The sequence below is a fragment of the Pseudomonas protegens genome (genome assembly GCF_003363755.1).
Taxonomy (GTDB): Bacteria; Pseudomonadota; Gammaproteobacteria; order Pseudomonadales; family Pseudomonadaceae; genus Aquipseudomonas; species Aquipseudomonas danubii.
In genome coordinates this window covers 3,665,001-3,895,686 of the sequence record NZ_CP031396.1, presented here as the reverse complement: position 1 = coordinate 3,895,686, position 230,686 = coordinate 3,665,001, and the positions used below count along the sequence as shown (strand labels likewise).

General features: G+C 62.7%; 193 protein-coding genes, 1 tRNA gene, 3 rRNA genes and 4 pseudogenes (2 of these 201 only partly in view). 84 read left to right on the top strand and 117 right to left on the bottom strand.

Features of this window, described 5'->3' with window-relative positions; all coding sequences use genetic code 11:
* Positions 1-790: the 3' portion of a lysozyme inhibitor LprI family protein gene (locus DWF74_RS17615; protein WP_115581394.1), read on the top strand. Its footprint begins 341 nt before the window's first position; the window shows 790 of its 1,131 coding nt (coding positions 342-1,131); the start codon falls outside the window, past its left edge; the stop codon is at positions 788-790.
* Positions 791-860: 70 nt separating this feature from the next.
* On the opposite strand, the gene DWF74_RS17610 is transcribed toward DWF74_RS17615, so the two are convergent.
* Positions 861-1,556 carry a tetratricopeptide repeat protein gene (locus DWF74_RS17610; protein WP_115581393.1) on the bottom strand — a complete coding sequence of 232 codons (696 nt, stop codon included), beginning with the start codon at positions 1,554-1,556 and terminating at the stop codon, positions 861-863.
* A gap of 5 nt (positions 1,557-1,561) precedes the next feature.
* Positions 1,562-2,227, bottom strand: coding sequence for a hypothetical protein (locus DWF74_RS17605; RefSeq protein ID WP_240321946.1), 666 nt, complete (start codon positions 2,225-2,227; stop codon positions 1,562-1,564).
* 136 nt (positions 2,228-2,363) lie between these two features.
* Between DWF74_RS17605 and DWF74_RS17600 the strand changes: the two genes are divergently transcribed.
* Complete coding sequence (locus tag DWF74_RS17600) at positions 2,364-3,212, top strand: hypothetical protein (RefSeq protein ID WP_162884105.1); 849 nt, start codon at positions 2,364-2,366, stop codon at positions 3,210-3,212.
* An 80-nt stretch (positions 3,213-3,292) separates the two neighbouring features.
* Here DWF74_RS17600 and DWF74_RS17595 read toward each other — a convergent pair whose 3' ends face one another.
* The 3 genes from DWF74_RS17595 to DWF74_RS17585 form a co-directional block, all read right to left on the bottom strand.
* A complete protein-coding gene (locus DWF74_RS17595) occupies positions 3,293-4,576 on the bottom strand; it encodes an OprD family porin (RefSeq protein WP_115581391.1) in 1,284 nt (427 codons plus the stop codon).
* 240 nt (positions 4,577-4,816) lie between these two features.
* Positions 4,817-5,206, bottom strand: a complete 390-nt coding sequence (locus DWF74_RS17590) for a nuclear transport factor 2 family protein (RefSeq protein WP_102862688.1) — start codon at positions 5,204-5,206, stop codon at positions 4,817-4,819.
* Between the two features lie 27 nt (positions 5,207-5,233).
* Positions 5,234-5,929, bottom strand: a complete 696-nt coding sequence (locus tag DWF74_RS17585; protein ID WP_102862687.1) for a DsbA family protein — start codon at positions 5,927-5,929, stop codon at positions 5,234-5,236.
* A 263-nt stretch (positions 5,930-6,192) separates the two neighbouring features.
* Between DWF74_RS17585 and DWF74_RS17580 the strand changes: the two genes are divergently transcribed.
* Positions 6,193-8,292 carry a TonB-dependent receptor gene (locus tag DWF74_RS17580; protein ID WP_115581390.1) on the top strand — a complete coding sequence of 700 codons (2,100 nt, stop codon included), beginning with the start codon at positions 6,193-6,195 and terminating at the stop codon, positions 8,290-8,292.
* A gap of 59 nt (positions 8,293-8,351) precedes the next feature.
* On the opposite strand, the gene DWF74_RS17575 is transcribed toward DWF74_RS17580, so the two are convergent.
* The 4 genes from DWF74_RS17575 to DWF74_RS17560 form a co-directional block, all read right to left on the bottom strand.
* Positions 8,352-8,552 (bottom strand): hypothetical protein, encoded by a 201-nt coding sequence (locus tag DWF74_RS17575; RefSeq protein ID WP_102862685.1) that lies wholly within the window; start codon positions 8,550-8,552, stop codon positions 8,352-8,354.
* A 247-nt stretch (positions 8,553-8,799) separates the two neighbouring features.
* The gene (gene aguA, locus DWF74_RS17570) at positions 8,800-9,906 is read right to left on the bottom strand and encodes an agmatine deiminase (protein ID WP_115581389.1); all 1,107 of its coding nucleotides are present in this window, start codon (positions 9,904-9,906) and stop codon (positions 8,800-8,802) included.
* 5 nt (positions 9,907-9,911) lie between these two features.
* On the bottom strand, positions 9,912-10,790 hold the full coding sequence (aguB, locus tag DWF74_RS17565; protein ID WP_102862683.1) for an N-carbamoylputrescine amidase: 879 nt from the start codon (positions 10,788-10,790) through the stop codon (positions 9,912-9,914).
* Positions 10,791-11,060: 270 nt separating this feature from the next.
* Complete coding sequence (locus DWF74_RS17560; RefSeq protein WP_115581388.1) at positions 11,061-13,979, bottom strand: aminotransferase; 2,919 nt, start codon at positions 13,977-13,979, stop codon at positions 11,061-11,063.
* A 241-nt stretch (positions 13,980-14,220) separates the two neighbouring features.
* Between DWF74_RS17560 and rfbB the strand changes: the two genes are divergently transcribed.
* The 7 genes from rfbB (at position 14,221) to DWF74_RS17525 (ending at position 21,420) form a co-directional block, all read left to right on the top strand.
* On the top strand, positions 14,221-15,303 hold the full coding sequence (gene rfbB / locus DWF74_RS17555; protein ID WP_102862681.1) for a dTDP-glucose 4,6-dehydratase: 1,083 nt from the start codon (positions 14,221-14,223) through the stop codon (positions 15,301-15,303).
* The gene (rfbA, locus tag DWF74_RS17550) at positions 15,300-16,175 is read left to right on the top strand and encodes a glucose-1-phosphate thymidylyltransferase RfbA (RefSeq protein WP_115581387.1); all 876 of its coding nucleotides are present in this window, start codon (positions 15,300-15,302) and stop codon (positions 16,173-16,175) included. Before rfbB ends, rfbA begins: the two co-directional genes overlap by 4 nt.
* Complete coding sequence (rfbC, locus tag DWF74_RS17545; protein WP_110651133.1) at positions 16,172-16,717, top strand: dTDP-4-dehydrorhamnose 3,5-epimerase; 546 nt, start codon at positions 16,172-16,174, stop codon at positions 16,715-16,717. The genes rfbA and rfbC overlap by 4 nt, the downstream gene beginning before the upstream one ends.
* Positions 16,714-17,595, top strand: a complete 882-nt coding sequence (gene rfbD, locus DWF74_RS17540) for a dTDP-4-dehydrorhamnose reductase (RefSeq protein ID WP_115581386.1) — start codon at positions 16,714-16,716, stop codon at positions 17,593-17,595. The genes rfbC and rfbD overlap by 4 nt, the downstream gene beginning before the upstream one ends.
* A gap of 34 nt (positions 17,596-17,629) precedes the next feature.
* A complete protein-coding gene (locus DWF74_RS17535; protein ID WP_102862677.1) occupies positions 17,630-19,438 on the top strand; it encodes a sensor histidine kinase in 1,809 nt (602 codons plus the stop codon).
* Positions 19,439-19,512: 74 nt separating this feature from the next.
* Entirely contained in the window at positions 19,513-20,919 is a 1,407-nt protein-coding gene (locus DWF74_RS17530) for a sigma-54-dependent transcriptional regulator (RefSeq protein WP_115581385.1), read from the top strand.
* A 45-nt stretch (positions 20,920-20,964) separates the two neighbouring features.
* A complete protein-coding gene (locus tag DWF74_RS17525) occupies positions 20,965-21,420 on the top strand; it encodes a thioesterase domain-containing protein (RefSeq protein ID WP_115581384.1) in 456 nt (151 codons plus the stop codon).
* 142 nt (positions 21,421-21,562) lie between these two features.
* Here the strand turns inward: DWF74_RS17525 and cysQ are convergent, their stop codons facing one another.
* Positions 21,563-22,390 (bottom strand): 3'(2'),5'-bisphosphate nucleotidase CysQ, encoded by an 828-nt coding sequence (gene cysQ, locus DWF74_RS17515; RefSeq protein WP_115582458.1) that lies wholly within the window; start codon positions 22,388-22,390, stop codon positions 21,563-21,565.
* Positions 22,391-22,401: 11 nt separating this feature from the next.
* A complete protein-coding gene (gene nudE / locus DWF74_RS17510; RefSeq protein ID WP_102862674.1) occupies positions 22,402-22,968 on the bottom strand; it encodes an ADP compounds hydrolase NudE in 567 nt (188 codons plus the stop codon).
* 65 nt (positions 22,969-23,033) lie between these two features.
* Here nudE and yrfG point away from each other — a divergent pair, with 65 nt between their 5' ends.
* The gene (gene yrfG / locus DWF74_RS17505) at positions 23,034-23,696 is read left to right on the top strand and encodes a GMP/IMP nucleotidase (protein ID WP_102862673.1); all 663 of its coding nucleotides are present in this window, start codon (positions 23,034-23,036) and stop codon (positions 23,694-23,696) included.
* 61 nt (positions 23,697-23,757) lie between these two features.
* On the opposite strand, the gene lysM is transcribed toward yrfG, so the two are convergent.
* Positions 23,758-24,198 carry a peptidoglycan-binding protein LysM gene (lysM, locus tag DWF74_RS17500; RefSeq protein WP_102862672.1) on the bottom strand — a complete coding sequence of 147 codons (441 nt, stop codon included), beginning with the start codon at positions 24,196-24,198 and terminating at the stop codon, positions 23,758-23,760.
* Positions 24,199-24,334: 136 nt separating this feature from the next.
* Between lysM and DWF74_RS17495 the strand changes: the two genes are divergently transcribed.
* From DWF74_RS17495 to DWF74_RS17485, 4 genes and pseudogenes are all read left to right on the top strand, one after another.
* A complete protein-coding gene (locus DWF74_RS17495) occupies positions 24,335-25,222 on the top strand; it encodes a LysR family transcriptional regulator (protein WP_115581383.1) in 888 nt (295 codons plus the stop codon).
* 181 nt (positions 25,223-25,403) lie between these two features.
* Positions 25,404-25,496 (top strand): annotated as a pseudogene (locus tag DWF74_RS30695) (formate dehydrogenase accessory sulfurtransferase FdhD); the annotation flags it as partial.
* 4 nt (positions 25,497-25,500) lie between these two features.
* Positions 25,501-27,849: an FdhF/YdeP family oxidoreductase gene (locus tag DWF74_RS17490; protein ID WP_102862670.1), complete on the top strand. Its 2,349-nt coding sequence runs from the start codon at positions 25,501-25,503 to the stop codon at positions 27,847-27,849.
* A gap of 303 nt (positions 27,850-28,152) precedes the next feature.
* Positions 28,153-28,626, top strand: a complete 474-nt coding sequence (locus DWF74_RS17485) for a YMGG-like glycine zipper-containing protein (protein ID WP_102862669.1) — start codon at positions 28,153-28,155, stop codon at positions 28,624-28,626.
* 180 nt (positions 28,627-28,806) lie between these two features.
* Here the strand turns inward: DWF74_RS17485 and DWF74_RS17480 are convergent, their stop codons facing one another.
* From DWF74_RS17480 to DWF74_RS17465, 4 genes are all read right to left on the bottom strand, one after another.
* A complete protein-coding gene (locus DWF74_RS17480; protein ID WP_115581382.1) occupies positions 28,807-29,241 on the bottom strand; it encodes an acyl-CoA thioesterase in 435 nt (144 codons plus the stop codon).
* A 112-nt stretch (positions 29,242-29,353) separates the two neighbouring features.
* On the bottom strand, positions 29,354-31,288 hold the full coding sequence (locus tag DWF74_RS17475; RefSeq protein ID WP_115581381.1) for a RecQ family ATP-dependent DNA helicase: 1,935 nt from the start codon (positions 31,286-31,288) through the stop codon (positions 29,354-29,356).
* Between the two features lie 171 nt (positions 31,289-31,459).
* Positions 31,460-32,590 (bottom strand): polysaccharide deacetylase family protein, encoded by a 1,131-nt coding sequence (locus DWF74_RS17470; protein ID WP_115581380.1) that lies wholly within the window; start codon positions 32,588-32,590, stop codon positions 31,460-31,462.
* A 67-nt stretch (positions 32,591-32,657) separates the two neighbouring features.
* A complete protein-coding gene (locus DWF74_RS17465) occupies positions 32,658-33,830 on the bottom strand; it encodes a YfaP family protein (RefSeq protein WP_115581379.1) in 1,173 nt (390 codons plus the stop codon).
* 233 nt (positions 33,831-34,063) lie between these two features.
* Here DWF74_RS17465 and DWF74_RS17460 point away from each other — a divergent pair, with 233 nt between their 5' ends.
* The 4 genes from DWF74_RS17460 (at position 34,064) to DWF74_RS17445 (ending at position 37,232) form a co-directional block, all read left to right on the top strand.
* Positions 34,064-34,417: a DUF1493 family protein gene (locus DWF74_RS17460; protein ID WP_110651152.1), complete on the top strand. Its 354-nt coding sequence runs from the start codon at positions 34,064-34,066 to the stop codon at positions 34,415-34,417.
* Positions 34,418-34,552: 135 nt separating this feature from the next.
* Positions 34,553-35,047: a helix-turn-helix domain-containing protein gene (locus DWF74_RS17455; protein WP_060842181.1), complete on the top strand. Its 495-nt coding sequence runs from the start codon at positions 34,553-34,555 to the stop codon at positions 35,045-35,047.
* Entirely contained in the window at positions 35,044-36,315 is a 1,272-nt protein-coding gene (locus tag DWF74_RS17450; RefSeq protein WP_115581378.1) for a type II toxin-antitoxin system HipA family toxin, read from the top strand. The genes DWF74_RS17455 and DWF74_RS17450 overlap by 4 nt, the downstream gene beginning before the upstream one ends.
* Positions 36,316-36,377: 62 nt before the next feature.
* Positions 36,378-37,232: a DMT family transporter gene (locus DWF74_RS17445; protein WP_205413508.1), complete on the top strand. Its 855-nt coding sequence runs from the start codon at positions 36,378-36,380 to the stop codon at positions 37,230-37,232.
* 62 nt (positions 37,233-37,294) lie between these two features.
* On the opposite strand, the gene DWF74_RS17440 is transcribed toward DWF74_RS17445, so the two are convergent.
* Both DWF74_RS17440 and hslO read right to left on the bottom strand, forming a co-directional pair.
* On the bottom strand, positions 37,295-38,839 hold the full coding sequence (locus DWF74_RS17440) for a phosphoenolpyruvate carboxykinase (protein WP_060837041.1): 1,545 nt from the start codon (positions 38,837-38,839) through the stop codon (positions 37,295-37,297).
* Between the two features lie 179 nt (positions 38,840-39,018).
* A complete protein-coding gene (gene hslO / locus DWF74_RS17435; protein ID WP_016966988.1) occupies positions 39,019-39,921 on the bottom strand; it encodes an Hsp33 family molecular chaperone HslO in 903 nt (300 codons plus the stop codon).
* A gap of 99 nt (positions 39,922-40,020) precedes the next feature.
* On the opposite strand from hslO, the gene DWF74_RS17430 reads away from it, so the two are divergent.
* Positions 40,021-40,833 (top strand): phosphatase PAP2 family protein, encoded by an 813-nt coding sequence (locus DWF74_RS17430; protein WP_102862658.1) that lies wholly within the window; start codon positions 40,021-40,023, stop codon positions 40,831-40,833.
* Positions 40,834-40,909: 76 nt separating this feature from the next.
* Here the strand turns inward: DWF74_RS17430 and DWF74_RS17425 are convergent, their stop codons facing one another.
* Positions 40,910-41,314: an RNA-binding S4 domain-containing protein gene (locus tag DWF74_RS17425; RefSeq protein WP_016966989.1), complete on the bottom strand. Its 405-nt coding sequence runs from the start codon at positions 41,312-41,314 to the stop codon at positions 40,910-40,912.
* Between the two features lie 115 nt (positions 41,315-41,429).
* On the opposite strand from DWF74_RS17425, the gene DWF74_RS17420 reads away from it, so the two are divergent.
* The 3 genes from DWF74_RS17420 to rimK all read left to right on the top strand — a co-directional run bounded on the left by DWF74_RS17420 (position 41,430) and on the right by rimK (position 43,611).
* Positions 41,430-42,209, top strand: a complete 780-nt coding sequence (locus DWF74_RS17420) for an EAL domain-containing protein (protein ID WP_115581376.1) — start codon at positions 41,430-41,432, stop codon at positions 42,207-42,209.
* A gap of 83 nt (positions 42,210-42,292) precedes the next feature.
* Positions 42,293-42,709, top strand: coding sequence for an ATP-dependent zinc protease family protein (locus tag DWF74_RS17415; RefSeq protein WP_374046134.1), 417 nt, complete (start codon positions 42,293-42,295; stop codon positions 42,707-42,709).
* A complete protein-coding gene (rimK, locus tag DWF74_RS17410; protein WP_007931744.1) occupies positions 42,706-43,611 on the top strand; it encodes a 30S ribosomal protein S6--L-glutamate ligase in 906 nt (301 codons plus the stop codon). The genes DWF74_RS17415 and rimK overlap by 4 nt, the downstream gene beginning before the upstream one ends.
* A gap of 129 nt (positions 43,612-43,740) precedes the next feature.
* Here the strand turns inward: rimK and DWF74_RS17405 are convergent, their stop codons facing one another.
* Together DWF74_RS17405 and ompR are read right to left on the bottom strand one after the other, a co-directional pair.
* On the bottom strand, positions 43,741-45,054 hold the full coding sequence (locus tag DWF74_RS17405) for an ATP-binding protein (RefSeq protein WP_016966991.1): 1,314 nt from the start codon (positions 45,052-45,054) through the stop codon (positions 43,741-43,743).
* 105 nt (positions 45,055-45,159) lie between these two features.
* Positions 45,160-45,900, bottom strand: coding sequence for an osmolarity response regulator transcription factor OmpR (gene ompR / locus DWF74_RS17400; protein WP_016966992.1), 741 nt, complete (start codon positions 45,898-45,900; stop codon positions 45,160-45,162).
* A gap of 362 nt (positions 45,901-46,262) precedes the next feature.
* Here ompR and DWF74_RS17395 point away from each other — a divergent pair, with 362 nt between their 5' ends.
* From DWF74_RS17395 to tauD, 7 genes are all read left to right on the top strand, one after another.
* The gene (locus DWF74_RS17395) at positions 46,263-48,587 is read left to right on the top strand and encodes a Tex family protein (RefSeq protein ID WP_115581375.1); all 2,325 of its coding nucleotides are present in this window, start codon (positions 46,263-46,265) and stop codon (positions 48,585-48,587) included.
* Complete coding sequence (locus tag DWF74_RS17390; protein WP_011058654.1) at positions 48,587-48,970, top strand: PaaI family thioesterase; 384 nt, start codon at positions 48,587-48,589, stop codon at positions 48,968-48,970. The genes DWF74_RS17395 and DWF74_RS17390 overlap by 1 nt, the downstream gene beginning before the upstream one ends.
* 215 nt (positions 48,971-49,185) lie before the next feature.
* A complete protein-coding gene (gshA, locus tag DWF74_RS17385) occupies positions 49,186-50,769 on the top strand; it encodes a glutamate--cysteine ligase (RefSeq protein ID WP_102862654.1) in 1,584 nt (527 codons plus the stop codon).
* 279 nt (positions 50,770-51,048) lie between these two features.
* The gene (tauA, locus tag DWF74_RS17380) at positions 51,049-52,026 is read left to right on the top strand and encodes a taurine ABC transporter substrate-binding protein (RefSeq protein ID WP_102862653.1); all 978 of its coding nucleotides are present in this window, start codon (positions 51,049-51,051) and stop codon (positions 52,024-52,026) included.
* A 27-nt stretch (positions 52,027-52,053) separates the two neighbouring features.
* Entirely contained in the window at positions 52,054-52,848 is a 795-nt protein-coding gene (tauB, locus tag DWF74_RS17375) for a taurine ABC transporter ATP-binding subunit (RefSeq protein WP_108545838.1), read from the top strand.
* Positions 52,845-53,684, top strand: coding sequence for a taurine ABC transporter permease TauC (tauC, locus tag DWF74_RS17370; protein ID WP_102862651.1), 840 nt, complete (start codon positions 52,845-52,847; stop codon positions 53,682-53,684). The genes tauB and tauC overlap by 4 nt, the downstream gene beginning before the upstream one ends.
* 262 nt (positions 53,685-53,946) lie before the next feature.
* Entirely contained in the window at positions 53,947-54,786 is an 840-nt protein-coding gene (gene tauD / locus DWF74_RS17365) for a taurine dioxygenase (RefSeq protein ID WP_102862650.1), read from the top strand.
* Positions 54,787-54,846: 60 nt separating this feature from the next.
* Here the strand turns inward: tauD and lpdA are convergent, their stop codons facing one another.
* From lpdA to DWF74_RS17325, 8 genes are read right to left on the bottom strand one after another with little or no spacing between them, the layout of a single operon-like run.
* Positions 54,847-56,301, bottom strand: coding sequence for a dihydrolipoyl dehydrogenase (gene lpdA / locus DWF74_RS17360; RefSeq protein WP_102862649.1), 1,455 nt, complete (start codon positions 56,299-56,301; stop codon positions 54,847-54,849).
* Positions 56,298-57,224 (bottom strand): alpha/beta hydrolase, encoded by a 927-nt coding sequence (locus DWF74_RS17355; protein ID WP_205413455.1) that lies wholly within the window; start codon positions 57,222-57,224, stop codon positions 56,298-56,300. The genes lpdA and DWF74_RS17355 overlap by 4 nt, the downstream gene beginning before the upstream one ends.
* 36 nt (positions 57,225-57,260) lie before the next feature.
* The gene (locus DWF74_RS17350) at positions 57,261-57,458 is read right to left on the bottom strand and encodes a rubredoxin (protein WP_102862648.1); all 198 of its coding nucleotides are present in this window, start codon (positions 57,456-57,458) and stop codon (positions 57,261-57,263) included.
* A 37-nt stretch (positions 57,459-57,495) separates the two neighbouring features.
* Positions 57,496-59,475, bottom strand: a complete 1,980-nt coding sequence (locus DWF74_RS17345) for an alpha/beta fold hydrolase (protein ID WP_102862647.1) — start codon at positions 59,473-59,475, stop codon at positions 57,496-57,498.
* An 18-nt stretch (positions 59,476-59,493) separates the two neighbouring features.
* The gene (locus DWF74_RS17340; protein WP_102862646.1) at positions 59,494-59,814 is read right to left on the bottom strand and encodes an acyl carrier protein; all 321 of its coding nucleotides are present in this window, start codon (positions 59,812-59,814) and stop codon (positions 59,494-59,496) included.
* Positions 59,815-59,865: 51 nt separating this feature from the next.
* Entirely contained in the window at positions 59,866-60,822 is a 957-nt protein-coding gene (locus DWF74_RS17335) for an acyl-CoA desaturase (RefSeq protein ID WP_102862645.1), read from the bottom strand.
* Positions 60,823-60,853: 31 nt separating this feature from the next.
* The gene (locus tag DWF74_RS17330; protein WP_115581374.1) at positions 60,854-61,762 is read right to left on the bottom strand and encodes an acyl-CoA desaturase; all 909 of its coding nucleotides are present in this window, start codon (positions 61,760-61,762) and stop codon (positions 60,854-60,856) included.
* Positions 61,759-63,555, bottom strand: a complete 1,797-nt coding sequence (locus tag DWF74_RS17325; RefSeq protein WP_240321945.1) for a fatty acyl-AMP ligase — start codon at positions 63,553-63,555, stop codon at positions 61,759-61,761. Before DWF74_RS17325 ends, DWF74_RS17330 begins: the two co-directional genes overlap by 4 nt.
* A 367-nt stretch (positions 63,556-63,922) precedes the next feature.
* Between DWF74_RS17325 and DWF74_RS17320 the strand changes: the two genes are divergently transcribed.
* Positions 63,923-64,969 carry a GlxA family transcriptional regulator gene (locus DWF74_RS17320; protein WP_240321944.1) on the top strand — a complete coding sequence of 349 codons (1,047 nt, stop codon included), beginning with the start codon at positions 63,923-63,925 and terminating at the stop codon, positions 64,967-64,969.
* 19 nt (positions 64,970-64,988) lie between these two features.
* Here DWF74_RS17320 and DWF74_RS17315 read toward each other — a convergent pair whose 3' ends face one another.
* Entirely contained in the window at positions 64,989-66,584 is a 1,596-nt protein-coding gene (locus DWF74_RS17315; RefSeq protein WP_115581372.1) for a DHA2 family efflux MFS transporter permease subunit, read from the bottom strand.
* 77 nt (positions 66,585-66,661) lie between these two features.
* Here DWF74_RS17315 and DWF74_RS17310 point away from each other — a divergent pair, with 77 nt between their 5' ends.
* Entirely contained in the window at positions 66,662-67,861 is a 1,200-nt protein-coding gene (locus DWF74_RS17310; RefSeq protein ID WP_102862640.1) for an HlyD family secretion protein, read from the top strand.
* A gap of 105 nt (positions 67,862-67,966) precedes the next feature.
* Here the strand turns inward: DWF74_RS17310 and mgrA are convergent, their stop codons facing one another.
* Complete coding sequence (gene mgrA / locus DWF74_RS17305; RefSeq protein ID WP_102862639.1) at positions 67,967-69,004, bottom strand: L-glyceraldehyde 3-phosphate reductase; 1,038 nt, start codon at positions 69,002-69,004, stop codon at positions 67,967-67,969.
* Between the two features lie 1,117 nt (positions 69,005-70,121).
* Positions 70,122-70,220: pseudogene (locus DWF74_RS30690) on the bottom strand (LysR family transcriptional regulator); the annotation flags it as partial.
* Between the two features lie 180 nt (positions 70,221-70,400).
* Here DWF74_RS30690 and DWF74_RS17290 point away from each other — a divergent pair.
* Entirely contained in the window at positions 70,401-70,658 is a 258-nt protein-coding gene (locus DWF74_RS17290) for a hypothetical protein (RefSeq protein ID WP_102862638.1), read from the top strand.
* Positions 70,659-70,667: 9 nt separating this feature from the next.
* On the opposite strand, the gene betT is transcribed toward DWF74_RS17290, so the two are convergent.
* A complete protein-coding gene (gene betT, locus DWF74_RS17285; protein ID WP_162884165.1) occupies positions 70,668-72,629 on the bottom strand; it encodes a choline transporter BetT in 1,962 nt (653 codons plus the stop codon).
* Between the two features lie 488 nt (positions 72,630-73,117).
* Positions 73,118-74,044, bottom strand: a complete 927-nt coding sequence (gene epsC / locus DWF74_RS17280) for a serine O-acetyltransferase EpsC (RefSeq protein ID WP_115581371.1) — start codon at positions 74,042-74,044, stop codon at positions 73,118-73,120.
* 189 nt (positions 74,045-74,233) lie between these two features.
* On the opposite strand from epsC, the gene DWF74_RS17275 reads away from it, so the two are divergent.
* The 12 genes from DWF74_RS17275 to DWF74_RS17220 all read left to right on the top strand — a co-directional run bounded on the left by DWF74_RS17275 (position 74,234) and on the right by DWF74_RS17220 (position 86,001).
* Entirely contained in the window at positions 74,234-75,229 is a 996-nt protein-coding gene (locus tag DWF74_RS17275) for a D-cysteine desulfhydrase (RefSeq protein ID WP_115581370.1), read from the top strand.
* Between the two features lie 318 nt (positions 75,230-75,547).
* Positions 75,548-76,345, top strand: coding sequence for a cystine ABC transporter substrate-binding protein (gene tcyJ / locus DWF74_RS17270; RefSeq protein ID WP_102862634.1), 798 nt, complete (start codon positions 75,548-75,550; stop codon positions 76,343-76,345).
* Positions 76,345-77,010: a cystine ABC transporter permease gene (gene tcyL / locus DWF74_RS17265; RefSeq protein WP_115581369.1), complete on the top strand. Its 666-nt coding sequence runs from the start codon at positions 76,345-76,347 to the stop codon at positions 77,008-77,010. The genes tcyJ and tcyL overlap by 1 nt, the downstream gene beginning before the upstream one ends.
* A gap of 4 nt (positions 77,011-77,014) precedes the next feature.
* Complete coding sequence (gene tcyN, locus DWF74_RS17260) at positions 77,015-77,767, top strand: L-cystine ABC transporter ATP-binding protein TcyN (RefSeq protein ID WP_060837015.1); 753 nt, start codon at positions 77,015-77,017, stop codon at positions 77,765-77,767.
* A 55-nt stretch (positions 77,768-77,822) separates the two neighbouring features.
* The gene (locus tag DWF74_RS17255) at positions 77,823-78,209 is read left to right on the top strand and encodes a DUF2750 domain-containing protein (protein ID WP_060842165.1); all 387 of its coding nucleotides are present in this window, start codon (positions 77,823-77,825) and stop codon (positions 78,207-78,209) included.
* 373 nt (positions 78,210-78,582) lie between these two features.
* Positions 78,583-79,824, top strand: a complete 1,242-nt coding sequence (locus DWF74_RS17250; protein ID WP_102862632.1) for an SfnB family sulfur acquisition oxidoreductase — start codon at positions 78,583-78,585, stop codon at positions 79,822-79,824.
* 39 nt (positions 79,825-79,863) lie between these two features.
* Complete coding sequence (locus DWF74_RS17245; protein ID WP_115581368.1) at positions 79,864-81,063, top strand: SfnB family sulfur acquisition oxidoreductase; 1,200 nt, start codon at positions 79,864-79,866, stop codon at positions 81,061-81,063.
* Positions 81,063-82,430, top strand: coding sequence for an LLM class flavin-dependent oxidoreductase (locus tag DWF74_RS17240; protein WP_115581367.1), 1,368 nt, complete (start codon positions 81,063-81,065; stop codon positions 82,428-82,430). Before DWF74_RS17245 ends, DWF74_RS17240 begins: the two co-directional genes overlap by 1 nt.
* 210 nt (positions 82,431-82,640) lie before the next feature.
* Complete coding sequence (locus tag DWF74_RS17235) at positions 82,641-83,450, top strand: MetQ/NlpA family ABC transporter substrate-binding protein (RefSeq protein ID WP_115581366.1); 810 nt, start codon at positions 82,641-82,643, stop codon at positions 83,448-83,450.
* 1 nt (position 83,451) lies between these two features.
* Positions 83,452-84,576 (top strand): methionine ABC transporter ATP-binding protein, encoded by a 1,125-nt coding sequence (locus DWF74_RS17230; protein WP_115581365.1) that lies wholly within the window; start codon positions 83,452-83,454, stop codon positions 84,574-84,576.
* Positions 84,566-85,210 (top strand): methionine ABC transporter permease, encoded by a 645-nt coding sequence (locus DWF74_RS17225; protein ID WP_011058620.1) that lies wholly within the window; start codon positions 84,566-84,568, stop codon positions 85,208-85,210. Before DWF74_RS17230 ends, DWF74_RS17225 begins: the two co-directional genes overlap by 11 nt.
* A gap of 164 nt (positions 85,211-85,374) precedes the next feature.
* Positions 85,375-86,001: a class I SAM-dependent methyltransferase gene (locus DWF74_RS17220; RefSeq protein ID WP_115581364.1), complete on the top strand. Its 627-nt coding sequence runs from the start codon at positions 85,375-85,377 to the stop codon at positions 85,999-86,001.
* Between the two features lie 224 nt (positions 86,002-86,225).
* Here the strand turns inward: DWF74_RS17220 and DWF74_RS17215 are convergent, their stop codons facing one another.
* Genes DWF74_RS17215 through DWF74_RS17205 form a run of 3 tightly spaced genes read right to left on the bottom strand, consistent with a single transcriptional unit; the run spans position 86,226 to position 91,464 of the window.
* On the bottom strand, positions 86,226-89,306 hold the full coding sequence (locus DWF74_RS17215) for an efflux RND transporter permease subunit (protein WP_102862625.1): 3,081 nt from the start codon (positions 89,304-89,306) through the stop codon (positions 86,226-86,228).
* On the bottom strand, positions 89,303-90,373 hold the full coding sequence (locus tag DWF74_RS17210; RefSeq protein WP_102862624.1) for an efflux RND transporter periplasmic adaptor subunit: 1,071 nt from the start codon (positions 90,371-90,373) through the stop codon (positions 89,303-89,305). Before DWF74_RS17210 ends, DWF74_RS17215 begins: the two co-directional genes overlap by 4 nt.
* On the bottom strand, positions 90,370-91,464 hold the full coding sequence (locus DWF74_RS17205) for an efflux RND transporter periplasmic adaptor subunit (RefSeq protein WP_102882724.1): 1,095 nt from the start codon (positions 91,462-91,464) through the stop codon (positions 90,370-90,372). Before DWF74_RS17205 ends, DWF74_RS17210 begins: the two co-directional genes overlap by 4 nt.
* Before the next feature lie 272 nt (positions 91,465-91,736).
* On the opposite strand from DWF74_RS17205, the gene DWF74_RS17200 reads away from it, so the two are divergent.
* Positions 91,737-92,933 (top strand): AAA family ATPase, encoded by a 1,197-nt coding sequence (locus tag DWF74_RS17200; RefSeq protein ID WP_115581363.1) that lies wholly within the window; start codon positions 91,737-91,739, stop codon positions 92,931-92,933.
* A gap of 164 nt (positions 92,934-93,097) precedes the next feature.
* Here DWF74_RS17200 and DWF74_RS17195 read toward each other — a convergent pair whose 3' ends face one another.
* The 7 genes from DWF74_RS17195 to DWF74_RS17165 all read right to left on the bottom strand — a co-directional run bounded on the left by DWF74_RS17195 (position 93,098) and on the right by DWF74_RS17165 (position 99,276).
* Positions 93,098-93,982 (bottom strand): transporter substrate-binding domain-containing protein, encoded by an 885-nt coding sequence (locus tag DWF74_RS17195; protein ID WP_060837002.1) that lies wholly within the window; start codon positions 93,980-93,982, stop codon positions 93,098-93,100.
* Complete coding sequence (locus tag DWF74_RS17190; RefSeq protein WP_102862621.1) at positions 93,979-94,761, bottom strand: amino acid ABC transporter ATP-binding protein; 783 nt, start codon at positions 94,759-94,761, stop codon at positions 93,979-93,981. Before DWF74_RS17190 ends, DWF74_RS17195 begins: the two co-directional genes overlap by 4 nt.
* Positions 94,758-95,417: an amino acid ABC transporter permease gene (locus DWF74_RS17185; RefSeq protein ID WP_115581362.1), complete on the bottom strand. Its 660-nt coding sequence runs from the start codon at positions 95,415-95,417 to the stop codon at positions 94,758-94,760. The genes DWF74_RS17190 and DWF74_RS17185 overlap by 4 nt, the downstream gene beginning before the upstream one ends.
* Complete coding sequence (locus tag DWF74_RS17180; RefSeq protein WP_102862620.1) at positions 95,398-96,063, bottom strand: amino acid ABC transporter permease; 666 nt, start codon at positions 96,061-96,063, stop codon at positions 95,398-95,400. The genes DWF74_RS17185 and DWF74_RS17180 overlap by 20 nt, the downstream gene beginning before the upstream one ends.
* 566 nt (positions 96,064-96,629) lie before the next feature.
* The gene (locus DWF74_RS17175) at positions 96,630-97,412 is read right to left on the bottom strand and encodes a MetQ/NlpA family ABC transporter substrate-binding protein (RefSeq protein WP_102862619.1); all 783 of its coding nucleotides are present in this window, start codon (positions 97,410-97,412) and stop codon (positions 96,630-96,632) included.
* A gap of 303 nt (positions 97,413-97,715) precedes the next feature.
* Entirely contained in the window at positions 97,716-98,636 is a 921-nt protein-coding gene (locus DWF74_RS17170) for a sigma 54-interacting transcriptional regulator (RefSeq protein WP_102862618.1), read from the bottom strand.
* Positions 98,637-98,694: 58 nt separating this feature from the next.
* The gene (locus DWF74_RS17165; protein ID WP_102862617.1) at positions 98,695-99,276 is read right to left on the bottom strand and encodes an alpha/beta hydrolase; all 582 of its coding nucleotides are present in this window, start codon (positions 99,274-99,276) and stop codon (positions 98,695-98,697) included.
* Between the two features lie 290 nt (positions 99,277-99,566).
* Here DWF74_RS17165 and DWF74_RS17160 point away from each other — a divergent pair, with 290 nt between their 5' ends.
* The gene (locus DWF74_RS17160; RefSeq protein ID WP_162884104.1) at positions 99,567-100,532 is read left to right on the top strand and encodes a TerC family protein; all 966 of its coding nucleotides are present in this window, start codon (positions 99,567-99,569) and stop codon (positions 100,530-100,532) included.
* 102 nt (positions 100,533-100,634) lie between these two features.
* Here DWF74_RS17160 and DWF74_RS17155 read toward each other — a convergent pair whose 3' ends face one another.
* The 5 genes from DWF74_RS17155 to DWF74_RS17135 form a co-directional block, all read right to left on the bottom strand.
* Complete coding sequence (locus DWF74_RS17155; RefSeq protein ID WP_102862615.1) at positions 100,635-101,036, bottom strand: ExbD/TolR family protein; 402 nt, start codon at positions 101,034-101,036, stop codon at positions 100,635-100,637.
* 1 nt (position 101,037) lies between these two features.
* A complete protein-coding gene (locus tag DWF74_RS17150; RefSeq protein ID WP_102862614.1) occupies positions 101,038-101,763 on the bottom strand; it encodes a MotA/TolQ/ExbB proton channel family protein in 726 nt (241 codons plus the stop codon).
* 55 nt (positions 101,764-101,818) lie between these two features.
* On the bottom strand, positions 101,819-102,634 hold the full coding sequence (locus DWF74_RS17145; RefSeq protein ID WP_115581360.1) for an energy transducer TonB: 816 nt from the start codon (positions 102,632-102,634) through the stop codon (positions 101,819-101,821).
* 418 nt (positions 102,635-103,052) lie between these two features.
* On the bottom strand, positions 103,053-103,376 hold the full coding sequence (locus DWF74_RS17140) for a hypothetical protein (RefSeq protein ID WP_016963092.1): 324 nt from the start codon (positions 103,374-103,376) through the stop codon (positions 103,053-103,055).
* Between the two features lie 179 nt (positions 103,377-103,555).
* On the bottom strand, positions 103,556-104,428 hold the full coding sequence (locus DWF74_RS17135; protein ID WP_102862612.1) for a LysR substrate-binding domain-containing protein: 873 nt from the start codon (positions 104,426-104,428) through the stop codon (positions 103,556-103,558).
* Between the two features lie 108 nt (positions 104,429-104,536).
* Between DWF74_RS17135 and DWF74_RS17130 the strand changes: the two genes are divergently transcribed.
* The 4 genes from DWF74_RS17130 (at position 104,537) to DWF74_RS17115 (ending at position 107,508) form a co-directional block, all read left to right on the top strand.
* Positions 104,537-105,199: an ankyrin repeat domain-containing protein gene (locus DWF74_RS17130; protein WP_115581359.1), complete on the top strand. Its 663-nt coding sequence runs from the start codon at positions 104,537-104,539 to the stop codon at positions 105,197-105,199.
* Positions 105,200-105,226: 27 nt separating this feature from the next.
* A complete protein-coding gene (locus DWF74_RS17125; RefSeq protein WP_102862610.1) occupies positions 105,227-105,688 on the top strand; it encodes a nucleoside deaminase in 462 nt (153 codons plus the stop codon).
* Positions 105,675-106,880, top strand: coding sequence for a CynX/NimT family MFS transporter (locus tag DWF74_RS17120; protein ID WP_115581358.1), 1,206 nt, complete (start codon positions 105,675-105,677; stop codon positions 106,878-106,880). Before DWF74_RS17125 ends, DWF74_RS17120 begins: the two co-directional genes overlap by 14 nt.
* Positions 106,881-107,031: 151 nt before the next feature.
* On the top strand, positions 107,032-107,508 hold the full coding sequence (locus DWF74_RS17115) for a DUF6392 family protein (protein ID WP_115581357.1): 477 nt from the start codon (positions 107,032-107,034) through the stop codon (positions 107,506-107,508).
* A 221-nt stretch (positions 107,509-107,729) separates the two neighbouring features.
* On the opposite strand, the gene DWF74_RS17110 is transcribed toward DWF74_RS17115, so the two are convergent.
* Together DWF74_RS17110 and DWF74_RS17105 are read right to left on the bottom strand one after the other, a co-directional pair.
* The gene (locus DWF74_RS17110; protein WP_115581356.1) at positions 107,730-108,926 is read right to left on the bottom strand and encodes a type II toxin-antitoxin system HipA family toxin; all 1,197 of its coding nucleotides are present in this window, start codon (positions 108,924-108,926) and stop codon (positions 107,730-107,732) included.
* Entirely contained in the window at positions 108,926-109,177 is a 252-nt protein-coding gene (locus tag DWF74_RS17105) for a helix-turn-helix transcriptional regulator (protein ID WP_016963101.1), read from the bottom strand. Before DWF74_RS17105 ends, DWF74_RS17110 begins: the two co-directional genes overlap by 1 nt.
* A gap of 303 nt (positions 109,178-109,480) precedes the next feature.
* Between DWF74_RS17105 and DWF74_RS17100 the strand changes: the two genes are divergently transcribed.
* The 5 genes from DWF74_RS17100 to DWF74_RS17080 all read left to right on the top strand — a co-directional run bounded on the left by DWF74_RS17100 (position 109,481) and on the right by DWF74_RS17080 (position 111,896).
* Complete coding sequence (locus tag DWF74_RS17100) at positions 109,481-110,059, top strand: hypothetical protein (protein ID WP_060842147.1); 579 nt, start codon at positions 109,481-109,483, stop codon at positions 110,057-110,059.
* A 9-nt stretch (positions 110,060-110,068) separates the two neighbouring features.
* Entirely contained in the window at positions 110,069-110,284 is a 216-nt protein-coding gene (locus DWF74_RS17095) for a helix-turn-helix domain-containing protein (RefSeq protein WP_016963103.1), read from the top strand.
* A gap of 75 nt (positions 110,285-110,359) precedes the next feature.
* Positions 110,360-111,025, top strand: a complete 666-nt coding sequence (locus DWF74_RS17090; protein WP_102862607.1) for a hypothetical protein — start codon at positions 110,360-110,362, stop codon at positions 111,023-111,025.
* A gap of 104 nt (positions 111,026-111,129) precedes the next feature.
* Positions 111,130-111,558, top strand: coding sequence for an SMI1/KNR4 family protein (locus DWF74_RS17085; RefSeq protein WP_205413454.1), 429 nt, complete (start codon positions 111,130-111,132; stop codon positions 111,556-111,558).
* Complete coding sequence (locus DWF74_RS17080) at positions 111,555-111,896, top strand: hypothetical protein (protein WP_205413453.1); 342 nt, start codon at positions 111,555-111,557, stop codon at positions 111,894-111,896. The genes DWF74_RS17085 and DWF74_RS17080 overlap by 4 nt, the downstream gene beginning before the upstream one ends.
* Before the next feature lie 102 nt (positions 111,897-111,998).
* On the opposite strand, the gene DWF74_RS17075 is transcribed toward DWF74_RS17080, so the two are convergent.
* Together DWF74_RS17075 and DWF74_RS17070 are read right to left on the bottom strand one after the other, a co-directional pair.
* A complete protein-coding gene (locus DWF74_RS17075) occupies positions 111,999-113,348 on the bottom strand; it encodes an aryl-sulfate sulfotransferase (RefSeq protein WP_115581355.1) in 1,350 nt (449 codons plus the stop codon).
* Positions 113,349-113,414: 66 nt separating this feature from the next.
* Complete coding sequence (locus tag DWF74_RS17070; protein WP_115581354.1) at positions 113,415-115,787, bottom strand: TonB-dependent receptor; 2,373 nt, start codon at positions 115,785-115,787, stop codon at positions 113,415-113,417.
* A 154-nt stretch (positions 115,788-115,941) separates the two neighbouring features.
* On the opposite strand from DWF74_RS17070, the gene DWF74_RS17060 reads away from it, so the two are divergent.
* Both DWF74_RS17060 and DWF74_RS17055 read left to right on the top strand, forming a co-directional pair.
* Entirely contained in the window at positions 115,942-116,886 is a 945-nt protein-coding gene (locus DWF74_RS17060; protein ID WP_102862603.1) for a LysR family transcriptional regulator, read from the top strand.
* Positions 116,887-117,160: 274 nt separating this feature from the next.
* Positions 117,161-118,777 (top strand): alkaline phosphatase family protein, encoded by a 1,617-nt coding sequence (locus tag DWF74_RS17055; RefSeq protein WP_102862602.1) that lies wholly within the window; start codon positions 117,161-117,163, stop codon positions 118,775-118,777.
* Positions 118,778-119,018: 241 nt separating this feature from the next.
* On the opposite strand, the gene DWF74_RS17050 is transcribed toward DWF74_RS17055, so the two are convergent.
* On the bottom strand, positions 119,019-119,924 hold the full coding sequence (locus DWF74_RS17050) for a TauD/TfdA dioxygenase family protein (RefSeq protein ID WP_060841860.1): 906 nt from the start codon (positions 119,922-119,924) through the stop codon (positions 119,019-119,021).
* Between the two features lie 182 nt (positions 119,925-120,106).
* On the opposite strand from DWF74_RS17050, the gene DWF74_RS17045 reads away from it, so the two are divergent.
* Entirely contained in the window at positions 120,107-121,027 is a 921-nt protein-coding gene (locus tag DWF74_RS17045) for a LysR family transcriptional regulator (RefSeq protein ID WP_115581353.1), read from the top strand.
* A 151-nt stretch (positions 121,028-121,178) separates the two neighbouring features.
* Here the strand turns inward: DWF74_RS17045 and DWF74_RS17040 are convergent, their stop codons facing one another.
* Positions 121,179-122,201 (bottom strand): ABC transporter substrate-binding protein, encoded by a 1,023-nt coding sequence (locus tag DWF74_RS17040; RefSeq protein ID WP_060836980.1) that lies wholly within the window; start codon positions 122,199-122,201, stop codon positions 121,179-121,181.
* 368 nt (positions 122,202-122,569) lie between these two features.
* On the opposite strand from DWF74_RS17040, the gene DWF74_RS17035 reads away from it, so the two are divergent.
* Genes DWF74_RS17035 through DWF74_RS17025 form a run of 3 tightly spaced genes read left to right on the top strand, consistent with a single transcriptional unit; the run spans position 122,570 to position 126,602 of the window.
* On the top strand, positions 122,570-124,165 hold the full coding sequence (locus DWF74_RS17035) for an ABC transporter permease (protein WP_115581352.1): 1,596 nt from the start codon (positions 122,570-122,572) through the stop codon (positions 124,163-124,165).
* Positions 124,162-124,977, top strand: a complete 816-nt coding sequence (locus tag DWF74_RS17030; RefSeq protein ID WP_115581351.1) for an ABC transporter ATP-binding protein — start codon at positions 124,162-124,164, stop codon at positions 124,975-124,977. The genes DWF74_RS17035 and DWF74_RS17030 overlap by 4 nt, the downstream gene beginning before the upstream one ends.
* A 14-nt stretch (positions 124,978-124,991) precedes the next feature.
* Positions 124,992-126,602, top strand: coding sequence for an arylsulfatase (locus DWF74_RS17025; protein ID WP_115581350.1), 1,611 nt, complete (start codon positions 124,992-124,994; stop codon positions 126,600-126,602).
* Between the two features lie 60 nt (positions 126,603-126,662).
* On the opposite strand, the gene DWF74_RS17020 is transcribed toward DWF74_RS17025, so the two are convergent.
* Positions 126,663-127,109: a pesticin immunity protein gene (locus DWF74_RS17020; protein WP_102862597.1), complete on the bottom strand. Its 447-nt coding sequence runs from the start codon at positions 127,107-127,109 to the stop codon at positions 126,663-126,665.
* Positions 127,110-127,222: 113 nt separating this feature from the next.
* Entirely contained in the window at positions 127,223-128,296 is a 1,074-nt protein-coding gene (locus tag DWF74_RS17015) for a fatty acid desaturase (RefSeq protein WP_115581349.1), read from the bottom strand.
* Positions 128,297-128,395: 99 nt separating this feature from the next.
* On the opposite strand from DWF74_RS17015, the gene DWF74_RS17010 reads away from it, so the two are divergent.
* The 3 genes from DWF74_RS17010 to DWF74_RS17000 all read left to right on the top strand — a co-directional run bounded on the left by DWF74_RS17010 (position 128,396) and on the right by DWF74_RS17000 (position 131,032).
* Complete coding sequence (locus tag DWF74_RS17010; protein WP_115581348.1) at positions 128,396-129,400, top strand: AraC family transcriptional regulator; 1,005 nt, start codon at positions 128,396-128,398, stop codon at positions 129,398-129,400.
* Between the two features lie 170 nt (positions 129,401-129,570).
* Entirely contained in the window at positions 129,571-129,819 is a 249-nt protein-coding gene (locus DWF74_RS17005) for a helix-turn-helix domain-containing protein (protein ID WP_102862594.1), read from the top strand.
* Positions 129,812-131,032: a type II toxin-antitoxin system HipA family toxin gene (locus tag DWF74_RS17000; RefSeq protein WP_115581347.1), complete on the top strand. Its 1,221-nt coding sequence runs from the start codon at positions 129,812-129,814 to the stop codon at positions 131,030-131,032. The genes DWF74_RS17005 and DWF74_RS17000 overlap by 8 nt, the downstream gene beginning before the upstream one ends.
* 11 nt (positions 131,033-131,043) lie before the next feature.
* Here DWF74_RS17000 and DWF74_RS16995 read toward each other — a convergent pair whose 3' ends face one another.
* A complete protein-coding gene (locus DWF74_RS16995) occupies positions 131,044-132,432 on the bottom strand; it encodes a heavy metal sensor histidine kinase (protein WP_102862592.1) in 1,389 nt (462 codons plus the stop codon).
* The gene (locus tag DWF74_RS16990) at positions 132,419-133,099 is read right to left on the bottom strand and encodes a heavy metal response regulator transcription factor (RefSeq protein ID WP_102862591.1); all 681 of its coding nucleotides are present in this window, start codon (positions 133,097-133,099) and stop codon (positions 132,419-132,421) included. The genes DWF74_RS16995 and DWF74_RS16990 overlap by 14 nt, the downstream gene beginning before the upstream one ends.
* Positions 133,100-133,234: 135 nt before the next feature.
* Here DWF74_RS16990 and DWF74_RS16985 point away from each other — a divergent pair, with 135 nt between their 5' ends.
* Together DWF74_RS16985 and uraH are read left to right on the top strand one after the other, a co-directional pair.
* Complete coding sequence (locus tag DWF74_RS16985) at positions 133,235-133,723, top strand: GlcG/HbpS family heme-binding protein (RefSeq protein WP_115581346.1); 489 nt, start codon at positions 133,235-133,237, stop codon at positions 133,721-133,723.
* Positions 133,724-133,821: 98 nt separating this feature from the next.
* Positions 133,822-134,232, top strand: coding sequence for a hydroxyisourate hydrolase (gene uraH / locus DWF74_RS16980; RefSeq protein WP_102862589.1), 411 nt, complete (start codon positions 133,822-133,824; stop codon positions 134,230-134,232).
* 55 nt (positions 134,233-134,287) lie between these two features.
* On the opposite strand, the gene DWF74_RS16975 is transcribed toward uraH, so the two are convergent.
* Complete coding sequence (locus DWF74_RS16975; protein ID WP_115581345.1) at positions 134,288-134,983, bottom strand: Crp/Fnr family transcriptional regulator; 696 nt, start codon at positions 134,981-134,983, stop codon at positions 134,288-134,290.
* A 102-nt stretch (positions 134,984-135,085) separates the two neighbouring features.
* On the opposite strand from DWF74_RS16975, the gene DWF74_RS16970 reads away from it, so the two are divergent.
* The gene (locus tag DWF74_RS16970) at positions 135,086-135,610 is read left to right on the top strand and encodes a DUF962 domain-containing protein (protein WP_102862587.1); all 525 of its coding nucleotides are present in this window, start codon (positions 135,086-135,088) and stop codon (positions 135,608-135,610) included.
* 109 nt (positions 135,611-135,719) lie between these two features.
* On the opposite strand, the gene DWF74_RS16965 is transcribed toward DWF74_RS16970, so the two are convergent.
* From DWF74_RS16965 to dibA, 6 genes are all read right to left on the bottom strand, one after another.
* A complete protein-coding gene (locus tag DWF74_RS16965) occupies positions 135,720-136,709 on the bottom strand; it encodes a sulfate/molybdate ABC transporter ATP-binding protein (RefSeq protein ID WP_102862586.1) in 990 nt (329 codons plus the stop codon).
* 3 nt (positions 136,710-136,712) lie between these two features.
* The gene (gene cysW / locus DWF74_RS16960; protein ID WP_016968484.1) at positions 136,713-137,582 is read right to left on the bottom strand and encodes a sulfate ABC transporter permease subunit CysW; all 870 of its coding nucleotides are present in this window, start codon (positions 137,580-137,582) and stop codon (positions 136,713-136,715) included.
* Positions 137,583-137,595: 13 nt separating this feature from the next.
* Positions 137,596-138,414, bottom strand: a complete 819-nt coding sequence (gene cysT, locus DWF74_RS16955) for a sulfate ABC transporter permease subunit CysT (protein ID WP_102862585.1) — start codon at positions 138,412-138,414, stop codon at positions 137,596-137,598.
* 149 nt (positions 138,415-138,563) lie between these two features.
* A complete protein-coding gene (locus DWF74_RS16950; RefSeq protein WP_115581344.1) occupies positions 138,564-139,574 on the bottom strand; it encodes a sulfate ABC transporter substrate-binding protein in 1,011 nt (336 codons plus the stop codon).
* Positions 139,575-139,746: 172 nt separating this feature from the next.
* Positions 139,747-139,929 carry a sulfur starvation response protein OscA gene (oscA, locus tag DWF74_RS16945; protein ID WP_022643503.1) on the bottom strand — a complete coding sequence of 61 codons (183 nt, stop codon included), beginning with the start codon at positions 139,927-139,929 and terminating at the stop codon, positions 139,747-139,749.
* Positions 139,930-140,442: 513 nt separating this feature from the next.
* Positions 140,443-142,362 carry a phosphodiesterase DibA gene (dibA, locus tag DWF74_RS16940; protein WP_102862583.1) on the bottom strand — a complete coding sequence of 640 codons (1,920 nt, stop codon included), beginning with the start codon at positions 142,360-142,362 and terminating at the stop codon, positions 140,443-140,445.
* A 146-nt stretch (positions 142,363-142,508) separates the two neighbouring features.
* Here dibA and desA point away from each other — a divergent pair, with 146 nt between their 5' ends.
* Entirely contained in the window at positions 142,509-143,693 is a 1,185-nt protein-coding gene (gene desA, locus DWF74_RS16935; protein ID WP_102862582.1) for a delta-9 fatty acid desaturase DesA, read from the top strand.
* Positions 143,694-143,880: 187 nt separating this feature from the next.
* Positions 143,881-144,873 carry a GGDEF domain-containing protein gene (locus DWF74_RS16930; protein WP_102862581.1) on the top strand — a complete coding sequence of 331 codons (993 nt, stop codon included), beginning with the start codon at positions 143,881-143,883 and terminating at the stop codon, positions 144,871-144,873.
* A 106-nt stretch (positions 144,874-144,979) separates the two neighbouring features.
* Here the strand turns inward: DWF74_RS16930 and DWF74_RS16925 are convergent, their stop codons facing one another.
* The 9 genes from DWF74_RS16925 to DWF74_RS16885 all read right to left on the bottom strand — a co-directional run bounded on the left by DWF74_RS16925 (position 144,980) and on the right by DWF74_RS16885 (position 152,677).
* The gene (locus DWF74_RS16925) at positions 144,980-146,194 is read right to left on the bottom strand and encodes a response regulator (protein WP_102862580.1); all 1,215 of its coding nucleotides are present in this window, start codon (positions 146,192-146,194) and stop codon (positions 144,980-144,982) included.
* Positions 146,195-146,336: 142 nt separating this feature from the next.
* On the bottom strand, positions 146,337-147,614 hold the full coding sequence (gene gabT, locus DWF74_RS16920) for a 4-aminobutyrate--2-oxoglutarate transaminase (RefSeq protein ID WP_102862579.1): 1,278 nt from the start codon (positions 147,612-147,614) through the stop codon (positions 146,337-146,339).
* 177 nt (positions 147,615-147,791) lie between these two features.
* Positions 147,792-149,234, bottom strand: a complete 1,443-nt coding sequence (gene gabD / locus DWF74_RS16915) for an NADP-dependent succinate-semialdehyde dehydrogenase (protein ID WP_060836957.1) — start codon at positions 149,232-149,234, stop codon at positions 147,792-147,794.
* A gap of 378 nt (positions 149,235-149,612) precedes the next feature.
* Entirely contained in the window at positions 149,613-149,927 is a 315-nt protein-coding gene (locus DWF74_RS16910) for a RebB family R body protein (protein ID WP_102862578.1), read from the bottom strand.
* A gap of 55 nt (positions 149,928-149,982) precedes the next feature.
* Positions 149,983-150,297 (bottom strand): RebB family R body protein, encoded by a 315-nt coding sequence (locus tag DWF74_RS16905; protein ID WP_011058563.1) that lies wholly within the window; start codon positions 150,295-150,297, stop codon positions 149,983-149,985.
* Between the two features lie 112 nt (positions 150,298-150,409).
* Entirely contained in the window at positions 150,410-150,931 is a 522-nt protein-coding gene (locus tag DWF74_RS16900) for a hypothetical protein (protein WP_240321943.1), read from the bottom strand.
* 169 nt (positions 150,932-151,100) lie between these two features.
* Entirely contained in the window at positions 151,101-151,763 is a 663-nt protein-coding gene (locus DWF74_RS16895; protein WP_115581342.1) for a hypothetical protein, read from the bottom strand.
* Positions 151,764-151,787: 24 nt separating this feature from the next.
* Positions 151,788-152,015 (bottom strand): RebB family R body protein, encoded by a 228-nt coding sequence (locus DWF74_RS16890; protein ID WP_011058560.1) that lies wholly within the window; start codon positions 152,013-152,015, stop codon positions 151,788-151,790.
* 119 nt (positions 152,016-152,134) lie between these two features.
* Positions 152,135-152,677, bottom strand: a complete 543-nt coding sequence (locus DWF74_RS16885; protein WP_162884103.1) for an RNA polymerase sigma factor — start codon at positions 152,675-152,677, stop codon at positions 152,135-152,137.
* Between the two features lie 188 nt (positions 152,678-152,865).
* On the opposite strand from DWF74_RS16885, the gene DWF74_RS16880 reads away from it, so the two are divergent.
* The 8 genes and pseudogenes from DWF74_RS16880 to DWF74_RS16850 all read left to right on the top strand — a co-directional run bounded on the left by DWF74_RS16880 (position 152,866) and on the right by DWF74_RS16850 (position 157,451).
* A tRNA-Arg gene (locus DWF74_RS16880) sits at positions 152,866-152,942 on the top strand.
* 244 nt (positions 152,943-153,186) lie between these two features.
* Positions 153,187-153,318: pseudogene (locus DWF74_RS30685) on the top strand (IS5/IS1182 family transposase); the annotation flags it as partial.
* Entirely contained in the window at positions 153,292-153,507 is a 216-nt protein-coding gene (locus tag DWF74_RS16875; RefSeq protein WP_240322067.1) for an N-6 DNA methylase, read from the top strand. The pseudogene DWF74_RS30685 and the gene DWF74_RS16875, both read left to right, overlap by 27 nt.
* Positions 153,508-153,532: 25 nt before the next feature.
* Positions 153,533-153,709: a hypothetical protein gene (locus DWF74_RS30440; protein WP_162884102.1), complete on the top strand. Its 177-nt coding sequence runs from the start codon at positions 153,533-153,535 to the stop codon at positions 153,707-153,709.
* A gap of 79 nt (positions 153,710-153,788) precedes the next feature.
* Positions 153,789-154,625 (top strand): HAD family hydrolase, encoded by an 837-nt coding sequence (locus tag DWF74_RS16865; protein ID WP_115581341.1) that lies wholly within the window; start codon positions 153,789-153,791, stop codon positions 154,623-154,625.
* A gap of 1 nt (position 154,626) precedes the next feature.
* Positions 154,627-155,631, top strand: a complete 1,005-nt coding sequence (locus tag DWF74_RS16860) for a virulence RhuM family protein (protein WP_115582454.1) — start codon at positions 154,627-154,629, stop codon at positions 155,629-155,631.
* A gap of 520 nt (positions 155,632-156,151) precedes the next feature.
* Positions 156,152-157,003 (top strand): hypothetical protein, encoded by an 852-nt coding sequence (locus DWF74_RS16855; protein WP_115581340.1) that lies wholly within the window; start codon positions 156,152-156,154, stop codon positions 157,001-157,003.
* Positions 156,987-157,451: a hypothetical protein gene (locus DWF74_RS16850; protein WP_102862573.1), complete on the top strand. Its 465-nt coding sequence runs from the start codon at positions 156,987-156,989 to the stop codon at positions 157,449-157,451. Before DWF74_RS16855 ends, DWF74_RS16850 begins: the two co-directional genes overlap by 17 nt.
* An 18-nt stretch (positions 157,452-157,469) precedes the next feature.
* Here DWF74_RS16850 and DWF74_RS16845 read toward each other — a convergent pair whose 3' ends face one another.
* The 7 genes from DWF74_RS16845 to DWF74_RS16815 form a co-directional block, all read right to left on the bottom strand.
* Positions 157,470-157,658, bottom strand: a complete 189-nt coding sequence (locus DWF74_RS16845; RefSeq protein WP_102862572.1) for a hypothetical protein — start codon at positions 157,656-157,658, stop codon at positions 157,470-157,472.
* A 72-nt stretch (positions 157,659-157,730) separates the two neighbouring features.
* A complete protein-coding gene (locus tag DWF74_RS16840) occupies positions 157,731-158,405 on the bottom strand; it encodes a hypothetical protein (protein WP_115581339.1) in 675 nt (224 codons plus the stop codon).
* Positions 158,402-158,983 (bottom strand): RNA polymerase sigma factor, encoded by a 582-nt coding sequence (locus tag DWF74_RS16835; RefSeq protein WP_060836949.1) that lies wholly within the window; start codon positions 158,981-158,983, stop codon positions 158,402-158,404. The genes DWF74_RS16840 and DWF74_RS16835 overlap by 4 nt, the downstream gene beginning before the upstream one ends.
* Positions 158,984-159,020: 37 nt before the next feature.
* A complete protein-coding gene (locus DWF74_RS16830) occupies positions 159,021-160,790 on the bottom strand; it encodes a vWA domain-containing protein (protein WP_115581338.1) in 1,770 nt (589 codons plus the stop codon).
* Between the two features lie 88 nt (positions 160,791-160,878).
* On the bottom strand, positions 160,879-161,439 hold the full coding sequence (locus DWF74_RS16825; protein WP_102862569.1) for a YbhB/YbcL family Raf kinase inhibitor-like protein: 561 nt from the start codon (positions 161,437-161,439) through the stop codon (positions 160,879-160,881).
* 201 nt (positions 161,440-161,640) lie between these two features.
* A complete protein-coding gene (locus DWF74_RS16820) occupies positions 161,641-161,904 on the bottom strand; it encodes a BrnA antitoxin family protein (RefSeq protein ID WP_102862568.1) in 264 nt (87 codons plus the stop codon).
* Positions 161,882-162,160 carry a BrnT family toxin gene (locus DWF74_RS16815; RefSeq protein ID WP_102862567.1) on the bottom strand — a complete coding sequence of 93 codons (279 nt, stop codon included), beginning with the start codon at positions 162,158-162,160 and terminating at the stop codon, positions 161,882-161,884. The genes DWF74_RS16820 and DWF74_RS16815 overlap by 23 nt, the downstream gene beginning before the upstream one ends.
* 418 nt (positions 162,161-162,578) lie before the next feature.
* On the opposite strand from DWF74_RS16815, the gene DWF74_RS16810 reads away from it, so the two are divergent.
* Entirely contained in the window at positions 162,579-162,845 is a 267-nt protein-coding gene (locus DWF74_RS16810; RefSeq protein ID WP_115581337.1) for a hypothetical protein, read from the top strand.
* Positions 162,846-164,001: 1,156 nt separating this feature from the next.
* On the opposite strand, the gene DWF74_RS16800 is transcribed toward DWF74_RS16810, so the two are convergent.
* From DWF74_RS16800 to DWF74_RS16735, 14 genes are all read right to left on the bottom strand, one after another.
* Complete coding sequence (locus DWF74_RS16800) at positions 164,002-170,754, bottom strand: filamentous hemagglutinin N-terminal domain-containing protein (protein ID WP_115581335.1); 6,753 nt, start codon at positions 170,752-170,754, stop codon at positions 164,002-164,004.
* 27 nt (positions 170,755-170,781) lie between these two features.
* Positions 170,782-172,524: a ShlB/FhaC/HecB family hemolysin secretion/activation protein gene (locus DWF74_RS16795; protein ID WP_115581334.1), complete on the bottom strand. Its 1,743-nt coding sequence runs from the start codon at positions 172,522-172,524 to the stop codon at positions 170,782-170,784.
* A 749-nt stretch (positions 172,525-173,273) separates the two neighbouring features.
* Positions 173,274-174,776 carry a YdgA family protein gene (locus DWF74_RS16790; RefSeq protein ID WP_102862565.1) on the bottom strand — a complete coding sequence of 501 codons (1,503 nt, stop codon included), beginning with the start codon at positions 174,774-174,776 and terminating at the stop codon, positions 173,274-173,276.
* 218 nt (positions 174,777-174,994) lie between these two features.
* Complete coding sequence (locus tag DWF74_RS16785) at positions 174,995-175,630, bottom strand: NADH:ubiquinone oxidoreductase subunit N (RefSeq protein ID WP_102862564.1); 636 nt, start codon at positions 175,628-175,630, stop codon at positions 174,995-174,997.
* A gap of 93 nt (positions 175,631-175,723) precedes the next feature.
* Positions 175,724-177,172, bottom strand: coding sequence for an efflux transporter outer membrane subunit (locus DWF74_RS16780; RefSeq protein WP_115581333.1), 1,449 nt, complete (start codon positions 177,170-177,172; stop codon positions 175,724-175,726).
* Positions 177,169-178,059, bottom strand: coding sequence for an efflux RND transporter periplasmic adaptor subunit (locus DWF74_RS16775; protein ID WP_102862562.1), 891 nt, complete (start codon positions 178,057-178,059; stop codon positions 177,169-177,171). Before DWF74_RS16775 ends, DWF74_RS16780 begins: the two co-directional genes overlap by 4 nt.
* Entirely contained in the window at positions 178,056-178,265 is a 210-nt protein-coding gene (locus DWF74_RS16770; protein WP_011058538.1) for a DUF1656 domain-containing protein, read from the bottom strand. The genes DWF74_RS16775 and DWF74_RS16770 overlap by 4 nt, the downstream gene beginning before the upstream one ends.
* The gene (locus tag DWF74_RS16765; RefSeq protein ID WP_115581332.1) at positions 178,262-180,349 is read right to left on the bottom strand and encodes an FUSC family protein; all 2,088 of its coding nucleotides are present in this window, start codon (positions 180,347-180,349) and stop codon (positions 178,262-178,264) included. The genes DWF74_RS16770 and DWF74_RS16765 overlap by 4 nt, the downstream gene beginning before the upstream one ends.
* Positions 180,346-180,774 carry a MarR family winged helix-turn-helix transcriptional regulator gene (locus DWF74_RS16760; protein ID WP_102862560.1) on the bottom strand — a complete coding sequence of 143 codons (429 nt, stop codon included), beginning with the start codon at positions 180,772-180,774 and terminating at the stop codon, positions 180,346-180,348. The genes DWF74_RS16765 and DWF74_RS16760 overlap by 4 nt, the downstream gene beginning before the upstream one ends.
* A 142-nt stretch (positions 180,775-180,916) precedes the next feature.
* Positions 180,917-181,198 carry a type II toxin-antitoxin system RelE family toxin gene (locus tag DWF74_RS16755; RefSeq protein WP_102862559.1) on the bottom strand — a complete coding sequence of 94 codons (282 nt, stop codon included), beginning with the start codon at positions 181,196-181,198 and terminating at the stop codon, positions 180,917-180,919.
* Positions 181,188-181,433: a type II toxin-antitoxin system Phd/YefM family antitoxin gene (locus DWF74_RS16750; RefSeq protein WP_060841856.1), complete on the bottom strand. Its 246-nt coding sequence runs from the start codon at positions 181,431-181,433 to the stop codon at positions 181,188-181,190. The genes DWF74_RS16755 and DWF74_RS16750 overlap by 11 nt, the downstream gene beginning before the upstream one ends.
* A 64-nt stretch (positions 181,434-181,497) precedes the next feature.
* Positions 181,498-181,743 carry a DUF2789 domain-containing protein gene (locus DWF74_RS16745; RefSeq protein ID WP_102862558.1) on the bottom strand — a complete coding sequence of 82 codons (246 nt, stop codon included), beginning with the start codon at positions 181,741-181,743 and terminating at the stop codon, positions 181,498-181,500.
* A gap of 14 nt (positions 181,744-181,757) precedes the next feature.
* The gene (locus tag DWF74_RS16740) at positions 181,758-182,219 is read right to left on the bottom strand and encodes an aminoacyl-tRNA deacylase (RefSeq protein ID WP_102862557.1); all 462 of its coding nucleotides are present in this window, start codon (positions 182,217-182,219) and stop codon (positions 181,758-181,760) included.
* A gap of 116 nt (positions 182,220-182,335) precedes the next feature.
* A complete protein-coding gene (locus DWF74_RS16735; protein WP_115581331.1) occupies positions 182,336-183,943 on the bottom strand; it encodes a glycosyltransferase family 39 protein in 1,608 nt (535 codons plus the stop codon).
* Between the two features lie 208 nt (positions 183,944-184,151).
* Here DWF74_RS16735 and DWF74_RS16730 point away from each other — a divergent pair, with 208 nt between their 5' ends.
* Together DWF74_RS16730 and DWF74_RS16725 are read left to right on the top strand one after the other, a co-directional pair.
* The gene (locus DWF74_RS16730; RefSeq protein WP_115581330.1) at positions 184,152-186,350 is read left to right on the top strand and encodes an outer membrane assembly lipoprotein YfiO; all 2,199 of its coding nucleotides are present in this window, start codon (positions 184,152-184,154) and stop codon (positions 186,348-186,350) included.
* Positions 186,320-187,069 carry a DUF3142 domain-containing protein gene (locus DWF74_RS16725; RefSeq protein WP_115581329.1) on the top strand — a complete coding sequence of 250 codons (750 nt, stop codon included), beginning with the start codon at positions 186,320-186,322 and terminating at the stop codon, positions 187,067-187,069. Before DWF74_RS16730 ends, DWF74_RS16725 begins: the two co-directional genes overlap by 31 nt.
* Positions 187,070-187,163: 94 nt before the next feature.
* Here DWF74_RS16725 and DWF74_RS16720 read toward each other — a convergent pair whose 3' ends face one another.
* The 14 genes from DWF74_RS16720 to DWF74_RS16655 all read right to left on the bottom strand — a co-directional run bounded on the left by DWF74_RS16720 (position 187,164) and on the right by DWF74_RS16655 (position 205,649).
* Positions 187,164-189,629, bottom strand: a complete 2,466-nt coding sequence (locus DWF74_RS16720) for a TonB-dependent siderophore receptor (RefSeq protein ID WP_115581328.1) — start codon at positions 189,627-189,629, stop codon at positions 187,164-187,166.
* Positions 189,630-189,726: 97 nt separating this feature from the next.
* Complete coding sequence (locus tag DWF74_RS16715; RefSeq protein ID WP_102862552.1) at positions 189,727-190,680, bottom strand: FecR domain-containing protein; 954 nt, start codon at positions 190,678-190,680, stop codon at positions 189,727-189,729.
* On the bottom strand, positions 190,677-191,186 hold the full coding sequence (locus tag DWF74_RS16710) for a sigma-70 family RNA polymerase sigma factor (RefSeq protein ID WP_102862551.1): 510 nt from the start codon (positions 191,184-191,186) through the stop codon (positions 190,677-190,679). Before DWF74_RS16710 ends, DWF74_RS16715 begins: the two co-directional genes overlap by 4 nt.
* Positions 191,187-191,256: 70 nt before the next feature.
* Complete coding sequence (locus DWF74_RS16705) at positions 191,257-192,753, bottom strand: efflux transporter outer membrane subunit (protein ID WP_240321942.1); 1,497 nt, start codon at positions 192,751-192,753, stop codon at positions 191,257-191,259.
* A complete protein-coding gene (locus tag DWF74_RS16700) occupies positions 192,750-193,820 on the bottom strand; it encodes an HlyD family secretion protein (protein WP_102862550.1) in 1,071 nt (356 codons plus the stop codon). The genes DWF74_RS16705 and DWF74_RS16700 overlap by 4 nt, the downstream gene beginning before the upstream one ends.
* 14 nt (positions 193,821-193,834) lie before the next feature.
* Complete coding sequence (locus tag DWF74_RS16695) at positions 193,835-195,379, bottom strand: MFS transporter (protein ID WP_115581327.1); 1,545 nt, start codon at positions 195,377-195,379, stop codon at positions 193,835-193,837.
* A gap of 176 nt (positions 195,380-195,555) precedes the next feature.
* Entirely contained in the window at positions 195,556-196,482 is a 927-nt protein-coding gene (locus DWF74_RS16690; RefSeq protein WP_102862548.1) for a LysR family transcriptional regulator, read from the bottom strand.
* Positions 196,483-196,700: 218 nt separating this feature from the next.
* The gene (locus tag DWF74_RS16685; protein ID WP_115581326.1) at positions 196,701-197,567 is read right to left on the bottom strand and encodes an ABC transporter permease; all 867 of its coding nucleotides are present in this window, start codon (positions 197,565-197,567) and stop codon (positions 196,701-196,703) included.
* Between the two features lie 33 nt (positions 197,568-197,600).
* Positions 197,601-198,461, bottom strand: coding sequence for an ABC transporter ATP-binding protein (locus tag DWF74_RS16680; RefSeq protein WP_115581325.1), 861 nt, complete (start codon positions 198,459-198,461; stop codon positions 197,601-197,603).
* Between the two features lie 5 nt (positions 198,462-198,466).
* Entirely contained in the window at positions 198,467-199,504 is a 1,038-nt protein-coding gene (locus DWF74_RS16675; RefSeq protein WP_115581324.1) for an ABC transporter substrate-binding protein, read from the bottom strand.
* Between the two features lie 26 nt (positions 199,505-199,530).
* Positions 199,531-200,418 carry a TauD/TfdA dioxygenase family protein gene (locus DWF74_RS16670; RefSeq protein ID WP_102862545.1) on the bottom strand — a complete coding sequence of 296 codons (888 nt, stop codon included), beginning with the start codon at positions 200,416-200,418 and terminating at the stop codon, positions 199,531-199,533.
* Between the two features lie 327 nt (positions 200,419-200,745).
* Complete coding sequence (locus tag DWF74_RS16665) at positions 200,746-202,113, bottom strand: HlyD family type I secretion periplasmic adaptor subunit (protein WP_102862544.1); 1,368 nt, start codon at positions 202,111-202,113, stop codon at positions 200,746-200,748.
* A complete protein-coding gene (locus DWF74_RS16660; protein WP_102862543.1) occupies positions 202,103-204,259 on the bottom strand; it encodes a type I secretion system permease/ATPase in 2,157 nt (718 codons plus the stop codon). The genes DWF74_RS16665 and DWF74_RS16660 overlap by 11 nt, the downstream gene beginning before the upstream one ends.
* 37 nt (positions 204,260-204,296) lie before the next feature.
* The gene (locus tag DWF74_RS16655; RefSeq protein WP_102862542.1) at positions 204,297-205,649 is read right to left on the bottom strand and encodes a TolC family outer membrane protein; all 1,353 of its coding nucleotides are present in this window, start codon (positions 205,647-205,649) and stop codon (positions 204,297-204,299) included.
* Between the two features lie 362 nt (positions 205,650-206,011).
* Between DWF74_RS16655 and DWF74_RS16650 the strand changes: the two genes are divergently transcribed.
* Both DWF74_RS16650 and DWF74_RS16645 read left to right on the top strand, forming a co-directional pair.
* Positions 206,012-220,780, top strand: a complete 14,769-nt coding sequence (locus tag DWF74_RS16650; protein ID WP_115581323.1) for a retention module-containing protein — start codon at positions 206,012-206,014, stop codon at positions 220,778-220,780.
* 159 nt (positions 220,781-220,939) lie between these two features.
* Complete coding sequence (locus DWF74_RS16645; RefSeq protein WP_102861886.1) at positions 220,940-221,278, top strand: tryptophan synthase subunit beta; 339 nt, start codon at positions 220,940-220,942, stop codon at positions 221,276-221,278.
* Positions 221,279-221,321: 43 nt separating this feature from the next.
* Here DWF74_RS16645 and lapD read toward each other — a convergent pair whose 3' ends face one another.
* Positions 221,322-223,268 (bottom strand): cyclic di-GMP receptor LapD, encoded by a 1,947-nt coding sequence (gene lapD / locus DWF74_RS16640; RefSeq protein ID WP_102861885.1) that lies wholly within the window; start codon positions 223,266-223,268, stop codon positions 221,322-221,324.
* A gap of 14 nt (positions 223,269-223,282) precedes the next feature.
* Entirely contained in the window at positions 223,283-223,975 is a 693-nt protein-coding gene (gene lapG, locus DWF74_RS16635; RefSeq protein ID WP_102861884.1) for a cysteine protease LapG, read from the bottom strand.
* 300 nt (positions 223,976-224,275) lie between these two features.
* On the opposite strand from lapG, the gene DWF74_RS16630 reads away from it, so the two are divergent.
* Positions 224,276-225,040: a thioesterase II family protein gene (locus DWF74_RS16630; RefSeq protein WP_115581322.1), complete on the top strand. Its 765-nt coding sequence runs from the start codon at positions 224,276-224,278 to the stop codon at positions 225,038-225,040.
* Positions 225,041-225,109: 69 nt separating this feature from the next.
* On the opposite strand, the gene DWF74_RS31010 is transcribed toward DWF74_RS16630, so the two are convergent.
* The 5 genes and pseudogenes from DWF74_RS31010 to DWF74_RS16610 form a co-directional block, all read right to left on the bottom strand.
* On the bottom strand, positions 225,110-225,895 hold the full coding sequence (locus tag DWF74_RS31010; RefSeq protein ID WP_371826218.1) for a methyl-accepting chemotaxis protein: 786 nt from the start codon (positions 225,893-225,895) through the stop codon (positions 225,110-225,112).
* Positions 225,896-226,012: 117 nt separating this feature from the next.
* A pseudogene (locus DWF74_RS31005) lies at positions 226,013-226,990 on the bottom strand (cache domain-containing protein); the annotation flags it as partial.
* Between the two features lie 915 nt (positions 226,991-227,905).
* Positions 227,906-228,021, bottom strand: a 5S ribosomal RNA gene (gene rrf, locus DWF74_RS16620).
* 113 nt (positions 228,022-228,134) lie between these two features.
* Positions 228,135-228,250 (bottom strand): 5S ribosomal RNA (gene rrf / locus DWF74_RS16615).
* Positions 228,251-228,389: 139 nt separating this feature from the next.
* A 23S ribosomal RNA gene (locus DWF74_RS16610) occupies positions 228,390-230,686 on the bottom strand; it runs 595 nt beyond the window's last position.

The window sequence follows — 230,686 nt, the reverse complement described above, 5'->3', positions numbered from 1 at the left end:
CATGGACCCCACCCGTCAGTACCGCCTGCAGGACCCTGATGACTGGCAGCGCTTCACCCTGGCCAAGTTCACCGCCGCTCCAGCGCAAGGCGATCAGCAGATCGTCGACGCCCAGGTGCTGGATGGCGTGCTGCATGTGGTGCTGTTCGTCGGTCAGTACCAGAGAGGACGGGAAGGCTATGTCGGCACCCTCTACGAATACGCCGATGACCAGCCCGGCCTGCATCCCATTGCCCGGGATATCGGCTTTGTCGGCTGGGCCCTGCCGGGGGCCAACGATCAGGGCCAGCGCTTTGCCGGGATCGTCGACGGGGTGTTCTATTACCGCCAGCGCAGCGGCGGCGAGTTGCAGCAGGGCATGCGCTATCGCCTGGGCTCGCGCAGTGCTCCCGAAGCCAGCCAGCAGGTGTTCCAGTCGCTCTCCAACACCCTGCGCCATGCCCGGGCGCGGGTCGGCCAGGATCTGAACCAGGAGAACTACAGCCTGTCCCTGGACTACGACCGGCAGAGCAATAACACCTACTCCGAGAACGTCACCGAGCACAATGAGGTCGAGGCCGGCTGGAGCATCGTCAATCCCACCTGGAGCGAAACCCGCCCGGTGATGTACTTCGATAACGAAGGGCCGCGGGCCTGTATCTGGCGGGTCGACGTGCAGCACAAGGTGCTGTCCAAGATCGTCCCGGAGCATGAAGCGATTTCAGCCCGTCCTGTGGATATCCATGGCCGTGAGGCGGTGGTGTACCTGGAAGGCGATCAGCTGAAGTTCGCGATCAATCCGGATGACTGATGGGCAAGGTTGCTGAACAAAAAGGCTCGCCAAACGGCGAGCCTTTTTCATTGCGTCGGCAAGGCTCTGCTCAGGGCAGGCTGATCTGGTATTCGGCCAGCTTGGCCTGGTGCTGCGGTTCGACGTACTTCTGGTCCACCCGCTTGGCGAACTGGGTAAAGTCGGCGCGGGCATCGTCGGTCAGGCCCAGTTTTTCGTAGGCCAAACCACGATGGTAGAAGGCCCAGGCATAGTCCGGCTGCTTTTGCAGACCGGCGCTATAGGCTTCAGCCGCCTCACGGTATTGCCCCAGGTCGTAGAGGGCCTGGCCCAGGTGGTAGTAGGTCGGCATGTTGAAGCCGCTGCCCTTGCCCGCCTCGCCCAGGTTGGCGTCGAGGTTGGACTGCACCAGTTGCAGGGCCTTTTGCGGGTTGCCCGACTCACGATAGAGACGGCTCAGGTCCAGCACCGCACGGGCATCGGGTTTGGGCCCCAGTTCGATGGATTTTTCCTTGGCGCTGATGGCTTCCGGGTAACGCTTGAAGCTGGCGTAGGCGTCGGACTTCAGCCAGTACACCAGACTCTGCATCGGCTTGGGCAGTTGGTTTTTCGACAGGCACAGGTCGGCCTCTTGCAGCACCACATCGAACTTCTCGGCCTTGGAGGCCTGGCCCACCAGGCGGCAATGGGCGTAGTTGATCTGGTCCTGGCTCTGCAGGCTGGCACAGCCAGTGACGGCAAGGGCACACACAAGCAGGATCGACCCGCGTACAGACAATGAAGGCATGTTGTTCAATCCAGCAGGTGAGCGTTGAGGTCAGGGCGATAGACCTGCAGCAGTGGCGCGGTAACCGTGCCCTGCAGGCTGCAGAAGATCGTGGTGCGACCTGAGATCGGCGCGCTGGCGATGCCTTTGTCGATGCTCAATACCCGCTCGACGAAACCGAACGGCGTGGCCACGCCGCCGCCGACCAGACCTTCGGTGCGCCAGCTGTCGATAGGGTCGCCCACCCGGCGGATCTCCACCCGGACCATGGCGCTGCGGTCTGCCTTCAGGCGGTGGTTGTCCACCAGCAGAGGTTTGAGCGCCGCGGCCACTTCACGGGGCTCGCCCTCGGCAATAAACCCCCAGAACAGCAGGTTACCCACCGACTTCAGCGACTGGGCTTCATTGTAGTAGCCCAGCAAGCGCACGCCGTTGACCAGCAGCGGCTGTTCGAACGCCTGGTAGCGGCCGCCTTCCTGCAAGGGGTTCAGGATCTTGGGCGCACTCACCGCACCGTACTTGGCCACGGTCAAGGTCGCGGCCGGCAGTTGGGCGGTGTTCAGGCTCTGGAAAAACTGCGCATCGCAGCGTGAGAACTGCCTGAGCAACTGCTCGGATGCAGTCGCTGGCTGGCCGTGGGCGATGCTGGCGACGCTCAGCAGGCACAGGCCGGATAACAGGGTACGGAACATCGAAATCATCCGTGACAGGAAGGAGCCGCGGACTGTAGCAAGATTGATATCGACCAACCACTCGCCGAAAATCCCGGTGCCCCGTGACCAGGCCATTCATGGCCAGACCTGCCTGCCCCCCAAGGACCACCCGCAGATGGAACTGTCAGAACGACTACTGAAAATCCTCAAGAACAACCCCAGCTGGATCGGGCGGGTGTATGAGTCATTCATCATTTCGGCGATCAAGGACTTCGAGCGCAACAATCCGCCGGCCCATAGCCCTGACTTTAAGCCAGAGACCAACCGTAGGCCTTACGGTTACCTGCACAACAAGCTGTTCGACCCGGTCAGCGAAGACAATGGCGAAAGCGATGTGGCGGATATTTACTTTGGCTATCCGCAACCGCTCCTGGATTCGTGCAAGGTCACCACTGACCCCCTGAACGAAGACACAGACTGGTTCTGCCGAACCACCTGGAACGGCTGGGCGGTGGAGGTCAAAACCAAGCTCGTCGACAAGACAGAGCGACCTCTTCGTCACCTGGCCTATGCCAACGAACTGAAAACTGCGCTGCCGGTGTCTCCCAAGGCAGCCTGGATGCAGACCCGCAATGGCAAGGAATTAACCAGTAACCAGCTCAAACGACGCTGGGCAGACCTCTACGTTTATATCCTCTACCAACTCGACGACGGTATTCCGGACTTCACGGGCGCTACCGGCACCTACATCATGGTGATCCCGACCTTCATCTTGAATGAAGCATTGAAAGACACTGGCGAAAACGCGGAGACCATACAGCTCAACAAGCTCATGAAGGTTCTGGCCCCTCACCACCTGCGCTACTTCACCTACCTGACGGAACACATTCCAGGGAAAATGCTTCATCTCGCCAGCGAACATTGGCAAGAAATGTTTGCCTACAAGCGCGAAGGCGACGCCTTGAAAAGACAGTGGTACGAAAACATCCACCTGCCCTCTCAGGCAAAACCCCGCAAGCGATAACCGAACATGAAAAAGCCCCGAACCAGTCGGGGCTTTTTTGCACGACAACCACCCAGAGTCAGGTGGTGATCAAGCGCTCATCAGAACACGTTGATCGGGTAGTCGACGAACACGCGCAGTTCGTTGCCACCTTTGTTGTACTCATACGACTTCTGCGACACACGCAGAACCGAGCTGCGCACTTTGATGCTCAGGTCCTTGGCCGGGCCGCTCTGCACCACGTACTTGAGCTGGTTGAAGATTTCTCGCTCGCTGCCACCCGTGCTGTTGACGGTGGTGATGTTGTCGCCACGCACGTAGGCCACGTTGTAGGTCAGGCCCGGTACGCCGAAGGCGCCGAAGTCCAGACCGTAGCCCAGTTGCCAGCTGCGTTCGTCTTCCGCGTTGAAGTCGGACCAGTAGGAGTTGGCCAGGTAGATGGTGTTGCCGCCATCACCCACATAGCCGGACTTCTGATAACCGCCATAGGCGTAGCCCAGGTGGCTGTCGCCGGTGCTGCGCTGATGGGCGACGGTGAACGAGTGCGGGCCAGTGGCGAAGGTCGCCGCCAGGCTCCAGATCTTGTTGTCCTGACCGCCGGCGTTGAGGCCCTTGGCGAAGGATTTGTCCAGCTTGGTGCGGTAACCGTTGAAGTCCAGGGTCAGGGACTGGTCGGTGGCCAGTGGGAACACGTAGTTCAGGTTCACGTATTGTTTCTTCAGCACGTCTTCGACGTCGGAAGCGTACAGCGCGCCCTTGAACTGTTCGGTGAACTGGTAGCTACCACCCAATACGTTGATCGACTTCAGACCGCCACTGTCACGGCCTTCGGCGCTCTTGCGCGATTCGGCGGTGAAGTGACCGGCGTTCAGCTCCAGGCCCTTGATCTCCTTGGAGGTGATCAGGGTGCCGGTGTAGCTTTCCGGCAGCAGACGCGAGCTGTCGTAGTTGAGTACCGGCAGGGCCGGCATCTGGTCACCGTAGGTCAGCACAGTGTTGGACAGGCGGAACTTGACCGCCGCACCGAACTTGCTCAGGTCATCGGCGGCGTTGCCGCTGTCGCCTTGCTTGAAGAAGTCGATACCACCAGCGCCGCTGCGGCCCTTGCCGCCGTCCAGGCGCAGTGCGTACAGGCCGAAGGCATCAACGCCCACGCCCACGGTGCCTTGGGTGAAACCGGAAGAAAAGGTGCCGATGGCAGCCTGGCCCCACTCGGCCTTGTCCTTGTTACGGTCTTTGTAGTCACGGTTGATGTAGGCGTTGCGCAACAGCACTTTCAGGCTGCTGTCTTCGACAAAACCCTTGGCATCAGCCTGGCCGTCGGCCATGGCCTGTGTAGCGCTCAGAATCCCCAGTGCAATCAAGCAGATCCGCTGTTTCGACATTTTATTTTCCTTATTACGGTTTGATGACGCGCTGTGAGCTCTTTCGGCTATGGCGTTTGAACGCTCTTCTACCGTCGAAACAAAAAAGCCCGACCGCGGGTGATCGCGGCGGGCCTTTTATTATTCTTAAATATGGCTCTTGGCCACAGGCGTTGGGGGCGAATCCTATCTGCGCCCTGAACAACGTGTCAATTTCGTGAATCGTCTTTGAATAGCTGAAAATATTCTAAGAACTGCGGGCTAGAGCATTGCCAGCTGCACGCTATGGCTGTCGACGAATTGTTCGAAGTGGGTGACTTTGCCGTTTTTGAGGGTCCACAAATGAGCCACTCGCACATCGATCGGCTTGCCCGAGGCCTTGTAGATGCCTTGGTAGTTGCCATAGGCGAACACCTTGTCGCCCTGGGCCACATAGTCTTCCACCTTGAAGGTGAAGTCCTGCCATTCCGAGCCCAGGCGCTTGAAAACATGCTCCAGCACCGCCTCGAAACCGACGTAAGTGCCGGCATAGGGAAAGCCCGCCGCTTCGGTCCAACGCGCATCCGGGGCCAGGGCCGCAGCGGTGTTGTGCGCATTTTCCTGGGAGTTGGCACCTTCATAGGTGCTTTTGATCAACGCTAGGTTATCCATGGGTGACTCCACGCAGGTCAGGTGAGATCAAAGCGCACAACCGTCCAGGCCACAGGCCTGGAGCGCGCCATCTTGAGGGGCATTAGTGGCGCCCTGGGAAGCCTTCAACCACTGCGCGAAGGCCTCGGGCTTGCCCAGCCAGGGGCTGATGTCGAGCAATTGATAGCGACCGTCCCGCTCCAGCGCCAGGGTTGGGAAACCCTGGCCGCCAACTTTGGCCAGCAGCGCCCGGCTGCTCTTTATATGCTCGTCCAGCTCAAGGGCCACCGCCTGATCGTAGGCGACGGCGAACGGTTGTGGAGCAAACCCCAAGGTCTGCGCCAGTTCCAGCAGGACGTCGCGATCAGCAATCCGCCGGCCCTCCAGGTAATGAGCCGTCTGCAGGCGCCCCAGCAATTCCAGTCCACGACCGCCCTGGGCCTCGGCGGCCAATACAGCAGCGATCGGCGGTGCCGAGTCGAACACCGCCGAGTGGTCACGCAGCAAGCCCTCGAAATAGGCCTCGCCAAAAGGTTGCCCTGTGTACTCGGCGATGCGTCGGTCATGGGGCATGACGTAATCACGCAACTGCGGTGACACCGGCTGGCGGTTGCGACCGATCATCATGCCACCGGCATGGGCCACCACCGGCACCACTGCCTGGGCAGCCTGGATCAGTGGCTTGGCGCCATAGCACCAACCGCACAGCGGGTCATAAATGTAGTGAAGGGTGGCCGAGGACATAAGGGACTCCAACAGGATCTTGAGTATTCGATGGCCCGCAGACTATGCCCCGCACGCCAGGGGAAAAACCTCGAAATGGCTTTTAGTCTGTTGCTGTATCCGGTCGAATCAGTCTGTTTAGCCTGTGTATGCGGGCAGATACGACGCCGACACAATTAGAAACAATAGAGCGAAGGAACTTTTAGCGAATAATTAACATAAGTAAATAGCACGCATTATCATTCGCACCCCCTTGACTCACCTTCCTTTCGGATGCGCTTCAGATGCCTGCCCATTTCCGCCTTACGCCCCTGTCACTGGGACTCTGCACCCTGCTGACCGCCGGTTTTGCCTGTGCTGCCAGCACCACCCTGCCAACGACCTCCATCAGCGCCGAAGCCGAGGCCGACCCCGACGATCCCCGGGTCAAGGAAGTCAGCACCGCGACCCGCACCGCCACCGCTGCGCGCTATGTGCCCCAGGCCATCGACACGATCAAGACCGCCAACGTTCTGGACTACGGCCACAACGATCTGGGCAGCGCCCTGAGCGGCATTCCCAACGTCAGCAGCGGCTCCGACACCCGCTTCGACAGCCTGCGGATTCGGGGTTTCGATGCCAGCAACGACTTCTACCTGGACGGCATCCGCGACGACAGCCAGTACGTGCGCGACCTGCACAACATCGAGCGCATCGAAGTGCTCAAGGGCCCGGCGGCCGTGCTCTACGGCCGTGGCAGCCAGGGTGGCATCGTCAACCGGGTGAGCAAGCTGCCGGAGTTCGGCCGCCGCTCCAGCGTCGAAGTCCAGGGCGGTAGCCAGGACCTGCGCAGCCTGTACGCCGACCTCAGTGCCGATCCGACAGAGAACCTCAGCCTGCGCCTGAACCTGGGCAATCAGGACCAGAACAGTTTCCGCGACGGCGTCAGTGGCAATCGCCAGCTGTTCGCACCGTCCATGAGCTGGCAACTCACCCCGGAGCTGAACTGGCTGGTGCAGTACGAATACAGCCGCTACAACCGCACCCCGGACCGCGGCATCACCAGCCTCAACGGACGCCCGGCGAACGTCAGCCGGGAAACCACCTACGGCGACCACCGCGACTACATCGACGACAAATCCCAGTCCTTGCGCTCCAGGCTGACTTACGAGCTCAACGACAGCTGGCAACTGCGCCACACCCTGGCCGTGTTCAAGCTCGACAGTGACTTCGACAACACCTACCAGACCGGCTACAACGCCAACACCGGCAAAGTGCAGCGCCAGCGCTGGCAGCAGGATCTGAAGACGCGCAACATCTACAACAACACTGAGCTGGAAGGCCGCTTCGACACCTTTGGCCTGGAACACCGCCTGCTCACCGGCATCGAGATCGGCAGCCAGCGCCGCGACCCGATCCTCTACAACGCCGCCACCACAGGCCCCGGCAGCCAGGCGGTTCCCGCCGTGGATCTGTACAACCCCAATCCGTACCAGAGCCACACCGGCCGCATGCAGGTCTCCAGCAACAACCACACCGAGGTCGAAAGCCGAGCGCTCTACGTGCAGGACCAACTGCGCCTGAACGAGCAATGGCAATTGCTCGCCGGCCTGCGCTACGACAACTTCGATGTCGAGACCACCAACCGCCGCACCGGGGTTTCCGATAGCCGCAACAGCCACAGTGTCAGCCCGCGTCTAGGGGCAGTCTGGACGCCACTGGAGCACCACTCGTTCTATGCCTCGTGGAGCAAATCGTTCTCACCGGTGGGTGGCGGCCTGATCGGTATCACCCCGAACGCCGCCGGTAACGGCAACGACCTGAGCCCGGAGCTGACCCGGCAGAAGGAAGTCGGGGTCAAGAGCGATTGGCTGGACGAGCGCCTGAGTACCACCCTGGCCGTGTACGAACTGGAGCTCTACAACCGTCGCACCACCGATCCGCTGGATCGCAACATCATCCTGATGACCGGCCTGCAACGCTCCCGGGGTATCGAGTTGACTGCCAACGGCAAGCTCGTCGGCAACTGGTACTTGCGCGGCGGCATCGGCCTGCAGGACGCGGTGGTGGTCAAGGACAACAACGGTTTCGAAGACAAGCGCGTGAACAACGTGGCCAAGCGCAATGGCAGCCTGTTCATCACCTGGAAACCGGAACTGGGCTGGTACGCCGAGACCGGCCTGACCCTGGTGGGCGACCGCTACGCCGATGGCGCCAACACCGTGGTGCTGCCAGGCTACGGCCGCTGGGATGCCCTGGCCGGTTACCGGCACAAGGACTGGGACGTGCGCGCGGCGCTGAACAACATCGCTGACCGCGAGTACTACAGCTCCGCCACCAGTGCCTTCCAGATCCAGCCGGGGGAGCCCCGTAGCCTGGTGGTCACCGGCAACTACCGCTTCTAAACGACCGGCCAAAAAAAAGCGCTGCCATCCCGGCAGCGCTTTTTACAATCCGTCGTTTTCTATCCTTTCACCACATCCCACAGTGCCTGCAGTTCCGCCTCGCTGAGCAATCCAGCGGGGTAACGCTCAACGATGATCCGGCGCGGATCAGGTTCCCTGATCTGACGCGTTCCATTGGACTTCAACCATTGCGCCAGAACCTGCAGCGACTCGTTATTCATTGCCAAGGGATGGGGTGCCCGCTCGCTGACCATATTCATTCCAGCGCTCTCTCCTGGTATCTGAGCGGCCTAACTTATCCAAGGTTTATGACAGAACAACAAAAGTTCCACCTGTCTCAGAATCACCACGAAGCAGATACAAGAGCTATGCCAAAGTGCCAGGTGGCTCGACGTACGGCCATGAAAAAGCCCGCAACCCAACTGGGCTGCGGGCTTGCTGAAAAGCACCCGGTGCGGAATCGGTCCGACGCCGTCAAACAGGCAACACCATCTGTTACAACGGCACTCAAATTCGCTGCGGCGCGGGCTGCTGTTGGGTAAGGCAATGGATATTGCCGCCACCCAGTAACAGTTCGCGCCCCGGCACCATCACCACTTCATGCTTGGGAAACAATTCCTGGAGGATGGCCTTGGCCGGGGCGTCCATCGGGTCGTCAAAACTCGGCGCAATGATCCCGCCGTTGACGATCAGGAAGTTCACGTAGGAACCCGCCAGGCGCACGGAGGGATTTCGCTCCTGGCTGCCTTGCACGGCATCGACACCGGCGCATTCCTCTTCGGTGGCATACAAGGGACCGGGAATCGGCATCTTGTGCACCTTGAAAGTGCGGCCCTTGGCGTCGCGGGTGTTTTCCAGCACCTGCATGGCCGCTCGGCAGCGGGGGTAGTTCGGGTCCTGGGGATCGTCGGTCCAGGCCAGCAGCACTTCGCCCGGGCGCACGTAGCAGCAGAAGTTATCCACATGGCCGTCGGTTTCATCGTTGTACAGGCCATCCGGCAGCCAGACGATCTGCTCCACCGCCAGGTGCTCGCGCAACACCGCCTCGATCTGCTCACGGGACAGATGCGGGTTGCGGTTGTGATTGAGCAAGCATTCCTCGGTGGTGATCAGCGTGCCTTCGCCGTCGACGTGAATCGAACCGCCCTCGAGCACGAAGCCTTCGGTGCGGTACTCCTGGCAACGCTCGATCTCCAGCACCTTGCTGGCCACCTGCTCGTCACGGTTCCACGGCGCATAGAGGCCGCCTTCGAAGCCGCCCCAGGCGTTGAAGCCCCAGTGCACACCACGCACTTCGCCGCTGTGGTTGATGACGAAGGTCGGACCGGTGTCGCGGACCCAGGCGTCGTCGCTGGACATCTCCACCACGCGGATGTTGGGTACGTCCAGCCGCGCCCGGGCGTTTTCATACTGGCCCGCGGAGACGGCCACGGTCACCGGTTCGAAGCGGGCAATGGCCTTGGCCACCGCCGCGTGGGCGGCCTGGGCCGGCTTGCCGCCCAGGCGCCAGTTGTCCGGACGCTCGGGCCAGATCATCCAGGTCTGGGTCTGGGTCGCCCATTCGGCCGGCATGTAGAAACCGTCGGCGCGCGGCGTGCTGTGCAAAGTGCTCATAGTGTTCAGGACTCCAGGGAACCGTCGAGGGTTTTCAGCGCGCCATAGAGGTTCGGACGACGGTCACGGAAACTGCCCCAGGCGCTGCGGATGTGCTCGAGCTCGTCGAGGTCGAAGCTGTGCACAAGGATACCTTCTTCGGTTTGGTTGAGCTCCTGAACCTTCTCGCCGAACTGATTGGCGATAAAGGACGAACCGTAGAAGGTGATGTCGTAACCGTCCTGCTCTTCGTTGCCGATGCGGTTGCTGGCGATCAACGGCATCAGGTTGGCCCCGGCATGCCCCTGTTGCACTCGCTGCCAGTGGTCGCGGGAGGAAATGCTCTGATCATGGGGCTCGCTGCCGATGGCGGTCGGGTAGAAGAGGATTTCCGCGCCTTGCAACGCCATGCTGCGGGCGCACTCGGGGAACCACTGGTCCCAGCAGATGCCCACGCCGATCTTCGCGTAGCGGGTGTTCCACACCTTGAAGCCGGTATCGCCCGGGTTGAAGTAGTACTTCTCGTGGTAGCCGGGGCCGTCCGGGATATGGCTTTTCCGATAAATCCCCAGGTTGCTGCCATCGGCATCGATGATCGCGATGCTGTTGAATCGCGCACGCCCCGCCAGCTCGTAGAAGCTGATGGGCAGCACCACTTGCAACTCCCGGGCAACTTTCTGGAAGTGCGCGATGGCGACGTTGCTATCGACCGTGGTGGCCAGTTGCAGATAGTCCGGGTTGGGCTTCTGGCAAAAATACGGGGCCTCGAACAATTCCTGGATCAGGATGATCTGCGCACCTTTGGCGGCGGCTTCACGGACCAGCTTTTCGGCGGTTTCCAGGTTGGCCTCAAGGTCCCAGGAACAAGCCATCTGGGTAGCGGCGACGGTAACGATTCGGCTCATGGAACAACTCCCGGGCAATGGACGCGGTCGATGACAACGGATTAGGAAAAGGACGGGGCACGACAAGGTCGCGCCTGACGACGGCCACTTTATATCCGATAAATATCGACTTTAAAAGCCACAGAATTCTTGAATGCGCAAAATATCCGACAAAATACCGATAACAATCGAATAGGCATAAACACATTCGCCGGCAAGCCAGCCCCCACAGAAAGGTGTAGGAGCCGGCTTGCCGGCGAATGGAGATGAACGCAAGCGAACGACGAGCCCTTACAGATCTTCGCCCAGCACCTTGTCCAGCATGTCGACGAAGAAATCCACGCTCTGCCGGCTGGTGACCATCGGCGGCTTGATCTTGAGGATGTTCAAGTGATCGCCGGTGGGCTGCATGAAGATCCCCAGTTCCCGCAGGCGATCGCACAGCAGGGTGGTCTCCTCGGTGGCCGGTTCCAGGGTCTGGTGATTGCGGATCAGTTCCAGCCCCAGGTAGAAACCGGAGCCATGCACCGCACCCACCAGGGGATGCAGGTCCTTGAGCGCCTCCAGGCGTTGCCTGAAATGTTCACCCACCACCCGGGCGTTCTCCCAGAGGCCCTCCTCCTGCATCACATCCAGCACGGCGATGCCGATGCGGCAACTGACCGGGCTGCCACCGGATGAAGAGAAGAAATAGCCCTCGGCCTCCAGCGCCTCGGCAATCTCGCGACGGGTGATCACCGCCCCAAGGGGCTGACCGTTGCCCATGCCCTTGGCCATGGTGATGATGTCCGGCACCACGCCCTGCTCTTCAAAGCCCCAGAAGAACTTGCCCATGCGGCCATAGCCCACCTGGACCTCATCGGCGATGCACACGCCACCCCGGGCCCGAACCCGTTCGTAGACTGCCTGCAGATAACCCGGCGGCAGCGAGATGCCCCCGGCATTGCCGTACACCGGCTCACAGATAAACCCGGCCAACTGACGATGCTGCGCCTCCAGCTTGTGCAACTGCTGGTCGACGCTGCGCAGGTACTGCGGTGTGCTGTCCTGGCCACGGAACTCGCCGCGATAGGTGTTGGGCGCCGTCACCGGGTGCACCCAGTCGGGACGGCTGGTGAGGGCCTGGGGATTGTCGGCGATGGAGGTCGACACCGCGTCGGCCGCCACCGACCAGCCGTGATAGGCCTCCAGCACGCTGAGCATGTCGCGCCCGCCGCTGTAGGCCCAGGCCAGGCGAATCGCCAGATCGTTGGCCTCGGTGCCGCTGTTGACCAGGAACACCCGATCCATGGAGTCCGGCGCCAGGGCCAGCAGGCGCTCGGAGAATTCGGCGATCGCCGCATAGTGAAAACGCGAGTTGGTATTGAGCAGCGACCATTGGCGCGCCGCCTCGGCGGCCATGCGTGGGTGACCGTGGCCAAGCACCGCGACGTTGTTGAGCATGTCCAGGTAGGAACGCCCTTGCATGTCGATCAGGTGATTGCGCCAGCCGCGCTCGATCCGCGGCGGGTCGACGTAGTAGTGCTTTTGCGAGCGGGCAAAGCTGGCATCGCGTCGCTCCAGCAGGGTCTGTGGGTCCAGCTCCGGCTCGGCATCACAGGCCAGCCCCAGCAGCGCGGCCGGAGAGGGGCACAAGGCCTGCCAGGCTGGCGCGCGGGAAGGGGTACAGAACAGCGGCGGATCCAGCTCGGCCGCTCGACACAACTGCACCTTGAGCCGACCGTCGGCTACCACGGCCCCCAGTACCTGCCCCTTGACCAGGGCCGCCCCCGGGTGCAACGACGGCTCGACGCCCCACAAGCGCACGCTCAACGCCGGGCCATCCAGACGCAGCAGGCCGTTCTCGGCACGGTGCAGCACACCGGCGAACGGTGCTTCTACCGGCGTGCCTGCTGGCACTTGCAACTGCACATGCAACGGGCAGGTTTGCGGCTCCAGGGCGCTGTCGGGGCAGGTCCGCGACAAGCGGTACTGGCCATAGCGACTGGCGGCCAGGCCATGGGCAACAGCGGCTTCGGCCAACAGACGATCATCAATCCCCGGCTGCTCCCAATTGCCGGCTTCGAAGTGCGGGCTGAGCACTCCCAGGTCGATCAGGGCGAACTCGCGCCCTACCAGGCTCGGCAGCAGCGGGACAAAGCCGTCACTGCCAATGGCCGGCAGCGACTCCCCGACAGCGCTGAGAATGGCCGCTTCCATGAACTCGAAAGACACGGAGCTGGCGACCCGGAAAATCTCCCACTCGTGGTGCAAATTGGCGCGGCTGTAGGCGTTGCCCGGATCGATGCTGACCTGCTGCTCGCCACTGAGCACCAGCACCGCGGCGCGGGCCACGATCAATGGCCAGAGCGCCAGCAGCTCGGCCCGTTGCAGCGGGTTGACCTGGTGATAGGCCTGGATCGCCGGCAGGATGCGCAGCGGATCGCCCTCGGCGTGATGCAGCAGTGCGGCGCACGTCACCGACAGATCGGTGATGCGCCAGGTACGGATCAGGTCGCCGAAATCGATCACCCCCTGCAACTGCCAACGGCGCGCGGCATCCCGCTGCCAGACCACGTTGTCGTCGGTGATGTCCATGTGGATCGCCTGCACCGGCAATTGCTCCTGCAAGAGCTGCAGCCGCCGTTCGGCGCGCTGCGCGGTGTCAGCGATCAAGGCCCGTTGCTGCGGGTCCTGGATGACTGGCAACAAATGCCCGATCAGCGCCTGGGCATGCCGGGCATCCCATTGCAGGGTGCGTTCGAGCCCCGGATGTTGGAAACCTTCCAAAGCCAGGTCCATCTGCCCGCAGAGCCGGCCCAGGCCCGCCACCAGCTCGTTCCCCAGGTGCGGCAGGTGGGTCAGGGAACGACCCTCTATATAGTCGAGCAACCGCACGTGCAGCGCTTGCCCGGCAATCTCCAGGGACAGCAGGTCTGCACCGTTTTTGGCCGGAATCACCCTGGGCACTCGCAGATCGGGGTATTGCTGCAGGTGCTTGAGGCCCGCGTGCTGCGCTTGCAACTCCAGGGCCGAGTAGTCGCCACGGCAGATCTTCAGGACAAAGCGGCCCTGGGGACTGTCGAGGCGATAGTTGAGGTCCTGCTGGCTGCCCAGAGACTGCAAGGTGCCTTGCAGACCGTAATGGGTTTCCAGCAGCTCCAGCGCTTGCTGTGCAGTGACCTGTGGGCTGGGCAGACTGGCGCGGTGGATCAAGGTGGCGAGCAACATGCAACGATCCCTGGAATTGTTATAAGCCGCTTATATCGCCATTGCCCAAGGCGTTACGCAAGCCCAAAGAACGGGAAACAGACAGGCACCGTCCCCGCCTCAACCCTGCACTTTGCGAAATTTCCGACCGTTCGCGGTGAAATCGACTGATGGCGCCTATTGCGCCTAAGACGTCGTGTCGACAAGCTATGCTGCATTTTTTGCAGTAAATGATCGTTTTCAAGGACACAGGCCCTCCAACATGCGCATTCTCGTCACCGGCGGAGCCGGATTCATCGGCTCGGCTCTGGTCCGCCATCTGATCCAGCACACAGAACACGAAGTGCTGAACCTCGACAAACTGACCTACGCAGGCAACCTGGAATCGCTGCACAGCATCGCCAGCAACAGCCGCTACGAATTCGTCAAGGCCGATATCGTCGACCAGGCCACCGTCAGTGCGGTGCTCGCGCGCTTCCAGCCTCACGCGATCATGCACCTGGCGGCCGAGTCCCATGTCGACCGCTCCATCGACGGGCCGTCCGACTTCATCCAGACCAATATCGTCGGCACCTACAGCCTGCTGGAGGCAACCCGCGCTTACTGGCACAAACTGCCCGAAGCGGAAAAGGCCGCTTTGCGCTTCCACCATATTTCCACCGATGAGGTCTATGGCGACCTGCATGGCGTCGACGACCTGTTCACTGAAACCACGCCCTACGCCCCCAGTTCGCCCTACTCCGCCAGCAAGGCTGCGTCCGACCATCTGGTCCGCGCCTGGCAGCGTACCTACGGCCTGCCGGTGCTGATAACCAACTGCTCCAACAACTATGGCCCGTTCCACTTTCCCGAGAAGTTGATCCCTCTGGTGATTCTCAACGCCCTCGCAGGCAAGCCGCTGCCGGTCTATGGCAATGGCCAGCAAGTGCGCGACTGGCTGTACGTCGAGGATCACGCTCGCGCGCTGTACAAGGTGGTGACCGAGGGTGTGGTCGGCGAGACTTACAACATCGGCGGCCATAACGAGCAGAAGAACATCGACGTGGTACGCGGCATCTGCAGCCTGCTGGAAGAGCTGGCCCCGCAAAAACCCCAGGGCGTTGCCCACTACGCCGACCTGATCACCTTCGTCCAGGACCGCCCGGGCCACGACCTGCGCTACGCCATCGATGCCGGCAAGATCGAGCGGGAACTGGGCTGGGTGCCAGAAGAAACCTTCACCAGCGGACTGCGCAAGACTGTGCAGTGGTACCTGGAAAACCTCGAGTGGTGCCGCCGAGTACAGGACGGCAGCTACCAGGGCGAACGCCTGGGTTCCACCGACATCAAGGATCTGATTGCATGATTAAAGGCATTGTTCTGGCGGGCGGCTCCGGCACCCGTCTGCACCCCATCACCCTCGGTGTCTCCAAGCAACTGCTGCCGATCTACGACAAGCCGATGATCTATTACCCGATCTCGGTACTGATGCTGGCCGGCATCCAGGACATCCTGATCATCTCCACCCCCCAGGACTTGCCGCAGTACCGCAACCTGCTGGGTGACGGCAGCCAGTTCGGCGTGCGCTTGAGCTACGCCGAACAACCTTCACCGGATGGCCTGGCCCAGGCGTTCCTGATCGGCGAAGAGTTCATCGGCAATGACCCGGTGTGCCTGATCCTGGGCGACAACATCTTCCACGGACAGTACTTCGGCGAACAGCTGCGCGCTGCCGCCAAGCGCAGCTCCGGCGCTACGGTGTTCGGTTACTGGGTCAAGGACCCGGAGCGCTTCGGGGTCATCGACTTCGACAGCGAAGGCCGCGCCCTGTCCATCGAAGAGAAACCCAAGAAACCGAAATCCAGCTACGCGGTCACCGGCCTGTACTTCTATGACAATGACGTGGTGCAGATCGCCAAGGCAGTCAAGCCGTCGCCCCGTGGCGAACTGGAAATCACCGACGTCAACAACGCCTACCTCAAGCGTGGCGATCTGCATGTGGAGCGCTTTGGCCGGGGCTTTGCCTGGCTCGACACCGGCACCCACGATAGCCTGCTGGAGGCCTCGCAGTACGTACAGACCATCGAGCACCGTCAAGGTTTGAAGGTCGCCTGTCTGGAGGAAATCGCCTACCAGAACCAATGGATCAGCCGTGAGCATCTGCTGGAGCGCGCCGCCTACTTTGGCAAGACCGGCTATGGCCAGTACCTCTTCACCCTGGCCGGGGAGACGCAATGAAGATCATCCCCACCGACCTGCCCGGCGTGCTGATCATCGAGCCCAAGGTGTTCGGCGACGAGCGTGGGTTTTTCTACGAGAGTTTCAATGCCAAGGCCTTCGCCGACGCCACCGGCCTGGATACTCAGTTCGTTCAGGACAACCATTCACGCTCGCAAAAAGGCGTGCTGCGTGGCTTGCACTATCAGTTGCAGAACACCCAGGGAAAACTGGTACGCGTGACACAGGGCGAAGTGCTCGATGTGGCTGTCGATATCCGTCGCAGCTCGGCACACTTTGGTCAATGGGTCGCCGTACGCCTCTCGGCCGAGAACCATCGCCAGCTCTGGGTTCCCGAAGGGTTCGCCCACGGTTTCGTGGTGCTCAGCGACTTTGCCGAGTTCCTCTACAAGACCACCGACTATTACAATCCCGCCGCCGAGCGCAGCATTCGCTGGGACGATCCGACCCTGGCCATTGACTGGGAACTCACCGAGCCCCCGCAATTGTCCGCCAAGGATCAGGCCGGCAGCCTACTGGCCGAGGCCGATCTGTTCCCATGAGCACTCCCCTGAAAATCCTCATCAGCGGCCAGCACGGCCAGGTTTCCCGCGAGCTGCAGCAGCGGCTCGGCGACCTGGGCGAACTGGTGGTCCTTGGTCGAGACCAACTGGACCTGAGCCACCCGGAACAGATTCGCCAGCAGGTCCGCACCATTGCTCCGCATCTGATCATCAACGCCGCCGCCCACACCGCCGTCGATCAGGCCGAAAGCGAGCCGGAGCTGGCCTTTGCGATCAACGCCACGGCCCCCGGGATCTTCGCCGAGGAAGCCCGGGCACTGGGTGTGCCACTGATTCACTACTCCACCGACTACGTGTTCGATGGCCGCAAGGACACGCCCTACGTAGAGGAAGACGAGCCCAATCCGTTGGGGGTCTACGGCCAGAGCAAGCTGGCGGGCGAACGGGCCATCAACCTGGTACAGGGCCAGCACCTGATCCTGCGCACCAGCTGGGTCTATTCCAGCCATGGCAAGAACTTCCTGCTGACCATGCAGCGCCTGCTGCAGGAACGACCCGAGCTGCGGGTGGTGGCCGACCAGATCGGCGCGCCCACCTGGGCCGGCACCATCGCCAACAGCACGCGCGCCCTGATCGAACGCTGGCAGTCCGGGAATCAAGGCGCCTGGGGCACCTACCACCTCACCGCCCACGGCGAGACCTCCTGGTTCGGTTTCGCCCAGGCCATCGGCGAGCAGTTGCTGGCCCTGGACAAGCCTTGTGCGGTGCTCGAAGCCATCCCCTCCAGTGCTTACCCGACCCCGGCTCCCCGGCCGCTGAACTCACGCCTGGACTGCAGCCGCCTGGCTCGCGAATGGGGCGTGACCCAGCCGGACTGGCGCAGCGCACTGCGCGAGTGTCTTGCCGAGCAGGGCTAGGCATAATGCGCCTGTATCCACAGGCGCCCTTTCCATGACCGCACCTCTTCCCCGTCGTCCCCGCTGGCGCAGCCTGGCCCTGCTGGCCCTGTGCCTGGCGCCGTTGCTGTGGCCGCTGGAGCACTTGGCCGAGCGCTACTATCGCAACGAGCTGACCAGCCAGAATCGCCAGACCCTCGACCTCTACGTGGCCAACCTGCTGGGCACCCTGCACCGCTACGAAGTGCTGCCGCAGATCCTCGGCGACCTGCCGGCGCTGCGGGCGGTGCTGGGGGCCCCGGACGACGGCGTGACCCAGGGCAACGCCAACCGCCTGCTGAAAAACATCAGCGCCCAGACCGGCGCCGAAGTCATGTACCTGATGGACACCAACGGCAAGACCCTGGCGGCCTCCAACTGGGACAAGCACGACAGTTTCGTCGGGCGCAATTTCGCCTTCCGCCCCTATTTCAGCGAAGCCATGGCCGGACGCCTGGGACGGTTCTTCGGCCTGGGCACCACCTCGGCCAAGCGTGGCTACTTCTTCGCCGCTGCAGTGCGCGACGGCGAACGGATGCTGGGCGTGCTGGTGGTCAAGGTGGACTTGGACCATACCGAAAGCCTGTGGGGCAAGACCCCGGAACAATTGCTGCTGACCGACCACAATGGTGTGGTGATCCTCACCTCGCGCCCTGAATGGCGCTTTCGTGCGACCCGGCCACTGAGCGACGAGGAACGCCAGGCCATCGTCGCCATCCAGCCCTACCCAACCCGGGATCCGCGCCCACTGAACCTCAATCCCGATGCCTGGCTGACCCAGACCCAGCAGATCGAGGAAACCCGCTGGAGCGTCAGCATCCTCGCCCCGCGCACCCTGATCGATCGCCCGGTGCGCACCGTGGTGGCGGTCGGCGCCGCTGCGCTGCTGGTGCTGATGCTGCTGCTCGGCCTGATGATGCAGCGCCGCCGCCACTACCTGGAGAGGATCGCCTTCGAAGCCAAGGCCCGGCGTGAGCTGGAAAGGCGCGTAGCCGAACGCACCAGCGATCTGGAGAGCCTCAACCGGCGCTTGAAACAGGAAGTGCTGGAACGCGAAACCGCCCAACAGGAACTGGTGCGCGCCCAGGACAATCTGGTCCAGGCCGGCAAGCTCTCGGCCCTGGGCACCATGTCGGCGAGCATCAGTCACGAACTCAACCAGCCCCTGGCCGCCATCCGCAGCTACGCGGAAAACGCCGAAGTGCTGCTGGACCACCAACGCACCGATGACGCCCGGGGCAACCTCAAGCTGATCAGCGAACTGACCGGGCGCATGGCCTCGATCATCGCTCACCTGCGGGCCTTCGCCCGGCGCGATCACCACGCCCCGGAAAGCGTCGCCCTGCAACCGGCCCTGGACGATGCCCTGGCCCTGCTGGCCAAGCGTCGCCGGGCCATGGAAGTGGAACTGATCCGCGACCTGCCAGCCGCTACCCTGTGGGTCGAGGCCGGGGAAACCCGCCTGCGCCAGGTCCTTGGCAACCTGCTGGCCAACGCCCTCGACGCCCTGACCGAAAAGGGCCCGCCGCGCAAACTCTGGCTGAGTGCCGAGTCCACCGCTACAGGCGTCAATCTGTACATCCGCGACAACGGCCCGGGCTTCTGCATGGAGGCGCTGGGCCGCGCTGGCGAGCCGTTCTACACCACCAAGACACGGACCCAGGGCCTGGGCCTGGGCCTGGCGATCTGCGACACCCTGATGCGCGCCTTCGGCGGTGAGCTGTCGTTCGCCAACCACCGTGAAGGCGGCGCCCTGATCACCCTGCGCCTGCGTGCCGGGGCCCCCGGCGTCAGCCTGCAGCCCTCCGAGGACCGCGGGGTATGACGCGCAGCGGCAATCACCTAGCAACCACGCCCGGCCCGGCGTTGCCGGCCACGACACGACCTGGAAATTGAGCGATGACCCGTCCCGACAGCCTCGACCCTCAGTTGCAAGTGGTGTTGATCGACGACGATCCGCACCTGCGCCAGGCCCTGAGCCAGACCCTGGACCTGGCCGGGCTCAAGGTGCTGTCCCTGGCCCAGGCCCAGGGCCTGGCGCCGCGCCTGGAGCGGGACTGGCCGGGCGTGGTGGTCAGCGACATCCGCATGCCCGGCATGGATGGCCTGGAACTGCTCAACCAATTGCATGCCCAGGACCCCGAGCTGCCGGTGCTGCTGATCACCGGTCACGGCGATGTGCCCCTGGCGGTGCAGGCGATGCGCGCCGGTGCCTATGACTTTCTGGAAAAGCCCTTCGCCAGCGATGCCCTGCTCGATAGTGTGCGCCGCGCCCTGGACTGGCGGCGCCTGGTGCTGGACAACCGCAGCCTGCGCCTGGCCCTCAGCGACCGCCAGGAACTGAGCGCGCGGCTGGTGGGCCAGTCAGCGCCGATGCTGCGCCTGCGCCAGCAGATCGGCGCCCTGGCGGCGACCCGCGCCGATGTGCTGATCCTGGGTGAAACCGGCGCCGGCAAAGAAGTGGTAGCCCGCGCCCTGCATGACCTCTCGGGGCGGCGCAACGGGCCATTTGTGGCCATCAATGCGGGCGCTCTGGCCGAGTCGGTGGTGGAAAGCGAACTGTTCGGCCACGAACCGGGGGCCTTCACCGGCGCGCAGAAACGCCGCATCGGCAAGTTCGAATTCGCCAACGGCGGCACCCTGTTCCTCGACGAAATCGAAAGCATGAGCCTGGATGTCCAGGTCAAGCTGCTGCGCCTGCTGCAGGAGCGGGTGGTGGAACGCCTGGGGGGCAACCAGCTGATCCCCCTGGACATCCGCATCATCGCCGCGACCAAGGAAGACCTGCGCCAGGCCGCGGACCAGGGCCGCTTCCGCGCCGACCTCTACTACCGCCTGAACGTGGCCCCATTGCGCATTCCACCGCTGCGCGAGCGAGGCGAGGACATACTGATGCTGTTCCAGCACTTTGCCGACGAGGCCAGTACCCGCCACGGCCTGCCACCCCAGGAACTGCAACCCGGGCATCGTGCCCTGCTGTTGCGGCATCGCTGGCCGGGCAACGTGCGGGAACTGCAGAACGCTGCTGAGCGCTTCGCGCTGGGTCTGGAACTGGCCCTGGACAACAGCGAGCCGGAGCAGGCTGCCATCGCCTCCCCGACGTTGATTGCCGGCGGTCTGAGCGAACAGGTGGAACACTTCGAAAAGAGCCTGATCGCCGCCGAACTGACGCAACCCCACAGTTCGATGCGCAGCCTTGCCGAAGCCCTGGGCATTCCGCGCAAGACCCTGCACGACAAGCTGCGCAAACACGGCCTGAGCTTCGCCGACAGCGGTGCCAGCCAGCCCGGCGATGAGTCCGAATGAACCGCACCATCCACCCTTCCACCCTTCCACCCTTGAGGCCCGTGCATGAACCGCGACAGTCGCTACCTGGAATCCATCCTCCACCACGACATTCCCCTGACCCGGGACATGGGCCTGAAGGTGCTCGACTGGCAGGTGCAGCAACTGCGCCTGCAACTGCCGCTGGAGGCCAACGTCAACCACAAGAGCACCATGTTCGGCGGCAGCCTGTACTGCGGTGCGGTGCTGGCCGGTTGGGGCTGGCTGCATTTGCGGCTCAAGGAAGAAGGGATAGATGACGGGCATATCGTCATCCAGGAAGGGCAGATCAGCTACCCGCTGCCGGTCACCGGCGATGCCGTGGCCATCTGCTCGGCACCGGAAGACAAGGTCTGGAAGAAATTCCTTGCGATGTACCAGCGCCACGGTCGTGCCCGCCTGACCTTGCACAGCCGTGTGGTCAACGTCGGCAGCGAAGACGACGCCGTACGCTTTGCCGGTCAGTACGTCCTGCACCGCTGACCCGTTTCGGAAACTGCTCAACTCTGTAGGAGCTGGCTTGCCAGCGAAGAGGCCGGAAATTCTTGCACAGGGCTCAAGGGCCCCTTCGCCGGCCGGCCGGCTCCTACACAAAAGGTGGCAGAGGCAAGTCGCCGTGGGGCGATCAGGCGCGGGCCAGCTCCAGCAGTTTGCCGCGCCACACCGCCTTGGCCGGTAGCGCCAGGAAGAAGCCGTTGAGCAACGACTCCCGCGGTGGATAGCAGAACGGCGCACCGGCAAGATCCAGCACTTCGCCACCCGCTCCTTCGAGCACGCCCTGGGCCGCCGCGGTGTCCCATTGGGAAGTGGGGGCCAGGCGCGGATAACAGTCGGCTGCGCCTTCGGCCAGCAGGCAGAATTTCAGCGAGCTGCCGATATTGGCCAATTGCAATTCACCTAGGGCCGCGCTCAAGCCACCCAGCAGACGCTCCTGCTCAGGACTCGAATGGCGCCGGCTGGCCACCACGGTAAAGGCCTCGCCAACACCTGGCTGTTCACGCACCCGGATCGCCTGCGGCGCCTGCCCCTGATCCACGCGCCAGGCCCCCAGGCCGGCACCGCCCAGGTAGCAGCGGCCATTGGTGGGCATCGACACCACGCCAAACACCACACGCCCCTGTTCGATCAGGGCGATGTTGACGGTGAACTCTTCACTGCCGGAAATGAACTCCTTGGTACCGTCCAGCGGGTCCACCAGCCACCAGCGCTGCCAACCGGCGCGAGTGGCCTGGGGAATGTCGGCATCTTCTTCGGACAGCACCGGGATGCTCGGGTCCAACGCCGTCAGGCCAGCCACGATCAAGTGATGGGCCGCAAGGTCGGCGGCGGTCACCGGCGACTCGTCAGCCTTGTGGTTGACCGCCACGTCGGCGCGCCAGAACGGCAGGATCGCCTCGCCAGCGCGCAAGGCCAGCTCGGCCACCGGTGCCAATAAAGGATGGGGAAAATTCATCGAGTTCATGCTCATGCTGGAAAGGCTCCGCGCTGGCTCAGCAGGTCGCGGGTCAGGTACAGCGCGGCCAGGGCCCGGCCTTCGCTAAATTGAGGATTCTGCGCCAGGCTGGCCAGCTCACGCAGGTTGACCTTGTCGACCCGCATCGGCTCCGGCTCATCGCCCTCCAGGCGCTCTTCATACAAATCGGTGGCCAACACCACCTGGATCTTCTGGCTCATGTAGCCCGGGGACAGCGACAGCTCGGTCAGATGCTCCAGTTGCCGCGCGCCAAACCCGGCTTCCTCCTTGAGTTCACGCTCGGCCGCCGCCAGCACATCTTCACCCGGCTCGATCAGGCCCTTGGGCAGTGACAGCTCGTAGGCGTCGGTGCCGCCGCAATACTCCTCCACCAGCACCGCATGCTCGGCATCGAGCATGGCCACGATCATCACCGCGCCATAACCGGCCCCTTTGCCCACCAGGCGCTCATAGGTGCGCTCGACGCCATTGGAAAACCGCAACTGCACCTCTTCGACACAGAACAGACGACTGGTGGCGACGATCTCGCGGGCGAGTACAGTGGGTTTCTGGCGCATAGCGGGCTCCTTGGCGATAGCGAGTTACTATACAGACTGTTTTCTTACCGCTGGAGAAGTGTTCAATGGCCCTGCTGCCCTGGTGCGATATCGATACCGTCCTGCTGGATATGGACGGCACCCTGCTGGACCTGCACTACGACAACCACTTCTGGATGGAACACTTGCCCCAGCGTTACGCCGAATTGCACGGGGTCAGCCGGACCATGGCCGAGCTGGAACTGCAACCGCTGTTCGAACGCAACGCCGGCCAGTTGCAGTGGTATTGCCTGGATTTCTGGAGTACCGAGCTCAAACTCTCGGTGCGTGAACTGAAGCTGGAGACGGCTCACCTGATCGCCCTGCGACCGGATGCCGACACCTTTCTCGCGGCGATCAAGAAGGCCGGCAAGCGGGTGATCCTGATCACCAACGCTCATCGTGATTCCTTGTCATTGAAGTTGGAACGGATCGAGCTGGCGCCTTACTTCGAGCGCCTGATCAGTTCCCACGACTACGGGTTCCCCAAGGAGAATCCACAGTTCTGGGATGCACTGCAGGCCGATATTCAGTTCGATCCGGCCCGCAGCCTGTTTATCGACGACACCCTGCCGATTCTGCGCAGCGCGCGGGATTTCGGCGTAGCGCAGTTGCTCGCGGTGAGCCAGCCAGACAGCCGCAAAGGGCCGAAGGACACGGCGGAGTTCGCGGCGGTGGGAGATTACCGGGAATTGATCGAAGGGCTGTGAAAGCCTTCGCGGGCGATCCCGCTCCGGCACTGGGAGCGGCATCGCCGGCGAAGAGGGTCGATCATTCAGGGATGCGCAACACCTGGCCCGGGTAGATCTTGTCCGGGTGGGACAGCAGCGGCTTGTTGGCCTCGAAGATCTTGTTGTACTTGTTGGCGTCACCGTATTGCACCTTGGCGATGGCGCTCAGGGTATCGCCCTTCTTCACGGTGACGAACACCGCAGAAACCACCACGGGACCGGTCACCGTAATCTGGTCCTCGACACTGCTGACACCGGCGATGTTGCCCAGGGCCAGAAGGATTTTTTCCTTCTCTTCCTGGCTCGCCACTTCACCGCTGACGATCACCTTGTCGCCTTCCACCGTGGCGTGAACATTGGGATTGCCCAGGCCGACCTTTTCGATGTGCTCCTTGAGCTGCTCGCTGGCATTGGCATTGCCCGGGGTCAGCAGGTCGATCAGTTTTTCACCGGCTTCTTTCACAAAGCTGAAAATGCTCATGTCGCACACTCCTTGGTTGATAGATCCAGACGCGAAAGACTAGACCAGCCTGGAACAATGAGGTTCCCGGGCGACCAGTGACCCAAGGCCCGGCCACCACGGTAGAATCCCGGCCTTTTGCCGCTCCGGAGCGAAGATGGACCTCAAGCAGCTGAAATTCCTCATCGCCCTCGACGAAACCCGCCACTTCGGCCAGGCTGCCGCGCGCTGTCATATCACCCAGCCAACCCTGTCCATGCGCCTGCGCAGCCTCGAGGAAGAACTCGACCTGCCCCTGGTCAACCGCGGCCAGCGCTTCGAAGGCTTTACCGCTCCTGGCGAACGGGTGCTGGCCTGGGCCCGGAGCGTCATGACCGCCTATGACGGCTTGCTGGCCGAGGCCGCCGCGTGCCGGGGCAATCTGGTGGGCACCCTGCGCCTGGGAGTGGTGCCGCTGTCGAGCTTCGACCCTCTGCCGTTGATGCAGCGCCTGCATGCCGAACACCCGAACCTGCGCTTTGAACTCTCGTCCCTGAGCTCGGAGCAGATCCTCGAACAGCTGGCGAGCAATCGCCTGGACCTCGGCGTGTCCTACCTGGAGCGCCTGGACAGCGAGCTCTTCGACTCCCTGCCCCTGGACCCGACCCACATGGGCCTGCTCTATGACCAGCGGTATTTCAGCTTCGGCGAACAGCCCCTGAGCTGGGAGGCGCTGATCGAGTTACCCCTGGGCCTGCTCACCAGCGGCATGCACTTTCGCCAGTCCATCGACCACCACTTCCACATTCGCGGGCTGCAGCCGCAACCGGTACTGCAGACCGACGCCGTCCATCAATTACTGCGCATGGTCCACGGCGGCCTGTGCTGCGCAGTGATGCCCCTGGAAAGCGGCCTGGAGATCGTCACCGAACACTTGCGCCTGCATCCCATCGCCGACGCCCAGACCCTGGCCCGCCTGGGCCTGATCATGCGCCGCAGCGCGCCGCGCTCAGCCCTGGCACAAGCCTGCTTTACCCTCTACCAGGAATCCTTCAGCCCTTCCTGATCGACGCCATCTATCAATAGATCAGTACTAGCAATTAGACGCGACACAATGCCGCGCTTAGTCTTGGGACCCGATGGCCGCTGGTCCCTCATTCAATGCCAGCCCCGGCAACTCCCGCCCTCGCGCTCGGCGCCAGCCAGACCCACAGACGCCTTGAGCGCCCGCCAGCGCAGACACCCGCCAGGCCGGGCAATGGCCGCGTCATCACCGCCTCAACCTTGTCCACCTGCCGCAGAACCGTGCGCCGCGGGTCCACAGCCCCGCGATGGAGAACCCCTGTGAGTACACACAACCAAGCCGATCAGACACCCGTTGCCCGCTACAAGCCTTACAAGGGCCCGGCCGGTGGCTGGGGTGCCCTGATCAGCGTGGCCCAGGCCTGGCTGACCAGCGACAACGCCCTGAAGAACATCCGCATGATGCTCAAGACCAACCAGAACGGCGGCTTCGACTGCCCGGGCTGCGCCTGGGGCGATTCGCCGGAAAGCGGCATGGTCAAGTTTTGCGAGAACGGCGCCAAGGCGGTGAACTGGGAAGCCACCAAGCGCCGGGTGGACGCGGCCTTCTTCGCCAAGCACAGCGTCACCTCCCTGCTGGAACAAAGTGATTACTGGCTGGAGTACCAGGGCCGGCTGACCGAGCCGATGCGCTACAACGCCGAAACCGACCGCTACCAACCCATCAGCTGGGAAAACGCCTTCAGCCTGATCGCCCAGCACCTGAACGACCTGCCCAGCCCGGACATGGCCGAGTTCTATACCTCGGGCCGGGCCAGCAACGAAGCGGCGTACCTGTATCAACTGTTCGTCCGCGCCTACGGCACCAACAACTTCCCCGACTGTTCGAACATGTGCCACGAAGCCAGCGGCGTAGCCCTGGCGCAAAGCGTCGGGGTCGGCAAAGGCACCGTGACCTTCGACGACTTCGAACATGCGGACGCGATTTTCGTCTGGGGCCAGAACCCCGGCACCAACCACCCGCGGATGCTCGAACCGCTGCGCGAAGCGGTGAAACGCGGCGCCCAAGTGGTGTGTATCAACCCGCTGAAAGAGCGTGGCCTGGAACGCTTCCAGCACCCGCAGAACCCGCTCGAAATGCTCACCAACGGCAATCGCCCGACCAACACCGCCTACTTCCGCCCGGCCCTGGGCGGCGACATGGCGCTGTTGCGCGGCATGGCCAAGTTCCTCCTGCAGTGGGAGCGTGATGCGCAGAAAGCCGGCGCAGAATCAGTGTTCGACCACGACTTCCTCAATGCCCACACCGCCAACGTCCTCGATTACCTGGGCACCCTCGACGACACCCCTTGGGAGCAGATTGTCGAGCAGTCCGGCCTGACCCTGGTGGAAATCGAGCAGGCAGCGCGCATGTACGCCAAGGGCAAGAACGTGATCATGTGCTGGGCCATGGGCATCACCCAGCACCGCCACTCGGTGCCGACCATCCAGGAAATCGCCAACCTGATGCTGCTGCGCGGCAACGTCGGCAAGCCCGGCGCCGGGCTGTGCCCAGTGCGCGGCCACAGCAACGTACAGGGCGACCGCACCATGGGCATCAACGAGCGCCCGCCGGTGGCCTTCCTCGATGCCCTGGAGCGGCGCTTCCAGTTCAAGGTCCCTCGGAACAACGGCCACAACGTGGTCGAGGCGATCCACGCCATGCTCGAAGGCCGCTCCAAGGTGTTCATCGGCCTGGGCGGCAACTTTGCCCAGGCCACCCCGGACAGCCCGCGGACCTTCCAGGCCCTGAGCAATTGCGACCTCACCGTGCAGATCAGCACCAAGCTCAACCGCAGCCACCTGGCCCACGGCAAGGACGCGCTGATCCTGCCGTGCCTGGGTCGCACCGACATCGACCTGCAGGCCGGCGGCCCGCAAGCGGTGACCGTGGAAGACTCCTTCAGCATGGTCCACGCCTCCAACGGCCAATTGCAGCCACTGTCGTCGCAGATGCGCTCCGAGCCGTGGATCGTTGCGGGCATGGCTGCCGCGACCCTGGGCAGCCAGCCGGTGGACTGGAACTGGCTGGCGGCGGATTACGGGCGTATCCGCGACCTGATCGCCGATACCATTCCCGGCTTCAAGGACTTCAATGAACGGCTCAAGCACCCGGGCGGTTTCTACCTGGGCAACAGCGCCGGTTCTCGCCAGTGGAACACCCCTTCGGGTCGGGCCAATTTCCGCGCCAACCTGCTGCCCAAGGACCTGATCCACGAACGCACCCGGGCCACCGGTCAACTGCCGGACCTGATCCTGCAATCGATGCGCTCCCACGACCAGTACAACACCACCATCTACGGCCTCGATGACCGCTACCGCGGGGTCAAGGGCCAGCGCGACGTGCTGTTCGCCAACGAAGCGGACATCATCCGCCTGGGCTTCAAGCCGGGGCAGAAAGCCGACATCGTTTCCCTGTGGGATGACGGCCGCGAGCGTCGGGTCAAGGGCTTCACATTGCTGGCCTTCGACATCCCGGCCGGCCAGGCTGCCGCCTACTACCCGGAAGTGAACCCGCTGGTGCCCCTGGAAAGCACCGGCGACGGCAGCCACACCCCGACGTCCAAGTTCATCGCCATCCGTCTGGAAGCGGCCAGCGACAACGGCCTGATCATGGCTCGCTCGGCCTGATTCCTGGCTTGAGGGCCTCTTTGCTGGCAAGCCAGCGCCTACCGTTAGCGCGTGAATCGTAGGCGCCGGCTTGCCTGCGGTTCAAAGCCGCTGCAAAGCCTTGAACCGCAGGCACAAAAAAGGCCGCTTTGTTAACAAAGCGGCCATTGCGAAGTAGCTAAAGACCGGCGAAATTCACTTAAGTTCCGCAATAAAAACAGTAAGTTACGAGATTGTGTACAACTCGTGCTATTCGTCGGATTTCGTTTGTAAGCGGCGTGGTCCGGCCTCAGGATCGCGCCGTCATCCCTTTGAGGCTCCTGTATGAAGTTCTCCTCGATTCTCTTGTTGTCCCTTGGCCTGGTCAGCGGCGTCGCCTCTGCCGGTGGCACCGTTGAAGCCGGTGTGGGCGGCGCATTGGGTGGGGTTCTAGGCTCGGTGGTCGGTCAGCAGATCGGCGGCAACACCGGTTCGGCCATTGGTGCGGCCCTGGGCGGTGCCGGCGGTAGCGCGGTGGGTGCGGACAAACGCAGCCGTGGCCAGGCAGCCATCGGTGGCGCCCTGGGCGCAGCCGGCGGCAACGTGGTGGGCCGCAGCATGGGCGGCAATACCGGCAGCCTGATCGGCGCCGCGGCAGGCGGTGGCGCCGGCGGTGCCCTGGGCAACTACATGGGCAACGAAAGCGCCCGGGAAGATCGCGACTACCGTGGCCGCGATGACCGCCGCTACTACCGCGACGGCCACCGTGGCCGTGGTCATGCCTACGGGCATCGCAAGCACCGTCACTATCGCGACTGACCCCCCGCCCTGTAGCCGCTGCCGCAGGCTGCGCACGAGGCCTCAGGCCTCCCCAAGCCAGGTGCTGCGGTGGGTCAGTTGCCCCGTGGATTGAGGTTTGGCGCCTCCTGCGCAGCTGATCGCAGCCTTCGGCAGCGGCTACAAGTGCCAGTGCCGGGGGTTGAGATCGAGTATCGAAGTTCACGCCAGCAGCAGGCGTTCCAGAGCCGCTCGCAATGCGGGCGGAATCGGCACCGGCTGGTTCGACCGCCGATCCACGAATACATGGACGAAACGTCCAGCCGCACAGGCATCCGCCTCTCCCGCCTTGAACACCGCCAGTTCGTACTGCACCGAACTGTTGCCCAGCTTGCCGACCCGCAGGCCGATCTCGATTCGCTCGGGGAAAGCGACGGACGCAAAGTAGTCGCAAGCCGAGCTGACCACGAATCCCACCACCTCGCCATCATGGATATCCAGCCCGCCCTGTTCGATCAGGTAGGTGTTCACCGCCGTGTCGAAGAAGCTGTAGTAGGTGACGTTATTCACATGGCCGTAGACGTCGTTGTCGTGCCAGCGGGTGATGATCGGCTGGAAGTGGCGATAGTCGCCACGTTGCGGCATAGGCTCGGACATCGGGGCTCTCTCCCTTGGATTGAAGGCCGGGCGATCGGTTGATCGCCCGGCATTTCACCGCAGACAGCCAAGCCTGGGCAAACCCTTTTGCGTCCATTGCGCCGGTGGCTTGTCAGGCGGCCAGATGAGCCTCGCACCACTCCCGCACGGCGGCGTAAGGGTAATCCTCCAGTGCCGCGAAACCGGGAATGCTGCGGGCCTTGAGCTTGGTGAACAAAGGCACGCTGATGCCGCAGAGAAAACGCGTCAGCCGCTCTGCTCCCGGCACATCGCCGGTGTGCTGCTGATGCCTGTGGATAAAATCGCCGCACAACCCGTTGAAGTTTTTATCCACAAGCGCGGGCAACACGGGTGGCTCCGGCAGTCGTGCCACCTGGCCGTGACAGACCGAGCAATGCCCACAACGCTGGGGCGCCTGATCGTCACCAAAATACTGCGCCAGGCGGTGCCCCAGGCACTGCTCGGTGGCGAACAGGTCGAGCATGGCGTGAATCCGCGCTATTTCGCTGCCCTCGTGCCGGGTGAAATAAGCATGCAGATCAGTGCTCAAGGCAGCGGCATCGAAGTCGGTTTGCAGCAGGCTGTAGACCTCGGTCATCTGCTTGCTTTCCAGCTCCACCCAACCCTTCTCCTGGAAGTAATCCAGGGCCTTGACCACCCGGGTGCGCGGCGCCTGGTACTGCTCGTAGAGCGCGTCGAAGTTCACCGTGGCCCAGGTCCGGGCCCGGCTGGAGGTGTTGATGATGGCCTGGACAAAGTCCCGGCGCTCGCCTTCGAAACGCGCCAGCAAGGCCTCGGGTTCCAGCAGCAACTTGAAGCGGTACTCGGCGAAGTAGGCATAGCGTGGGGCGATCAGGCCCCGCAGTTCCAACTGCACCAGCAAGGTCTTGAGCGGCAACTGGCGAACGTTGCTCTGGTCCGCCAGGGGCCCGAGCAGGAACTCCCACTGTCCGTCCGGCACCGACGCCTGCAACTCATCCAGCACGCAGCGGATGCCGCTCAGCTCCGGGGTGTCGCCATAGACGAAGTTCTCCAGCACGTTGAGGCTGTCGCGGTTGGCCAGCACCAGGCAGTCCGAAGGCTGGCCGTCGCGCCCGGCGCGGCCGATTTCCTGGCTGTAGTTCTCGATGGACTTGGGCAGATCGAAGTGCACCACGTTACGGATGTCGCTCTTGTCGATGCCCATGCCGAAGGCGATTGTCGCGACGATGCAGTTACTGCGCCCTTCCATGAACCGGCGCTGGATCGACTCACGCTGCTCGTGGGGCAGACCGGCGTGGTAGGCCTCGGCGGCGATGCCCTGGTGACTCAAGTGCTCGGCGATCTGCTCGGCGGTCTTTTGCAGGGTCACGTAGACAATGCTCGGCTGCCCGGCCCGTTCGCCCAGCCACTGCACCAGGCGCCGGCGCTTGTCCGCGCCGCGCACCGGCTCCACCAGCAGGTTGAGGTTGGGCCGGTAGAAGCCGGTGGTCACCACGTCAGCGGCATCAATGGCGAACTTGGCCTGCATGTCGGCGATCACCTTGGGCGTCGCCGTGGCCGTCAGCAGCAGGGCCTGGGGAATGTTGAACTGGCGCTGGTAGTCCGGCAGTTTCAGGTAGTCGGGACGGAAGTTGTGGCCCCATTCGGAAATGCAGTGAGCCTCATCCACCACCAGCAGGGAGATGGGCACCTGCTGCAAAAAGTTGCGGAAGCGCTCGTTCTTCAAACGCTCCACCGAGATCATCAGGATCTTCAGTTCACCGGAGCGGGCCCGGGCCATGACGTCATTGGCTGCATCGCGGCTCTGGGCCGAATCGATGCTGGCGGCGGCAATGCCATGACGCTGGAGAAAGGCCAACTGATCCTGCATCAACGCCAGCAGCGGCGAGACCACCAGGGTCAGGTGCGGCAGCAGCAAGGCCGGCAATTGGTAGCACAGGGACTTGCCGGAGCCGGTGGGAAAGATCGCCGCCGCCGAGCGCCCAGCCAGCACCGCACTGACTGCGGCCTCCTGGCCCGGACGAAACTGTGGATAACCGAAGACCTGTTCGAGGGTGCTGTGCATAAGGGTCACTCCTTTGACCGCTGACCTGTCCTTGAAGACTAGCGGCACAGGTCGGCGGTTCGAGAAAAGGTCGCGGGAAAACAGATACCGGATGATACCGGGCGGGAGCACTTTCACCGGTAAGCCGGCTCCTACCCAGGAGTCGGCTTACCGACGATAGGGAGCCTGGGCCTAGCGCAAGGTTCGGCAGTCCAGCCATTGCACACCATTGTGCCGATTGGCCTCAAGCAGTGCCGGCACCGCCTGGGCGGCCTTGGCGTGGGTGTCATGGAACAGGATGATGCCGCGCCGCCAGAGCAGCATCAGGGTCTGCACCCGCTGGGCTGCGGCTGCGGCGCTGACCTTTTTGCTCCAGTCCTGGGAGTCGATGTTCCACAGCATCAGTTGCAGCCCCTGGGCCTTGAAGAAGTCGGCACTGTCAGCGCGTCGCTGCCCATAGGGCGGACGAAACAGCGGCTGGTATTCATCCGCCAGAGTGCGGTTGGCCAGGTTTGCGCTGTGGATCACCGAATGCTGCCACTCGCTCCACGAGGCGTGAGACTTGTGTTCCCAACCGTGTACACCCACACACTGGCCATCGTACAACTGGCGCATCTGCCCTGCCGAAGATTGACTCAGGCGCGCCTGAAACGAGTCCCCCAGAACAAAGAACAGGCTATGCAGATCCTTGGATCGCAGCACATCGATCAGTTGATCGGTATGCCCACCCCGCAGGCTCGGCCCGTCATCGAAGGTCAGCAGGAACTCCCGGTCCGCCAGCTCGTCCCCCAGGCGTTCCGTCGGCCCCATGCGCTGGATCTCGCTGCTGACCACGGTGAACAGCGCCGCCAGGCGCAGTTGCTCGTTCAGGTACAGCTGATGAAACCGGGTGCTGGCCTCGGCCCACGCCCCATAAGTGGATTTACTCTCCCCGGTAAAACTGGCCACCAGTTGCCGCAGCTCACCGAGATTGCGTACAGGGAGGCAGAACGGCGTACCTTCACAGTCCCGGCTGGCCAAGCGGTAGTTGTTCAACAGCAACTCCCAGAAGCGCTGGCGCACCTGATTCACTGACTTCAGATCCAGTTGCCTGACTCCTAGCCGCTGCTTCAAGGCCTGTTCATCCAAGGCTTCGCTGGCCAGCAGCGCTTTGCCGAACATCAGAATCTCGCCCCGTGAGGCGGTGTCGAATTCCGCGGTGCTGGTCAGGGCATTCGGCCAGCCACTGCGGTCGATGGTGGCGAACACCTGCGGCCCGGCCGCCCGGGCCACGCCGCTGGACAGACACAGCGCCAGCAGCCAGGGGAGAACACCAATTCGCATACCAACCTCCATAAATGCACAACGCGCCACTGTCGGCGCGTTGTGGAGATAACTTCTGCCTGTGTGATCAGCGGTTTTGCAGCCGCTCTATGGCCTTGTCGTACACCGGGTTGGCCTTCTGCTCCCGGGCCTTTTGGTAGTGCTCAAGCGCCGTGGCCAACTGCCCGGCGTCCTCGTAGATGCGCGCCATGTCGTAGTAGGCACTGGCGCGAATGGTCGATGCGGCCGGGCCACTGGCCAGGGCGATGGCCTTGCGGTCCGCGGCGATGGCGTCGTCGGGACGGCTGTTCTTGCGATTGGCCAGGGCCAGGTTGCTGTAGGCCTGGGCAAAGCCCGGCTCCAGCTCGATGGCTTCGCTGTAGAAGATCCGCGCCCCGCCGAAATCGCCCTTGCGGTAAGACTCCTCGCCCTTGAGGTTGAGGCTCTTGGCATCCACCGGTCCGAAGTCCGCACCCACCACTTCATCGATGGACTTGGCATTTTCCAGCAGCGGGTCAAGAGCGCTCATGACCGATTCCGGCTCCTCGCTGCCTAGCAGCAGCCGATCGATATCCTGCAGGCGGCCATCGGCGGTCAGGCGAAACACCACCCACAGATTGCCCTTGCGGTTCTGCGGCACGCGGTAGCTGCGGATCAGCGCAGCGCCTTTATAGACAAAGACCCGCGCCTGGCTGCGGCCCAGGCGCAACGCTTCATAGCTGGTGCTGTTGGTGAAGTCGTGCACGGCAAAGACGTAGGCGTCGCCCGGCACACGCTCGTCGATGGTGATGGTTTCCGGCCGGCTGCTGTCGCTGCTGTCCGATTCCAGGCGAGCTCCGGGTCCCTTGCCGGTGGCGAAGTACAACAGCTTGTGGGGATAACTCAGGTGGGCATCGAGGTCCTCTCCCGGCGCGCTCCAGCTCAGCACTATTCGCAGGCTTTCCGGGTTGTCCAGCAGCGGACTCAGGGCGTAATTCAAGCCCTGGCACGGGCACTTGACCCGCAGGTCGGCGTAGCCGGCTTTACGGATCAGCAACTCACTGGCCGGCGAATCGGCCACCTGGGCCGTCAGGGTGACCCGGCCCTGGGCATCGGTGCTTCCTGCAACCTGAGTCGCGCCCTGTTGCACCTGCACCTGGGCATCAGCCAGCGGCGCGCCCTTGGCCAGCGCATCCAGCACCTGGATCGACAGCGCCTGAGCCTGTACCGAGCTCGCCAGCATCCCTAGCCACAACAGCGCCGCGAGGCGAAAAAAAGCCATAACAAAATCCCTGTAGATAAGGGTGACCGGACCTCTGCCCCGGCCCACCAGCCAGCGGCGAACCATACACAGTTTTGCCCGCCAATGCTCGGTCCAACCAGGGAAATACCGGGCAAAAAAACAGTGCCGATCTCTCGAAATGGCCCGCTGGCGCAACCACTTGGTGACTTGCAACTCAGCCGGAGAATCACCGTACACTCCACCTTCTCAAACGCCGCAAGTGAACTCCGATCATGCAACTGGCCCCCGGCTTTCCCGACGACGCCACCATGCGCCAACTGCTGCAGTTGCTGCATGAAGAAATCGGCCTGCCCGAGCGCAAGACCCTGCGCCTGAGCACCGCCATCAACCTCGACCTGGGCTGCGACGGCGCCGACGCCCGGCATTTGCTGCAGGCCCTGGAAGAGCAGTTCGTGATCGATTTTGTCGACTTCGACAGCTATCGCTACTTCCAGCCAGAAGGCTTCGACCCATTCCAGAAACGCCGGGCCAAGGGCCGGGGCGACAAGGTGCCGCTGACCATCGGCATGCTGTACCAGGCGATCAGGCAACAACGCTGGGACACCCAGGTGCTGGAAGCGCTCTAACCCCGGCAGGGGCAAATCGCCCCGCGAAGAACATCCCCGGCAGTGGCCTGCCCAGCTCAGGAGCGAACTGACGCATCTGCAATCAAGTGCTAATATTTTGGCAGTTTAAGTGAAAAAACCCAGGAATAATGGCACATGGCTAAGAAAACCGCCCCACTGCTGCCCGCCACAGGCAAGCTGCTGGATGCCTTTGGCGAACGCCTGAAACTGGCTCGCCTGCGGCGCAAGCTGACCGCCAAGCAAGTGGCTGAACGGGCAGGCATGTCACTGACCACCTTGCGCTCCCTGGAGTCTGGCGGGTCCGGCGTGACCATGGGCGCCTACCTGTCGGTGATGCAGGTGCTGGGGCTGGAAAGGGACCTGGAGCAACTGGCGGCCCGCGATGAGCTGGGCCGCCAGTTGCAGGATGCCCGGCTCTTGCCGGGAGACAGCAACGCACCAGGCAAAGCGCGCCGGGCCCCCAGCCTGCGTTCGGCCAAGGCGCCTGCTGCCGGCCTGACGCTGCATGAAACCGCGGCCGAGCCGATCCCCTCCGCCCCGCCCACGGCTGACTTTCCGATTAATACCCAATCGCTGAGCAGCCTGCTGCAGCCCGCGAAAAAGCCCACGCCCAGGATCGATGAGCCATGACCCTGATCGCCGTCTACGCCGATTGGGAGTCCTTGGGCGGACCAAGGCGCCTGGGCTGGCTGCATGTCGGGACTGTCCGCACTGCCAGCGTCTTCGAGTTCGAATATGACCCCGCCGCGCTGCTCGATCCCGAGCTGACCAGCATTGCCCTGGACCCGCGCATCGGGCGATTCGCCGGCCGGCAGTTCAGCGGCCAGCAGCAAAACCGCTTTGGCGTATTTGCCGACTCCAGCCCCGATCGCTGGGGCCATCTGCTGATGCAACGCCGGCTGGAACGGGACATCCGCGACGGCCTGGCGCCCGCCGGCACCCGCCTGCAAGACGCCGACCTGCTGCTGGGGGTGCACGATCTGTATCGCGTCGGCGCCCTGCGCTATCGCCTCGATGACCAAGGCCCGTTCCTGGATGACCGCGACGGCCTCGCAGCGCCACCCTTCGTCGAGCTGCGGGCCCTGGAACAGGCCAGCCGCGCCCTGGAAAACGATCCGCACAACAGCGCCGCCGACGGCGGCCAATGGCTGCGCATGCTGATCGCCCCGGGTGGATCGCTGGGTGGCGCCCGCCCCAAGGCCAGCGTCGCCGACGACAAGGGCCACCTGTGGATCGCCAAGTTTCCCAGCGTCCGCGACGAACATGACGTCGGCGCCTGGGAGATGCTGGTCAACGCCCTGGCCAGCCATTGCGGCTTGCGGGTTCCCGAGGCCATGGCGCAACGCTTCGCCAGCGACCAGCACTGTTTCATGATCAAGCGCTTCGACCGCACCGAAACGGGCGGCCGGCTGCACTTTGCCTCGGCCATGACCCTCACCGATCGCAGCGACGGCGACGACGCCTCCACCGGCGCCAGCTACCTGGAACTGGCCGAAGTGCTGATCGCCCACGGCGCGCAGCCCCGTGCCGACCTGCGTGAGCTGTGGTCGCGCATGGTCTTCAACCTGCTGGTGTCCAACAGCGACGACCACCTGCGCAACCATGGCTTCATGCTCGAACCCGGACGCGGCTGGCGCCTGTCCCCGGCCTACGACATGAACCCCTGTGCCCACGCCAACGGGCTGAAACTCAACATCAGCGAAGCCGACAATGCGCTGGACCTTGAACTGGCACGGGAAGTAGCGGCATATTTCCGCCTCGGTCGTGCAGAGGCAGAAGGCATCATCGAACACTGCCAGAGCGTGGTTCGCCAATGGCCCACCCTGGCCCGGGCCCTGGGGCTGTCCCGGCGTGAACAAGAACGCATGGCGCCGGCGTTTCGACTCGCACAGCAGTAAACAGCACGGCTGTTGGACTCCTCCAACCCGTCAATCGACAAGGACAGTCAGTGGACGTATTGATGGGCTTGCTCGCCGCCCTGCTCTGGGGCGGCACCGATTTTCTCGTGGGGCTCAACGTCCGCGCCGTGGGCGTGAAACGGGCGGTGTTCTTCAGCCAGAGCCTGGGGTTCACCCTGATGAGCCTGCTGCTGGTGATCTTTCCCGCCATCCTCTACAAGGCCCTGGCCGCGCCCGCGCAAGTCTGGCTGATGGGCGTGCTCGCCGCGGCCTTTACCGTCTCCGGCGCCCTGGCCCTGGGCAAGGCCTTCGCCCTGGGCAAAGCCTCCATCGTCGCCCCATTGGTGACCTCCTACGGCGTGGTCACCACCCTGCTGTCCTGGGCCAGCGGCGAACAGATCAGCCTGCTGCAACTCATGTGCATCCTGTTGTGCGTGATCGGCGTCATCCTCTCCAGCCTGCACTCGGACAGCAAACTGCCCCACAGCACCGCCGCCGGCCGCTCGATCTTCTTCGCCCTGCTCTCGGCCGTTCTGTACGGCACCAGCTTCTGGCTACAGGGCCGCTACACCCTGCCGCAACTGGGGCCGATCAGCATGCTCTGGCTGGGTTACGCCGTGGGCAGCGGTGTGATGCTGCTGATGGTGCTTAAAGTCGCGGACGGGCTGAAGATCCCGCCGCTGAAAAACTGCGGCCTGCTGGCCTCCACCAGCCTGATGAACCTCGGCGCGTTCTTCGCCTTTTCCTGGGGTGCCATGAGCGGCTCGGTGTCGGTGGTGACGGTGATCAGCACCCTGTCCGGCGGCATCGCCGCGGTGCTGGGCTATGTGTTCTTCAAGGAGCGGCTGACGGCGGTGCAAGTGACCGGCGTGGTGCTGGTGCTGCTGGGGGCGTTGGTGTTGCACCTGAAGACGTGAGGCTTTCTGTAGCCCACAAAAAAGCCGCCCCGAAGGGCGGCTTTTTCATGGCAGGTCGAGGCTTACAGCTTTGGACCCGCAGCCTTGATCGCGTCGCTCACGTCGAACTTCTTGAAGTTCTCGATGAACAGGCCGGCCAGGGCCTTGGCGGCTTCGTCGTAGGCAGCTTTGTCAGCCCAGGTGTTGCGTGGGTTGAGCAGGCCGGTTTCAACGCCCGGTACGGCTTTCGGCACGTCCAGGTTGACGATGTCCAGGTGCTCGGTCTCGGCACCGATCAGCGCGCCGCTCTGGATCGCTGCAATCACGCCACGGGTGGTGGGGATGTTGAAGCGTTTGCCGACGCCGTAGCCACCGCCGGTCCAGCCGGTGTTGACCAGGTAGACCTTGGAGCCGAAGCCGCGGATGCGCTTGATCAGCAGCTCGGCGTATTCGCCCGCCGGACGCGGGAAGAACGGGGCGCCGAAGCAGGTGGAGAAGGTCGACTTGATGCCCGAGCCCGAACCCATTTCAGTCGAGCCCACCAGCGCGGTGTAGCCGGACAGGAAGTGGTAGGCGGCTTGTTCTTCGCTGAGGATCGACACCGGTGGCAGTACGCCGGTCAGGTCGCAGGTCAGGAAGATCACGGCATTAGGCTCGCCACCGAGGTTCTTCGGTGCACGTTTTTCGATCAGCTCGCGCGGGTAGGCGGCGCGGCTGTTCTGGGTCAGGCTGTCGTCGGCGTAGTCGGCTTTCTTGGTGACCGGGTCGATCACCACGTTTTCCAGTACGGCGCCGTGCTGGATGGCTTTCCAGATCACCGGCTCGTTCTTTTCCGACAGGTCGATGCACTTGGCATAGCAACCGCCTTCGATGTTGAACACCACGCCCACGCCCCAGCCGTGTTCGTCGTCACCGATCAGGTAACGGCTTTCGTCGGCCGACAGGGTGGTTTTGCCGGTGCCCGACAGACCGAAGAACAGGGTCACGTCGCCGTCTTCGCCCATGTTGGCGGCGCAGTGCATTGGCAACACGTCGGCAGCTGGCAGCAGGAAGTTCTGCACGGAGAACAGGGCTTTCTTCATCTCACCGGCGTAGCGCATGCCGGCGATCAGCACTTTCTTGGCCGCGAAGTTGAGGATCACGGTGCCGTCGGAGTTGGTACCGTCGCGCTCAGGCTCGCAAACGAAGTTTGGCGCGTTGAGGATCTGCCACTCATCTTTGCCACCGGCGTTGTACTGCTCAGGGTTGATGAACAGGCAACGGCCGAACAGGTTGTGCCAGGCAGTCTCAGTGGTCATTTTCACTGGCAGGTAGTGCGCCGGATCGGAACCTACATGCACGTGGGAAACAAAACGCTCGCGCTCGCCCAGGTAGGCTTCAACGCGGTCCCACAGGGCGTCGAACTTGGCCGCCGGGAACTTGCGGTTGATCGGGCCCCAGGCGATAGCGTCCTGGGTGGTGGGCTCTTCAACGATGAAACGGTCCACTGGCGAACGGCCGGTACGATGACCGGTGCGAACCACCAGAGCGCCGGTATCGGCCAGTTCGCCCTCACCGCGGTTCAGGGCTTCTTTGACCAGATCATCCACACTCAGATCGGTGTACACGGCGTTATTGGCTTGCGTCATGAGGTTCCCCGTCGGCCATTGGCCGAGTGCTCCAAACGTTTTGTAGTAGAAACTCGCGCACTACTACCGCGAAAAAAGTGCGCCGGATTATGCCAGAAAAGCCCAAAAATAGTAGGGTCCTCCCGTCAGTACGGCGTAATTCCGGCGTTTGCCAGGTGATTTACCTGCGCTGAACCGTTTTAGTGACGAGTATCTGACGGCGTGTCGACGCCCGCACCAGCAAACAATTGCGTGATATCGGCGGCATCGAACAGATAACGCTCGTTGCAGAACTGGCAATCGATCTCGATGCTGCCGCCATGTTCCACCACCAGCTCCTGAGCATCTTCGAGCCCCAGGCTGACCAGCGCATTGCCCGAACGCTCGCGGGAGCAGCTGCAGCGGAAGCGCAGCGGTTGCACGTCGAACAGGCGCACGGCTTCTTCGTGGTACAGGCGGTGCAGCACGGTTTCGTTGTCCAGGCTCAGCAGTTCATCGGCGGTCAGGGTGCTGGCCAGGGCGGTGAGGTGCTGCCAGTTGGCTTCGCGTTCTTCCGGATCGCGCAGGCGGTCGGCAGGCAGTTGTTGCAGGAGCAGGCCGCGGGCATTGCGGCCGTCGGCGTAGAGCCAGAAACGGGTGCCGGTCTGTTGCGACATGACGAAGTAGTTGGTGAAGCATTCGGCCAGGGTGGCGCCGTCCAGGTCGACGATGCCCTGGTAACGCTGGCCCTGGGTCGGGTCCACGGTCAGGGCGAGGACGCCGTTGGGCATCATGTCGGCAAGTGTCGCGTCAGGGGCGATCTGCGACGCGTCGTAGCGGGCCAGGCCGCGGATCTCGCGGTTGCTGGAGCACTCGATCATCAGCAACGGCACCGGGCCTTCGGAGCGGGCCTGGAGAATCAGCAAGCCATCGAACTTCAAGGTGCCAACCAGCAACGATGCCGCCGCCATCAGCTCGCCGAGCAGTTGTGCCACCGGCTCGGGATAGGCGTGTTTGGCAAGGACTTCAGCGTAACTGCGCTCCAGCGCCACCAGCTCGCCGCGGGCGTCGCTCTCATCAAAGATGAAGCGTTGAGTGAAGTCGGTATCCGGCAAATCAGTCATAGGTCTGGGTATCTGAATGATGACAAAAAGGTTACAAGCACCGAAAATTGCGGTTTTGCACCATGAAGGTGCAGTTTTTGCGGTGATTGGAGATATTTTATGAACAATCCGGGTTTGTTCCAAGCAAGGTGGAACCTCGGCAAGCTGGTTCTGTGCAATTTACTCCCTTTGGCCCTACTGGGATTCTGGTTGTGGCCGACCGGACAGATGTACTGCCTGATGTTCGACGAGTGGCTGTTCCGTCACCTCAACACTCCCCTTGCAACCAACTCCACCTGGCTGCACATCTGGGCCGTGGCCAGCCTGCGCCCCTTCGATATCGTGGTGGGCCTGATCATGCTCGGCCTGCTGATTCGCGGTGATTGGGTGTTCAAGGCGGTGGACGTGCGCCGGGCGTTTTTCGGCTTCCTGTCGATCCTGATTCTTATGGTGGTGATTCGCGCGCTGTTTTCCAAGTTGGTGGCGCTGATGAATTGGCAACACAACAGCCCGTCCATGGTGCTCGAAGGCGCCGTGCACATGAGCGACTACTTCCCAGGCTGGGAGAAGACCTGGGAACTCAAGGACCGCTCCAGCCAGAGCTTCCCCGGCGACCACGCTTCGGTGCTACTGATCTGGGGCCTGTTCATGGGCATGTTCAGCCGCAGCGTCGGCCAGTTCCTGATCGTCTGGGGCCTGACCCTGCTGTTCATGATGCCGCGCCTGGTGGCGGGCGCGCACTGGGGCCAGGACGACTACATCGGCGGCGTGCTGTTGGCGGTGCTGGCCCTGGGCTGGGGCTACTACACGCCGTATGCGGCGCGGATGTCGAACTTCCTGCTGCGCCTGACACACCCGCTATTCAAGCTGATGACCCGGATGCCGGTGCTCTCGCGCATGAGTGTGGTCCGCTCCAGCAGCCTGCTGCGCTGATCAGACCTGTAGGAGCCGGCTTGCCGGCGAATGGCCCCTTGAGGACGCCTTCGCCGGCAAGCCGGCTCCTACGCTTTCACTCGTGGCTGCTGCCGTGGAATTTGAATAGATCACGGCGCTGCTTCTTGCTCGGTTTGCCGTCGGTGCTGACCCCCAGGGCGCCAGCCTTGCGCTGGGCTGCCGCGGTTTCACGCTTGGCGATGCTGGCTTCGGTTTCCGTGTAGAGCGTCTGCGCTTCGGGCGCGCCACGACGGACGATGGAAAGTGCCTGGACCACCACGGTGCGCTCGTCGAAGCCGGCGCGAATCTGGTACTCGTCACCTACCCGCGGCTCCTTGCCCGGCTTGCAGCGCTCGCCACGGTGATGCACCTTGCCGCTTTCAATAGCCGCCTTGGCCAGGGCGCGGGTCTTGTAGAAGCGCGCCGCCCACAGCCATTTATCCAGACGAACCTTGTCCTCTTCTTCCTGCTTGTGCGCCACTGGAATTCCTCTTGCTGAAAAATGTCGCAACTGTACGGCCCGCCTACGGGCTCTCATAAATCCTGCCACTCACCTAAAATAACCCAGGTTGCGTCCTGACACGCGAGGAGTCCCCGTGACTGATTTCCCCACTTCCCTGACCTCGCCGGACAAGCGCTGCGAAGGCTGCCAAAAAAGCCCGCCACTGGGTTTCGATTTTTCCTTCGCCTATCAACCCATAGTCGATCTGCGCGACCGCTCGATCTTTGCCCATGAAGCCCTGGTGCGCGGGGTCAATGGCGAAGGCGCCCACACCGTGCTGGACCAGGTCGACGACAGCAACCGCTATCGTTTCGACCAGCGCTGCCGGACCCTGGCCATCACCACGGCCGCGCAGCTGGGGATGCAAAGCCACCTGTCGATCAACTTCATGCCCAACGCCGTGTACCGCCCGGAACTGTGCATCCGCAGCACCCTGGAAGCCGCCCGCGCCCAGCACTTCCCGCTGGACCGGCTGATTTTCGAAACCCTGGAAAGCCAGCACGTAGATAACAGTCGCCATTTGACCCATATTCTGCGTGAATACCGCGAATTCGGCTTCAAGACCGCCATCGATGACTTCGGCGCGGGGTACTCGGGGCTGAACTTGCTGGCGAATTTCCAACCCGACCTGATCAAGCTCGACATGGCGCTGATTCGCGATGTCGACCAGGATCGCGTACGCCAGGCGATCGTTCGCGGGATTGTCACAATCTGTGCGGAGTTGGGCGTTACAGTCATTGCCGAAGGCATTGAAAGCGCTGGTGAACGGGACTTTCTCAGCGACTGTGGAATTTATCTGATGCAGGGTTACTGGTTCGCCAAACCTGCATTCAAAGCCCTGGCCGAGGTCCCGGTCGCGGCCTGGAAAAGCTAATTGCGGATTTCCCCTATTTGAAGACTTTTGACCATTTGACCGTTGTCGGTCTGCGCGAGTGGGTGGCGCTTCCTGATCTGGGAGTGGCCGGCCTGCGCGCCAAGATCGATACCGGAGCCAGTACCTCCAGCCTGCATGCCACCGAGATCGAGCCCTTCGAGCGCGACGGTGAACAGTGGGTGCGTTTCAATGCCCATCTGGGCAGCGTGGTGCAATTGCGTCACCGGCGTTGCGAAGCGCCGCTGGTGGCGATGAAGACCATTAAAAGCTCCAACGGCCAGGCTCAGGTGCGCTATGTGATCAGCACCACCCTGGCCCTGGGCGATCGCGTGTGGCGGGTGGAATTCACCCTCGCCTGCCGCAAGGCCATGCGCTATCGCCTGCTGCTGGGTTCCAAGGCGCTGATCGACGGCCAGTTGGTGGTCAATCCGGGCATCAAATACGTACAAGACAAACCGGTGTTCCCGGTATCCACTACCTCTGCCACAGGTGTTGCATGAAGATCGCTGTGCTGTCGCGTAACCCGCGTCTGTATTCCACTCGTCGTCTGGTCGAAGCCGGCACCGAGCGTGGCCATGAAATGGTAGTGGTCGACACCCTGCGCGCCTACATGAACATCGCCAGCCACAAGCCTCAGATCCACTACCGCGGCAAGCCCCTGGAAGGCTTCGATGCGGTGATCCCGCGGATCGGTGCCTCGGTGACCTTCTATGGCTGCGCGGTGCTACGCCAGTTCGAAATGATGGGAGTCTTCCCGCTCAACGAGTCGGTGGCCATCGCCCGCTCCCGGGACAAACTGCGCTCGCTGCAGTTGCTGTCGCGGCGTGGCATCGGCCTGCCAGTGACCGGTTTTGCCCACTCGCCAGACGATATTCCCGACCTGATCGAAATGGTCAACGGCGCGCCCCTGGTGATCAAGGTACTGGAAGGCACCCAGGGCATCGGCGTGGTGCTGTGTGAAACCGCCACCGCAGCGGAATCGGTGATCGAGGCCTTCATGGGCCTGAAGCAGAACATCATGGTCCAGGAGTACATCAAGGAAGCCGGCGGCGCCGACATTCGCTGCTTCGTGGTGGGCGACAAGGTGATCGCGGCGATGAAGCGCCAGGCCAAACCGGGTGAGTTCCGCTCCAACCTGCATCGCGGCGGCAGCGCCAGCCTGATCAAGATCACCCCGGAAGAACGCATGACCGCACTGCGGGCGGCCAAGGTCATGGGCCTGAGCGTGGCGGGGGTGGATATCCTGCGCTCCAATCACGGGCCGCTGGTGATGGAAGTCAATTCTTCGCCAGGCCTGGAAGGCATCGAGACCACCACCGGCAAGAATGTGGCAGGGATCATCATCGAACACATCGAGAAAAATGGCGGGCCGAACATGACCCGGACCAAGGGTAAGGGCTAAGGGGTACGCTCGAACGGCGGCCCCTGTAGCCACTGCCGCAAACTGTGACCGGCTGCGCAGCAGTCGCGCTTGCGGGCCGCGCAAGGGCCTTCGGCCCTTATCGCAGCCTGCGGCAGCGGCTACAGGTGTTCAGTCCGCATCGCGTGGCAGCAACAAGCCCAAAGGCAAGCGCACTCGCGCTTCGAGGCCGCCATCGGGACGGTTGCGCAGTTCGACGTTGCCGCCGTGCATGGCGGCAATCCGCTTGACGATGGCCAGGCCCAGGCCGGTGCCCTTGCCACCCCGGGCACGGTCGCCACGGGTGAAGGGGTTGAAGATCGCTTCCAGCTCAGAAGGGTCGATCCCCGCGCCGCGGTCCATCACACTCAGCACCACATACGGCGCATTGGTGTCACCGGACACATAGGCCGCCACTTCGACATCCGTTCCCGCGTGATTCAAGGCGTTGCCAATCAGGTTGTTGAGCAGGCGCTTCATCGATACCCGGCGCAGCGGGAACGGCTGGATCGGCTCCAGGCGCAGGTGCACCCGTTCCTGGTTCTGGTTGTAGGGCGCGGCCACCTCACGCACCAGATCGCTCAAGTCCACTTCTTCCACCGACTCGTCGCGGCCGTCGCGGATGAAGGCCAGGAACTGATCGAGAATGGCGTCCATGTCCTCGATATCCCGCACCATGTCGTCGGTCAGGTCGGTGTGCGCGCCCATCAACTCCAGCGACAGGCGCAAGCGGGTCAGCGGCGTGCGCAGGTCGTGGGACACCCCCGCCAGCATCAGTTCCCGTTCACGCCCGGCCTGCTCCACATCCTCGGCCATCTGGTTGAAGGCACGGTACACCTCGGTCATCTCGCTCGGCGTATCGCTGATCGGCAGGCGCACGCTGCGTCCCTGGCCCAGTTGCCGGGCGGCGTAGACGAGGCGCTTGAGCGGTTGGTTGAGCTGGCTGACGAAGATCCACGCCGAGGCGGTGGATAACAGGCCGATGGCCAGGAACCAGCCCAGCACGCTCCAGATCTTCTGCCCCCGCAGCGGATGCGGATACAGCGGCACCTTGAGCCAGCCATCCCCCAGGCTCGGGGCACGTACCCAGAGCGCCGGCGGTGCATGCATGCGCAGGCGCACTTCGGTGTCGGCGCCCAACTCGGCCTGCATCTGCCGCTGGTAGATCTCGCTGTAGGGCCAGTGCTGCTCGCCGGCCGGCACGCCGCTGCCCACCACCTTGATCAGCCCGGCGGCTTCAGCGATCTGGTCGCGGTTGGATTCGTCGGCGGCCCAGTAGGCGCGCAGGGTCAGGGCCACGCCGTGGCTGTATTGCCGGTCCACCAGCACGTCCTCGTTCATCAACAGATAAACCAGGGTCAACGCCTTGGAAAACAGCACCACGATCAGCACCAGCCACAGGGTGCGGGAGAAGAAACTCTGGGGGAACCACAGCGGGGTTTTCATAACAGCCAATACACACTTTGCAGGAGCGGCTCGCGCTCGCGGAGTGGCAGAATGCGAACGCCCGGGTCGTTACCGGCCCGGGCGTTCGCTCCTACAAATCACCTATCACTTGGTCGCGGTGCCATCCGGCACGAAGACATAACCCACGCCCCAGACGGTCTGGATATAACGCGGCTTGGAAGGGTCGGGCTCGATCATCCGCCGCAGGCGGGAAATCTGCACGTCGATGGAACGCTCCAGGGCATCCCACTCGCGGCCACGGGCCAGGTTCATCAGTTTGTCGCGGGTCAGCGGCTGGCGGGCGTTCATCACCAGGGCCTTGAGCACCGCGAACTCACCGGTGGTGAGCATGTGCACTTCATCGCCACGCTTGAGCTCGCGGGTAGCCAGGGACAGTTCGTAGTCACCGAAGGTCACGCTTTCGTCTTCGCTGCCCGGCGCACCCGGCACCGGAGCCGACTGACGACGCAGCACGGCCTTGACCCGGGCCATCAGTTCGTCAGGGTTGAAGGGCTTGGCCAGGTAATCGTCGGCGCCCAGCTCCAGGCCCTTGATGCGGCTCAGCTCGTCGCCCTTGGCGGTGAGCATGATGATCGGAATCTGGTTGTTGGCACTGCGCAGTCGGCGGCAGGCGGTCAAGCCGTCTTCGCCGGGCAGCATCAGGTCGAGGACCACCAGGTTGAACACTTCGCGACCCAACAGACGGTCCATTTGCTCGGTGTTCGGTACCGCGCGGGCACGGTAGCCCTTGCTGACGAAAAAACGCTCCAGCAGGCTGCTCAGCCCCGGATCGTCGTCAACAATAAGAATTTTTTCGCCTTCAGCAGTTTGTGCAGTGCTGCTCATTGGATGCTCCTCTAATCTCGGTGCGCATTATGGCGTAGCTGCCGTTATACGCACCGTGTGCATTGTTAGCAGATTTTTCCTCTATCGCCAGCAAACCCGCTGTCGGCCTGAGGCCGGCGATCACCCCGAAGACCGTAACGCTGGGTATAATGCGCCGCCTTTTGTGTTGGGCAATATCTGATCAGTACGCCTGCGGCCGGTTTTTTTTATTTGCCTGGGCCGGCAGTATTTTTTCGATTTCACGGGTCAACAGCCAGCCTTTTGATCCAGGTGGCGGCGCGTGCCAGGCCGCTCAACCAGACCCGCCGGGCCTCAACTTCCGTGCCCGCGGGCCTGCTTTCACACATTTGTCAGGTGGTTTTATGGACAGCATCAACAGCCGCATTGCCGAGGAACTCGGCGTACGCCCACAACAGGTCGAAGCGGCCGTCGCTCTATTGGATGAAGGCTCCACCGTGCCCTTCATCGCCCGTTACCGGAAAGAGGTCACCGGCAGCCTCGATGACACTCAACTGCGTCATCTGGAAGAGCGCCTGCGCTACCTGCGAGAACTCGACGAACGGCGGATCAGCATCCTCGCCAGCATCGAAGAGCAGGGCAAGCTGACCCCGGAGCTGGCTCGCGACATCAAACTGGCCGACACCAAGACCCGCCTCGAAGACCTGTACCTGCCTTATAAGCAGAAGCGCCGCACCAAGGGCCAGATCGCCCTGGAAGCCGGCCTCGGCGAACTGGCGGATGGCCTGTTCAACGACCCAAGCCTGACTCCGGAAGCCGAAGCCGCGCGCTTCGTCGACGCCGACAAAGGCGTGGCCGACGTCAAGGCCGCCCTGGAAGGCGCCAAGTACATCCTCATGGAGCGCTTCGCCGAAGACGCGGGCCTGCTGGACAAGCTGCGCAACTTCCTCAAGCAGGAAGCCACCCTCAGCGCCCGCGTGGTCGCTGGCAAGGAAGAGGAAGGCGCCAAGTTCCGCGACTACTTCGAACACGACGAACCGCTGAAAAGCATGCCGTCGCACCGCGCCCTGGCGATTTTCCGTGGCCGCAACGAAGGCATTCTCAGCTCCGCGCTGAAAGTCGGTGACGAGCTGCCGGGCACCATGCACCCCTGCGAAGGCATGATCGGCCAGCACGTGGGCATCCAGAACCAGAACCGTGCCGCCGACAAATGGCTGGGTGAAGTGGTGCGCTGGACCTGGAAGGTCAAGCTCTACACCCACCTGGAAACCGACCTGCTGGGCGAATTGCGCGACAACGCGGAAACCGAGGCGATCAACGTCTTCGCCCACAACCTGCACGACCTGCTGCTGGCCGCTCCGGCCGGCCCGCGCGCCACCCTGGGCCTGGACCCGGGCCTGCGCACCGGCTGCAAGGTGGCGGTGGTGGATGCCACCGGCAAGCTGCTGGATCACGCCACGGTCTACCCCCACGTGCCGCACAACAAGTGGGACCAGACCCTGGGCATCCTGGCCGCGCTGTGCGCCAAGCACTCGGTGGACCTGATCGCCATCGGCAACGGCACCGCCAGCCGCGAGACCGACAAGCTGGCCGCCGAACTGATCAAAAAATACCCGGCCATGAAGATGACCAAGGTCATGGTTTCCGAAGCCGGTGCATCGGTGTACTCGGCCTCGGAGCTGGCGGCCAAGGAATTCCCGGACCTGGACGTGTCGATCCGTGGCGCCGTATCCATCGCCCGCCGCCTGCAGGACCCCCTGGCGGAACTGGTGAAGATCGATCCGAAATCCATCGGTGTCGGCCAGTACCAGCACGACGTCTCGCAACTGAAACTGGCCCGCGGCCTGGACGCCGTGGTCGAGGACTGCGTGAACGCCGTCGGCGTCGACGTCAACACCGCTTCCGTGGCCCTGCTGGCGCGGATCTCCGGCCTGAATGCGACCCTGGCGCAGAACATCGTCAGCCACCGCGACGAACACGGCGCGTTCAAGACCCGCGCCGCGCTGAAAAAGGTCGCCCGCCTGGGTGAGAAAACCTTCGAACAGGCCGCCGGCTTCCTGCGCGTCATGAATGGCGACAACCCGCTGGACGCCTCGGCGGTCCACCCGGAAGCCTACCCGCTGGTGCAGCGCATCGCCGCCGACACCGGCCGCGACATTCGCTCGTTGATTGGCGACAGCGGCTTCCTCAAGCGCCTGGATCCGAAAAAGTTCACCGACGAAACCTTCGGCCTGCCCACCGTCACCGACATCCTCCAGGAACTGGACAAGCCCGGCCGCGACCCGCGCCCGGAGTTCAAGACCGCCGAGTTCCAGGACGGTGTGGAAGACCTCAAGGACCTGCAACTGGGGATGATCCTCGAAGGCGTGGTGACCAACGTCACCAACTTCGGGGCTTTCGTCGACATCGGCGTGCACCAGGACGGCCTGGTGCACATCTCGGCGCTGTCGGAGAAGTTCATCAAGGACCCGCGTGAAGCGGTGAAGGCCGGTGACGTGGTCAAGGTCAAGGTCATGGAAGTCGACATTCCGCGCAAACGCGTGGGCCTGTCGATGCGCATGAGCGACACCCCGGGCGAGAAGATCGATGGCGCCCGTGGTTCCCGTCCAGGCTCGGCGCCGCGCTCCTCTCAGGGCAACGCACCACGCAAGGAAACCACCGCGGCCGCTCCGAGCAACAACGCCATGGCCTCGCTGTTCGCCAACGCCAAGCAGTTGAAGAAACGCTGATGCAGATCCCTGCCGGCCTGACCGAAAGCGCCTTCAGCCAATTGCTCGGCTGCCGTCTGCAACGCCTGGAAACCGGCGAGGCGGACGTCGCCCTGGAGCTGACCCCACAACTGCGCAATCGTGGGCAAAAGCTGCACGGCGGGGCGATCTTCAGCCTGGTGGACATTGCCATGGGGCTGGCCTGTTCCAGCACCCACGGCTTTGACCAGCAGAGCGCCACCATCGAGTGCAAGATCAACTACATCCGCGCCGTAGCCGAGGGTGAAGTGCTGTGCCGGGCCAAGGTGATCCACCCCGGCCGCCGCACCCTGGTGGTGGAAGCGGACGTGATCCAGGGCGACAAACTGGTCGCAAAAGCACAAGGCACCTTCGCCGTCCTATAGCTCCCTGTCATGAATTTGGGTTAATTTCGGCGCTGCGAAAGCGGCGTCGGAGTTTTTTGCCTGCGCTAAAGCCAGATTCAGGGATGAAGGATTGGCGTTTTCAAGCGAGTCGGCTTGACTCAAAAACCAGGCGAAAACGCCAGTTTTAACTTCACCCTTGTAGACCGTCCTGCCCACCCCCATATTGGGGCGACTGACGCGTGAAGGAATCCAACTTGAGCGAACTTCTCAACCGCCGCCTGGCTCTGCTCGGCGAGCGCGCTAACCTCTCCCTGCTCGAGCAGTGCCTGCACGGTATCGAACGTGAATGCCTGCGTGTTACCGGCGAAGGCCGCCTGGCACAGACCCCGCACCCGGAAGAACTGGGTTCCGCGCTGACCAACGAACAGATCACCACCGACTATTCCGAGTCGCTGCTGGAGTTCATCACCCCGGCCCTCACGGACCCGGCGGACACCCTGGCCAGCCTCGACAAGATTCATCGTTTCGCCTACAGCAAGCTCGGCAACGAGTACCTGTGGAGTCCATCGATGCCGTGCCCGTTGCCGGCCGAGGAAGACATCCCGATCGCCTATTACGGCACCTCCAACATCGGTCAGCTCAAGTACGTGTACCGCAAGGGCCTGGCCCTGCGCTACGGCAAGACCATGCAGTGCATTGCCGGAATCCACTACAACTTTTCCCTGCCGGAACAGCTGTGGCCGCTGCTCAAGCAAGCCGAAGGCTTCGTCGGCAGCGACCGGGACTACCAGTCTTCGGCCTATATCGCGCTGATCCGCAATTTCCGTCGCTACAGCTGGCTGTTGATGTACCTGTTCGGTGCTTCGCCGGCCCTGGACGCGGGCTTCCTGCGCGGCCGCTCGCACCAGCTGGAGCAACTGGACGCCGAGACCCTGTACCTGCCCTACGCCACCAGCCTGCGCATGAGCGACCTGGGCTACCAGAGCCAGGCCCAGGCCGGCCTGACCCCTTGCTACAACGATCTGAACAGCTACACCGACAGCCTGCGCAAGGCCGTGGCCACGCCCTACGCGCCTTACGTGGCGGTCGGCACCCACAAGGATGGCGAGTGGGTGCAACTGAACACCAACATCCTGCAGATCGAAAACGAGTACTACTCCAACATCCGTCCCAAACGCGTGACCTACACCGGTGAGCGGCCGATCCAGGCGCTGATGGCCCGGGGCATCCAGTACGTCGAAGTGCGTTGCCTGGACATCAACCCGTTCCTGCCCCTGGGCATCGACCTGCAGGAAGCGCGCTTCCTCGACGCCTTCCTGCTGTACTGCGCGCTCAACGACAGCCCGCTGTTCGAGAACAACGAGTGCGGCAACGCCACCTCCAACTTCCTCGCCGTGGTCAAGGAAGGCCGGCGTCCGGGCCTGCAACTGCAACGCCAGGGCCAGCCGGTGGAGATGAAGGAATGGGCCGCCGAACTCCTGGAGCAGATCGCGCCACTGGCTGCCCTGCTCGACCAGAGCCACGGCAGCAACGTGCACAGCAAGGCCCTGGACGCCCAGCTGGCCAAGGTCAAGGATTCGTCCCTGACCCCATCGGCCCAGGTGCTGGCGGCCATGAGCGAGCACAAGGAAAGCTTCAGCCAGTTCTCCCTGCGCCAGAGCCAGGTGCATGCCGAGCACTTCCGCAGCCAGGCCCTGAGCAAGGAAGAACAAGCCGCTTTCGAAGACGCGGCGCGCAAATCCCTGGAGCAGCAGACCGAGCTTGAGCAGAACGAAGTGGGTGATTTCGACGTGTTCGTCGGCGCCTACCAGGCCAGCATCCTGGCCATCAGCAACTAGGGCCATGGCGAGGGCGCCTGCTCCCGCTAGGTCGGCCGGCCTTCCGCGGCGCAGCCCCTCCCAAACCGGGCGACCGGGTATTCCTGCATAAGCGCGTGGCCCGAGCTGGGGGCCGCGTTGCAGCCCGGCGAGAGCCGGCACCCTCGCCATAACACTTGTCTGGCTACGGCCACGAATTTCACCTCATAAGCTAATGCAAATAAGTTATTTATTTCTGCATTCTTAGATCATTTAGTCTCCTCCCAAGCCGATCACCGGCCGCCTATGAGGAGCCCCCCCATGAAACTGCATTTCCCCCTTCGCCTCCTGGCGGCCGCGTCCCTGGCCGCTGCGAGTTTCTTTGCCCAGGCGGCTGACGTCACCGTCGCCTACCAGACCACCGTCGATCCGGCCAAGGTCGCGCAAGCCGACGGCAGCTACGAAAAAGCCACCCAGGCCAAGATCAACTGGCGCAAATTCGACAACGGCGCCGACGTCATCGCCGCCATCGCTTCCGGCGATGTGCAGATCGGCTACCTGGGCTCCAGCCCGCTGACCGCCGCCATCACCCGCAAGGTGCCGGTGCAAACCTTCCTCATCGCCACCCAGATCGGCGCCGCTGAAGCCTTGGTGGCCCGCGACGGTTCCGCGATCAACAGCCCTCAGGACCTGATCGGTAAAAAAGTCGCCGTGCCCTTCGTTTCCACCGGCCACTACAGCCTGCTGGCGGCGCTGAAGCACTGGAACATCGACCCCTCGAAAGTGCAGATCCTCAACCTCGCGCCACCGGCGATCATCGCCGCCTGGAAGCGCGGCGATATCGACGCCACCTACGTCTGGGACCCGGCCCTGGGCGTGGCCAAGGAAAACGGCAAAGTGCTGATCACCTCCGGCGAGCTGGCCAAGTTCGGCGCGCCGACCTTCGACGCCTGGATCGTGCGCAAGGATTTCGCCGAGAAGCACCCGGAAATCGTCACGGCCTTTGCCAAGGTGACCCTGGAGGCCTACGCCCAGTACCGCAAGGACCCACAAGCCTGGCTGGCCAACCAGGGCAACGTCGACAAACTGGTCAAGCTCTCCGGGGCCAAGGCCAGCGATATCCCGCTGCTGCTGCAAGGCAACGTCTACCCACTGGCCGCCGACCAGGTGCTCAGCCTCGGCGCCCCGACCACCAAGGCCATCACCGACACCGCAGTGTTCCTCAAGGAGCAAGGCAAGGTCGAAGCGGTGCTGCCGGACTACGCCCCCTACGTCAGCGCCAAGTTCATCCCTGAATAACCCGCGACCGGACAGGAGATAGCCGTCATGGCCTTGCTACAACTGGAGCGCATCAGCGCACAGTACCCCGGCGCCGCCGAACCGGTGCTGGCGGATATTTCCCTGACCCTGGGGCCACAGCAACTGCTGGTCGCCCTGGGTCCCTCCGGCAGCGGCAAGACCTCGCTGCTGAACCTGATTGCCGGGTTCGTCGACCCCAGCGCCGGGCGCATCAGCCTCGACGGCGTGCCGGTCAAGGGCCCCAGCGCCGAACGTGGCGTGGTGTTCCAGGACGACGCCCTGCTGCCCTGGCAGGACGTGCTGGGCAACGTCGCCTTCGGCCTGGAACTGGCCGGCGTCGCCCGGGCCGCGCGTGAAGCCCGGGCCCGGGAGATGCTTGCCCTGGTGGACCTGGCCGGCTTCGACAAGCGCCGCATCTGGCAACTCTCCGGTGGACAGAAACAGCGCGTGGGCCTGGCCCGCGCCCTGGCTGCCGACCCGCGCGTGCTGCTCATGGATGAACCCTTCGGCGCCCTGGATGCCTTCACCCGCGAGCAGATGCAGGAGCTGTTGCTGCAAGTCTGGCGGCGCACCGCCAAACCGGTATTCCTGATCACCCACGACATCGAGGAAGCAGTGTTCCTGGCCACCGACCTGATCCTCCTGGCGCCCAACCCGGGGCAGATCGTCGAGCGCCTGAACCTGGACTTCGGCCAGCGCTACGCCGCCGGCGAATCGGCGCGGGCGATCAAGTCCGACCCGTTGTTCATCGAAACCCGCGAACACGTGCTGTCCCGGGTGTTCTCCCAACGCAGCGCCACCCAGCAGCAGGAGCGCCCATGAGCAGCTACGAGATTCCCGCCACCACCACCCGCGATGCCAAGCCGAAAGCGCCCCTGCCAGTGCGTCGTAGCCTGAGCACCCGCTGGATCAGCGTGCTGACCCTGATCACCCTGCTGGCCCTGTGGTGGGCAGTCACCGCCAGTGGCCTGATCGAACCGCTGTTCCTGCCACCGCCTGCCGCCGTGCTGCAAAAAGGCTGGTTGCTGGCCACCAGCGGCTACATGGATTCCACCCTCTGGCAGCACCTGGCGGCGAGCCTGGAGCGCATCGGCCTGGCCCTGGGCTTTGCCGTGCTGACGGCGATTCCGGTGGGCATCGCCATTGGCGCCAACCGCATTGCCCGCGGCGTGCTCGACCCGTTGATCGAGTTCTACCGGCCGATTCCGCCCCTGGCCTACCTGCCGCTGATCGTCATCTGGTGCGGCATTGGCGAGCTGTCCAAGGTGCTGCTGATCTACCTGGCGATCTTCGCCCCGATCGCCATTGCCACCGCCACCGGCGTGCGCACCGTCGACCCGGCCAAGCTGCGCGCCGCGCAGTCTTTGGGCGCCACCCGGGCCCAGCTGATTCGCCACGTGATCCTGCCCAGCGCCCTGCCGGACATTCTCACCGGCGTGCGCATCGGCCTGGGCGTGGGCTGGTCGACCCTGGTGGCGGCGGAGCTGATTGCCGCCACCAGCGGCCTGGGCTTCATGGTGCAATCCGCGGCGCAGTTCCTGGTCACCGATGTGGTGCTACTGGGGATACTGGTGATTGCCCTGATCGCCTTCGCCATGGAGATGGGCCTGCGCGCCCTGCAACGCAAGCTGGTGCCCTGGCACGGCCAATCCCACTGACCTGCCTGCCCCGCACGCGGTTCATCTGTAGCCGCTGCCGAGCCCTGGCGAGGCTGCGACCGAGCGCGTAGCGCTCGCAGCAATCGATGAGGAAGACCTCGTTGCATGGGTTGGCATCTACTGCGCCGCCGTTCGCAGCCTCGCCAAGGCTCGACAGCGGCTACAGGGTCACGACACCACCAGCGCAACCGTTTTTTTAGTTTGATGCCGATAAACCGAATCCGACCACGCCGAGCGTTCGGCGCCGTACAAGAGAACCACCATGAGCCTGACCATCACCCCTTTAAGCTCCGCCCTCGGCGCCCAGATCAGTGGCGTCGATATCAGCCAGCCGCTCAGCGTCGAACAGCGCGACGCCATTGAGCAGGCGCTGCTCAAGCATCAGGTACTGTTCTTCCGCGACCAGCCAATCACCCCACAGCAACAGGCGCGCTTCGCCGCCCACTTCGGTGACCTGCACATTCACCCGATCTACCCCAATGTGCCGGAACAGCCGGAAATACTGATCCTCGACACCGCTGAAACCGACGTGCGCGACAACGCCATCTGGCACACCGACGTGACCTTCCTGCCAACCCCGGCCCTGGGCGCGGTGCTCAGCGCCAAGCTGCTGCCGCCGTTCGGCGGCGACACGTTGTGGGCCAGCGGCATCGCCGCCTACGAGGCGCTGTCCGAGCCCATGAAGAACCTGCTGCAGGGCCTGACCGCCACCCACGAGTTCATCAAGTCCTTCCCTCTGGAACGCTTCGGCAACACCCCCGAAGACCTGGCGCGCTGGGAGGAAGCCCGGCGCAAGAACCCGCCGCTGTCGCACCCGGTGATCCGTACCCATCCGGTGAGCGGGCGCCAGTCGCTGTTCGTCAACGACGGCTTCACCACCAAGATCAACGAACTGTCCGAGAGCGAAAGCGCGGCCATCCTCAAGCTGCTGTTTGCCCACGCCACCCGCCCGGAGTTCACCATCCGCTGGCGCTGGCAGGAAAACGACGTGGCGTTCTGGGACAACCGTGTGACCCAGCACTACGCCGTGGACGACTACCGTCCACAGCGCCGGGTGATGCAGCGCGCGACCATTCTTGGGGATGTGCCGTTCTTTCGCTGAAAGGCGGGGAGATGCAGCAGGCCCCGGCCCCGCTGGATGAGCGAAGCCGGGGACCGCGGGCTATTTGACGCTGGAGGGAGCTTTCTTCTTGCGATTGCCGATATGAATCGCCTGGCCATTCACCGACAAGGCGGCTTCATGCAGGGCTTCGGACAGGGTCGGGTGGGAGAACACCATCATTCCCAGGTCTTCGGCGCTGGTGCCGAACTCCATGCCGATCGCGCCTTCCTGGACCAGTTCCGCAGCGCCCGGGCCGATCACATGCACCCCAAGTACCCGGTCGGTGCTGGCATCGGCAATGACCTTGACCAACCCGGCGGTGTCGTTGGCTGCCATGGCGCGGCTGCTGGCGGAGAACGGGAAGGTGCCGATGTTCAGCTCGATGCCCTGGGCCTTGAGGGCCTGCTCGGTTTGGCCAACCCAGGCGATTTCCGGGTGGGTGTAGATCACTGACGGGATCAGCTCGTAATTGAGCGGATGGTGATGCCCGGCAAGGCTCTCGGCCACCATCACCCCCTCCTCCGACGCCTTGTGCGCCAGCATCGGGCCACGCACCACGTCGCCAATGGCGAACACTCCAGGCACGCTGGTCAGGCACTGGCCATCGACATGAATAAAGCCACGCTCGTCCAACTGCACCCCGCTGTCGGCGGCCAGCAGATCGGTGGTCAGGGGCCGGCGCCCCACGGCGACGATCAGGCGGTCGAAGGTCTGCTGCTTGTCCTCGCCGCCCTCGCTGAGGCTGACCTTGACGCTGTCGCCTTGCACTTCGGACGCCGTCACCCGGGCCCCCAGGCGGATATCCAGGCCTTGCTTGCCAAAGATCTTCTGCGCCTCCTTGGCGATCTGCACGTCCACTGCCGGCAGGAAGCTGTCGAGGGCTTCGAGCACCGTCACTTCGGCGCCCAGGCGGGCCCAGACCGAGCCCAGTTCCAGGCCGATGACGCCAGCGCCGATCACCCCGAGGCGTTTGGGCACGCGGGTGAATTCCAGGGCTCCGGTGGAGTCTACGATCACCTTGTCCGTCAGCGGCGCTGCGGCGATATCGATGGGCCGTGAGCCGGGGGCGAGGATGATGCTGGGGGCGCTGATGCGCTGGGTGCTGCCGTCGGCCGCGGTGACTTCCACTTCCTTGTTGGCCAGCAACTTGCCGTGACCTTCCAGCAGGGCCACGCCATTGGCCTTGAACAGCGAGGCGATGCCGCCGTTGAAATTGCGCACCACGTTGTCCTTGCGCGCCAGCATGGCCGGCACATCCATCTGCGGATTGCGGATGCCAATGCCGTGCACTTCAAAACCGTTGCGCGCCTCGTAATAGTGATGAGAGCTGTCCAGCAATGCCTTGGAAGGAATACAGCCCACATTGAGGCAGGTGCCACCCAGGGCGGTCTTGCCGTCCTTGCCCTTGTAGCGCTCGATACAGACCGTCTTCAGTCCCAGCTGTGCCGCCCGGATCGCCGCGACATAGCCACCAGGACCCGCGCCGATCACGATCACATCGTATTGTTCACTCATAGATTGCCGTCCTTTGCACAGACAAACTCGACCACAGCCCCCATGGTCGCCCTGTCCTTGAGAATTTTCAGGTGGCCAAGCCCGCGGGTTTGCAGGACTTGCCGGTGACGCAAGCCTTCAGCGAAGGATTGCAGGTCATCTGCCGGGACTTCCTGATCCTGCTGGTCATGCACCAGCAGCACCGGGATATCCACCTGGTGGCCATAACGACTGACCGCCAGGCTGCGCATGTCCTTCTGATAGCGTTGCTCAACCAGAAGTTGCATGCGTTGTCTGACGTCATCGTTGATCCACAGAAATGCCGCAAAACGCCGAACGACGTTTTCGATGTCGGCCGGCGCAGCCACCAGCACCGCCCGCTCGAAGCCCTTGCCGACCGGGGTGCTCAAGGCATACCCGGCGGCAGCCCCGCCCAGGGAGTGCCCGATCACCGTGTCGAACGGCCCCAGCTGTTGCTGCACCTGATCCAGCATGCTGACGAAGGTCGGCAGCGACGCTTGCCGACCGCCGCTGCCGCCATGGCCGATGCAGTCGAAGGACAGCACTTCACAGCCCTCCTCCAGCAACAGTGGAATCAGGTACTGCCACTGGGTACTGGCGCCACTCCAGCCATGCACCAGCACCACCCGGCGCCGGACCTGCTGCGGGGTCCAGCAAAAACAACGCAGCCGCCCTTCCTCGGTTTTCAGGTCCTGCACCGTGGCGCTGGGCAGCGTCAGCGGAAAATGCTGGCGCAGCCGTTGTGGCGTGGTGAACAGCTTCAAAGCGCGCGTCGCAGCACGCCGAGGAAGCAGCCGCGACTCCATCCAGAAGCTGCAACGCAGCAGCCCCAGAACCCCGTTGTAAATGCCCTTGAAGAGCATTTTCTTGAAGCTGCTACGCCGGCCCTTGGCGGGTGCCGACGCTTGCTCTTGGGTCGCCATCTTGCTTCCTCATCGACTACAGGGTTCAGCGCTGGATTACAGCTTCACCATGTTGAAATCCAACTTGCTCACGCCGCATTCCGGACAGGTCCAGTCTTCGGCAATGTCATCCCAGGCAGTGCCCGGAGGCACCCCCGAATCGGGATCGCCCAGCCGTTGATCGTAGATCCAGCCGCAGATCAGGCACATCCACAGGCCGGACTCGGTCACGGCGCTTTCAGCATAGGTCGTCATGGGTGGTTAACCATCGTCAAAAGGTTGTGCGTTGTGCTCATGCGCTGGCCTGAGCCACTTCGGCCACCTTGATGTTCTGTACAAGGAACTGGGCCACCTGCTCCAGCACCGCGGCATCGGAGAGAATGCGCACATGGCCGAGCCCGGACACTGGCTCCAGCTTCGCCCAAGGCATCAGCGTGGTGATCTGCTGCGCTTCGCAGAACGGCACGATCGGGTCGTTGAGGTCGTGCAGCACCAGGGTCGGCAACTGCAGGCCGTTGCCCAGGGCCGGGATGTCCCAGTGCTGGACCGGCACGCCGTTGCGCTTCCACAGCTCACGGTGCATGGCCTGGACCACCGCCGGCTTGAGCTTGAGGTAACCGTTGGCCCAGCGCTGGATCACCACCGGCAGGTTGGCCGGCGAGCCCAGCAGGCACAGGGCCTTGATCCGATGGGTCTCGGCCAGTTCCGCCAGGGCCCCGGTGGCGGCGATACCGCCCAGGGAGTGGGCGACGATTCCCACCACGTCACCCAGGGCGACGATGGCTGCTTTCACCGCGTCCTTGAACTCGGTCATGGTGCTCAGGGAGCCCGGCGAGATGCCGTGGGCCGGTGCATCGAAGGTCGCGACCTTGAAGCCTTGGCGCTGCAGGACGCGAGTGAAGGAGTACAGGCTGCGACTGTCTGCGCCCCAGCCATGGACCAGGAGGATGGTCTGGTCGCCCGTGCCCCATTGATAGCCGTGGGGAACGCCGGCGATGCCCTTGATATGGAAACGCTGGGCGCCCAGGGGGCTCATTTCCTTGTCAGGTTGCTTGATGTACTCCCGGGTGTAGCCGAACAGATCCGTGGCCTTGGCACCGGCGCTGTCCACCGAGAGCGACCCCAGAATGCCCATGTAGCTGCGCAGCAGCTGCTGCTTCAGGGTTAGAGGACTGTTGGCCGCCTTGGCGCCCGGCGTGCTCTGCCCCTCGGCGGCCTGGGCCGGCCGGTCAAAGGACTCATAGAAGCCATTGACCGGGTCGTACAGGTGACAGTTGCGCGCCACGTGCCAGACATCCTGCACGGTCATGGGTTTTTCCCTGACCATCCCTGGGAAGGCGCTCTTCAACGCTGCCTGGGCTTCGGGCAGGTTGTAGTGGGGAATGATCGGCGCCACGTGGTGCGCGGTGTGCACCGAAATGTAGTGGGTCAGGAACAGCAGCCACTTGGGGTACATGTAGTCAGTGGTCAGCAGCAGTCGGCTGCTGTTGAAGCTCCAGTGCTCCTTGGTCAGGAACGGAGTCTCATCGCTGATGTGGTGCATCATGGTGGTCAGGCTGAACCAGGCATGGGTCGCCAGCCACGGGGCAACGAAGTACAGGAACAGCCCGGTGAAGCCGGTGAAGTACACCAGGGTCGGCAGGTAGATCAGCGCAGCCACCACCATGAACAGGATCGAACGACGCACTTCGTTGCGCGCTTCGAGCTTGTGGAACATGGACGGACGGAAGCCCGAGTGGCGCTGGTAGTTGACCGTGCCCAGCCAGAACAGCCAGGTGCGGGTACTGCTGTAGACCAGCTTGTCCCACCAGGGCATGGCGTCGTATTGCACGCGCAGTACCGGGCGCCAGTCGACGTCCATTTCCAGGTTGTTGGTGTTGGCGTGGTGCATGTTGTGCATGTGGCGCCAGCCGTGGAACGGGTAGAGCAACGGCAGCAAGGCGATATGCCCGAGAATGTGGTTGAAGCTGCGATTGCGCGAGAACGAGTTGTGCCCGCAATCGTGTGCCACACAGAACAGGCCCCAGCCGCCCAGGCCGGCCACCAGCCATAGCGGCAGGTAGAACATCCAGTGCACGTGGGCGACCGCCACTATCGCACCGATGTAGAGCATGTAGCTGACGACGAAGCTGAGCATTCCGCGCCAGACCCGTGGCTGATACAGGTGCTTGGGGATTGCGTCCGTCAGACGCAGGCCTTCGATCTCCTGTGAGCGTCGGAGCAGGTCATTGAATTTATCGTTTTTTTGCGAAGGCATCTGTGCAATGGCCATGGCCAAACTCCTGCGAAGTCAAACTTCGGATGTGGTCAGTTCATTGGCCAGGTATTTGGACAAGTCATCGATGCTGGAGTATTCGAACAGCAAGGCCGGGGACAGGCGCTGTTCCATGAACTTCTCCAGGTCGCCCGCCACTTTCACCGCCACCAGCGAGTCAAGGCCGTAGGACTCGAAGCTGCGGGCGGTATCGACCTGGGACGGGTCGATCTTCAGCAGCGTGCCCATCTTCTGCACCAGCCAATGCTTGATGCTCTCTTCGTTGAGTTCGACCGCCGCCTGTTTTTTCTCCGAGAAGCTCAGAGTGCTCAGCAAATTGGAAATGAAGTTGGACATAGGATCTTCCTTGATGAGTAGGGTGGTTTACAGATCAGACGATCCCGTTGTTCAGGATGCGGCCTGACGCTTACGGACTTTGTCGATCATTGCCTGGGACGGTGAACGCAGGTCTGAGACCAGTCTCAGCTTGCCCATTAACGCCAGTGTCCAGCCCGACAAGTCGGGCTCCCACCAATGCACGCCATGCCGGTACCAGGCAGGGAATGCGTGGTGATTGTTTTGCAGCCCCTCGCCAAAGGTGAGGAACGCGACAATCCAGTTGTTGGTGCTCTGGTCGTGGGTCACGAACGGCCGGGCGCCATAGCGGTGGCAGATGGAGCCCACGCACCAGGCCGCCTGGTTGGCCACGAAGATCCGTGCCAGGCCGCCGAAGATCAGGCCGCTCCAGGCACCGGACCAGCTCTGGGTGACCAGGCCGCCGATGATCCCCGGCAACACCACGCCCAGGGCGACCCAGAACAGGTAGGTCTGGTTGTAGAAGAACAGCCGACGGTCACGCAGGATGTCGGGGGCAAAGAAGTTCCAGCTCGACATGTCCGGCGCCAGCATCCACGGCATGTGCGCATGCCACAGGCCCTTGGCGCGCTCCAGGCGGCTCTGGCCCATGAGGTTGGGCGAATGCGGATCACCGTGCTGGTCGCTGTAGGTGTGATGCCGGCGATGGGTGGTGACCCAGAACAGGATCGGCCCCTGGGCCGCCATGGAGCCGGCGATCAGCATCAGGCTGCTCATCAGACGCGAGGTCTTGAACGCGCGATGGGCCAGGTAGCGGTGATAGCCCATGGAGACGCCGAACATCTGGATCGCGTAGAACACCCCGAAGAGGATGAAGTCCAGGGCGTGCACCTGACCGGTGACCCACAAACGGATCGCCTCGAAGGCACCGAACAGGGGCACCAGCATCACCGCCAGCGCAATGCGTGCCTTGGTTCTGGCGGCTGCCGGACTCAGCTGCGCGACCCCGCTGATCTCTGGAGTCGCAGTGGTTGTGAGGATCTCGTCCATGAATAGCTTCCTGTGAGGTAAGGACCGGCAATCAGCTTTCTGTAGGTTCTGCAGCAACCGGCGCACCAGGACGCTTCACGTCCCAAGCCAGGCCGCACAAGGCCAGCAACTCGATGAACCAGCCACCGATATCCAGCTGCCAGGGCTTGAGCCCGGCGTGGGCCAGCGCCGGAAAGGCGTGGTGGTTGTTGTGCCAGCCGCCACCGACCGTTGGAATCGCCAGCCAGAACACGTTGCGGCTGGTGTCCCGGGTCGGGTGGTCACGGCCACCGACCCGATGGGCGAAGGAGTTGATGCACCAGGTGGCGTGGTCCACCAGGAAGATCCGCACAAAGCCACCCCACAGCAGGCCACTCAGGGCGCCTTCCCAGCTTCGGGCAATCAACCCGCACACCAGGGTCGGAAGCAGCAGGCCGAGGATGATCCACAGGTAGTAGCGCTGGTTGATCTGCATGATCAGCCGGTCGCGAATCAGGTCGGGAACGAACTGGCTCCAATTCTGCTTTCTCAGGCTGAACAGCCAGCCCAGGTGGGCGTGCCACCAGCCTTGGATATTGCCGACAAAGCCTTCCTTGAGCGGACGCGGCGAGTGCGGGTCGCCTTCCTTGTCGGTGAAGGCGTGATGCTGGCGGTGGGTGGCCGCCCAGAACAGGATCGGGCCCTGGGCTGCCATCGAACCGGCGATACCGAAAAACACAGTGATCACCGGGCCGGCCTTGAACGCATGGTGGGAAAAGAAGCGGTGCATCCCCACTTCCACCCCCAGGGCGGTCAGCAGGTACATGCTGGCCAGTGCACCAAACTCCAGCCAGCCAATGCCCTGCTGCCAGGCCAGGACCAGTGCGACCAGGGTGCCCACCGCCGGCACACCGACGGTCAGCCAGGCCAGTTGACGCTCGCGATGACCGGTACGGTCGATATGAGGATTCATGGCCGTCATGACAGAGCATCCGTAGGGGTTTTAAGAGGTTGTGCCGAGGCCGCTGCGGCCGAACGTCCGGCGCCGTAGCGCGCCAGGCTGTCGTTGAGCAGGGCCTGCCGGGTGGCCTGGCGCTGGACCTTGCCGCTGGTGGTCAGCGGGATGCCGCCCATGGGCGCCAGATGAATACGCGCCGGGGACACGCCAAACTGGCTGACCAGGGTGCTGGTGATCAGCTGGCGCAGTTGTTCCTGCTGGGCTTCGTCGAGTTTTTCGCTGCGCTTGATCTCGACCACGATCGCCAACTGCTCCTGCTGGCCGTTATCCACGCCCACCGCCACGCAACCATTGCTGCGGATGCGCGGGTCCGCACTCTCGACCGCCAGTTCCAGGTCCTGGGGATACAGGTTGCGACCGGCAATGATGATCAGATCCTTGAGGCGGCCGGTGACGAACAGCTCATCCCGATACAAGGCCCCCAGATCGCCGGTGCGCATGAAATGTCCGTCGACGCCCGGCAACTGGGCGCGGAACACTTGCTCGCTCAGCGCCTCCTTGCCCCAGTAACCGGCACCCACGTTGTCGCCCTGGACCCAGATCTCGCCGATCTGGCCGTCGGCGACCGGCAGCAGGCTGACGGGATCGACAATCGCCAGGCGCAAGCCCGGGGCCACCCGCCCGCTGCTGACCAATGGCAAGGCGAACCCATCTTCGGCGTCGACAATGGCCAAGGTTCCAATGGCGAGCTGGTCCCGATCCACCTGGGTGTTGAATGCCGGTTGGTCATGGGGTTTGCCCGAGACCAGCACCGTCGCCTCGGCCAGTCCATAGCAGGGGCCCAGGGCCACAGGGTTGAAGCCGGCGGCGGCGAAGCGCTCGGAGAAGCGCGCCAGGGTGCTTTGCCGGACCGGTTCGGCCCCACAGTAGATGGCCTTGAGCTTGCTCAGGTCGAGGGCTGCCAGCTCGTCATCGGTGATGTTTTCAACACACAGATCAAAGGCGAAGTTCGGCGCGATGGTGACGTCGGCGCCATACCTGGACACCGCATCCAGCCAGCGCAATGGCCGCTGGACAAAATGCCCGGGGCTGATGAGCACGGTCGGAAAGGCGTCGTAGATCGGCTGCAATATGCCGCCCATCAGGCCCATGTCGTGATAGGGCGGCAGCCAGCTGCAACCGACGCGGTCCTTGTCCTTGCCCATCCACTGGCTGGCGCTGCGGCAATTGCTGTAGAGGTTGGCGTGGGTCAGCATCACGCCCTTGGGCGCGGAGGTAGAACCTGAGGTGTATTGCAGCAGGGCCAATTGACCAGGGGTCACAGCCTGCGCCTGCCAAGGTGCATTCTCCGTGGCCAGCTCTTGCGGATCGACCCATTGCGGCGCGGGTACATCATCCTGCAACAAGGCGTTGACCCGTTCCTGGGAGCGCATGAAACGCGAGCTGGTCAGCACGATTTGCGGATGGGCGTCGGCGCAGATCAACGCCAGGCGCTCCAGGCCTCGGGTCCCCACCGGCGGGAAAGCGGGAATCGCCACCGCACCGGCCAGGAACAGACCGAACAGGGAAACGATGTAGTCGATACCGGTCTCGAACAGCATCAGCACCCGTTTTCCCCGGGGCTCGAAAATCTGCAGCGCCGCGGCCAATCGTTGACTACGCTGCCACAGTTCGGCGTAGCTGATGGCCGCCGCCTCTTGCTCGCCATCGAGCAAGTGGATAAAGGCGGTTGCATCAGGTTGAAGCCAGGCGCGATAAGCCAGTACTTCCGTAACCGAACTTAAACATTCGATTCCCAGGGTGCCGGCCAGCGACAAATCATCAACTGCTAAATGCGCTGAGAAGGTCTGATTAACATCATTTAGATAATCACGAGGCACGGCGTAGTTCATTCAAAATCCTTTTTAAATGGAGAGCCATATATTGACCTAATGGTCGTTTATTATTTTCAGCACTAAGGAACCGAACAAACACCCCTAACAAGGGGAGCTCTTACTAGGCAGTAGACAAGATGTCATTTTATTGACAGGGCGAAGCATTCACTTAATGAATGCCTATTTTCTTATATGTCCCACTGGGAATAGCGTGGGCAGAGAAAGTTAGATTTGGACGCGTTGAGAAGTCTGCCACCAGCTTGTATATTTTGCTAATGCACAAATGGACACTTACAGGGAGAAAATGGACATGGATGTGCTCACGTTGATCGCGCTGGAAGGAGCCATGGGGTCAAGTGTGGCGATCACCTTGGATGTGCTGCGTACTGCCAACCAGATCGCCGAAGTCATGGGACGCCCCACCATTACCTGGAAAATCATCGGCAGCAGTGAATCCGTACGAATGCGCAATGGCATGCGCCTGGATGCACTGCCACTGGACAGCGCCCAGACCATTGAGGGCAGCATGCTGGTCATCCCGGGGCTGGGGCTGGAAAACACCCAGGAGCTGGATTTCTTTGGCTGTCGCCGGGAAAAGAGGCAGCCGGGCCTCAGTCAGTCCACCGAGCTCATTGCCCGGCTCGGGCACAACGACATCCGCAAGCTGAGCAAGCTGGTGCAAGAACACCACCTGCGCGGACGACAGACTGCGGCGTCCTGCTCGGCGGTTTTCGTCCTGGGGGAGGCAGGGATTCTCGAGGGCCGCACCGTCACCACCCACTGGCAACTGTACGAGACCTTCAAGCAGCGTTATCCCGAGGCGATACTCGACACAAAGCGCATGCTTATTCATGACGGAAATATGATTACTGCTGGCGCAGGCATGTCGCAAATGGATCTGATGCTTTATGTACTGCGCAATAAGATGGGTAATCAAATTGCCGAGCTGACCATGCGCTATCTGCTGATAGATGGTCGGCCTGCGCAATATCACTACATGGCCCTATCCAACTTAAAAACAGAAAATCGCGAAGTGCTGATGCTGGAAAAGTTTATCGAGGACTGCCTGCCCAACGTTCCTCCATTGAGCACCATTGCCGAGCACTTGCGCATCACCGAGAAGACCTTATCGCGCAGAATCCGTAGCGCCACGGGTAAGCCGCCCATGGCCTTCATTCAGAAAGTTCGCCTGCAACATGTTCAAAGCTTATTGGAAACTACCAACATGAGCATTGAAGAAGTTGCCTTCAAAGTAGGCTATTCCGACGCGACGGCACTACGTCGATTGATGTGGAAAAACATGGGCTGCACGCCGAGCCAGTTGCGCAAGGCCAGGTCCGGCCCGCCGATCATCTGATCAGCGCGCGCTGGAGCCATCACTTGTCATCCTCGGCCGTGCCTGGCGCAGCCGGGGGAACCTTGCACAGCGGCACCAGCAGCAGCGCCACCACGAACATCATCGCCATCAGGCGGAATACATCGCCAAACGCCAGGGTCAAGGCTTCACGCCCCACCAATCTGCCGAGAATGCCCTGGGCCATGAGGAATGCGTGGCTGGAGTCAGGCGTATCGGCGGCGATCTTCAGGGCCAACTGCCCCATCAGTTCCTGGGCCGCAACAGCCTTGGCACCCAAAGACTCCGACAGACGCAGCCCCTGGGTTCGGGCGTCGTCCTGCAGCCAGGTGTTGACCGTTGCAATGCCAATGGCGCCCCCCAGGTTGCGCATCAGGTTGAACAGGCCGGAGGCCTGACGCAATTCCACGCCCTGGAATGAACTCAAGGCCATGTTCACACTGGGAACGATGCAGAGCATCAGGAACAGGCCGCGGGCAACTTGAGGAACCAGCAGCTCATCGAATCCCCAGTTGGACGTGACCCGGGAGGTCAGCCACAAGCTCAGCGCCAGGCCCAGAAAGCCCACCGAAATGATCAAGCGTCGATCAACCTTCTCCGAAGCCCGGGCGGCAATGATCGTACTCACCAGTTGCCCGATTCCCACGACGAAAACGGTGGTGCCGATTTCCAGGCTGTCGAAACCCCGCACTCGTCCGAGAAACACCGGGACCAGATAAGTCGAGGAATACAGGCCAAAGCCAATCACCAGGTTCAGCAGGCAGGCGATGGAAAAGGTCCGATCGCGAAAGGGCACCAACGACACAATCGGGTTATTCGAATACAGCGAACGCTCGATAAACAAACCAAAGGAGACAATGGAAACCCAGGCGGCAATGACAATCCCGCTATCGCTGAACCAGTCCTTGCGCGGCCCCTCTTCCAGCACGTACTCGAAGCAGCCCAGTGCCAGGGCCATGGCCACGAAGTGCAGCCAGTCGATCCGCCGCAACATCGACAGATCGGGGCGATCCACATCGATCAGCAGCGCCGCACCAATGCAGATCAACAGCCCCGGCAGCACGTTGATAAAGAAGATCCAGCGCCAGTCCAGGTAGAAGGTCACCAGCCCGCCCACCGTGGGGCCCAGCGTCGGCGCCAGCACCGCTGTCATGCCGAGGATGGCCGGGACCATCGCCCGCTGCTTGCCCTCAAATAGCACGAAACCCACGGCAAACACCGTAGGCACCATGGCCCCGCCGGCGAAGCCTTGCAGGGCCCGCAATACAATCATCGACTCAATGTTCCAGGCCATCCCGCAGCCAATGCTGAACAAGGTAAAAAATGCCGCACTGACGGAGAACAGCCAGCGGGTGGAAATCGCCTGGGCGAGGAATGCCGAGAAGGGAATCATGATCAGTTCGGCGATCAGATAGGCGGTCTGCACCCAGCTCACTTCATCAGGGCCGGCACTGAGTCCAGCCTGCACATCGTTCAGGGATGCCGCCACGATCTGGATATCGATCAACGCCATGAACATGCCAAAGGCCATGATGGTGAAGACCAGAAACTTGCGTCGGGTGGACTGTTGACCAGGCTGGACGCCCGCGTCAGGGAGGTCGGATACGCTTGTCGTCACGGTAGGTACTTCCCTGTAGTATTGCGACCGCCATATGAATATTATGATCGTAATTCAAAACAGCATGGAGCTTCAACATGGAGCAGAGCACCCAGACTCAGAACGCCATCCTGCAAGCCACGCAAGAGACGGAAAAGCCGCGCAAGCGCTCCAAACGGCCTCTGATCGCTGGTGCCATTGCCATGACCTTGGTGGCGGTCGGAGTGGCCTGGGTGCTGATGGCGCCTTCAACTGAAGCCACCGACGACGCCTACATCGCCGCCGATGCCACCTCCGTCGCACCACGGGTTCATGGCCTGGTGACCGAAGTCCTGGTCAAGGACCACCAGACTGTGACGGCCGGACAGCCCCTGGTGCGCATCAACAGCGAAGAGTTCGATAGCCGAGTCGCCCTGGCCGAAGGCGATCTCGCCGACAATCAAGCCCAGGTCGCCCTGGCTGAAGCAGCCCTGACGATCCAGGATGCCGAACAGCGCCTGGCCAACGCTCGGGTGCTGGCGGCGCGCACCTCAATCCGCACCAACCAGGCCGAGTCCAAGCGCGCAGGGGCGGAACGTAACCGTTTCGACACCCTGGTCACTACCGGTGCTGTGGCGCGCAACGAAGTCGAGAAATACAGCACTCAGGCGATCTCGGCAGAACAAGGTCTCGCCTATGCCCAAGCCATGCTGCAAGTGGCGGAAAACGACCTTGCTGTCACTTCAGCCCAACGCGAACGCTTGCAGGCGCAGCTGCAAATGGCCAAGGCCAAGGTGGTGACGGCGAAAGCCCGACTGGAGCTGGCGCAACAGGACCTGCGACACACCACTATCTATGCGCCGATGGATGGCACCGTGGGCAATCGGCAGATTCAAGTGGGGGACTATGTGCAACCGGGCTCACGCCTGCTGACCCTGGTGCCGCTGCATGACCTTTATGTATTGGCCAACTTCAAGGAAACCCAGACTCAGCACATGTACCCAGGCCAATCCACCCGTATCAAGATCGATGCCTTGCCGGGCGTGAGTATCGCCGGCACCGTGGAAAGCCTGGCACCGGGTTCAGGTTCGACCTTCGCCCTGCTGCCCTTTGAACCGGGAACCGGCAACTTCACCAAGATCGTGCAGCGGGTGCCGGTGCGCATCCGCTTCAACGCCGACCAACCGGGCCTCGAGCGTCTGCGGCCGGGTCTGTCGGTGACCGCCAAAGTCGATCTGGGAGACTCTCAGGAACGCGCAGTGGCCAGCACCCAGACCTCGCTGAAAGTCAGCACCAACACACCCGCCCCGGCGCACTGACAGGTCCGGCAGCAGCTTCACCCTGCGCCCCACTCCAGACGCCCAGACAGCCCCCGACAGATAACTCTGTTGGGGGCTGTTTGCTCAATGCAGATCCTGAAGGACCTACTCTGCCGTCGATGGCCTTTCCCACAGGTTGATCCGCCCCTCTTTGGCGAAATGATCGATTTCCGCCAGCTCCTCCACGGTAAAACTCAAGTTCTGCAACGCCCCGACATTCTCGATGATCTGCTCCGGCCGGCTCGCGCCAATCAGCGCCGACGTCACCCGCGGGTCGCGCAGGGTCCACGCCAGGGCCAACTGCGCCAGGCTCTGGCCGCGATTCCTGGCGATCTCGTTGAGGGCCCGCACATGGGCGATATTGGCCTCGGACAAATGAGCGGCCTGCAACGAACCACCGCCCGGACGATTGACTCGCGCATCCTCGGGAATGCCATTGAGGTACTTGTCGGTTAGCAGCCCCTGGGCCAGCGGCGTAAAGGCGATGACCCCGACCCCAAGCTCGTCGGTGGTATCCAGCAAGTCCTTCTCCACCCAGCGGTTGAGCATGTTGTAGGCCGGCTGATGGATCAGCAACGGCACCTTCCACTCCTTGAGCAGCGCGGCGATTTCCCGGGTTTTCACCCCGGAGTAGGAAGAAATGCCGATGTACAGCGCCTTGCCCTGCTGCACCGCGCTGGCCAGGGCGCTGGCGGTTTCCTCCAGCGGGGTATCCGGGTCGAAACGATGGGAATAAAAGATATCCACATAGTCCAGGCCCAGGCGCTGCAGGCTCTGGTCCAGGCTGGCCAGCACATACTTGCGCGAGCCTCCGCCCTGGCCGTAAGGCCCTGGCCACATGTCCCAACCGGCCTTGCTGGAGATGATCAACTCATCGCGATAGGCCTTGAAGTCTTCCCGCAGTAGCCGGCCGAAATTGATCTCGGCACTGCCATAGGGCGGGCCATAGTTATTGGCCAGGTCGAAGTGATTGATGCCCAGGTCGAAAGCCGTGCGCAGCAAGGCGCGCTGGGTATCGATGGGCGTGCTGTCGCCAAAGTTGTGCCAAAGCCCCAGGGACAGCGCCGGCAGCACCAGGCCACTGCGTCCGACACGGCGATAGGGAATGGAGTCGTAGCGATTTTCGGCAGCTAGATAAGTCATCGAATCCTCTTTGGGTTGGGGTCAATCTGGAAGGGTTAACCTCGGCACACACATCGCCGGCCTAACTCACCGGCACACCACCGTGGGTACGGCCCTTCATACTCTGCTCTGAACAATCCGCGCCACTGCAGTTCCGGATTCTCCTGCGCCGCAAAATCCTGCAACCCTGCCGGACGATGCGATACCCACTGCCGGAAGGACTCAAATTTTCCCGGGCACGACGCTGCGGTCAGCCATGAAAACGAACGTGCCAAATATGATTTTCATGGATTACATACTAAATTCGTACTACCCGAGACACCCTTTCAGGCCGGCGTAAAAGTCCTGGGCGCAGGCCAGGGAGGACCGCACAGTGAACACCACCTCAGCGGTTTGCACCGCCAGATCGCGCCCGCTCTCGAAGACCCGGACTGGACAATCACGGGATAACCCTGGGATGGCCGCGCCACATTCAACGGCCCTCTGATTGGGAAGATTGCCGCGAAACTGTCCAGTAAATGCGGTAAATTCGGGTTATCGTACTGACCACTCATCCTATCCCGGACACAGGCATCGCCCTGCCATTTGCCCCAAAGCCCGGTCACTGACTGATAGAACTTCCGTGCCCGACGATGAGGTTCGACATGTTGCTCACGACCGAAATTCGCGCTTCGACGGCATTGTCGGAATTCACCCGACCCACCCCTTCCGCCGCCTGAAAGAAGGACCTTTATGCCTCTCTACGTACTACGTAGCACGGTACGTTATAGTTCTTAGCATTAGTGGCAATACGCCCCGTTCGCTCGATCACGGCCGCCAAGGCCCAGCGCACAACCAAGGGTTCGAAGAAGGTGGAGCGGGCCATGCGCTCGGCAATGGAGTCTGTGGCGCTTGCCAGGCTGTCGGCGACAAACAGCGCATCGAAGCGACGGGGCTCCGGCGATCTGCGCCAATTCTTTATAGACCGCAAAATCCAGTCTTGCCTGGGCCGGCACATCTGCATGACGCCAGGCAGCAAGGTGCTGATCGACAGCCATAAGACAGGTCACGAGCTTGTTATGGCGGGGGGAACTGAGCACGGATGACTCCATGCTCATGCTGAAAAAGGGACAACCCCAAAGCCCGCCTTAGGAGCCGGTCGATGCGCTCCGAGCTCGTCCAGGCTGCGCGGCTCACCGTGATGCGCCAAATAGCTCGGGCTGGCGCAGGTCACCTGCTGCAAATTCGCCACCCTTCGGGGCAATCAGCGAGGGCGGCCGCAGCTTCCTGGCAAGCCCGGCGGCGGCCTGGGTCAACGGACAGATTCTGCAGGCCAATGGCGGGCGGGTTTGACGCCTATGCTCGAAACACAAGCCCGTAAATCCATTCACCGGCAAGCGGTACGCCGCCTGGCCGCTCCTGCAAGGAGATGCCCATCATGCACACCACCATCATCATCACCTTCGGCCTGATCCTGCTGGCGCTGGTGCTGTTTATCGGCGAACGACTGGGCTTTGCCCGACAGACATTGAGCTATGGATTTACTGGGCTGTGGCTGGCGTTGACGGTGATCAACGGCGCGGTGGGGATGGTCACCGCCCATCAGCCCCTGAGATCGGAACTGATGGTCGGCAGCCTGGTGTTTGCCGTGCCAGTGCTGGCCCTGGTGCTCTACCTGCTGTTCACCAGGGCCTGAGCGCCTGGCTCAGCGCACCAGATGCAGGAACTGCATGTGGCGTTCGTACTGGTCGAGGATGTCGTTGATGATCTGTTCCTTGCTGTAGCCCATCAGATCGTAATCCTGACTGCCCTCGGCCAGGTGCACCTCGGCCCGGTAGTAGCGGCGGTTGCGCAGCTCTTTGGGGCCCATACCGCCACGGGCGAAGGACGGGGTGAAGTAGCCGCGCATCTGCACCTGGTAGATGAACGGGTGCTGGTCGCCATGACCGATTTCCAGGCTCACGCTGTCGTTGGCCGGGTCGGGCTGGGTCACCACGTTCAGGCCCTTCTCGGCGAACACCGCGGTCACCTCTTCGATGGCCGGGCGCACCGTCTGGTCAAGGAAGCGATACACCTCATCCCGGGACGGGAAGTGCACCGCCTGGCTCAGGCGCTGGCGCCAGCCGCCTTTGCCGCGCCGCGAAGGCGCCACCGGGGCCAGGGAATGCAGCTGGGCGATGCGCCGCTGCGACTCCAGGTAGAACGCCTTGTGCAGCCCCCACATCATCAACAGCAGAATCAGCGAGAACGGCAGCGAGGTCAGCACCACCGCCGACTTCAGCGAGTCGATGCTGCCAGCGAACAGCAACGCGCTGGTGACCAGCGCGGTCATCGCGCCCCAGAACACCCGCAGCCATTTCGGCCCGTCTTCATCGGCGTTGCCGCCCCGGGCCGACAGGGTCGAGAGCACCACGGTGCCGGAGTCCGCCGAGGTGACGAAGAACACGAAGCTGATGAACACCGTGACCGCGATCACGGTCTTGCTCCAGGGGTAGGTTTCCAGCAGCAGGTAGAGGGTCATCGACGGATTCTCGATGGCCGACAGGCCCAGGGCGCTCATGCCGTGGTTGAGCACCTGGTCGATGGCGCTGTTACCGAAAATCGACATCCACGCCAGGGTGAAGCCCAGGGGAATCAGCAGCACGCCGAAGACGAATTCGCGAATGGTCCGGCCCCGGGAAATCCGTGCGATGAACAGCCCCACGAAGGGCGACCAGGCAATCCACCAGGCCCAGTAGAACACCGTCCAGCCGCCCAGCCAGTCGCTGGGTTTGTTATAGGCGTAGACGTCGAAACTCTTGACCGGCAAGGCACCCAGGTAATCCCCCAGGTTCTGGATCAGGGTGTTGAGCAGGTGCTGGGTCGGACCGGCGAACAGCACGAACAGCAGCAGCGCCACCGCCAGCAGCATGTTGATGTCGGACATCACCCGCACGCCCTTGTCGACTCCGGACACCGCAACAATGATCGCCGCGCCCATCATCAGGGTGATCAGGCCAACCTGAATCCACTGGGTGTGAGCGATGCCGAACAGGTAGTCGAGGCCGGAGTTCAGGTGCAGCACACCAAAGCCCATGTCGGCACCCAGGCCGAACACCGTGGCGATGATGCCGAAACCGTCCACCGCGTAGCCGATGGGGCCGTTGATGCGCTTGCCAATCAGCGGATACAGCGCCGAACGCAGGGCCAGCGGCAGGTTATGCCGGTAGGCGAAGTAGGCCAGGGCCATGCCGACGAAGGCGAACACCCCCCAGCCGTGCAGGCCCCAGTGCAGAAACAGTAACTGCATGCCCTGGCGCGCCGCCTCGGCGGTGCCGGCCTCGCCCTGGGGCGGTTGCAGCATGTGGGTCAGGGGTTCGGAAACGCAGAAGAAGAACAGGGTGATGCTGATCCCGGCGGCGAACAGCATGCCGGCCCAGGACAGGTAACTGAACTCGGGTTCGTCGTGGTCGGCACCGAGCTTGATCTTGCCGTAGCCGGACAAGGCGGTGACCACCACGAAGACCAGGTACAGGGTCATCGCCAGCATGTAGTACCAGCCGACCGTGTTGGCCGCCCAGTTTTGCGCCGCCAGGAGCCAGGCGCCGGCCTGTTCGGGCATGGAAATCACCACCACGCCGAAGATCAGGATAAAGCTCGCGGCGAAGTAGAACACCGGAGGGTTCATGCGAATCAGAGTATTCGCGGAGCTGGATGGCGCACTCATGACGGGTGCACCTCGAAGGGATGAAACATGGCTGAAATGTACGGACTCAGCAAAGGCAAGCCTCCTGTTGTGAGCGGGCAGCGAACCACCGATTTAACTTGAACGAGCGTTCAAGTTAAACATGGATAGGCGGTCGAGGACTAATCTCAGGGCTCAGCGGTACTGTTCAGTACGCTAGCTCAGGGAAGGGTATGACGGATGGCGAACGGAATCGTTCAGCAGAAAAAACGCCGCAGGCTGTGTGTGGCGGTTGATCGTCAAGCAAGGTCCTGTGGACCTTTTCGCAGCCTCGCAGGCTCGGCAGCGGCTACAAGAGGCCAGTGCGGCGGGAGGCATGGGCGCCTCTGTAGCCGCTGCCGCAGGCTGCGAACGAGCCGCAGGCTCGCCGGCGATCTCACCACCGCCGAGGCCCCTGCGGTGCCTGCGGCAGCGGCTACAGAAGGCCAGTCCTACTTTTGCGAGCCGTCGTCGTGCTGCAGGTTGGCCTGGGTCAGGTTGCAACCGGCCGGCACGCTGCGGGTCAGCCAGACGTTGCCGCCAATGGTCGAACCCTTGCCGATGGTGATGCGCCCGAGAATGGTCGCGCCGGCATAGATCACCACGTCGTCCTCGACGATCGGGTGGCGCGGGTGGCCCTTCTGCAACTGACCGTCTTCGTCCGCCGGGAAGCGCTTGGCCCCCAGGGTCACCGCCTGGTAGATGCGCACCCGCTCGCCGATGATCGCGGTCTCGCCGATCACCACACCCGTGCCGTGATCGATGAAGAAGCTGCGGCCGATCTGCGCTCCGGGGTGAATGTCGATGCCGGTGGCCGAGTGGGCGATTTCCGAACTGATCCGCGCCAGCAGCGGCAGACCGGCGCGATACAGATGGTGCGCCAGGCGGTGGTGGATCACCGCCAGGATGCCGGGGTAGCACAGCAGCACTTCATCCACGCTGCGGGCCGCCGGATCACCGTGGTAGGCCGCGAGCACGTCGGTGTCCAGCAACACCCGCAGGCCGGGCAGGGCCAGGGCGAAGTCCTGGATCAGGCGAATCGCCCGGGCGTTGACTTCGGCATCCGCCTCGCCGTTCTGCCGGGCCACATAACGCAGCTCCAAGCGCGCCTGGGCCAGCAAGGCATTGAGCGCCGCGTCCAGGGTGTGGCCAACGTAAAAGTCTTCACTCTCTTCGCGCAAATCCACAGGCCCCAGGCGCATGGGGAACAGCGCACCGCACAGGGCTTCAAGGATCTCTGCCATGGCCGCTCGCGACGGCAGTTCGCGCCCGCCCTGCTCACCACTGACCCGACCGTTGCGGCTACGCCACTGATCACGGGCATCACGCAGTTGGCCAACGATGGTCTGCAATTGCCAATGGCTGGAACGCTCGCTCACGATAAGACTCCTTACTCGGGCGGCCGGACAATCGGGCCGCGCAAACGGCGATCACTTTACGCCCCACCAGGGCGAGGTTTAAGAACTAATTGTTCGGTTCACAGCACTTTTTCGCATAAGCGATTGACGGTTGCCCGGGCAAATATCGCTGCCTATAGTCCTTGCACCTTCCCTGTTCCGTGCGGACTCATGATCAAACAACAGCTTGCCCGCTTTAATCGTCTGGACCTGCTCGGGTCTACCACCGCCCTGGAAAAACTCGAACGCCTGTCGACCTGGATCGGGCGCGATATCTACGTCAAACGCGACGACACCACGCCTCTGGCCATGGGCGGCAACAAGCTGCGCAAGCTCGAATACTTGGCCGCCGACGCCCTGGCCCAGGGCGCCGACACCCTGATCACCGCCGGGGCCATCCAGTCCAACCACGTGCGCCAGACCGCGGCCCTGGCCGCCAAGCTGGGGCTGGGTTGCGTGGCCCTGCTGGAAAACCCCATCGGCACCGAAGACCCCAGCTACCTGGGCAACGGCAACCGCCTGCTGCTGGACCTGTTCGACGCCAAGGTCGAGTTGGTGGAGAACCTCGACCAGGCCGATGAACAGTTGCACGCCCTCGCCGCGCGCCTGCGCAGCAACGGCAAGAACCCCTACCTGGTGCCCATCGGCGGCTCCAATGCCCTGGGTGCCCTGGGTTACGTGCGGGCCGGCCTGGAGCTGGCGCAACAGATCGAAGACAGCGGCCTGGAATTCGCCGCGGTGGTGCTGGCCTCCGGCAGCGCCGGCACCCACAGCGGCCTGGCCCTGGCCTTGAGCGAAGTGCTGCCACAGTTGCCAGTGATCGGCGTGACCGTCTCGCGCAGCGACGAGGATCAGCGGCCCAAGGTCCAGGGCCTGGCCGAACGCACTGCCGAACTGCTGGGGGTGAACCTGCCGGCGGCGTTCAACGTGCAACTGTGGGACGAATACTTCGCCCCTCGCTACGGCGAACCCAATGCCGGCACCCTGGCCGCGGTCAAGTTGCTGGCCAGCCAGGAAGGCCTGTTACTCGACCCGGTGTACACCGGCAAAGCCATGGCCGGCCTGCTGGACGGCGTCGGTCGCCAGCGTTTCAACGATGGCCCGATCATCTTCCTGCACACCGGTGGCGCCCCGGCCCTGTTCGCCTACCCCGGCGCCTTCGCGTAGGAAGTGAAGTCTTGTCTAGGAGCCGGCTTGCCGGCGAAGAGGCCCGCAAGCCTTGCGCCGACCTCGACGACGCCTTCGCTGGCAAGCCAGCTCCTACGAGGAAGGGGATTGCTCGTGGACAACCAAACCAAAAAGAATAACAAGATGAATTTATATTATTTTTAAACCTATAAAAGTCACCTTATAGTCGCGCCGCAGGCCGATTTGCCCAAAGACGCATACGCTGCATTAAGGCAGGATAAGGCGTCACTCTCGGCTCACCGATTGGCCTGCATCTCCCACCCGCATCGTGCATAAGAAAACTCACAGGGGCTTGTCATGAATTTTTCCGTACTGCGTCGCAATCTGCTGATCGGCACACTGGGCCTGGCACTCGGTGCCGGACTGATGGGGCAAGCGGTTGCCGGTGAGCAACTGCAGAAAATCAAGGATGCGGGCGTGATCAACGTCGGCCTGGAAGGCACGTATCCACCGTTCAGCTTCGTCGACGAAAACGGCAAGCTGGCCGGCTTCGAAGTGGAATTCTCCGAAGCCCTGGCGAACAAGCTCGGGGTCAAGGTCAAGCTGCAGCCAACCAAGTGGGACGGCATCCTCGCGGCCCTGGAATCCAAGCGCCTGGACGCGGTGATCAACCAGGTGACCATCTCTGAAGAGCGCAAGAAAAAATACGATTTCTCCACCCCCTACACCGTCTCCGGGATCCAGGCCCTGACCCAGAAAAAGGATGAAGGCAAGTTCAAGACCGCTGCCGACCTGGGTGGCCACAAGGTCGGCGTGGGCCTGGGCACCAACTACGAGCAATGGCTCAAGGACAACGTCCCCAACGCCATCATCAAGACCTACGACGATGACCCGACCAAGTACCAGGACCTGCGCGTAGGCCGTATCGACGCCATCCTGGTGGACCGCCTGGCGGCCTTCGAGCTGATCAAGAAAACCAAGGACACCCTGGTGGTTTCCGGCGAACCCTTCTCCCGCCAGGAAGCCGGTGTGGCCCTGCGCAAGGGCGAACCCGAACTGCTGGCCGCGGTGAACAAGGCGATCGAGGAACTGCGGGCCGACGGCACGCTGAAAAAGCTCTCGGAAAAATACTTCAACGCTGACGTCACCCAATAATGGAAGCAGGTCTGCAACTGGCGCTGGATTCAGCGCCATTTCTCCTCAAGGGCGCGTATTACACGGTCATCCTCAGCCTCGGCGGCATGTTCTTCGGGCTGCTGCTGGGCTTTGGCCTGGCCTTGATGCGACTGTCGCGCTTCAAGCTGGTGAGCTGGATTGCCCGGGTCTACGTGTCGTTCTTTCGCGGCACGCCGCTGTTGGTGCAGCTGTTCGTGATCTATTACGGCCTGCCGCAACTGGGGCTGGAACTGGACCCGTTGCCCGCCGCGCTGATCGGCTTCTCCCTGAACATGGCGGCCTACGCCTGTGAAATCCTCCGGGCCGCCATCGGCTCCATCGAACGCGGTCAATGGGAAGCCGCCGCCAGCATCGGCATGACCCGGGCCCAGACCCTGCGCCGGGCGATCCTGCCGCAAGCCATGCGCACCGCCTTGCCGCCGCTGGGCAACAGTTTCATCTCTCTGGTCAAGGACACCGCCCTGGCCGCCACCATCCAGGTGCCGGAACTGTTCCGCCAGGCGCAACTGATCACCGCCCGCACCTTCGAAATTTTCACCATGTATCTTGCCGCCGCGCTGATCTACTGGGTTCTGGCCAGCGTGCTCGCGCACCTGCAGAACCGTCTGGAACAGCGGGTCAATCGGCACGACCAGGAGTCTTGAAACCATGATCGTGGTGGAAAAACTGACCAAGCAGTTCAAGGGCCAGACGGTGCTCGATGGCATCGACCTGCAGGTCAAGGAAGGCGAAGTGATTGCCATCATCGGCCCCAGTGGCTCGGGCAAGACCACCTTCCTGCGCTGCCTGAACTTTCTTGAAGAACCGACCAGCGGACGCATCCGCATCGGCGACATCGCCATCGACAGCAACATCCCCCTGAACCAGCAACAAAGCCGGATCCGCCAGTTGCGCCAGCAAGTGGGTTTCGTGTTCCAGAACTTCAACCTGTTCCCCCACCGCACCGCCCTGGAGAACGTCATCGAAGGCCCGCTGGTGGTGAAGAAGACCCCACGGGAACAGGCTGTTGCCCTGGGTCGTGCGCTGCTGGCCAAGGTCGGCCTGGCGGGCAAGGAAGACAGCTACCCCAGGCGCCTGTCCGGTGGCCAGCAGCAACGGGTGGCGATCGCCCGGGCCCTGGCCATGGAACCGCGGGTGATCCTGTTCGACGAACCGACTTCGGCCCTGGACCCGGAACTGGTGGGCGAAGTCCTGGCCACCATCCGCAGCCTGGCCGAAGAGAAACGCACCATGATCATCGTCACCCACGAAATGGGCTTCGCCCGGGACGTGGCCAACCGGGTGATCTTCTTCGACAAGGGGGTGATCGTCGAACAGGGCGAAGCCAAGGCGCTGTTCGCCAACCCCCAGCACGAGCGCACCCGCCAGTTCCTCAGCAAGTTTCTCCACCCCGGCACATGAAGCTTGAAACTCCCCTAGCCGGCTGCCCGCTCCCCTTCCAGGCCATGGAGGCCTGATGCTGGCGCCGCAGAAAATCCATAACCTGCTCCGGCTCTCGCCCCAGGCGCGGTGTGACTACCTGATTCGCAAGGTGGCGGATTTCCAGGTCATCTGGGGGCTGTTCGCTGACGGCTGGGCCACCGCCGGCTCCGCTCAGGCCAGCGCCATCGCCATCGCCTTCTGGCCAGAGGCGGAGTTCGCCGCCTGGTGCGCCCACGGCCCATGGCACGGCTTTGAACCCAAGCCCATTGAGCTGGGCCATTTCCTCTCCCACTGGCTGCCTGGCATGCAGCGCGACGCCAGGCTCTGCCTGGTGTTTGCGGATGCGGACGGACAAGGCCTGTTGCTGCCCCCCGAGTCACTGCTGCAATCGCTCACCCACGAGCTGGATCAGTACCAGTAACGCCTGCGGCGGCGCCTGAACGCTCAGCGCCGATCGCCTCACTTCGCGTGCTTGCATCCCCCTGCCCGTGTTCTTTTGCACCGACGAAAAATGCTCGCCGGCGTCTGCCGCACACCGCGCCAGCCCGCAGCCACTGGGCCGCAACCGGCCATCCTGCCGTATACGTAAAGCCCTTCTATTCATATTCCTAAAAGTTAGTTTATTTAATTTTTATACGCGCTTAGGGTATATGCACCGGACCACCGGACATTCTTGATTCTGATTTCGCCGCATGACGCGGCCTATCCAAAAGATGTGAGGTAGGTATGGTCCGGAACACAATCACCCCAGTGCAGATCGCCAGGGCATTGCGTGCAGCCAAGGAGTGGCGCTGATGTCCAGTCTGGTTGAAGCACAGGTCCAGAGCGATCTGGATATTGCCCCCCTTTTGTTGCCCGCACGGGTTCTGCGCAACGACGCCGAAGCCCTGCAAGCCGCCCATGAACTGGCCGACGCGGCCCGCCAGCAGGCCGCCCAACGCGACCGCCAGCGCAAGCTGCCCTGGGCGCAGATCGAACAATTCACCCGCAGCGGCCTGGGCAGTATTTCCATCCCCCGCGCCTACGGCGGGCCACAGGTGTCCTTCGTCACCCTGGCCGAAGTCTTCGCGATTATTTCCGCGGCCGATCCGGCCCTGGGGCAGATCCCGCAGAACCAGTTCGGCATCCTCGGCCTGATTCTCGGCTGCGGCAGCGAGCGGCAGAAGAAACAACTGCTGCAGAGCGTCCTGGAAGGCTGGCGCATCGGCAATGCCGGCCCGGAGCGCGGCACCAAGAACACCCTGGAACTCAAGGCGCGGATCACCAAAGACGCCGACGGCCATGTGATCAATGGCCAGAAGTTCTACTCCACCGGCGCCCTGTTCGCCCACTGGGTAGCGGTCAAGGCACTCAACGAGGAAGGCCGCCAGGTGCTGGCCTTCGTCCGCCGTGGCACCCCAGGCTTGCGCATCGTCGACGACTGGTCGGGCTTCGGCCAACGCACCACTGCCAGCGGCACCATCCTGCTCAACGATGTGCGGGTCGAGTCCGAGCTGGTGCTGGACAACTGGCGGATCAACGAGTCGCCGAATATCCAGGGCGCGGTGTCGCAACTGATCCAGGCCGCCATCGATGCCGGCATCGCCCGGGAAGCCGTGGCCGACGCTATCCGCTTCGTGCGTGAACGGGCCCGCCCGTGGATCGACGCCAACGTCGAGCGCGCCAGCGACGACCTGTATGTGATCGCCGAGATCGGCAAGCTGCAGATCGAACTCCACGCCGCCGAGGCCCTGCTGCGCAAGGCCGGGCAAGTGCTGGATCAGGTCAGCGCGGCACCGATCACCGCCGAGTCCGCCGCCCGCGCCTCCATCGCCGTGGCCGAAGCCAAGGTACTGACCACCGAGATCTCGCTGCTGGCCAGCGAAAAGCTTTTCGAGCTGGCCGGCAGCCGCGCCACCCTCGCCGAATTCAACCTCGACCGCCACTGGCGCAATGCCCGGGTGCACACCCTGCACGACCCGGTGCGCTGGAAGTACCACGCCGTCGGCGCCTACCACCTGAACGGCACGCTGCCGGCCCGGCATTCCTGGATTTAACCGCCCAGAACGCTTTTGACCAGATCTCTGGAGAAACACATGTCTCTTGCTCAACACGTCGCGGTCATCACCAGCGACGAACAAGCCCTGATTGTCGCCAGCGACCTGGCGGAAGACTTCAAGCGCGACAGCGCCCTGCGCGACCGTGAACGGCGCCTGCCCCATCCCGAGCTGGAAGCCTTCAGCCGCTCCGGCCTGTGGGGCATCAGCGTGCCCAAGGAATACGGCGGCGCCGGAGTGTCCAACGTCACCCTGGCCAAGGTCATCGCCCTGATCGCCGAGGCCGACGCCTCCCTGGGGCAGATCCCGCAGAACCATTTCTACGCCCTGGAAGTGCTGCGGGTGAACGGCAGCGAGCCGCAGAAGCAGCGGTTGTACGCCGAAGTCCTGGCCGGCCGCCGCTTCGGCAATGCCCTGGCTGAGCTGGGCACCAAGACCGCCCACGACCGCACCACCCGCCTGAGCCGCGACAGCAGCGGCCAGGGCTACCGCATCGACGGGCGCAAGTTCTACGCCACCGGCGCCATCTACGCCCAGCGCATCCCCACCTCGGTGGTGGATGAGCACGGCGTGCAGCAACTGGCCTTCGTCCCCGCCGACGCCCAGGGCCTGAGCGTAATCGACGACTGGAGCGGCTTCGGCCAGCGCACCACCGGCAGCGGCTCGGTGCTGTTTGAAAACGTCGCGGTGGACGAGGCCGACGTGGTGCCGTTCCAGAGCGCCTTCGAACGCCCGACCCCGGTCGGTCCCCTGGCGCAGATCCTCCACGCCGCCATCGACACCGGCATCGCCCGCGCCGCCTACCAAGACGCCCTGCGCTTCGTGCGCACCAAGACCCGGCCCTGGATCGACTCCGGCACCGACAAGGCCACCGACGACCCGCTGACCCTCAAGAGCTTCGGCCAGCTGAGCATCCGCCTGCACGCCACCGAAGCCCTGCTGGAGCGCGCCGGGGAGTTCCTCGACCGGGCCCAGGCCGAGACCAACGCCGACACCGTGGCCGCCGCCTCCATCGCCGTGGCCGAGGTCCGCGCCCTGAGCACGGAAATCTCCCTGGCCGCCGGCAGCACCCTGTTCGAACTGGCAGGCAGCCAGGCGACCCTGGCCGAGCACGGCCTGGACCGCCACTGGCGCAACGCCCGGGTGCACACCCTGCACGACCCGGTGCGCTGGAAGTACCACGCGGTGGGCAACTACTACCTCAACCAGCAGAACCCGCCACTGCGGGGGACCATCTGATGGCCGCTGCAGAAACCGCCAAGAAGAAGATCCTGCTCAACGCCTTCAACATGAACTGCGTCGGGCACATCAACCACGGTCTGTGGACCCACCCGCGGGACAACTCGACCCAGTACAAGACCCTCGAGTACTGGACCGAACTGGCCCAGCTGCTGGAGCGCGGGCTGTTCGACGGGCTGTTCATCGCCGACATCGTCGGGGTCTACGACGTCTACCAGAACTCGGTGGACGTGACCCTCAAGGAGTCGATCCAGCTGCCGGTCAACGACCCGCTGCTGCTGGTCTCGGCCATGGCGGCAGTGACCAAGAACCTGGGCTTCGGCCTCACCGCCAACCTCACCTACGAGGCGCCCTACCTGTTCGCCCGGCGCCTTTCCACCCTCGACCACCTGAGCCGTGGCCGGGTCGGCTGGAACATCGTCACCGGCTACCTGGACAGCGCCGCCCAGGCCATGGGCCTGAAGCAGCAGATCGAGCACGACCGTCGCTACGACCAGGCCGACGAGTACCTGGAGGTGCTGTACAAGCTCTGGGAAGGCAGCTGGGAAGACGACGCGGTGCTTGATGACCGCGAGCAGCGCATCTATGCCCAGCCGGACAAAGTGCACAAGGTCGAGCACCAGGGCGAGTTCTATCAGGTCAGCGCTTATCACCTGTGCGAGCCGTCACCGCAGCGCACCCCGGTGCTGTTCCAGGCCGGCAGCTCGGACCGCGGCCTGCTGTTCGCCGGGCGCCACGCCGAGTGCGTGTTCATCAGTGGGCAGAACAAGGCCGCGACCAAGGCCCAGGTGGACAAGGTCCGCGCCAGCGCCGTGGCCGCCGGGCGCAATCCCGAGGACATCAAGGTGTTCATGGGCCTCAACGTGATCGTTGGCCAGACCGAGGAACTGGCCTGGCAAAAGCACGCCGAGTACCGTCGCTACGCCAGCGCCGAGGCCGGGGTGGCGCATTTTTCCGCGTCCACCGCGATCGACTTTTCCCAATACGAGATCGACGAACCTATCCAGTACGTGAAGAGCAACGCCATCCAGTCGGCCACCAAGCACCTGCAGAACAACGACTGGACCCGGCGCAAGCTGCTGGAGCAGCACGCCCTGGGCGGCCGCTACTTCACCGTGGTCGGCTCGCCGCAGCAGGTGGCCGACGAGCTGGAATCCTGGATCGCCGAAACCGGCCTGGACGGCTTCAACCTGACCCGCATCGTCACCCCGGAAAGCTATGTCGACTTCATCGATCTGGTGATCCCCGAACTGCAACGCCGTGGCTCCTACAAGACCGCCTACGACGACGGCACCCTGCGGGAAAAACTGTTCCACGAAGGCCGCAAACTGCCGCAACGACACACCGGCGCGGCCTACCGCCGCTGACCACCCTGTGACGAGGGAGCCTGCTCTCGCTGGCTTGCGCAGCAAGCCCAAACCCGGACGACGCGGTATGCCTGCAACACCGTGGCGCCTGGGTCCAGGGCCGCGATGCGGCCCAGCGGGAGCAAGCGCCCTCGCCACAGACAGCGGTCTTCGCCACACCCAAACGCAATTGTTCAACCTCCTCATTCGGATTGACTGGAAGTAACCACCATGAAAACCACGCTCCTGCGCCACCCGGTCAAAGCCCTGGCCCTCGCCCTCGGTCTGTTCAGCAGCGCCGTGTTCGCCGCCGACGCACCGCTCAAGGTCGGCACCACCGCCGCCTTCGCCATTCCCCTGGAGGCCGCCGTGGAAGAGGCCGGCAAGCAGGGCCTGAAGGTGCAGTTGGTGGAGTTCACCGACTGGATCGCGCCCAACGTCAGCCTGGCCGCCGGCGACATCGACGTGAACTACTTCCAGCACATCCCCTTCCTGGAAAACGCCAAGGCCGCCGCCGGTTTCGATCTGGTGCCCTTCGCCCCGGGCATCATCAACAACGTCGGCCTGTACTCGAAGAAATACAAAAGCTTCGCCGAGCTGCCCGAAGGCGCCAGCGTGGCCATCGCCAACGACCCGATCAACAGCGGACGCGGCCTGCAACTGCTGGCCAAGGCCGGGCTGATCTCCCTCAAGCCGGGCGTGGGCTACAAGGCCACCGAAGACGACATCGTCAGCAACCCGAAGCAGATCAAGATCCTCCAGGTCGAAGCCGTGCAACTGGTGCGCGCCTATGACGACGCCGACCTGGTCCAGGGCTACCCGGCCTACATCCGTCTGGCCAAGACCTTCGACGCCGGCTCGGCGCTGCTGTTCGACGGCCTGGACCACAAGGAGTACGTGATCCAGTTCGTGATCCAGCCCAAGAGCAAGAACGACCCGCGGCTGATCAAGTTCGTCGATATCTACCAACACTCGCCAGCCGTTCGGGCCGCCCTGGATAAAGCCCACGGCAAGCTCTACCAAGCCGGCTGGGAAGGTTGAGATGAGTGTCGCGACGCTGCAGCGCAAGCTGCCGGAAACTGCGCCAAAGAGCGCCGAGCAGACCGAGCTGCACCCCGAGCTGAACCGCGCCCAGGTGCGCTTCATCGGCCTGGGCAAGACCTACCAGGGCCAGCAGGGCCCGGTGCAGGCCCTGCACGGCATCGACCTTTCGATCCAGCGCGGCGAAGTGTTCGGCATCATCGGCCGCAGCGGCGCCGGCAAATCGTCGCTGATCCGCACCATCAACCGCCTGGAGCAACCCAGCAGCGGCCGGGTACTGATCGACCAGGTGGACATCGGCGACTTCGACGAAGACCGCCTGGTGGCCCTGCGCCGACGCATCGGCATGATCTTCCAGCACTTCAACCTGATGTCGGCCAAGACCGTGTGGCACAACGTCGAGCTGCCGCTGAAGGTGGCCGGGGTGCCCAAGGCCGAGCGCCAGCGCAAGGTCCGCGAACTGCTGGAACTGGTGGGCCTCAAGGACAAGCACCAGGCCTACCCGGCGCAACTGTCCGGCGGCCAGAAGCAGCGGGTGGGCATCGCCCGGGCCCTGGTCCACGATCCCGAGATCCTGCTGTGCGACGAAGCCACTTCGGCCCTGGACCCGGAAACCACCCAGTCGATCCTCGCCCTGCTCAAAGAGATCAACCAGCGCCTGGGCCTGACCATCGTCCTCATCACCCACGAAATGGCGGTGATCCGCGAGATCTGCGACCGGGTGGTGGTGCTGGAGCACGGGCGCATCGTCGAACAGGGGCCAGTCTGGGAAGTCTTCGGCAACCCGCAACACGAGGTCAGCAAGACCCTGCTGGCGCCCTTGCAGCACGGCCTGCAGCCCGAGCTGCAAAGCCGTTTGCGCAGTCATCCCGAATCGTCCGAGGCGGCGCTGGTGCTGAGCCTGCGCTTTACCGGCAGCCAGCGTGAGGAGCCGGACCTGGCGGCGCTGTTCGGCGCCCTGGGCGGCCGCGTGCGCCTGCTGCAAGGTGGCGTCGAACGCATCCAGGGCCACGCCCTGGGGCACCTGCTGCTGGCAGTCCAGGGCTCGTCCCTGGGGGCGGCGGAACTGCGTCAACGTGCCGGGCAATGGGCACAGCAAGTGGAGGTACTGGGCTATGTGGTTTGATCGCTTGTTGCAGGGCATTCTCGACACCCTGCTGATGGTCGGCGTGTCCTCGCTGATTGCCCTGCTGGCGGGGATTCCCCTGGCGGTGATCCTGGTCACCAGCGGCAAGGGCGGGATCTATGAAGCGCCGAACCTGAACCGGGCCCTGGGGGCTTTCGTGAACCTGTTCCGCTCGATTCCGTTCCTGATCCTGATGGTGGCGCTGATCCCCTTTACCCGGCTGATCGTCGGCACCACCTACGGCGTGTGGGCGGCGGTGGTGCCGCTGACCATCGCCGCCACGCCGTTCTTTGCGCGCATCGCCGAAGTGAGCCTGCGGGAAGTCGATCACGGCCTGATCGAAGCGGCCCAGGCCATGGGCTGCCGACGCTGGCACATTGTCTGGCACGTGCTGCTGCCGGAAGCGCTGCCGGGCATCGTCGGCGGTTTCACCATCACCCTGGTGACCATGATCAACTCCTCGGCCATGGCCGGGGCGATTGGCGCGGGCGGGCTGGGGGACATTGCCTACCGCTACGGTTACCAGCGTTTCGACAGCCAGATCATGCTCACGGTGATCGTGCTGCTGGTGATCCTGGTGGCGGCGATCCAGTTGGGCGGCGACCGTTTGGCGCGGGTGCTGAACAAGCGCTAGTGGCACCCCGTGTAGCCGCTGCCGCAGGCTGCGACAAGGTCCGCTGGACCTTGCGAGGCCCTCAAGAGCGGCGTCTCCTGCGGAGCCGTTCGCAGCCTTCGGCAGCGGCTACAGGGTGCATGGGGTATATTCGGGCCATTCCTCTTCACGCCATGCAGCCCGCCATGAAACTTGCTCCAGACGACCTAGACACCATCACCGCCACCACCCTCGGCCACTACCAGCAGGTGGCCGAAGACTTTCGTGAAGGCACCCGCGACCACGACGTCAGCCAGAACATCGACGCGCTGCTGCGGCATATCCAGGGCCCGGCGCCCTTCACCGTGCTGGACTTCGGCTGTGGTCCGGGGCGCGATCTGCAGACCTTCGCCCGCCTGGGCCATATCGCCATCGGCCTCGACGGCTGTGAGCGCTTTGCCCAGATGGCCCGGGACGACAGCGGCTGCGAAGTCTGGCAGCAGGACTTTCTCAATCTTGATCTGCCGGAGGCCCGCTTCGACGGCATCTTCGCCAACGCAGTGCTGTTCCACATTCCCCGCCAGGAACTGCCGCGGGTGCTCAAGCAACTGCATGCGAGCCTCAAGGACGGTGGCGTGCTGTTCAGCTCCAACCCACGCGGCGACAACCAGGAAGGCTGGAACGGCCCGCGCTACGGTGCCTACCACGACCTCGCAAGCTGGCAGGCGTTGCTGACCGAGGCAGGCTTTGTCGAGCTGGAGCATTACTACCGCCCCGCCGGCCTGCCCCGGGAACAGCAACCCTGGCTGGCCAGCGTCTGGCGCAAAGCCTGAGCCCCCCGCCACACTTCCCCCATAGAAGCCGGCTTGCCGGCGAAGGCGGTCCCGGATCAGGCGCCCGCCTCCCGGGCCCCTTCGCTGGCAAGCCAGCTCCTAAATGGCCGTGGGATGCCTACGCCATTCGCAATACCGCCAACCTCGGAGGAGCCGGCTTGCCGGCGAAGGTGGTTCCAGGTCAGGCGCCCGCCTCTCGGGCCTCTTCGCTGGCAAGCCAGCTCCTACAGGGCTGTGGGGCCAGGGGTGTCTTTGCTGGGCTCCTTGATTTTGTACCAGGCCACGTACAGCGCCGGGAGGAACAGCAAGGTCAGCAAGGTGGCAACGATGATGCCGCCAATCATGGCGTAGGCCATCGGCCCCCAGAACACTTCCCGGGCAATCGGGATCATCCCCAGGCTGGCCGCGGCGGCGGTCAGCAGGATAGGTCGACGCCGATGGTGGGTGGCTTCCAGTACCGCGTCCCAGGGGTGATAACCCTCGCGCTCGTATTCGTCGATCTGGGTCACCAGGATCACCGAGTTGCGGATGATGATGCCGATCAGCGCGAGAATCCCGAGGATCGCCACAAAGCCCATGGGCGTGCCGGTGGGCACCAGGGCCAGGACCACGCCAATCAGCCCCAGGGGCGCGACGCTGGCCACCAGGAACAGCTTCTGCACGCTGTGCAACTGGATCATCAGGAAGGTCGCCATGAGGAACAGCATCAGCGGCACCACCTTGGCAATCGGACCCTGGGCCTTGCTGCTTTCCTCCACGGTGCCGCCGGTGGCCACCGAGTAGCCGGCAGGCAACTGCGCGGCAAACTGGTCGATGTCCGGCTGCAATTGCTTGACCAGGTCGGTGGGCTGGATCGCGTCGCGCACCGCCGCCTTGATGGTGATGGTGGGTTTGCGGTCGCGGCGCCACACCAGCGGCTGCTCCAGTTCGTAGCCCACCGTGGCGAAGGCCAGCAGCGGAATCGAGGTGCCATTGGGGGTGACGATCTGCAGGTTCTGCAGGGTTTCCGGTGAGTCGCGCTCACTGTCGTCGGCGCGGCCGACCACGTTGATCAGGTAGATGTCGTCATGCACCTGGGTCACGGTAGAACCGCTGACGATGCTGTTCATCAGCCGCGCCACATCTTCCGAGGACAGCCCCAGTTGCCGCGCCTTGTCCTGGGCGATGTCGATGCGCAGCACTTTGCCGGGCTCGTTCCAGTCGTAGATGATCTCGCCGATGTGCGGGTTCCGGTCCAGTTCGGTGGCCAGGTCGATGGCGTGCTTGCGCACCTGGTCGATGTCCTTGCCGCTGACCCGGTACTGGATCGGCCGTCCCACCGGCGGGCCCATTTCCAGGGCCTGCACATAGCTGCCGATGCCGACGAAGTCTTCGCGCAGGCGCTTGCGCAAACGCTCGGTCAGGGCCGTGCGCTGCTCCAGGCCCTTGCTGACGATCACCAGCTGGGCGTAGTACGGATTCTGCAGTTGCTGGTCCAGGGGCAGGTAGAAACGGATCGCGCCTTCGCCGATGTAAGTGCTCCAGCGCTCGATGTCCGGGTCGTCCTTGAGGGTCGCTTCCAACCGATCCACGGCCATGCGGGTCTCGTCGATCGAGGCGTTCTGCGGCAGGTTGAGGTCCACCAGGATCTCCGGCCGGTCGGAAGACGGAAAGAACTGGTTCTGCACAAAACGCATGCCGAACACCGACGCGGCAAACAGCAGCACGGTGATGCCAATCGCCCACCAGCGGTTGCGCATGGCCCACAGCAGGCCGCCATTGAAGGCGCGACCGACGCGCCCCGGCTCCTCGGAGTGGGGTTTGACGTTGGTGCTGAGGATGTGGATGCCGATCACCGGGGCAAACAGCACCGCGACGATCCACGACACCAGCATGGCCACGGCGATCACCGCGAACAGGGTGAAGGTGTACTCACCAGCGGAGCTGGCGTTGAGGCCAATGGGCACGAAGCCGGCCACGGTCACCAGGGTCCCGGTGAGCATCGGGAAGGCGGTGGAGGTGTAGGCAAAGGTCGCCGCCTGCTCCTTGCTCTCGCCCTTCTCCAGGCGCGTGACCATCATTTCCACGGTGATCATGGCGTCGTCCACCAGCAGCCCCAGGGCGATGATCAAGGCCCCCAGGGAGATCCGCTGCATGGTGATGCCGCTGTACTCCATGAACACGAAGACCATGGCCAGCACCAGCGGAATCGAGCAGGCCACCACCAGCCCGGCGCGCATCCCAAGGCTGATGAAGCTCACCACCAGGACGATGATCACCGCCTCGAACAAGGCGCTGGTGAAACCGCCCACCGCCTCCTGCACCACCTCGGCCTGATCCGAGACCTTGTGCACGCCGATGCCGATCGGCAGGTCGGCGGTCAGCTCATTCATGCGCGCATGCAGGGCCTTGCCGAATTCCTGGATGTTGCCGCCCTTCTTCATGGCAATGGCCAGGCCGATGGCCGGCTGGCCGTTGAAACGGAACAGCGGGGTGGCAGGGTCGACGTAGCCGCGACTGATGTCGGCGATGTCGGCCAGGCGATAGAAGCGGTCGTTGAGGCGCAGGTTGACCGTGGCCAGGTCCTTCTCCGAGGCGAACTGCCCCGAGGTGCGCACCGAGATCCGCTCCGGCCCGGCCTCGATCACCCCGGCCGGGGTCACCGCGTTCTGCGCTTGCAGGCTTTGCAGGACCTGGCGCTGGTCGATGCCCAGGGCCGCCAGCTTGCGCGTGGAGAAGTTGAGGTAGATGACTTCGTCCTGCTCACCGACCATCTCCACCTTGCCCAGGTTCGGCACTTCGCGGATCTCGGCGCGCACCTGCTCCACGTAGTCACGCAGTTGGCGCATGCTCAGGCCGTCGGCGGTGAAGGCGTAGATCGAACCGAACACATCGCCGAACTCATCGTTGAAACCCGGGCCCTGCAAGCCCTGGGGGAAATCGCCGCGGATGTCGTTGATCTTCTTGCGCACCTGATACCAGATCTCGGGAATGTCCTTGGCACTGGTGGTGTCGCGCAGGTTGACGAACACCGTCGACTCGCCGGGGCGGGTGTAGCTTTTCACGTAGTCGAGCGAGTCCAGCTCTTCGAGTTTTTTCTCGATGCGGTCGGTGACCTGCTTCAGGGTTTCTTCCTGGGTCGCGCCGGGCCAGCGAGTCTGGATGACCATGGTCTTGATGGTGAAGGACGGGTCTTCCTCACGCCCCAGGTTCAGGTAGGAAAACACCCCCATCAGCAGCGCAACAAACATCAGGTACCAGACGAAGGACTGATGCTTGATCGCCCACTCGGACAGGTTGAAGCTCCCTTTGCTGTCAGGCGTCATTGTGCGCGGCCCTCATCGACTTTGACTTTCTGCCCCGGCTTGAGGCTGTTGACCCCGGCGCTGACGATGCGCTCGCCGGGCTTGACCCCCTGGCTGATCAGCGCCGAATCGCTGTCGCGGCTGAGCACTTTGATCTCCCGGGGGGCGACGGTCTGGCTCTGCGGGTCGATGACCCAGATCCGGGTCTGGCCATCCACCTCTTGCAGGGCCGTCAGGGGCAACTCGGTGCGCGGTTCGATGGCCGAGCTCAGGGTCACGCTGATGGCGGTGCCCAGGCGAAAGGCCTCGGGAGTGTCCTTGAGGGTCAGGCGGGCGCGACGGGTACGGGTCGCGCTCTGGGCCTGGGGCTCGATCTCGCGCACGGTGGCCGTGGTGCTGATGCTCGGGTCGAGCTGGGCCGCGACCTTGAACTCCACGTCCGCCGGCAGTTGATCCACCAGGGTCGCCGGCAGGTCGATCACCGCTTCCTTGATCTGCGGCCGGGCCAGGGTCACCACTTGCTGGCCGGCGGTCACCACCTGCCCGGCTTCAGCGTTCCAGGCGGTGACCACGCCGCCGTGATCGCTGCGCAGTTGGCTGTAGTTGAGCTGGTCCTGGGCCTGGCGCACAGCCGCCTTGGCCTGAGCCAGGGAAGCGCCGGTGGTCTTCAAGTCGGTCTGGGCAATGTCCAGTTGCGCCTGGGCGCCGACGCCACGGTCGAACAGCTCCTGCTGGCGCCGGGCATTGGCCTGAGCGTTGATCCACTGCGCCTCGACCTTGGCCAGGTCGCCCTGGGCGGCCCGCAGTTGGTTCTGCTGGTCGGTGGGATCGAGGGTCGCCAGCAAGTCCCCGGGCCCCACTTCGGCACCGACATCCACATTGCGGCTGGCAATCCGCCCCGGCACCCGAAAGCCCAGGTTGGTTTCAAAACGGGCCTGGATGTTGCCGGCAAAGCGCCCGAGGCTTTCCTCCGATTGCGGCGCCACCTGGATCGACAGCACCGGACGCACCGGCTCCGGCGCCGGTTCTTCCTTGGAGCAGCCCAGCAGCAAGAGGCTGGCCCATAACAACGGCAGCAGGCGCTTCATGGTTGTGCTCCCTGTTCCTTGGTCGGCCCGGCAATCTCGACCAACATCCCCGGGTGCAACAACTGCCCCCCGGCCACCACCACGTTCTCGCCGCCCTTGAGGCCGTCGCTGATGATCACCTGGCCGGTCAGGTAACGCCCGACCTTGACGCTGTGCAGCACGGTCTTGCCGTCCTCGCCCACCAGCCACACCGCCGGTTCGCTGAGGTTCTTGGTCAAGGCCGACCAAGGCAGCACCACCGTGGCCTTGCCGTGGGCCCGGGCGGTGGCACTGACCACCGAGCCCAGGTCCATGCCCGCCGGCAGCGAATCGAGCACCACCTTGACCTGCACCGTACCGCTCTGGGCCGAGACCACCGGGGTCACCTCGCGGACCTTGCCGGTGGTGGTCACCTTGGGGTTGTCCAGCAGGCTGACGTGGATGGTTTCCTGGCCCGGCGGCTGCATCAGCAGCGATTCGTAGACGTTGAACACCGCGTCGCGCTCGCCGTCCCGAGCCAGGCTGAAGATCGGCATGGTGGCCTGCACCACCTGGCCCACCTCGGCCTGACGCGCGGTGATCACCCCCGGCGCCTCGGCCACCAGTTCGGTGTAGCTCAACTGCTCGCGGGCATTGGCCAACTGTGCCTGGGCCGCGCTCAAGGCGCTCTGGCTACTGCGCAGGGCGGCCTGGGCCGAATCGTATTCGCTCTGGCTGGTGTAGCCCTTGGGCAGGAGCTTCTGCTGGCGGACGAAGGCTGCGCTGGCCTGCTTGACCCGCGCCTGTTCGGCAAACACCGCGGCAGCGGCGGAATCGACGTTGGTCTGCAAGTCCTTGGGGTCGAGCCGGGCCAGTACCTGCTGGGCGGAAACCCGGTCGCCGACATCCACCAGACGCTGGATGATCTTGCCGCCAACGCGGAACGACAACTCGGTCTGCACCCGAGCCTGGACGTCACCGGTGAGGGTCACCGACGGGGCAAAATCGCTGCTCTGCACTTGCTGGATACGCACCCGCGGGCGTTCCTTCTCGGTCGGCTTTTCCGCTCCGCAGCCGCCGAGCAGCGCCAGCAGACTCAGCCCCACTATCCACCTCGATTTGAGACCAGCCATGCAGGCTCCTTGTGCTAGATCGTCGCGCCAGTGACGTTACGACTGTGAGCTTAGAACAGGGTTCAACCCTTGCACGCAGGTCTCATAAGCAGGGCTTTCGTAGCGAGGGCGCCCGCTCCCGCTCGGCCGACCGACGCCCCTGGGCGCCGTAGTCGCCAGCCTTGCAGCGCCCCCTGTCCGGGCAAACACAGCAGCGGTTTCGGAGCCGGTGGCGAGCAAGCTCCCGCTCTACAAATCAGGCACACTGCGCACCACGCAACAGGAGACCCGGCATGCTCAAGACCCTGGCGGTGGCCAATTACCGCTCCATCAACAAACTGGTGATGCCCCTCGGCCGACTGAACCTGATCACCGGCGCCAATGGCAGCGGCAAGTCCAATCTGTACCGGGCCCTGCGCCTGCTGGCAGAGACCGCCCAGGGCGGCGTGGTCAATGCCCTGGCCAAGGAAGGCGGGTTGGACTCGACCTTGTGGGCCGGGCCGGAACGGATCAGCCGGCGCATGAGCCAGGGTGAAGTCGCGATCCAGGGTGGAACGCGCAAGGCCGCCAGACGTCTGCAACTGGGCTTTGCCGGTGAGGACTTCGGTTATGCGATCAGCCTGGGGCTGCCGGACTCCAGCGGTCATTTCATGTTGCCCGGGCACAGCTTGCCGATTGCCTCGCGCTTCACTCTCGACCCGTGGATCAAGCGCGAGAGCATCTGGGGCGGGCCCCTGTATCGCTCGGCAAGCGCGCTGGTAGACCGCCAGGGACCGATGGTGCGAGCCCGCACGGGGCGTCAATGGGAGGTGCTGGCGCAGCATACGAGCAGCGGCGAAAGCCTGTTCGACCGGGTGGGCAACCTGAGCTCATCGCCTGAGGTCCTGCATCTGCGCGAGCAGATTCGTGGCTGGCGTTTTTATGACCACTTGCGTACCGACAGCCAGGCACCCGCGCGCCGACCGCAGCTGGGCACCCGCACCCCGGTGCTGCACCACGATGGCCGTGACCTGGCCGCGGCGTTGCAGACCATCATCGAGGTGGGCGATCAGCAGGCTCTGTACGAGAGCATCGCCGATGCCTTCCCGGATTCGCGGCTGGAAATCGATGCCGTTCCCGGGGGGTTGTTCGGCGTGCAGCTCCACCAGGAAGGCTTGTTGCGACCGCTGTCGGCGGCGGAACTGTCGGACGGCACCTTGCGCTACCTGTTGCTGGTAGCGGCCTTGCTGACCCCGCGTCCGCCGAGCCTGATGGTGCTCAACGAACCGGAGACCAGCCTGCACCCGGACCTGTTGCCGGCCCTGGCGCGCTTGATCATCAGGGCTTCAGAGCAGTGCCAGGTGTGGGTGGTGTCCCACGCCCGGCGCCTGATCGCGGCCTTGCAGGAAGACCCCGAGTGCAACTGCATCGTGCTGGAGAAAGAGCTGGGCCAGACCGGCATCGTCGGCCAGCGCATGCTCGACGAACCGGCCTGGTACTGGCCCGACTGAAAATCGCGCCTCCCACACCCTGTAGCCGCTGCCGCAGGCTGCGATAAGGTCCGCAGGACCTTGCGAGGCCCTCAAGAGCGGCGTCTGCTTCGGAGCCGTTCGCAGCCTTCGGCAGCGGCTACACCGTGGATTCAGGACCCGGTTTCAGCAGCCGCCAGTACGCCTCAGCCCTGCCATTTGCCGCCTTCGACAATCACGCTCTCAGGCGGGGTGTCGTCGCTCAGCTCTTTGCGCACGTACTGGTCATACAGCTTGAGCAGGTACTTTTCTTCGCCCAGCTTGGCCAGCTCGGCATTCACCCAGTCCCGCAGTTCGAGGTTGCCCTTCTTCACCGCCGGGGCAATCGGTGCCTGCTCGCCCAGGGTCTGGGGCAATACGCGGTAGCCCGGGTTCTGCTTGGACCAGCTGAACAGAATCAGGTTGTCCTGGGCGTAGGCGTCGCCACGGCCATTGGCCAGGGCTTGCAGGGACTCGGTGTTCTTCTCGAACTTGAGCAGCTTCCAGTCCGGGTGGTTCTGGGTCAGCCAGATGTCTGCGGTGGTGCCGGTGGTGACGATGGTGGTGCGGCTTGCCAGGTCATCCAGGCTCTTCACCGGGCTGCCTTCGGGCACCAGGGCCTGCACCGCCACCTTGAGGTTGGGGTTGGTGAATTCCACCGCTTGCTTGCGCTCCGGGGTCACGGTCATGTTGGCCAGGATCAGGTCGACCTTGTCGCTCTGCAGGAAGGGAATGCGGCTGGCCGGTTCCACGGCGACGAACTCCACCTTGTTCTCGTCCCCCAACAGGTCCTTGGCGAACTGGCGGCCGATGTCGGTATCGAAGCCCACATAGCGCCCGGTTTCATCGACGAAACCGAACGGCGGCTTGTCGGTGAACACGCCGACGATCAGCTTGTCCCGAGCCTTGATCTTGTCCAGGTAACCGGCCGCCGGCGCGGCGCTGGCAGCGGTGGCCGCAGGCTTGGGTGCATCATTGGATTTATCGCAGCCGGCCAGCAGGGCCAGACCGAACAGCGGCAGTAACAACAGCGAAGACTTGGCAGTTTTCATAAGAGCTCCAGTTCCTTTTTAGGGGCTTTCTTGGGCAGTGCTTCAACGAACGAGAACTTCTCCAGGAACTGCTGCGCGCGTGCGCTCTGCGGGTTGGTGAAGAAAGCCTCGGGGGTGTTCTGTTCCACGATGCGCCCGCCATCCATGAACACGATGCGGTCGGCCACGGCCCGGGCGAAGGCCATTTCATGGGTGACGATCAACAGGGTCATGCCGTCCCGGGCCAGGCCCTGGATCACCTGCAGCACTTCCTTGACCATCTCCGGATCAAGGGCGGCGGTGACCTCATCGAACAGCATCACCTGGGGGTTCATGCACAACGAGCGGACGATGGCGATGCGTTGCTGCTGGCCGCCGGACAGCTGCCGGGGAAAGGCCTCGCGCTTGTCCAAGAGGCCCACCCGCTCCAGCAACGCTTCGGCCTGGGCCCGGGCTTCGCGGGGCTCGCGCTTTTGCACCTTGAGCGGCCCGAGGAGGAGGTTGTCCAGCACGTTCATGTGGGGGAACAGGTGATAGCTCTGGAACACCATGCCGATCTGCTGGCGCACCTGACGCCAGTCGGTGTCGGGGCTGAGCAGCTCGCGCCCGGCGAAACGCAGATGGCCGCTGTGGGCGCTTTCCAGGCCGTTGAGGCAACGCAGCAGAGTGCTCTTGCCGCAGCCGCTGGGGCCGAGGATGACGATCACCTCCCCCGCCGCCACGCGCAGGTCGACCTCCTTGAGCACCTGCTGCGGGCCGAAGAACTTGTTGAAACCCTGGAACTCGATCAATGCGCTCATGCTTGCGTCCAGCGCCGCTCCAGCACGCGGGAGGCGGCCGACAGCGGGTAGCAGATAAAGAAGAAAAACAGGAACAGGGCGCCATAGATCAGCACCGATTCGTAGGTGCGCTCGATGATCTGCTGGCCGACTTTGATCACGTCCACCACGCCGATCAGCACCGCCAGGGAGCTGGTCTTGATGATTCGCGTGTAGACGTTGATGGTCGGCGGCGTCATGCGCTTCAGCGCCTGGGGCAGCAAGACGTAGCCGTATAGCTGGGCACCGGAGAGGCCGATGGACAAGCCCGCTTCACGCTGGCCCCGGGGCAGGGATTGCAGGGCCCCGCGCACCACCTCGCCGACTTCGCTGGCGCCCCACAGCGACAGCACCAGCACCGCGCAGGTGAAGCTGGGAATGCTGAGGCCGAAGAAGATCGGAAAGCCGAAGAACAGCAGGTACAACCAGACCAGCACCGGGATCGCCCGGAACAGCTCCAGGTAGATTCGCAACGGTACATCCAGCACCTTGCGTTGCAGGCTGCGCAGCACGCCGTAGAGCACCCCGCCCAGGGTGCTGAAGGCAATGCTCAACAGCGAAATCGACAAAGTCTGCGAAGCGCCCCGGGCCAGTTGCGGCAAGGACACCAGCAACAGCTCAAGACCCGAACTGGCCATGTTGCAACCTCCTTTCCAGACGGCTGAGCAACAGCGACAGCGGCAAGAACAACAGCACGCAGATCAGCGTCAGCACCGCGAGCATTTCGTAGGTCTTGTAGTACAGGGCGATGTAGCTCTTGGTGGTGTAGAGAATCTCCGGCACCGCCACCGCCGAAACCACGGTGGTTTCCTTGAGCAGGAAAATGAAATTGGCGAACAGCGACGGCAGACTGAGGATCCCGGCCTGGGGCAGGATCACGTAGCGCAGCAACTGCCACTGCGACAGGCCTATGGAGCGCCCCGATTCCAGCTGCGCCTGGGGCACGGCTTCGACCCCGGCGCGCAGCACTTCGGTGAGGTAGGCGCCGCCGAGAAAGGTCATGGTGATGATCGCCGCGGCAAAACCCGAGACCTTGATCCCCAGGGCCGGCAAGGCGAAGTAGACGAAGAACAGCTGGATCAACAGCGGTGTGTTGCGCGCCAGTTCCACGTACAGGCCGATCAGGCGGTGCAGGTAAGGGGTGCGAAACACCAGGACAGTGGCGTTGATCAGGGCTACCAGCAGCGAGGTGCCGATGGCGATCAGGCCGACCTGCAGGGTCACTCCCACGGCTTTGAGAAAGGCCGGCAGGGTGCTGAGGATAAACGCGTAATCGAGGGTCATGAATCATCCTGAACGCCGCTGGGGTACAGCGACGGTGGTGCAGTCCGTGGGGCAGTGGGTAACCGCCCGGCTGCCGCGACTTTATAGCTATAAAAAGCAGAATTTAAATACCGTTAGAGCATATTGATATCACCCAAAAACCTAACCCGCGGATTTGCCGGGCTGGCGCCGGGCTACTACCTTTTCAACCGGGTCGAACGGAGCTTTCGCGCCCGCACCTCCACTGGACGCTACCCCCCTCAAGGACGACCACCATGGCCGATACAAAGCCCCCGCAACCCCTGCCCCCCCATGAACTGATGAAGTGGCTGACGGCGTTGCGCCGCGCCACCCAAGCCACCGCCAAAAGCGCTCCACTTGTGTAAGAGCTGGCTTGTGTAGGAGCTGGCTTGCCAGCGAAGGCGCCCTTCAGGTTCGTACCCGGCCTGAGGAGCTCTTCGCCGGCAAACGCAACGCCGCCCGGCCGGCTCTTGCGGCTTTTGCGGACGCAATAAAAAACGCCGACGCTGTGATAGCCGTCGGCGTTCAAACCTTGAAGGGGTTTGTCGCTTCAGTAGCCTAGTTCATCAGAACGCCGGCAGTACCGCGCCGCTGTATTTCTTCTCGATGAAGGTTTTGACCTCTGGGCTGGTCAGGGCCTTGGCCAGCTTCTGGATCGCCGCGCTGTCCTTGTTGTCCGGACGGGCCACCAGGTAGTTCACGTAAGGCGAATCGGCGCCTTCGATGACCAGCGCATCCTTGGCCGGGTTCAGGCCCGCTTCCAGGGCGTAGTTGGTGTTGATCATGTCCAGGTCAACCTGATCCAGGACCCGTGGCAGCATGGCCGACTCAAGCTCCTTGAACTTGAAGTTGTGCGGGTTCTTGGCGATGTCCTTGGGCGTGGACACAGCGTTCTTCGGGTCCTTGAGCTCGATCAGACCGGCCTTGTGCAGCAGGATCAGGGCCCGGCCGCTGTTGCTGCCTTCGTTGGGGATGGCAATGGTGGCGCCATCTTTCAGCTCGGCCAGGGACTTGACCTTCTTCGAGTAGCCGCCGAAGGGTTCGACGTGCACACCGATCACGGTTTCCAGGTGAGTGCCCTTGCCCTCGTTGAAGTTCTTCAGGTACGGCAGGGTCTGGAAGTAGTTGGCGTCCAGACGCTTCTGATCGACCTGTACGTTGGGTTGCACGTAGTCGGTGAAGACCTTGATCTCCAGGTCCACGCCTTCCTTGGCCAGGGTTGGCTTGATCAGCTCGAGAATCTCGGCGTGGGGCACCGGAGTCGCGGCAACCACCAGCTTCTCGCCGGCCTGGGCAATACCGGCGCTCAGGGCTGCCGCCAGTGCGGTGAACAACAGAACTTTTTTCATGCAAGGTCCTTAGGTGTCGGGATCGACGACGGCTTCAAATGAGGTGCTTATAAGGGTGCCAGTGATGTGCCACTGCTGGCGTGAAGCGGACAATACCGAGATTTTTTATTCCCGAACAATATCTTTTATTCACGTTCATATTCCATTTTGTTCATACATCCCGCCCCACCACCGCCCCTGTAGCCGCTGCCGCAGGCTGCGAACGACGACGCAGTCGGCGCCAGGGGTTCCGTGGCTATCCAGCAGGATCGTGGTGAACGGTTTTGCGTCTGCTGCGCAGCCGGTCGCAGCCTGCGGCAGCGGCTACACCGCCAGCAGGCGCTTGAGGGCCTGGCGATCCGCGTCTGAATCGCTCTCGGCGATCTGCCGCAGCAGCAGCTCGATCTGCTCCAGCGGCGAGCGCGTCGGCGGCAGGTTGAGGTGCTCGGGAAGGATTTCCTCGCCGCTGCTGACCAGCAGCGCAAAGTGAATGACGTTCTCCAGCTCCCGGGTATTGCCCGGCCAGCTGTGGCGCTCCAGGGCCTGTTGCGCGGCTTCGCTGATCAGCGGCACCGGCAGGTCCAGGCGCTGGCTGTAGATCCCCAGGAAATACTCGGCCAGGGACTCGATATCCCCGACCCGCTCGCGCAGCGCCGGCAGCTCCAACTGGCCCTCGCTGAGGTAGCGGTACAGGCGCTCATGAAACTTGCCCGCCGCCACCGCCTGGGCCAGGTCGATGCTGGTGGCCGCCACCAGGCGCACATCCACCGGGCTCGGTTGCTGGGCGCCGACCCGGGTCACTTCGTGGTTCTCCAGGGCTGCCAGCAGCTTGGTCTGAATCGGCAGCGGCAAGTCGCCGATCTCGTCCAGGTACAGGGTTCCACCATTGGCCGAACCGAACCAGCCGGCCCGGCTGCTGGCGGAGCCGCTGAAGCTGCCGGCGGCGTAGCCGAACAGTTCGGCGTCGGCGTAGGTGGGGCTGATGGCGCCGCAGTTGACCGAGACAAACAGCCCGCTGCGGTCGCTGGCGCGGTGGATGTGTCGGGCCAGCAGCTCCTTGCCGGTGCCGGTTTCACCCCGGATCAGCACCGAGATCGCACGGGGCGCCAGTTGCTCCAGCTCTTCACGCAGTTGTCGCGAACGTGGATCGACGAACACCAGCGCCTTGGCGCGGATGCTCAGGGGGCTTTTTTCCGCATCGGGAAAGGTCAGCAGCGGCTGGCCGAAAGGGGTGTGAGGACTCATGGCAGACTCCCGCCCAAAACCGCCTGAGGACGGGGGCGTTTAAACAGGGAAAATACGGTCAGGCACGACGCAGGGCGTGTTGTTCCATGCGGTTCTGCAGGCGATAGAGATAGGCGAATCCCTGCTCCCAGCGCTGGTGGCCGGACTTGACGTTGATATGCCCGGCTCCCGCCAGAATCCCGGCTTCGGCGCCCCAGTCACGGGCCAGTTCCAGGGCACGCGGCGCGCTGACGGCGCTGTCGTTGTCCGAACTCACCACCTGGCTGGGGAACGGCAGCAGGTCCCGGGGAATCGGCGCGAAATTGCGCAGCGCCGGGGCACAGGCCGCACGTTCGACATCCGCCGGCGCCACCAGCAGCGCACCGCGCACCTGGCGCAGCGCTGCCGCGGGCGCGCGCGCCGCCCAGTGGGCCACGGTGATGCAACCCAGGCTGTGGGCAATCAGGATCACCGGCGTGTCGTCGATGGCGATGGCTTCGGCCAGGGCCGCCACCCAGTCTTCACGGCGCGGCGTCAGCCAATCGGCCTGCTCCACCCGCGCACTGTTGGGCAGGCTGTTCTGCCAATGGGTTTGCCAATGATCTTCTGGCGATCCTTGCCAGCCCGGCACAATCAAGTAGCGAATGGATTCGTTGCGCATGGGGAACTCTCCTGCTGCGTGTCTGTTCCCGGACGAGTATAGGGAGGGGATTTATATTCGTTAAGGAATAAGAAGCTATTTATTAATACCTCAAAAGAATATAAGGCCTGCCTCCTTCAATCCTTTTGCCTGCGCGCAAACAATTCGTCGGCATCGAACTATCGGCCAAAAATATACGACTTTTTCTTGAGCAAACCGGCTGGCTAGGATGAGAACCATCCGCCCCCGGGGTGCGTCATTCCAAGACTGTCACGGGGGATAAACCTCAACTCATTTGAGGCGTGGCCGCGATGAACATCGGTGAACCTTGGATGTGGGCTGCTTTCATCGTCTTCGTCATCGCCGTACTGGCGCTTGACCTGTTTGTCTTCGGTGGGCGCAAGGCCCATCGGGTTTCGGCCCGGGAGGCACTGGCCTGGGTCATAGCCTGGGCCAGCCTGGCATTGGTCTTCGCCGGTCTGCTCTGGTGGTATCTGAACGATACGCTGGGTGCGCAAATCGCCCAGCGCAAAACCCTTGAGTTCCTCACCGGCTACCTGATCGAACAGTCACTGTCGATCGACAACATGTTCGTCTTCGTGATGATCTTCAGCTATTTCGCCGTACCGCCGCCATTGCAGCGGCGCGTGCTGCTGTACGGCGTACTCGGCGCCATCGTCATGCGTGCAGCGATGATTCTCGCCGGCGTCTGGCTGGTACAGGAGTTCGCCTGGCTGCTCTACGTCTTCGGAGTCCTGCTGGTCGTCACGGGCATCAAGATGCTGATCTTTGCCGAGCAACAACCCGACCTCGACAAAAACCCGATACTGCGCTGGATGCGCAAGCACTTGCGCGTCACCCAGGAGTTTCACGGCGAGCGTTTTTTTGTCACCCAGAATGGCCTGCGCTGGGCAACGCCGATGTTCCTGGTGCTGGTGCTGATCGAGGCCAGCGACCTGATTTTTGCAGTCGATAGCATCCCGGCGATTTTCGCCGTGACCACCGATCCCTTCATCGTGTTCACCTCCAACATATTCGCCATCATGGGCCTGCGCGCCCTGTACTTCCTGCTCGCGGACATGGCTGAGCGGTTCCATCTGCTCAAGTACGGGCTGGCCATAGTGCTGGTGTTTATCGGAAGCAAAATGCTGGCCGCGCCCTGGTTCCATATACCGGTCCATTGGTCGCTGGCCATCGTCGGCGGCATCATCCTCAGTGCGGTGGTACTGAGCCTGACGCTGACAAGGGACAGAACACGCATCGCTGGCAAACCATGAGGCCTCAGGCACGCCCAGGAATACGCTAAAAGCGTCTGGCAAAAAAAAGGCCGCACCCTGCCAAGGAGACGGCCTGAAAAGTCGTGGCTTTGTTGCTCGGTGTCAGCGCGCGGTAATCACCGACAGCTTGGTGATGCCCGCCCGCTCGATGGAGGCCATGGCCCGGGCCACTTCTCCGTAATTGACGCCATCGTCGGCCTGCAGCTGGACCCGCACTTGCGGGTCCTTGGCCTTGGCCGCCTGCAAATTGGTTTCCAGCAGCTCCGGCTGGATCTCGTCCTTGTTGATAAAGAGTTTGCCGGCGCCGTCGATGCTCACCACCAGCGGGTCCTTCTGCTCCACCGGAGCCACGGCCTCGGTCTTGGGCAGGTTGATCGGGATGGCGTTGGTCAGCAGCGGCGCGGTGACGATGAACACCACCAGCAGCACCAGCATCACGTCCACCAAGGGCGTGACGTTGATCTCGCTCAGCACCTCATCGCTGTCTTGAGTGGAGAAGGCCATATCAGGACGCCTCCTGCACTTTTTGCAGGCTGCCCTGGGCCGCAGCCTTGTGCACGCTCGGGTGGATCAGCACGCGGAACGAGTTCTTCTGCGCCAGGCTGTAGAAGTCGTGGGCGAAGTCGTCCAGGTCAGCGGCGGTGAGCTTCAGGCGCCGCAGGAAGTAGTTGTAGACCAGCACCGCCGGCACCGCGACGGCGATCCCCACGCCGGTGGCCACCAGGGCCGCGCCGATGGGACCGGCCACGGTTTCCAGGCTCGCCGAGCCCGCCGCGCTGATGCCTTTCAGGGCTTCCATGATCCCCCACACGGTGCCGAACAGGCCGATGAAGGGCGAGGTGCTGCCGATACTGGCGACCACCGCCAGGCCGGTTTCCAGGGAGCGGCGCTCGCGCACGATCTGCTGGCGCAGGGCACGTTCGAGGCGGTCCTGGTGGTTGATTGCCTGGCTCAGGTCCGCCGCATGGGGGGCGTCGCCGACCTGGATCGCCGCATAGCCGGCCTGGGCCACCCGGGCCGCCGCGCCGGGCTGGGTTTCACTCAGGGGAGCGGCGGAGTCGAGGCTGGACGCTGCCCAGAACTGATTGTGGAACTTGCGATCCTGGGACTTGAGGCGGGCGAACTGCACGCCCTTGACCAGGGCCAGGCCCCAGGTGGCGACGGAGAAGACCACCAACAGCCAGATCACCGCGCTTTCGATGGATTCCAGTGGAGATGCCAGTAACGTCATGATGTGTTCCCTCTGTGTAAGCGTTTAGCGCGTGTTGGTTGATCGGCCTTGCGGCTCAATGAATCTTGAAGTCGATGGGGACGCTGACCCAGCCGTCCTGGGCCACGTCGCCCTGCTTGGCCGGGACGAAGCTCCAGCGCTTGACCGCGGCCAGGGCCGCATCGTCGAGCTGCTGGCGACCACTGCTCTTCTGGATCTGGATCTCCCCCGGCTTGCCGCTGGCCAGCACATGCACCCGCAGCAGCACCGTGCCTTCCCAGCCCCGGCGCTGCGCCAGAGACGGGTATTCCGGCGCCGGGTTCTTCAGGTACGCGGCGCTGGCTGAAGCCGGGGTCACGGGGGCCGGAGCCGGTGGCGCGGGCGCTGCCGGGGCGGCTACCGGCGCCGCAGGTTGCGGCGGCGCCGGGGTCTGCTGCACCGGCTTGGGCGCGGGTTTCAGCTCGGGCTTGGGCACCGGTTTGGGCTTGGGTTTAGGCACCGGCTTGGGCGGTGGCGGCTTGACCGCCAACTCGTCCTCCACCGGCGGTGGCGGCTCCACCACCGGTTGTACCGGCACAGGCGCAGGTGGCTCCACCACGGGCGGCGCCGGGTGCGAGAATTCGATGGTCATGGGCGGGATTTCCGGCGGCACGATGGGCAGCACCGGGGTCGGCTTCTGGCTCAGCCAGTAGATCACTGCACCGTGCAATACCAGGGCCGCGACGCCCAGGAGAATCGCCTCACGACGCCGCAATACCCCCTTGGGCGTCCGTTGCAGACGCAGTTGGCCCAGCGGCGAGCGGTGGGGCCGGCCGAGGTCGACCAACTCGCCGCTCGGTGCCTGGCGCCACAGCACCTCATGTGCACTGGCGGCGGTCTGGACATTGCCCATGGATTCACTCCCTACGATCTTTTGAAAAATCCGGCACCAGTGCTTGAACAACCCCCACGCAACGGTGCCGCGGGGTCAATGATCAGTGCCCCGCTCTTATCTCTTAAAGTAATCTTTCAAGTTATAGATAGATTGAAACGGAATATTGAATTCACCCGGAACAGCTCAGGCCACGTGATTCAAGGGCTGTAGCCAAGAGGAAAAAACGCCATGCCTTGCAGGCATTGAAAATATTCCCGCAAAGCATCGAAACAGGCCTGTTAGTGCAGAGAAACAATAGAACCCCATCGCACTCGAAACCAACTTCAGCCCCCATGTACTTAATTAACTTTACCAGCGGACACGACAAAGCCGCTGAACCGGCACGCCACCTTATATAAGGCAGCGCGTATTCAGCGGCTGTTTATTATCGAGCTTGTTATTGCTTGACGAACTCACCGCTCAGGCCGACCACATCGCCGCTGAAGTTGCTGCGGGCACCGGAGGCGCGCAACCGGGAATAATTGTGATCGGGTGAGAACAGCGCCCAGGCCTGGTAACCGTAGCCATCGTTGTAGCCGGAAACATTGATGATGGTCGGCTGCCCGGTGCTGTTCTGGAAGTGGTAATGCCCGGCGACGCTGTACTTGACCCCAGCCTGGGTCAACTCACCGCTGAACGAACCGTTGGAGTCGTTGCCGTCGGTCACGACCAGACGGGCGTCAGCGTTGGAGTTTACATAGGTTCCATTGATGCTCGACATAATGCGGGTTTCCTTATGCAGTTGAATGTTTCGTCCAATGAAGCAAGTTCCTCCTGGAACTCACAAACCCAGCATGGTCGGCGTTTATAACTCTGTCCAAAACAAACTTGAGCAACAACTAATTAAATAGCTATAGCCTGCAATCGGCTCTCTATAAGTTATGACAGAAACAAGAGCACTTATAACTTCCCGGTGGTTTCAACTTGCGGCTTGACACTGGCCACTGTTCGCAACTGCTCCTGTAATGCCTTGCCAGCCCGACTCAGGCCACTGCCGGCGTACAACGCCAAGCGCACGCCCTGGATATCCGGCAAACCGCTGGCGGCATCGAGAATCCGATGCCCCTTGCCCAGCACCCGCACCGGCAACAGGCTGATGCCCAGGCCCGCCGCCACTGCCGAACAGACGCTGGCCAGGCTGGCACTGGAATAGGCGATGCGCCACGGCCAGCCGCCGACTTCCAGGTGGTGAAGCATTTCCTGGCGATACAAACCTCCCACCGGGAACGCCACCAGCGGCAGCGGATCGCGGCCCAAGGCCGGCTGGCGCAGACTGTCGACCCAGCACAAAGGCTCGGGCCAGGAGTCCACGCAGTCATCGCTGTGGCCCATCTGCTTGACCAGCAACAGGTCGAACTCGCCACGGCGGAATTGGCGCAGCAATTCCGGTCCCAGACCACTGGTGACCTCCAGGCGCACCGCCGGATAGTCCAGGCCAAAGCGCGAGAGCATCGGCATCAGGCGCTCGGCGGCAAAGTCTTCCGGCACCCCCAGGCGCAGCACTTCCTCGCCGCGCTGGTTGATCAATACGTCGCTGGCCTCCTCATGCAGAGCCAGGATGCGCCGGGCATAGGCCAGCAGGCGCTCGCCCTCCACCGTGGCCACCACCCGGCGCTGATCGCGGTCAAGCAACTGGCAGCCCAGGCTTTCCTCCAGGCGCCGCACCTGCTGGCTCACGGTGGACTGGGTCAAGTGCAGGCGCTCGGCCGCGCGGGTGAAGTTCTGGCAGTCGGCAACCGCCACGAAACTGCGCAGCAACACGGGATCGAACATTGCTCATCACCATTCTGATAGCCACTGATTGGCATGATTATATTTAATTTCAGAATACCCAAGGGCTTCACCATACTCCCCGTTCACCAGCAGGAACGGGAGGTTCCCATGCCGCTCAAGCGGTCCTTCAAACGCGGCCTGATGGCCATAGGTCTGTTAACGGCGGGGGTGGTCATGGCCAACGACAACTCGCTGCTGGATGCAGTACGCAAGGGTCGGTTACAGCAGGTGCAGCAACTGATCCAGCAAGGCGCATCCCTCGACGAGCGTGGCCTGGACGGCAGCAGCCCGCTGCTGCTGGCCACCCGCGATAACCGTATCGACATCGCCCGCGCGCTGATCGAAGCCGGGGCCGACGTCAACCGCAAGAACCTGATCCAGGACAGCCCCTACCTGCTGGCCGGCGCCAGCGGCCACAACGAGATCCTCAAGCTGACCCTGGCCCACGGCGCCGACCTCAAGAGCACCAACCGCTACGGCGGTACTGCCCTGATCCCGGCCTGCGAGCGCGGCCACGTGGAAACCGTGCGCCTGCTGATCGAAGCCGGCGTCGACCTGAACCACGTCAACCACCTGGGCTGGACCTGCCTGATGGAAGCCATCGTGCTGTCCGACGGCGGCCCGGCGCACCAGCAGATCGTCGCCCAGTTGATTGCCGCCGGTGCCGACCTGAACCTGCCGGATCGTGCCGGCATCAGCCCGCTGCAACAGGCCGAGCGCCGTGGCCAGAGCGCCATTGCCAAGCTACTGCGCGATGCCGGCGCGGCGTAACCCCTGCCCCCTTTGAAGGAGCCCTCCATGCACGACGATCAGCACTACCTGCAACAGGCCGTGGCACTGGCCCGACGCAATGTCGAACAGGGCGGCCGCCCGTTCGGCGCGCTGCTGGTGCGCAACGGCCGGGTGCTGGCCGAGGCGGTGAATGAAATCCACCTCAGCCAGGACCCCACCGCCCACGCCGAAATGCTCGCCATCCGCGCCGCCAGCCAGCAACTGGGCCCACGCCTGGACGACTGCGTGATCTACGCCAGCGGCCAGCCCTGCCCCATGTGCCTGGCCGCCATGTACCTGTGCGGCGTATCCCGCGCCGTGTTCGCTGCCAGCAATGAACAGGCGCAGCCGTTCGGCCTGTCCACCGCGGCCATCTACCAAGAGCTGAGCCAGCCCCTGGAAGCACAGCGCTTGCCGCTGCTGCACCTGCCCCAGGCGGCCATGACCGCCCTGTACCAGGATTGGCAGGCGCGCCATGCCGCGAACTGAATCGGCCTTCAAGACCTTCGCCGGCTGGGCGCTGCTGGTGTGCCTGGGCCTGAACTTGCGACCGATCCTCAGTTCGGTCAGCCCATTGCTCAACGAAATTCGCGGGGCCACCGGCATGAGCTTCCAGAGCAGCGCCTGGCTCACCAGCCTGCCGGTGATCTGCATGGGCCTGGTGGCCTTGCTCGTGGTACGGATCGAAGCCCGACTCGGCGAACGCCGCGGCGTGTCTCTGGGTTTAGTGCTGGTGCTACTGGCCTGCCTGGCGCGGCTGTTCTTCGGCCAGGCCGCGGCCTTGCTCGCCACCGCCCTGCTCGGCGGCGCCGGCGTGGCCTTGATCCAGGCCCTGGTGCCGGCGCTGATCAAGCGCCAGTTTCAACAGCGCGTGGCGCTGGCCATGGGCGTCTACTCGGCCTCGCTGATGGGCGGTGGCGGCATCGCCGCCCTGCTCAGCCCGCAGGTGGCCAGCCACTTCGCCCACTGGCAAATGGGGCTGGGCATCTGGGTGCTGCCGGCCATGGCCGCCCTGCTGCTGTGGCAGTGCCTGCCCCTGGGCGCCGGCCGCCGCAACGGCCTCCCGGTGGCCAGGACCGGGTTCTGGAACAACCGCCGTGCCTGGCTGCTGGCGCTGTATTTCGGCCTGGTGAACTGCGGCTACATGAGCATGGTGGCGTGGCTGCCGGCCTACTACCTGCAGCTGGGTTGGAGCGCTACCCAGAGCGGCTCGCTGCTGGCCTTCATGACGATTTTCCAAGTCACCGCCGCCCTGCTGATGCCCGCCCTGGCCCAGCGCAGCAGCGACCGCCGCCCGCTACTGGGCATCAGCCTCGCGGCCCAGGCCGCAGGTTTTCTCGGGCTGGTGCTGTGGCCTTTGCAAAGCCCGCACCTGTGGGTGGCGCTGATCGGCTTCGGCCTCGGAGCCTGCTTTGCCCTGAGCCTGATCCTGACCCTGGATCACCGCCGCGATCCCCGGGAAGCCGGACAACTGGCGGCCTTTGTCCAGGGCGTGGGTTTTCTGATCAACGCCATCTCACCCTGGCTCAGCGGCTGGCTGCGGCAAGTCACCGGTAGCTTTGCCAGCGCCTGGTGGGTGCTGATCGTCGGTGTCCTGGCGATGCTGCTGTTGACGCGAATCTTCAGCCCGGCCAGTTATCAGGCCAGGGCCCAGCTCGACACAGCGCCACAACCGGCCTGACAGCGGTCCTCGAACCAACCGCCTGCCAGCACAGCAGGCGGCTTTCTTTGTGTCACAACAGAACCATTCGTCTTTTCGACCGGCTAAGATCGGCCGCCGACGCCACCCGCGCCAACGAATCCCCCACTCAGCACAGGACAATGGAGAAGACATGGACGCTAAAACGATCAGCCGCTGGGTAAGCAACCTCGGGCTCAGCCATGCAGAACTGATCGCCCGGGGAGAGCGCATCGAGCGTCCGACGGGCAAGCTCTACGACGAATTCGAATGGCTGACCGTGGTCGTCGAGCCCGGCCTGATGCTGGACTTCTGGGAAGACAGCCTGGCCCTGGAAAAGGTCCTGATCGAACTCATGCCCCTTGAACAGGGGCGCTCGTTCTACAGCGGCGAACTGCCCGCCCCGTTCTCACGCAGCATGACCCACGCCGACATTCGCGAGCTGCTGGGCACGCCCCTGCGCTCGGGGGAACGCAGGCCATCAGCCGATGGGCAACGCATGCTCAACGCCTGGGAGAGCTACCGCCTGCCGGAGCACCTGCATCCCAGTGCTCGGGTTGGATTCGTCTATAGCGCCGACATGCAGATCAGAGTCCTGTCGTTTGACTTGCTGGAGCCAAAGCGCGACTGATTCGAGCGCACCGCGTGGCTCTTTAAGATTCGCGGCGATCAGCCAGGCGCCAGAGGAGCGGCGCGAGATCGCCAAGCAAGGCCCTGCGGTCCTTTTCGCAGCCTCGCAGGCTCGGCAGCGGCTACAGGGAACGTGGAGGACGACAGAGATAGGCCGGCCGGTAGGCTGCCGTCGGATTCTGATCTGCCTGCCCCCTTAGACACGATGGCCAAACGCGGGCACTAGCCAAAGGTTTTCATAAACGGCTCGGCACATTGCCGGATCGCCGCGACGACATGCGGTGCCCGTTCGCCCCATTCGGCCGATCGGCTCAACACCCGCTCCAGTGCGTCCAACTGCCCACGAATGACCTCTTGCGGACGAGCCACATCACAGACCTTGGCGAACTCCAGCAACCCCTGCCGCGAAGCAAACAGGGACTTGTTGCCCAGCAGATCCAGGGCCAGCACGTCCTGCGGGATGTAGGCCGTGGTGTTGACGATGTCGTAGGCCGGCGCTAGCCGTGCATCGCGCTGGCCAGGATCGGAATACAACAACCCGAAGTTCTTCAGGTGGGCATCGCCATTCCCCACCATGCAGCTCAGGCTGACCATGGCAAACAACTGCGCCAGTGAACCCGGCACCTGCTCAGGCGGGCAGAACAGGCGAACGGCCTTGGCAATGGCCGAATAGCTCTTGCTGTATTTCTGCTCCGCACCCAGCCCCATCAACGCCGCCATGTCTTCAAACCCCAGGCAACCGAGCTGCTCGTCCCGGTCGAAGCGGCGCATGACGAACAGTTTGGCGTTATCGGAGAGGTAGAACTCGGGCACCGCCATCCCCGCCTCCCTGGCCACCGACATGCACAGGAATTCATTGATCGCCAACCCCGGAAACTCATCCCGGCCGCTCTTGATGATCAACTCTGAGGTGTTCGAGATAAAACGCTGCGACGCGGCGTCATGCCGCTCCGGCACCATCACCTTGGGCTGCACGCCAGATATCCCGGCACGCAGGATGTAGCGGTCCACCAGGTCGGCAAAAATGTCCTCGGCGCCATCCCACGCGAGGATTTCCTGCAGTTTTTCCCCAGGAAACTGCTGTCGCTGCAACAGCCCATCGACTTCGGGCGAGCTCACCGCGACCCGCCCGATCGGCGCGCTGCTGCCGGACAGCGCCAGCAGCAACATCGGGTCGACCTTCACCACCTTGGCCAGGCGGTTGCGCAGTTGCTCCAGCACATAGCCTTCGGGCAGGTTCATCTGAAAGATCGGGTGCAACTCCCGATAACGGTATTCATCCAGCCGCACGGGCATCAGCAGACTGATTGCCGCCTGCACCCGGGCATCATCGTGATAGCGAAACAGATAATCGCCAGCACCACGGTGGATTTTCCCGCTCTCACCGGCCGGGGTGGCTACCTGCAGCACCGTGGCCATCAGTCGAACACTCCCTGGATCTCGTCCAATGTGGGCATCGCGGCAGGCACCAGGGTGAATTCACAGTCCAGGGCTCCCAGCACCCGCGCATAGGCCGCCATACCCACCGACAAGTCGCCCCGCTCGATGGCGATGACCTTCTGCCGGGTCACGCCGGCCAAGGCGGCCAGGCTGGCTTGGGTCAGGCCACGATGCAGGCGGCGCTGGCGAACCTGCTCGCCAAGGCGCGCGGTGATAAGAAGGTAGTCCATGTTCTGTATACGCAACAAAATTGATTGAATGTAACGTATACCTAACATGGCGAAAAATCAAAGGGACGCGGTGGGGCTCACACTCCGTGGCGGCGGGTGAAAGGCTTCGATAGTGGATATGTACTCCCTGACTGTCTCAAGCACAGGTTTTACGGCCGCTACGCGCCCGAGCGGGAGCAGGCTCCCTCGCCACAACATCATTCCAGGCGGCTAGACGAGAACAATCCTAGAGAAATAAATTATTGTAATTCGATAATTTTTTATCAATAATTCGCCACCCCCAAGTTTTGCAAGGAATGACGCATGAACCCCCAAATGAATGGCTCAGCCCAATACCGCTTGCGACGGGTCGGCCTGCTGGCCGCGATCCTGGCCTGGGTCATGGGTGTCGTCGAGGTCGGTGGCAATGCCGGAATGTGGATCTACAACAAGGACCAGGTCCTGGGCGCCCTGCTCAGCGTCTTCGCCGACCACTCGCCCCGCCTGCTGGAAGCCGATTTCAAGCTGTCGTCGGCAAGCTTCACCCTGCTGGTGATTCTCGACTTCCTGCCCCTGCTGCTGTCGAGCTTCGCCCTGTACCTGACCGGGGTGTTCTTCCTGCGCCTGTCGCGCGGCGAAACCTGGAGCGATCGCAACATCCGCATCCTCTGGCGCGTGGGCATGTTGTGGATCGTCGCCCCGGCGACTTTCCCGATGATGGAAACCCTGCAAGGCCTGGCCCTGTCCCTCGACCTGCCGCCCGGCCAGCGCATCCTGCAGATCTCCGCGGGCTTCTCGTCCTACGCGGCCTACGAGGTGGTCAAAGGAATCTTGCTCTGCTCGTTTTCCATTATCATGCGCGACGCCAAAGTCCTCAGTGATGAGCACAGTCACTACATATAGAACAATGAGATGACCATTATCGTTCGGCTTGACGTTGTCATGGCTAAAAACAAGATTCGCTCCAAAGAGTTGGCCGCCATCCTGGGCATTACCGAGGCGAATCTGTCGTTGCTGAAAAATGGCAAGGTCAAGGGGATGAAAATCGAGACCCTGGACAAACTCTGCGCTGCACTCGACTGCCAACCCGGCGACCTGCTGGAGTATCAGGCCAGCGAGCCTGCGTAATCCCCCGCGTTTGTTCAAACCGAGTCTCGATCGTTAAAGCCTTATCCATTCCTCACGTTGCACAATGGCTTATTCATGACTCGCTACCTGCTCTGCCCGCTGTTTCTGTTCGTCCTGCTTTTGACCGGCTGCGCCAACAAACTCGAAGTGGCCATCGACGCCACCCCGGCCCAAGACTATTACTTCGACCCCAAGGCTCCAGTGCTGGTGACCGTCAACAGCGCCAAGGACGCCCAGGGCCTCAAGGCCAGCTACTACCTGCGCGACATGGTCGCTGCCCTGCACGGCATGGGTTTCACCCAGGTGTATACCGAGTCGTCGTTGCCGAAAAACCACCCGCCGTTTCGCATGAACATTGCCCTGGACGTGGGCAGTAAAAAGACCAGCTACCGCTACACCGCCACCGACTACGGCCAGGTGCCCAGCAGCACTAAAACCACGTGCATGCCCGGCAAGAACCAACAGACCGTGTGCACCAGCACCCCAACGATGTCCTACCGTGCCATCGGCTCCTCGGAGCGCACCGGCTACACCACCCTGTCGACCTTCAATATCAAGGCCAAGGACGAGCAGAGCCGGCGCACCGTGTTCCTGCTACGGGCCTCGTCCTACAACGAGGATTGCCAGGACGCCAAGGTCGAGGATTTCCTGGTGCAGGAAAGCCTGGACAACCTGGATTTCAAAAACCGGGTGCAACGCAAATACACCGTCACCCTGCCCGAAGGCCACAGCTGCAACTAAGCGCCTACCGCGCACCAAGCGACACGCTTACAATCGCCCCTCGCCGCCCGCCCGATCCCCCTCGCGCGGGCGCAGCCCCCTCAACGACAAGGCGCAGGTCGAACATGCCCCTGGACTGGACTGCCTGGGAAATCGAACCCGGATCGGCGGTGGACGAACAACTGATCGCCCAGGTGCAGCAACGCCTCGGCCTTGAGTTTCCGGCGCTGTACCTGGAGCTGGTGCAATACGCCGCGGCCGCCACCCCGGGGATCGGCACCTTCCCCTATGGCAACGACTACACCTGCATCAGCGAGTTCTTCGAGTTCGGCCTGAGCAACCAGCCCTGGACCCTGCTCTGGTACGCCAGCCCTGGCCGCGTGCCGGGACTGCCTGCAGGCTGCCTGGCGATTGCCCGGGATGCCGGCGGCCTGCTGATTTGCCTGGACTTCAACAGCCCGGGCGTGGCGGTGGAAATCTTCGATCCCGAGAGCGCCAGCCGCTACCCGGTGGCCGCCGACTTCAAGGCCTTTGTCGAGCTGTGGCAGCCATGAGCGCACCGCAGAAATGGATAGTGGTGCCCACTAGCAAGGCCGCCATGCAGCGCCTGGACCTGGACCAGTGCCTGCCGGGCGACCTGGAGGAACTGGCGCTGTCCCCGGAACAGTGGGCGCTGCTGTCCCGCAGCGACCTGCTACCGCGTTTGAACCGCGCCCTGGGCCCCCTGATCGACGACTACGAAGACGCCTCGATCCAGGGTCGGGCCGCCCTGACCACGGCGCTGTCGATCCTCACCCGGACCGCGACAGCGGAGGATGAACTTATCCACAGGCTCATCGCCCTGAATCGCCTGGCCCTGGAACGGGACACCGGCCTGTTCTTCTACTTCTGAGGTCCTCCCCAGAGCGGCTCCCGCGCCTCATTGGGGGCGAGGGCGCTTGCTCCCGCTAGGGCGCCAGCCCGACCTAACGGGCGCCACGGCACAGCCTCAAGCTCAGATCTCCGCGCTGGCGCTGGCCGGTTTCAGCCCCGACTCCGGCACGCTCACCGCGGTTTCCGAACGCGGTGTGCCCTGGGGCACCCAGTCGTAGCTCACCGGCAAGGCGCGGTACACCCAGTTGCTGACGGCCTCGCTGCCCGGGGCCTTGCCCAGGTAGGGGCTGACGTATTCCCAGACGATCTCGCCGCCGGCGGTGACCTGGAAGAAGCGTCCGTTCATGCCCTCATCGATCAGCGTGTTGCCGTTGGGCAAACGTCGCGCGCTGCTGATGAACGAGCTGTAGAAGGCCCAGCCCGGCTGCCGGGAACTGGCGGCGCTGTACTGCCAGACGATCTCGTTCCTGATCGGGTCGATCTCCAGCACCCGGGAACCGGCGATCAGCCCCAAAGGCACCGAGGGGTAGCCGGCCGTGCCCTGGTTGTCGAACACCAGCAGGTGCCCGGCGCCCGGTAAACCAGCGGGAATGATGTGGGCGTCATGCTGGCCGACGAACTGGTCCACCGGGCGCGGCACCTTGGCCGCGGTCTTCGGGTTGATCGGCGCCAGGTTCGGCCCCAGGCGCCAGACCACCTTGCCGCTGTGCTTGTCGAGGATGGCGATGAAGTTGGCGTTGCGTGAATCGATCAGCAGGTTGTCCGGGGCGAAGCGTTTATCGCCGCCGTCGAACCACTGGTTGGGGCCCACCACGCTGAGGTTGTTGATGTGCAGGTAGTCCGGGTTGTCGCTGCCGTACACCAGCTTCAATTGCGCCGGAGTAAAGCCGAATTCCTTGAGGTGCTCGGAGGCCAGCCACTGCCATTTGACCTGGCCGTCGGGGCTGACCTCATAGATCGCATCGTCGATCACCTGGGGCACCTTGAACCCCGCCACCTTGTGCACCTTGTTGGCCAGCACCAGGGTGTTGCCGTTGCCCAGGCGGCGCTGGTCGTGGTGCTGCTGGGCGGCGCCGCCCGGGGCCTGGTCGCCCCATTGCCAGAGCACCTTGCCGTTCCAGTCCAGCTCGCCGACGCTCTGGTTGCCCAGGCCGTTGCCCGCTGAACCCAGGGGCCCGGGCTCCTTGTCCTTGAGCTGCAACAGCACCCGGCCGCGCTCGCCGTTCACCAGTTGCGGGTCGATGATGGCCGAGGGGAAACCGGCTTGCGGCCAGTGCTTCACCTCATTGCCGTTCATGTCGATCAAGTGCGTCTGTTTGTCGGCGCCGCTGAAGATCACGTACTGGTTATAGGCCCTGGCCGGATCGTAGCGGGTCACTCCGGTGGGGTAGACGCTGGGGGCGGCCTGCACCGCCGAAGCCAGCAGGGTGGCGGCAATCAGCCAGGGCAAAACGCTTTTGACACGCAGCATGACGAGCACTCCTGTTCAGGTCGAAGGGCGCCGGCGGACCCGGCGCGAGATACGTGAAGCCGGGTTTCAGAAGTCGTAGCGTCCGGTCACGCCCAGGGTTCGCGGGGTGCCCAGCAGGCCCTCGTAACCGCCGTTGCCGGCAGTCCAGAGGGTGGTGTAGTAGGTCTTGTCGAAGGCGTTCTTCAGCCACAGCGAGACGTCCCACTGGCCCTGTTCGTAGTTGCCGCGCAGGCCGGTGGACAGGTTGACCACGGCGTAGCTGGGGATCTGCCCGTATTCGGAATCTTCCACGGTGCCCACGGCCTTGGAGCGGAAGGCGTAGCTGGCGGTGACGTACTCTTCCAGGCCGTTGTCCAGGTTCCACTTGTATTCGCCGTTGGCGTTGCCGATCCATTTCGAGGCGCCCACCACCTGGTGGCCGCTGAGGTCGCAGGAGGCCGGTGCTCCCGGGCGCAGGCTGACTTCCGGCGGGCACGGCGCATCCTTGTAGGACAGGTAGCGCACGTCGTTGTAGGAACCGTTGAGGTTCAGGGTCAGGCCGCGAATCGGCACCAGGGTGCTTTCCACCTCCACTCCGCGCGAGCGCACCGACCCGGCGTTGGTCAGGTACTGCACGCGGTTGGCATTGTCGTAGGCGTTAGTCTGGTAGCCGTTGACCTGGGTCCAGAACAGGTTGGCGTTGAGTTGCAGGCGGCGGTCCCACAGGGTGCTCTTGAACCCCAGCTCGGCGTTGTTGGCGCGCTCGGTGCCGATCAGCAGCGAGTCGGCCCCGGCGGTCGGCGCCGAGCCCACCGCCAGGTTGACCCCGCCGGACTTCTCGCCGTGGGACAGGGTGGCGTAGCCCAGCAGGTCATCGGTGAAGCGGTAGCTGAGGTTGAGCAGGCCCGAAGGGCTGGTGCTGTACTGGTTGAGGTCGCCCGAATCATAGGCTCCGGCGCGGCCGCGACGGGCGTTGGCGGCGGCACCGGCCACCGCGGCGCCACCCAGCGGCGCGTTGCGGCTGACCCAGGCGCTTTTTTCCTCGTAGGTGCCGCGCAGCCCGGCGGTGAAATCCAGGCGCTCGGTCAGGTGCCAGGTGCCCTGGGCGAACAGGGCGAAACTGTTGGTCTGGATATGCCCGTTGCCGATGCTGGTGACGTTGCTCAGGGCCCCGGCCGGCGTGCCGTTCCAGATGTCCGCCTTGGGCCCGTAATAGGCGAAGGATTTGTTGTCCAGGTCGGAGCCGAAGTAGTAGGCGCCCAGCACGTAGTCGAAGAAGCCGCCAGTGGGCGAGGCCAGACGGAATTCCTGGGACCACTGTTTGTCTTCCACCGACACCCCGGCGTTGTAGGTCGCCGCCACGTTGAGGCCATCGTCGTTACGCGGGGTGAAGTTCCACCAGCGGTAGGCGCTGACCGAGGTCAGGGTGAAATCGCTGGGCAGGGTCCAGTTGGCCTCAAGCGAAGTGCCGCCCTGGAACACCGTGACATGCTGGTCGTTGTCCAGGTTGACCTTGCGGTGCGAACCGTTGACCAGGGTCGCACCGGCCGCCGCCGCGCGGGACTCGTAGACGTTGGTGCCGTTGATGGTCGGCCCGGTGCTGTACAGCACCCGGGTGCCGGCACTGGAATCCTCTTCGTTGTAGTCGCCGATCCAGCGCAGGTTGAAGCTGTCGTTGGGCTTGTACAGCAGTTGCCCGCGAAAGCCCTGGCGCGATCCGCCATTGAGGTCATGGCCGTCGAACTCGTTCTTGATGTCGCCGTCGCTGCGGGTGCGATAGGCGGAAAAACGCCCGGCCAGCTCATCGGTCAGCGGCCCGGAAATCGTGCCCTTGGTCTGGAAGTAACCGTCCTCGCCGAGGGAAGTTTCGATGCTGCGTTCCGGGGTGAAGCTCGGCGCCCGGGTGCTGATGTTGATCACCCCGGCGGTGGTGTTCTTGCCGAACAGGGTGCCCTGGGGACCGCGCAGCACTTCCAGCTGCTCGATGTCCATCAGGTCGAACACCGCCATCCCCGGCCGTCCCAGGTAGACGTTGTCGATGTACAGCCCGACGCTGCCTTCCAGGCCATCGCTGGCCGGGTTGTTGCCCAGGCCGCGGATCGACACGCTGGACTGGCGCGCATGCATGTAGGCGACGTTGACGCTGGGCACCAGCTGCTGCAGATCCTGGATGCGATAGACCCGCTGGCTCTCCAGGGCCTGGCCGCTGACCACGCTCATGGGGGTGGGCACGCTCTGCGAGCTTTCCTCGCGGCGCCGGGCGGTCACGGTCACCGTTTGCAACTGGCCATCGTCGGCCTGGGTCTTGTTGGCGCTGCTCTTGGCCGACGCGGTGGCCGGCACCGGGGCCTCTTCGGCCCAGGTCGGCGTCCAGCTCGCGCTGCCGGCCAGCAACAGCGCCAGGGGCAGGCGCTTGAGCCGCCGGGGCGAGAGGGGTGAAGCGAGGGACAACGGGCTCATGGGCGGCTCCTGGTCAGAAAATATACAGCCTCGTATATTCCTTAAAGTTATTTATTTATGTTTTTACAAAGATTTACTGCATAAGAGATTGCCTTTATAAGGAGTCGACCTAATGCATAGCCAATGCATTTCCCCGATATTTTTTATGTGAAAAATGCATATCGACCTGCGCCAGCTCCGTCACTTCATCGCCCTCGCTGATCAGCGCAGCTTTGTCGCGGCCGCGGCGGCGGTGAACCTCTCGCAATCGGCCTTCAGCCGCAGCATCCAGGCCCTGGAACACAGCGTCGGCTGCCAGTTGGTGGATCGCGGGCGCAAGGACCTGGCGCCGACCAAGCAGGGCCAGTTACTGCTGGAACATGCCCGTCGGCTGGTCAGCGGGGCCCAGCAGATGGCCAACGAGATCAGCCAGTTCAATGGCCTGGAGGCGGGAGAGTTGCGCTTCGGCTGTGGCCCGGCGCCGGCCTCGGGCTTGATCCCCCGGGCCATCGGCAGCTTTATCGGGCGCTACCCCAAGGCCCGGGTGCAGTTCCAGGTGGATGACTGGCAAAGCCTGAGCAAGCGCCTGCTCAGCGAAGAGTTCGAATTCTTCGTGGCCGACACCCGCCACTTCGAGGCCGACCCGGATTACCTGACCCAGCGCCTGCGCCCGCGCAAATGGCATTTCTGCTGCCGCGCCGGGCATCCGTTGGCCCAGCGCGACAGCGTCAGCGCCAGCGAACTGATGAGCTACCCGCTGGCGGTGACCATCCGCCCGCCGAACCTGCGCAAGGTCATCGTCGACCTCTGCGGCAAGCCGGACTTCACGCCCAATGTGGAATGCGAAAACAGCTACAGCCTGCTGGGCGTGGTCATGCGCTCGGACGCCATCGGCATCGTCGGCTCCTACAGCGACGCCTTGCACAACGCCAAGGGCGAACTGGTGTGCCTGAAGATCGACGGCCTGGCCGACGACCTGGAAGAGCTCTACACCCGCTACGGCATCGTCAGCCGCGCCGGCTACCGCCTCTCGCCCCTGGCGGCGGCGATGATCGAAGAGATCAAGGCCATCGACGAACAGGACGAAGCGCTGCCGTCCCTCGACAACCTGGCCGTCTGAGCCCCTGACTGGCGTCATGCCCCGACACTCGCCCCCTGCACTTGCACCCGTAGCCGCTGCCGAGCCTGCGAGGCTGCGAACGAGGACGCAGTCCTCGCCCCGGCCATCCACGGCAAATCCCCGGCGGCCGCTGCGCGGCCGATCACCGCCTGCGGCAGCGGCTACAAGGACCTGAGCGATGCACGCCCTGCATCGAAACTATTCGGCAAATGCGCTTGCCGGGAGGCCCCGCCGGAGGCGAAAAAACGCGCCTGTCTTCCCCTCGGTGAACCCCATGTCCAATACCCCTTCCCCCGTGCGCAACGTGCTCTACATCATGTGCGACCAGCTGCGCCGGGATTACCTCTCGTGCTACGGCCACCCGCACCTGCACACCCCGAACATCGATCGCCTGGCCGCCGCCGGGGTGCGCTTCAGCCGCGCCTACACCCAGGGCACCATCTGCGGCCCGTCGCGCATGTCGGCCTACACCGGGCGCTATGTCAGCAGCCATCAGGTGGCCTGGAACGCGGTGCCCCTGCCCCTGGAAGAGTTGACCCTGGGCGACTACCTGCGGCCCCACGGCATCCGCACCGCGCTGGTGGGCAAGACCCACGCCACACCCAACCTCGACGCCTTGCAGCGCCTGGCCATCGACCCCGACAGCCCCCAGGCCGAGGCGCTCAACGAGGTCGGCTTCGAGCCCTACTTGCGCCACGACGGCATCTACCCCGACGACCCGATCTTCGACGACAAGCGCGATGCCGCGCCCTACACCCATTACCTGCGCAACCTCGGCTACGACGGGCTCAACCCCTGGCACGACTGGGCCAACGCCGGGGCCGGCGAGCAGGGGCAGATCCTCAGCGGCTGGAAGATGCGCAACGCCCACCTGCCGGCCCGGGTCGCCGAGGAACATTCGGAAACCGTCTACACCACCGACCGCGCCATCGACTTCATCAGCGAACAGGGCGAGCAACCCTGGTGCCTGCACCTGTCCTACATCAAGCCGCACTGGCCCTACATCGCCCCCGCGCCCTACCACGCCCTGTATGGCCCCGAGCAGGTCATCCCGGCGGTGCGCGCCGCGCCCGGGCAGCTCAGCGATCACCCGGTCTATGCTGCCTTCCGCCAGCATGAAGAGAGCCTGAATTTTTCCCGGGATGAAGTGCGCCTGAACGTGGTGCCGACCTACATGGGCCTGATCAAGCAGGTGGACGACCAGCTCGGCCGGCTGTTGGATGTCCTGCAGAGCAACGGCCGCTGGGACGACACCCTGATCGTCTTCACCAGCGACCACGGCGACTTCCTCGGCGACCACTACCTGGGGGAAAAGGAGTTCCTGCTGGAGCCGGCGGTGGGCGTGCCGCTGATTGTCCGCGACCCGCGGGCGGCGGCGGACAGCCGCCGTGGCAGCGTGGATGAGCGCCTGGTGGAAACCATCGACGCCCTGCCGACCTTTCTTGAGGCCCTGGGCCTGCCAGGGGCCGAACATCGCCTGGAAGGCCGCTCGCTGATCCCGCTGCTGCACGGCGCGACACCGGACTGGCGCCGCTACGCCATCAGCGAATACGACTACGCCTTCCAGGCCCCGGCCCGGGAGCGCCTGGGCCAGCCCATCGACCGTTGCCGCATGACCATGGTGCGCAGCGAACGCTGGAAGTACCTGGCCTACGACGGCTTTCGCCCACAGCTGTTCGACCTGCACAACGACCCCCAGGAGCTGCATGACCTGGGGGCCGACCCGGCCTACGCCGCGGTGCGTGAAGAACACCTGGGGTATCTGCTGGAATGGCTGCGCGGCCTGAAACGCCGCACCACCATCAGCCATGAAGAGATCGATCTGCGGGGCCAGCGTTTTCGCTACGGCGAGCCGGAAAGCGAAAAGCTGGTGCAGATCGGCGTGTGGTAACCCCCAGCCGGCTTGCCGGCGAAGAGGCCCTCAAGTATTGCAGCGCTCTCAGGGACGCCTTCGCTGGCAAACCAGCCTCTACAGCGGGCAGGTTCATCGCGTGAATTCTCGTAGGAGCCGGCTTGCCGGCGAAGAAGCCCTTGAGCCTTGCAGCGCTCTCTGGGCCGCCTTCGCTGGCAAGCCAGCTCCTACAATGGGCAGGTGCATCGGGTAAATGCCCGTAGGGGCTTGAGGGGGCGGGTCAGAGGCCTTTGATGGTCTGGCTGCGCTGGCCATGCACGCCCACCGGGACGTCGCCCTTGAGGGTCACGCGGCGCACGATGCGGTCCTGGGTGCCGTAGTCGTCCACGGCGTAATGCTGGGTCGAACGGTTGTCCCAGATCGCCACGTCACCGGCGCTCCAGCGCCAGCGCACGGTGTTTTCCAGGCGGGTCACATGGCTTTGCAGCAGGTTGAACAGGTGCGCCGAATCGGCTTGGGAATAGCCCTTGATGCGCTTCACGAAATGCCCCAGCACCAGGCTCTTTTCGCCGCTCTCGGGATGCACGCGGACGATCGGGTGCTCGGTCTCGAACACCGTCGAGGTGAACACCTTGCGATAGCGCTCCAGCTTTTCCGCCGAAACATCGGGCTTGGCCCCGGCGTAGTCGTATTCGTTGCTGTGCACCGCCCAGAGTTTGTCCGCCAGCTCCCGCAGTTCCGCCGGAAGTTCGTTGTAGGCGGTGGCGGTGTTGGCCCACACCGTGTCGCCGCCTGCGGCCGGGGCCACCACCGAACGCAGGATCGAGGCTTTCGGGTAGGCGTCGACGAAGGTCACGTCGGTGTGCCAGGAGTTGGCCCGCTGACCCTCGGCGCCGTCCAGTTCCAACAGGTAGCGGGTGCCGTCGCGCACCGGCACGGTGGGGTGGGCCACCGGCTCGCCCAACAGGTGGGAGAAGGCTTCCTGGCTCTGGTCGTCGAGGTGGGTCTGGCCACGGAAGAAGATCACCTTGTACTGCACCAGCGCCTGCTGGATGGCGTCCACGGTGGCGGCATCAAGGTCGCCGGACAGTTGCACGCCACGGATCTCGGCGCCGATGCGACCGGCCACCGGGTGGATCTCAAGGGCATCAACAGCGGGTTTAACGGCTAAGGCGGCATTGCTCATCAGGTACACCCTCATCGACTGCTTACGGTTGGAACCGCCGCGAAACAACGCTCTATCTATATTCTATTTAGATCTAATAGATAACCACATGCTTCGTTGACGGAATAAGAGCTTGCATTTAAAACCTCAGCCTCACTCGTCGCAAATGCCTTCGAGCTATTTTTCGGATGCCGGGAAAGCATATGGATCTTCGCCAATTGCGTTACTTCATCGCCCTCAATGAACACCGCAGTTTTGTCCGTGCCGCCGACGCGATGGGCATCACCCAGCCGGCCTTCAGCCGCAGTATCCAGGGCCTGGAGCAGGAGTTCGGCTGCGTACTGGTGGACCGTGGCAACAAGGACCTGCGCCCCACCCCGGAAGGCCAGGTGGTGCTGCAGCACGCCTTGAGCCTGGTGCAGGGCGCGGCCTTGCTCAGCAGCGAAGTGACCCAGATGACCAAGCTCGATGCCGGCGAGGTGCGCTTCGGCTGCGGTCCGGCGCCGGCGGTGAAGCTGGTGCCCGACGCGGTGGCGCAGTTCAGCAGCGCCCACCCCAAGGTGCGCACCTGCTTTGCCGTGGATAACTGGGAGAAACTCAGCCGCAGCCTGAACCGCGAAGAGATCGAGTTCTTCATCGCCGACATCCGCCATTTCGAAGCCGATCCGAACTACCAGACCCAGCCGCTGACGCCCAAGCGCGGGGTGTTCTTCTGCCGCCCCGGGCACCCGCTGTTGGCCAAGGAAAGCCTGTCCACCAACGACATGTTCGACTACCCCCTGGCCACCACCCTGATCCCTCCGGGGATTCGCAAGCTTTTGGCCAACCTCAGCGGACGCATCGACTTTTCACCGACCATCGAGACTGAACACTTTCCAGCGCTGGTGAAGATCGTCCGCCAGTCCAATGCCATTGGCGTGGGCACCGCCGAGGCCTTCGCCGAAGACATCGAGCAGGGGTCGCTGGTGCTGCTGCACTGGCGCAACCTGCCGCAGAACATCGAAAGCCTGAATGCCCGCTGCGGCATCGTCAGCCGCAGCGGTTTTCGCCTGTCGCCAGCGGCGCGCAAGTTGATCGAAGTGCTGGTGGCGGTCGACCAGCAAACCCACAGCATCGCCGTCTAACCCTGTAGCCGCTGCCGCAGGCTGCGAACGACGACGCAGTCGGCGCAAGACGGCACCCGGTTCTTCCAGATAAACCGCGTCGCCGGCCCCAGCGGCCCCTTCGGTGCCGGGCGCAGCCTGCGGCAGCGGCTACAGGGGTTCAGGGAGGAGGTTACAGGCCGGCGGCGGCGAGTTGCGGGGCGACCCAGGCCTCCACCTTGAACGGCTTGCGGATCAACCGTTCCTTGGCCGCCAAGTCCACCGAGTCCTGCAATTTGCCGAGGAACACCGGGTCCAGGGTCGAGGGGAAGATTTCACTCAGGCGCTGGTCCTTGAGGTCTTCCTGCAAGATCACCGGCGGGTAGCTGGCCAGGCCCGACACCAACTGGATATAGGCGTCCTTGTTGCTGTCCTGGGTCAGCCACTCTACGGCCTGCTGCTGGGCCTTGAGCAGTTTTTCCACGGCCTCGGGGTGCTCGTCGACAAACTTGCCGGCGCCCACCAGCACGCTCTGCACGCTGCCGGCGCCGCCCAGGTCCTTGGTGCTCAGGGGCAGTTCGGCCAGCCCCTTGCTGCGCAGGGCGGAAAGCCCGGTGCTGCCCCAGGAGGCGTCGATCTGCTTGGCCGCCAGGGCCGCCACCGCCGCGTTGAAGTCGAGGTTGACCACTTTCAGGTCCTTCTCGCTCAGGCCCCGGCTGGCCAGGGCAGCGTCGAACGACAGCTGGGTGGCGGTGCCCCGGAACACCGCCACGCGCTTGCCCTTGAGGTCTTCCAGGGTCTTGATCCCCGAGCCCGGCACCACCCCCAGGTAATGCTTGACCCCACGGGCCGAGGCGCTGAGCAAGCGCGTATCCAGGCCGTTGGACTTGCCGATGATGGCCGCCAGGTCGCCGAGATAGGCCAGGTCCACCTGGCCGTTGGCGAAGGCTTCGTTGATCACCGGCCCGGCGCCCTTGAAGAAATTCCACTGGATCTGGATGCCCTGGTCGGCAAAGGCCTTTTCGAAGATCTGTTGCTGACGCAGCACGTCCACCACCCCGCCGCCACTGTGCTGGGTGCCGGCGCTGAGGTCGGGCACGGCGATGCGGATTTCCTTGAGCTCGGCGGCCTGGGCCAGCAGCGGCAGGCAACCCAGCAGTCCCGCCAGGGCCGGCGCGGCGAACAGGCTGATGACGCGTTTGAAGGGAAGGTTCATGGGTGCGGCTCCTGATGGCAAAGGCTGTGAGGAGCAGAAGGTAGGCACGGAATCGATCAACATTTAAATACTATAAATTCACATTTTAATAACTCATTCGAATAAATCAGGACCCACGGGCATCCCCGGGAACATGCATGAAATGCATGAAAAATATTCTTCAAATGCATTGGATGCGTGTCGGCCAGAAGCCTTAAATGGCCTTTCTTATCTCCTAATAGAATCGATAAGAATCTTAATAGACCACAAATGCATAAAAGCTAGGAGCCGGCTTGCCGGCGAAGAGGCCCGCCAGCCCTTATTCGCTGACAAGCCAGCGCCTACGGCATCGACCCACGCCATGCAGCACCCGACGACGGAGGTCATCCATGGCCCGTGTTTCCCTGCTCAGCCTGCCCCTGGCGGCACCGTCCACCGGACGCCCGGGCTGGCCCGCAATCCATCAGCGCCTGCTGCCCTGGCTGCTGCCCCTGAGCCTGTTCGTCCTGTGGTGGCTGGCCAGCCGCAACCTGTGGATGAGCGAACAGATCCTGCCGGCCCCGGCCCTGGTCTGGAGCAGCGCCCTGGAGCTGGGCCGCGGCGAGCTGTGGAGCCACCTGGCGATCAGCCTGCAACGGCTGTTCTGGGGCTTGCTGGCCGGCATCGCCGCCGGTGCCCTGTTGGGGGGCGCCCTGGGCTTTAGCCGGCGCCTGGAGCGTCTGGTGTACCCCACCTTCGGCGCCCTGGCGCAGATTCCGACCCTGGCCTGGATTCCCCTGTTCATGGTGTTTTTCGGCATCGGCGAAGTGCTCAAGCTGGTGGTGCTGGTCAAGGCCGTGGTGGTGCCGGTGACCTTGCATACGCTGGTGGGCGTGCGCGACGCCCAGCCCAGACTGCGGGAGGCCGCCACGGTGCTGCGCCTACCCCCAGCCTTGCTGATCCGCCGCCTGGTGCTGCCCGCCGCGCTGCCGGCCTTCATGGCCGGGGTACGCCTGGCCCTGGCCACCGGCTGGACTTCGTTGCTGGCGGTGGAGCTGCTGGCCTCCAGCGAAGGCATCGGTTACCTGATGGTCTGGGCGCGGCAACTGTTCATGCTGGATATCGTCTTCGTCTGCATCCTGGTGATCGGCGTGCTGGGGGTGTGCATGGACCGCGGCATCGGCTGGCTGGATCGCACCCTGGTGCACTGGCCGCACCCGGCCACCGCCGCTCTGCGCCGCGGTCCGCGCTATCAGGGCTGGCAGCGCCTGCAACCCTGGCTGCTGCCCCTGGCCTTGCTGGGCCTGTGGCAGCTGGCGAGCGCAAGACAATGGGTGGACGCCAATATTCTGGTGAGCCCGCTGGTGGTGCTGGGCACCACCGTCGACGGCCTGCGGGACGGCAGCTTGCTCGGGGGCATGGGGCTGAGCCTGGGGCGCGCCCTCGGCGGCCTGGCCCTGGGTGGCGGACTGGGCCTGGTCCTGGGCTTGCTGCTGGGGCTGTCGCGCCTCGCTGAACGGCTGCTGGGACCGACCCTGGCCGCCATCCGCCAGATCGCCATTTTCGCCTGGGTGCCGCTGCTCACCGCCTGGTTCGGCCTGGGGGAACTGGCCAAGTGGGTGTTCGTCGCCCTGGCCGCCTTCTTCCCATTGTTCATCGCCACCCAGCGCAGCGTTGCCCAGCTGTCACCACAACTGGCGGAGGCCGCCCAGGTACTGCGCCTGAACCTCTGGCAACGCCTGCGCCGGCTGGTGCTACCCGGCGCGGCGCCGGGGATTTTCGCCGGCCTGCGCATCAGCCTGATCTACGCCTGGATGGGCACCATCGGCGCGGAATATTTCATGCCGTCCAATGGCGGCATCGGCAGCCAGATGATCAGCGCCCAGCAACTGCTGCGCATGGACCTGATCATGGCCGGCATGCTCCTGGTGGGCCTGACCGGGGCCCTGCTCAACCTGCTGGGCCAACAACTCGAAACCCGCGCCACCCGCTGGAGACACGCATGAACGCACCCCTGGTCAGCTTCAATCACGTGGGCAAGAGCTTCCCCGTCGCCGGTGGCGAGGTGGAGGCGATCCGCGAATTCAACCTGGACATCGCCGAGGGCGAGTTCGTCGCCATCGTCGGTTCCAGCGGCTGCGGCAAGTCCACCCTGCTGCGCCTGCTGATCGGCCTGGACACCGAGTTTCGCGGCGAGATCCGGGTCGACGGCCAAACCGTCAGCGGTATCGGCAGCGAACGCGGCATTGTGTTCCAGGAGCACCGTCTGTTTCCCTGGCTGACCGTGGCCGAGAACATCGGCCTGGGCCTGGTCAACGAACCCTTGAGCGCCGCCGAGCGCCAGCGGCGGATCGACGATTTCATCGAGCTGGTAGGGCTCAAGGACTTTACCCGGGCCTATCCCCATCAGCTCTCTGGCGGCATGGCGCAGCGGGTGGCCATTGCCCGTGGGCTGGTGGCCAGCCCGCGCATCCTGCTGCTGGACGAGCCCTTCGGCGCCCTCGATGCCCTGACCCGCCAGCAGATGCAGGACGAGCTGCTGGCGATCCGCGAGCGGGCAAAAATCACCACGGTACTGGTGACCCACGATGTCGAGGAAGCGATCTTCCTCGCCGACCGGGTGGTGGTAATGGAGCCGCGTCCGGGCCGCATCAAGCGCGTGGTCGAGGTGGCCCTGGCGCACCCGCGCCAGCGCAGCGCTTTCGACTTCCACCAACTGCGCGAAGAACTGCTCCACGAACTCACCCGCGATGATCACTACCAGGCACCGCAGCCGGTGCAGATCCGCGACCTGCCCTTGACCTTCATTGCTTGCTGAACAGGAGTGCCGCGATGCCGCAACGCCCCAACTTTCTAGTGATCCTGGCCGACGACCTGGGCTTCTCCGACCTCGGCGCCTTCGGTGGCGAGATCGCCACGCCGAACCTCGACGCCCTGGCCTTCAACGGTCTGCGCCTGACCGATTTCCACACCGCCCCGACCTGCTCGCCGACCCGCTCCATGCTGCTCACCGGCACCGACCATCACATCGCCGGGATCGGCACCATGGCCGAAGCCCTGACCCCCGAACTGATCGGCAAGCCGGGCTACGAGGGTTACCTCAACGACCGCGTGGTGGCCCTGCCGGAGCTGCTGCGCGAAGCCGGCTACCAGACCCTGATGAGCGGCAAGTGGCACCTGGGGCTGACCGCCGAGCGCGCGCCCCATGCCCGGGGCTTCGAGCGTTCGTTTTCGCTGCTGCCGGGGGCGGCCAATCACTACGGCTTCGAGCCCACCTACGATGAGCACACCCCCGGGCTGCTGAAATCCACTCCGGCGCTGTACATCGAGGACGACCGTTTCATCGATGAACTGCCGGCGGATTTCTATTCCTCCGACGCCTTCGGCGACAAGCTTTTGCAATACCTGAAGGAGCGCGACCAGAGCCGGCCGTTCTTCGCCTACCTGCCGTTCTCGGCGCCCCACTGGCCGCTGCAGGCCCCGGCGGAAATCGTCGCCAAGTACCGCGGCCGCTATGACGCCGGCCCCGAGGTGCTGCGCCGCGAGCGCCTGGAAAAACTCAAGGCCCTGGGCCTGATCGATGCCGAGGTCGAGCCTCATCCGCTGATCAACCTGAACGCCGAGTGGGATGCCCTCAGCGAAGAGCAGCGGCAGGTTTCGGCGCGGGCCATGGAGGTGTATGCGGCGATGGTCGAGCGCATGGACTGGAACATCGGCCGGGTGGTGGATTACCTGCGCCAGCAGGGCCAGCTGGACAACACCCTGATCCTGTTCATGTCCGACAACGGCGCCGAGGGCGCGCTGCTGGAGGCCTTTCCCAAGTTCGGCCCGGAGCTTTTGACCTACCTCAACCAGCACTACGACAACCGCCTGGAGAACATCGGCCGGGCCAACTCCTACGTCTGGTACGGCCCGGCCTGGGCCCAGGCGGCCACCGCGCCGTCGCGGCTGTTCAAGGCCTTCACCACCCAGGGCGGGATTCGCGTGCCGGCGCTGCTGCATTACCCGCAACTGCCGCTCAAGGGGCAGATCAGCCACGGCTTCGGCACGGTGATGGACATCACCCCGACCCTGCTCGACCTGGCCGGCGTGCGCCACCCCGGCAAGCGCTGGCGCGGGCGTGATGTGGCGCCACTGCGGGGCAAGTCCTGGCTGGGCTTTCTCTCCGGCGAAACCGCCCAGGTGCATGACCAGCACACGGTGACCGGCTGGGAGCTGTTCGGCCGCCGGGCGATTCGCCAGGGCCAGTGGAAGGCGGTGTACATCCCCGGGCCGGTGGGCCCGGCGACCTGGCAGTTGTATGACCTGGGCCAGGACCCGGGGGAGATTCACGACCTGGCCCAGAGCCAACCGGAAAAACTGCGCACGCTGCTGGAGGAATGGCAGCGCTATGTGGATGAAACCGGGGTGATCCTCAGCGAATCGCCGTTCCAGCCGGATTGAGCTTGTAGGAACTGGCTATGAACCGGACCGTGCAAGAGCGGGCCTGTGTCGGAGCTGGCCTCAGCCTCGGGTGATGCGGCAGGCCGGGGTTGTTGGCAGTTCCTTGACCACAACGTAATGCCCCGCCCGGTTTTTCTCGACCCGCAACGGCGAAGCGGCCAGGTAGCTACCGTGCAGGTTCTGGTCGACAAAACAGATGGTGATGCCCTGGCTCCCCCGCTCCATCACCCTGACGCTGTAGACCCAGCTTTGTTCTTCGTCCGTCGCGTTGTAGGTGCCCTCGGCGCCTGCATCCTTCTCGTAGATCCGATAGGGCGTCTGGCCCAGCGTGGTGCCGTCCGGGTAGTGCCGCGGCCTCAAGGAATTGCGAAAACCGTTCACTTCCAGATGCTTCAAGATACTCAGCGCCAGCGCCTCGTCGCGGCCTTCCACCACCGAGTCGGCCAGCGACACGCTGCCCACACTCATCAAGGCAACGGCGATCAATCGCCTTACCGCACTGTTCATAGCGTCTCCCTGTCGTTGCCCCTTCGCGGATTCCGGGCGTTTCCCGGCGCCGCGTGACCTTGGCTTAACGTTATCGGTCCTTGGATATTTAACCAGAAAGACAGTCCGCCCCCTCAAACCCGGGCGTTACGCGCAGGTTGCGTCGCCACCTGCTCCACGGGATGAAAGCGGTTGGCCCGGGCAAAGGTGCCGAAATCGTTGAAGCGCACGCCCATCTCGGCCATCACCTTGTGTGCCACCGGCGCCGTCAGTTGGCGGATGTAGAAGGGTTCCTTGACCACGAAATGGTGGATGCCGTGGGTGCTGCCGAAGTTGCAGCAGAAGGCCTGCAGCGGCCACATCCACCAGGGGTTGAGCACCTGGGTCTGCTGGATCACGTTGCCCGGTTCGATGTCGCCGTAGTAGTGCATGTTGGAGCTGACGAAGTGCAGACAGAAGGTGCGCAGCACGTTGGGGCCGATGATCACCACCACGGCGATATCGATGCCGTGCATCAGCGCCAGGGTGTCCGGTGACCACTGGATCGGGCTGCCGAGCCACGCGGCGACGCCATTGGCCCCATGAAAACCGAGGAACAGGTACCAGGCGCCCCAGTGCAGCAGGGCCAGCGGCGCGTACACCGCCAGGGTACGGCTGAGGATGCGCAGCTTGTGCTTGGCCCCCGGCGCCCGCAGCAGGCGGATGAAGGCCGCCATCATGTTGTCCCCCACCATCAGCAGGCGGGCGATGCCCCAGGGTTCGCCGTTGGTGATGGCGCGCTCTTCGATATCGCTCTCGCTGCCGGACACCTTGTGGTGATTGAGGTGCAGATGACGCCGCACCCAGGGGTTGATGGTGCTCGGCCGCGCCAGCCAGACCAGCGCCAGCATCAGGTTGTGGGGCAGGCGCTGCTTGCGAAAGTACATGCTGTGGATCAGGTCGTGTTCCAGCTCGTGGGTCAGGGACGCGAAGAACGCGTTGAGCAGCAGGCACGCCCACCAAGTCAGGTAGCCACCGACATAGAGCGCCGCTGACCCCAGCATCCCGGACAGGGCAAATAGCAAAATCCCTGCGCCCAGGGCGTCCTGGTGCCGCAGCAAGGGAAAGCGCCGGCGCAGTTCATCGCCCCGGGCCAGGACCACCTGGCGAACGTGCGCCGCTCGCTGTTGTGCGTTCATCCGCTCGGGGCTTGCGCAAATACCTTGCATGATTCCATTCTCTGGTCAGTGATGTGTGCATCCTGCCCCGAGCCCCGGCTCCGGGCGCTAGCCGTAAACGCCAACCTGTTGACCGGACGCGCCAATCGCATGACCGAAGCCACTTCCCTTGCCAGCTGGACCCGCGCCTTGCGCAAGCAACTGGACGCCCTCGACCTCGACAGCGGCGCGCTGTGCCGCGAGGCCGGACTCGACCCGCAATTGATGGACGACCCCAACGCCCGCTACCCGCTGTCGGCCACCACCCGCCTGTGGCATCTCGCCGTGCAGGCCAGCGGCGACCCGGCCATTGGCCTGCGGGTGTCGCGCTTTGTCAGCCCCACCACCTTCCATGCCCTGGGCTACGCCCTGGTGGCCAGCGGCAGCCTGCGGGAAGTCTTCGAGCGCATCGTGCGTTATCACCAGGTGGTCAGCGACGCCCTGGAACTGGCCCTGACCCGCGAGCCGGACCGCTACCGGTTCTTCCTCAAGGTGCCCGAAGGCTCGCCGCAACCGGCCTTCGAGGCCATCGACGCCTTTGCCGCGATCTACGTGCGCACCTGCCGCAACCGCCTGGGTCGCGACTACGCGCCACTCGCCGTGCAACTGCGGCGCCCCGCCCCGGAAGACCCCAGCCAATGGCACAAGGTGTTTCGTTGCCCGGTGCAATTTGCCGCAGCCGATGACTGCCTGGAATTCGGCCTGCACGATTTCGACAGCCACCTGGACGACGCCAACCCGGAACTGGCCGAGCACAACGAAGCGGTGCTCAAGCGCACCCTGTTGCAACTGCGGCCGCTGACATGGGAGCGCAAGGTGCGCGGCGTGATCGAAGCCCAATTGCCGGAAGGCGAACCCTCCGCGGAACGCGTCGCCCAGGCCCTGCACCTGAGCCTGCGCAGCCTGCAACGGCACCTGGCGGATGAAGGCACGCGCTTCGACACCCTGCTCAACGAATGCCGGGAGAACCTCGCCCTGCTGCACCTGCGGGACCTGGAATGCTCCCTGAGCGAAATCAGCTACCTGCTGGGCTTTGCCGATGCCAGCAGCTTCAGCCGGGCGTTCAAGCGCTGGACCGGGATGACCCCGGGGCAATTTCGCGACGGTTTGCGTTGAGCCCCTGCGCCGGCCAGCCGGTTCCTACAGGTGCAGCGACGGGTGCAACCTTCACCAGTAAAAAAACCCGCGAAAAAGACTCTGCCGATCTACACTGCACAATGCATCAAATAGGATGCATTAAATAATTTTCAGTAAAAATGCATTGCATACAATGCGGAATAAACCCCATGGAAAGCCTTGGACAACTGATCCGGACCCTGCGCAAAGAGCGCAAGCTCTCGCAGCAGGCACTGGCAGCACAATACGGCATGAGCCGCGCCACCATCTCGGGGATTGAAAACAACACCATTACCGAAATCGGCTTGCGCAAGGTCGAAGCCATTCTCAATGGTTTTGGCTACGAGCTCAGCGCCGTGCCCCGCCCCCGGCAACGCCCGACCCTGGACAGCCTGAAACAGGCGCATTTCCATGACTGAGCAACAGCGGCTGCACATCCGTGTGGCCGGCATGGCGGTGGGCACTCTCGGCCGTGGCCAGGCGCAGGCGGACTCGGTTTTCACCTACAACGACAACACCTCGCCTCGCGACGCGGTCTCGCTGACCATGCCGCCACGCCTGGCGAGCTATGGCTGGGATCGAGGCCTGCCACCGGTGTTCGATATGCACCTGCCGGAAGGTTCGCTGCGTGATGAACTGCTGCGCCGTTTCAGCAAGGCGGTGCGCGGTTTCGACGACTTCGCTCTGCTATCGATCGTGGGGCCGTACCAACTGGGTCGGGTGGCCATCAGCACAACGCAATCACCCCAGGCGCCCCTGCCGGAAACCAGCCTGGAGGACCTGTTGGTGCATGACGGTGCCGAGGGACTGTTCGAGGATCTATTGGCGACCTATGGCCAGTATTCAGGCGTTTCCGGGGTGCAGCCCAAAGTCCTGATCCGCGACAGCACCAACAGCGTCGAACGCCTGACCCATCGCGGCGCCACTCATTTGGTGAAGGCTTTCCGCGCAGATCAATACCCCCACCTGGCCGCCAACGAATTCTTCTGCATGCGTGCGGCGCTGCATGCCGGCCTGCCAGTGCCGGAGATCGAACTCAGCCAGAATGGCCAGTTCCTGGTGGTCAAACGTTTCGACCTGAGCGCCCAGGGCTACCTGGGTTTCGAGGATTTCTGCGTGCTCAACGCCTGGCCGGCGAAAGCCAAGTACGACGGCTCCTACGAAGGCGCGGCGAAACAGATCAAGGCCTTTGTCTCCCCACACCTACTGAACCGGGCACTGGAGTCATTCTTCAAGATCGTGGCGTTGTCGGCCGGACTGAGAAATGGCGATGCCCATCTGAAGAACTTCGGCGTGCTGTACCCCGACACGGATGTGGAAGCCCCCGTCAGCCTGGCACCGGCCTTTGATCTGGTGACCACGTCGGTCTACATCAAGGCGGACAGCCTGGCGCTATTGCTGGGTGGCTCCAAGACCTGGCCCAAACGCCAGGCGCTGCTGCGCTTCGCCCGCACGGCCTGCAACCTCAGCGAAGGTCGCAGCCATGAACTGTTGCAACAGGTCGAGCACGGCATGGCACAGGCGATGGGCGAGATGCAGGTCTATAGCGCGGCCCATCCCGCCTTCAAGGGCATGGCCGAGGCCATGAGCGAGGCCTGGAAAACCGGTGTGGCGCGCAGCCTGACCCGTTGATCCGGTCACCGTTAAAGCACCGCAAAACCCAGTTCGAACACCGTGGCCTGGGCATCACTGGTCACCCGCACCTGACCGCCATGCAGCAGCATGATCGAGCGCACGATGGCCAGGCCCAGGCCGCCGGAATCCCCCGGTTCGGCGCGGGAGGGGTCAACCCGGTAGAAGCGGTCGAACAACCGAGGCAGATGCTCAGGGGCAATCGCCGGGCCCTGGTTGTGCACCTGCAGCCAGCACCAGCCCGCTTCGTCGCGGCGCCGCAGGCGGATCAGCGAATCCGCGTCGGCGTGGCGCACGGCGTTGGCCAGGAGGTTGCCGAGGGCCCTTTGCAGCAGTTGCTGATCGGCCAGCAGCTCGCCGTAAAAACCGTTCTCCAGACGGATTTGCCGGTCATCGGCCAGGGCTTCGAAGTAGTCGCACAACTGCGCGCCGACGCCCGAGAGTGACAGCAGCTGGCGGTCCAGCGCCGCATCGGCCTGCTCGGCCCGGGCCAGGAACAGCAGGTTCTCGGCCATGCGTCCCAGGCGCTCGAACTCCTCCATGTTGGAGGCCAGCACTTCCTGGTACTCCGCGGCGCTACGGGGCTGGTTCAGAGCCAGGCCGTTGCTGCCCAACAGGTTGTGCAACGGCGTGCGGATTTCATGGGCCAGGTCGGCGGAGAACTGCGACAAGCGCTGAAAGCTCTCTTCCAGGCGCGCCAGCATGGCGTTCAAGGCTTGCACCGGCTCGTGGAATTCGGCCGGGATGCCGGTGGTCTGCAGGCGCCGGTCGAGGCTGCGCAGATCGATCTCGCGCACCGACTCGCTGAGCTGGCGCAGCGGCTGCAAGCCCCGACGCAATAACAGCAAGCCCAGGGCGAAGGCCAGCAAGGCCCCCAGGCCTACCGCCAGGTACAGGCGCAGGCGGTAGCTGGCGAGCATCTGCTCGCGCTCGCTGAGCACCTTCCCGGCAATCACCGTCAGGGCCTCGCCCTTGGGGCCGCTGGCCTGTCCCGCCAGCAGGGCCAGCGGAATCTGGTCGCTGCCCGGCCAGAGGAGGATGTCGCGGCGTTGCGGGCGCTGCTCACGGGCAATCGGCAGCAACTCGGGCAAGCGCTGTTGCCGGGGGTTGATGCCGATCACTGTCGAGCCATCGGCCCGCAGCACCAGCAACAGGCTTTCCTGGTTGCCCAGCATGTTCTGGTACAGCCGGGGCCGGGCTTGCAGGGCGTCCAGGCTGTCGCTGTCCTGCAGCAGGGCGCGCACCTGTTCCAGACGTCCCAACAGGGCAAGGTCGTCGCGGTAGGCGATTTCCTCGGCCAGGGAGCGGTAGAGGAACACCCCGATCACGCTGAGCACCAGGGCGCAGACCGCGGCAAAGGCCAGGGCCAGCCGCCAGGCGATGGAACTAGAGCGCTTCATCCGGGGCTTCCAGCTGGTAGCCGACGCCACGCACGGTGTGGATCAGCTTGGGCATGTAGGGATCGTCGACCTTGGCCCGCAACCGGCGCACCGCCACTTCCACCATGTTGGTGTCGCTGTCGAAATTCAGGTTCCACACCTGGGAGGCAATCAGGGTCCGCGACAGCACTTCGCCCTGACGGCTGGCCAACAGGTGCAACAGGGCGAACTCCTTGTTGGTCAGGGCGATGCGCTGGCCACCGCGGCTGACCCGACGGCGCAGCACGTCGATCTCCAGGTCAGCGATGCTGAAGGACTCGGCCTCGCGCAGCGGCCCGCGGCGCAGCAGGGTGCGGACCCGGGCCAGCAGTTCGGCGAAGGCAAAGGGCTTGAGCAGGTAGTCGTCGGCGCCCAGCTCCAGGCCACGAACCCGGTCTTCGATGGCGTCCTTGGCGGTGAGGAACAGCACCGGGGTGGCGCCGCGCTGGCGGATCAACTGCAGCAACTGCCAACCGTTGAGGCCGGGGAGCATCACGTCGAGGATGATCAGGTCGTATTCCTGCTGCTCGATGAAATGGCGCCCGTCCAGGCCATTCAGGGCCACGTCCACGGCGAATCCGGACTCTCCCAGCCCCTTGGCCAGAAAATTCGCGGTCTTGGCTTCGTCTTCAACTACCAGCAAACGCATGGTGCACCTCGGAAATGATCGGCACAGGCTAGGCGCCCGACGCGCGCTTGCCCATTACAAACTTGTAATCCAAATGACGAGGTTCTGACGAGCACCGCTGGGTAAGGTGGCGGCCTGTCTTTCAGGAGCCTTCCCATGATCTGCAAAACCCTCGTTCTAAGCGTTGGTCTTGGCCTTGCCGGCACTGCCCTGGCGGCCCCGGAGCTTGCGCGTCACGCAGAGCTGGACCTGGCCACCGCCCGTCAGCTGGCCGACGCCAGCCTGGCCCAATGCACCGCCGTGGTGTCGGTGCTGGACCGTGGCGGCAACCTGTTGGTGACCCTGCGCGCCGATGGCGTAGGTCCGCACAACACCCTCGCCAGCCAGCGCAAGGCGTATACCGCGCTGTCCACCAAGACCCCGACCCGGCTGTTCGCCGAGCGGGCGCGCAACAACCCCGAGGCGGCCAACCTCAACACCTTGCCGGAGCTGCTGTTGCTCGGCGGCGGCATTCCCTTGTTTGCCGACAACCAGCTGGTGGGCGCGATGGGCATTGCCGGTGCGGGCGGCGCGGCGCAGGACGAGGCGTGCGCGTCACAGGCGGCACAGCGGGTGGGGTTGGCGGCCGAGGCCGGACGTCAGTGAACGGGAGAGCCGCGCCCGCGTTGTGCTATTGCGCAGCCTCGCGGGCTCGGCAGCGGCTACAGAGTCTGTTGTTTGTTCAATCGAGAAAGGAGTGGGACATGAATATTTTGCGTAATAGCCTGGCGGCCATCGGCCTCTGCGGTCTGTCGAGCCTGGCCCTGGCGGCGGGCAATCCCTTGAGCGTGCATGTGCTGAACCTGGAGAATGGCCTGCCCTCGCCAGGAGTCAAGGTGACCCTGGAGCAGCATGTGGGCCAGGACTGGAAAGCCCTGTCCAGCGGCGTGACCAACGAGCAGGGGCGGATCAGTGAGCTGTTTCCCGCTGGCCAGGCGCTGACGGCGGGTGAATACCGGGTGGTGTTCAAGACCGGCGAATACTTCAAGCAGGCCAAGCGTGACACCTTCTTCCCGGAGATTCCGGTGATCTTCGAGGTCAAGCAGACCGAGCAGCACTACCACATTCCGTTGTTGCTCAGTCCATATGGCTTCTCGACCTATCGCGGTTCGTAGGAACCCGCTGCTGACGAGGGCGGTCTTGCGGGCTCCTTCGCTGGCAAGCCAGCGCCTACAGGCCGGCCAGGCCGGCCAGGGCGCGCAGGCGCTCGGTGTCGAGGATTTCGATCTCGCCGTAGCTCAAGCGCAGGATGCCCTGGTGCTGCAGGTCCTTGAGGATCTGGTTGGTGGTCTGGCGCGACAGCGAGAGCATCAGCGCCAGTTGCTCCTGGGGCAGTTGCAGCAGGCTGCGACTTTGGCTGACTTCGCCGTAGCCGCCGGCCATCGCCAGCAGGCGACTGGCCACCCGCGCCGGCGCCGGCATCAGGCTCAGTTGTTCCAGGTTGATGAAGGCCAGGCGCAGTTTGTGGCTCATCAACAGCGCGAACTGGCGCCAGTACTGCGGCTGTTGCTCCAACAGTTGCAACAAGCTCGACTGCGGCACCTGAAGCAGGGTGCAGGCACCCTCGGCGTAGGCATCGTGGGTGCGCGGCTGGCCGTCGAACAGGCAGATCTCGCCAAACCAGTGCGGCGCTTGCATCAGGCTGAGCAAGGCTTCCTTGCCCTGCTCGCTGACGGCTCCCACCCGCACCGTCCCTTCCAGCACCGCGTACAAGCCGCAGGGCGGATCGCCGCGCAGAAACAGGCATTGCCCCGGCGCCAAGCGGCGCAGGCGGGCACCGCCGAGCAAACTATTCTGTAAGGAATCCGGCAGGTGGCTGAACCACTGGCCGGTCATCAGGCAGTCACGCCACTGCTGCATGTCCATGAACAGGTTTTTTCCTCAAGGCATCGGCGTGATTGTCGCCTAGCTGACAGTGCCGTGATCGGCGGCCGGGCATGATCGGGCCACCCTAACGGAGGAACAACAATGAAAAGCCTCGTTGATCATCTGAGTCAATACGCCGCCTACCACCGCGACCCGCGCAATATCGCCAGCCACTTTATCGGCATTCCCATGATCGTTCTGGCGGTGGCGGTGCTGCTGTCCCGTCCCGCCTGGCCGCTGGCGGGCATCGTGCTGTCGCCGGCCGTGCTGCTGGCCCTGGCCTCGGCGCTGTTCTACCTGCGCCTGGAGTTGCGCCTGGGCGTGTTGATGAGTGTGCTGATGGGGCTCTCGGTGTGGGCCGGTCAGGTACTGGCGGCGCAAAGCACCGGACTCTGGTTGAGCTGCGGCCTGGGCCTGTTCGTGATCGGTTGGGTGATCCAGTTCATCGGCCATTACTACGAAGGCCGCAAGCCGGCCTTTGTCGATGATCTGTCGGGCTTGATCGTCGGCCCGCTGTTCGTGGTGGCCGAACTGGCGTTCCTGCTGGGACTGCGCCATGACTTGAAACAGGCCATCGAGCAGCGTTCGGGCCCGGTGGCCCTGCGTCAGAAGAAAGCCATGGTTTGAAGCACCTGGCGGCAAGCCGACCCGGGGGCCCGCACGCAAACGAAAAAGCCCCCGGACCGGGCGAAGGTCCGAGGGCTGTTCGGGTCGGCAGGCGTGCGCCTGCACCGCCCTAGAGGCTGCTGTGCTTCTGCCAGACCTTGGGCTTGAAGAACAGCGTCTCGCCACGGGCCAGGCCGATCAGGCTGTCGTGGTCTTTCACCACTTCGGCCTCGATCAGTTCGCTCTGGCCTTCGACCTTGAGGGTGACCCGGGTGGTGGCGCCCAGGGGACGGATGTCGCGCACTTCGGCGGCGTGATGGTCTTCCAGTTCCGAACGCGACAGCGACACTTCGTGAGGGCGGAACAGCACGTGGTTGTCCTCCCCCAGGTGCAGGCGGTTGGAGTCACCCAGGAAGTGGTAGACGAAGTCGCTGGCCGGGTTCTCGTAGACGTCCCCCGGGGAGCCGATCTGTTCGATCACACCCTTGTTCATCACCACGATGCGGTCCGCCACTTCCATGGCTTCTTCCTGGTCGTGGGTAACGAACACCGAAGTCAGGTTGATGTCTTCGTGCAGCCGCGCCAGCCAGCGCCGCAGCTCCTTGCGCACCTTGGCGTCGAGGGCGCCGAAGGGCTCGTCCAGCAGCAGCACCTTGGGCTCCACCGCCAAGGCGCGGGCCAGGGCGATACGCTGGCGCTGGCCGCCGGACAGCTGCTCCGGGTAGCGGTCGGCGAGCCAGTCCAGTTGCACCATGTTCAGCAGCTCATGGACCTTCTCGGCGATCTTGCTCTCGCTGGGACGCTGGTGCTTGGGCTTCATGCGCAGGCCGAAGGCGACGTTGTCGAACACGCTCATGTGGCGGAACAGGGCGTAGTGCTGGAACACGAAACCGACGTTGCGATCGCGCACGTCGTGGCCGGAAACGTCCTCGCCGTGGAACACGATGCTGCCGTCGTCCGGCGTTTCCAGGCCGGCGATGATCCGCAGCAGGGTGGTCTTGCCGCAGCCGGACGGGCCCAGCAGGGCCACCAGCTCGCCGCTGTGGATATCCAGGTTGATGCTGTTCAGGGCCTTGAAGGCGTTGAAGTTCTTGCTGACGTTACGGACTTCGATCGACATGACTTATTCCTCCGCGGCGCTGGCGCGCAGGCGGTTGATTCGGGATTCGCTCCACTGCTTGAGCAGCAGGATGAACAACGCAAGGATCAGCAACAGGCTGGCGACGGCAAAGGCGGCCACGTGGTTGTACTCGTTGTAGAGGATTTCCACGTGCAGCGGCAGGGTGTTGGTGACCCCGCGAATGTGCCCGGACACCACCGACACCGCACCGAATTCGCCCATGGCCCGGGCGGTACAGAGCACCACGCCATAGATCAGGCCCCATTTGATATTGGGCACGGTGACGTGCCAGAACATCTGCCAGCCATTGGCCCCCAGCAACCTGGCGGCTTCCTCTTCCTGGGTGCCCTGCTCCTGCATCAGCGGGATCAGTTCCCGGGCGACGAAGGGCACGGTGACGAAGATGGTGGCCAGGACGATGCCCGGCAAGGCGAAGACGATCTGGATGTCGTGATCCGAAAGCCACGGGCCGAACAGGCCCTGGGCGCCGAACATCAGCACGTAGACCAGGCCGGCGATCACCGGCGACACCGAGAACGGCAGGTCGATCAGGGTCACCAGGATGCTCTTGCCACGGAACGAGTACTTGCTCACGCACCAGGCGGCGCTGACCCCGAACACCAGGTTCAGGGGCACCGAGATCAGCACCGCGATCACCGTGAGTTTCAACGCCGACAAGGCATCGGGCTCGAAGATCGCTTCAAAGAACGCACCGATGCCCAGCTTCAGGCCCTGGGACACCACGATGAATAACGGCAGCAGCAAAAACAGGGCAAAGATCAGCCAGCCGAGGCCAATCAGCACCCGCCGCGAGGTGGCGCTGCCACGGCGGGCGGCGTTGGCCGACGAGGCGGCGATAGACGATTGAGACATGAGTCGCGCCTCCTTATGGACGTTCGATGCGCCGCTGCAGCAGGTTGATCAGCAGCAACAGGATGAAGGAAACCACCAGCATCAGCACGCCGATGGAAGTGGCGCCGGTGTAATCGTACTGGTCGAGCTTGACCATGATCAGCAGGGGCAGGATTTCGGTCTTCATCGGCATGTTGCCGGCGATGAAGATCACCGAGCCGTACTCGCCGACGCCCCGGGCGAAGGCCAGGGCAAAGCCGGTGAGCCAGGCCGGCAGCAAGGCCGGCACCAGGATGTGGCGGAACACCTGCCAGGGCTTGGCGCCCAGGCAGGCGGCGGCCTCTTCCACTTCACGGGGAATGTCCGCCAGCACCGGCTGCACCGTGCGCACCACGAATGGCAGGGTGACGAAGGTCAGCGCCAGGGTGATGCCCAGGGGCGTGTAGGCGATCTTGAAGCCCAGGTCGGTGGCGAACTGTCCCACCAGGCCGGTGGGCGCGTAGAGCGCGGTCAGGGCAATGCCGGCCACGGCGGTGGGCAGGGCGAACGGCAGGTCGATCATGGCATCGATGACCTTGCGCCCGGGGAAGCTGTAGCGCACCAGGACCCAGGCCAGCAGGGTGCCGATGACGCCGTTGATCATGGCCGCATAAAGCGCGGTACCGAAGCTCAGCTTGAGCGCGGCGAGCACCCGTGGCGCCGAAATGATCGCCCAGAACTGTTCCCAGGTGAGTTGCGCGGCATGCACGAACATCGCCGCCAGGGGGATGAGCACAATCAGGCTGAGGTACACCAAGGTGTAGCCCAGCGTCAGCCCGAAGCCGGGTATGACGGGGGAGATACGACGCGACATAAAAGTCCTTGGTTAACGGAGCGGATACGCAAAGCCCGCAACTGAATGCGGGCTCTACCTGGTAGGAGCCGGCTTGCCGGCCAAGGGGCCTGCAGCCTGGTGTGGCCCTTGAGGGCGCCTTCGCTGGCAAGCCAGCTCCTACAACAGGTTTACTGGGCCGTGTAGATCTGGTCGAACACACCACCGTCGTTGAAGAATTTCGGTTGCGCAGTCTTCCAGCCGCCGAAGTCCTTGTCGATAGTCACCAGGTCAAGTTTGGGGAACTGCTGGGCGTATTTGGCGGCGACGTCCTTGTCCCGCGGGCGGTAGAAGTTCTTCGCGGCAATTTCCTGGCCGGCCGGGCTGTACAGGTGCTTGAGGTAGGCCTCGGCGATCTCGGTGTTGCCTTTCTTCTCGGCGTTCTTGTCCACCACCGCCACGGGTGGCTCGGCGAGGATCGACAGCGAAGGCACGACGATGTCGAACTTGTCGGCGCCGCCGTCTTCCTTGAGGGCCAGGAAGGCTTCGTTTTCCCAGGCCAGCAACACGTCGCCCTGACCGTTGTTGACAAAGGTGATGGTCGAGCCGCGAGCGCCGGTGTCCAGCACAGGCACGTGCTTGAACAGCTCCTTGACGTATTCCTGGGCCTTGGCCTCACTACCACCTGCCTTCAGGCCATAGGCCCAGGCAGCAAGGAAGTTCCAGCGCGCACCACCGGAGGTTTTCGGGTTTGGGGTGATCACCGAGACGTCTTTCTTGATCAGGTCGCCCCAGTCCTTGATGCCCTTGGGATTGCCCTTGCGCACCAGGAACACGATGGTCGAAGTGTAGGGCGTGCTGGCGTCGGGCAGGCGTTTTTGCCAGTCCGCCGGCAGGGTCTTGCCGAGCTTGGCGATTTCGTCGATGTCACCGGCCAGGGCCAGGGTCACCACGTCGGCGCGCAGGCCGTCGATCACCGCCCGGCCCTGTTTGCCGGAACCACCGTGGGACTGCTGGATCTTCACGTTGTCGCCGGGATGCGATTGCTTCCAGAAGCTTGTGAACTCGGCGTTGTAGTCCTGGTACAGCTCGCGGGTCGGGTCGTAGGACACGTTGAGCAGCTCGTAATCCTTGGCAACGGCGGAACCGGCAAAAACGGCGCTGGCGAGGGCGGCCAGGGCATAACGGCGAATCGACGACATGATGGAGCTCCCGAAATTTTTTAAAGTGCTGGCATTTTTCTTATGGCGAATCAGGCCCGCATTCGTGGGCGAATGCTGGGGTTCAGACTGGGGGTCATGGATGACGCCCTCCGGTTGTCCAGTCGGGCCTCTCGATCACGAGAGGGTGATGCGGTCTTCGACTGCGCTGCAGTCAGCTGGGTTTGTTGCCGGGCTGTTGCAGGCGGAATTTTTCCTTGCGTTCGATCTGCACGACCTGGGCGTTGTGCACGGTGATTTCCACCGCGCCAAAGCGCAGGTCGCGCAGGGCGCTTTGAATTTCCCGCAAGATGGTTGCTTCGTCCTGGCCGTCAACGCTACGTAGAGATGCGCTCATGGTGCTGCTCCTGAGTGAAAGGTGCCTGGCAGTGGCGGCACTGCTTGCGGCGTGGGAGCAATAGTAGATAGGCGCGGATATTCTTAAAAATACTGTTTAAGAATGTTTATATAACCAGAAAAATTATTCGACCTGACAGCAGCTTAGCCCCCTGTAGCCGCTGCCGAGCCTGCGAGCCTGCGAGGCTGCGACAAGGCCGTCAGGCCTTCAGCGGTCTACAACATTTGCGCCCGCGTTGCGGTCGTTCGCAGCTTCGCAGGCTCAGCAGCGGCTACAAGGGTTGGTGGAGGCCGTTTTGTCGGCGCGCCCGTCCGGGCAGAGCCTGGGAACTCCCCTGGCCATGGCGCATTCGATCCTGTAGCCGCTGCCGAGCTTTCGCGAGGCTGCGACAAGGCCCGCAGGGCCTTGCCTGGCGATCCATAGACGACCCCTTGACGTTCTTACATCGCCGCAACCGCTGTGTCGGAGTGGCGCCCAGCTCGTTCGCAGCCTGCGGCAGCGGCTACAGGGGTATCAGCGGATGGCGGGGGCATTGCTCCAGTCGAGCTGCTCCGCCGGCACCGGCCGGCCGAACCAGTAGCCCTGGCCCAGGTCACAGTCGTGTTCGAGCAGGAACCGCGCCTGCTCCGCTTGCTCGATACCCTCGGCGTGAACCTGCATGCCCATGCTCTGGGCCAGGGCGATGATCACCCGAGAGATCGCCGCATCGTCTTCATCGAACGGCAGGCCGGCGACAAAACCCTGGTCGATCTTGAGCTTCTGTACCGGCAGGCGCTTGAGGCGCAGCAAGGACGAGTAGCCGGTACCGAAGTCATCGATGGCCAGGCGAATGCCCAGTTCACGCAGACGGTGCATCTGCTCCAGCGCCACCTCGGGATCGTCCATGACCGCGCTTTCGGTGACCTCCAGTTCCAGGTAGGCCGGGTCCAGGCCGGTGTCGTGCAGCACCTGGGCCACCTGCTGATAGAGCTCGCTGCGCGCGAACAGACGGGTCGATACGTTCACCGCGACAAACGACAGCACCACACCTTCAGCCTGCCATTGGCACATCTGCCGGCAGGCCTGCTGCATGACCCAGGCGTCGATCTCGGCAATCATCCCGGTGCGTTCGGCAATCGGAATGAACTCCGCCGGGGACACCAGGCCGCGTTGCGGATGCTCCCAACGCACCAGGGCCTCGACGCCGATCAGGCGACTGTTCTTGAGATCGTGCACCGGCTGGTAGTAGACCCGTAGCTCCTGCTGCTCCAGGGCCCGGCGCAGTTCGAAGGCAATCTCCACCCGTTGCTGGGCATGGGCGGTGAGCTCCTCGGTGTACAGGGCATAGCCGTTGCGCCCGGCGCTCTTGGCCTTGAACAGCGCCGCATCGGCGTTGCGCAGCAACTGGCTGGCGCTCAGGGCGTCACTGGGGAACAGACTGATGCCGATGCTGGCGTTGATCACCACCTGCTGTTCACCCAGCTGGAAGGGCTCCTTGAGGCCGTCGATGATGCGCTGCGCCAGGGCCGCGGCCTGCACCAGTTGCGGGCAGCTTTCGGCCAGCACTGCGAACTCGTCGCCTCCCAGACGCGCCAGGGTCATGCCCGGGCCGAACATGCCCCCCAGGCGCTCGCCCACGGCCTTGAGCAACTGGTCGCCGACGTTGTGGCCGAGGCTGTCGTTGATCATCTTGAAATGATCCAGGTCGATCATCAGCATCGCGCAGCCGCGCTTGTGGATCTGCGCCGAGGCCAGGGCCTGTTCGGCACGATCGGTGAACAGCAGGCGGTTGGGCAGGTCGGTCAAGGGGTCGTGGTGGGCCAGGTGGGCCAGTTCGTGCTCGGAATCCTTGATCGCACTGATGTCGGAGAACACCGCGACATAGTGGGTGAGCTCGCCCTGCTCATCGCGGATCGCGCGAATGCTCTGCCATTGCGGGTAGATCTCGCCGCTCTTGCGTCGATTCCAGATTTCGCCGCTCCATTCGCCGGTTTTCTGCAGCGAGTCGAACATCGCCTTGTAGAAGTCCGGCGAATGGTGGCCGGACTTGAACAGGCTCGGCTGGCGACCCAGCACTTCTTCGCGCTGGTAGCCGGTGATCTCGATGAAGGCGCGATTGACGTGGACGATCTGGCCCTGGGTGTCGCTGACCAGCACGCCCTCGCGGGTGCAGTCGAACACTGCCGCCGCCTGGCGCAGGCGCTCGCGATCCTTCTGCTGATGGCGCAACCAGCGGTCGGCGCCCATGACTCGCAACAGGCGGGCCCGGGCAAAGAAGATCAGCACCGCGCTGACCAGTGCCCAGGCGTAGCCACTGACCTCGTGCCAGTAGGCCTGGTCGGCAAATTCATCGAAGAAACTGCTCAGTAAATAACCACTGAACTGCAGCCAGATCAGGGACAGCAGCAGATAGAGCAGCGCGGCACGCAAGCCATTGCGATAAGAAACCGACATAAGTCCGTCTATTTCCACACGAAAAGTTCGGGATTATAGAGGAAGAAACATGCCGCCACTCTTATCTGAAAGGGCGACTGGTTTTCTCCGCGGGCTTGGTGATAATGCCTGGGCTGTTTTTTTCTTTATCGAGGGCCTTATCGCCTATGTGGTACGAAGGTTTACTTGGCTTGTCCGCCTGGCAACTGGTGGCAGTCACTCTGTTGATGACCCACGTGACCATCGTTGCGGTCACGATCTATCTGCATCGCTATTCCGCGCACCGTTCCCTGGAACTCAACGCCGGCCTGAAACACTTCTTCCGCTTCTGGCTGTGGCTGACCACGGCGCAGAACACCCGCGAGTGGACCGCCATCCACCGCAAGCACCACGCCAAGTGCGAGACCGTCGACGACCCCCACAGCCCGGTGATCAAGGGCCTGTCCACGGTGCTGCGCAAGGGCGCCGAGCTGTATCGCGAAGAGGCCAAGAACCCGGAAACCCTGCGCATCTACGGCAAGAACTGCCCGGAAGACTGGATCGAGCGCAACCTCTACAGCCGCTACAAGCTGGGCGGTATCGCGCTGATGGCGGTCATCGACCTGCTGCTGTTCGGCACCATCGGCATCACCATCTGGGCGATCCAGATGATGTGGATTCCATTCTGGGCCGCCGGCGTGATCAACGGCCTGGGCCACGCCGTCGGCTACCGCAACTTCGAATGCCGCGACGCCGCCACCAACCTGGTGCCCTGGGGCATCATCGTCGGCGGCGAAGAACTGCATAACAACCATCACACCTACCCCAACTCGGCCAAGCTCTCGGTGAAGAAGTGGGAGTTCGACATGGGCTGGGCCTGGATCAAGGTCTTCAGCTTCCTGCGCCTGGCCAAGGTCCAGCGCGTAGCGCCCATCGCCCACCGGGTCGAAGGCAAGGGCCACCTGGACATGGACACTGCCATGGCCATCCTCAACAACCGGTTCCAGATCATGGCCCAGTACCGCAAGCTGGTGATCGGCCCGCTGGTGAAACAGGAGCTGGCCAAGGTCGATCACTCGGTGCGCCACCAGTTCCATCGCGCCAAGCGCCTGCTGTCCCGGGAAACCAGCCTGCTGGAAGACCGCCACCACCTGCGCATCCAGACCATGCTGGAACACAGCCAGGCGTTGAAGGTGATCTACGAAAAGCGCCTGGCCCTGCAGCAGATCTGGGTCAAGACCAGCGCCAACGGCCACGACATGCTGGCGGCGATCAAGGACTGGGTGCACGAGGCCGAGGCCAGCGGTATCCAGTCCCTGCGGGACTTCGCCAATCAGCTGAAAACCTACTCCCTGCGTCCTACCGCAGCCTGAGCCAAAGCCCCTCGCCACAAGCCGGCGAGGGGCGACTGCGACCGTCCGGCGGGCGCGCCAAGTATCGCCGCAACGGCTGGGAACTTAGCGTCCGATCCCCTATCTCACTGAACACTTCGCCACCCAGGCGGGCTTGGTTGTGGCCGCTGTCGAACTTGGCGCGGCACGCCCTTTGAGATCTGTGCCGATGGTCAATAAGAATTCACACACTCCATCTTCGCTTCCCCAGTGGCCCGAAGCCGCGCAAACCCTGATGGCCCTGATGCATGCACAGGGCGAAGTCGCCCGCCTGACCGAGCGCGAGCAGCTGTTCAGCGCCCTGCTGGTCAGCGTCAATGCAGTGCTCTGGGCCTTCGATTGGGACAACCGCCAGGTGCTGTACGTCAGCCCGGCCTATGAACGGATCTTCGGTCGCCCGGCAGGCCTGCTGCTGGCGGACTTCAACCAGTGGCGCGACAGCATCTACCCCGACGACCTGGAATACGCCGAGCGCAGCCTGGCCCAGGTCCTGGACAGGGGCGCGGTGGAAGATCGCGAGTACCGCATCATCGATGCCCAGGGGCAGGTGCGCTGGCTCAGCGACAAATGCTTCATCAACCGCAACACCGAACCCGGGCAGCGGCTGATCGTGGTGGGCATTGCCGAAGACATCACCGAAAAGAAGCAGTTGGAAGCCGAGCTGCAACGCCTGGCCACCACTGATGTGCTGACCCAGAGCAGCAACCGCCGGCACTTCTTCGAATGCGCCAACCGCGAGTTCGAACAGGCACGCCGGCAAGGTTTACCCCTGGTCTTTCTGTTGCTGGACATCGATGACTTCAAGGTGATCAACGACACCTACGGCCATCCCGAAGGCGACATCGTTCTGCAGCGCATTGCCGAGAGCGGACGGGCTGCACTGCGTCGGGGAGACCTGTTCGGGCGCATCGGCGGTGAAGAGTTCGCGGCGGTGTTTCCCGGCTGCAGCGCGGACATGGCCCATCAGGTCGCCGAACGCCTGCAGCGCGAGATTCAGCGGCAGACCTTCAGTTGCCAGGGCCAGACCTTCAACATCACCATCAGCCAGGGGCTGAGCAGCCGGCGCCGCGAAGATGAAAGCCTCGACAGCCTGTTCGCCCGGGCCGATGCGGCGATGTACCAAGCCAAGCGCCAGGGCAAGAACCGCATCGTCAGCGGATAACCACGCGCGCCCCCATCCGTGGGAGCTGGCTTCCCAGCGAACAGGCCCTAAAGGCCCACAGCGCGGTGGCGAATGTCTTCGCCGGCGAGCCGGCGGCTAAAGAGGATCAGCCCTTGCGCAGGCGGGAAAGCTCCGGCAAGCCGACTTTCAGCAGGCGCGCCGTCTTGCTGCGGGCCACCTCCTCCACCCCTTCATGTTCGGTCAGCCGCGCCAGTTGCGCCGCCAGGTTCATCACCAGGGCTTCGCGGGAATAGACCCCTCCGCCCAACTGGTAGATCGAGGCGATCAGTTCACGCAGCTCCAGGGGCATGCGCCAGCGAGTGCGCAGCGCCGAACCATAGGCGGCACCGAAGCGCTCCAGGGCATCACCGATTTCTTCCTGCTCATCCAGTTCGCCACCGGCCTGCTTCCACTCTTGCAGACAACGCAGCAATGCCAGATCGCCCAACCGGTGCAACAGGCCCGCGCAATAGCAACGCTCCTGATCCAGGTCCAGCAGGCGGGCCAGGGTCCGACCATATTCCGCCGTGTGCAGGGACAACTCCCAGTAGCGCTCGGCATAGTCAGCCAGGGCCGGCTCGCTCAGCCGCGCGCTACGCTTGAGGGCCAGGCCCAGAATCAGGTTCATGCTCTGCCCGGTACCCAGCCGGTGCAGGGCCTGGGACAGGGTCTGTACGCCTTCACCGTTGTGTTGCGCGGCACTGTTGGCGGCGCAGATCAGCACGGCAGTGATCTGGGGATCGGTGCGGATCTCCTCCTCCAGCAGCTTGAGGTCCAGCCCGTCGGGGTTGAGGCTGCGCTTGACCGCCAATTGCACATCGGTCAGCAGCGGCGCGCCATCGGCGATCTCGCGACGGCGTTCAAGAAAGGTCCACAGGGTCATGCCCGGGGCCAGGGTCGGCACCTCGCAGGCAACCTCCTGGCCAGCATCCAGCAGCAGCCCCTGCAGGCGCTGGGTCAGGCTTTCCATGTTCAAGGGTTTGGTCAGGTAGGCCGTGGGTGCCAGAGGCAAGGCCTCGCGCACGCTGGCACTGTCGCTGCGCACGCTGAGCAGAATGAATGGCTGCAACGGGTTGCGCTTGCGCTGGCGCACGGAGCGCAGCAAGGCGAGACCGTCGATGCCCGGCAACTCCCAGTCGGCAATGATCAGGTCATAAGGTTTGGCGCTCAACAGTTCCAGGGCTTCCTGACCGTCGGCACACAGATCCAGACGCGCGTCACAGCGCACGTTGAGCAGCACTTGCTTGAGCAAATCGCGAGACCAGGGATCGGCCTCGGCAATCAGCACACGAGGTACAGCGGGTAAATCAACAGCGGTCATGCAGCACGCTCCCTAGGCAATCCTTTGCACCTTAGTCAATGCACGGGCTTCCATACAGCGCAAATCCCCTATGGACCGCCTGGGGATGAAAAAAACCCGCCGAAGCGGGTTTTTTTGTCGATCAGGTCACAGCAGCAACCACTCAGAGTTCAGCGAAGCACTCTTCGATGATGGCCAGGCCTTTATCCAGTTGCTCGTCCGGCGAGGTCAGCGGAACCAGGACCCGCAACACGTTGCCGTAGGTGCCGCAGGACAGCAGGATCAGCCCCTTGTCGCGAGCCTTGGCCACGACCTGAGCCACAGCAGCGGCGTTCGGCTTGTGGCTGTCGCCGTTCTCGAACAGTTCCACCGCGATCATCGCGCCCAGGGCGCGCACTTCGCCGATCACCGGGTACTTGGCCTGGATGGCCTTGAGGCCGGTCACCAGACGCTCGCCCACCGCCTTGCAGCGATCGAGCAGGTGCTCTTCTTCGAACACTTCCATCACCGCCAGAGCGGCGGCACAGGCGATCGGGCTACCGGCGTAGGTGCCGCCCAGGCCGCCTGGAGCGATGGCGTCCATGTATTCGGCCTTGCCGCAGACACCGGCCAGCGGGAAGCCGCCAGCGATGGATTTGGCGAAGGTGGTCAGGTCGGCGGCAACACCCATCTGTTCCATGGCGAAGAAGGTGCCGGTACGGCCCGCGCCGGTCTGCACTTCGTCGGCGATCAGCAGGATGCCGTGCTGATCGCACAGGGCGCGCAGGCGCTTCATGAACTCTTTGGGCGCGACGTAGAAACCGCCTTCGCCTTGCACCGGCTCAATGATGATGGCAGCGATATCACGTGGCTCAGCGTCATTTTTGAAGATGCGCTCGATGCTGGCGATGGAGTCGTCGATGCTCACGCCATGCAGTTCGTTGGGGTACAGCGCACGGAAGATACCGCCTGGCATCAGACCCATGCCGGCCGAGTAAGGCACGACTTTACCGGTCAGGCCCAGGGTCATCATGGTGCGGCCATGGTAGGCGCCAGTGAAGGCGATCACGCCGGCGCGGCCAGTGGCGGCACGGGCGATCTTCACGGCGTTTTCCACGGCTTCGGAACCGGTGGTCACCAGCAGGGTTTTCTTGGCGAAGTCACCCGGAACCTTGGCGTTGATTTTCTCGCACAGTTCCACGTAAGGCTCGTAGGCCAGAACCTGGAAGCACGTGTGGGTCAGCTTGTTCAACTGCTCGGTCACCGCGGCGATGATTTTCGGGTGCACGTGACCGGTGTTCAGTACCGCGATACCGCCGGCGAAGTCGATGAACTCGCGGCCTTCAACGTCGGTGACGGTGGCGTTCTTCGCGCTGTCGGCGAAGATCGGGTGAATCTGGCCAACACCGCGTGGTACAGCGGCTTCACGGCGTTTCATCAAGGATGCGTTGGTCTTGCTCATAGTGTCCTCATTCACCGCTGCTACAGCGGTGTGATTCAAGGGTTGCGGGGCGGGGAAGCGCCTGCGACAGCATGCGATGATCGACTGCCGGAGCGGTCCCGGGCCACCTTGAAAAAGTGCGTTTTTAAAGCGGCGCCAGGGGACAGCGCTCTCGTGCCCCCGGCGCTTGAAACCGGATCAGATACCCAGGCAGAGGTATTTGATTTCCAGGTAATCCTCGATCCCGTACTTGGAGCCTTCACGGCCCAGGCCCGAAGCCTTGATGCCACCGAACGGCGCCACTTCGTTGGAGATCAGGCCGGTGTTGACCCCGACCATGCCGTATTCCAGGGCCTCGGCCACACGGAACACACGCCCCAGGTCGCGGGCGTAGAAGTACGACGCCAGGCCGAACTCGGTGTCGTTGGACATGGCGATGACTTCGGCTTCGTCTTTGAAGCGGAACAGCGGCGCCAGCGGGCCGAAGGTTTCTTCCTTGGCCACGGCCGCGTCTTTCGGTACGTTGACCAGGATGGTCGGCTCAAAGAAGTTGCCTTCCATCGGCTTGCCACCGGCCAGCAGGGTCGCGCCTTTTTTCAGGGCGTCGGCGATGTGTTCCTGGACCTTGGCTACGGCTTTTTCATCGATCAGCGGGCCGGTGGTGGTGCCTTCTTCCAGACCGTTGCCGATCTTCAGCTTGGCCACGGCCACTTTCAGCTTCTCGGCGAAGGCGTCGTAGACCGAATCCTGGATGTACAGGCGGTTGGCGCAGACGCAGGTCTGACCGTTGTTGCGGTACTTGGAGATGATCGCGCCTTCGACGGCCTTATCCAGGTCGGCGTCGTCGAACACGATGAACGGCGCGTTGCCGCCCAGTTCCAGGGAAACTTTCTTGATGTCCTTGGCGCATTCGGCCATCAGCTGGCGACCGATTTCGGTGGAGCCGGTGAACGACAGCTTGCGCACGATCGGGTTGCTGGTCAGCTCGCCGCCGATGTCGCCGGCACTGCCGGTGACCACGCTGAGCACGCCTTTCGGAATCCCGGCGCGGTGCGCCAGTTCCACCAGGGCCAGGGCCGAGAACGGGGTTTGCGAAGCGGGCTTGATGACCATGGTGCAACCGGCGGCCAGGGCCGGGCCGGCTTTACGGGTAATCATCGCCGCCGGAAAGTTCCACGGGGTGATGGCGGCGGTCACGCCGATCGGCTGCTTGATCACGATCAGGCGCTTGTCCGGCTGATGGCCCGGGATCACGTCACCGTAGATGCGCTTGGCTTCTTCGGCGAACCATTCGATGAAGGAGGCGGCGTAAGCGATTTCGCCCTTGGCTTCGGCCAGCGGCTTGCCCTGCTCCAGGGTCATCAGGCGACCCAGGTCGTCCTGGTTTTCGATCAGCAGTTCATACCAGCGACGCAGCTTGGTGGCGCGCTCCTTGGCGGTCAGGGCACGCCAGGCCGGCAGGGCCTTGTCGGCGGCTTCGATGGCGCGGCGGGTTTCGGCGGCGCCCATCTTGGGTACGGTACCGAGGATTTCACCGGTAGCGGGGTTGTTGACCTTGATCGTCTGGCCGTTGTCCGCGTCAACCCAAGCTCCATCGATGAAGGCTTGTTGGCGGAACAACTGGGCGTCTTTGAGCTGCATGTCGGCTTCCTTAACAGCACCGCGCATACGCGGGGCGAATTGTGATTGTAAAAAAGGCGCCCTGTCAGGCATGGACCGCGCTGGCGCGTCTGCAAGCCCTGGACAAAGCTGCCGTCAGGAAAATCGTTCACTGGGTAAAAGCACGAAAATGTCGCACACAAGGATAGACGTGCGCTTGGGCACCCAGGCAAGAGCGTTTGAAATCTCAAACGAATCCTAGGGTCAACAGGGGTAAAGGACAATAGGCTGTTCGAAAAAAAGAACGTAAACGTCCTTCAGGTTAAAAATTTCAGATCAACGTCACTCGCAACCGCCGAAAAGACAACGCCCCCGGGGCCTGCAGACCGCGGGGGCGTTGGCGTGACGCCAGGGAAAGGATCAGCTACTGAACGACTTGAGCACCGTCAACAGGCTGGTGAGGTTGTCGGCCACGCCGCCCTGGGCGACTTTCTCGGTGGCTGCCGCTCCGGCGGTGGTGTCGACGCTGTAGATCTGCATCACGCCCTGGTTGGTGGCCGCCTGGGCCAGGGTGTTTTGCTGCTGCTGGGCCGACACCGAGTTCTGGAACAGGATGGCCACGGACTGGCCCATGGACTGGTAGACGGTGCCCATCGCCATGGCCGGTGCTTCGGCAACGACCTTGACGTTGGTCTGGGTCACGGCATCGGTGATTTGCGGACTGACTGTGCTCATAAAAACTCCATTTTTTCAGCAGGAAAGTTCAACGGGAAATCAGGCGCTCAGCCACTCAGCTCTGGAAGGACTTGAGCACCGTCAGCAGGCTGGTGAGGTTGTCGGAGACCCCGCCCTGGGCAACCTTCTCGGTGGCGGCGGCGCCGGCGGTGGTGTCGACGCTGTAGATCTGCATCACGCCCTGGTTGGTCGCGGCCTGGGCCAGGGTGTTTTGCTGCTGCTGCGCCGAGACCGAGTTCTGGAACAGGATCGCGGTGGCCTGGGCCATGGATTGGTAGATGGTGCCCATCGCCATGGCCGGCGCTTCGGCGACGACTTTGACGTTGGTCTGGGTGACGGCATCGGTGATTTGTTCGTTTACAAGTGGCATGGCTCAACTTCCTTTGTTAGTACACGGAGCATTCCGTGTCTTTGAGTGAACGTGGCAGCCGTTTTGCTGTGAACTGCCAGGCCTGGGACCCTCGGCTTATTTCAGGGGGGGCTTATTGCCCCGCAGCGGCGAGCACCTGCTTGAGGGTGTCCTCGACTTTCTGCGACAACTCGGCCATGCGCGCCTCGACGGCGACTTTCACCTCCTGCTGCACCAGGGCGCTGATCATCGCCTTGAGGGCTGGATCGTCGGCAGGGGCAGGAGCTGGGGCGGGTGCCGCGACCTTGTCCGCACTCGGCGCCGCTGCCGGTTCTGCTGCGCCAGTCGGCGCTGGAGTGGCGGCCGCGGACTGGTGCTCGGCCGCCGCCAGCAGCTGACGCAGCACCAGCTCGCGCGCCTGGGGATCAGCCTTGCCGGCACCGGCCCCCGACAACTGCTCGATGATCTTGCGCGTGCGCTGCTCATCGGCCTCTATCAGCTCGACGGCCCGCTGCCGCGCCTGATCAACGCTCTGTTGCGCGGACTTGGACATGTCCAGCGGCTTGTTTTGGACAAACGCCTCCAGCACCTGGCGCTCGACCTGGGTCAACGGACGATTCAGATACTTCTCGGCAAAGAGAAGTATCGTCGCCATCGGGGTTTGCTCTTCATTCGCCATTGCATGCTCCTTGTTGATGAATGGCGTTGAAGGGCTGGGCACCGGGTCCGTCGAACTTCAACGCCTGGGGTGAACAGAGCGGCCGGCGAACGCCGGCGCCTCTTGCACGACGGCCCCGAGCGCCTTGCGCGCCCGAGGGTCGGACTCAGGAAGACGACGATCGATTGGCCAGAGTGGCGCTGTACTTGGCGATGCTGGCGTCGATCTTGTCGATGGCCATGCCGGCTGCCTCCGCTTCCATCGCCCCCGCCGCAGCCGCCACAGCAGCGGCCGCACCGACCATCAGGTCGGTGGCCAGCACGCCCAGGGCATCCTCGGCGGCGCCCTTGACGTTCTCTTTGACGATGTTCTCGGTCATCTGCTTGAGCAGCACCGCCTGGGCCGCCAGGGCCAGCTTGCTGACCCCGTCGAAATACCCCGCCGCCGACTGCGCCACCAGACCGGCGGCCTGGCTGATCATCATGTCCGGCGCGGCAGCGATCTGCGCCGGGGCATAGCTGAACGTCTGGGCATTGGTGAACTGCACCGCCTGGACGATCTGGCTGTTGAGCGCATCAGTGCTGTCGGTGCTGGGGCTGCCGGCCTGCTTGAGCAAATGGGCGTTCATCGTCTCCATCACCGAAGGCCGCGCGGCGGCGGACGGCGGTGATGGCACAGACTCGGTCGCCGCATCGGTGCCGGGCGACGTGGGCTCGCTGGGCGCCGCCTGCGGCTCGGCCGTTTCCGCACCCGGACTGGGGCCGGCCGCCGCGCTCGCGGTGTCATCGGCCGCGGCTGCGGGTGGGGTTTTCTTCTTGAACCATGCCATGACGATTCTCCTGGGCGATCAGCCCTATTCGCCGATCGCCATGATCAACGCCACGGCCTTGGACACCACCGCGTTAGAGATCTGGTTCAGCGCCTGCTGGCTGTTGACCGCGTTCTGCAACGACAGGCCCGCCGAGTGGCTGGCCACCTGATACAACGAGGCGATGGCCTGGGCCGGGGCTTCGGCCACCACCTTGACGTTGGTCTGGGTCACGGCATCGGTGATCTGCGAGTTGACCATTGGATCGGGCATACATCTCTCCTTAGATGGAATGGCCCACCGCAGAAGGCGGCGGCACCGGCTACAGCGTCGAAAACAGGCTCACTGAACAAGAACGTCCCGGCGCACCCGCTGTGAATCCTGCCACGCCCTCAACGCAGGGCCTCGCGCAACAATTGCACATGCTTGCGCGCCAGGGGCTGGTTCATTCCCAGCTCGGCGGCGATGTTCGGGTAGGGCAGATCGTCGACAAACTTCAGTTCAAACAAGCGGCGTTTTTTAAAGGGCAATTGCGCCACCCGCCGACTGAGCAGGGCCAGGGTTTCCAGCAGTTCCACCTGCTCCAGCACCGACATCTGCGGCGCCTCCAGCTGCTGCAGCGGGTCGTCCTCGAAATCGGCGAAATCCACGAACAGACGCTGCTCCCGCGCCCGCCGCCGACAGCTGTCGACAAACACATGATCGAGCACCAGAAACAGAAAGCCCTGGGGATCGCGAATCCGCTCCGGCGAACGGCGAAAGAACAGCAGCGCCTTGATCGCCGTGGCCGCCAGCCACTCCTGGGCGCCATCGGCGTTACCCCGCGCCAATTGCCGGGCGCGGCGCTGCAACCCGGGCAGCACCGCCTTCCAGCTGGCCTCGAACAGATGATCCGCCAACGCTGTCGGCAGGCCCTCTTGCATCAAACAGTTCATCTCCCGCACCTCCCTGTGCCCCGTGACTGCACGGATATGGCTGCAGGTTGCGCTGGGCCGACCGGCCGATGCAGCGGGAAAAACTGCCACTACGGCCCGGGTTTCCGGGGATTGCGCCGGGCGGTGGAAAAGGGATGCAAGCCGGCGTGGACGCTTCGAGTCGACATAGGTATGATGTCGCCCGCACTGCATCCGTAGCTCAGCTGGATAGAGTACTGCCCTCCGAAGGCAGGGGTCGTGGGTTCGAATCCCGCCGGGTGCACCAGCTTCAACGAGAAAGCCCCAGGTCTGATGACCTGGGGCTTTTTTGTTTCTGTCATGTAGACCTCAACGGTATCCAACGCCCTATGCACCAGGCAGCCGCCAAATGTCTAAATATCAGCCTTTAGAGATTTGCCAAAGCTTGCCCTTTAGCTGAATAAGACCTTGCTGTTTAAGGGCTTTAAGGATTCTCCGATCAAGTCCGCAGATGTGCTGAAATACGCCTGACAACCTGATCCGAGCTGACCATGAGCCAGATGAGCTTTTCCGACTTCGAATACGCCGGCTAGCGCAAGCAGACACGCCATGGACGCCTCCTCTCCGAGATGGATCAGGTCGTGCCCTGGAGTAGCTTGCAAGCGCTCATCGAGCCGTTCTACCTCCATCGTATTAACTCGGACAGATACAGCTACCGCGCCAGCCTGCGGGAAATTCGCGATAACAATTACAACCTGAATCTTGCGCGCTATATGGATACCTTCGAGGCCGAAGAGGAAATCGACCTGCTGGCGGTGCGTGCCGAGCGCCAGTTGCTCAAGGAGCAACTAGCTAAGCTGGAAGTACAGTAGGACGGGCACTTGAAGGAGCTTGGTCATGGTGCCTGAACCGATGCGCATCTACGTCGGCTCGATTTGCCGCTGGAAGGGAAAGAACGATTGTCTGGTCAGCCCCGACTATGTGGTGTTCAGTTGCGATGAAGAGTTGATGCTCGGCTCATACTTCGATCATTTTCGCCAAGCGCAACCCTGCAAGCCAAACTTACCTGCCTGAAACAAGAGAAAAAAGTCCTGATACAACAACTGCTCACCGACAAGCGCCGCGTAAAGATAGATAAGCCGGAGGTAGCCTAATGGCCAAGAAACACGTCCCTTTTGTAATCGCCTATGACTTCGACGGTACTTTGTCCCCCGGCAATATGCAGGAATATGACTTTGTTCCGGCACTGGGCATCAAGCCTGCCGACTTCTGGCGCGAGGCCAAGGCGATGGCCCAGGAGCAGCAGGCGGACGAGATTCTGGCCTATATGCGGTTGATGATCGAGCGCGCGAATACCGCCAAGGTCTCGGTACGTAAAAAGAACTTTGCCGATTTCGGCGCGCATATTCAGCTGTATCCGGGCGTGCAGGATTGGTTTAAACGCATCACCGAATATGGCCGCGCCAAAGGCGTCAAGGTCGAGCACTTCATCATCTCGTCGGGGCTACGCGAGATGATTGAGGGCACCCCCATCAACAAGCATTTCACTCGCGTCTACGCCTCTGGTTTTATGTACGACCATAACGATATCGCGCACTGGCCAGCATTGGCGGTGAACTACACCACCAAGACCCAGTATCTGTTCCGCATCAACAAGGGCAGCCTGGATGTGCACGATAACTCGGTGATCAACGCATTTGTCGAACCCGCCGAGCGGCCTGTACCGTTCAGCAATATGGTGTTTATCGGCGACGGCGAGACCGACATCCCCTCCATGCGCCTGGTCAAGAACCAGGGCGGTCATTCAATTGCCGTTTACGGCAAGGGCAAACGCGGCGCCCGCAACAAGGCGCTCAAGCTAGTCGAGGAAGGGCGCACCAATCTAGCCACCACCGCCGACTACACCGATGGTTCAACTATCGACCGAGCGATAAAGGCGATGATCGACAAAGTGATAGCAGACCGCACCATTGCGGAGGCGAATGGGTGATATGGCAAGTGGCGACCTGATTCTCTACAGCACAGAAGACGGCTTGGCGCAGCTCACCCTGCGCGAGATAGAGGGCCAAGTCTGGCTGACGCAACTGGAAATGGCCGAGTTGTACCAGACCAGCAAGCAGAATATCGGCAAGCATATCCAAGCCATCGTCGCTGATGGGGAGCTGGCTGAAGGGGCAGTTGTAAACCAGAAGTTTACTACTGCCGCCGACGGCAAGGATTACCTGACCCACCTCTATGCCCTGCCGATGATTATCGCCGTGGGTTACCGGGTACGCTCAACGCGTGGCACCCAGTTTCGTCAATGGGCCACCCGCACCCTGGGTGAGTACCTGCAGAAGGGCTTCGTGATGGACGACGCCCGATTGAAGGAGCCCCGCTGGGACTACTTCGATGAACTGCTCAAGCGCATCCGTGACATACGAGCCTCGGAGAAGCGCTTCTACCAAAAGGTGCGTGACCTCTTCACCTTGGCCGAAGATTACCGGGCCAATGAGCAGGACACCGCCCGCTTGTTTGCCGAAGTGCAGAACAAGCTGTTCTTCGCCGTTACTGGCTTCACCGCAGCCGAGCTGATCGTACGCCGCGCCGATGCTGGAGCACCGAATATGAATCTGCTCAGCTTCAAGGGCGACCGGGTGCGCAAGGCTGATGTTGTGGTGGCCAAGAACTACCTCAATGCCGAGGAGCTCGATCAGCTTAACCGTCTGGTTGGCATGTTCCTGGATTTCGCCGAACTTCGCGCCGAGCAACGTAAACACCTGCTGCTCGCGGACTGGCGGCAGTACATCGACAGTTTTATGGCCTTCAACGAGCAACCGCTGCTGCGTACCGCTGGCAGCATCAGCCACGAGCAGATGAAGCAGTTGGCACATGAGCGTTACGAGCAGTTCGACCTGCATCGCAGACAGACCGAAGCTTTAGCAGCCGATGCTCAAGAACTGGCAGAGCTGGAGCGCTTGGAAAAGCGCCTGAACAGTCAAAAAAAGAAGCGCTGATTGCTCGCGAATCGCCAAACGAGAGGGTGGCAGCTGTACGCAGGTTGGCGAACCGGTAAGTTAGTAAACCCGGCAGACCCGAAGATCTCCCGCACACAGCCGCCATAAATCGTCACTGCCCGTACAAAATTGCACTCGCAAAGAGACAACGACGCGACTGCGCCTAACTTGAAATGGATCGCCAAATCCGGTCGCTGATTTTGCAGCGACCGGCGGGACTATAAGAGGCTGCTACTGAGCAGATGCAAGGCGACGTGGTGACAGCGGTTTTCAACAACTTTTTTGCCAAACGCCATCAACCACAACCCTCTCCTATCCCGCCAAACACGGATGCTCCCAACAGATACAGTGAGCAATAACATCACCTCAAGACTCACAGACGCTACACGCCGGGTACGCCAAAACTGGCATTACCACGAACCGCCTCAACGGTTACTGGATCTACAGATCAAACTCTGCCAACCAACGTGCGCGTGAAGGCGCAGCTTGCTACATTCGCGGCCCCGGACAGGAGGTCTCCATGCTGTGCCATCCGTTGCTCAACCATCCCTTCGAGCCAGACATTCGTGACTGGGTCAGCTGTTTCATGGGCTATGACATGCCCCCGGAGCGGGATGCCGAACTGAGCCGCTTCAACCCCAATGATTCCCAGGACCGCGAATACCTGATCCGTCATTACGCGTTGCGGCGCGACTACCCCCAGCAGAACTTCCGTCATCGGCAACGGCTGGTGGAGGTTCTGCAAGCCGCACTGGACGATCCGGACTATGACTTCGACAACATCTGGGAGCCTGCTGAAGATGACGACGAATACGCGCAATGGCCCAGCACTTGGCCGGCGGTGCTCGACGACAGCCGGGACTTCTTCCAGCGCCTGCTGATCGCGGCCCGGGAGCGGTGGCACGAGGACCTGATCCGCGCCCGCTTGCCTTCTCTGCAGGCATGCAGGGCGATTGCGCAGCGGGATCGGGGCACCCGCGACTGGCTGTTCAACATCGACAACAGCGAAACCTGGAGAGCGGTCTTCAATGAGGCGGCCACGCCCTATGACTTCAATACCCCGGGCCCGGTGTTTCAAGGCGAGCAACTGAGCCTGCAGCTGTATGGCGATCTGGGACGGCTGTCCGTGCCTTGCACCTGGCCGGTAAGCCAGGCCCCAACCCACTGCCGCTTGCTGCTTCAGGTCCAGGGCATTAGCGAACTGGCGGTCAGCGGTACGCGCTTCGACGGGCGCATGCGTACCCAGCTCACCCGCCTCAACCCCGGTTATCACCTGCGCCTGGAAATCGGTTTTGACTGCGTGATCGAATGCGTGGCGCTGTCCGTGAACATCACCGACGTCGAAGGAATACGCGATGAAAAGCAACTTTGAAGTGGCCCTGGAACGTCAGGAAATGCCCCAGTTTTTTCGCGGCCAGGGCCAGTACCTGACCCGGGATGGCGATTGGGACGAGCACCTGTACTGCATCAACTGGCCAGGGATCTTCGCTTACCTGCGGGACCACGCCGATGGCGCACAGCAACTGAGCAGCGCCTTCGAGCTTTACGTCTACAGCGTTGGGGAAACCATCGAGGATTGCTTCGGCCTGCGGGAAAACCTGTTCGGCTACTACTCGACCCGGACCCGCTGGGCGCCCGAGAGCGTCGATCTGCTGGCACAGCTGCCGGAGCCCTGCCGGCGGCGCATCGTGCAGCGTTTGAGCTGGTATCGCTGGCAGGTGGAAAATCACGCCCGGCTGCTGCCGGAACGGGCCCGGCGCATGAGCGCGGACGGTGCCTGCGCCGAGTTCATCGACCTGCCCGCCTTGCCCTACAGCTGAACCCGACGGCCGCCGGGATTATTCATCCTCGGCGGCTTCAGCGTCCTGCTGCGCTTGTTCGGCTTCGTCCTGCGCCTCGGGATCGGCGCCCTCTTCAGCCTCTTCCAGGCCAAAGTCCTTGCGACTCTCCTTGATGGCCTGACGGATATCCGCGCCCTTGATCGGGCAGTTCAACATTGCCGCTATACGGTCGATGCGGGGTGCCATGACCGGCCTCTCACTTTCTGGAAACTGCGCAGATAGTGCGCGCTTTCCCTGGCGACAGCCAACCCCCGCACCTTATTGATGACGCAAGGCTTGCAGGCGCGCGTCCAGATCCTCCTGTGGATACTGTTCATGCAGCTGCAGCAGCAGCTCGGCCGCCTCGCGACTCTGGCCGCCTTCCCACAGGCGCAAGACCGCCTGAAGCTGTTTATCCAGCCGCTTGAGGGTCCGCGGCTCGGCCGGGGCCGACATGCGTTGGGCCAACTTGCTCGACTCAGCCCTGGGCTTGGCCATCGCTGGTGGCGCTGCGTCACTCAGCGCTTCGAGCTCTGGCGCCGCGGCAAAACTGCCCACAGGGGCTGCCGCAGTCATGGGCTCAGGGACACTCAAAGCCCCGGCCAGCTCGGCGGAGCGTGGCGCCGCCTGACGCGCCATGGGCGCCGCTGGGGTTGGAGCGGGCGCGGGCGCGGGAACAAAGGCCTGCTCTTGTGGATAGTGCTCCGGGGAAGGCCGCAGCAAACCAATGACCAGGGCCACGCCAAACAGGCTGGCAAAGGCCAGTTGATAGCGCGGCCGCTGGCAGGCGCGCATCCAGCGCTGCCAAAGACTCGGCTTGGGCGCAGGGGCTTCGCGGCGCGCAGTGGCCAGGATCAGGGCATCCAGATGGGCCGGTGGCTCCTGGGCGCTGTGTTGGCGGATGTGCGCCAGCATCTGCTCTTCAGGGGACGGGGTCTGTCGGGCGTCAGTCATGTGAGTACCTCCTCGGCCAGGAGCCGACGCAATTTTTTCAGCGCATAACGGAAACGGCTTTTCACCGTTTCCAGGGGCGCCTGGGTCAGGCTGGCGATCTCTGGCAGTTCCAGGTCGCCGTGGGCCCGCAGCAGGAACACTTCGCGCTGGTCTTCGGGCAAGTCCTGCAAGGCGGCTTCGATACGCTGCTGGTCGCGGCACAGGCTCAGTTGCTGTTCGGGGCCGGGAGCCTGGTCGGTTTCGCCGTGCAGTTGTTCGTCGTAGCTGTCGTGCAGCGGGTTGCGCTGGCCGTGCTTGCGCCAGTGGTCGATCAGGCGGTTGCGCGCGATCTGATACAGCCAGGTACGAAAGCTGGCCCGACCCTGGGGTTGGCTGGCGCTGCGGATCAGGCTGAGCCAGGTGTCCTGGTAGACCTCTTCCGCCAGCTCGGCCTTGCCGCACAGGCCCAGCACAAAGCCATACAGGCCCTGGCGGTGGCGCTGGTACAGCACCTCGAAAGCCGTCGGATCTCCGGCGCGATAACGCGCCAGCAGCGCTTCATCGCTGCTGGCATCGGTGGACATTTGAGGAGCAGACATGGGGCGGATGAACTCCTGTTCACTGCTCGTGATGTGGCTATTCAAGGCGGCTCTGCACCTGGCTCATGTCCACGGGCTGCGCCTCGGCCTGGGGCGCATTTCCCGCCTGGGTTTTCGGCGCCTGAGTTTGCAGGCTTTGCGCCAGCTCTACCAGTTGTACGAACTCGCCGCGCAGTCCGTAAGGATCTTCGCCCTTGGCGCCCCGGGCCAGCTTGGCGGTGTCGGTCAGGCTGAAGTTGCCGGTGTAGCGGCCGTCCTTGAGCTGCTGGGAGAACGCCGCCACCGCAGCGGCGAAGCGCAGGTCGGGGCTGGCCTCAGCCAGTTTAGCCGGCTGCTGCGCGCTGATCGGCCGTTCGATCAAGCGGCTACTGCCACCTTCCGACGCCTTGTAGCGCACCCGCAGCATCGCCAGTTCACCATTCTTGCCACCCTGCTGCGGCGCCTTGGCCTGTGCATAACGCAGGGGCTCCAGCCAGCCCTTCTCGCCCGCCGGGACGATTTCATACAACGCGGTCACCGTATGCCCAGCGCCGATTTCCCCTGCGTCCACTTTGTCGTTGCTGAAATCTTCACGCTTGAGGGCACGGTTCTCATAACCCAGCAGACGGTATTCGCTGACTTGGGCCGGGTTGAACTCCACTTGCAGCTTCACGTCCTTGGCCACCACCGCCAGGGTCGAACTGAGCTGGTCCACCAGTACCTTGCGCGCTTCGCGCAGGTTATCGATGTAGGCGTAGTTGCCGTCACCGGCATCGGCCAGTTGCTCCATCAGGTGCTCGTTGTAGTTATCCACACCGAAACCCAGAGTGGTGAGGGACACGCCGCTCTTGCGCTTCTCGGCGGCCATGGCCTTGAGGCTGTCGAAGTCGCTGATGCCGACGTTGAAGTCACCGTCGGTGGCCAACAGGATGCGGTTGATGCCCTTGTGGATAAAACCCTGCTGGGCCATCTGGTAGGCCAGCTGGATGCCCGAGGCACCGGCCGTGGAACCGCCGGCGCTGAGCTGGTCGATGGCCGTGCGAATCTTCGCCTTGTCGCGTCCGGAGGTGGGCTCCAGCACCACTCGCGATTCGCCGGCGTAGACCACCAGCGACACCCGGTCCTGATCCCGCAGTTGATCCACCAGCAGCTTGAGGGTGCTTTTCACCAGGGGCAGGCCTTCGCGGCGGTCCATGGAACCGGAGACGTCCACCAAAAACACCAGATTGGCCGGGGCCAACTCTGCCACCGCGCGATCCGATGCCTTGATGCCGATGCGCAGCAAGCGGGTGTGGGGATTCCACGGCGAGGGCGCCAGCTCGGTGGTCACGCCGAAGGGCGAACCGTCGCTGGGCAGGGCGTAATCGTAGGGGAAATAGTTGACCAGCTCCTCCAGGCGCACCGCGCCTTCCGGCGGCAGGCTACCCTGGTTGAGCAAGCGGCGGACATTGGCATAGGCGCCGGTGTCGACGTCGGCGCTGAAGGTCGAGACCGGTGCTTGGGCAACGCTGTGGATCGGGTTGTCCGGCAACTTCTGGTACTGCTCACGGGCCTCGTCGCGGTAACCGGCCATGATCGAATCACGGGCGGCGATGGGCGCCGGCATCGGTGCCGACAACCTCATGGGATGCGCCACGCGCTTGGTCATGGCGGCATCGGCGTGTTGCGCCTCGTACTGCGCTTCAGGCGCAGCCTGCAATGCTCCCTGGGTTGACGACCCGGCGGCGGATTCGGGCTTGGACGACACACCACAGCCGGCAACCGCCAGCAACAGACCGGCGGCGAAACCCTGGGCGACCGGACGAAGGAAATGCACGGGAAGGGACATGGGGGCTGACCTCGGGAAGAAATGATCCATTCCCCCCTTCAGACGAAGCCCCTGAGCCATTCGGGTTAAGCCACGGAAAAAAATTCACTCAGCGAGAGTAGCGGCGCACCACACTGCTATTGCGCAACACGTGGCCGTTGATCTTCTCCAGCAACTGAGCCCGGGTCAGCCCGGCAGGCAGGGCATCCGGCGCCAGATCCAGGGCGTAGATCTGGATGATGTAGTGGTGCGCGCTGTCACCCACTGGCGGGCATGGGCCCATGTAGGAAGTACCGTTGCGGCTGTTGAGGCCGCCCACACCTTCCAGAGTCGGCTTGGTGCCCGCTCCGGCTGGAATCTGCCGAGTGCTGGACTTGATGCCGTAATGCACCCAGTGATCCACACCCTGGCCCTTGGCGCCGTCCGGGTCGTGCATGACGATGGCGTAGCTCAAGGTGCCGGTGGGGCCTGCGGTCCAGTTCAGGGCCGGGGAGTTGTTGTGCCCGCCACAGCCCTTGGCATCACTGGCATTGCCGGTGGTAAACAGCCGGTCATCCGAGACCCCAGGGATGTTCAGGGTAAAACGCTCCTGGGCCTGCACGGGAAACTGCAGGCACAGCAGCACGGCACCAGCGGCCAGCCAAGTATTGCGTGAGGCAAAGCGAGACATACGAAAGCACCTTTTGCAGATGAGATCAGGAGGCCAGAGGACTATAGCCTGCACAAAAGAGCGCGCTCCTTCGTGCACGGCGCGGGGAGATTGAGCTTGAGGACAGGGGTAGTTGTAAATGGATATTTCAGAGTCCGACCGCGATCGCGAGCACAGTTCACGGCCGGCCAGACACTGCGCCCGACATGACGCGGCAGGCCCTCAGCCTCGATGGGCCTGCATGTACTGACGCAGCAGTTGGTTGATCCGCGTCTGATAACCCGCGCCCTGGCCCTTGAACCACTCCAGCACATCGGCGTCCAGGCGAATGGTCACGGCCTTCTTGCCCGGCAGGTGCACCTCGGCGCGGCGAAAGAAATCGTCATCCAGCTCGGGAATATCTGACGTATCGATGCTCTGGTCATCGGCTTTCGCCAGGCGATCCCAATCCGTTTTCGATCCGTCAGTTTTCGATCCGTTGGACATAATATTTAGCCTCCCGTTTAGTGGCTTTTCGCGCCGAGATAATGCGCACCGTATGACCCCGCCGCTCGGTATGGACCACCACGCCCACCAGGGTCCTGATCCAACCGAGGCTGACCCAGCGCTCCTCGCCGTAGTCCAGGCGCTCATCGCGCAAGGACAGCACCGGACGCTGGAACATCAGCACGGCATCGTTGAAATCGATGCCGTGCTTGAGCAGGTTGGCGTGGTTCTTGGCCTCGTCCCATTCAAAGTACATGAGCAATTCCGTATTTACAAATGTACATACAGGCTAGCCGACCGTTCGCCAAAAGCGGTCTGGGTAAACACCTGGAAATACAGTCGTAAGCGGGATGGATGTGTACGGAAAAAGCCCTACAGCGTTCTCGGAAAAGACGCCGTCACACTTGCCTTGCACCGCTGGAAGCCCGCGGCTTATAGTCCGGCCGTCGCCCAGATGGCGACCTGGTTTGGCGACCGGAATAACGAATGCGAAAGCTGTTTGCTTGTTTGCAGGCTCTTTTGCACCCGCAACGCTGCTTTATGGCAGCTGTGCGCGGGAGACCTTCGGGTCTGCCGGTTTCTCGTTTCCGGCTCGCCAACCTGCGTACAGCTGCCACCCATTCGTTTGGCGACGATTGAACGGTAGCTTTCTACCAATCAAACGAGGTGTGCCAATGAACCGCTACATGCCGATCACCGGCCACGACTGCCTGATTCCCTCCCTGCTGATCGACACCCAGGCGCCCATCGACGTGCTGCACGACGCCGCAGCCTTTCGCATCCGTGCCGCGACCCAACTGCTGGAGCACTTCGCCGCCGAGACCCTGCGCAGCGAACCGGTGGTTTTGCAGGAACTGACCCTGGTATGCAGCATCCTGCTGCGCGATGGCTGTGATCTGCTGGATGTGACATCACGGCGCCTACGGCCGCAAATGACCTAGTCAATAAATAAGGGCGACTTTAGAGTCGCCCGCTGCCTTGAGCGGAAGTCACTTACTTATATTGCTCCGTAATACATTCATCTCCTTCGGCATTAATCACTTTTGAAATGCATGCTAGGAATATCGATTTTTTAGTGTTCACAAACATCTCAGAAAGGGTCATAGACAAATCGTCCAGCTGCCCGGCGACAATCGGATAGATATAACATCGGGTAGACTTTTCTTTGCTTCAAAACCGTCTGCATTTGCGGAGCAACAATTTCTCTCTGATTTTCCATTATTCAAGCGCAACACTATATGAAACGAGGACACGCTGATGAGCGTAGGATTTTGCGCACGCATTTTCTACGTAATATGAGCTTGTCGAACAATGCCCTTGGCCTCTTTGCCGAAAGTCCATTGTTGCTCAGGCTTGTATGGATGAACCCCAAACTCAATTCTCAATTGAGTGTCTGTTGCACCGATAATAGATCGAGTAACAGGGGCTAATTCTGGTGTACCTGACAGAGCGGTATAAACAGTCGCAATCACCGTTCTAGAAAAATCGCCAGGATTTACAATCCCATACCAAAGGGCATTTCGCCTGCCATGACAAGTCTAATTAGAGTGACTTACCTTTAGATGAATATAGGGACCAACACTACATCCGGAAGAATCAGAAAAGACTAAACAAGGCCGTCTCAGCACCTGAGAATCTCACATCTGATTAATTTGAATACCAACGTCTGTACTTCACAACCTCCCGTTTCTTTGAATGGCCACCTCTTTTGTTGCTGCAGTGAGCACTGCCAATATCCTCAGCCACAAAGCTGCTCGTCCCTATCTATCGCTTTTAGACTAAAAAACATAACAACTTTTCGTATTGGCGTTTTCATATCTCCAAGACTTTATAATTCCATCCTTTGAAACTAAAACAGAGTACCGACAATCTCTTATCCACGTTATGTAAAAGCGCCTGTCTTCTCCTTCTTCGAGCACACGATCAAACACTTCATTTCTATTTACCGGCGACCAATACGAATCACCACACCCTCGACTACAGTCCGCATAGATATGGGATTCAAACCTAGTACCAACCATAGCGTTCATTCCTCCGACCCAATGAGAATATGAAGGAGCACAACCCACAAGAAAAAACAATACCATGATAAAAACATTATTTTTTATCATGCTTTTTCTCCACCTCAATCAGAGGCCGATACTTATCATAAATCGCACCATAATTAACAACTAAAGCAGGCGGCATACTCCCGAGATTTTCAAAGAGCGACATAGGTGCGTCTTTGAAGGCCTCAAGATTAATCATCCAAGTGTCGTGCAAGGTCGCAAATGCATTGAACCCAGGAATTTTGTTAAGCCCATTACTTATAGGTGTACCATGGCAAACTGAGTAGAAACTGGCACAATCTAGCTCTCGATTCAGACCTATATTCTTACCTTCCCTTATAGCGCCGTCCTTCAATTCTTGAGGAACAAAGCCGCCCTCTAAAGCAGAGAATTTAGGTCCTCCCTCCCTATCCACCCCAGGCCTGACATCCGGCTCTCGCCCCACCGAATACTGATACAACTCCATCAACGCCCCAGTCGCTGCAATACTCAACCAAGTGTCTTTGTCTTTACCACTCAAGGCCCCCTTAAGTGCAGTATTGGCTGCATAAGCCTTCAAGCGCCCGGCATAGTCATCGCCATAAACATAATTACCGTCCGCACTTAAAGTCCGCCCCATTTCGTTGGTAAAGGCCGCGCCGAAACCAGCGATCACAGCTCCGGTGGCGTATCCCTTCAAACTGTCTTCGCTGAATACTTCCTTGACCACCTTGCCCAAATTGCCCTTGTTGTTGATCGTGCTAGCCGCAGCAGTGCCCGCCATCGAAGATAACGCCGTAGTAACCATCGCATTACCCCACCCCGCCGCCGCAGTACCGACTGCAGTTCCCGCCTGAACCATCGCTGCATTTCCCGCAGCGGCCATTGCCGAACCGGACCCAGCACTCGCCCCCGCAGCCGAACCTATAGCGCCGCTGGCGGCACCCGCCGTAAAAGCGGCGACGACGATGACAATAGCCAGCATCGCCCCCTGACCAAGACTTGAATGGCTGTATTTGAAGCTGTCATGAATCTCTTGCACTTTGCGCCAGTCCACATCCCCACGCTGCTCTGCCTCCTTGAGCCAGGCCAGTTGCGGATCCGCTTTGACCATCGCGTCGATGCTCTGAGTGATGGACCGCTGGTCGATGTGATTGATATCGATCTTCAGTCCATCCAACGCCTTGATCGCTACCTTGCCTTGAGCTACCAACGCCGTCTGACGCAAGGTCTCATCGGTGTTTCCCTTACCTTTGGCGCTGGTCCAGGCCAGGCTGGAACTGCTCTTTTCGTGACTCTCCTGATGCAAGTCCTTCATCCCTTCAAAAGTGATGGCGCCACCGCTGTCGAGGGTCAAGTCGTTGCCACTGCTCAGGGAGGCAGCCTGGAAGACCTGATCACCACCACTCTTGAGGGTCAGATCTCCCGCACTGGAGATTTCACTGCCGACATGAGTCATATCGGTAACTTCATCACGACGGGTTTTCTTGCCTCCCCAGGAGCCCTTTTTCTTCATGTCATAAAGTGAGTAGTCAACGTTTTGCTGGGCCAATAGGTTCAGTTGATCGCCAGCAACCAGGTAGGCCTCATCACCAGCGTCGACCTTGCTGGAGATCAAGGTCAAGTCATTTCCCGCAGACACCTTGACGTCCCCTCCAGCAATGACTGTTGAGGCCTGCTGGCTGATGTTCTGTTCCTCTTGGCGAACCTTCTTGCCGCCTCGTTTGTAGCGGTAGGCGCTGGCCTCTTCGTTAGCCGCTGAGGTCAGTAGCACATCGTTGCCAGCATTCAGGTTGATGTTGCCAACAGCGTCCAAGTGACTGGCTACCACGGACAAATCATCGGCGGCATCGATCAGCAAATCCCCCACGCTGTTGATCTCACTGGCGTGCTGCACAGTTTCACTCTGGCTCCAGGAGTGGCGCTTGTCTTGACGCGCCATGCCGTTGTTTTCTTCTGCAGCGGCGATGATTACATCCTTACCGGCTCTAATCGTCGTATTGCCCGAAGCACTAATGGTCCCACCGATATTTTGTACGTCCTTCGCCGCGTTGATATTCACGTTGTTGCCGGACTCGATGCGAGCAGCGTTATCGACAACCGAAGTGGCCTGACTGAAACCAGGGCCGCTGGTGATTACGGTAGTAATGCTGCGATCGTTGTGAACGTTGCCAGTCAAACTGGTGAGGCTTACATCTTGTCCCTTGAGGATGCCACCCCGGGCATTGATCAAGTCTGTGCCTGCCAATACTTCAAGCTGCTTGCCCGCTTCCATCAAGCGAGCATTGAGCAGGTCTTTGCCAGCAGACACCTTGAGGCTTTCACTGGCACGCAACGTCCCGGTATTACTTAGGTCGGTACCGGCAATCAGGGTCACGTCCTTACCTTGGATCAAGGCTCCATCAGCGGTCAGACGGTTATTAACCTGAGCAAGGTAGAGCACTGGCACCAGTACATGTTCACCATTGACCACCTGATCCTCCATCCAGACGATATCGTGGGTCAGGGCCGCAACTTGCTGTGAGGTCAGACTGACACCTAAGGACAAGTTCAACTGCTGTTTGCTGGCAATGGCGTTGTTCATCAAGTATTTGAACAAACCTTCACCGCTGGTCTGACCAGCGATGAAGCGCTGGCCAGTGCGTGCAATAAGTGCCTGCTGAATAAGACGTTGCTCATAAAGCCCATCGCCGAGACGCTTCCAACTGGTTTGCGGGTCGTAACCGAGGTTGCTCAACAGGTAGTCCGAGCTCATAAATTGCCTGAGGTCAGTCAGTGCAGAGTTGGTTTCAATCAGATACTTGTGCGAGCGGCCCGTCCAGCTCGCAGTAGAGCCTTTCACGTTCACAAGACCTTGTTCGGTGCTGCTCTTTGCTGCGTCTTGACTGTCAACCACCCGGAATAAGCCATTGTCGCCCGTGGGCAGGGTGAAACCTGGCAAATCGGTCGGATTGATCTGCTGCTGAGCAAGGTCCGGCGGCAATTGCGGATTGAGCTGCACGACCACAGGCTGAGTGCGTGGACCAGAGTCAGCAATCGCTGACTTCTGTGCTCCCGCCATGGGTATCTGGAACTCCACGACGCTACTGTTTATCAGAGTCTGAAGCGCTTGGATCGTGACGCTGCCGCCTGCCTGGATAACCGCTGCCGACAGCGATGCGCCTGGATTGACGACGGTGATATCGCCTACCGGTTTGAATGCATTCAACGCATTGACCGGCAATACCTTGGGCAATGCCTGCGCGTTATACGGATAGATGTAATTTGCCCGGAAGCGATTATCCGTACCGTCGGTAATACGCCCAGTATTCCAGGTGCGAACCCGAGTGGTCTCACCAGAGGTAGCGCCCTGATTGGTCAGGGTTTCAGCGGTGATCTTCAGGTCGCTGCCCGCCGCCATAACACTGTATTGATTGAGCACAGTGTCAGCTTCCACTGTCAGGTTCGCACCACTTTGAATCAAGCCTTGAGTAGAATCCTCCTTAACCAAACTTCTGAAGGTCTCAGTGGCGATATAGTCAACATTATGATGGTCACCGCTGCAGTCGTAACACTTCACACTGATAGAGCCCGAAACCTGCTCGTCGATAGTGCTGAAAATATCCTTGCGATTGATCAAGCTTGCAGTGTGCAGCGACATGTCTCCGGAAGACTCCACAGTACCGGAGATATTCTCTAGCCAGATATTGCGTTTAATACCATCGCGCGCACTGATGTTCAGTGCGCCAAGGCTGAACACATCAGCATATAAGTTAGTAAAGACATCAGCCTGAAGTGCCAGATCCTGGCCGCTGAAGATCAAACCCCGGTTATTGCTCAAGATACCTGCCTGTACCTGTATCCCACCGCTGCCCCCTAAGGTGCCACGATTGATCAGTAAATCCGCATGCACCTTCAGATCACCGGCACCCGTGATACGCCCGGCGTTGGTCAACGCGCCACTGCTGCCAATATTACTCAGCGTGCCACCACTCAACCGTGCGCCGCTGCCCAGATCGATGCTGGCAGCATTGAAATCAAACTGCCCAACACTGCTAACCTGACTCTGCCCCGAGCCAGTATAAGCACCACTCAACAGCACCTTGAGGCTGCCATCACTGGCTAGTATCCCGGCATTGTTCCAGTTCACGCCCTTGGCGTTAAAACTGTTACCAGCATTTAAAGTGCCGCCCGCTAGTTGGGTAAAACTCGCTACGTCAATATCAAAACTGGCTGCTTGAATCGCCGAGCTATTACTCCAACTATCTGCTGTGACCTTAAAACTACCCTGACTCAGCAGGTTGCCACCGACATTGCTGAAGCGCGCTATAGCCAAGCCCAACGAACCGTTACCTAAATGCCTGATGGCCCCGGCGGAGTTAGTAAAATCTGCCATATCCAGTATCAGATCGGCATTGACCGTCTCGATCGTGCCGCCCTGGTTATCCAACAACTGCTTGAACTTGAGCTCGGTAGTACCCTGGGTCCCCAGGGAGCGCAGTTTGCCGTTCTGGTTGTTCAGGGCCAATGCATCGATGATCAGGCTACTGCTACTTTCCACCAAACCATGCTGGTTGCTCAGCGTCCCGCTAAGTCCGAAGTCCACTTGCTGGGCAGCTATCCGACCGTTATTGCTGTTGTCGAGGTTGTTTCCGCGCAAGCTCAAGAACTGCTTGGCCAACAGCGAGCCGCCAAGGTTTCGGATATCGCCACTGACAATATCCGTGTCTCCCGCCAGAGCCGATATCTGCCCGCCTTCATTGAGCAGACTGTGCGTGCTTTCAATCTTCGCAGACTGCCCTTGGATCAACCCGCCCTTGCCCGAGTCATCAGGCAACATGCCATTGTTCAAGACGCCGGAGAGTTGGGTCTTTACCCAACTGGCGACACTGGCCAGAACACCACCACGGTTATCGATACGACGAGCATGCAGCACATCGAGACTGCCGGCCTGGGCGATAACGCTGCCACCCAGGTTTTTCAGGTCGTTATCCAGATCAAGGATCAAGTCTCCCTGGCTAAGCAGACTCGCCTGACTGTTATCGATGTTTGCGGCTTTGACCTTGAGCGTTCCCTGGCTGCTGATCATACCTTTGCCGGCGTTGCTCAAGGTGTCCCTCAGGGTCAGGCTCATGGCCTTTGCTGCAGCGATATAGCCGTTGTTACGGTTATCCAGGCTGTCTGCCACCAGAACCAATCGACCCTGGCTGATCAGCTTGCCAGCCTGTTGTTTCAGAGTGCCCAGAGTCAGGCTGATATCGCCTTTGCTGGTGATATTACCTTGGGTATTTTCCAGCATGAGGCCTTTGAGTGTGATGTCCTTTTCGGCCACTACTCTGCCGGTTTGGTTATCGAAAGAGCCTGAATCAATATTCAGCGAGCTCTCACTGCTGATTACGCCTTGACTGTTGCTTAGCGTAGCAGCAGCAATCTGCTGTAAGCCGTTGCTGGCTATGACGCCTTGATCGCGATTATCAAGAATCTGTTCGACGGTGACCTCAAGCTGTCCTTGGCTGATCAACGAGCCGGTATTGCGGTTATCCAGATTTTTGGCCGTCACCTTAAGCGTGTCTTGTGCCGACAGGGTACCGTTCTGGTTGTCCAGATTACCCATGGTGGATACCGTCAGATTGCGGCTGGCAATCAGCGTTTTTCCGCGGTTGTTCAAGGACTCGGCCTGGACCTTGAGATCACCCTGAGTATTGCGGGTGTTATCGAGGTTGACCCCAGCCTCGACGATGCCGTTGTTGGTCAGTATCCCGCCACTGGTAAGCGTAATGCTATCGCGGGCCGCTAGAGATTGATGATGGACCTGAGCGCCCGAGGTACTTATCTCAATACGACTTCCGGCATATATCGGACCGGATGTTTCCAAACTCTGGGCCTTGGCGATAACTTCACCTCTGGTCGTAGCTTCGGCCATGCGCAACTGGCCATTGGCATCCAGTTGGATATCACCGCCACTGGCGATCAGTTTGCCGTCAAGCTTGACCCCGACCCCAGCCTCGGTGCCCACCAGCTTGATCGCCCCGGCGTACATGCCGCCCAGCGCCGAGGAGTCGATCGCCAGTTGCGGCGCATCCGCCGGATTGGCGGTGCGTGCCGTGGCGTTCAAGGTCTTGGCGTCGACATCGTTGGCCCCGGCAATCACCGCCAGGTGTTTGGCCTGGATCTCGGCGTTGATCTTGGCGCTGCGGGTGATGATTTCGAACTGGTCGATATTGCTCGCGTTGAGCCCTGCGCCTTCGATGGCGACGCTACCTTGATCCACCTGGTAACGCTGGAGCTGGCCGTTCTCGATCACCGGTTTGCCGGTGGTCAGGGTGGCTTTCGGGGTGTTGATGAAGCCGCAGCCGTTGCAGGTCACTCCGTAGGGGTTGGCAACGATCACATGGGCCGATTGCCCGGCCACTTCGGTGTAGCCCTTGAGCTGGCTGGGGCTGCCGCCGTTGACTTCGTTGAGGATCACATTGGCCGCGCGGCCACCCAGGTTGGGGTTGCCGAGGATGATCCCGCCAAGCTGGGTTTGCTGGGTGCGGTTGACGGCGTTGTTGAGGATCACGCCCTGTTGGCCGACGTTGTAGTCGCTGAACTGGTTGTGGGACAGGCCACTGCCATTGGGCGCGGCGATGTTGACGATGGGCACGCCATTGCCGGCCTGGCCGAGACTGGTGCCGCTGCCGTTGACCACGATGCCGTCGGCCATCGCCACCACCGGCTGCCAGAACATCATGTTGGCCAGGATGAACGCCAGTCCGCGCTTGGACAGCCCCCAGAACGTATCTCGCGCTTGCAGGGTGGCGGAAGGCTGGCGGGCCAGAAAGGCAAACTGACGAGCGTCCATGTCATGTATCTCGGGTAAAGAGCGGAATTAAAGGAACAGGTCCAAACGGAAATAGATCGGCGCTTCGCGTTCACTCAGGGCTTCGGGCCGTTCGAGGGAGTGGGCAAAGGTCACGCTGGCGGCAAGGTTCTTGCCCCGGGCAAAGAACTCGATGGAGTCGCTGGAGACCCGGCCATGCTGCTCGGCGTTGTAGCGATCGTTGCGGATCGCGCCGAGGTCATAGCCCAGCCCCGTGCCGTACTCGGCGAACACCGGGCGCAGCCAGTCCCAGGTCACCGGGCGACTCCAGCGCAGGTCGTTGCGCCAGTAGTAGCCGCTGTCGCCATTGAGGCTCTGGTCCTTGTAGCCACGGATCGAGGACTGGCTGCCCAGGCTCATGCGTTGTGAGCTGAACAACACATCCTCGCTGCGCTGGCCGGTGACCAGGCTGCTGAACACCAGGGACTCGTCCCACAGCTTGAACGGCTGCAGGTAGCTGGCGGTGGCGGTGTACTTGCGGTAGCGGGCGTTGGCCTGGCGATTGCCGTATTGGTCGCGCTGGTTTTCGCGCTGGGCATCGAGGGCGCCAATACCGTCCTGCAGCCCCAGGTCGAGGTTGAGGAAGGCGCTGCCGATGCGCCGACCGTGGTTGATGCCGAACTGGGCTTCGCTGAGGCGGTTGCTGCTGTTACTCAGCTTGCTGTCTTCGATGTAGTTGTTGGTGCGCAGGTAGCTCAGGCCGCTGTTCAGCGAGGTCTTGCTCACGGCATCGCGGTGGATCACTCGCTCCAGGCGCAGTTGGTGGTTCTGGCTGTCGCCGGTCTGCTTGAAGTTGAAGCCCACGGCCTGAGCCAGGGAGCGGTATTCGCTCTGGCTGTAGCTGTAGCTGAGGTTCCACCAGCCAAACGGCAGGTTGTAGTAGAGCATGGCGTTGCGCGAGGTTTTCTGGTGGTCGCTGACGGCGTCGTGGCCGCCGCGCAACACCAGTTGGTCGGCCAGGCCCAGGGGGCTGTCCCATTCGAAAGAGCTGCCCCACTGCTGCTCGCCGGTGCTCTTCTGGCCCTCGTTGCTGCGCGACAGACCGACGCGCCAGGGCTTTTGCGGGTTGTTCTTGACCAGCACTTCACTGCCGCCCACGGCCTGCCCCGGGGCCAGTTCCATCTGCGCCTGGTTCGACGGCAGGCGGTTGAGCTGGTCCACCATTTGTTCGATCTGCCGCAAGTTGAGCAGCTCACCGCTGCTGCCGGGAAAGGCCATGTTCAGTTCGCGGGCTGTGAGCTTGCTGCCCTCGGCGGCCTTGAGCCCTTCGAGCTTGCCCTCTACCACCAGCACCTGCAGGTGGCCGCTGGACAGGTCCTGTTGCGGCAGATAGGCGCGGCTGGTGACCAGGCCCTTCTCGATGTAGCGGTTGGTAATGACCTTGAGCAGCTCGTTGAGCTGGGCCACCCCCAGGCACTGGCCGATATAGGGCTTGAGCAGGCTCTCGCGTTCGCTGGCGGACAGCGAATCGGCGCCTTTGAGCTGGATATCCTGAATCGGGAAGCAGCGGCTATCGCTGGGTGCGCTGGGCGCTACAGGCGCGGCGCTCTTGCCGGGCAAGTCCTTGAGTTCTTCGAGACGCCGCTGCTGTTCTTCCAGCAGGCGGTTCTGCCGGTCGCGGATCAGGTCCTGGTCACCGGGGTTGAAGGTCGGTGCGGGCAAGGGCGCGGCAATCGCCATGGACAGCGGGACTGTCAGCAGCAGGCAGGACAGCGCGCAAAACAAACTCATCCCGTGAGTAAAGCGCAACATATTCGATCCTTCGAAACAACGAATACAACAATTCGGAGTGCCGCGATACTAATGAGCCACTACTGTGTCGTCAAATAGCTGCCGGGTAATCTCCGATGCTGATCAACGAGTCTCTTAAATCCACTTTCAGAGACAAAAACACTTGCCGTTTCATCGACAAACTGTCGCCCTTAAAACTCAATTTCCACAGCGAAAACCTTACTTGAAAGCCTTAAAAATCAAGGTACTCGGCGCTTCCAACACATGAGCGAAAACCTGCATCCGCAGCCCTTACTTCAGCCACTGGCCACAATAAAACAATGCACCGACAATCCAAGACACAAGGTTTTTGCGGCGCAAGGAACGCACTAAAAAATCAACAAGCTGTTGATTCATATATAAAAACTAATAAGAAAGATCTTTGAAGTATTCAGACAAAGCATATTCATCTTGGACTCACACGCCCCATGCACCGCTCATCTTTCGTCAGGTGTTGTTGACTTCCAGCCGCGTCCAGATATTCGATTCCCCACAACCGCTCGTGGGTGCTGCACGCTGGTAATAACGGACTAATGAGCACGAGGCGCTACCTTGATGCAGAACGGCGAGTGGGGGTGGCGGCGACGTCGGCTATCGCCGTGCAGGGACGCTGACTGTTCGGATGATGCCCATCAGCCGCTTGCCCACAGCAAAACGCCCGGCCTGTGCTATTTGCACGGGCCGGGCGTTTGGAGTTACACAGCGGGCCGCCACTGGCGGCGCGTTCTGGCTTACTGCAAGGTGCCAGCACCGCCCATTTTGCTCATGACAAAACCCACGAACTGCTCGACGGTCATCTTCTGGCCGTTGAAATTCACTTCGTTATTGGCGTAGTGCAGCGACGACACCACCGCATTGCCTTCCAGCTTGGCCAACTGAGTGGCCAGGGCCATGGCGCTGAGCATTTCCGCGGTGGCGGCGCTTTGCTCGGCGATTTGCTTGGCGTCGGTCTGGCCTTCGGCCTGGGCCTGCAAGGCGGCGACGTCGGCCAGCATCGGCTTGGACAGCGACAGCTTGGCGTCCAGCTGGCTGATCAGTTGCTTGCCCAGCTCAGCCGGCGGCAGTTCCAGGCTCTGCGGCTTGGCCAGGTCCAGGCTCAGGCTGAAGCGGCTTTCACCACCAGCGGTCTTGAATGCCAGGCTTTCCAGGGCGATCTGTGGTTTGGCTTCCAGGACCTTGTTCACCGCGGCACGTACCTTGACCTGCTCGGCGTCGCTCATTTGCAGTTCCGGTGCCGGTTCGCCCTCGGCAGTCGCCTCGTTGGTCGCCTGCTGATACGGCTGCAGCACGGTCTGGTAGACCTGGACCAGATCGAGCATGCCCTGGCTGTCGAGGTTCTTCATGCTCCAGAGCATCTCGGCCGAACCCACGGTCTTGCCGTCGAAGGCGATTTCGCCCACTCGGTAATCCGCGCGGCCCGCTACCGTGCTGCCGGTTTCTTCGCTGGAGGTCTTCTGTTCGAAGTTCTTCAGGGTCAGCACCGACCGCTTGTCACCGAAGGTGGCCTTGGTGCTGGTGAGCTCCAGGGTGTTCTGCCCCAGGTAGTAGTCGAAGCTGCTCTTTTGCAGGTTGCTGGCCAGGGTCAGGCCGTTGATTTCCAGTTTGAGCGGTGCTTTATCCGGCGAGCTGAGGAACAGGCTCAGGCTGTCCATGTAGCCGTCGACCTTGGCTTTCTGGCGGTTTTCGCTGACGCTGAAGGTGGCGTTCAGACCGGAGAACTTGAGGTTGTTCAGCTCATCCCGGGCCAGCTCCATCGGGGCGAAATCCACAGTGCCCTCGGCGGACAGGTCATAGCCAACATTGACCACGCCCTTGAACGGTGCAGCACCCTTGGTGGCGGCAAACCACTTGTCGGTCTGGGCATTATTTTCCAGTTGGAAATGACTGGACGCCATGACGGGCAGCCACTTGAGACGGATCAGACGCGAGAAAGGCAGCGGGCCGTGTTCGATGTGGTCGGCGATCATCAGTTCCAGCCCACCGTTGAACACCTCGCCCTGGGTCTTGAGGCGATAGCGGGCGTCGCTGCTGAACACGCCACGCTCCAGGGACACCAGTTCCAGGGTAGCGGTGGCGTCATAGCCGATCAGCGCCGCTTGCAGCTCCTTGTTGCTTTCAACCACCTGCTGCTGCAGAACCCCTTCCAGCTTGGTGCCGGTGTACCAGGCGCCGCCGGCACTGATGACACCTACCGCGACGACGATTCCTAACAGTACGCCTGCTGATTTATTCATGTCTGACCCGATCAATATCCGTTGTTTGAAGGTGTGCTCGTCTTCCCTGAACCCATGACGGGTTGCGGCTCGACTCCGCGCAAAACCGGCGCAGATTACCACTGGCGGCTAGCGCGAGCCCAACAAAAGCTAAAAAGCACCAAGCCTCAAGCGCCAAGCTGCAAGCTAAAGGCAGCAGGCGGCTTGGGGCTTGAGGCTTGAGGCTTGAGGCTTGCAGCTCAGGAGTATTGGACTTCCAGGGCGTCGAGTTGATGGTCGAAGCTCTTGAGACGGGCGCTCCAGGTGTAGACCAGTACTTCGAAGTCACGATCGATCACCGGGCTGTTGCCACGGGATTCGCCGCGGGGATCACAGAAATCCAGCTGGTATCGCTCCCGCGCCATGGCGGTGGCGACATCCGACAGCTCCCGGGCATTGTTCAGCCAATGGCGTCCGTCATCGGCCTGTTTGTCCAGCAGGATGCACTGCTTTTTCAGAGCTTCCAGGCTCTTTTCCAGCGGGGTGCCGGTGAGTTCGCCCATGACTTCGGCGAAGGTCCGCCCCGGCTGCCAGTAGCTGCCCCAGAAGTAACGGTCGAACACGGTCTCAACCCGGCGCAGAGCCACCTTGGTGTCCCAGATCATCACCAGGGTCTTGCTCTGTTCGAGCTGTCTTTTCTTGATTTTCTGACTTTGCCACGAGGCCCAGGCCACCACACCGATGGCCAACACCGCGATCAGCGCGCTGGCGCTGTCGAGGAACACCATGGCCTTGTCGATCTGGTGGGCCAGCATGATGCCGTAGAAGTAGGTGGCAGACAGCAGCACCAGTGCACAGAGCGCACACCAGAAGCCCGGAGCATAAGGGTTTTTCATTATTGGAATCCCCATGACCATCACATGCTTTGATCGGCTGGAAAGTCCATTGCACGCGGGACTGTTCCAACTGATCAAAGCATAGCAACGGCCTCAGGGTTTCGCGGGTTGCGAGCCTTGCGTTCGTCCGCTTTCCCAACCGCCGCCCAGGGCCAGGAACAGATCGATCTGACTCATTGCCACCTGGGTGTTGGCCGCTGCCAATTGCGCGCGCATATCGGTGTAGGTACGGGTGGCTTGCAGGTCGGCGAGGAAGGAAGCGCGCCCGGCCTGGAAGAAACGGTGAGTCTGGTCCGCCGCCAGTTGCGCCGACTGCTCGGCATCCGCCAGAGCATCGCGGCGTTGCAGCTGGGCGCTGTACTGGGCCAGGCCGGTCTGGGTTTCACGAATGGCGTTGAGCACGACTCCGTCGAAATGGGCCAGGGCGCCCTGGCTCGCCGCTTCGGCCTCATGAATGCGTTCACGGGCGCCGCTGGCCGGCACGCTCCAGCTGATCAGCGGGCCGAAGCCCCAGCGGTTGGTGGAGGGCTTGCCGAGGTTGTCGAGGGTGCCCACGGTGCCGACCGTCGCGCCAATGCTGATGTCCGGGTACAGGGCCCCGGTGGCCACCCCGATGCGCGCGGTGGCGGCGGCCAGTTGACGCTCGGCCTGCCGTACATCGGGACGCCGCTTGAGCAGCGCCGCGCCATCGCCCACCGGCAACAGTTGGGCGATGTGCGGTAACTCGGCGCACGTGCCGGTGCCAGCGGGCAGTTGATCCAGCGGTTTGGCCAGCAGCATCGACAGGCGAAACAGCCCCGACTGGCGCGCGGCTTCATAGCGCGGCAACTCGGCGCGCAGGGATTTGAACTGGGTCTGGGAACGGGTGACCTGGGTTTCGTCGCCGCGCCCGGCATCGCGCAGGCGCTGGGTCAGTTCGGTGCTCTGGGCTTGCAGGCGCAGGGAGTGCTCGGCGATTTCCCGCTCCTCGTTGGCCGCGCAGACCTGGGTGTAGGCGCGCACCACATCCGCCACCAGGGTGATGCGGGCGGTGTCAGCCGCAGCCTGGGTCGCGTCGGCATTGGCCTGGGCCGCTTCGATGCCGCGTTGCAGGGTACCGAACAGGTCGAACTGGTAAGAGGTGCTGATGGACAGGTTGCCGACGTTGGCCACCGGCACTTTTTCCGGCAGCAGGAAGGCCTCGCCGGATTCCTGCAAACGTTCGACCCCGGCCTTGACCCCGCCGCTCCAGCCGCCGGCGGCCTGGGCTTCATCTACCTGGGCCCGGGCGCGGGCCAGGTTGGCCGCGGCCACGCGCAAGTCGGTGTTGGAGGCCAGGGCCTGCTGCACCAACTGGTCCAGGCGCGGGTCCTGGTACAGGCGCCACCAGTCGGTGGGCACCGGCGCCGACACCACATTGGCGCCCTGGGCGGCCAATTGGCCCTGCAGGTCCTGGCGTTGCAGCGCCGCGTCCTTGGGCAGACGGTAATCCGGCCCGACCATCTGACAGGCCGTGAGCAGCAGGCCGAGTCCGGCCAGGGCCAAACGTGCGCCGCTGTTCATTGGCCGGGCTCCCGCTTGGCCTGGTGGTCGAGGATCGACACCGTGGCAGTGCGCCCGGCAATCATGCGGAAGTCCGCCGGCACGTCATCAAAGGCGATCCGCACCGGAATCCGTTGCGCCAGGCGCACCCAGCTGAAGGCCGGGTTGACGTTGGGCAACAGGTTGGAACCGCTGCTGCGGTCACGGTCCTCGATCCCGGCGACGATACTTTCCACATGCCCGCGCAGCCGCGCGCGATCGCCGATCACACGGATGTCCACCGCCTGACCAACATGAATGCCATCGAGCTTGGTTTCTTCGAAGTAACCATCGATATGAAAGGAATTGCTGTCCACCACCGACAGCACCGGCCGGCCAGCGGTAACGAACTCCTGGGTCCGTGGCGCACGGTCATTGACGTAGCCCTCCACCGGGCTGCGCACCACCGAGCGGTCGAGGTTGAGCTGGGCGCTGTCCACCGCCACCTGGGCCTCGGCCAGGGCCGACTGGGCACGGGCCTCGCGGGACTGGCTCTCTTCCAGTTGCTCGCGCGGCACCAGGTTGCCCAGGCCACGGTTGCGCCTGGCCTCGCGCTGGGCCTGGGCCAGGGTTTCCTGGCGGTCGGCCAGGGCCGCCTTGGCTTGGCGCAGGGCCAGCTTGAAGCGGTCCTGGTCGATGCTGAACAGCACCTGGCCGCGCTTGACCAGCTGGTTATCGCGCACCTCCACCTGCTGGATCAACCCGGACACGTCCGGGGCGATCTGCACGATATCGGCGCGGATGTGCCCGTCCCGGGTCCAGGGCGCGAACATGTAGTACATCACCATGCGCCAGACCACCACGACCGCGAAGGTCACCACCAGTAACGTCAGGACCACACGGCCAATGGTCAATAAAGGTTTTTTCATGTCATCAGGTATCGACTCAGAGAGTCCACCGCGCCCAACAGCAGCGCGTAGAGACCCACGTTGAACAGCGCCCGGTGCCAGACCAGACGATAAAAGTGCAAGCGCGTCAGCACCCCGTGCACCAACAGGTACAAGCCATAGGTGATGCCCATCAGCACCAGCAGCGTGGGCAGGAACACCCCGCTGATATCCAGATCACCGATCACAAGGGCGCTCCATCAATGCCATGGGGAAGGGGTTGTTCAAGCTCGCCGGTGGCGACGAATTCCACCCCCGGCAGCAGCGCCAGGCGCAGGCCACTGAGGGCGTGCAGCAGGTGCAGGCAGGTTTCGTCGTCGCCTTGCTGGCCCTGGCTGTTGAGCGCTCGCCGAGTGCGATCCAGGGTCATCAGCAAGACACTGGGTGCGGGCACGCGCTCACCGGCCTTGAGGCAGGCCTTGAAGTATTCGCCGACCTCGGCCACCACCCGGCGCAGCAGGGTCTGGGCCTGTCCTTGCACCCGTGGCGCGTAGGCCTGCAGGTCCAGGACATTGAGCGCCACGCGCAACTCCCGCAGGGCGGCGCCGGTGTCCTGGCCGGTCATGGCCAGGCGCGGCAGGTGCTGCATCAGCCGGTCGAGCATCTGCGCGCCCATGTGCCGGTGCTCGGCCAGGGTTGCCGGCTCGGAGAGGCTGACGATGTCGCGCCAGCTGAAGCGGGTCAGGCGCTTGGCCGCCAGCTCCGAGCCGAACGGCCGGGCGATGAGGGTCCAGACAAAGGCAAACAGCAGGCCCATGGGCCCGGCCAGGTTGGCGTTGGCAAAACTCAGGAAGTCCGCGTCGTAGGCGCCCTGGATGCTGATGAAGGACGAGGTGTTGACGATGGTCAGGAGCATGCCCAGGTAGAACCGCGGTTGTACCGTCAGGGTGCCGACGCAGATAAAGGGCACGGCAAAGGCCAGCACCAGCATGGGGAAGTCATGCAGGTTGGGCAGGATCAGGAACAGGTAGAGGCTGGCGAACAGCACCGACATCGCGGTCCAGAAGAAGAACCGATAGATCTGCGGCGCCGGGTCGTCCATGGAGGCGAAGAAGCTGCAGGCCACCGCCGCGAGGATCACCGCGCTGCCGCCGTCGGTCCAGCCCAGGAGTATCCACAGCACCGAGGCGACGATGATTGCGAGCACCGTCGAGCCCGCCGAATACAGCATCAGCCCGCGGTCGAGAAAGGGCGTCAGCCGGCCCAGGCGCCAATGCCGGTAGACCGCGCGCCAGGTGTCCTGGCTTTCGCACTGGATGGCGTGCTGCAGGCTGCGGCAGTCCTGCCACAAGTCGATCCACTCGCCGAGGCGGTACAGGGCATTGGAGAACAGCAATTGGCGTCGGTCATCCAGGGCTTCGGCGCTCGGCTGCAGGGCTTCGAGCTCACTGCGCAGGGCTTGCCAGTGTTGCACCGAGGCATCAAGGGCGGTGCCTTGCAGCCACGCTTGGGCCTTGGCCAGCAAGGGGGCAAATTGCGCCACCCGTTCCGGGGCGCGTCGTTCCAGGGCGTACAGGGCGTCATCCAAGGCATCCACCACCGGCAGCAGGTGGATCATCCGTCCGCGCAGTTCCTTGGTGTTGCGCACCGTCTGCGGCCGGGCGCCTTCGTGGGGCAACTGGCCGATCATCAACTCCAGGCTGTTGAAGGTGCCCACCATCGATGCACGCAGGGCGCTGATTTCTTCAGGCTGGACGTTGCGGGCCAGGAAGCGCTGGCTGTAGCGCGCGGCATCGGCGAACCACTTGCTGGTGGAATCGACGAACACCGGGGCCAGCCGCCGGGGCCAGAACAGGCTGCCGATGACCGCAGCGCAAATGATGCCGAGGAAGATTTCCTCGGTTCGTGCCTCGGCCACATCCCACACCGCCAGGGGGTTGTCCACCACCGGCAGGGCAATCAACGGCAAGGTGTAGCCGGCCAGCATCAGGGCGTAGTTGTTGGCAGTGCGCAAGTGCATGGACAGGAACAGCAAGATCCCGGTCCACAGGGCGATGATCAGCACCAGCACATAGGGACTCTGCACGAACATCGGCACCAGCAGCACCGCCGCCGCCGCGCCAAGAAAGGTGCCGACCGCCCGATACAGCGCCTTGGAACTGGTGGGGCCGACAAAGGGGCTGGAGACGATGTACACCGTGGCCATGGCCCAATAGGGACGCGGCATCTGCATCAGCATGGCGATGTACAGGGCGATCATCGAGGCGGCGAAGGTGCGTACACCGTAGAACCAGTCCCGCGCGGGGGGCATGCCGGTGAAAAAGCCTTTCAAGATGGCAGCGCCGGTACATGGCTGGCGGACTCGAAGGCGCGAATCACCCGCAGTGCCGCTTCCAGGTCGCTGCTACTGATGCCTTCGAGGACTTCATGGCGCAGGCGCACCAACTCGCTCTCCACGGCGTGCACCAGCTCGCGGCCGCTGTCGGTCAGGCTCAGGCATTTGGCCCGGCGATCGTTGGGGTCTTCACTGCGGCACACGTAGCCGGCGCTGCACAGTTGATCCAGCAAACGCACCAGGGATGGGCTTTCCATCCCCGCGGCCTGGGCCACCGTGACCTGACGCACGCCCTCGCCCAGGCGCCCGATCATCAACAGGGGCACCGCACAGGCTTCGGAGATGCCAAAGTTGACCAGGGTGGTCTGGCAGATACGCCGCCAATGACGGGACGCAACCACCATGCCACTGCTGATGTTCATGTGGAGTGATTCAAGGGAATGAGGCACAAGACTGTTCGCACACTGTTAGTTTGCTAACTATCAATATGGCATCGCCGAATAAATTCAGTCAAGTTTTGTAACAATTACCTGATGATGGAGAAACACCGCTTGCCAGCAAACCTCAGCGTTTCCTGGCCTGCTCGTACACAGCGCCACGCTCGCGCTTGCCTACCGCAACCACGCAAACCACGACGCGTTCTTCGATCACTTGATATACCAACCGGTAGCCCGAAGCCTTGAGTTTGATTTTGTAGCAATCGGCAAGCCCGTGCAGGGCATCAGCGGGGATTCGCGGCACCTCAAGCCGTTCGGCGAGCTTTTTCTTGAATTGCTCTCGAAGCGTATGCCCCAACTTGCTCCATTCCTTGTGTGCCGAAGGCAGAAACTCAAGCCTATAAGTCATCCAGACTGACCGGAACGGGCGTCTCATGGCTGCGCGCGCGAACGATTTCGGCCAACTCCAGATCATCCAGGCGTTCCATCAACGCTTCGAAAACCTCGGCCGGAACCATGTAGCCCATGACACGGTTGTGATTCAACACCGCCACTGGCCCGCCCTGGGCACCACTCAAGACGGCAGAAGGGTTTTTCTTCAACTCAGATACGCTGACGGCTTTGTCAGCCAGAATACTTTGCATAATCATGACCTCAATTCAGGTCGTGATTCTGGTCTAAATAGTCCACATCAACAACTGCAGCTCATCAGCCCCCTCGCCCCTTCCTCAACAACACATCCAACTGATCCACCACCTCGGCCCAGTCCGCGTCGTCGAGCAGTTCCGTGCGCAGGAAATCCGCCTGGCTCTTGCTCCAGAAGAACGCGTCCGCCAGGTGCAACTCCGGTTTCAGCGGGGAATGGGTAGCGATGAATCGATCAATGCTCACCGGGTCATCGGCCAGCCCCAGTTGCTTGAACAGCGCCGGCAGATTGTGGGTCGGTGATTCCATGGTCTGACTCCTGATCAGTGAGACACTTCGCAAACCTGGGCGTGGGGCACCATTTTCAGGTACTGGGCCATGCTCATGTGCACCAGGTTGTGGTGATTGCCGGCCTCCAGATAGATGTCTTTCTGCCGGGTCAGGCAGGGGTCGATGACGACATCCAGGCCGTAGGATTCGCCAAGAGCCGGTACCGCGCCGCGCTCGCAGTCGTTGAACAGATGGGCCAGGGTGCTTTCCCGGGTGATCTGCCATTCACCGCTGCCGCGGACCTTGCTCAAATCCAGATGCCGGCTGGCGGGCAATACCGCCATCAGGTAGTGACCGTGGTGATCGTCGAGAATCACCGACTTGGCCAGCCGCTGCGCGGGAACCCCCGCCACGCGTGCGGTCTCCAGGCTGCTGGCCGAGTGAGGGTGAGTTATCAGGTCAAATTCGCAATGCGCCAGCTCCAGGCTGCGTTGCACGGTTCTTGCCATACGCATGATGCACCTCGGTGCCCCGAAACCGGTTCGAGGCGGCAGGTTGACGTTCCCTCAAATGAGTCTAGGTCGGGCCAGGGTTGCCGCACCGCGCAACTTCCGAACGGCATTCAACGCACTCAGCGCGAGCTGCAACGCGCTGCCACAGAGGCGCACATGACAAACAGTCGGGCCCGGGTGCTGCCTGCAGCGAACTCGCTGACTGTGTGCCAGCCGGCCGGCAAGGGCGTGAACTCCTCGGACGGATCGTCGGTACCCACCAGCCAGACCCGGCCGCTGCCCACTGGCAACGAGCCCAGTTGATCCAGGTAGACCTCATCCGGCTGGTCGATCAGGGTGCCGAAACCATAGGCGTTCGGCCTGCCGGAGGCGCCCCCCGACAACGGTGGCGTATACAGCAACGGCTGAGCATCGGTGCGGTTGTAGTAGACGTAGCTCAAGTACCAGAGCATGTCGCTGATGACGATGCGGTCGCCCGGGGCGTAGTGGGTGTTGACGTAATCCACCATCACGCTGATCTGGTCGTTGACGTCGACATCGGTGTTGTTTCGCAGCCCCTGGGCTTCGATCCCCACGAAGACCAGCAACAGGGCCAGGGCCAGCAGTCGCGCGGTGCGCAGCCAGCGGTCGATGACCATTGCCACGATCAACGGCAGGCCCAGGGCATAGGCCGTCAGGTAGCGTTCGATGAACACCGGGGAAATGAACGACACCGCAAACACCAGCAACAGCGGCACCAGGGTAAAACTCGTCAGCAGCCCGCCCAGCCGGGTCCGCGAGTCGTCACGCCAAACGGGCACCAGACAGACCAGCAACACCAGTAGCGGCAACCCCACGAACAGCGGCCAGGGCAGGCTATCGCCTTCGTCCTGGAGCAACAGCTGCCAGACCATGGCCGGCAGGGACGACCAGGTCACCGCAGGTTCCCAGCCCACATCGCCGCCGGCCTTCAACTCGTCCAGGTGCCGCAGCAGCTCCAGCAGCTCGGGAACCCAGGGCAGGTACAACAGCACCACCAGGGCATTGGCCAGCCACCAGACCGGCCGCCCAAGCAACCGCCGACCGTCCTCGCCCCGGGCGCCCGATAGCCCCAGGTACAGCCAATGGGCCAGAACACAGAGCACCGTGAAGTAATGGGTGTAGAACGCCAGCGCCAACAACAGGCTGTAGACCAGCAGGTAGCGCCGGCGCCGAGGCTGGCGTACCCAGTACGCCAGGGCCAGGGTCGCCCCCAGCAGCAACATGCCCAACAGGGCATACATGCGCACTTCCTGGCTGTAGCGCACGGCGGTGGGCAGCAACGCCAGGAGCACCCCGGCGAGAATCGCCGCTCGTCGGCCTGCCAGCAGCGCCACCAGCCAGACACCCAACCCCACCGTGACAATCCCCGGCACGGCGCTGAACATTCGCACCGACAAAATGCCGTCGCCAAACAGTGCGATCCAGCCATGCAGCAGCATGAAATACAGCGGCGGGTGGACATCGCGAGCGGCATGCCGCCAGATCTCCATCAGGGAATACTGGCTGAGCAACAGACTGGAACCCTCGTCGCCCCAGATGGCGGCCGCCGTCAGGTCATAGAAGCGGATGCCGGCGGCCAGCAGAAAGATCGGCAGCAACCCGTATTCCAGCACCCGCCGGGCCAGCCGCTGCAGCCCAGCGCCCTGCTGCATCATCGCCTGCGGCGACAAACGCCCGACCAGATCCGGCGCTTTGCGAAATTCCATTCCCAGCTCCCCTCACCCGCATGACGTGGCTGCAATGACCGGCACAGCATCTTCTTTTGCCTGGAAAACCGCAAAGCCCAGACAGGCCCGACAGCCGTTGCAAAACATCGGAATCTTCGCTGGCTGCATAGGTGTGCCTCCAGGCCTTCTGTATGATTCGCCCATCTTCAAGGTGCTCCCTCGCGGCTTTGCGAATTAAGGACAATTCATGCGTATCGGTCTTCTTCCATCATTGACCCTGGCCCTGGGCACCTTGTTTGCCGCCCTGGCCCAGGCCAGCTCGGACGACATCTGCTCACCGAGCTGGAAGCTCTACTCCAACCAGCTGGACGCCTGCAGCAACCTGCCCTTTCTCAGCCCGGGCAACGACAGCCGGGTCAACCTGCGGCTGCTGCTGGCCGACCAGGGCAGTCTGCCTCTGACTCCCAGGGCCTTGACCCAGGATGACCTGGGCATGGGCTACGGTCCCGTGCCCTTCATGCACTATCGCCTGCACCCGGCGCAGCCCGAACTCGACCCTGACACGGGCAACCCACCCAAGCCCGGCCCCTCGCCCGCCACCGAGCAGCTCGACAGCCTGCTGGAGGCCGTGGGCCTGCGTCGCGACAGCAAGGAAACCGCCGGGGACGGCTTTCTCTCCGGAGAAGGCAGCCGCTGCCGCAGCAACTCGGACGCCAGCGCCCTGGCCTTTGTCGAGCAGCTCAACCAGGCGCCACTGAGCCCGGAAGAACGCCAGGCCCTGGCCGAAGCCCGGGTGCAACTGCTGGCCAGCTGCAGCTGGAACGCCAGCGAAATGAGCAAGCTGCTGCCAGGCAACCTGAACTCGACAACGGCCAAGGCGTTCGCCAGCTACCTGCAGGCCGCCGCCGACTTCTACAGCGGCCGCTTCAGCGAAGCCGGCAACGGTTTTGCCGCGCTCAAGGACAATCCCCAGCCCTGGCTGGCCGAAACCGCGGCCTACATGAGCCCGCGCACCACCCTCAACCTGGCCCAGCAGAACGCCTTCGATGAATGGAGCATGGTCAATCTGGAGCATGTGGACAAAGCCGTCCTGCAACAGGCCGGCGCCGGTTTCGAGGCCTACCTGAAGGCTTATCCACAGGGCCGTTACGCCGTGTCCGCCAAAGGCCTGATCCGGCGTGTGCACTGGCTGACGGGCGACACCCCGGCCCTGGCCGACGACTACGCCCGGCAACTGACCCAGGCGCCGGGCACCCCGCGCAACATGCGTCTGGACGACCTGGTGGAAGAAGTCGACTACAAACTGCTGAGCCTGCCCGAAGACAACTTCAAGGCCCCGCTGCTGCTGGCGGTCAAGGACCTGATGCACATGCGCGGCGCCACGCCGGCGGCATTGACCCGCGACACCCTGCAACAGCAAAAAGCCCTGTTCGAAGGGCAACCGGCACTGTTCGATTATCTGCAGGCCGCCTTCAGCCTGTATGTCGAGCAGCAACCGGCCACGGCGCTCAAGCAACTGCCCAGCCAGTTGCCAGCGCACCTGGACTACCTGAGCTTCAGCCAGCAGACCCTGCGTGGCCTGGCAATGCAGGCCCAACAGGACTGGAAAGGCGCCGAGGCGCTGTGGCTGCAATTGCTGCCCCTGGCCCAGCAACCGCTGCAACGCGAACAGCTGGAACTGGCCCTGGCCTACACCTACGAGCGCAGCGGCCAACTGGACAAGGTGTTCGCCGCCGACTCGCCGATCAAGACCGCCCAGGTGCGCGCCATTCTCCTGCGCCAGGTGGCCTCGCCCAAACTGCTGCGCCAACAGGCGCAGAAGGCCGACTCGGCAGAAGAGCGCAACGCCGCGCGCTTTATCCTGCTGTACAAGGACCTGACCCGCGGCCAGTACGCGGCCTTCGGCCAGGACTACGAGCAACTGCCGCCCACCCTGCCCGACGCCAGTCTTCCCGCCAGCCTGGGCTACATCTACCTCAGTACCACGCCATTGCAGGATTTCCACTGGAATGGCGCACAGCCCGAAGCGCAAACCCCCGACTACCGCTGCCCGAGCCTGGTGGAGACTGCCGCGCTCCTTGAGCGTGACCCGAAAGCGCCGGCCGGGCTGCTCTGCCTCGGGGAGTTCATGCGCCTGAACAACTTCGACCAGATGCCCCTGGACACGCCACCCAACGCCCAGTCCCTGGGCGGCACCCAGGACACCTTCCCCGGCAAGCCGTTCTCGCGACTCGACGGCTATCAAGTGGTGATCAACAACCCCAAGGCCAGCCGTGACGAACGCGCCTACGCCCTGTACCGGGCCATCTACTGCTACGCCTCCTCCGGCAACAACCGTTGTGGCGGCGCCGGCGTCGAGCCGGCCGTGCGCAAGGCCTGGTTCCGCCAGCTCAAGGGCAAGTTGGGGGACACCCAATGGGGCCAGTCGCTGCGTTACTACTGGTGAATCCAAAACGCCTGGCCGGCTGCCTGCTGTCACTGTGCCTGTACTGGGCAGCACCGGCAGGCGCCACCGTAGACGCGGCGCAATACGACGCCTTCTGGCTGTGGAGTGGAGTCAAGACCCAGCCCGTGCTGGCCCAGGCCAAGAGCCTATACATCCTCCAGGGGCAGATCAGTCGCTCGCGGCGCCATCCCGGACGCGGTGTCGAGCTCATCGCCCAGGGCCTGCCGGTGTCGCAGTTGCCCCAGGAACAGGTCTGGGTGGTCTATCGCGCCCATACCCTGGCCTGGCCGGAGTCGCTGTATCGCCAGTTGCTTGGCCAGGTGCAGCGCTGGCAAGCCACGGGCACGCCGGTGATGGGCATCCAGATCGATTTCGACAGCAGCACCCGCGACCTCGAAGGCTACGCGAGTTTCCTGCGCGACCTGCGCCAGCGCCTGCCGGCGCACTACCGCCTGAGCATCACCGGCCTGATGGACTGGGGCAGCAACGCCGATCCGCAAGCCATCGGCCAGCTCAAGGGCGTCGTGGATGAAGTGGTGGTGCAGACCTACCAGGGCCGCCGCAGCATCCCCAACTACGCCAGCTACCTGCCGCGCCTGGACCGCATGGGCCTGCCCTACAAGGTCGGCCTGATCCAGGGCGGTGACTGGCAGGAGCCCCAGGCGCTGCGCGATAGCCCCTGGTTCAGGGGCTATGTGGTGTTTTTGCAGAATCCTTGAGAGCAAGGCGGTCTGGCGGACACCTTTGCTGGCAAGCCTGCGCCGGCAAAAACCAAAAGCGCACAACGCTCCAGCTCATCAGCCTGATGGACCCTTACCAGTCATAGGTCAAACTCGAGACCATGGTCCGCCCCTCACCGTAGTAGCAGTCCCAGATGCTGGTGCAGTTGGCGACGTAGGTCTTGTCGGTGAGGTTCTTCACGTTCAGCGCCAGCTTCACGCCCTTCCATTGCAGCGGTGATTTTTCCAGGTCGTAGCTCAGGCTGGCGTCGTACACGGTGTAGGACGGGATCTGGAAGGCGCCGTCGTAATCGGTGCCATAGCTGCCCTTGACGTAGCGGGTGCCGACGCCTGCGCCCAGGCCCGCCAGCGGCGTGTCGCCAAGGATCGTGTAGTTGAGCCACAGCGAGGCGGTCAGCGGCGGCATGCCGGCCGGGTGACGCCCTTCGCGCCCGTCGTTGTCCTTGGTGTACTTGATGTCGTTGCGTGACGCCGAGGCAATCACGTCCAGCGATTCGCTGAGGCTGGCCTTGGCTTCCAGCTCGATGCCACGGGAACGCACCGCGCCACTCTGGATGCTGAACCCGGGGTTGGCCAGGTCGGAGGTCAGGATGTTCTCCTGATCCAGCTGGTAGGCCGACACCTGGACGAAACTCTCCTGGCCCGGCGGCTGGTATTTCATCCCCACTTCGTACTGCTTGCCGCTGGACGGCTTGAAAGCGCTGCCCCCGACGCTGGTGCCACTCAAGGGCAGGAAGGATTCCGAATAACTGACAAAGGGCGCCAGGCCATTGTCGAACAGGTACACCAGCCCGCCGCGACCGGTGAAGGACTGGCTCTTGGCGTTGGTATGACCACCGTTGAGCGGCGTCTTGTTATCGGTTTCCGCCCAGTCGTTGCGACCGCCCAGCACCAGCACCCACTGCTCGTACTTGATCTGGTCCTGCACATACAGGCCGGTCTGGATGATGGTGTTGTCCCACTGGTAAGGATTGCCGAAATTCAGCGACTGGCCGTAAGTGGGGGTGAACATGTCGAGGATCGGCGGGTTGAAGTCGTACTTGCCGTCGAATTTTGAATTGAAGTGGTAGTAGTCCAGCCCCATCACCAAGGTATGGCTGAAGGGCCCGGTGTCGAACTCGGCCTGGGCGATGCTATCCACGCCATAGACCTTGTTGTGCTGCTTCCAGTCCACCCCGTAGCGGGTCATGTAGCGCTGGTCGTTGAGGCCGGTCTTGGGATTGCTGACGAACTTGTAGCCGTGCAGCGGCGCGCGGTAGCGGTCATCGACGTCGGCGTAGCGGGCGTTCTGCTTCAGGGTCCAGACATCGTTCAGGCGATGGGAGAACTCGTAGCCGAGGACGAACTGGTCGCGGTCGTAGGCATTGACCCCGGGCTCGCCGAGGAACAGGTCGCGGTCGATCTTGCCATTGGGGTTGGCGAACACCGTGCCCACGCTGGGCAGGCCCTGGGCCTCGGGTACGTCATTGTCTTTCTGATACTGGGCGAACAGCGTCAGCTGGGTGTCGTCATCGGGCCGCCAAGTCAGGCTCGGGGCGATGAACTGGCGCTGACGCTGAACGTAATCGACGGCGTCCTGGCTGTCGCTGGCCAGCCCGGTCAGACGATAGAGGAACTGCCCCTGCTCATCCAGCGGGCCGCCCAGGTCCAGGGCGACGCTCTTGTGGTCATAGCTGCCGGCTTCCAGTACCAACTGATGCAAGGGGGTTTCGGTGGGCCGCTTGCTGACCATGTTGACGATGCCGCCCGGCTGGTTTTGCCCGTAGAGCACCGAAGCCGGGCCCTTGAGCACTTCGATGCGCTCCAGGGCATAGGGCTCGATCTGCAGGGCACCGCCGGTACTGCCGCCGCCGTAGGGCAAGTGCAGGCCATCGAGGTACATCGGCGTCGGGGAAAAACCGCGGGAGGTGGGTTCGTCGAAAATCTTCACCCGGTCGGAAAAACCACCGCCGGTCATGCCCGGGGTGTAGAGCAGCGCTTCGGTCACGCTTTGGGCGCCGCGGGCCTTGATTTCCTTGGCGCCGATCACGTTGATGGTCTGCGGAATCTCCACCAGCGCCGAGTCGGTCTTGCTCCCGGTGGCGCTGCGTTTGGCGACGATCCCCGGCACCGCGCCCCAGGCGTACTCGGTCATCTGCGTGGCGCCGATCCGAGTCGGCGCCAGTTGCAGCGCGCCGTTCTCGGCCAAAGGTTGCAGGCCCCAACTAGCCCCGGTCTGCACCGCCTGCAAACCACTGCCAGCGAGCAACGTCTGCAGGCCCTGTGCGACCTCGTAGCGCCCATGCAGGCCGGCACTGTGCTTGCCGGCCGTCATGCTCGCATCCACCGACAGGAGAATCCCCGCGGCACTGGCAAAACGATTCAGGACCTGATCGAGATTGCCGGCGGCAATCTGGTAGTCCCGCGCCTGGCTCTGGCTGCCGCTGTCGGCCTGGGCCAGGCCCGGCAACACCGGGGCCATGGCCAGCAGCGCGACAAAGGCGCGGCGGCGGGCAGCGGTGCCCAGGGTCAAAATGGATGCTGTGGTCTGGTAAGGCATTCCTGAACTCCCCATGAGAATGCGTCTTGATCGGCTTTCATGGGGTATCCCGGACAGCTCGGCAGAATCGACAATCGCGCAGAAGAATTATTTGCAATCAGTCCCGCGGCTTGAGGGTCACCCAGTAGCGGGTCACCGCGTGCGCCCGCACCGGCAGCGAACGTTCCAGGGCCGCGAGTACCGCATCGCTGTCCGCCAGGGGGAAGACCCCGGTGAGCAACAGGCCGGCCACCTGCTCGTCACAACGCAACAGCCCCGGGCGATAACGCGCCAGCTCGGTGACGAACTGCCCCAGGGGCTGGCGTTCGGCAATCAGCCGGCCCTGGCTCCAGCTGCTGGCATTGACCTCGGCCACTTGCCGCGCCGAAACCCGCCCGGCGCTGAACCACAGGCGCTCGCCGGCATTGAGTTGCAGGGCCGGGGCATGCCGGGGACTGACCCGCAGCGCACCTTCGTAGAGATCGACCCGGGTGCCGCCCTCCAGCTCGCGCACGGCAAAGCGCGTGCCCAGGGCCTGGATGTCTCCGGCGGCGGTTTCGACGATCAGCGGCCGCGAAGCATCATGCCCGCTGGTGAGCAGGAGCTCGCCCTGGATCAGACGGATGCGCCGCTCACTGGCACTGAACAGCAGGTCGACGGCGCTGGCGCTGTTGAGGTCCAGGCGACTGCCGTCGCTCAGGGTCAGGTGGCGAATTTCTCCGGTGGCCGTACGCTGCCCGGCAAAGGCCGCCCGCCAAGGCTGGCTGTCCTGGACCAGGTAACCGCTGCCCCCGGCCACCAACAGCAAGCCCAACAGTTTCAGCGCCGCACGTCGTTGCGGGTCCGGGGCCTGCGCCAGCAGCACATGGGCACTGTGCTCCGGCACTCCGCCCAGGGTTTGTTGCAGTTGCTGCAAGCGCTGCCAGGCCCGCTGGTGTTCGGAGTCAGCCTGTTGCCAGGCCACGAACGCCTCGCGTTGCTGCGCATCGAGCTCCCCGCCCCAATGCAGCATCAGCCACTCACTGGCCTGCTCGACGATGGCGGGAGCAATGGGTGCCTGATGCGCCTTCATTCTTCGTAAAGCACCTGATAGCAAGCCTGGATCGCACGGATCATGTACTTCTGCACCGAACTGACAGAAACCTCCAGGCGCTCGGCAATCTGGGCATAACCCAGCCCTTCGAACTGCGACATGACAAAGGCCTGGCGCACCTTGTCCGGCATGCGATCGAGCATGGCGTCGATCTGCATCAGGGTTTCGAGGATCAGTGCGCGGCTTTCCAGGGAGGGCGTCTGGGGTTCCGGCAGGTGGGCGATGCTTTCCAGGTAGGCGCGCTCGATGCGCAACCGGCGCCACTGGTCGATCACCAGATTGCGCGCGATCTGCGCCAGGTAACTGCGGCTTTCCTGCTGCCCGGGAAAGCGCCCCGACAGCAACAGGCGCAGGAAAGTGTCCTGCGCCACGTCCGCCGCATGCTCGCGATCGCCCAGGCGCTTGCGCAACCAGCTCTGCAGCCAACCGTGATGATCTCGATACAGACGATGGAGCTGGGCGTTACCGTCAGTGGTTGCTTCCATGAATGAAACTGCACACATGATTGAGAGCAATTATCATTACACTTTTTTCTCAATCCAGGCAAAAAGGCTTTCAGTGCCCCTGACTGGCGGCGTGCAGCGGATACACCGACTCCCAGCCTCCCCCCAGCGCCTTGTACAAACCGACCATGGACAGGGACACCCCCGCCGAGCTTTCCACCAGTTGCTCCTGGGTGGCCAGCAAGGCGCCCTGCACGGTCAGGACGTTGACGAAATCCACCACTCCTTCGACGTATTGCTGCTGCGCGGTACGCAAGGCGATCTGATTTTGCCGCACCGCTTCGGCCAGGCTGTCGCGGCGCAGCTGGCTGGCGTTGTAGCGGTTCAACTGGTCGTCGATTTCGTGCCAGGCCCGCAGCACGGTCTGCTGATAGGCCAGGGCCGCTTCCTGCTGCTGGGCCTCGCGCAACTGGAGCATGCCGCGCAAACGACCACCGTCGAACAGCGGCAGGCTGAACTGCGGGCCGATGCCGAACTGGCGGGAGCTCCAGGAACCAAAATCTGCCAATTGCAGGGCCTGGGAACCGAAGTTGCCGGACAAGGTAATGCGCGGATAGAAATCCCCCTTGGCCACGCCGATGCTGGCCGTCGCGGCATGCAGCCGTGCCTCGGCCTGGCGGATATCGGGGCGGCGTTCGGCCAGCTGCGACGGCAGGCCGATGGCCACTTGGCTCGGGGGTTGGGGCACCGGCACGTCACTGGCCAACACCTGATGCAGGGCCTGGGGCGGCTCGCCCAGCAGCAGGCTCAGGGCGTTGATCAACTGTGCCTGACGCTGCTGCAACTCCGGCAGCCGGGCCTCGATGGTCGCGACCTGGGCCGCCGCTTCGGCCACATCCAGGTCAGTGGCCACGCCATCGGCCAGGCGCAGTTGCGAGAGTTTCAGACTGTGCCGGGCAACCTCGAGGTTCTGCTCGGTAACGGCTCGGGTGCTCTGCACGCCACGCAGTTGGATGTAGTCCTGAGCGACCTCCGCCAGCACCGACAGCAGCACCCCGCGCCGGTCGTTCTCCGCCACTTCCAGGGTCGCGTCGGCGGCCTCGGTCTCACGCCGGACCCGGCCCCACAGATCCAGCTCCCAGGCAGCGGAAAAACCCGCTTCCCAGAGATTGAAGGCTGACTTGCCGTTGTTCCCCGAGGGGTCGCTCAAGCCTTCGCCAGTGTTGCGCTTGCGCCCGTAGCCGCCATTGGCCGCCGTGCTCGGGTAGCGCTCGGCGGTGATCACCTGGCGCGCCGCCCGGCTCTGCTGCAAACGACTGCTGGCCAGTTGCAGGTCGAGGTTGTCGCTCAGGGCGCGGCGACTCAGGGCCGACAGTTGTGGATCGTTGAACACCTCCCACCAGCGCTCCTGCATGGCACTGTCCACCGCCTGGCTGGTGGCAGCCTGTGCAGGGGCCGACCAGGCCTGGACCTGAGTCGCCTGGGGCCGCTGGAAATCCGCGCCGACGCTGCAGGCGCCCAGCGCCAGCAGGCTCAGCACCAGCAATGCAGGGCGCCACGAAAGGCGCCTTGGCAACGAACTCTCTTGGATCTGCCGCTCGATACTCATCGCTGGGTCACCTCGCGGGCACGGGTGGTGGAGCTGTGGGTGTCCACGCTGGCTTCCACCGACATGCCGACCCGCAGGCGCTCGGCCATGGGCTGGTTGGGGTCCAGGAGAATCTTCACCGGGATGCGCTGCACCACCTTGGTGAAGTTGCCGGTGGCGTTGTCCGGCTTGACTGCGGCGAAGGTCACGCCGGTAGCCGGGGCCAGACTCTCGACGCGGCCATGCAGGGTTTCGCCGCCCAGGCTGTCGACCCGGACTTCGACCGCCTGCCCGGCGTGCATCGCGGTGAGCTGGGTTTCCTGGAAGTTGGCCAGCACATAGGCTTGCTGCAAGGGCACCACGGCGAGGATCTTGCTGCCGGGAGTGACATAGGCGCCAACCCGTACCGCGCGCTCGCCGACCATGCCGTCCACCGGGGCGACGATGCGCGTGTAGGACAGCTCGTAGCTGGCCATTTCCAGGGCTGCCTGGGCCCGCTTCAGGCCGCCTTCGGCCGCATCACGCTGGGCAGTGAGGATCTCCACCTGCTTGCGCTCCGCCGCCAGGGCCGCAGTGGCCGTGGCCAGCCGGGCACTGGCCTGGTCGATGCGGGTCTTGGCCTGCTGGGCGTTCTGCACCGTGCCGGCGCCGACCCCTGCCAGGTGGTTGTAGCGATTGAGTTCGTGCTCGGCAAAGGCCATTTCGGCCCGGGCCGCTCCCAGGGCCGCCTGGGCCTGGGCAATCACCGAACCCTGCCGGTCCAGGGTGGCCCGGGCGTTCTGCAACTGGGCCTGGGCCACCAGGGTTTCGGCATCCGCCGCCTGGGCCGCGGCCCGCAGGTCACGGTCATCGATCAGCGCCAGCAGTTGACCGGCCTTGACCTGCTGGTTGTCCTCCACCAGCACTTCCTTGATGAACCCGGCCACCCGCGGCGCCACCAGGGTGTAGTCGGCGGCGATGAAGGCGTCGTTGGTGCTCTGCTCGCTGGAGCGGCCGAACAGGCCCGGCATCACCAGATAGGCCAGCACGCCAAGGGCCGCTACCGTCGCCACGGCGACGGCGATTTTGTCTTTGCTCTGGATCGTCATAAAAACCTTCTCGTTCAAGTGGGCGCCCGCGGTGGATAGATCCGCGTCGGCAGCCAGAAAATCAGCAGGATCAGCGCAGCGGCCACCCCTGCCATGCAGAAATACAGATCGGCGGAAGTCAGCACCACGGCTTGCTGGTGCAGGCGCTGAGCCAGCCCGGGCACCCGGTCGTCCACCAGGGGCGAATTGCCCAGGCTGTCCACCAGCATCGTCGAGTGGAAATGCAAACGGTGGGTGGTGAGCACATCCAGCACCCCGGTGGCGATCACCGCCGCCAGGCCTTTCACGGTGTTGAACCAGGCCGAAGCAAAGGGCCCCTCCACCGGCGTGATGCTGCCGGTGGACAGCATCAGCAACGGCAGCACCGCCATCGGCTGGCCGAAGACCTGCAGCAATTGCAGCCCATAGAAATCGTCACGAATCCAGGCCGAGGTCAGGTGCGTGCCCCCCAGGCAAGACAGCACCAGCATGCCCAGACCGATCCCCAGCACCCAGCGGCAGTCGACCCAGCGCAGGTTGCACAGGGCCGCCACCAGGGGCAGGGCCAGCAGTTGCGGCAAGGCCATCACCAGCATCACCGGCGCGGTCTGCAACGGTCGATAGCCCTGGACCTGAGCCAGGTAGGCCGACGGGATGATGATCACTGCGGTCAATACCACCAGCACCCCGGCCAGGGTCAGCAAGGCGAAGGACAGGTTGCGGATGCCGAGCATCTGCAGCTTGAAGAAGGGAATCGGCTGCGACCATTCGTTGATCATGAACAGCACCAGCAACACCAGCCCGCCGACCAGCAGCACACTGATCAGCGGCGACTCGAACCAGTCCAGGCGATTGCCCTGAAGAATGCCGATCACCAGCATGCAGATCGCCGGGAAGCCCAACAGCAGCCCACGCCAGTTGAACTGCTTGCAACGCTCCAGACGCAACGGGTCCTGAGGCAGGCCGTAAGCCACCGCCGCCATGGCCAGCAGACAGGGCGCCACCACCTGCCAGAAGGCCCAGCGCCAGCCCACGTACTCGGTCCACAGTGCCGCCAGGGGCGTGCCCAGGCTCGGGCCGAAGGTGGCAGTCAGGGCATAGCCGGCCAAGCCGTAGAGCTTGACGTTGGCCGGCAGGAAGCGCAGGGCCACGGTCATCAGCATCGGCGGCAGCGCGCCCCCGGCCAGGCCTTGCAGAGTGCGCAGCAGCAACAGGCTCTGGTAGTTGGGGGCGAAGGGGCACAGCACCGCCAGCAGGGTGAACAGCGCAATGGCGCAGAGGGTGAAACGCCGCAGGGAAAAGGTCACCGAGCACCAGGGCGCGAAAGCCATGGCCGCCACCGAGGTGGCGGAGTAGCAAGCCACCAGCCAGGTGCCTTCGTCGAAGCCGATGAACAACGCGCCGCGGATATCCGCCAGGGCGATCTTGGTCACCATGTCGTTGAGACCGGAAACCAGCACCGCCAGCAGCACACCCACCAGGCCGATGATGATTCGCGGTCCGAAGACCGGTGGGGCAATGGCTGCCGGCTTGCTGGCGGCTTCAACCGAAGCGGGCGCAGCGACAGCGAGAGAACTCATGGAAATACTGCTCCAGACAAGAAAACCAGAGCAGTTTATGAACAGCCAGCACTGACGAAAACTGACTTATTGACACTTTATAAGTGCACCAGACGCAACAATTAAACCTATTGACCGTAGGAGCTGGTTTGCCAGCGAAGAGGCCATCAAGACCGCTTCCGCCGGCAAGCCGGCGCCTACGAGGAGGTCGGCTGGGCTTCTTGCCAGGTGGCCTGGCAGGAGCTGCGCAGGGTTTCGCGGAACCATTTGTGCGCCGGGTCCTTGTCGTAGCGGGGGTGCCAGGCCTGGGTCAGGACCAGGGTCGGCAGGGAAATCGGCAGGACAAAGGAGCGCAGACGCAGGCCCAGGCGCGAGACGCTGAGCAATGTTTCCTGGGGCACCGGCAGGATCAGGTCCGAATCCGGCAGCATGAACATGGCGGCGTGAAAGCCCGGGGCAATCAGCGGCACTCGACGCTCCAGGCCCAGCTCCGCCAGCGCCGTATCGATCGGCCCACGGGCAATGCCTCGACGCGACATGCTGATATGGGGAAACGCGGCAAAACGCTCGGCGGTGATGTCTTCGTCCAACAATGGGTGGCCTTCACGCACCAGGCCGACAAAGGCCGTGGTGAACAGGTTCTGCACCTTCACTTCCGGGGTCAGGGGCCGGGTGTTGCTGATCCGCAGGTCGATCCGCCCCTCCCGCAGGGCCTCGTCATCGCCATCGCCTTCCGGCACGAAGCGCAGCTCGCACAAAGGCGCCTGACGCTCCAGGGTGTCGATGAGGCGACCGCCATAGACGCCGACGAAAAAGTCGTTGGCGCGTACATTGAAGCGCCGCCGCAACGACAACAGGTCGACCTGGTCCGCCGAGCGAAACAGCAGCGCCGCCTGCTCCACCAGATCACGCACCTGGCTGCGCAGCTCCAGGGCCTTGGGGGTGGGCACCAGGCCACGCCCGGCACGCACCAGCACCGGGTCGCCCAGGGCTTCGCGAATCCGCGTCAGGGTCCGGCTCATCGCCGCTGGGCTGAGGTTCATGCGTCGTGCGGCGCCGACTACGCTGCCCTCATCCAGCAGGGCATCGAGGGCGACCAGAAGGTTCATATCCGGGAGTTGCATACCAAGCACTCATGACTGATCAGGGATGATCCAGACGCAATGCTAGCAGGCTTGGCGCCGAGGAAAATGAGAGAGATCAATCCTTACCCGTGAACCCACTACCCGCGTAGGAGCCGGCTTGCCGGCGAATGGGCCTTCAAAACCTTGCCTCGCCCTTGAGGACGCCTTCGCTGGCAAGCCAGCTCCTACAGTCGGGGGGGGCTGGCGGACGAGGTAGCTCAGCGTTGCATGCCCCAACGTTTCACCGTGATGCGCTCCAGGGTGTCGAAGATCAGGTTCTCCACCAACAGGCCGATAAGGATCACCACCGCCAGCCCGGCAAAGACCTTGTCGGTGTACAGCTCGTTGCGGTTCTGGAAGATGTACCAGCCCAGGCCGCCCTTGCCGCTGGTGGCGCCAAACACCAACTCAGCAGCGATCAAGGTGCGCCAGGCGAAGGCCCAGCCAATCTTCAGCCCGGCCAGGATCGACGGCAGCGCCGCCGGGATCAGGATGAACAGCACCAGGCGCAGGCCCTTGAGGCCGTAGTTGCGCCCGGCCATGCGCAGGGTTTCCGAGACGCCGAGAAACCCGGCGTAAGTGTTCAGGGCCAGGGCCCAGAGCACCGAATGCACCAGCACGAAAATCAGGCTGTTCTGCCCCAGGCCGAACCACAGCAGCGCCAGGGGCAACAGGGCAATGGCCGGCAACGGGTTGAACATCGAGGTCAGGGTACTCAGCAGGTCGCGGCCGAACTGGGTCGACACCGCCAGGGTGGTCAGGGCAAACGCCAGGACGATACCGATCAGGTAGCCCTTGAGCAGCACCACCAGGGAAATGCCCACCTTGCCCAGCAATTCGCCGCTGAGCAGGCCCTGGTACAGGGCGCTGGCGGTTTGCACAAAGCTGGGCAGCAGCAGGTCGTTATTCTGGTAGTGGGCCACGGCCTCCCACAGCAGCGCCAAAAGGATCAGGATCAGGCCCTTGCGCAGCCAGCCCTGTTGCCAGAGTCGCTGGCCCAGGGGCAGCTCTCGTTCCAGCGGGACTTGCAGCAAGGGTTGCAGGACAACTTCGTATTCTTCGCGCACGGGGGATGACTGGCTCATCGGGCGTTCCTCGTTCAACGGTGGCCTGACGGCTCAATAGGCGATACGGATATCGGCGAAATCCAGCTCGGTTTCGGTGTCAGGCCCCTGGCCTTCATCGAACAGCAAGCGATGAATACGCTGTGCCGTCTGCTGGAAAGCCACGCCGCCAAGGCTTTGCAGGTCGTACTGGTGGCTGTGGACTTCCGCCCGCACCCGCCCCGGATGCGGCGACAGCAAAAGGATGCGATTGCCCACCACCAGCGCCTCCTCGATGGAGTGGGTGACGAACAGCAAGGTGAAGCGCACCTCCTCCCAGAGCAGCAGCAACTCCTCCTGCATCTTGCGCCGGGTCAGGGCGTCGAGGGCCGCGAAGGGCTCGTCCATCAGCAGGATCTTCGGCTGCATGGCCAAGGCCCGGGCAATCGCCACCCGAGCCTTCATGCCACCGGACAAGGTGTGTGGATAGGCATCGGCGAAAGCCGCCAAGCCGACCTTGGCCAGATAGTGCAGGGCACGCTCTTCGGCCTCGCGGCGGCCGAGGGTTTTCGACGCCAGCAGGGGAAACATCACGTTCTGCTTCACGGTTTTCCAGGGCGGCAGCTGGTCGAACTCCTGGAACACCACGATGCGATCCGGCCCAGGCTGACTGACGGGCCGCCCCTGCAGACGAATCTCGCCCTCGCAAGGCTGGATGAACCCGGCCACCGCCTTGAGCAGGGTCGACTTGCCGCAGCCCGAAGGCCCCAGCAGGACAAAACGATCGGCCGGATCAATTTCGAAACTCACCTGGTGGGTGGCCCGCACCACGCGCTGCGGGGTGCGGTATTCCAGGCTGACTTGATCCACCGCCAACAGGGCTTCGGTGATGGCCGTGGGGTTGCTGGCCGTGTGGCCTGGCAAGGGGGCGTTCATGACTGTCAGCTCCCTTGCAGCGGTTTGGCGTCCTGGAAGAAGTAGTCCTTCCACGACTGCGGCTTGTTCTTGATGGCGCCGACGCGGTGCAGGAACTCCGCCAGCGGGTAGGTGTTTTTCGGCGTCACGCTGAATTCGAACTGCGGGTTGTCGATGATCTTCAGCAGCGCGGCGCGGTCGATCTTGGCCTTGGTCACACGGATGTAAGTGTCGGCGGCCGCGCCTTTGTCGTTCTGGGCGAACTCGGCCGCTTCAGCCAGGGCTTCGACGAAGGCCTTGTAGGTCTTGGGGTTGTCGTTGCGGAATTTTTCGGTGGCAAACAGCACCGTTGGCGAGTTCGGGCCCAGCAGGTCGTAGGTGTTGAGCACCACGTGCACATTGGGGTTCTCCAAGGCCTGATCCTGGAACGGCGGGTTGGAGAAGTGCCCGGTCAGCTCGGTGCCGCCGGCAATCAGCGCGGCGGTGGCGTCCGGGTGCGGCACGGCGATGGTGTACTTATCCAGGCGATTGAATTCCTGGTCGCCCCATTGCTTGGCCGCGGCGTATTGCAGGAAGCGCGACTGCACCGAGACGCCCACCGCCGGCACCGCGATGCGGTCCTTCTCGGTGAAGTCGGCGATGGTCTTGACCTGGGGATTGTTGCTCACCAGGTAGTAAGGGAAGTTGCCCAAGGACGCCACGGCCTTGACGTTCTGCCGGCCATGGGTGCGGTCCCAGATGGTCAACAGCGGGCCGACGCCGGCTCCGGCAATGTCGATGGAGCCCGACAGCAACGCGTCGTTGACCGCTGCGCCGCCGGACAGCTGGGTCCAGTCGACCTTGATGTCGATGCCCTCTTGCTTGCCGTACTTTTCAATCAGGTTCTGGTCACGCACTACGTTGAGCAGCAAATAGACGATGCCGAACTGTTCGGCGATGCGGATCTCGCCTTCGGCATGGGCCGCCGAGGGAGCCACCAGGCTGCCGGCCAGCAGACTGAAACCCAGGCCGATGGCCGTGGCCAGTTTGCCGAGGCGGGGAATGAAGGGAATGGATAAGGACATGATGATTCTCCTGCCGTGCCTGGCGATCAGTAAGGGGCGTCGCCCTGGATGGTGGTGCGATACAGCTTGCGGCGCAGATGGCTCGGGCAACCGGCGGCCAGGTGGATCAGCGAGCGGTTGTCCCAGAACACCAGATCGTGGGGCTGCCATTGATGGCGGTAGATGTTTTCCGGCAGCACGCTGTGGGCGTACAGCTCGGCCAGCAATTGGGCGCTTTCGTCTTCCGGCAGGCCGACGATGCGGGTGGTGAACCCCTCGCTGACGAACAATGCCTTGCGGCCGTTTTCCGGGTGGGTGCGGACGATGGGGTGCACCACCTCGGCGACCTGGGCCAGTTGCTCCGGGGTCAGGGTCGGGCGCCAGTTGCCCTCGAACTTGGTCTCGCTGTAGCGGGCCGTGTAGGAATGCGCGGCGCTGCGGCCCTGCACCGCCTTGCGCAGTGCCTCGGGCAGGGTGTCCCAGGCTGTGTGCATGTCGGCGAACAGGGTGTCGCCACCTTCGGCCGGCAATTCCTGGGCGTGCAGCATCGAGCCCAGGCTCGGCAGTTCCTTGTAGGACAGGTCCGAGTGCCAGAACTTGCCGGCATCCCCCAGGCCAATGGACTGGCCGTTCTCGATGATGTTGGAAACGATGAGGATTTCCGGGTGACCGGCCAGCAGGAACTGCTTGAGCACATGGATCTGCAGCACGCCGAAGCGGCGGCTGAAGGCGATCTGTTGTTGGGGGCTGATGCGCTGGTCGCGGAACACCACCACGTGGTGATCCAGATGGGCGCGGTGGATGCGGGCGAAGTCCTGGTCGTTGACCGGCCGGGACAGGTCCAGGCCGATAATCTCGGCGCCCACGGCGCCGCTGAAGGGACGGATTTCGAAGGCTTGTGCAGCGATGGGCGCGGCACTGGCTGATGCAGACATGACTTAAAACTCCCGCGCAGGCGCGCCCAGGGCGCGCGCGTCGATCAGAAACTCACGGAGATCCCGTGTGGGTTCATTTCGTGCGGCGCGCCGATTGGTCGGCAGGTACGCAGGGAGTCGACTTTATAGATATAAGAAAGCGATTTTAAATACCGTTAGCGAATAACGATATGTTGATTCGAGCGGTGCGATACCTGGGGACGCTGCGCTGTCGACGGCTCGATGAGACGAACTGTAGGAGCCGGCTTGCCGGCGAAGGCGCTCTCACGGGTCCCTTGGCTGGCAAGCCAGCTCCTACAAGGCTGGCAAGGTCGCTTCTTACATGGATCAGCGCTCGTGCAGGGCTTCAGCGCGGGCGCGGATGATCGGCTTGAGCAGGTAGCTGAGGATGCTCTTCTTGCCGGTGATGATGTCCACCGATGCGACCATCCCGGGGATGATCAGCAGCGGTTTTTCATCGGTGCCCAGATGGCTGCGGTCGGTGCGCAGCTTGATCATGTAATAGGTGGTTTTCTTGTCTTCGTCGGTGATGGTGTCGGCACCGATCTGCTCCAGGCGGGCCTTGAGGCCGCCGTAGATGGTGTAGTCATAGGCGCTGAACTTGACGATCGCTTCCTGCCCCGGGTGCAGGAACGCGATGTCCTGGGGACGGATCTTGGCTTCCACCAACAGGGTGTCGTCCAGGGGCACGATCTCCACCATGTCGCTGCCCGGCTGGATCACGCCACCGATGGTGTTGACCATCAGTTGCTTGACGATACCGCGCACCGGCGAGGTGACCAGGGTCCGGCTGACCCGGTCTTCCAGGGCCTTGCCGGTGGCGCTGGCCTTGTTCAGTTCGGTGCGCGCCTCGTTGAGCTGGGTCAGGGCCTCGCTGCGGAACTTGCCGCGGGTTTCATCGATCTTGCGCTGCACTTCCTTGATCGCCGATTCGGCACGAGGAATCGCCAGGGTGGTGGCGTCCAGCTGGCCGCGGGTTTCCACTTCGGCACGCTTGAGCCGCAGCACTTCCACCGGTGATACCGCGCCCTGGGCCACCAAAGGCTCGGACATGGCAATTTCCTGGCGTTGCAAGCCCAACTGCTGACGGTACTGAGCCTGCTTGGAGGTGAACTCGCGCAGCTCCTGTTGCTTCTGGATCAGCTGTTCCTGAAGGCCGCCGATTTCGTCATGCAGTTGCTGGCGACGACTTTCATAGAGGGACTTTTCGCTGGCGGCCTGGCCGGGGACTTCCTTGAGCACGTCCTCGGGGAAATTCAGCGCCCGGTCATCGACCTCGGCGCTCAGGCGCTCGACCCGCAGCAACATGGACAGGCGCACAGTCTCGGTCTCACCGACGTTGGACTGGAAGCGCGTGTCATCCAGACGGATCAGCGGCGCCCCGGCCTCCACCACCTGGCCTTCCTTGACGTACAGCTCGGAGACAATGCCGCCTTCCAGGTTCTGGATCTTCTGCACCTTGGACGACGGAATGGCCTTGCCCTCGCCCTTGGTCACTTCGTCGATGACCGCGAAGTTGGCCCACAGCACCAGGAACAGGAAGAACGCGATGATGCCCCAGATGGTCAGGCGAATGACCCGAGGCGCATCTTCGATCAGGGCCTTGTTGACCTCAGGCAGCGGCTGCCCCTGAAGAGAATCGGTGCCTTTAAAATAGCGGCGGATCGAGTCCTTGAATCCCGACTTAAGCAACACTGATCTGCCCCTTCTTCAACGCTTCCATCACCACCGCTTTCGGGCCATCGGCCAGGATCTGTCCACGGTCCACCACCAACAACCGATCCACCAGCGACAACAGCGACGCCCGGTGAGTAACCAGGACCACGGTCTTGTTCTGCACCACTGACTCCAGGCGCTGCTTCAGGCGTTCTTCACCGGTGTTGTCCATGGCGCTGGTGGGCTCGTCGAGCAACAGGATCTGCGGGTTGAGCAACAGGGCACGGGCCAGGGCGACGTTCTGACGCTGGCCACCGGACAGGTTCTGTCCACGTTCACCCACCTGCAATTCATAGCCTTGCGGGTGCAGCCGGGCGAATTCGTGAACCCCCGCCAGTTCGGCGGCTTGCAGCACCAGCTCGTCTTCAACGTAGCGGGCACCGGAGGTCAGGTTGTCCCGCAGGGTACCGGCCAGCAGCTGGATGTCCTGGGGCACGTAGCCAATGTTATGGCGCAACTCGCTGACATCGATCTGGCGGATGTCCACGCCGTCCACCAGCAAGGCACCGGAATCGGGCTGGTAAAGCCCTACCAGCAGCTTGGCCAGGGAGCTTTTGCCCGAGCCGCTGCGGCCGATGATGCCGACCTTCTCGCCTGGCTTGATCACCAGATTGATGTTCTTGAGCGCCGGGTTCTGCTGCCCCGGGTAGGTGAAATTCAACAGCCGGCATTCGATGGCGCCCTGCAGCACGTTGCGGCTCAGGGGACGCTCGTCGAAATTGCGCTCCTGGGGCAGCTCCATCATCTGGTCCACCGAGGTCATGGTGACGCGGGCCTGCTGGTAGCGGGTCAGCAAGCCGGACAGCGAAGCCAGCGGGCTCAGGGCCCGGCCGCTGAGCATGTAGCAAGCGATCAGCCCGCCCATGCTGAGGTTGCCGTCGATGATCTGGTACACGCCGAAGATGATCATGATCACCCCGGCCAGTTGCTGGATCAGCAAGGTGATGTTCATCGCCAGGCTGGAGAGCATCTTCACCCGCAGTTCCAGGCGGCTGAGGGTGCCAATGGTCTGCTCCCATTGATACTGACGCTCGCTTTCAGCGTTGTTGACCTTGACCGCGTCCAGCCCGGCCAGGGTTTCGATCAGGCTCGATTGACGCTCGGCACCCAGGGCCATGGTTTTCTCCATGGTCGCCACCAGGGGCTTCTGCAAGGCGTAGCCGATACCCAGGGCGATGGGGAACGCCAGCACCGGAATCCACACCAGGTGCCCGCCCAAGATGGCGATCACCAGGAAGATCAGCAGGGTGAACGGCAGGTCGATGAGGCTGGTGAGGGTCAGGGACGCGAGAAAATCCCGCAGGCTCTGAAACTCATGGATGTTCTGGGCGAAGCTGCCGACCCGAGCCGGGCGGTACTTCATGGCCATGCCGACGATGCGCTCGAACAGCGTGGCGGAAATGATCAAGTCGGTCTTTTTCCCCGCCAGGTCCAGGCACAGGCTGCGCAGACTCTTGAGGATCAGGTCGAAAATGTAGGCGCCCATGATGCCAATGGACAGCACCCACAGGGTCGAGGTGGCCTGGTTGGGGACTACCCGGTCGTAGACATTCATCACGAACAGCGGCGCGGCCATGGCGATGATATTGATCAGCAGGCTCGCGGCGATGGCGTCGGCATACAACCAGCGCGAACGCTTGAGGGTGTCGCGGAACCAGGAGCGGGCCCGGGGAATCAGCGACCCGTGATTGACGTCGAACTTGTGCTGGGGCTGGGCAAAGAACACCTGGCCGCTGTAGTCGTCGGCCAGTAGCTGGCGATTGACGCAGACTTCACCGCCGTCGCTTTCGCTGAGCAGCAGCCGTGCCTGGTCCTCACCCTGCCAGCCCAGAAGCACGGCGCTGCGGCCGTCCTTGAGCAATAGCAGGGCGGGCATCGCGATGGTCGGAATCTGCTCGAGCTTGCGACGTAAAACGCGCCCCTGCAGCCCGGCCCGGGCCGCCGCACGGGGCAGCAGCTCGGCGCTCAAGCGCTGTGACGGCAATGGCAGACCCGTGGTCAGCATGGCCGCACTGGCGGGCTTCTGATGCAGGAAGCAAAGGGTCAGCAGCCCATCCAGCAAGGGGTCGTCATGCATGCCGCGCGGATCATGACTGAATTGCACACGACTGACTTCTGATTCCACGCTGGACACTCTTGGCTGGCAATAGGATGAAAGTAGCTCAATTCATCCCAGGCAGCTGGACCTTGGGCTTCGCATCGTTCTGCACGACCGAAGCCATAGGTGCGACCACTCCCTGGCTCTTGAGCAACTCGCCCATGGTCGCCTTGATTCGATACTGAGTAAATAACTGAATGTTCTGGATCTCGGCCAAACGCCGGGAGGCGGTGAACAGTTCGTTTTCACTGTCGAGCAGGTCCAGCAGGGTGCGCTCGCCCAGACTGAACTGCTTCTGGTAGGCCGTGCGCACCGCGGTGCTGCGATCGACATATTGCTGGGCGATCGGCACCTGAGCGTTGGCATTGCTCAAGGCGTTCCAGGCCAGGCCCAACTCTTCGTTCAGCACCCGCAGAGCGTTGTTGCGGATATCCAGCGCCTGGTTGGACTGGTAGGCCTTGGACTCCAGATCGGCCTTGTTACTGCCGCCGGCGAACAGGTTGAAGCGCATGCGCAACATGGCCTGCCATTCATTGTTGTGGCCGTTCTGACCGTCGAGGTCGTTGTCGGCGGTGCGTCCCAGCTCAGCATCGAAGCGTGGGTAGAACGCCGATTTGGCGGCGTCGTACTGCTTCTCGGCAGCGACAATGTCGGACTCGGCGGAGCGCAGGATCGGGCTGTTTTCCAGCATCTGACGGCGGGCCTCATCGAGGTTGGCCGGCAGCATCGCCATAAAACTGGCAGGGCGTTCCAGTTGATCCGGCATCTGCCCTACCGCACTCAGGTAGTTGGTCTGGGCGTCGGCCAGGTTGGTCTGCTCGGTGATCAGGTTGTTGCGGGCCTGGGCCATGCGCGCTTCGGCCTGGTCAAGGTCGGCGCCACTGCCCACGCCACGCTGGGTGCGCAGTTTGATCTGGTCGTAGATGCGTTCGTGATTACGCAGATTGTCTTCTGCCAGTTGCACGAATTGACGACGGGTCAACACATCCAGGTACACCTGGGCCACGGTCAGCGCGGTGCGCTCGGAAGTACCCAGCAGGGAATAAGCCCGAGAGTTGACGGTGGCTTGTTGACGCCCCACTTCGCTGGACGTGGCAAAACCGTCAAAAACCATCTGCTGGAGACGTAAACTTGACTCGCTACGGTTCAGGGTTTCCCAGTGATTGCTGCCAGTACCCGCACGAGTACTAGGGTTATCGGTCCCTTCGCGACCGTAGCCAGCGAGCATATCGACACGCGGCAAATAGCCACCCTTGGCGGCTTTAAGTTGATAGTCGGCGGCTAGACGGCTGTTTACCCCGGCTTGAATTTCCGGGTGCACATCCAGTGCTTTCTGCATGGCTTCGGGGAGTGTTTGTGCCTGCACGAAACTGGCAGCTAAGGCGAACGGCAGGGCCTTGAACAGGTGAAAACGCATGGTAAGAATTTCCCTCGGACAGCATGTCCAGAAACACGTCATAACGTGGTGCCACATCGAATGATTGCAACCACAACGACCGTCCGTCGGAAAGTTCAAACTAAGAACTGGTTCACATACTTCAAGTCAGGTTACTGCACGAATATCAATGTGACATTAATTCGGCGATTGTTTAGGATGGCACCCATAAGGTCAATAGTTTGGCATAAAGTTAATCTCGAAAAAATCTAGCCAAAATATTGACGACTATACTGTCAAATACCCGTTCCCAATTACACAGCAATGTACCTCCAGACTGAGTTGCGGCCCGCGCCCAAGCCGGTACATGGATGTCAACTGAGCGGTACACCGGAGAGTCCCCAATGAGCAGTGTTGTTGCCATCGTCAAAAGCATTGTCGGTCAGGTTTTCGTAGTTTCCCCGGAAGGAATCCGGCGCGTACTCATCGAAGGCGACCGCCTGTTCGTGGGTGACCAGGTGGATACCGGCCCGGCGGGTGCCGTTACCCTGGAGTTGACCGACGGACGGACCCTCGACCTTGGCCGCGACACTCAATGGAGCGGTGCCGCACCAGACTCCAGCACCGACCTGGCCCAGGCCAGTGCGCAAGCCGCGCCATCGGTGGCTGAACTGCAGCAGGCCATTGCCGCGGGTGTCGACCCGACCACCGACCTGGAAGCCACCGCTGCCGGCCCGTCCGCAGCAGGTACGGGCGGTGCCGCCGGGGGCGGCCATAGCTTCGTCCAGCTTGAGGAAACCGCTGGCCGGGTGGACCCGACCATCGGCTTCCCGACGGCCGGCCTGGGGCTGGCCACTTCGGCCCAGGACAACACCATTGGCGGGCTGACCAACAATAATGGCCTGGCCAATGGTAACGGCAGTGGCAGTGATTCGCTGCGTCCGGCGACCCTGACCCTGGGCGCCACCCCGACCATCACCGAAGCCGGTGGTGTGCTGGTGTATACCGCCACTCTGACCCAGGCACCGCTGACCGACCTGACCGTCACCCTGTCCAATGGTGCGGTCATCGTGATCAGTGCGGGCCAAACCACTGGCAGCGTGCAGGTCCCTCTGGCGCCCCAAGACAACGTCTACATCGACCCCGGCCAGATCAGCGTGAGCGTGACCGGCACCGCTGGCGGCGGTGGCCTGCTGGTGACCGTCAATCCAACCCCGGCGGTGACCCAGATCACCGACACTATCGACACCACCACCGTCACCCTGACAGCCGATGCCAACGTCACCGAAGGCGGACAGATCACCTACACCGCCACCCTGACCAACCCGGCGCAGACGCCGGTGACCATTACCCTGTCCAACGGTTCGGTCATCACCATCGAAGCGGGCAAGTCCAGCGGTTCGATCGACGTCGCGGCCCCGGCCAACGATGTCTACAAGAACGGCAGCACCATCGAGGTCGGCATCACCAAGGCCGAGGGCGGCAACTTCGAGAGCCTGGTGCCCAGCACCGACAAGGCCGTGACCACAGTCACTGACACCATTGACGATACCGGCCTGAGCCTGTCGGCCACCGGCACCGTGGCCGAAGGCGGCTCCATCGTCTACACCGCGACACTGACCAATCCTGCTGGGACTCCGGTCACCGTGACCCTGAGCAACGGTGCCGTGATCACCATCGCCGCTGGCGCCACAACTGGCACCGCCACCGTGGCGGCACCGGCCGATGACGTTTATAAGGATGCCGGCAAGGTCGAAGTCACCATCACCAAGACCGATGGCGGTAACTTCGAAAACCTGGTCACCAACCCAGCGCCTGCCGTGACTGATGTCACTGACACCATCGACACTTCCACCGTCAGCCTGACTGCCACTCCGAGCGTCGCCGAAGGCGGCATCGTGGTTTACACCGCGTCGGTTTCGGCTCCGGTGACCGGCTCGCCGGTAGTGGTGACTCTGTCCAACGGACAGACCATCACTATTCCAGTCGGTGAATCCTCCGGCACCGTGAACTTCACCGCGCCGAATGACGCCCTGGCTGGCGGTAGCTCTCTGAGCACCACCATCACCAAGGCTGACGGTGGTAACTACGAGAAGCTGGAGATCAACGACAAGCCAGCTGAAACCTCGGTCACCGACACACCGGACACCACTACTCTGAGCCTGAGTGCTACTGACTCGGTAGCAGAAGGCGGGTCCATCGTTTACACCGCTACGCTGACCAACGCTGCAGGGACTCCGGTCACCGTGACCCTGAGCAACGGTGCTGTCATCACTATCGCTGCTGGTGCCACCACCGGCACCGCCACCGTCGCGGCCCCGGCCGACGATGTGTACAAGGACGCCGGCAAGGTCGAGGTCACCATCACCAAGACCGATGGCGGCAACTTCGAGAACCTGGAAACCAACCCGGCTCCGGCAGTGACTGATGTCACTGACACTATCGATACGTCGACTGTCAGCCTGACCGCCACCCCGAGCGTCGCCGAAGGCGGCATCGTGGTTTACACCGCGTCGGTTACGGCTCCGGTGACCGGCTCGCCGGTTGTAGTGACTCTGTCCAACGGACAGACCATCACTATTCCGGTTGGCGAATCCTCTGGCACCGTGAACTTCACCGCGCCAAACGATGCACTGGCAGGCGGCAGCTCCCTTAGCACCACCATCACCAAAGCTGACGGTGGTAACTACGAGAAGCTGGAGATCAACGACAAGCCAGCTGAAACCTCGGTCACCGACACACCGGACACCACCACCCTCAGCGTGACTGCCACCGATACCGTGGCAGAAGGCGGATCGATTGTTTACACCGCGACCCTGACCAACGCTGCTGGCACTCCCGTCACCGTGACCCTGAGCAACGGCGCGGTGATCACCATTGCCGCAGGCGCCACAACTGGCACCGCCACCGTGGCGGCACCGGCCGATGACGTCTACAAGGACGCCGGCAAGGTCGAGGTCTCCATCACCAAGACCGATGGCGGCAACTTCGAGAACCTGGAAACCAACCCGGCTCCGGCAGTGACTGATGTCACTGACACTATCGATACGTCGACTGTCAGCCTGACCGCGACCCCAAGCGTCGCCGAAGGCGGCATCGTGGTGTACACAGCCTCGGTGTCCGCCCCAGTAACTGGCTCCCCGGTCGTAGTAACGCTGTCCAATGGCCAGACCATCACCATTCCGGTGGGCGAATCCTCCGGCACCGTGAACTTCACCGCGCCTAACGATGCACTGGCAGGCGGCAGTTCCCTGAGCACCACCATCACCAAAGCTGACGGTGGTAACTACGAGAAGCTGGAGATCAACGACAAGCCAGCTGAAACCTCGGTCACCGACACACCGGACACCACCACCCTTAGCGTGACCGCTACCGATACCGTGGCTGAGGGCGGCTCGATTGTTTACACCGCGACCTTGACCAATGCTGCTGGCACTCCCGTCACCGTGACCCTGAGCAACGGCGCGGTGATCACCATTGCCGCTGGCGCCACAACTGGCACCGCCACCGTGGCGGCACCGGCCGATGACGTCTACAAGGATGCCGGCAAAGTCGAAGTCACCATCACCAAAGCCGATGGCGGCAACTTCGAAAACCTGGTCACCAACCCAGCGCCAGCCGTGACTGATGTCACTGACACGATCGACACTTCGACTGTTAGCCTGACCGCAACCCCGAGCGTCGCTGAAGGCGGCATCGTGGTATACACCGCATCGGTCACCGCGCCAGTGACTGGCTCGCCAGTGGTAGTGACCCTGTCCAACGGCCAGACCATCACTATTCCAGTGGGCGAGTCCTCCGGCAGCGTGAACTTCACCGCGCCGAATGACGCCCTGGCTGGCGGTAGCTCTCTGAGCACCACCATCACCAAGGCCGATGGCGGTAACTACGAAAAACTGGAAATCAGCGATAAACCTGCTGAGACCAGCGTTACCGATACGCCAGATACCACCACCCTGAGCCTGTCGGCCACCGACTCCGTGGCCGAAGGTGGGTCCATCGTTTACACCGCGACCCTGACCAATGCCGCTGGCACCCCGGTGACCGTAACCTTGAGCAACGGCGCGGTGATCACCATCGCCGCTGGCGCCACGACTGGCACCGCCACTGTCGCGGCGCCTGCCGACGACGTCTATAAGGACGCCGGCAAGGTTGAAGTCACCATCAGCAAGGCCGAGGGCGGCAACTTCGAAAACCTGGAGACCAACCCGGCTCCAGCAGTGACCGATGTCACTGACACCATCGACACTTCGACTGTTAGCCTGACCGCAACCCCGAGCGTCGCTGAAGGCGGCATCGTGGTATACACCGCATCGGTCACCGCGCCAGTGACGGGCTCGCCAGTGGTAGTGACCCTGTCCAACGGCCAGACCATCACTATTCCAGTGGGCGAGTCCTCCGGCAGCGTGAACTTCACTGCACCGAATGACGCCCTGGCTGGCGGTAGCTCTCTGAGCACTACCATTACCAAGGCCGATGGCGGCAACTACGAGAAACTGGAAATCAGCGATAAACCCGCTGAAACCAGCGTTACCGATACTCCGGATACAACGACTCTGAGCCTGACGGCCACTGAGTCTGTGGCCGAGGGCGGCTCTATCGTCTACACCGCCACTCTGACCAACGCTGCCGGAACTCCGGTGACCGTGACCCTGAGCAACGGTGCTGTGATCACCATCGCCGCTGGCGCCACGACTGGCACCGCCACTGTTGCGGCGCCAGCCGACGACGTCTACAAAGACGCCGGCAAAGTCGAAGCCACCATCACCAAAACGGACGGTGGCAACTTCGAAAACCTGGTCACCAACCCAGCTCCAGCGGTGACTGATGTCACCGATACCATCGACACCAGTACCGTTTCACTGACTGCTACGCCAAGCGTCGCTGAAGGCGGCACCGTGGTGTATACCGCATCGGTCACCGCTCCGGTTACCGGCTCTCCGGTTGTGGTCACCCTATCCAACGGCCAGACCATTACCATTCCGGTTGGCGAATCTTCCGGCAGCGCGAACTTCACTGCACCGAATGACGCCCTGGCTGGCGGTAGCTCCCTGAGTACCACCATCACCAAAGCGGACGGTGGCAACTACGAAAAGCTGGACATCAACGACAAACCCGCTGAGACCAGTGTTACCGATACGCCGGACACCACGACGCTGAGCCTGTCGGCCACCGACTCCGTGGCCGAGGGCGGCTCCATTGTCTACACCGCTACCCTGACCAATGCCGCTGGCACCCCGGTGACCGTAACCTTGAGCAACGGCGCGGTGATCACCATCGCCGCTGGCGCCACGACTGGCACCGCCACTGTCGCGGCGCCTGCCGACGACGTCTATAAGGACGCCGGCAAGGTTGAAGTCACCATCAGCAAGGCTGACGGCGGCAACTTCGAGAACCTGGAGACCAACCCGGCTCCAGCGGTGACCGATGTCACTGACACCATCGACACCTCGACCATCAGCCTGACCGCTACCCCAAGCGTCGCCGAAGGCGGCACCGTGGTGTACACCGCGTCGGTTTCGGCGCCGGTGACCGGCTCTCCGGTTGTGGTGACCCTGTCCAACGGACAGACCATTACCATTCCGGTGGGCGAGTCTTCCGCAACGGTGAACTTCACCGCGCCTAACGATGCCCTGGCTGGCGGCAGCTCCCTGAGCACCACCATCACCAAGACCGAGGGTGGCAACTACGAAAAACTGGAGATCAATGACAAGCCGGCCGAGACCGCTGTCACCGACACTCCGGACACCACCACCCTGAGCCTGAGTGCCACCGACTCGGTGGCCGAAGGCGGCTCCATCGTCTACACCGCGACCCTGAGCAATGCGGCAGGTACTCCGGTGACCGTGACCCTGAGCAATGGCGCGGTGATCACCATCGCCGCTGGCGCCACTTCCGGCACCGCGACCGTCGCCGCCCCGGCCGACGACGTGTACAAGGACGCTGGCAAGGTTGAAGCCACCATCACCAAAGCTGACGGCGGCAACTTCGAGAACCTGGAGACCAACCCTGCTCCGGCAGTAACCGACGTCACTGACACCATCGACACCAGTACCGTGTCCCTCACTGCAACGCCAAGCGTCGCTGAAGGCGGCACCGTGGTGTACACCGCGTCGGTTACGGCTCCGGTGACCGGCTCGCCGGTTGTGGTGACTCTGTCCAACGGACAGACCATCACTATTCCAGTGGGCGAGTCTTCCGCCACGGTGAACTTCACCGCGCCGAACGATGCCCTGGCTGGCGGTAGCTCTCTGAGCACCACCATTACCAAGGCGGACGGTGGTAACTACGAGAAGTTGGAGATCAGCGACAAGCCAGCTGAAACCTCGGTTACCGATACCCCGGACACAACGACGCTGAGCCTGTCGGCCACCGACTCCGTGGCAGAAGGTGGCTCCATCGTTTACACGGCTACGCTGACCAACGCTGCTGGTACTCCGGTCACTGTGACCCTGAGCAATGGCGCGGTAATCACCATCGCAGCCGGTGCCACTACTGGTACCGCCACTGTTGCGGCGCCAGCCGACGACGTCTACAAGGATGCCGGTAAAGTCGAAGCAACCATCACCAAAGCTGACGGTGGTAACTTCGAAAACCTGGTCACCAACCCAGCACCTGCCGTGACTGATGTTACCGATACCATCGACACCAGCACCGTTTCGCTGACTGCTACGCCAAGCGTCGCTGAAGGCGGCATCGTGGTTTACACCGCGTCGGTTACGGCTCCGGTTACCGGTTCGCCGCTCGTGGTGACCTTGTCCAACGGTCAGACCATCACCATCCCAGTTGGCGAAAGCCAAGGTTCGGTGAACTTCACTGCACCGAACGATGCCCTGGCTGGCGGTAGCTCTCTGAGCACCACCATCACCAAAGCGGACGGTGGTAACTACGAGAAGCTGGAGGTCAGCGATAAGCCAGCTGAAACCTCGGTTACCGATACGCCAGATACCACGACGCTGAGCCTCTCGGCCACCGACTCCGTGGCTGAAGGCGGCTCCATTGTCTATACCGCGACACTGAGTAATGCGGCTGGTACGCCGGTCACGGTCACACTCTCCAACGGTGCCGTCATCACCATCGCCGCTGGCGCTACTTCGGGGACTGCAACCGTTGCCGCTCCTGCGGATGATGTTTACAAGGATGCCGGTAAGGTCGAAGTCACTATCACCAAAGCAGACGGTGGCAACTTCGAAAACCTGGAGACCAACCCAGCGCCAGCCGTCACCGATGTCACCGACACCATCGACACCAGCACCGTTTCGCTGACCGCTACGCCAAGCGTCGCCGAGGGCGGCATCGTCGTTTACACCGCGTCTGTGTCTGCGCCAGTGACCGGTTCGCCAGTTGTGGTGACCCTGTCCAACGGACAGACCATCACTATTCCAGTCGGTGAATCCTCCGGCACCGTGAACTTCACCGCGCCTAACGATGCACTGGCAGGCGGCAGTTCCCTGAGCACCACCATTACCAAGGCTGACGGTGGTAACTACGAGAAGCTGGAGATCAATGACAAGCCAGCCGAAACCTCGGTTACTGATACGCCAGACACCACCACTCTGAGCCTGAGTGCTACTGACTCGGTAGCAGAAGGCGGCTCCATCGTTTACACCGCGACCCTGACCAACGCGGCTGGTACTCCGGTCACTGTGACCCTGAGCAACGGCGCGGTGATCACCATTGCTGCCGGTGCCACTTCCGGCACCACCACCGTCGCAGCGCCGGCCGATGACGTCTACAAAGACGCCGGCAAAGTCGAAGCCACCATCACCAAAGCGGACGGCGGTAACTTCGAGAACCTGGTCACCAATCCAGCGCCTGCGGTCACCGATGTAACTGACACGATCGATACCAGCACCGTTTCCCTGACGGCGACTCCGAGCGTCGCCGAGGGCGGCATCGTCGTTTACACCGCGTCTGTGTCTGCGCCAGTGACCGGTTCGCCAGTTGTGGTGACCTTGTCCAACGGTCAAACCATCACTATTCCAGTGGGCGAGTCTTCCGCAACGGTGAACTTCACCGCACCCAACGACGCTCTGGCGGGCGGCAGTTCCCTGAGCACCACCATTACCAAGGCCGACGGCGGTAATTACGAGAAGCTGGAGATCAGCGACAAACCAGCTGAAACCTCGGTTACTGATACGCCAGACACCACCACTCTGAGCCTGAGTGCTACTGACTCGGTAGCAGAAGGTGGGTCCATCGTTTACACCGCGACCCTGACCAACGCGGCTGGTACCCCGGTTACTGTGACTCTGAGCAATGGTGCAGTCATCACTATCGCTACCGGCGCTACCTCGGGTACGGCCACCGTCGCAGCCCCGGCTGATGACGTCTACAAGGACGCTGGCAAGGTTGAAGCCACCATCACCAAAGCGGACGGCGGTAACTTCGAGAACCTGGTTACCAACCCAGCACCTGCCGTGACTGATGTTACCGATACCATCGACATCAGCACCGTTTCGCTGACTGCTACGCCAAGCGTCGCTGAAGGCGGCATCGTGGTTTACACCGCGTCGGTCACCGCGCCAGTGACTGGCTCACCAGTAGTAGTGACCCTGTCCAACGGTCAGACCATCACCATCCCGGTCGGTGAAAGCCAAGGTTCGGTGAACTTCACTGCACCGAACGACGCTCTGGCCGGCGGTAGCTCTCTGAGCACCACCATCACCAAGGCTGACGGCGGTAACTACGAGAAGCTGGAGATCAACGACAAGCCGGCTGAGACCTCGGTTACCGACACCCCTGACACCACCACTCTGAGCCTCTCGGCTACTGAGTCTGTGGCTGAGGGTGGTTCGATCATCTACACCGCCACCTTGACCAATGCCGCTGGTACGCCAGTGACCGTGACCCTGTCTAACGGTGCGGTGATCACCATTGCTGCCGGTGCCACTTCCGGCACCGCTACCGTCGCGGCCCCAGCCGATGACGTCTACAAAGACGCTGGCAAGGTTGAAGCCACCATCACCAAAGCGGACGGTGGCAACTTCGAAAACCTGGTCACCAACCCAGCTCCGGCTGTGACTGATGTCGCCGACACCATCGACACTTCCACCGTCAGCCTGACTGCCACTCCAAGCGTCGCCGAAGGTGGAACGGTGGTTTACACCGCGTCGGTTACGGCTCCGGTGACCGGTTCGCCGGTCGTGGTGACCTTGTCCAACGGACAGACCATCACTATTCCAGTGGGCGAGTCTTCCGCAACGGTGAACTTCACCGCGCCGAACGATGCCCTGGCTGGCGGTAGCTCCTTGAGCACCACCATCACCAAGGCTGACGGCGGCAACTACGAGAAGCTGGAGATCAGCGACAAACCGGCTGAAACCTCGGTTACTGATACGCCAGACACCACCACTCTGAGCCTGAGTGCTACTGACTCGGTAGCAGAAGGTGGCTCCATCGTTTACACCGCGACCCTGACCAACGCCGCTGGCACTCCGGTCACCGTGACCCTGAGCAACGGCGCGGTGATCACCATTGCCGCTGGCGCCACTTCCGGCACCGCCACCGTCGCGGCCCCAGCCGATGACGTCTACAAAGACGCTGGCAAGGTTGAGGCCACCATCACCAAAACGGATGGCGGCAACTTCGAGAACCTGGTCACCAACCCAGCGCCAGCTGTGACTGATGTCACTGACACTATCGATACGTCGACTGTCAGCCTGACCGCGACCCCGAGCGTCGCCGAAGGTGGAACCGTGGTTTACACCGCGTCGGTTTCGGCTCCGGTGACCGGCTCGCCGGTTGTGGTGACCCTGTCCAATGGCCAGACCATCACTATTCCGGTCGGTGAATCCTCCGGCACCGTGAACTTCACCGCTCCCAATGATGCTCTGGCTGGCGGCAGCTCCCTGAGCGCCACCATCACCAAGGCTGACGGCGGCAACTACGAGAAGTTGGAAATCAGCGACAAGCCAGCTGAAACCTCGGTTACTGATACGCCAGACACCACCACCCTGAGCCTTTCGGCCACCGACTCCGTGGCCGAAGGCGGGTCCATCGTTTACACCGCAACACTGAGCAACGCGGCCGGTACTCCAGTCACCGTGACCCTGAGCAACGGCGCGGTGATCACCATCGCTGCCGGCGCCACCACTGGCACTGCCACCGTCGCGGCGCCAACCGATGACGTTTACAAGGACGCTGGCAAGGTTGAGGCCACTATCACCAAGGCCGAAGGTGGCAACTTCGAGAAGCTGGTGCCAAACACCACGCCAGCCGTAACCGATGTGACTGACACCATCGACAACTCCACCGTCACGCTCAAGGCCACGCCTTCGGCTGCCGAAGGCGGCAACGTCACTTATACCGCCACCGTTAGCGCTCCTGTGACCGGTTCGCCCGTCACCGTGAACCTGGCCAACGGTGAGAAGATCACCATCCCGGTCGGCGAGACCACCGGTTCGGTGAGCATCAGCGCGCCGAACGATGTACTGGTCGGCCACACTCCGCTGACCAACTCCATCACCAACGTCAGCGGCGGCAACTACGAGAACCTGGTGGCTGACAAGACCCCGGTCAGCACCACCGTAACCGACACCGTCGACACCACCAGTGTCAGTCTCAGTGCCACCGGCACTGTGGCCGAGGGCGGGTCCATCGTTTACACCGCGACCCTGAGCAATGCTGCAGGCACTCCGGTTACCGTGACCTTGAGTAATGGTGCAGTAATCACCATTGCTGCCGGCGCCACCACTGGCACTGCCACCGTCGCGGCGCCAACCGATGACGTTTACAAGGACGCTGGCAAGGTTGAGGCCACTATCACCAAGGCCGAAGGTGGCAACTTCGAGAAGCTGGTGCCAAACACCACGCCAGCCGTAACCGATGTGACTGACACCATCGACAACTCCACCGTCACGCTCAAGGCAACGCCTTCGGCTGCCGAAGGCGGCAACGTCACTTATACCGCCACCGTTAGCGCTCCTGTGACCGGTTCGCCCGTCACCGTGAACCTGGCCAATGGCGAGAAGATCACCATCCCGGTCGGCGAGACCACCGGTTCGGTGAGCATCAGCGCGCCGAACGATGTACTGGTCGGCCACACTCCGCTGACCAACTCCATCACCAACGTCAGCGGCGGCAACTACGAAAATCTCGTGGCCGACAAGACCCCGGTCAGCACCACCGTGACCGACTCCGTCGACACCACCAGTGTCAGCCTCAGCGCCACTGGCACCGTGGCTGAAGGCGGTTCGATCATCTACACCGCGACCCTGACCAACGCAGCCGGTACTCCGGTGACCGTCACTCTGAGCAACGGCGCGGTGATCAACATCGCCGCCGGCAACACCACCGGTACCGTCACCGTTGCGGCGCCGGCTGACGACGTCTATATCGACGCCGGCAAGGTCAATGCCTCGATCACCAGCGCCACCGGAGGCAACTTCGAGAAGCTGGTGCCGGACACCACACCAGCGGTGACCAACGTGACCGACACCGTGGATACCACTTCGGTGGGCATCACCGGCAGCACTTCGGTCACTGAAGGCCAGACCGCCAGCTACACCGTGAGCCTGACGCATCCGGCGCAGACCGAAGTCACCCTGAAGATCAGCTACAGCGGCACCGCCACTGACGGTTCGGACTTCAGCGGCGTGTACACCGTGAAGATTCCGGCCGGCGCCAGCAGCGCCAACTTCAACGTCGCCACCATTGACAACAAGATCACTGAAGGCACCGAGAACTTCACGGTCAAGATCGATTCGGCCAGCGGCGGTAACTTCGAGAACCTGGTGGTGGGCAGTAACAACAGCGTCACCACCTCGATCATCGACAACGATGCGCCACCGGTCATCGACCTGGACGCCAACAACTCCAGCGGCGCCACCGGGGCCGACTACAAGGTCACTTTCACCGAAGGCACCACGGGCCCTGGCGTGTCGATCGCCGACACCGACCTGAGCATCACCGACCCGGACAGCACGATGCTGACCGGCGCCACCATCGTGCTGACCAACCGTCAGCCGGGGGACTCGCTGAACCTGGGCAACAACGTCAACGGCATCAACATCAATGCCAACAGCAAGGACGGCTCGATCACCCTGACCCTGTCGGGCAACGCGACGCTGGCCGACTACATGCAACAGATCAAGAACATCACCTTCACCAACAACAGTGAAGACCCGAGCACCACGCCACGGACCATCACCGTGACCGTGACCGACGGCGGCAACTACTCCAATGTCGCCACCACCACGGTCAATGTGGTGGCGGTAAACGACGCCCCAACCGCCACCGGCGGCGCCGTGACCGGCAGCGAAGACAGCCCGCTGGCCCTGACCTGGTCCAACTTCGGCGTCAGCGACGTCGACAGCCCGGCTGCCAACCTCGGGGTGAAAATCACCCAACTGCCAGGTGACGGCAAACTGCAATACCTGGACGGTTCGACCTGGAAGGATGTGGCCAACAACCAGACCTTCAGCAAGGCCGATATCGATGCCGGCAAACTGCGCTTCACCCCGGACGCCAACGAATCCGGCACCAATGGCTACGGCGGCAGCGGCGTAGGCAACCAACAGGCCGATTACGCCCAGATCAAGTTCCAGCCAACTGACGGCCAGGCCCTGGGCAGCACCGGTACGGTCACGGTCGACATCACCCCAGTGGCCGATGCCCCGACCCTGAGCGTGGCGGGTAACAACGTCAACTCGGTGGGCCTGCTCAAGGAAGTCTGGACCGGCCTCAGCGGCCTGGGCACCGACGGCAACGGCGCGTCCGCCAGCACCCTGAAATCGGTGATCGACGCCGCCGGCACGCCCAACAGCAGCAGCCTGGCGACCAACGTCCAGTCCGACGGCAACATCACCCCGGGCACCGCATCGAAGACCTCCGGCCTGATCTACCTGGAAGCCGGCAAGGCCTACACCTTCTCCGGCACCGGCGACGACAGCCTGCTGGTGACCATCGGCGGCAAGAACGTGGCCAGCACCACCTGGGGCGCGGGCGGTAACCTAAACGGTACCTTCACCCCGACCACCAGCGGCTACTACACCATCGATATCTACCACCACAACCAGAGTGGTCCGGGCAGCTACGACGTCAACCTCTCGGTCAACGGCGGCGCCGCGGTAGACCTGAGCAACGCCGGCGTGCCGCTTTACACCGGCGTCACCGACCTGACCAACGCCGGAGTTTCGGTGTCCGAGCTGCACGGCACCAACGGCGAGGGTTACTACGACGGCTACAAGCTCAACGAAGGCGGCGAAGGCGGCAGCGTGCATCTGTCGAAGATCAGCACCGGCCTGACCGATACCGACGGTTCGGAAACCCTGAGCGTGAAGATCAGCGGCATTCCTGCAGGCTCCGTCCTCAGCGATGGCGCCGGGCATACCTTCACCGCCACCGCGAGCTCCGGCGAAGCCAACGTCACCGGCTGGAACCTGGGCAACCTGACGGTCACCCCGCCGCCGTACTACAACGGCACCTTCAACCTCAACGTAACCTCGACCTCCACCGAGTCCCTGGGCGGTTCTGCCAGCACTTCGGCGCAGATCCCAGTCAAGGTCTACCCGGCAAACTACAACGCGATGGTCGCCACCGCCGACGACGATACCGTTATCGGTACCGACGGCAACGACATCGTGGTCGCCGACATCGGCGGCCTGACGGTGGTCCCGGGCACCAACTACAACATCGCCTTCATGGTGGACACCTCGGGCAGTATGAGCAGCGCCTCGATCACCGCGGCCAAGAACTCCCTGACCTCGGTGTTCAATACCCTGAAGAACAGCATCGGCAGCGCTGGCTCGGGCACCGTGAACATCTTCCTTGCCGACTTCGATACCCAGGTCAACAAGTCGGTAGCGGTGAACCTCAACGATCCGAATGCCCTGGCCCAACTCAAGGCCGTGCTGGATTCGATGGCTTCTGGCGGCGGCACCAACTATGAAGACGTGTTCAAGACTACGGCCAACTTCTTCCAGAGCAGCCAGGCCACCGGCAATACCAATGCCAAGAACCTGACCTACTTCATCACTGACGGCCAGCCGACCTTCTATCAGAGCGGCGAGCAGACCAACCCGACGCTGTACGGCAACGTGCGCCTCGATGACGTGGTGACCACCAGCAATTACAAGCTGGGGGATACCTTCAGCAAAACCATCGACAGCGATCACATTCTCAGCGTGAGCAGCAACGGTACGGTCAAGCTTCAGACCTACAGCACCAATTGGTGGGGCCAAGGCTCTTGGAATACTGCAACCTTGGGCACCCTGCATGCCCAGGGCGACGGCACCTACGAGCTGTCGAACCTGGCCGGCTCCGGCAGCAGCACCGATTACTACACCTCCACCAACTCCAGCAGCGGCTTTGCCTTGCTCAGCGGCCTGTCGAACGTCGAAGCCATCGGTATCAATAGCGGCGTCAGCCTCAACGACCTCAAGCCATACGACAGCGATGGCAAGCCGCAGACCAACATCGACCCGAACGATCTGGCCAATTCGATCATCGGTCACACCGAAGCCACCATGCCGGGGGCCGACAAGGTCAGCGGCGGCGACGGCAACGACATCCTGTTCGGCGACCTGGTGAGCTTCAACGGCATCGCCGGCGAGGGTTACCAGGCCATGCAGGCCTACGTGGCCGAGCAGAACGGGGTCGATGTGAGCAAGGTCACCACCAGCAACGTGCACCAGTACATCACCGAGCACTACAAAGAGTTCGATGTGTCTGGCAGCCATGACGGCAACGACACCCTGCTGGGCGGCGCCGGCAATGACATTCTCTTCGGCCAGGGCGGCAACGACACGCTGGACGGCGGCAAGGGCAATGACATCCTGCTGGGGGGCACCGGCAAAGACACCCTGATCGGCGGCCAGGGCAACGACATCCTGATCGGCGGTTCAGGTGCCGATACCTTTGTCTGGAAGGCCGGCGATACCGGCAATGACGTGATCAAGGATTTCAAGGCCAGTGAAGGTGACCGTATCGACCTGCGGGATCTGCTGCAGGGCGAGAGCGCCAGCACCATCGACAACTTCCTCAAGATCACCACCGTGGACGGGGTCTCGACTCTGCAGGTCAGTTCCGAAGGCAAGCTCAACGCCGCCGGGGGCCTGGCCAACGCCGACGTGACGATCAAGCTGGAAGGCAACAACTGGTCCAATGCCAACATCAACTCGTTGATCGCCGGTAGCGACCCGACCATCAAGATCGATCACAACAACAGCTGATCGGCTCCTGGCAGCCACCCCTGGCGGGTGGTTGCCGGGTCCTGGCCAACAGCCTGCGCCGTGACGATTGTCGCGGCGCACCGCATACTCGCGCTCTGAATGCTGCGCTGGCCTATGCTGCTGACAGCCGGATGCCTAAAAAAGCCTGAGGGATTTGCCATGTTCTACGTGCAACGCGATGCGCAAGGTCAGCTGATTCGCGTGGAAGCCGCCGCTTACGCCGAGGCTACCGAGACGCTGCCCGCCGATCACCACGAGATCCAGACCTGGTACGCCAACGAGGCGGTGGAAGTCAGTCTCAAGCAGCTCAAGCAGAGTGACCTGGAAATGATCCGGGTGCTGGACGACCTGATTCAGGTCCTGACCAGCAAGGGCGTGATTCGCGTCACCGACCTGCCGGCGGCGGCTCAGGCCAAGCTGATGGATCGCACCCAGGCCCGTGAGGCCCTGGGTGGACTCAGCCGGCTGATCAATGATGATGAAACCGGTTTGATCTGAAAGCCCCTCGCCTACAGGAGCCGGCTTGCCGGCGGATGCACGTTCAAGCCCAAGGTGCTGGCTCGCCGAACAGTTGCCCCTGCACGCCATACAGCCCCATCTCGCGAATCACCTGCAGCTCGCCCTGGGTCTCGACCCGCTCGGCAATCAGCGGCAGGTCGATGCTGTGGGCAGCCCGCTGGATAGCTTCGATAAACAGGCGTTTGTCGCTTTCCTGATCGATGTCGCGGATGTAGCTGCCGTCAATCTTCAGATAGGCCAGGCCCAAGCGCGCCAGGTTGCCGATCATGCTGAAGCGCCCGCCAAAGCGTTGCAGGCTGAGGGAGAAGCCCAGTTCCCGCAGGCGCCGGGTCAACTGTTCCAGCTGAATCTGCTCAGGCAGCTGTTCTTCACCAATTTCCAGGGTCAGGCGCGGCCCCAGGTCAGAGTGCTGGCGCAGAATCTCGAATACCCGGTTCAGGGCCTGAGGATCTTCCAGGGTGGCTGCCGACAGGTTCAACGCCAGGCAGTGGTCATGTCCGACCATCTGCTTCAACACCTGTTCCAACATCAGCAGATCCAGGCGCGACGTCCAGCCAAAGCGCTCCAACCAGGGCAGGAAGCGCCCGGCCGGGATGGTCTGGCCCTGCTCGTCCAGCAACCGCGACAACACCTTGTAGTGCAGCACCAGCGTGGTGTCCTGGGCCGCCACCACCGGCTGGAAATACAGCTTGAAGCGCTGCTCCGACAGCGCCCGGTCCAGCAGCCGGTGCCAGGCATGGTGATCATCCCCGACTTGAGCTCCGCCCCCCTGATCCAGGCAGGCCCAGTTGGTCTCGCCCTGGGCTTCGGCCTGGGCCAGGGCCTGATCACCGAGGCTGAGCACCGCTTGTGGCGAATCTCCGTGAGCAAAGGCCGCCAGACCGATGGTGGCTACTGCGGCAACGTCGGTGGCGCCGGTGGCATGCAGGTTGCCCAGAGCGCTGTCCAGGCTTTGGGCCAGCTGGATGGCTTCCTCACGCACCAGGCCGGGCGCCAGTACGGCGAATTCGCCACCGCGGACCCGGGTCACCAGGTTCTGGGTTTCGGGGTACTTGTTGCACTCGCGCAGCAATTGCTCCCCCACCGCTTGCAGCAGTTGGTCGGTGCGCTGGCCCCCCAGACGCTGGTTCAGGCCAGCCAGGTCCTTGACCCGCAACAGCAGCAGGTAACCGGAACTGGCCTGCTCCGGGTTGCTCACCCGGGCATGCAGCTGCATTTCGAAATAACGCCGGTTGGCCAGCCCGGTCAGGCTGTCCTGGTACGACTCGATGCGCAGTTTTTCACTGCGCTCGGCCTGCTCCTGGAACAGCGCCTTGAGCTTCTCGACCATCTGGTTCATCGCCTGCACTACCCGGCGCAGTTCCGGGGTTCGGGGCAGTTGCGGCAGGCTGAGGAACTCGCGGCGGGCAATGGCATGGGACTGCTGGACCATGTAGTCCAGCGGCTTGAGCTGGCGCCGCAGCAACAGGGCACCGAGCACCGCGCTCACCGCGCCGCAGATCAACAGCCAGCCCAGGCTGCCCAGGGCGCTCTGCCAAAGCTTGGCCACGGCGAACATCGGATGGCTGAGCACCTCGACCCGCGCGGCCTGCTCCCAGCCGCGACTGACAATGGCGTCGCCGCCGGCAGGCTCAAGGCCGATGAGCTTGACGAACCACTGGGGCACATTGCTGACTTCCGGGATGCCGTTGCGCTCGACGATGGTCTTGTCGGTGGCCAGGTCCACCACCCGGATACTGGCGTAGTAGCCGCTGTCGAAGATCGAACTGACCATCAGTTCGACCATCGCCGGATCGTCGATATTCGGTGTCAGCGACAAGGCCAGGGCCGTGGCCGCGTCCTGGGCATGGGAGCGCAGCTGATTGACATACTGGGTGCGCGAACTTTCCAGGCTGACCATGAAGCTGCCGCTGAAGGCGACCACCAGGAACACACAGATTGCGATCAACAGTTGTTTGAACAAAGACATCTGAGCTCGTGCTCCTAGTTAGTCGTCTCGACCGGAAAACCTTCGGCCTGCATTTTTTTCAACACGTCCTGCCAACGGGACAGGCGCTTGGTATCACCGACCCGCTTGTTGCCTTTGGCGCCCGGCAGCCATAACCCTTCGGCATTGAAGGAATACACCGGCAGCAGGTCGGTTCGCTCGCTGGCCGGGCGGATCGAGTCCTCCAGGCTATCGAGCACCAGCGGCATGGCGTCCGCCGTGGAATAGTAGGTCAGGACCATGTGCGCGCGGTTCTGGCGCAAGGCCTTGACGTAGGTGATGCGCAGTTTGTCACTGGACACCCCGAGACGCCGCAGGCTGAAGTACTTGGCAATCGCATAATCCTCGCAGTCGCCAGCGCCCTTCCATAGCGCCTCGATCGGCGTCTCCCAGTAGTCCACCTGACGCCACAGATCGATATCTTCCATGTAGCGCATGTTCTTATTGAAGAACAGGTTGACCACTTTCAACTGCTCGCGCTCGGACACCTGCTTCTGCGTGGCCAGCAGGTGCTGCCAGGCATCGATACGTTGCTGACCTTCGCCCAGGGGACCGTAGAGCGCCGTGGCACGGCGGCTGATCAGGGAAAAATCCCAGTCGGCGTGCAGACTGCCCAGCAGCGCGCCAGCCAGCAGCAGTGCCGAGCAGAACCAGCGCAAGGTCCGAAAAAGAGCTAAACGTGCCGCCAATGCAATGAGTCCATGGGAGCTGTCGTAAATCGGCTGATGGTGAAGGCTGGCCCGACAAAAAACAATGGCACCTTACAATCACCGGCCACCAGGGAAGGGCCTGCATTCAACACTCAGAGAATAGCGTCAAGTGGCATTTGCGTTGCCGGCGACAGCCCATGAATTTCACCAGTGGCCACGTGCATTCAGCCGCGCCAGCCACTATGTTAGAAACCATTCGCGGACTGGGACGTCCCCCTCCAACGGCCTCTTGTCCGCAACGAGATCCCGCCCACGGGCCACCTTGCTTAAGGAAAAGCTGTGTACACCGACACCCGACAATGGACGCTGGTGATCAACTCAGGGCACGCCCCCCGCATACGCCTGATCTGCTTTCCCCAGGCCGGGGCGGCAGCGGAGCAACTGCGGGTGTGGTCCAACAGCCTGGCCGATCACATCGAGCTGGTGGTGATCAACCTTCCGGGGCACGGCCCACGCCGCGACGAAGCGCCCTGTGACAACTGGCCGAGCCTGCTGGAAAACACGTTCGCCGCCCTCAATCCCTGGCTCGACAAGCCCCATGCGCTGTTCGGCCACGGCCTGGGGGCACTGTTGGCGTACGAAACCTGCAAGTACGCCCAGGAGCGGTTTCCACAGCAGACCCGCCACCTGTTCGTCTCTGGCTGCCGCAGCCCTGACAGCCTGCCCCGTCGGCCTTTGCTGCACTCATTGCCCATCGAGGCATTCCGCGAAGCGATCCTGACTCTCGGCGCCAGCCCCCTGGAGATGCCCCGGGGGCAAAACGACCTGCAATCCTACGAATGTTTGCTGCGCAACGGCCTGAAACTCTTCGAAACCTGGTACGACACCTCCAGCGGCTGCCTCGACATACCGCTGACGGCTTTCTATGGCAGTGAGGACCCGCTGGCGACAGCCAACCATATGCTCAACTGGCGAGAGTTCACTGGGCGCGAATTCGAACTGATTGAAGTGGCCGGCAACCATTTCTTCATCAAGTCTCAGCGCCAGCGCCTGTTGCAGGTGATCAACACGCACCTGGGGCTGCTGGGGGAACACCTGGCCTGAACGCCGCCCATGAAAAAGCCCGCTCTGCTGTGATGCAGGAGCGGGCTTTAGGGGCGGTCCCTGATGGCCTCAGATCTTGAAGCTGTCCACCAGTTGCTTCAGGCGGCTGGCCTGCTGCGACAGTGCATCACAGTCCTTCAGGGTTTCATTGAGGTTGGCAACGCCCTGCTGGTTCAGCAGGTTGATCTGGTTGATGTCGACGTTGAGGGTCTCCACCACCGCGGTCTGTTCCTCGGTTGCCGCAGCCACCGACTGGTTCATGCCATCGATCTCGCCGATCCGCTGAGTCACGCTGATCAACCGTGCACCGGCTTGGTTGGCCACTTCGACGCTCTCTTCGCTGGACGCCTGGCTGGCATTCATGGTCGAGACCGCCTCGCGGGACCCGACCTGCAGGGAGGTGATCATCTTGTGGATCTCTTCCGCCGACTCCTGGGTACGGTGGGCCAGGTTACGCACCTCATCGGCTACCACGGCGAAACCACGGCCGGCTTCACCGGCACGGGCCGCTTCGATGGCGGCGTTGAGGGCCAACAGATTGGTCTGCTGGGAGATGCCCTTGATCACATCAAGAATGTGCCCGATGTTGTCGGTGCTGGCATTCAGAGTCTCGATCTGTGTGCAGGACAGGCTGATCTTCTGCGACAGCTCGGTCATCGCCTGGATGGTCTGCTCCACCACTTGGCGACCGTCGTCGGCCTGCTCGCTGGCGCCACTGGCGTGTTGCGAGGCATCGGCGGCGTTGCGGGCGATTTCCTGGGTGGCAGCACCCAGTTCGTTGATCGCTGCGGCCACGCTGTTGGTGCGGGCGCTCTGCTCGTCGGAACCGATGATCGACGCATTGGACGATGCCATCACCCGTTGCGACAAGTCATGCACCTGGCGAGTAGCCGAGGACACTTCGGAAATCGAGGCGTGAATCCGTTCCACGAACTGGTTGAACGAACTGCCCAACTCGCCGAACTCGTCCTTGCTTTCCACGACCAGACGCCGGGTCAGGTCGCCTTCGCCCTGAGCAATGTCCTGCATCGCCCGGCCCATGGTGATCAGCGGGCGCATCAGCACCTGGATCAGCAGAGTCAGCAATACCGCAATCACCGCCACAGCGATAAACATGGCGATCAAGGCAGAAGTACGGAACTGGCTCAGTGGTGCGTAGGCCTTTTCCTTGTCGATGGACAGGCCGATGTACCATTCGGCATTCGGCAGACCGGTCACCGGGGTGAAGGAAAGGATGCGTTCCTGTTTGTTCAGGACCACTTCCTGGTTGCCGCTGGCGATCCGTACGTTGGCGCTGGGATAGATGTCCTTGAGGTTCTTCATCACCTGGTCTTTGTCCGGGCTGACGATCACCTGACCGTCGGCGCTGACCAGGAAAGCATGGCCCAGGCCGCCGAAGTCCACCGAGTTGATGATCTTCACCAGGGTTTCCAGGCTCAGGTCGCCACCGACCACACCGAGTAATTCTCCCTGCTTCTTCACCGGCATGGCGATGGTGACCACCAGACCGCCGACAGCCGCCATGTAGGGCGGGGTCAGCATGGTTTTATCGGCGGTTACGGCCTGTTTGTACCAGGGCCGCTGACGCGGATCGTAGCCGTCGGGCATCTTCGCATCAGGACGCTGGGTGAAGGTGCCATTGGCCTGGCCGACATAGGTGAACTGGAAGTTCGAGGTGAAGGCTGGCTGATCCACCAGGCCTGGGAAGTCTGCGTTGTGACCTTGGTGGGCAACGTTCTGCGCCAGGTTCTCGAGCACCAGGATTCGCCCGCTCATCCAGTTCTGCACGCTGCTGGAGGTGAGCTCACCGGCCTGCTGGATGGAGGACTCGAGGTTCTGTCGGATAGTGTTTCGCTGCAAGTAGTCGTTGTACAAAGTGAACAACGCAAAAGCCAGAACCACTACGCCGGAGGCGGCCAAAAGGATTTTATGGCTGAACTTGAGATTCATTTCATGGGACTTCTTATGCCGAAAGTGGGGATGCGTCCGTAAAGCAACATTCCATGTAACAGTGCAGGCGACATTCTCCGGCCGCTCTACTTTGGTGCACACATGTCTTATCAGTCTTTCGGCAAGAATCCCCGAACCCTTAGAGATTTATCTGAATTACTTGTCTGAACTTGCCGATTCCCGCCGAACGGCATGCCAGAGCGTCCGCCGCGCATTTTCAGATGACCGACAGCTTCCTGCTCACAGCCAAATCGATAACCCCTGCACAACAGCCCGACTAATTGTCATTTGTGGCAATCAGGCCGGCAGGCCTCCATGTCATCAAGCAAGTTCGCCGTCCAGATCAGCAGGGCACTCAGCGCCCACTTCTGGTGGAGAGCCGGCATGCCTTCCTCAACTCTATGAAGCATACGGAGCAGCGCCACTACTGGCACCCGGAGCGCTGGTGGACCGAGTGCAGACCGAATATCCAAGGCTGCAGGAGTATCCACAAGAGGCCGGACACTGCGTTGCTGGTTTGTACCACGTACGGAACTACCACCCGCAGGCGTTATGCCAAAGCCATTAGGTGCTTTATCTAGATTCGGTCAGTGCTCAAGCGCTTTGGGGGGAACCTGCGGCTTACAGAGAGAACCTGGTGCCGTTTCTGCTTGAGTTCCACTAGAACCCTGGTCCTGCCCGGCAATTGTGGGCTGTGGCTGATGGCATTTATATCTGGTGGTGCAAGTTGATTGCCCGCAGGAGCGGCAAGCGGCATAGAGCCCGGCGTTAAGGATAGAGTCGAACGTTGGTAATAGCAGTCTGTTCGGCAGCTACAGGTACTCTGCAGGACCTTGTGACTTGATTACCCAGACTTTATCGAGCGCAAAAACAAAACCCCTGTCTGCGTCAGCAAACAGGGGTTTTGGAATTTAATCTTGACGATGACCTACTCTCACATGGGGAAACCCCACACTACCATCGGCGATGCATCGTTTCACTTCTGAGTTCGGGATGGGATCAGGTGGTTCCAACGCTCTATGGTCGTCAAGAAATTCTGTGGCCGATCCGTTGGACTCTAGAGTCGAACGTGTCAGCAAAATCAGTAACTTCTACATAAAGACAAAACCCCAACTGCTTTCGCAATTGGGGTTTCGGAATTTAATCTTGACGATGACCTACTCTCACATGGGGAAACCCCACACTACCATCGGCGATGCATCGTTTCACTTCTGAGTTCGGGATGGGATCAGGTGGTTCCAACGCTCTATGGTCGTCAAGAAATTCGGTAGCCAGTCCGTTGCTTGTGCAACGTGCCAGCGAATGGGTATGTAATAGATTTGTGTGTTGTGCAAACTTTCGGTTTGTTTCGTCTTCACACACCGCAACTCGCTTCTTAAGCAAATTGCTTGGGTGTTATATGGTCAAGCCTCACGGGCAATTAGTATTGGTTAGCTCAACGCCTCACAGCGCTTACACACCCAACCTATCAACGTCGTAGTCTTCGACGGCCCTTTAGGGGATTCAAGATCCCAGTGAGATCTCATCTTGAGGCAAGTTTCCCGCTTAGATGCTTTCAGCGGTTATCTTTTCCGAACATAGCTACCCGGCAATGCCACTGGCGTGACAACCGGAACACCAGAGGTTCGTCCACTCCGGTCCTCTCGTACTAGGAGCAGCCCCTCTCAAATCTCAAACGTCCACGGCAGATAGGGACCGAACTGTCTCACGACGTTCTAAACCCAGCTCGCGTACCACTTTAAATGGCGAACAGCCATACCCTTGGGACCGGCTTCAGCCCCAGGATGTGATGAGCCGACATCGAGGTGCCAAACACCGCCGTCGATATGAACTCTTGGGCGGTATCAGCCTGTTATCCCCGGAGTACCTTTTATCCGTTGAGCGATGGCCCTTCCATACAGAACCACCGGATCACTAAGACCTACTTTCGTACCTGCTCGACGTGTCTGTCTCGCAGTCAAGCGCGCTTTTGCCTTTATACTCTACGACCGATTTCCGACCGGTCTGAGCGCACCTTCGTACTCCTCCGTTACTCTTTAGGAGGAGACCGCCCCAGTCAAACTACCCACCATACACTGTCCTCGATCCGGATAACGGACCTGAGTTAGAACCTCAAAGTTGCCAGGGTGGTATTTCAAGGATGGCTCCACGCAAACTGGCGTTCACGCTTCAAAGCCTCCCACCTATCCTACACAAGCAAATTCAAAGTCCAGTGCAAAGCTATAGTAAAGGTTCACGGGGTCTTTCCGTCTAGCCGCGGATACACTGCATCTTCACAGCGATTTCAATTTCACTGAGTCTCGGGTGGAGACAGCGCCGCCATCGTTACGCCATTCGTGCAGGTCGGAACTTACCCGACAAGGAATTTCGCTACCTTAGGACCGTTATAGTTACGGCCGCCGTTTACCGGGGCTTCGATCAAGAGCTTCGCGTTAGCTAACCCCATCAATTAACCTTCCGGCACCGGGCAGGCGTCACACCCTATACGTCCACTTTCGTGTTTGCAGAGTGCTGTGTTTTTAATAAACAGTCGCAGCGGCCTGGTATCTTCGACCGGCATGAGCTTACGGAGCAAGTCCTTCACCCTCACCGGCGCACCTTCTCCCGAAGTTACGGTGCCATTTTGCCTAGTTCCTTCACCCGAGTTCTCTCAAGCGCCTTGGTATTCTCTACCCAACCACCTGTGTCGGTTTGGGGTACGGTTCCTAGTTATCTGAAGCTTAGAAGCTTTTCTTGGAAGCATGGCATCAACCACTTCGTCACCTAAAAGGTAACTCGTCATCAGCTCTCGGCCTTAGAACCCCGGATTTACCTAAGATTCCAGCCTACCACCTTAAACTTGGACAACCAACGCCAAGCTGGCCTAGCCTTCTCCGTCCCTCCATCGCAATAACTAGAAGTACAGGAATATTAACCTGTTTTCCATCGACTACGCTTTTCAGCCTCGCCTTAGGGACCGACTAACCCTGCGTCGATTAACGTTGCGCAGGAAACCTTGGTCTTTCGGCGTGGGTGTTTTTCACACCCATTGTCGTTACTCATGTCAGCATTCGCACTTCTGATACCTCCAGCAAGCTTCTCAACTCACCTTCACAGGCTTACAGAACGCTCCTCTACCGCATCACTTACGTGATACCCGTAGCTTCGGTGTATGGTTTGAGCCCCGTTACATCTTCCGCGCAGGCCGACTCGACTAGTGAGCTATTACGCTTTCTTTAAAGGGTGGCTGCTTCTAAGCCAACCTCCTAGCTGTCTAAGCCTTCCCACATCGTTTCCCACTTAACCATAACTTTGGGACCTTAGCTGACGGTCTGGGTTGTTTCCCTTTTCACGACGGACGTTAGCACCCGCCGTGTGTCTCCCATGCTCGGCACTTGTAGGTATTCGGAGTTTGCATCGGTTTGGTAAGTCGGGATGACCCCCTAGCCGAAACAGTGCTCTACCCCCTACAGTGATACATGAGGCGCTACCTAAATAGCTTTCGAGGAGAACCAGCTATCTCCGAGCTTGATTAGCCTTTCACTCCGATCCACAGGTCATCCGCTAACTTTTCAACGGTAGTCGGTTCGGTCCTCCAGTCAGTGTTACCTAACCTTCAACCTGCCCATGGATAGATCGCCCGGTTTCGGGTCTATTCCCAGCGACTAGACGCCCTATTAAGACTCGCTTTCGCTACGCCTCCCCTATTCGGTTAAG

Coding starts and splice junctions, on each gene's coding strand:
- DWF74_RS16925 (WP_102862580.1), bottom strand. CDS start 146,194: ATGACCGCTGTTGATTTACCCGCTGTACCTCGTGTGCTGATTGCCGAG.
- DWF74_RS17165 (WP_102862617.1), bottom strand. CDS start 99,276: ATGCGCAACGAATCCATTCGCTACTTGATTGTGCCGGGCTGGCAAGGA.
- DWF74_RS17590 (WP_102862688.1), bottom strand. CDS start 5,206: ATGGATAACCTAGCGTTGATCAAAAGCACCTATGAAGGTGCCAACTCC.
- DWF74_RS17585 (WP_102862687.1), bottom strand. CDS start 5,929: ATGTCCTCGGCCACCCTTCACTACATTTATGACCCGCTGTGCGGTTGG.
- tcyL (WP_115581369.1), top strand. CDS start 76,345: ATGGAAGCAGGTCTGCAACTGGCGCTGGATTCAGCGCCATTTCTCCTC.
- DWF74_RS17340 (WP_102862646.1), bottom strand. CDS start 59,814: ATGTCCAACTTCATTTCCAATTTGCTGAGCACTCTGAGCTTCTCGGAG.
- DWF74_RS16785 (WP_102862564.1), bottom strand. CDS start 175,630: ATGAAAAACCCTTATGCTCCGGGCTTCTGGTGTGCGCTCTGTGCACTG.
- DWF74_RS16780 (WP_115581333.1), bottom strand. CDS start 177,172: ATGAACAGCGGCGCACGTTTGGCCCTGGCCGGACTCGGCCTGCTGCTC.
- DWF74_RS17530 (WP_115581385.1), top strand. CDS start 19,513: ATGACCCGTCCCGACAGCCTCGACCCTCAGTTGCAAGTGGTGTTGATC.
- uraH (WP_102862589.1), top strand. CDS start 133,822: ATGAATATTTTGCGTAATAGCCTGGCGGCCATCGGCCTCTGCGGTCTG.
- DWF74_RS16680 (WP_115581325.1), bottom strand. CDS start 198,461: ATGAACGCCCCCTTGCCAGGCCACACGGCCAGCAACCCCACGGCCATC.
- hslO (WP_016966988.1), bottom strand. CDS start 39,921: ATGACTGATTTGCCGGATACCGACTTCACTCAACGCTTCATCTTTGAT.
- DWF74_RS16810 (WP_115581337.1), top strand. CDS start 162,579: ATGAACCGCTACATGCCGATCACCGGCCACGACTGCCTGATTCCCTCC.
- DWF74_RS17450 (WP_115581378.1), top strand. CDS start 35,044: ATGACCCTGATCGCCGTCTACGCCGATTGGGAGTCCTTGGGCGGACCA.
- DWF74_RS16835 (WP_060836949.1), bottom strand. CDS start 158,983: ATGTCTGCTCCTCAAATGTCCACCGATGCCAGCAGCGATGAAGCGCTG.
- DWF74_RS16710 (WP_102862551.1), bottom strand. CDS start 191,186: ATGGAAGCAACCACTGACGGTAACGCCCAGCTCCATCGTCTGTATCGA.
- DWF74_RS17390 (WP_011058654.1), top strand. CDS start 48,587: ATGCAGATCCCTGCCGGCCTGACCGAAAGCGCCTTCAGCCAATTGCTC.
- DWF74_RS16690 (WP_102862548.1), bottom strand. CDS start 196,482: ATGCAACTCCCGGATATGAACCTTCTGGTCGCCCTCGATGCCCTGCTG.
- DWF74_RS16850 (WP_102862573.1), top strand. CDS start 156,987: ATGAAAAGCAACTTTGAAGTGGCCCTGGAACGTCAGGAAATGCCCCAG.
- DWF74_RS17015 (WP_115581349.1), bottom strand. CDS start 128,296: ATGCAAGGTATTTGCGCAAGCCCCGAGCGGATGAACGCACAACAGCGA.
- DWF74_RS17125 (WP_102862610.1), top strand. CDS start 105,227: ATGCACGACGATCAGCACTACCTGCAACAGGCCGTGGCACTGGCCCGA.
- DWF74_RS17150 (WP_102862614.1), bottom strand. CDS start 101,763: ATGACGTTACTGGCATCTCCACTGGAATCCATCGAAAGCGCGGTGATC.
- DWF74_RS17430 (WP_102862658.1), top strand. CDS start 40,021: ATGAACAATCCGGGTTTGTTCCAAGCAAGGTGGAACCTCGGCAAGCTG.
- cysT (WP_102862585.1), bottom strand. CDS start 138,414: ATGTCGCGTCGTATCTCCCCCGTCATACCCGGCTTCGGGCTGACGCTG.
- DWF74_RS17000 (WP_115581347.1), top strand. CDS start 129,812: ATGACTGAGCAACAGCGGCTGCACATCCGTGTGGCCGGCATGGCGGTG.
- DWF74_RS16760 (WP_102862560.1), bottom strand. CDS start 180,774: ATGAACATCAGCAGTGGCATGGTGGTTGCGTCCCGTCATTGGCGGCGT.
- DWF74_RS16650 (WP_115581323.1), top strand. CDS start 206,012: ATGAGCAGTGTTGTTGCCATCGTCAAAAGCATTGTCGGTCAGGTTTTC.
- DWF74_RS17120 (WP_115581358.1), top strand. CDS start 105,675: ATGCCGCGAACTGAATCGGCCTTCAAGACCTTCGCCGGCTGGGCGCTG.
- DWF74_RS17130 (WP_115581359.1), top strand. CDS start 104,537: ATGCCGCTCAAGCGGTCCTTCAAACGCGGCCTGATGGCCATAGGTCTG.
- DWF74_RS16950 (WP_115581344.1), bottom strand. CDS start 139,574: ATGTCGTCGATTCGCCGTTATGCCCTGGCCGCCCTCGCCAGCGCCGTT.
- DWF74_RS17005 (WP_102862594.1), top strand. CDS start 129,571: ATGGAAAGCCTTGGACAACTGATCCGGACCCTGCGCAAAGAGCGCAAG.
- DWF74_RS16820 (WP_102862568.1), bottom strand. CDS start 161,904: ATGTCCAACGGATCGAAAACTGACGGATCGAAAACGGATTGGGATCGC.
- tcyJ (WP_102862634.1), top strand. CDS start 75,548: ATGAATTTTTCCGTACTGCGTCGCAATCTGCTGATCGGCACACTGGGC.
- tauB (WP_108545838.1), top strand. CDS start 52,054: ATGGCCTTGCTACAACTGGAGCGCATCAGCGCACAGTACCCCGGCGCC.
- DWF74_RS16860 (WP_115582454.1), top strand. CDS start 154,627: ATGGCAAGTGGCGACCTGATTCTCTACAGCACAGAAGACGGCTTGGCG.
- DWF74_RS16715 (WP_102862552.1), bottom strand. CDS start 190,680: ATGAAGGCGCATCAGGCACCCATTGCTCCCGCCATCGTCGAGCAGGCC.
- DWF74_RS16815 (WP_102862567.1), bottom strand. CDS start 162,160: ATGTACTTTGAATGGGACGAGGCCAAGAACCACGCCAACCTGCTCAAG.
- DWF74_RS17575 (WP_102862685.1), bottom strand. CDS start 8,552: ATGAATATGGTCAGCGAGCGGGCACCCCATCCCTTGGCAATGAATAAC.
- DWF74_RS17240 (WP_115581367.1), top strand. CDS start 81,063: ATGGCCGCTGCAGAAACCGCCAAGAAGAAGATCCTGCTCAACGCCTTC.
- DWF74_RS16750 (WP_060841856.1), bottom strand. CDS start 181,433: ATGCAAAGTATTCTGGCTGACAAAGCCGTCAGCGTATCTGAGTTGAAG.
- DWF74_RS30440 (WP_162884102.1), top strand. CDS start 153,533: ATGGTGCCTGAACCGATGCGCATCTACGTCGGCTCGATTTGCCGCTGG.
- DWF74_RS17595 (WP_115581391.1), bottom strand. CDS start 4,576: ATGTCGAAACAGCGGATCTGCTTGATTGCACTGGGGATTCTGAGCGCT.
- DWF74_RS16930 (WP_102862581.1), top strand. CDS start 143,881: ATGGTCAATAAGAATTCACACACTCCATCTTCGCTTCCCCAGTGGCCC.
- DWF74_RS17475 (WP_115581381.1), bottom strand. CDS start 31,288: ATGCACAGCACCCTCGAACAGGTCTTCGGTTATCCACAGTTTCGTCCG.
- rfbC (WP_110651133.1), top strand. CDS start 16,172: ATGAAGATCATCCCCACCGACCTGCCCGGCGTGCTGATCATCGAGCCC.
- DWF74_RS17025 (WP_115581350.1), top strand. CDS start 124,992: ATGCCGCAACGCCCCAACTTTCTAGTGATCCTGGCCGACGACCTGGGC.
- DWF74_RS16735 (WP_115581331.1), bottom strand. CDS start 183,943: ATGGAATTTCGCAAAGCGCCGGATCTGGTCGGGCGTTTGTCGCCGCAG.
- DWF74_RS16685 (WP_115581326.1), bottom strand. CDS start 197,567: ATGAGCCAGTCATCCCCCGTGCGCGAAGAATACGAAGTTGTCCTGCAA.
- DWF74_RS17170 (WP_102862618.1), bottom strand. CDS start 98,636: ATGAGTCCTCACACCCCTTTCGGCCAGCCGCTGCTGACCTTTCCCGAT.
- DWF74_RS17605 (WP_240321946.1), bottom strand. CDS start 2,227: ATGTTCCGTACCCTGTTATCCGGCCTGTGCCTGCTGAGCGTCGCCAGC.
- DWF74_RS17160 (WP_162884104.1), top strand. CDS start 99,567: ATGAACATCGGTGAACCTTGGATGTGGGCTGCTTTCATCGTCTTCGTC.
- DWF74_RS17180 (WP_102862620.1), bottom strand. CDS start 96,063: ATGACCCTCGATTACGCGTTTATCCTCAGCACCCTGCCGGCCTTTCTC.
- DWF74_RS17350 (WP_102862648.1), bottom strand. CDS start 57,458: ATGACGACCTATGCTGAAAGCGCCGTGACCGAGTCCGGCCTGTGGATG.
- rfbB (WP_102862681.1), top strand. CDS start 14,221: ATGCGCATTCTCGTCACCGGCGGAGCCGGATTCATCGGCTCGGCTCTG.
- DWF74_RS17525 (WP_115581384.1), top strand. CDS start 20,965: ATGAACCGCGACAGTCGCTACCTGGAATCCATCCTCCACCACGACATT.
- DWF74_RS16985 (WP_115581346.1), top strand. CDS start 133,235: ATGATCTGCAAAACCCTCGTTCTAAGCGTTGGTCTTGGCCTTGCCGGC.
- rfbD (WP_115581386.1), top strand. CDS start 16,714: ATGAGCACTCCCCTGAAAATCCTCATCAGCGGCCAGCACGGCCAGGTT.
- DWF74_RS17030 (WP_115581351.1), top strand. CDS start 124,162: ATGAACGCACCCCTGGTCAGCTTCAATCACGTGGGCAAGAGCTTCCCC.
- DWF74_RS16795 (WP_115581334.1), bottom strand. CDS start 172,524: ATGTTGCGCTTTACTCACGGGATGAGTTTGTTTTGCGCGCTGTCCTGC.
- DWF74_RS16705 (WP_240321942.1), bottom strand. CDS start 192,753: ATGAGTATCGAGCGGCAGATCCAAGAGAGTTCGTTGCCAAGGCGCCTT.
- DWF74_RS16865 (WP_115581341.1), top strand. CDS start 153,789: ATGGCCAAGAAACACGTCCCTTTTGTAATCGCCTATGACTTCGACGGT.
- tauD (WP_102862650.1), top strand. CDS start 53,947: ATGAGCCTGACCATCACCCCTTTAAGCTCCGCCCTCGGCGCCCAGATC.
- mgrA (WP_102862639.1), bottom strand. CDS start 69,004: ATGACTTATCTAGCTGCCGAAAATCGCTACGACTCCATTCCCTATCGC.
- DWF74_RS17100 (WP_060842147.1), top strand. CDS start 109,481: ATGAACCCCCAAATGAATGGCTCAGCCCAATACCGCTTGCGACGGGTC.
- DWF74_RS17275 (WP_115581370.1), top strand. CDS start 74,234: ATGATCAAACAACAGCTTGCCCGCTTTAATCGTCTGGACCTGCTCGGG.
- DWF74_RS16800 (WP_115581335.1), bottom strand. CDS start 170,754: ATGGACGCTCGTCAGTTTGCCTTTCTGGCCCGCCAGCCTTCCGCCACC.
- DWF74_RS16830 (WP_115581338.1), bottom strand. CDS start 160,790: ATGTCCCTTCCCGTGCATTTCCTTCGTCCGGTCGCCCAGGGTTTCGCC.
- DWF74_RS17355 (WP_205413455.1), bottom strand. CDS start 57,224: ATGGCGACCCAAGAGCAAGCGTCGGCACCCGCCAAGGGCCGGCGTAGC.
- DWF74_RS17200 (WP_115581363.1), top strand. CDS start 91,737: ATGCTCAAGACCCTGGCGGTGGCCAATTACCGCTCCATCAACAAACTG.
- DWF74_RS17470 (WP_115581380.1), bottom strand. CDS start 32,590: ATGCGAATTGGTGTTCTCCCCTGGCTGCTGGCGCTGTGTCTGTCCAGC.
- DWF74_RS17320 (WP_240321944.1), top strand. CDS start 63,923: ATGGATGTGCTCACGTTGATCGCGCTGGAAGGAGCCATGGGGTCAAGT.
- DWF74_RS16725 (WP_115581329.1), top strand. CDS start 186,320: ATGGGGCCAGTCGCTGCGTTACTACTGGTGAATCCAAAACGCCTGGCC.
- DWF74_RS17445 (WP_205413508.1), top strand. CDS start 36,378: ATGGGCTTGCTCGCCGCCCTGCTCTGGGGCGGCACCGATTTTCTCGTG.
- DWF74_RS17255 (WP_060842165.1), top strand. CDS start 77,823: ATGCTGGCGCCGCAGAAAATCCATAACCTGCTCCGGCTCTCGCCCCAG.
- DWF74_RS17465 (WP_115581379.1), bottom strand. CDS start 33,830: ATGGCTTTTTTTCGCCTCGCGGCGCTGTTGTGGCTAGGGATGCTGGCG.
- DWF74_RS17395 (WP_115581375.1), top strand. CDS start 46,263: ATGGACAGCATCAACAGCCGCATTGCCGAGGAACTCGGCGTACGCCCA.
- DWF74_RS17105 (WP_016963101.1), bottom strand. CDS start 109,177: ATGGACTACCTTCTTATCACCGCGCGCCTTGGCGAGCAGGTTCGCCAG.
- nudE (WP_102862674.1), bottom strand. CDS start 22,968: ATGCGCCAGAAACCCACTGTACTCGCCCGCGAGATCGTCGCCACCAGT.
- tauA (WP_102862653.1), top strand. CDS start 51,049: ATGAAACTGCATTTCCCCCTTCGCCTCCTGGCGGCCGCGTCCCTGGCC.
- DWF74_RS17230 (WP_115581365.1), top strand. CDS start 83,452: ATGAGTGTCGCGACGCTGCAGCGCAAGCTGCCGGAAACTGCGCCAAAG.
- DWF74_RS17145 (WP_115581360.1), bottom strand. CDS start 102,634: ATGGGCAATGTCCAGACCGCCGCCAGTGCACATGAGGTGCTGTGGCGC.
- DWF74_RS16825 (WP_102862569.1), bottom strand. CDS start 161,439: ATGTCTCGCTTTGCCTCACGCAATACTTGGCTGGCCGCTGGTGCCGTG.
- DWF74_RS17455 (WP_060842181.1), top strand. CDS start 34,553: ATGGCTAAGAAAACCGCCCCACTGCTGCCCGCCACAGGCAAGCTGCTG.
- DWF74_RS16970 (WP_102862587.1), top strand. CDS start 135,086: ATGAAAAGCCTCGTTGATCATCTGAGTCAATACGCCGCCTACCACCGC.
- DWF74_RS16965 (WP_102862586.1), bottom strand. CDS start 136,709: ATGTCGATCGAAGTCCGTAACGTCAGCAAGAACTTCAACGCCTTCAAG.
- lpdA (WP_102862649.1), bottom strand. CDS start 56,301: ATGAGTGAACAATACGATGTGATCGTGATCGGCGCGGGTCCTGGTGGC.
- DWF74_RS17440 (WP_060837041.1), bottom strand. CDS start 38,839: ATGACGCAAGCCAATAACGCCGTGTACACCGATCTGAGTGTGGATGAT.
- DWF74_RS16885 (WP_162884103.1), bottom strand. CDS start 152,677: ATGAACTGTTTGATGCAAGAGGGCCTGCCGACAGCGTTGGCGGATCAT.
- DWF74_RS16890 (WP_011058560.1), bottom strand. CDS start 152,015: ATGCCCGATCCAATGGTCAACTCGCAGATCACCGATGCCGTGACCCAG.
- DWF74_RS16740 (WP_102862557.1), bottom strand. CDS start 182,219: ATGCGTATGGCAAGAACCGTGCAACGCAGCCTGGAGCTGGCGCATTGC.
- DWF74_RS16895 (WP_115581342.1), bottom strand. CDS start 151,763: ATGGCATGGTTCAAGAAGAAAACCCCACCCGCAGCCGCGGCCGATGAC.
- DWF74_RS16675 (WP_115581324.1), bottom strand. CDS start 199,504: ATGTCCTTATCCATTCCCTTCATTCCCCGCCTCGGCAAACTGGCCACG.
- DWF74_RS16840 (WP_115581339.1), bottom strand. CDS start 158,405: ATGACTGACGCCCGACAGACCCCGTCCCCTGAAGAGCAGATGCTGGCG.
- desA (WP_102862582.1), top strand. CDS start 142,509: ATGTGGTACGAAGGTTTACTTGGCTTGTCCGCCTGGCAACTGGTGGCA.
- betT (WP_162884165.1), bottom strand. CDS start 72,629: ATGAACCCTCCGGTGTTCTACTTCGCCGCGAGCTTTATCCTGATCTTC.
- DWF74_RS17085 (WP_205413454.1), top strand. CDS start 111,130: ATGCCCCTGGACTGGACTGCCTGGGAAATCGAACCCGGATCGGCGGTG.
- DWF74_RS16845 (WP_102862572.1), bottom strand. CDS start 157,658: ATGGCACCCCGCATCGACCGTATAGCGGCAATGTTGAACTGCCCGATC.
- DWF74_RS17495 (WP_115581383.1), top strand. CDS start 24,335: ATGGACCTCAAGCAGCTGAAATTCCTCATCGCCCTCGACGAAACCCGC.
- DWF74_RS17020 (WP_102862597.1), bottom strand. CDS start 127,109: ATGAACAGTGCGGTAAGGCGATTGATCGCCGTTGCCTTGATGAGTGTG.
- DWF74_RS17040 (WP_060836980.1), bottom strand. CDS start 122,201: ATGAACCTTCCCTTCAAACGCGTCATCAGCCTGTTCGCCGCGCCGGCC.
- DWF74_RS16975 (WP_115581345.1), bottom strand. CDS start 134,983: ATGGACATGCAGCAGTGGCGTGACTGCCTGATGACCGGCCAGTGGTTC.
- DWF74_RS17600 (WP_162884105.1), top strand. CDS start 2,364: ATGGAACTGTCAGAACGACTACTGAAAATCCTCAAGAACAACCCCAGC.
- dibA (WP_102862583.1), bottom strand. CDS start 142,362: ATGTCGGTTTCTTATCGCAATGGCTTGCGTGCCGCGCTGCTCTATCTG.
- DWF74_RS17195 (WP_060837002.1), bottom strand. CDS start 93,982: ATGAAAACTGCCAAGTCTTCGCTGTTGTTACTGCCGCTGTTCGGTCTG.
- DWF74_RS17155 (WP_102862615.1), bottom strand. CDS start 101,036: ATGGCCTTCTCCACTCAAGACAGCGATGAGGTGCTGAGCGAGATCAAC.
- DWF74_RS16905 (WP_011058563.1), bottom strand. CDS start 150,297: ATGCCACTTGTAAACGAACAAATCACCGATGCCGTCACCCAGACCAAC.
- tcyN (WP_060837015.1), top strand. CDS start 77,015: ATGATCGTGGTGGAAAAACTGACCAAGCAGTTCAAGGGCCAGACGGTG.
- DWF74_RS17185 (WP_115581362.1), bottom strand. CDS start 95,417: ATGGCCAGTTCGGGTCTTGAGCTGTTGCTGGTGTCCTTGCCGCAACTG.
- DWF74_RS17290 (WP_102862638.1), top strand. CDS start 70,401: ATGCACACCACCATCATCATCACCTTCGGCCTGATCCTGCTGGCGCTG.
- DWF74_RS17060 (WP_102862603.1), top strand. CDS start 115,942: ATGCATATCGACCTGCGCCAGCTCCGTCACTTCATCGCCCTCGCTGAT.
- DWF74_RS17075 (WP_115581355.1), bottom strand. CDS start 113,348: ATGCTGCGTGTCAAAAGCGTTTTGCCCTGGCTGATTGCCGCCACCCTG.
- DWF74_RS16720 (WP_115581328.1), bottom strand. CDS start 189,629: ATGCCTTACCAGACCACAGCATCCATTTTGACCCTGGGCACCGCTGCC.
- lapD (WP_102861885.1), bottom strand. CDS start 223,268: ATGTCTTTGTTCAAACAACTGTTGATCGCAATCTGTGTGTTCCTGGTG.
- DWF74_RS17070 (WP_115581354.1), bottom strand. CDS start 115,787: ATGAGCCCGTTGTCCCTCGCTTCACCCCTCTCGCCCCGGCGGCTCAAG.
- DWF74_RS16755 (WP_102862559.1), bottom strand. CDS start 181,198: ATGACTTATAGGCTTGAGTTTCTGCCTTCGGCACACAAGGAATGGAGC.
- aguB (WP_102862683.1), bottom strand. CDS start 10,790: ATGAGCCGAATCGTTACCGTCGCCGCTACCCAGATGGCTTGTTCCTGG.
- DWF74_RS17190 (WP_102862621.1), bottom strand. CDS start 94,761: ATGAGCGCATTGATCGAGTTCCAGGGTTTCAACAAGTTCTTCGGCCCG.
- DWF74_RS17405 (WP_016966991.1), bottom strand. CDS start 45,054: ATGAAAACCCCGCTGTGGTTCCCCCAGAGTTTCTTCTCCCGCACCCTG.
- oscA (WP_022643503.1), bottom strand. CDS start 139,929: ATGAGCGCATCTCTACGTAGCGTTGACGGCCAGGACGAAGCAACCATC.
- DWF74_RS17140 (WP_016963092.1), bottom strand. CDS start 103,376: ATGTCGAGCATCAATGGAACCTATGTAAACTCCAACGCTGACGCCCGT.
- DWF74_RS17110 (WP_115581356.1), bottom strand. CDS start 108,926: ATGGCCACGGTGCTGCAGGTAGCCACCCCGGCCGGTGAGAGCGGGAAA.
- DWF74_RS16990 (WP_102862591.1), bottom strand. CDS start 133,099: ATGCGTTTGCTGGTAGTTGAAGACGAAGCCAAGACCGCGAATTTTCTG.
- DWF74_RS17050 (WP_060841860.1), bottom strand. CDS start 119,924: ATGAGCAATGCCGCCTTAGCCGTTAAACCCGCTGTTGATGCCCTTGAG.
- DWF74_RS16900 (WP_240321943.1), bottom strand. CDS start 150,931: ATGGCGACGATACTTCTCTTTGCCGAGAAGTATCTGAATCGTCCGTTG.
- DWF74_RS17460 (WP_110651152.1), top strand. CDS start 34,064: ATGCAACTGGCCCCCGGCTTTCCCGACGACGCCACCATGCGCCAACTG.
- DWF74_RS17220 (WP_115581364.1), top strand. CDS start 85,375: ATGAAACTTGCTCCAGACGACCTAGACACCATCACCGCCACCACCCTC.
- DWF74_RS17010 (WP_115581348.1), top strand. CDS start 128,396: ATGACCGAAGCCACTTCCCTTGCCAGCTGGACCCGCGCCTTGCGCAAG.
- DWF74_RS17480 (WP_115581382.1), bottom strand. CDS start 29,241: ATGTCCGAGCCTATGCCGCAACGTGGCGACTATCGCCACTTCCAGCCG.
- DWF74_RS17535 (WP_102862677.1), top strand. CDS start 17,630: ATGACCGCACCTCTTCCCCGTCGTCCCCGCTGGCGCAGCCTGGCCCTG.
- DWF74_RS17055 (WP_102862602.1), top strand. CDS start 117,161: ATGTCCAATACCCCTTCCCCCGTGCGCAACGTGCTCTACATCATGTGC.
- DWF74_RS17205 (WP_102882724.1), bottom strand. CDS start 91,464: ATGGCTGGTCTCAAATCGAGGTGGATAGTGGGGCTGAGTCTGCTGGCG.
- DWF74_RS16645 (WP_102861886.1), top strand. CDS start 220,940: ATGTTCTACGTGCAACGCGATGCGCAAGGTCAGCTGATTCGCGTGGAA.
- DWF74_RS16655 (WP_102862542.1), bottom strand. CDS start 205,649: ATGCGTTTTCACCTGTTCAAGGCCCTGCCGTTCGCCTTAGCTGCCAGT.
- DWF74_RS17560 (WP_115581388.1), bottom strand. CDS start 13,979: ATGTTGCTCGCCACCTTGATCCACCGCGCCAGTCTGCCCAGCCCACAG.
- DWF74_RS17345 (WP_102862647.1), bottom strand. CDS start 59,475: ATGGCCATTGCACAGATGCCTTCGCAAAAAAACGATAAATTCAATGAC.
- DWF74_RS17215 (WP_102862625.1), bottom strand. CDS start 89,306: ATGACGCCTGACAGCAAAGGGAGCTTCAACCTGTCCGAGTGGGCGATC.
- DWF74_RS17330 (WP_115581374.1), bottom strand. CDS start 61,762: ATGACGGCCATGAATCCTCATATCGACCGTACCGGTCATCGCGAGCGT.
- DWF74_RS16910 (WP_102862578.1), bottom strand. CDS start 149,927: ATGAGCACAGTCAGTCCGCAAATCACCGATGCCGTGACCCAGACCAAC.
- DWF74_RS17310 (WP_102862640.1), top strand. CDS start 66,662: ATGGAGCAGAGCACCCAGACTCAGAACGCCATCCTGCAAGCCACGCAA.
- tauC (WP_102862651.1), top strand. CDS start 52,845: ATGAGCAGCTACGAGATTCCCGCCACCACCACCCGCGATGCCAAGCCG.
- rimK (WP_007931744.1), top strand. CDS start 42,706: ATGAAGATCGCTGTGCTGTCGCGTAACCCGCGTCTGTATTCCACTCGT.
- DWF74_RS16790 (WP_102862565.1), bottom strand. CDS start 174,776: ATGAATAAATCAGCAGGCGTACTGTTAGGAATCGTCGTCGCGGTAGGT.
- gabT (WP_102862579.1), bottom strand. CDS start 147,614: ATGAGCAAGACCAACGCATCCTTGATGAAACGCCGTGAAGCCGCTGTA.
- DWF74_RS17135 (WP_102862612.1), bottom strand. CDS start 104,428: ATGTTCGATCCCGTGTTGCTGCGCAGTTTCGTGGCGGTTGCCGACTGC.
- DWF74_RS17090 (WP_102862607.1), top strand. CDS start 110,360: ATGACTCGCTACCTGCTCTGCCCGCTGTTTCTGTTCGTCCTGCTTTTG.
- rfbA (WP_115581387.1), top strand. CDS start 15,300: ATGATTAAAGGCATTGTTCTGGCGGGCGGCTCCGGCACCCGTCTGCAC.
- DWF74_RS31010 (WP_371826218.1), bottom strand. CDS start 225,895: ATGGCATCGTCCAATGCGTCGATCATCGGTTCCGACGAGCAGAGCGCC.
- ompR (WP_016966992.1), bottom strand. CDS start 45,900: ATGAGCAGCACTGCACAAACTGCTGAAGGCGAAAAAATTCTTATTGTT.
- DWF74_RS16855 (WP_115581340.1), top strand. CDS start 156,152: ATGCTGTGCCATCCGTTGCTCAACCATCCCTTCGAGCCAGACATTCGT.
- DWF74_RS16775 (WP_102862562.1), bottom strand. CDS start 178,059: ATGAAAAAACCTTTATTGACCATTGGCCGTGTGGTCCTGACGTTACTG.
- DWF74_RS17175 (WP_102862619.1), bottom strand. CDS start 97,412: ATGAAAAAAGTTCTGTTGTTCACCGCACTGGCGGCAGCCCTGAGCGCC.
- DWF74_RS17610 (WP_115581393.1), bottom strand. CDS start 1,556: ATGCCTTCATTGTCTGTACGCGGGTCGATCCTGCTTGTGTGTGCCCTT.
- cysW (WP_016968484.1), bottom strand. CDS start 137,582: ATGTCTCAATCGTCTATCGCCGCCTCGTCGGCCAACGCCGCCCGCCGT.
- DWF74_RS17235 (WP_115581366.1), top strand. CDS start 82,641: ATGAAAACCACGCTCCTGCGCCACCCGGTCAAAGCCCTGGCCCTCGCC.
- DWF74_RS16730 (WP_115581330.1), top strand. CDS start 184,152: ATGCGTATCGGTCTTCTTCCATCATTGACCCTGGCCCTGGGCACCTTG.
- DWF74_RS17580 (WP_115581390.1), top strand. CDS start 6,193: ATGCCTGCCCATTTCCGCCTTACGCCCCTGTCACTGGGACTCTGCACC.
- aguA (WP_115581389.1), bottom strand. CDS start 9,906: ATGAGCACTTTGCACAGCACGCCGCGCGCCGACGGTTTCTACATGCCG.
- DWF74_RS17035 (WP_115581352.1), top strand. CDS start 122,570: ATGGCCCGTGTTTCCCTGCTCAGCCTGCCCCTGGCGGCACCGTCCACC.
- lysM (WP_102862672.1), bottom strand. CDS start 24,198: ATGAGCATTTTCAGCTTTGTGAAAGAAGCCGGTGAAAAACTGATCGAC.
- DWF74_RS16995 (WP_102862592.1), bottom strand. CDS start 132,432: ATGAAGCGCTCTAGTTCCATCGCCTGGCGGCTGGCCCTGGCCTTTGCC.
- yrfG (WP_102862673.1), top strand. CDS start 23,034: ATGGCCCTGCTGCCCTGGTGCGATATCGATACCGTCCTGCTGGATATG.
- DWF74_RS17245 (WP_115581368.1), top strand. CDS start 79,864: ATGTCTCTTGCTCAACACGTCGCGGTCATCACCAGCGACGAACAAGCC.
- DWF74_RS17045 (WP_115581353.1), top strand. CDS start 120,107: ATGGATCTTCGCCAATTGCGTTACTTCATCGCCCTCAATGAACACCGC.
- DWF74_RS16670 (WP_102862545.1), bottom strand. CDS start 200,418: ATGTCTGCATCAGCCAGTGCCGCGCCCATCGCTGCACAAGCCTTCGAA.
- DWF74_RS17250 (WP_102862632.1), top strand. CDS start 78,583: ATGTCCAGTCTGGTTGAAGCACAGGTCCAGAGCGATCTGGATATTGCC.
- DWF74_RS17335 (WP_102862645.1), bottom strand. CDS start 60,822: ATGGACGAGATCCTCACAACCACTGCGACTCCAGAGATCAGCGGGGTC.
- DWF74_RS16700 (WP_102862550.1), bottom strand. CDS start 193,820: ATGACGATCCAGAGCAAAGACAAAATCGCCGTCGCCGTGGCGACGGTA.
- DWF74_RS17095 (WP_016963103.1), top strand. CDS start 110,069: ATGACCATTATCGTTCGGCTTGACGTTGTCATGGCTAAAAACAAGATT.
- DWF74_RS17225 (WP_011058620.1), top strand. CDS start 84,566: ATGTGGTTTGATCGCTTGTTGCAGGGCATTCTCGACACCCTGCTGATG.
- DWF74_RS16695 (WP_115581327.1), bottom strand. CDS start 195,379: ATGAGTTCTCTCGCTGTCGCTGCGCCCGCTTCGGTTGAAGCCGCCAGC.
- DWF74_RS17210 (WP_102862624.1), bottom strand. CDS start 90,373: ATGAAGCGCCTGCTGCCGTTGTTATGGGCCAGCCTCTTGCTGCTGGGC.
- DWF74_RS17080 (WP_205413453.1), top strand. CDS start 111,555: ATGAGCGCACCGCAGAAATGGATAGTGGTGCCCACTAGCAAGGCCGCC.
- gabD (WP_060836957.1), bottom strand. CDS start 149,234: ATGCAGCTCAAAGACGCCCAGTTGTTCCGCCAACAAGCCTTCATCGAT.
- cysQ (WP_115582458.1), bottom strand. CDS start 22,390: ATGAATTTTCCCCATCCTTTATTGGCACCGGTGGCCGAGCTGGCCTTG.
- DWF74_RS17115 (WP_115581357.1), top strand. CDS start 107,032: ATGGACGCTAAAACGATCAGCCGCTGGGTAAGCAACCTCGGGCTCAGC.
- DWF74_RS17485 (WP_102862669.1), top strand. CDS start 28,153: ATGAAGTTCTCCTCGATTCTCTTGTTGTCCCTTGGCCTGGTCAGCGGC.
- DWF74_RS16745 (WP_102862558.1), bottom strand. CDS start 181,743: ATGGAATCACCGACCCACAATCTGCCGGCGCTGTTCAAGCAACTGGGG.